This window comes from Halopseudomonas phragmitis (genome assembly GCF_002056295.1).
Taxonomy (GTDB): domain Bacteria; phylum Pseudomonadota; class Gammaproteobacteria; order Pseudomonadales; family Pseudomonadaceae; genus Halopseudomonas; species Halopseudomonas phragmitis.
Map to the genome: position 1 here is coordinate 882,843 of NZ_CP020100.1, position 226,474 is coordinate 1,109,316.

Below are 226,474 nucleotides of genomic sequence, written 5' to 3' on the forward strand. Positions count from 1 at the left end.
TGACCATGCCACCCTCGAAGGTCTGCGGCAGGATGCGACTGTCGTTGGGCTGCAGGACCGGCAGCTTGGGCATCAGGGTGCCCAGGCGCAACTCGGATTCGGAGATCCGCGCCTTGGCGGTCAGTCCCAGCTTGCTGTATTCGTCGGCGGCGCGCCCATCGTCGTGGGTTGGCAACAAGCCGGTGCCGGTACGTCCGCGCCCGGAGTCCAGCTTGACTCCAAGCAGGCCCTGGGCATCAAGGCCGAAGCCGACCGGGCCCTGGGTATAACCGGACTGGATATTGAGTAGAAAGCCCTGGGCCCACTCCTCGCGCTTGGACTGGCCAGTGCCTTCACGGAAATCGCGGTTGAAATAGATATTGCGCAGTTCCAGATTGGCGCTGCTGCCTTCGATAAAGCCGTCGGCCAGAGCCAGCGGGCTGGCGATCAGACAGGACAGGGTAGCGGTACAGGCCAGGCGCCAACGCGCCAGCGGGATGCTTGTCATGGGGCGTGTTCTCCATTGTTTTTGTTGTCGGTCTACTCGACCGTGGAGTGATGCTATGCGCCCAACCTTTCACCAACCTGTCATCATGCCGACGACTGATCTGCGGTGTACACTCAGGCCTGAACACAGAGCTACAGCGAGGATCACCGTGCGTATTCTGCTGGTCGAAGACGACCCCGAACTGGCCGATAGTCTGACCCGCGCACTCAAGGCGGCGGGCTGGACCGTGGACACCCTGCACGATGGCGTGGCCGCCGATCTGGCCCTGCGCAGTGAGGACTATGCGCTGGCGATTCTCGATGTCGGCCTGCCCAGGCTCGACGGTTTTGACGTGCTGCGGCAGTTGCGAGAGCGCGGTCAGACCCTGGCGGTGCTGATGCTCACGGCCCGCAGTGAGGTCAACGACCGGGTGCGCGGGCTGAATCTGGGCGCCGACGATTACCTGGCCAAACCCTTCGAACTCAGTGAACTCGAAGCCCGGGCCAAGGCGCTGCTGCGGCGCAGCCTGATGGGGGGTGAGCGCCAGCAGCACTGCGGCCCACTGATTTACGACCTCAACGACCGGCGCTTCAGCCTGGATGGCCAGCCACTGCAACTGCCATCACGTGAGCATGCGGTTCTCGAAGCCATGATCGCTCGCCCCGGACGGGTCATGAGCAAGGATCAACTGGCCGGCAAGGTGTTCGGTCTGGACCAGGACGCCAACCCCGAGGCGATTGAAATCTATATTTCCCGGCTGCGGCGTAAGCTCGACGGCAGCCCGGTGCGAATCGTCACCTTCCGTGGCCTGGGTTATCTGCTCGAGGCCGCCACGTGAGCAGTGCCGGCAGCCTGCGCTCCAGCTTGCTGCGCTGGCTGGCACTGATGTTGGCGATTCTGCTGGTGCTGGTGGGCGATCGCGGCTATCGCAATGCCCAGCGTGCGGCGGATACCGCCTACGATCGCTCGTTGTTGTCCTCGGCACGGGCAGTGGCCGAACGACTGTACGATGCCGACGGCGAACTGTTTGTCGACGTGCCCTATATCGCCCTGGACAACTTTGCCTACGACATCTCCGGCCGGCTGTACTATCAGGTGCTCAACCCCCAGGGCCAGACCCTGTCGGGCTTCGAAGATCTGCCGGCGCCTCCCGAGGATGCCGAACTGACCCGCGATTACCCGGCACTGGCGCGTTTCTACACCAGCGACTATCGCGGCAACGGCGTACGGCTGGTCAGCTTATTGCAACCCGTCAGCACTGCCAGCGTCCAGGGTGTGGCGGAGATCCGGGTGGCCGAAACCCTGGGCGCGCGCGAACGCATGGCGCGCAACCTGCAGCGTCAATCGCTGATCAACCTTGGCGTGCTGGCCGCCAGCGCTCTGCTGCTGTCGTGGCTGGCGGTCAGCGCCGCACTGACACCGCTTCGCCGGCTGCGCGATCAGGTCGCCAGCCGACGCAGTGACGACCTGCGCCCGATCAGCACCGAAGGGTTGCAGCGCGAAGTCCAGCCACTGGTCGAGTCGATCAACCATTTCACCGGCCGGTTACGGGAAAACTTCGAGCGCCAGCGCGATTTCATCGCCGAAGCCTCGCACGAACTGCGGACCCCGCTGGCCGGGCTCAAGGCCCGACTGGAACTGGGTTTGCGCAGCGACGACCCGCAGGCCTGGCGCCAGGCGCTGGAAGAAGGCTTGCTCAGCACCGATCGGACCATCGGCCTGGCCAACCGCCTGCTGTCGATGGCCCGGATCGAGCGCGGCGCCCGCGCGGTAGCCGAAGGCAGCGCCGAACGGGTCGCGCTGAGACCGCTGATCCAGGAGCTGGGCATGGCGCTGGCGCCATTGGCCCATCAGCGCGGGATCGAACTGGCGCTGGAAGCCGAGCACGATGCGCAGATCTGGGGTGAACCCACCCTGCTGCAGGAACTACTGAGCAACCTGATCGACAATGCCCTGGCCCATACCCCCACGGGCGGGCAGATTATTTTGCGCCTGGGCCCGGGCCCGAGCCTGGAAGTCGAAGACTCCGGCCCGGGCATTCCCGAAGCCGAGCGCGGCAAGGTCTTCGAACGCTTTTACCACCAGGGCGAGGGCACCGGTCTGGGGCTGTCGATCGTCGGCGAAATCTGCCGCGCCCACCGCGCCGAAATCAGCCTGCACAGTGGCACGATACTAGGCGGACTGCTGGTGCGGGTGGTGTTTGCCGAAGGCATGCTGGTCGAGCCAGTCAGGCCCTGACCTCCAGCCTCGGCTCACGGCGCAGCTTGTCGACATCGGCACGCGGTGGAGCGCCGAACAGGCGGCTGTATTCGCGACTGAACTGCGAAGGGCTTTCATAGCCGACCCGATAACTGGCGGTGGCGGCTTCCAGGCCTTCGCCGAGCATCAGTCGGCGCGCTTCATGCAACCGCAGCTTTTTCTGGAACTGCAATGGCGACATCCGGGTGACCTGCTTGAAACTGTGATACAGGGTCGACTCGCTCATGTTGACCTCGTCGGCCAGCTCGCGAATGCGCAGCGGTTCGCTGAAGCGCTCCTTGAGTCGGCTGATGACCCGCGCCACACGCTGGGCCTGGCTGTCGGCGCGCACGAACTCCTGCATCCGCGGACCCATTTCACCAACCAGGGCGCGATAAATGATCTCGCGGCGAATCAGCGGTAACAGAATGCGTGCATCAGCGGGTGAGTCAAGCAGGGCCACCAGTCGGGTCATGGCATCGAGAATGGCAAAATCAGCCTGCCCAACGCACACCCCGCAGCCCATGCCCGGGCAGTCGCTGTCACTGCGTCGGGGCGGCAGGTCCTGGCCCAGCTCCATGACCAGCTCGGCGACCTCGGCCGGGTCGAAATCGAATTTGACCGCCAGATAGGGGGTTTCCGGACTGGCATCAATGATCTGGCCGATTACCGGCAGATCGACGCTAGAGATCATGCAGCTCAGCGGTTCATAGATGATCTCGCGATCGCCAAAGCGCACGCTCTTGCGACCTTGGGCGATGACGCACAGTGAGGGCTGGTAGACGGCCGAACTGCAACTGCTCGGCCCATCACCTCGGAACAGCGCCAGACCGGGAATGGCGGTCTCGCTGAAGCCTTCTTCGGGCATGTGAGCCAATACCAGATCGGCCAGTTTGCGGCACAAAGGGTGGTTGGGCTGATCGCTCATCGGAGTGCTCCACAGGGTTCATCGCGAGTATACGCAGGATCAGACAATCGCTAATACCCTTCCGGCAGCTTTGCAGGATCAGGCAATAATTCGGCAGAAATACGCAAACCCTTGTCACACAGGCTTCATTTAAGCTCATAGAAACCATTCAATGCCCTCCCATGGGGCAAGCAGGAATGGTGCAAAAATAACGCACTGCAGAATCAGGCAATCAATTCGCAGTAATCCGCTATCACCCCATCTGCCTCTAACCCTAAGGTAAGCCTCTCGGTTAGCCATCACCTTTACATGGTGCCGTTTCTTCACGATGAGCCCGACAAGGGAAGTGAGCAAGTCATGCATACCCGTATCATTCCATCCACCCTGGCATTGCTGGGTGCCGCCTGGTTGCTGTCTCAACTCTCCGGCTGCGATGCGCGCGGACAGGAAACAGCCATGGAGCCTGAGCCCGCCACAGTCCAGGTAGCTGAGGTCGAAATCCGCGACACTACTCTGTGGGGCAGCTTTACCGGCCGCCTGGTGGCGCCCCAAACGGTTGAACTGCGCCCACGGGTCAGCGGCTATATCGATCAGGTCCGTTTTGAGGAAGGCGAGCTGGTCAACCAGGGCGATGTGCTGTTCATCATCGATCAGCGTCCCTACCAGGCCCGCGAGCGTGCGGCGGCTGCCGAGCTTGAGCGCTTGCGCAGCCAATTGGCGCTGAGTACCAGCGAGGCCAGGCGCGCCGAACTGCTGTGGGAACGCCGAGCCATTTCACGCGAGGAGTTCGAGCAGCGCAGCGCCGCCCAGTCCATGGCCCAGGCAGCGCTGAACGCAGCCCAGGCGGCGCTCGACAGCGTCCGGCTGGATCTGCACTACACCGAAGTGCGAGCGCCGATCAGCGGTCGAATCGGTCGTGCTCTGGTAACCCCGGGCAACCTGGCCAGCGCTGACACCACTGTGCTGACCACGCTGGTGTCGGTCGACCCGCTGCACGTCTATTTCGACGGCGATCAGCAAACCTCACAGACCAGCCAGGCGCTGCTGGCCACCCGGCCCCAGATGCCGGTACGCGTCAGCCTGCCGGGTGAGCGCAGCTATTCCCACTCTGGCCATCTGGACTTCATCGACAACCAGCTCAACAGCGCCACCGGCACCCTGCAGTTCCGTGCAGTTCTGGCCAACCCTGATGGTCTGTTGCGTCCAGGGCAGTTTGCCCGGGTGGAAATGCCCATCGCCGCACTGGAGCAGGCGATCCTGATCGACCAGAAGGCCATTCTGACTGACCAGGACCGGCGTTATGTCTATGTGCTGGATGACGACAACCGTGCGCAGCGGCGGACCGTGCAGACCGGCCAGCAGGTCGACGGTCAATTGCTGATCCGCAATGGCTTGCAGCCTGGCGATCGGGTCGTGGTCAACGGCCTGCAACGGATCATGTACCCCGGCATGCCGGTAACCCCCGAGCCGGTCGTTACCCCGGCCCCGACCCGGGTGGCCCAGTTGACCGAGCCGCTACAACTCTAATCCCAAAACCATTCCATGATGTATGTACGGGCGCGCCCAGAGGCGCGTCCCGGGAGGATTTTGCCGTGAATTTTTCACGCTTTTTCGTCGACCGGCCGATCTTTGCCTCGGTGCTGTCGATCATCATTTTCGTGGTCGGCCTGATCAGCATTCCGCTGCTGCCGGTCAGCGAATACCCCGAGGTAGTACCGCCCAGCGTACTGGTCAGCGCCAGCTACCCCGGCGCCAACCCCAAGACCATCTCGGAGACTGTGGCCACCCCGCTGGAAGAAGCGATCAACGGGGTCGAGAACATGATCTATATGAAGTCGGTGGCCGGCAGCGACGGTAGCCTGGCGCTGAGTGTGACCTTTGCCCTGGGTACCGACCCGGATCAGGCCCAGGTGCAGGTTCAGAATCGGGTCTCGCAGGCGTTGCCAAGACTGCCCGAGGATGTGCGCCGGCTCGGGGTCACCACCCAGAAACAGTCGCCCAACCTGATGATGGCGGTGCACCTGATTTCGCCGGACGACAGCCTGGACGCCACCTATATCCGCAATTACGCGGTGCTCAATATCCGCGATGAGCTGGCACGCATTCCCGGCGTCGGCGAAGCTGGGCTGTTCGGTGCCGGCGACTATGCCATGCGCCTGTGGATCGACCCACAGCAGGCGGCCTCGCTGGGCGTGACTGCCAGCGACATCAGCAGCGCCGTGCAGGAGCAGAATATTCAGGTCTCGGCCGGCCAGATCGGCGCGCCGCCCATGCCGCAGGGCTCGGAACTGCTGATTGCGATCAATGCCCGGGGCCGGCTGGAAACGCCTGAAGAGTTCGGCGACATCGTGCTCAAGACCGGGGCCAACGGCGAAATTACCCGCCTGCGCGATGTCGCACGGATCGAGCTGGCGGCTTCGCAGGACGCTCTGCGGGCCTTGCTCAACGGCCGTCAGGCGGTGGCCATCCCGATTTTCCAGTCGCCCGGCTCCAATGCGCTGGAGGTCTCGGCGGCAGTGCGGGCAAAGATGGCCGAGTTGGCCGAAGCTTTCCCCGAAGGCCTAAGCTGGGAGGTCGCCTACGACCCGACAGTGTTCGTCAGTACCTCGATCAAGGCCGTGATCATGACCCTGCTCGAGGCGGTAGCACTGGTGGTGCTGGTGGTGATCCTGTTCCTGCAGACCTGGCGCGCCTCGCTGATTCCACTGCTGGCGGTACCGGTCTCGATCATCGGTACCTTCGCCGTGTTGCTGCTGCTGGGCTTTTCGATCAACACCCTGACCCTGTTCGCCATGGTCCTGGCGATTGGCATCGTGGTCGATGATGCCATCGTCGTGGTCGAGAACGTCGAGCGCAACATCGAACAGGGTCTGGCACCCCTGGCAGCGGCGCACCAGGCCATGCGCGAAGTCAGCGGGCCGATTGTGGCCATCAGTCTGGTGTTGTGTGCAGTGTTCGTGCCGATGGCCTTTCTCGACGGCATCACCGGTCAGTTCTATCGTCAGTTCGCCATGACCATCGCCATCGCTACTGTGATCTCGGCGATCAATTCGCTGACCCTGTCGCCAGCATTGGCCGCCACCCTGCTGAAACCGCACGGCGCCGCCGCGGACCTGCCGGCGCGAGTGATCGACCGGCTGTTCGGCTGGATTTTCCGGCCGTTCAACCGCTTTTTCCTGCGCAATGCCGAACGTTACCAGCATCTGGTCGGGCGCAGCCTGAGCCGCCGCGGCTGGGTCTTCGGCGTCTATGTCCTGCTGCTGGCCGGTACCGCGCTGATGTTCAGCCAGGTGCCCGGCGGCTTCATTCCGACCCAGGACAAGACCTATCTGGTCGGCAGCATCAGCCTGCCGCCAGGCGCCACCCTGGACCGTACCGAAGCGGTAGCTCGCCAGGTCAGCGACATTGCCCTGGCAACTGAGGGGGTGGCGCATGCGGCAGCGTTTGTCGGCTTCAACGCACTGCAGGGGACCAACACACCGAATGTCGGCACCGTGTTCATCCTGTTCGACGACTTCAGTCAGCGCACGCGCAGCGCCGAACAGATCAGCGAGGAACTCAACGGCAAGCTGGCAACCATCGACGAAGGCTTCGCGGTGACCTTTATGCCGCCGCCAGTGTTCGGCCTGGGCACCGGTTCAGGTTATTCGCTGTATGTGCAGGACCGCCGCGGCGCCGGTTACGGTGAGCTGCAACAGGCCGTCGATGGCCTGGCATTGGGACTCAGCGAGGCTCCAGGCATGTTTTTCCCGTTCAGCTCCTACCAGTCCAACGTGCCGCAACTGGACGCCGAGGTTGACCGCCTGCAGGCCAAGGCCCAGGGGGTGCGGCTGGATGAACTGTACGCCACCCTGCAGTTGTATTTCGGCTCGCAGTACATCAACGACTTCAACCTGTTCGGCCACACCTATCGGGTCATGGCACAGGCCGATGCGCCGTTCCGCGACCAGATCAGCGACCTCGACCATCTCTACACCCGTAACGCTCAGGGCGACATGGTGCCACTCAGCAGCATGGTCAGCCTGCATGAAAGCTTCGGCCCTGACCCGGTGATCCGCTATAACGGCTATCCGGCCGCCGATCTGCTGGGGCAATCCGATCCGGGCATACTGTCGTCGGCCCAGACCCTGGCCACGGTCACTGCGATAGCCGCCGACACCCTGCCGCCGGGCATGACCCTGGAGTGGACCGACCTGAGCTTCCAGCAGGTCAATCAGGGCAATGCCGCGCTGGTGGTATTCCCGCTGGCAGTGCTGCTGGTGTTTCTGGTGCTGGCGGCACTCTACGAGAGCTGGGTCATGCCACTGGCGGTGATCCTGATCGTGCCCATGTGCCTGCTGGCGGCATTGTTCGGGGTCTGGCTGAGCGGAGGCGACAACAACATCTTCGTTCAGGTCGGCCTGGTGGTACTGATGGGGCTGGCGTGCAAAAACGCCATCCTGATTGTCGAGTTCGCCCGGGATCTGGAGCAGCAGGGCCATGACACCCTGAGTGCAGCCCTGGAAGCCTGCCGTCTGCGCCTGCGGCCGATCATCATGACCTCGGTGGCCTTCATCGCCGGCGTGGTCCCGCTGGTATTGGCCAGCGGCGCCGGCAGTGAAGTGCGCAACGCCATGGGGATCACGGTCTTCACCGGCATGATCGGCGTGACCCTGTTCGGCCTGCTGCTGACCCCGGTGTTTTATGTCGCCCTGCGCCGGCTGGCGCAAAGGCGCAGCCAAACCGCAGCCCCGGAGCAAACGCACCATGCATAAATCGCTCATCATCACTGGCGCATTGATCCTGGCCGGCTGCGCCGCCGGCCCCGACTATCAGCCGCCGGAGCTGCCGGCACTGACACACTTTGCCGAAGATCCGGGTGTGGCGGCGACCGACCCGGCTGTTGAACAGCACTTCTGGCGCGGCTTTGACGACCCGTTGCTCGATAGCCTGATCGCCCAGACCCTGGCCCACAATCAGGACCTGCAGGCCGGGCTGGCCCGTTACCAGCAGGCCCAGGCCCTGCTGCGCGGCGCCCGGCTCGAACAACTGCCCAGTGCGCGCCTGAACGCCAGTGCCGGTGAGCAGTATCTGGCGGAACTGGAACGCCCAGTCAACGGTCGGGAGCGGGTCGAGCGGTACCAGGCCGGGCTGGCGCTGAGCTGGGAGCTGGACCTGTTCGGCCGCCTGAGTCGTCTGACGCAGGCGCAAGCTGCCGCGCTTGAGGCCAGCGAAGCCGATCTGGGCGCCCTGCAGGTTGCCCTGATTGGCCAGTTGGCCACCAGCTACTTCGAGCTGCGCGGTTTGCAGTTGCGTCATCAGGTAGCGCAGCAGAATGTCGAACTGCAACGGGCTTCGCTGGATCTGGTCAGCACCTGGCTGGAAGCCGGACGCGGCACTCTGCTCGATCAGGTACGCGCCGAAGCCCAGTTGCAGGCTCGCCAGGCCCTGCTGCCCGAACTCGAAGCCAGCATCCAGGTCAGCCTGCACCGCATCAGCGTGCTGACCGGCCAGCCACCCGGGAACTGGCCGCCAGCACTGCTTGCCTCCCAGCCATTGCCAGCCATGCCGATGCTGATCAGCCCTGGCACCCCTGGCGAACTGCTGCGCCGCCGACCTGACATTCGTGCCGCCGAGCGACGGCTGGCCAGCAGCAACGCCCTGATTGGGGTGGCCAGTGCCGACCTGTTCCCGCGCTTCAGTCTTGATGCATTGCTGGGCTCCGTAGCTGGCTCCGGTGCCGACCTGTTCAGTGCCGGCAGCAGTTCACGCAGCCTGATGCTGGGGGTCGACTGGAGCTTTCTGGATCGCGGACGAGTCAATGCCCGGGTTGATGCCGCTCAAGCCAGTAGTGCCGAGGCCCTGGCTGACTATCGTCAGACCCTGCTACTGGCGCTGGAGGAGACCGAAACCTGGCTGGTCCGCTACCACCGAGGGCTGGATACCGACGCCCGGCTGCAACAGGCGGTGGCCGCCGCCGATATCGCCGTGGCACAGGCTCAGGACCGCTACCGCCAGGGCTATATCAACTACTTTGAAGTATTGACCGCCGAGCAGGAGCTCAGCGATCTACGTGATCGTCTGGAGCAGAGCCGCACCACCACCGCGCTGGCGATGGTCAGCCTGTATCGCTCGCTGGCCGGAGCCCCAAGCCCGGAAACAGAGCTGTTGGCAGCTCGAACCAATGCAGGCTTAAGCGGTCTGAAATGAGAGATATGCTCAGGGAGTTCGTCATGTTTCGCTACTTGTCAGTGTTCCCGCTGTTCATGCTTCTGGCTGCCTGCCAGAGCAGCCCGATACAACAGGATTATGACCCCAACCGCAGCTATACCCAGTACCGCAGTTGGGCCTGGGCCGAGCCGGCGGTCAGTTATGCCCCGGCCGACCCACGCCTCCAGAGCGACCTGACCACTCAGCGCATTCGTGAAGCGGTGGCCGGGCAGCTGGATGTGCGCGGCCTGCGCCCGGCCGTGGCCGGAGCCGAGCCAGACCTGACCGTGCGCGCTCATCTGGTGGTGGAAAATCGCCAGGATCAGGTCACCACCAGCTACGGTGGACATTGGGGAGGTTACTGGCGTGGCGGCTGGGGCGGCCCGGGCTATTATGAAACCCGCACGGTCGACTACCGGGTTGGCACCCTGCAGATCGACCTGTTCGATGCCCAGGACAACCAGTTGGTCTGGCGCGGTAGTGCCAGCGAAGTTCTGCGCGACGGTGAACAGACACCCGCCGAGCGCAGCCGCAAGATGCACGAACTGGCCGCCAAGGTATTGAGTCGTTTCCCGCCGCAGTGATCAGAAGTTTGCCGGGGTCGTGGCGCTGATCAGCACGCAGGCCGTTTCGAACGGGTTGCGGAAGCGGTGTGGCTGGTTACTTTCAAAGTAGTAACTGTCGCCGGTGTCGAGAATATAGATCTCGCTGCCAACAGTGAGCTCCAACTGGCCGCTAACCACGATACCGGCTTCTTCACCTTCGTGGTTAAGCATATCCGGGCCGGTATCGGAGCCGGGCGGGTAGATTTCGTTGAGGAACGAGAAGGCCCGGTTCGGGTGACCCTTGCCGACCAGCTTCATGGTCACTTCCCCCGCGCCGATATCCAGCAGTTCATCGGCCCGGTAGACCACCTGACGCTGGGCATCCTGTTCCAGTTCCAGGGAAAAGAAATCAACCAGCGACATGGGAATGCCGGATAGAACTTTTTTCAGGGAACTGACCGAGGGACTGACGCTGTTTTTCTCGATCATGGAGATGGTGCTGTTGGTGACACCGGCGCGTTTGGCCAGTTCACGCTGGGACAAACCTTTAAGTTTGCGAATAGCTTTAAGACGGGCACCAACGTCCAAGGTCGGGATCCTCCGGGATGTATCGACAAGCGTTATTGGAATCTGATGCCGGGCATCATTGCACGACTGTTCAGAATTTTCAACGCTTGCGACAATCAGCCCCGATAATGACGCGGCACCCGGTTGAGGTTGCAGAACAACTGATAGGGAATGGTTGCCGCCCAACTGGCCACTTCGCTGGCATTCAAACCCGTGCCCCAGAGCCGTACCAGGCTACCCAAGCCACTGCCCGGCAGGTCAGTCAGGTCCAGGGTCAGCATGTCCATCGACACCCGACCGATCAGTTGCGTGCGCTGGCCGTCAACCAGCACCGGCGTACCGTCTTTGGCATGCCGGGGATAGCCGTCGGCATAGCCCATGGCAACCACCCCAACCCGGGTATCGCGCGGAGCCACGAAGCGCGAGCCATACCCAATCGGCTCGCCGGCCGCCACCTGACGCACGGCAATGATCCGGGACTCCAGCTGCATCACCGGTCTGAGCTGCTCAGCCTGGGCTTGCGGGAATTCGAACGGGGTAGCGCCGTAGAGCATGATGCCGGGGCGCAGCCAGTCGCCATGGGCCTGTGGCCAGGCCAGTACGCCAGGGGAGTTGCACAGACTGCTGGGCCCGTCCAGATCCCGGGTAGCCGCGGCGAAGGTCGCCAGTTGCTGCTCAGTACGGCCGGTTTCAGGCTCGTCGGCACGCGAGAAGTGAGTCATCTTGGTCAGACTGGAAACCTTGCCGCCAGCCTGCAAAGCGCGCCAGATCGCCGGATATTCCTCGGGCATGAAACCGACCCGGTGCATGCCGCTGTCGAGCTTGAGCCAGACGTTCAGTGGCTGGCGGATATCTGCCTGTTCAAGGTCGTGTAACTGGCCGTGGTGGTGGATCACGGTCCACAGCCGATGCCGCTGGATCAGCGCCAGCTCGTCAGCCTCGAACCAGCCCTCTAGCAGCAGTATCGGCTTGTCGATACCCGCGTCGCGCAGTACCAGCGCCTCTTCGATGCAGGCCACCGCGAAACCGTCAGCTAGCGGCGCCAACGCCTGGGCGCAGGGCACGGCGCCGTGGCCATAGGCATTGGCCTTGACCACCGCCAATGCCTGGCGGCCGGACAGGCTCTTGGCCAGCTGGTAATTGTGGCGCAGGGCGTTGAGATCGATCAGAGCTTGGGCTGGGCGCATGTTGAATTCTTGAAAAAATGCGGGGCTGGGTGCCCCGCCAAGGCCTAGATTATCAGACTGTTGTGGTCGCAGGGAGCAACAGGCTGATGGGGGTACTCGATAGCTGGATCGCCACGGGCCTGCGGCCCTCACGATGACAGATTCTGGCAACCGGGATGGCTGTTATCATCATCGCGAGCCGCGCAGCGGCGCGGCAATCCTCAGCAGTAGCGCTTAGAGTGCAGCCACCACCGACATTTCCACCAGAATCTCCGGTTCGCACAGCTTGGCCTCGACTGTCGCGCGGGCCGGGGCAGTGCCTTGCGGCAGCCACTGATCCCAGACACTGTTCATTGCCTCGAAGTCGGCATCAATGTCCTTCAGGTAAATGGTCACCGACAGAATTCTGGTCTTGTCGGTGCCAGCCTCGGCCAGCAGCTTCTCGATCTCCTGCAGAGTGCTGCGGGTCTGGGTCGCGGCATCGCTGGCCAGATCCTCGTCAGCTGCCACCTGACCGGCCAGATACACGGTGTTCTGGTGGATGACGATCTGGCTCATGCGGCGGTTAGTGTGCAGACGCTGTACGGACATTCCGGCGAGTCTCCTTGTAGGTGGTGTAACGGTCGATGCCGAAACCTTCGTTGCGAATGGCCGGCTTGCGGCCGCTCATCAGATCGGCCAGCAACTGGCTGGAGCCACAGGACATGGTCCAGCCCAACGTGCCATGACCGGTGTTCAGGTAAAGATTACGCAGCGCGGTTGCACCAATGATCGGCGTGCCGTCCGGGGTCATCGGCCGGAATCCGGTCCAGAAGCTGGCCTGAGCAGCATCACCGCCCTGCGGGAACAGATCGCCGACCACCATTTCCAGGGTAGCCCGGCGCTTGTCGCGCAGTTCGGTATCGAAACCGGCCAATTCTGCCATGCCGCCGACCCGGATACGCTCAGCGAAACGGGTAATGGCGACCTTGTAGGTTTCGTCCATCACGGTCGATACCGGGGCCATATCGGGGTTGCTGACCGGCAGGGTCAGTGAATAGCCCTTGACCGGGTAGACCGGCAGATCGATGCCATGGCTGCGCAGCAGTTGCGGCGAGTAGCTGCCCAGCGCCAGCACATAGCTGTCGGCCCGCAGGATCTCGTCGCCGGCGCGCACGCCGGTGACTCGCGCACCATCGCTGAGCAGCTCCTGAATGTTGCAGTTATAACGGAATTTGACCCCCAGCTCGGCGCACTTGGCCGCCAGCCGGGTGGTAAACAGGTGGCAATCACCGGTTTCGTCGTTGGGTAGGCGCAGACCGCCGACAATTTTGTCGGCACTGGGTGCCAGGCCCGGCTCGAACTGTACGCAGCCAGCCCGGTCCAGCACCTGGTAAGGCACATTGCAGCGCTCCAGTACGGCGATGTCCTGGGCAGCGGCGTCCATCTGCTTCTGGGTGCGGAACAATTGCAGGGTGCCGAGTTCACGGTGTTCGTAGTCGACGCCACTGTCGCGACGCAGGTCCATGAGGCAGTCGCGGCTGTATTCGGCCAGACGCATCATGCGTTCCTTGTTGACCGCATAACGCGCCTCGGTGCAGTTGGCCAGCATCTTCATCATCCAGCGGTACTGGAACGCATCAGCAGTCGGCCGAATGGCCAGTGGTGCGTGCTCGGCCATCATCCACTTCAGCGCCTTGACTGGCACGCCGGGAGCGGCCCAGGGCGCGGAATAGCCGGGCGAGATCATGCCGGCGTTGCCAAAGCTGGTTTCCAGGCCGGGGCCGGGCTGGCGATCGATCACGGTGACCTCATGGCCAGCCTTGGCCAGATACCAGGCGCTGGTGATGCCGATGACACCGCTACCGAGAATGAGAACCTGCATGGACTGCTCCCGCACCTGTGTGCTGAAAAGGCTGTTGTTGTGAGGCCCACCGGTGAGACAAAACACCACATGGGCGATATCGCTATTCTAGGACAGGTGCTCTTTAGGCTTTTTTCGTTTATTTTCTGTTTGGCAAAAAATCATCTCGAAGTAATGACAATGATCGGGAAAAAATTATGAAAACACGCAGAGCCTCCAGCCGCGAACTGGACAAGATCGACCGACATATCCTGCGCATCCTCCAGCAGGAGGGGCGGATTTCCTATGTCGAGCTGGGCGAGCGGGTGGGGCTGTCGACTACGCCATGCATGGAGCGGGTCAAACGTCTGGAGCGGGAGAAATTCATCCTCGGCTATGGTGCCCAACTGAACCCGCACAAGTTGCAGGCCAATCTGCTGGTGTTCGTCGAGATCAGCCTGGCATCGAAGTCGGCAGATATCTTCGACGACTTTCGCCGGGCAGCGATCAAGCTGCCGCATGTGCTGGAGTGCCATCTGGTCTCCGGCGACTTCGATTATCTGCTCAAGGCGCGGATCTCCGAAATGACCTCGTACCGCAAACTGCTCGGCGACATCCTGCTCAAGCTGCCAGGGGTACGCGAGTCGAAGAGCTATATCGTCATGGAAGAGATCAAGGAGACGTTGGCGATCCCTATACCCGACGACGAATAATCGCTATGCTGGTGTCAATTTTTATTGACACTCTTTCGCTATATCAAACGGAACCCCCATGGCCAACGCTCCGACCCATACGCCTGAACACGCCCCGTCCTATTACGCCGCCAGCACCAACATGGCGTTGAGCTTTCCGGCGCTGACCAGCGAGGAGTGCGCCGATGTGTGCATTGTTGGCGGCGGTTTCACCGGTCTGAATACCGCCATCGAGCTGGCCCAGCGCGGTTTTTCGGTGGTGTTGCTGGAAGCCTGTCAGGTCGGCTGGGGTGCCAGCGGCCGCAACGGCGGCCAGTTGATCCGCGGGGTTGGTCATGATCTCGAACAGTTCGAGTCGATCATCGGTGCCGAGGGCGTGCGCGAACTCAAGCTGATGGGTCTGGAGGCGGTACAGATCGTGCGCCGGCGCATCGAGCAGTTCAATATCGACTGCGATCTGACCTGGGGTTATTGCGATCTGGCCAACAAACCCGCGCATCTGGAAGCCTTCCGGGAAGACATGGCCGAACTGCGCGGACTCGGTTACCAGGCCGAGATGAAGATCATTGAGCCGGACCAGATGCACAGCGTGGTCGGCTCGGATGTCTACGTCGGTGGCATGACCGACATGGGCTCGGGTCATCTGCATCCACTCAATCTCGCCCTGGGCGAGGCCCGGGCCGCGCAGTCGCTGGGTGTGCGGGTGTATGAACAGTCGGCGGTCACTGCTATCGACTATGGCCCGCAGGTCACGGTCCACACCGCCAGCGGCAGGGTTCGGGCCGGGCAACTGGTGATCGGCTGCAACGCCTATCTGCGCGAACTGCAGCCGCAGCTCAGTGGCAAGGTGTTGCCCGCCGGCAGTTACGTGATTGCCACCGAGCCCTTGAGCGAGGAGCAGGCCCGCCGCCTGATTCCGCAGAACATGGCGCTGTGCGACCAGCGCGTGGCGCTCGACTATTACCGGCTCTCCAGGGACCGACGGTTGCTGTTCGGCGGTGCCTGTCATTACTCCGGGCGCGACCCACAGGACATCGCCGCCTACATGCGCCCGAAGATGCTCCGGGTCTTCCCGCAACTGGCTGACGTGAAAATCGACTATCAGTGGGGCGGGATGATCGGTATCGGTGCCAACCGCCTGCCGCAGATCGGCAAGCTGCCTGGCCAGGCCAATGTCTTCTTCGCCCAGGCCTACTCCGGGCATGGGGTCAACGCCACCCACCTGGCCGCGCAACTGCTGACCGAGGCGATCAGCGGCCAGGCCAGCCGGGGCTTCGAGCTGTTCAGCCAGGTCCCGCACATGACCTTCCCCGGCGGCAAGCAGTTCCGCTCCCAGTTGCTGGCGCTGGGGATGCTATGGCATCGGATCAAGGAAGTGTTCTAGGATCTGCAGACTCGGCTGGCGTTGACCACAGGCAAGCGCCGTCAAGAACACATACCGTCATTGCGAGGGCCGCAGGCCCGTGGCAATCCATGCCGGGAGCGCGCCTGGCAGGCGGTATGGATTGCCGCGTCGGCGGATGGCCGCCCCCTGCGACTCGCAATGACAGGCTTGTCGCACGCCAACTCAATCGCGCACTTCAACCAGCCCGTGCGGCAGTTCGGCAATCTTGCCCGGCTGGCCGCCCAGGTCGATCAAGTCGCCATTGGCCGGCAGTAGGCCGCCGATGCCCAGGCTGCGAGCAAAACTCTGGTGCGCCTGCTGGTGGTAACGCTCGCCATGCACCGGCAGCAGCCAGCGCGGCCTGAGCCAGCCGTAGAGCTGCCGCAGGTCTTCCTGCGGCGGATGGCCGGAAGCGTGGATCGGCGCCATGTCGTCATCGATCACCTCTACCCCCTGCTCCTTGAGCCCCTGCTTGATCGCCGCCAGCGCCACTTCGTTGCCGGGAATCAAGCGCGAGGAAAACAGCACTGCATCGCCCGGTTCCAGGTTCAACTGCGGATGATTGCCGGCCGCCAGCCGGCCCAGGGCCGCCGCCGGCTCGCCCTGACTACCGGTACACACCCAGAGCTGCTGCTGACGCGGCAAAAACCCCAGCTCCCAGGGGCCGATAAACCCAGGCTGGCCGTTCAGGTAGTTATGCGCCCGGCCAGCCGCGTGCAAGGTCACCAGACTACGACCGAGCAGGCCAGCGTAGCGGCCAGTATCGAAGGCGATCTCGGCCAGGCTGTGCAGGCGGGCGATATTGCTGGCGAAGCAGGTGACAATCACCCGCTGGCGCAACGGCCGGATGGTGTCGAGCAGACCGTTCTGCACCTCGGCTTCGGAGCGGCTGCTGCCAGCCACCGAGGCATTGGTCGAATCGCCGATCACCACGTCAATCCCGGCCTTGCCCAGCGCCTGCAGCCGGCCCTGGGCGGTCAGACCACCCACCACTGGCTGCGGATCGAGTTTCCAGTCGCCACTGTGGTACAGCCGCTTGCCGGCCACCTCAAGGACGATGGCGTGGGATTCGGGGATCGAGTGTGTGACCGGAATCCACTCGGCCTGAAACGCCCCAATGCCGACCGGCTGCAGCGGCTCGATAATCTTCAGGCTCGGCCACTCGCGGTTGGGGTCGAGCTTGTTGCGGATCAGCCGGGCAGCGAACGGGCTAGCGTAGATCGGGCAGTTGAGCGCCGGCCACAGATGCGGGATGGCGCCGATATGGTCTTCATGGGCGTGGGTGATCAACAGTGCCGAGAGCTGGATGTCGTGCCGCTCCAACGCCGCCAGACTCGGAACCGACACCCGGTTGCGCCCGGCCGCGCCCGGCTCCAGGGCAAAGCCACAGTCGATGGCGATCCACTGCCCGGCGCTGCCGTACAAGTAGAAGTTGGCCCCGAACATCCCCGCGCCGCCCAAGGCCACGAACAGCGGGCCTTCCTGATTGTGAATCTGATCGAAACGGGCGGTGGGCATCGGCGCTCCCGGCTGGCTGGTCCTGCGCCTAGTTTCCCGGTTACGGCCGCGGCCCGCAAGCCAACCAAAGCACAGTAGCGCAGTACTCTGAAGGGCTCAGCCGAAAAACCAGTAACACACGCCGATCGCGGTCAGCATCCCGGCCAGGTCAGCCAGCAGGGCACAGCCCAGCCCGTGGCGGATACGGCGGATGCCAACCGCCCCAAAATACACCGCCAGTACGTAGAAGGTGGTTTCGGTGCTGCCCTGCATGGTCGCGGCCAGCAGTGCCGGGAAGCTGTCGACCCCGAAGGTGTTCATGGTTTCGATCATCATCGCCCGCGCGCCGCTACCGGACAGCGGCTTGATGAAGGCGGTCGGCAGGGCATCAATGAAGCGGGTATCCCAGCCCAGCGCCTCGGTCAGCCAGCGGATGCCATCCAGCCCGGTGTCGAGCACCCCGCTGGCGCGCAGGGCGCCGACCGCCACCAGCATGGCAACCAGATAGGGCAGCAGGGATACGGTGAAGCTGAAGCCTTCCTTGGCCCCTTCAATGAAGGTGTCATAGACATTGACCTTGCGCAGCGCGGCAATACCGAGAAAGGCAATGATGATGCCGAACAGGGTCAGGTTGCCGACCAGGGTCGAAGTTGCGGCCAGCGCCTGAGCCGACATCCCGGCCAGGCTGGTCAGCAGCAGCCCGAGCGCCAGTGCACCGGCGCCCAGATAGGCCAACACCACCGGATCCCAGAGCTTCAGTCGCTGGATCAGCGCGACACTAAGCAGCCCGACCAGACTGGAGGCGGTAGTGGCCAGCAGAATCGGCAAGAATACCGCGGTCGGATCGGCGGCGCCCTGCTGGGCCCGATACATGAAGATGGTCACCGGCAGCAGGGTCAGCGACGAGGTATTAAGCACCAGAAACAGGATCTGCGCGTTGCTGGCGGTATCCTTGCTCGGGTTCAGACTCTGCAGTGCATGCATGGCCTTGAGCCCGATCGGGGTGGCGGCGTTGTCCAGGCCCAGCACATTGGCGGCAAAATTCATGGTGATGTGCCCTGCGGCCGGATGACCACTGGGCACCTCCGGCATCAGCCGGCGAAACAGCGGATTCAGCAGGCGCGCCAGCAGGCTGATCAGCCCGGCCTTTTCGGCAATCGCCAGAAAGCCCAGCCACAGGGTCATGGTGCCGACCAGCACCAGCACAATCTCAACACTGAGCCTGGCCATGTCGAACAAGGCCGCGACCAGACGGCTGAATACCTCGGCATCGCCAAGCCCCAGCCACTGCCACAGTGCGGCGACGAACGCGGCGAGGAAAAAACTCAGCCAGATTCCATTGAGCATTGGTTACGGCTCAACCATCAAGGTCTGCTCGCTGATCGGCTCGGCCAGCCAGATCTGTAGCGGGGCATCCAGCGCAGCACGCGCCTCGGGTGCCAGGGCGGCAAGCAGCGCGGCGGTTTCGATGTCGGGTAGCCCTCGGTGATCGGCCGGGCGGAAGCGCATCTGGAAGGCAGCCAGCACGTTGCGAGTCACCCGGCTCCACAGGCCATCATCCGGCACGGCATAACCGACTTCGGCCAACGCCTGCTGGAACCAGCCAAGCGAAGGGGTTCGTCCGGCCAGTTGGGCCTGCACCTCGGCCACCTGGGCCGCATCAGGCCAGATCGCCACCCCAGCCTCGGCCAGTTGCCGCCAGGGAAACAGCGGGCCGGGATCAACCTTGCGCTGCGGCGCGACATCGCTATGGCCGATGACCCGCTCAGGGCCCAGGCCGTGGCGTTGGAGGATGTCACGCAGCAACGGGATCAACGCCTCAATCTGGGCCGGCTCCCACGGCTGCCAATGCCGCTGGCCGTTCTCCTCGCGGTAGCCCTGGTTCACCAATTCGATACCGATTGAGCTGGCGTTGAGCCAGGTCCGCCCCTGCCAACTGCTCTCGCCGGCATGCCAGGCCCGGCGGTCCTCATCGACCAGACGATAGATGGTCGGCGGGTTTTCATCGATCAGGTAATGGCTACTGACGCCGCCAGTGGCCAGGTTGCGCAGCGAGCGCTCAAAACCGGATGAGGTGTAGTGCAGGATCACGTACTGAACCCGGCTGTCCTGGCTCAGGGCGCTGTAGCGGGTGTCGATCTGCGGTGATCCGGCGCAGCCGGCCAGCACCGCCAACAGAAGAATCAGACTCAACGCGCCACGCCGCATGCAAACTCCTAGGTAGGCCGGGATAGGGTCTGCCTATCTTGCGGGTTTGCCGGCAGGCCATCAAGGGCCAACAGGGGCTGAACTCAGTCGGCGCAGATCAACCGGTTGCGCCCGTCATCCTTGGCCCGATACATGGCCCGGTCCGCCCGGTCGAACACTTCATCCAGGCTGTCATCGGCCCGGAACTCGGTATAGCCCAGGGAGATGGTGATCGGTACCCGTTCGCTCTTGAAGTGGAACGGGCAAGCCTCAATCCCGGAGCGCAGCTCTTCCAGTACCACATGACCCTGGGCGCTGCTGGTGCCGGGCATCAGCAGGACAAACTCTTCACCACCGAAACGGCCGATGAAATCGGTCTTGCGCAGGCGCCGCGACAACTGCTGGGCAATCAGGCGCAACACCTTGTCGCCGGCCAGGTGGCCAAAGTTGTCGTTGATGCTCTTGAAGTGATCGACATCCAGCACTGCCAGCAGCAACTGGCCACCATAGCGTTGCCAGCGGTCGAACTCTTCTTCCATGCGTTTTTGCAGGCCGGCGCGGTTGGGCAGCCCGGTCAGGCTGTCGACCATCGCCCGTTCGCGCTGCTCCTCGAGGTGCTTGCGGAAAGTCTGGGCTTCGACCTCCATAACCTTGATCCGTTCGACCATGACCTGCAGGCGTTCAGCCACCTCCTGCTCATGCTGCTCACGCAAGTGACGGGCCTGATCGACATTGCTCAGCAGCGCATCGAGCTTGGCCTCGACATTGGCCTTGAGCGCGTCCAGGTCGGAGGCGTCGCGAACATCGTCGTGCAGGTCCTCGACCTGATTGCGGATCGCCCCCTCCAGCGCCCGCCCAGCCTCCAAAGTGTTGTTGTAGGCGTCATGGGCCGCTTCCAGATTGCCCTGAAACTGCGCCAGACGCTTGTTGAGCTGCTGCAGATAGCGCTCAAAGTCGGCCTGGCGCTCATTCTGGGCGCTGAGAATCAGCAGACCGAGCTCGTCCAGCACCGCCGCCAGCTCATACCAGTTAAGGCCACGCGTGACCTGCTCGCGCAGCCGCTCGGCTTGCGATACCTGGGCATCAACGACCTGCAATTCGCTGAGCAGATTGAGCAAAATACCTTCGATATTGGCGGCGATCGCCGAGTAGTTGTGCTCTTCGCCCGCCAGATTGCCGGGCACCTGAACTATCTCGCCATTGCTCTGGGCAGGCTGTTGCTCAGGCTCTTCAGCCTGATCAGTCGCACGACCGAACAGGCGCGTCCACAGTCCTGGTGCCGACATCTCCTGATTTGGATTCAAGGCCTGCCCCTGCACATCCACCAGATCATCTAGCAGGTCGGGAATCTTCGAGGCGTACTCGATCGGCTTGTCCAGCCGCTTGAGCAACTGACGCAAGGTCTTGGCCGCGTCCTTGGGCGGATCCAGCTCCTGAAGCTGCTCGGCCAATTGCCTGAGGTTGAGGCTGATACGCTGCAGGTTGTTCTGCCGGGCACTGTCGGCGGTCAACACCGCATGCTCCAGGTCAGGCATCAGGTCGGCCAGTTTAAACGGCGGGGCGTCACTACGCAGGGCGCTGCGCAGCTCCTTGAGCTGACGATCCAGCAGCGGATCCACGCCATCTGCGGCAATACTGACCCTCACCAGCCCACGCTTGAGCAGCTCTTCCTGATCGGTGGTCTCAAAGGCATCGTGCCCGTTTTGTCGTCGGCTGTTTCGGGTATCGGACATGGGTGCTCCTACGCACGGCGTACCCAAGGATTATAGGGGAATTTGACCTGCTGGCTACTGGCTAGGCGTGGCGCAGGCTATCGGGCAGACGAATGTGCATGGCCACCGGCAGATGATCGGAAATTGCCTGGGGCAACACATCGACCTGTTCGATATCCAGACTAGAGCTGAGCAGAATGTGATCAAGCACCCGGGCGGGTTTCCAGCTCGGGTAGGTACCGGGCAGGCTGGCGGTATGCAGGCCACTGCCACGCAGCGGCGAATGTTCCAGCAGATCAATGGCATGGGTGTTCATGTCACCCATCAGCACCACATGTTTGAAATCGCTTATCCGTTCTCGGATATAGGCCAACTGACTGGCTCGGGTTCGGGTGCTGAGCGCCAGATGCATCATCACCACCAGCAACTGTTCATCACCCTGACCGAAACGGGTCAGGATCGCTCCGCGTCCAGGCAGCATGCCCGGCAGCTTGTGATCTTCTACCAGTTTTGGGGCGAAACGGCTGAGCAGGCCATTGGAGTGCTGGGCAAAACGCCCGAGATTGCGGTTAAGCTGCTGGTACCAGTAGGGGAACTGGCTTTCCTTGGCCAAATGCTCAACCTGGTTGACGTAACCAGAACGCAGGCTGCCACCATCGACTTCCTGCAGGGCCACCAGATCGAACTCGCTGAGCAACTGAGCGATCTGGCGCAAGGTGTTCTGACGCCCGGCATGCGGCAGCAGATGCTGCCAGCTTTTGGTCAGGTAGTGGTGATAACGCTGGGTATTGATGCCGACCTGGATATTGAAGCTGAGCAGTTTCAACACCTCGGGCAACGGCTGCCCCTCACAGGGGCAATGCGGATTGGTACGCAGCTCTGCGGGCAGGGCGTGACCATGGGTCACGCGGCGCCAGGGAACATTAGTTGCGGCCAGCATCATGGCACCTCAGAGCGCCTGACGTTCCTGATCGACCAGGAACTCGGCGACCTTGAGCATTTCATCGAAACCACCAACCATACCGCCTTCGATCCGGTACTTGCCGTTGACCACCAGGACCGGCACACCAGTCGCACGGTAGCTGCGCGCCAGACGCGAAGCCTGATCCATCTTGCTGCGCACACCGAAGGAACTCCAGGCCCGCTTGAAGGTGTCGCTGCTAATGCCATAGGGCTCGAGCAGCTTGATCATGGCCCCTTCATCGGCCAGGCGGTTACCCTGGTTGTGGATGGCCTGGAACACTGCGGAGTGGGTTTCATCCAGCTTGTTGAGGCTTTCCAGGGTATAGAACAATTGACCATGGGTGTTCCAGGTTCCACCAAACATGGCCGGAACCGGGCGGAAATGCACATCCTCAGGAAGTTGCTTCTTCCAGTCCTGAATGATCGGTTCAAAGGTGTAGCAGTGACCACAGCCATACCAGAACAACTCGACCACTTCGATCTTGTCAGGCTCCTGAGTCGGCGCCGGCGTGGGCAGCACTACATAGTGAACACCAGCCTTGTACGGGGCCTCTTCCTGGGCATGTGCCAGAGTCAGGGCACCCAATAGCCAGACCGCGAAAACAGATAACCAGACACGCATGCAGCTCTCCCCAAAGAATACGTCAGTTGCTTGTTGTGACCATCAGGCCGGTAAAAAGATTCCCTGGCCGATGGTCGCATAATAGGTCAGGCGCTGGTAGACGCCCATAAAGAAAGGGTGGCCTAAGCCACCCTTTTTGAGAAGCGGGCTGCAACACCCGGCAACATCTGAGCTTAACGCAGGCCCTGGATATAGTTGGATACCGCTTCGATATCCTTGTTGCTCAGGCGACTGGCGATGGTCCGCATGACTTCGGTATCACCGTCATTGACCCGGTCACCTTCACGGAAATCGGTCAGCTGCTTGGCGGTATAGGCCGCATGCTGGCCGGCCAGACGCGGATAACCGGCCGGATCGTTGCCTTTGCCGGTCGGAGAGTGGCAACCGATACAGGCCGGCAGACCAGTTTCCAGATTGCCGCCGCGGAAAATAGCCTCGCCACGCTCGGCCAACTCAGCGTCGGCAACGCCCAGACTCGGCGACTGGCTGTTGTAGAAGGCAGCGATGTCACGCAGATCCTGCTCGTCGAAACCGGTCAGCATGCCGGTCATTTCCAGCACCGGACGACGGCCTTCCTTGATGTCGATCATCTGCTTGAGCAGGTAGCGTTCGCCCTGACCAGCAAGCTTGGGGAAGTTCGGCATGGGGCTGTTGCCGTCGGGGCCGTGACAGGCAGCACACATGGCAACCTTGCCCTGACCGGCTTCAGCGTCGCCCTGGTTTGCATGGGCCGCACCGGCCACACCGAGGGATAACACCAGACTGACGAGTAGTTTGTTCATCGGCTAATCCAATAACGGCTAAAAGAAATCGTTGGCTCTGTCCGCCACTCCGGTCTTCGATGGACCACATTATGTCTGGCGAACGGCCGTATTCATTATTCTGTCCGGCCACGACCTGGCGCTGATCGGACAGTGGGCATTCATGCTATCTGCGACGCTCAACAGGTGCAATGCACGAACTGTCGCAGTGCCTTTCAGATATAAAACCGCGGCATTATATACTAAGCTACCCACGAACGTGAACGCCTTAAGACTCCTGTCGTGCCAGCCAACGGATACTCCATGTCTTCTGCAACACCCCTTGTAACACTTTGTCAGCGTGCCCACTTCATCAAAAGTGCCAGCCAGGTTGACCAGTGCCCGCCCGATCAGGGTTATGAAGTCGCCTTCGCCGGGCGTTCCAACGCTGGCAAGTCCAGCGCCCTGAATACCCTGACCCATGCCCGTTTAGCGCGCACCTCGAAGACGCCGGGACGCACCCAGTTGATCAACTTCTTCGGTCTCGATGAGCAGCGGCGACTGGTCGATTTGCCCGGCTACGGCTACGCCAAGGTGCCACTGGCGCTCAAGGAGCACTGGCAGCAGCATCTGGATGCCTACCTGACCGGGCGTCAGTGCCTGGCCGGCGTGGTGCTGGTGATGGATATTCGTCATCCGCTGTCGGAGTTTGACCAGATGATGCTGGAGTGGGCCAACCTGGCCGGGCTACCAGCCCATATCCTGCTGAGCAAGGCCGACAAGCTGACTTTCGGTGCAGCCAAGAATAGCCTACTCAAAGTCCAGAGCACTATCCGCAAGGAATTTGGCAACCGCGCCAGCGTCCAGCTGTTCTCGGCACCCAAGCGCCAGGGTCTGGATGAGGCCTATGCCGTATTGGAAAGCTGGCTGTTTCCCGTCGACGAAGCTCAGGGCCAGGAACAGTAGTCCGCCCCGCCCGGGAACTCCAGGCGCTTGGACGCAAGCTTGACGTTGGCTGAGGGACGAGGCGGGGCTTCCCAGGAACGGCAGGCAAAAAAAACCCCGAGCTTCTATGGGGAGGGAAGGCTCGGGGTTTAACGACCGGGCTGTGCTAGGAAAGGGAGAGTCGCCCGGTATTTCTGCCAACACTAAATCACATCTAAGGAGCATGAAGGGCTTGACTGGCCATTCATAATCTCTGACCAGGGTGATCACGAATAAGTTCAAAAAAATTTTTAGACGGATGAGTTATCAGCGGTAGCCGGCTTATAAGCAGCTCAAGCCGGCCAGCCCCGCCGCAATCAGTGCGCCTGATCCCAGTTATCACCCACACCCACTTCGACCACCAGCGGCACATCCAGTTCGGCGGCGGCGCCCATGTGCCGGCGCAGGCCTTCGCTGAGCGCCTCGACCTGATCTTCGCGGACCTCCAGCACCAGTTCGTCGTGTACCTGCATGATCATTCGCGCATCCAGCTGGCTTTCGCTCAGCCAGGCGTCGACCGCAATCATCGCCCGCTTGATGATATCGGCGGCGGTGCCCTGCATCGGCGCGTTGATCGCAGTGCGTTCAGCGCCCTTGCGCATCGCCTGATTTTTCGAGTGAATCTCCGGCAAGTACAGCCGGCGGCCGAACAGGGTTTCCACAAAACCCTGCTCACTGGCCTGGGCACGGGTGCTTTCCATGTACTTAAGCACCCCGGGGTAGCGCGCAAAGTAGCGGTCGATGTAGTCCTGGGCCTGTTTGCGCTCAACGTCGATCTGCTTGGCCAGGCCGAAGGCGCTCATGCCGTAGATCAGGCCGAAGTTGATCGCCTTGGCCTTGCGCCGCTGCTCACTGCTGACCTCGTCCAGGGCCACGCCAAACACTTCGGCTGCGGTAGCCTTGTGTACGTCGCGGTCATGCCGGAAGGCGTCCAGCAGGCCGGCGTCCTGGGCCAGATGGGCCATGATCCGCAATTCGATCTGCGAGTAGTCGGCCGCGACCAGCTTGTAGCCGGGCGGGGCAATGAAGGCCTGGCGGATACGCCGGCCCTCGGCGGTACGGATCGGAATGTTCTGCAGGTTCGGATCACTGGATGACAGCCGCCCGGTAGCCGCCACCGCCTGATGGTAGCTGGTATGAATGCGCCCGGTACGTGGGTTGATCTGTTCCGGCAGGCGGTCGGTGTAGGTGCTTTTGAGCTTGCTGACGCTGCGGTACTGCATGATCACCTGCGGCAGCTCGTAACCCTGCTCGGCCAGTTCGGCCAGGACCGCCTCGGCGGTCGAAGGCTGGCCCTTGGCGGTCTTGCTCAGCACCGGCAGTCCCTGCTTTTCATAGAGAATGTCGCCAAGCTGCTTTGGCGAGCCCAGATTGAACTCCTGGCCAGCCAGACGGAAGGCTTCGCGCTCCAGCTCGATCATCTTCTCGCCCAGTTCGCGGCTCTGGATCCCGAGCAGCTTGGCGTCGACCAGTGCCCCGGTGTTCTCGATCCGCGCCAGCACTGGCACCAGCGGCATTTCGATCTCGCGCAGCACCCGCGCCAGCGCCGGAATGGCCTCGAGTTTCTGCCACAGGGTCTGATGCAGACGCAGAGTGATGTCAGCGTCCTCACTGGCATAGGGACCGGCCTGCTCCAGAGCAATCTGGTCGAAGGTCAGTTGCTTGCTGCCCTTGCCGGCAATGTCCTCGAAGCGGATGGTGCTATGGCCGAGGTATTTCAGCGCCAGACTGTCCATGTCGTGACGGGTGGCGGTGGAGTCCAGCACATAGGACTCGAGCATGGTATCGAAGGCCACGCCCTGGACATCAATGCCGTAGCGGCGCAGCACGTTGATGTCGTACTTGGCGTGCTGGCCGACCTTGGCCTTGGCCGGATCTTCCAGCAGCGGCTTGAGCGCGGCCAGCACCGCAGCGCGGTCGAGCTGATCGGGCACGCCCATGTAACTGTGCGCCAATGGAATGTAGGCGGCCTCGTGCGGCTGGACCGCCAGCGACACGCCGACCAGTTCGGCCTGCTGGGCATGGATACTGGTGGTTTCGGTATCGAAGGCGAACAGTTCGGCGGCCTTGAGCTTGTCCAGCCAGCGCTGCAGATCCGCTTGGCTGGTGATGGTTTCATAGCGCGCCTCAACACTCTCACCGGGCTCAATGCTGTTGCCGGTTTCTTCGCCAGCGGCTTTGGCCTCGCGCAGCAGGTCGTCCAGCCAACTCTTGAACTCGAGCTGGCGGTACAACTCAATCAGCGTGTCACGATCAGGTTCGCCAGGCATCAGCGCATCGACGGCGATATCCAGCTCGACATCGACCTTGATGGTCGCCAGCTGATAGGACAGATACGCCATGTCCTTGTGCTCTTCAAGCTTCTCCGGCAGCTTCTTGGCGCCGCGGATCGGCAGCTCGGGCACCTTGTCGAGGTTGGCGTAGATCAGGTCCAGACCACCACCGATGCCGGTCAGCAACCCCAATGCGGTCTTCTCGCCAACTCCCGGCACGCCTGGAATGTTGTCGACCTTGTCGCCCATCAGCGCCAGGTAGTCGATGATTAGCTCGGGGCCAATGCCGAACTTTTCCTTCACACCGTCGATATCCAGCACTGTACCGGTCATGGTGTTGACCAGGGTGATATGTGCATCGACCAGTTGCGCCATGTCCTTGTCACCAGTGGAAATCACCACCTCACGGCCGGCGGCTGCACTCTGCCGGGCCAGGGTGCCAATCACGTCGTCGGCCTCGACCCCGTCGATGCACAGCAGCGGCAGCCCCAGCGCACTGACACTGGCATGCAGCGGCTCGACCTGGCTGCGCAGCTCATCGGGCATGGGTGGGCGATGCGACTTGTAATGCTCGAACAGCTCATCTCGAAAGGTCGGGCCCTTGGCGTCGAACACTACCGCGAAAGGACTGTTCGGGTACTGCTTGCGCAGGCTTTTGAGCATGTTCAGCACGCCCTTGACCGCGCCGGTCGGCTGACCGGTCGAGGTGGTCAACGGTGGCAGGGCATGGAAGGCGCGGTACAAATAGGACGAACCATCGACCAGGATCAGGGGGGCATTGTCAGTCATGCGTCAGGTCAACATTTCCATGATGAAAAGGGGCTAGAATGAGGGCAGTCATTCAACGATAGGACAGCTTAACATGACACGCATGATTGGCCGCGGCCTGGCGATACTGGCTTTGAGTCTTTCCCTGCCATTGGCCGCCCAGGAAGGCCTGACCGGCGAGCCGGACGTGACCATCCGCCAGGAGGGCGACAAGACCATCGAGGAGTACCGGGTCAACGGCTTCCTCTATGCGATCAAGGTAACCCCACAAAACGGCCCACCCTATTTTCTGGTCGCCGTAGATGAAGACGGCAACTTCCAACGGGCCGATCAAGTCGGCGGCATGCGCATTCCCGGCTGGAAGATTTTCGAGTGGTAAGGGTCTGACATGTCGGTGTTTACTCCGGTCAGCCGGGAACAACTGGAAGCCTTTCTTGACGGCTTTGCCCTGGGTCGGCTGGTCGACTTCAGCGGCATCGCCGGTGGCAGCGAAAACAGCAACTTCTTCGTCGCTACCGAGCAGGGGGAATACGTCCTGACGCTGGTCGAACGCGGCCCGGTGGCCGACCTGCCGTTCTTTATCGAGCTGCTGGAGCACCTGCATCAGGCCGGCTTGCCGGTGCCCTATGCGATCACCGACCGCCAGGGCCTGGCATTGCACCGACTCAATCAGCGCCCGGCGCTGTTGCAGCCACGGCTGGCTGGCAAGCATGTCGAACAGCCCGATCCGGCTCATTGCCAGGCCGTTGGCCAAATGCTTGCGCGCCTGCACAACGCCACCGCCAGCAGCAGCCTGGAACGCATCAGTGATCGCGGCCTGGCCTGGATGCTGGAGACCGGCCGCCGGTTACACGACCGCATCAGCGATAGCGCGATTCACCACCTGGTCACCGAACTGCTGACCCAGATCGAGCAGTGGCAGGCCCACTACCCGGGCTTTCCCCGGGCCATCCTGCACGCCGACCTGTTCCGCGACAATGTCCTGTTCGACGGCCATCACCTCAGCGGACTGATCGACTTTTACAACGCCCACAGCGGCTGGACCCTCTACGATGTTGCCATCACCGTCAACGACTGGTGCCTGAGCGCTGAGCAACAACTGGACCCGACCCGGACCCAGGCGCTGCTGGCCGGCTATGCCGGCATTCGTCCGTTTACCCCATTCGAGGCCAAAAGCTGGCCTGCGGTACTGCGCCTGGCAGCACTACGATTCTGGCTCTCGCGCCAACTGGCCGCCGAGCGGCATGCAGGGCAAAGCGGCGTGCTGGTCAAGGATCCGGGGCATTTTCTACGGGTGCTGGAGCAGCACCGCAATGTGAATATCGGCCTGCCGCTGGCACTTTAGCCTGGCATATGGGTCAGAACATCTGGCGTGAACTCACGCCTTGACCATATGCCCAGGGAGGGCGATGTCCGTGTCTCGACGCATTCTGCTTGTACTTCTGGCCATAGCCATGGCGCTGCCACTGGCCTACCTTGGCGAAACCCGGCTGCCGGCGCTGCTGGCCGAAGACCTGCCCCAGGCCGATGCGGTCCTGGTCAACAAGACCGAGCGCAAGCTCTATCTGCTGCGGAGCGGTCAGATCTACCGTGAATACTCCATAGCGCTGGGCGGCAACCCGGTCGGACACAAGCAGCAGGAGGGTGACCGGCGCACACCGGAGGGCGACTACGTGCTGGACTGGCGCAATCCCAACAGCGGCTATCACCTGTCGCTGCACGTGTCCTACCCCAATGCCGAAGACCACGCCCGCGCCGCGGCCCAGGGCGTATCTCCCGGCGGCATGATCATGCTGCATGGCCAGCGCAACGGGTTCGGCTGGTTTGCCCCCGTATTGCAACGCCGCGACTGGACCAATGGTTGTGTGGCGTTGACCAATGTCGCCATGCAGGAAGTCTGGCGGGCAGTGCCGAACGGTACGCCAATTCGAATCCTGCCGTGACCAGACACCCGGACAGGCGAGGTCAATTGCACTAAAGTGAAACCTCTCAACCAGGAGGGTTAGTCATGAAAGGTTCCTGTCTATGTGGTGCCATCCAGATCAGCGCCAGCGATCAGACCGAGGTCAACGTCTGTCATTGCAACATGTGCCGACGCTGGGGTGGCGGCCCTTTTCTGGCAGTACATTGTGGCTCGCAGGTCGAGTTCAGCGGCTCGCTGGCACCGGCCCGCTATGCCTCGTCGGACTGGGCTGAACGCGGCTTTTGCCCGGCCTGCGGCACGCACCTGTTCTATCACCTGCTACCCGATGGCGAGTATGCGCTGCCAGTCGGACTATTTCAGGACGATGAGCGCTTTCAACTGACCGAACAGATCTTCATCGATCACAAACCTGACTACTATGCGCTGGCCAACCAGACCCGCACCCTGACCGGCGCCCAGGTCTTCGCGCTGTTTGGCGCCAGTCAGGACTGACGCGGACCTGCAGCCATGGGCGCCACCCAGGAGAGTATCGAACAGCTCTATCGCCAGCATGCGCGCCGGGTGCTGGCGACCCTGATCCGCCTGCTGGGCGATTTCACCCTGGCCGAGGAAGCCTTGCAGGAGGCCTTTGCCGCAGCGCTCAAGCAGTGGCCAGAGCAGGGCGTGCCGGACAACCCGACGGCCTGGCTGATCACCGCCGGGCGGCGACGGGGTATAGATCAGATCCGTCACCGGCAACTGACTCGCGAACGGGCCCATCTGCTGCTTGAGCCCGAAGGCGATGAACAGGAGCCGGACCCGCGAAGTATCGCCGATGACCAACTGCGCCTGCTGTTCACCTGCTGTCATCCCAGCCTGGCCCTGGAAGCCCAGCTGGCCCTGACGCTGCGCGAGATGTGCGGACTGACTACCGAGCAGGTCGCCAGCGCGCTGCTCAATAAGCCCAGCACCGTGGCCCAGCGCATCGTGCGAGCCAAACGCAAGATCCACGCGGCGCAGATTCCCTATCAGGTACCAGAAGCTGGCGAACTGGCCGAGCGCCTGCCTGGGGTGCTGCGGGTGATCTATCTGGTATTCAATGAAGGCTATTCAGCCAGCAGTGGTAGCGTACTGATTGATGTCAGTCTGGCCGATGAAGCGATCCGGTTGGCCGAGGAACTGGCGCAGTTACTGCCGCATGGCGAGGTATTTGGCCTGCTGGCGCTGCTGTTGTTGCAGGACTCGCGGCGCAATGCGCGCCAGACTGCCGATGGTGAACTTATTACGCTGGAGGAGCAGGACCGTCAGCGTTGGGATCGGTCGCGTATCGAAGCCGGTCTGCATTGGTTAACCCAGGCACTGGCCTTGACCCCGACCGGCCCCTACACCCTGCAGGCTTCGATTGCTGCCGAGCATGCCCGGGCCAGCCGGGCCGAGCAGACCGATTGGGCGCGAATCGTTCGCCTGTATCAGACACTGTTGTACCTGCAACCCTCGCCGGTAATCGCCCTCAACCACGCAGTAGCAGTGGCCATGTGCGATGGCCCCAAAGCGGGGTTGGTGTTACTTGATGCGCTGACTGCACACAAGAATATCGTCAACTATCACCTGTTCCATGCTGCCCGCGCTGATCTGCTGCGCCGCAACGGAGACTCGGCAGCAGCATGGCATGCTTATCAGCGTGCGCTGGAGCTGACCAGCCAGGAGCCGGAGCGGCGCTTTCTGGCTCGCCGTATTGCTGCCCTGAATGGCAAACAGGGCTAACCAGAGTCTGCGCCAATCCAGATGCCACTCCGTGCCAAAAAAACTGCCGATCCATGTCGATTGCCCTCCTGCTGATGCGACTAAGGAGTAAATCCACCACAAGGAGCGTTACCCGATGAAGTTCATGTTGATGAGAAAGGCCGATTTCCGCACCGAGCAGGGCGAGTTGCCGTCGCAAGAGATTCTTGGCGCCATGGCCGACTACAACGAACGCATGACCAAGGCCGGGGTGTTCGTCAGCGGTAACGGCCTGCGGCCGACCAACGAGGGCTGCCGTATCCAGATGCGCGACGGCCAGGTGGAGGTGATATCTGGGCCGTTCACCAGTCCTGGCGAACAGCTGGCCGGCTACAGCATTCTTGAAGTGGACTCACTGGAGCAAGCCATCGACTGGGCCCGGCAGTGGCCGGTTGAAGACAATGACGGCAACGTCACTCTGGAGCTGCGCCGCTACTTTGAGCTCTCGGACTTCGAGCCTGGTCATGGCCTTGCCAAACACCAGCAACAGGCGCGCCTGCCGACGGGCCTGAATGTCCACTTGAGCTTTCCCGGAACCTGCCGCGAGGCCATGCAGTTCTACGCCGAGGTCACCGGTGGCGAACTGGAAGCCCTGCTCAGCTACGCGCAGACACCTGCCGCCGAGCAGGTGCCGGCCAGCCTGCATGACAAGATCATCCATGCTTCGCTGAACATTCGTGGGCGGCGACTGATGGGTGCCGACATGCCGGCGGACCAGTATGTCGCACCGCTCGGCATACAGGTGCAGCTCGAATACCAGGACCCGGTGCAGGCCGAAACCGCTTTTACCCGCCTGCTCGAGGGTGGCCAGGTGATCATGCCGTTCGAGCAGACCTTCTGGGCCTACCGGTTCGGCATGCTCACTGACCGGTTCGGCGTGCACTGGATGATCAACTGTGAAGTGGGCCCCTGCCCGCTGTCCCGCGAAGGAGAGCCAACATGAAATACGTCGCGCTGGTGTACTACCAGGAGAGCATCATCGAAGCCATGACCGAGCAGCAATGGCACGACCTGAATCAGGAGTGCATCGCCGGAGTCGAGCGACTGAGCGAGCAGGGCCACTATCTCGCTGGCCAGGCCCTGCAACCTGTAGACACGGCGACCACCGTGCGCCGCCGCGATGACCAGATACTGATATCCGATGGCCCCTTTGCCGAGACCAAGGAGCAACTGGCGGGGTTCTACCTGCTGGAGGCCCGCGATCTCGACGAGGCCCTGCAACTGGCCAGCCGCATCCCGCCAGCGCGCTTTGGCAGCATCGAAGTGCGCCCGGTACGCGAACTGCCACCCAAAGACTGAAACCGGAGGTTGCCATGAGTTACGTCGATGGTTTTGTATTGGCGGTACCGACCGCCAACAAGCAACGCTATATCGAACACGCCCGCGAAGCCGGCGCGGTGTTCAAGGAGTACGGGGCGCTGAAAATGGTCGAATGCTGGGGTGATGACGTACCACAGGGCGAGATCACCTCGTTCCCCATGGCAGTCAAGTGTCAGCCAGATGAAACCGTGGTGTTCTCCTGGCTGCTATGGCCGAACCGGGCGGTACGCGATGCCGCCATGCCCAAGGTGATGGCCGATCCGCGCCTGCATCCGGACAACAACCCGATGCCATTTGATGGCAAGCGCCTGATCTACGGTGGCTTCGACGTGGTTGTTGACGAATAGGAGGAGCAGTGCGTCTGCTCAGAGACGCTCCAGGCAGGTCGCCAGGTTGTCACCCAGCTCACGCAACAAAACCTCGTAACCCTGGGCCGTGACGGCGACCTCGCTGCCCAGCGGGTCCAGCTCACCACTGAATACGTTCAATCCTTCACTCAGACTGTCGATCAGCCGCGGTGGGAACTGCGGCTCGCGAAACACGCAGCTAGGACCGACGCTGCTCAAACGCTGGCGCAACAGATTGACATGCCGGGCCCCCGGCTGGACTTCATGCGACAAGCTGAACACCCCTTCGGCACGCAGGCCGTAGGCATCCTCGAAATAGCCATAGGCATCGTGAAACACGAAGTAGGGCTTGCCCTGCAAAGGTGTCAAGCGCTGTGCCAGGTCCTGATCTAGTACCTCCAGACGCTGCTCAAAGGCGGCCAGGTTGGCTTGCAGGCGCGCCTGCTGCCCGGGATACAACCTGACCAGGTCAGCGGCCATCCAGCGGGCGATGGCCTGGGCATTGGCCGGTGCCAGCCAGATATGAGCATCGACCATGCCTTCATGATGATCGTGATCATGCCCGTGGTGGTCGTGGGCGCGTTCGGCATGCTGAAAGTTCAGCGCCGGCCCCAACGTACGCAGCGTCAGTGCCGGAGCTTGCTGGATAGCTGCACGAGCACGCGGCTGGTCCTTGAGCAGTCGCTCAAGAAACAGTTCCAGCTCCGGGCCGACCCAATAGATCCGCTCGGCCTGTTGCAGTGCCCGACGGTCAGAAGGCCGCAGCGCATAGCTATGCGGCGAGGCGCCGGTCGGCAGCAATACCGCCGGCTGGTCAATTCCATCGAGAACGGCAGCAGCAATCAATTGCAAAGGTTTGATGGTGGTGAGCACCCTGGGGGTGTCCGCCAACGCAGACAACGACAAACCCATCCCGCACAGCAGGATAAGCAAGAAACGCCACAGCATGGTCATACCTCGAAGAACTGGATTGTTATATGATAACAGCGAATGCTCTCAGGGTCTGCCGGTGCCTGTTACTGCGGTTTGCGCACCCCGACCCTCTCACAGGTGGCCATGATGACCGATCCCAGCATATCCCCCAATCCTCACCACCCGCACGACCACAGTCAGTGCGTGCATCAGGCACTGTCCTCGGCCGAGCACTTGTGTCAGCGCGAGGGCGTGCGCCTGACCGCGCTGCGCAAACGGGTACTGGAGCTGGTTTGGCAGAGCCACAAGCCGCTGGGAGCCTACGATATTCTGGAAACCCTGGCCCGTGAAGACGGCCGCCGGGCGGCCCCGCCGACCGTCTATCGGGCGCTGGACTTCCTGCTCGAGCAGGGGCTGGTGCACCGGATCGCTTCGCTCAACGCCTTTATTGGCTGCTCCAGCCCGGAACACCGGCATCAAGGCCAGTTTCTGATCTGTCGCCAGTGCCATGTGGCCGTCGAACTGGACCAATTGCCAATTCATCAAGCGATTGCCGACAGCGCGGCGCAACTGGGCTTTGAGGTCGAGAGCGAAACGGTCGAGATCACCGGGCTGTGCAAACGCTGCCGGGAGCACGCATGAGCGACGAATTGCTGAGCCTCAGCGAGGTCAGCCTGCGCCGCCACGGCAACCAGGTACTGGAACGGGTGGCGCTAAGCGTCAGGCGCGGCGAGATCGTCACCCTGATCGGCCCCAACGGCGCTGGCAAGACCAGTCTGGTGCGCATCGTCCTGGGTCTGCTCAAGGCTGACAGCGGCCAGGTCTGGCGCCAGCCGCGCCTGCGGGTCGGTTATATGCCGCAGAAACTGCATGTCGATGCCACTCTGCCGTTGACCGTACAGCGTTTTCTGCTGCTGGTGCCCGGCGCCAGGAAACCCCAGGTCCAGGCCGCGCTGGAAGACGTTGGTGCCGCTCACCTGCTGAGTCGGCCGCTGCAACAGGTCTCCGGCGGTGAGTTGCAACGCATCCTGCTGGCCCGGGCTCTGCTGCGCAGCCCCGACCTGCTGGTGCTCGACGAGCCGGTGCAGGGCGTTGACGTTAATGGCCAGATCGAACTGTACCAGTTGATCACCCGGCTACGAGACCGCTACGGCTGTGGCGTGTTGATGGTCTCCCATGACCTGCATCTGGTCATGGCCACCACCAATACTGTGGTCTGCCTGAACCGCCACGTCTGTTGTTCGGGCCACCCGGAGCAGGTCAGTCTGGACCCGGCCTTCGTCGCCCTGTTCGGTGATCAGGCCAGCGCCCTGGCCGTCTACAACCACCATCATGACCATGCCCACGACCTGCACGGTGAAGTGGTGCCAGGCGATCATACTCACCAGCACGGACCGCATTGCAAACATGCCTGAGTTTCTTCTTTATGCCCTGCTCGCCGGCCTGGGGCTGGCGCTGGTGGCCGGACCGCTTGGCTCATTCGTGGTCTGGCGGCGTATGGCCTACTTTGGCGATACCCTGTCACATTCGGCGCTGCTTGGCATCGCGCTGGGCATGTTGCTGGATATCAACCTGACCCTGGCGGTAACCGTCGGCTGTGTGCTGCTGGCGGTGCTGCTGGTGGCTTTGCAGCACAAGCAATGGCTGGCCAGCGACACCCTGCTGGGGATTCTGGCACACAGCACTCTGTCACTGGGTCTGGTGGTGCTGGCCCTGACCGACAATGTGCGGGTTGATCTGATGGCCTACCTGTTTGGCGATCTGCTGGCGATCAGCAGCGACGACCTGCACTGGATGCTCGGTGGTCTGCTGGTGGTGATGGCGCTGATGACGGTGCTGTGGCGGAGGCTGCTGTCGATCACCGTGCATGAGGAGCTGGCCCGGGTCGAAGGCCTGCCAGTCACCGCGATCCGCCTGGCACTGATGCTGTTGATCGCGATTGTTATTGCCGTGGCGATGAAGATTGTCGGGGTACTGCTGATCACCTCGTTGCTGATCATTCCTCCGGCGGCAGCCCAGCGTCATGCCCGTACCCCCGAGCAGATGGCCTTCGGTGCCAGCTTCCTTGGCTGCCTGGCAGTGCTGGGCGGGCTGGCGCTGTCCTGGCATCTGGACACCCCGGCCGGCCCCTCGATCGTGGTCTGCGCAGCGGGGATGTTTATGTTGGCCTTGAGTGTGCCGCGGCGGGCCTAGGGCCCGCCGGCTCAGATCTGCGACTGCAGGTAGTTTTCCAGACCCACCATCTTGATCAAACCGAGCTGCTTCTCCAGCCAGTAAGCGTGATCTTCCTCGGTATCCTTGAGTTGCAGGAGCAGAATTTCCCGGCTTTGATAGTCACCATGGGTTTCGCACAGGGCGATGCCCTTGGCCAGCGCCTCACGCACTTCATACTCCAGCTTCAGGTCGGCGGCCAGCATGTCCGGCACGGTGAACCCCGGCTGGATCGGTGTGGGTGTCATATCCGGGCGTCCACCCAGGAACAGGATCCGCTTGAGCAGCGCATCAGCGTGCTGGGTCTCTTCCTCCATCTCATGATTGATGCGCTCGTACAGCTTGCTGTAGCCCATGTCCTCATACAGTCGCGAATGCAGAAAGTACTGGTCCCGAGCGCTCAGCTCCCCGCGCAACAGTTCCTTCAGGTAGTTGACGACCTCTGGGTGTCCTTGCATGACGCCACCTCGATTCAGACTCGATGAATATCCGCTGATTGTGCCTGAACCAAGGTCCAGCGGCCAGCAGCAAGCAATAAAAATACTAACTAATACAGCATGTTACGCCTATCTAAGCATTGATGAGAAAGATAAGCACCGGCATTCTCGGTTGCTCACTGACCTGCCATGATCCGCGGCAGCCACTGGCTCAGCTCGGTCGGCTTGAGCGGCGGGCGGATAAAGCCGGCATAACGGCCCTGGGGGTCGACGATAACCACCTGACCACTGTGATCGACCAGATAGTTGTCCTGGCTGGTGTCCGGCTCGATATAGGCAATCGACAGCGCCTGGGCCAGCTTGGCCAGCTCGCTCGGCTGGCCAGTGGCGCCAGTGAATCCGGCATTGAAGAAGCTCAGATAACTGTTCATCTGCTCGGGAGTATCGCGCTGTGGATCGACGCTGACCATGGTCACCTGCAGCTGGTCGCGGCTATCCTCAGGTAGGCCGCTGCTGACCTGACGCAGCTCGGCCATGGTGGTCGGACAGATATCCGGGCAGAAGGTGTAGCCAAAAAACAGCAAATTCCACTGCCCCTGCAGGTCAGCCTTGCCCCAGTTTTCGCCCTTGGCCGAGATCATCTGGACCTCGGGTATCGGCCGCGGCGCATCGAACAGGAAGATCCCGGCCTGGGACAACTGGGCCTTGTCCAGCGGCGCAGGTCGCAGCACTTTGTTAACCGTGGCGCCGATGACCAGAGCCACCGCAGCCAGGGTTACCAGTACGGTTTTTTGCACACCACTCAAAGCCATCCGGCCACTCCCGCGTAATGATCGACCAGCAGGGCCACGAACAGCCACAGCAGGTACCACAGAGAAAATTTGAAGGTCTTGATCGCCGCGTGCGGGCGACTGTCACGCCACAGCGCCCAGGCCCAGTCGATGAAGCGCAGGCCCAGTACCAGAGCGGCGGCCAGATACAGCACCCCGCTCATGTGAATGACATAGGGCAGCAGGCTGACCGCCAACAGGATAAAGGTATATAGCAGGATATGCAGCTTGGTATAGCGCTCGCCATGGGTCACCGGCAACATCGGGATATCGACCTTGGCGTACTCGGCCTTGCGGTGAATGGCCAGCGCCCAGAAGTGCGGCGGAGTCCAGGCAAAGATGATCAGCACCAGCAGCAGCCCCTGGGCATCGACCTGTCCGGTTACCGCCGTCCAGCCGAGCAGCGGCGGCGCGGCTCCTGCCAGACCGCCGATGACGATATTCTGCGGGGTAGCACGCTTGAGAAACGAGGTGTAGATCACCGCATAGCCAAGCAGTGAGCCAAGGGTCAGCCAGGCGGTCAACGGATTGATCCAGTGCAGCAGAATGGCCATGCCGGCCACGCCCAGCGCCAGCGCGAACAGCAAAGCATGAATGGGATTGACCCGCCCCTGGGCCAAAGGCCGGCGCTGAGTCCGGGCCATGTGGATATCAATGCGCCGATCGACCACATGATTGATCGCCGCCGCCGAGCCAGCGCACAGGGCAATGCCCAGATTACCGAGTAACAACACGTGCCAGGGCACCATGCTGTCGGTGGCCAGCAGCATGCCGATCGCCGAGGTGATGATCATCAGTGCCACGACCTTGGGCTTGGTCAGCTCCAGGTAATCGCGCCAGCCGGCGCTGGCCTGGGCGGTCTTGATCAAGGTTGCCATTCCACATCCCCCTGACGCCGGTATGGACGTCTTGTGCTTTGTTGTTCTTGTCCGGCCAGTATGCGTCAGCCCTCAGCGACTGACCAGTGTGCCGGCCGACAGGCTACGATCAAACAGCGCTTCACGGGCCGGGGCCCGGACCCGATAGTTGATGCTCACCAGCACCAATAACAGCACCGCACCGAAGGCGTTGTGGGCCACGGCCACAGCCAGCGGCAGGTGCGCCAACACATTGGTGATGCCCAGCCCGACCTGAATCGCCAGCGCCAGCAGCAGCAGCCCAGCCAACCGGCCAAGCCCGGCGCCAAGCAGACGCCAGGCCAACAGCAGGACCGCCAGCGTAGTGATCAACGCCCCGATCCGATGGCTCAGGTGAATGGCCGTACGCCCCGGGCCATCAAGCATGCCACCCAGATAGTTGGGACCGATTTCCTGGAACACATTGAAGCCGGCGGCAAAGTCCATGTTGTCCGGCCACCACTGACCATGACAGGTCGGCAGATCGACACAGGCCACCGCCGCATAATTGCTGCTGACCCAGCCGCCCAGGGTGATCTGGGCGATCACCACCAGCAACACCAGCCGGGCCAGATTACGCAGCCGAGCCATGGCCGGACTGGGAGCCAGCGGGTTCAGACCGCCGTGCAGACGCAAACCCAGCAGCAGTAACAGACTCAGAGTGGCGAAACCGCCGAGCAGGTGGGCGGTAACCACCTGCGGCCAGAGCTTGAGAGTCACGGTCCACATGCCGAACGCAGCCTGACAGATCACCAGTGCCAGCAGCCCCCAGGCCAATCCCACGGGATAGCCGGGACGCCGGCGCTGCTTCAGGCTCAGCAACGCCAGCCCAAGGATCAGCAGGCCGAGAATGCCCGCGGCATAGCGGTGAATCATTTCCGCCCAGGCCTTGAAGGCCTCGACCGGGTCATCCGGGAAGCGCATCTGGGCCAGCTCCAGAGCTGCGTCGCTGCGCGGTACGCTGAGAAACCCATAGCAGCCGGGCCAGTCCGGACAGCCGAGGCCGGCATGTACCAGCCGGGTATAGGCCCCGAGAATCACCACCACAAAGCCGAAACCAAGGGCAATCAAGGCAAACAGATATCCGGGTTTACGCATGGTTCAGCCCACCTTGGAAACTTTCATCAGGTACTTAAGGTCGTCCAGCAGCCGCTTGGCCGGCTCGCCCTGCTCGTGATGCAGAACCACTGTGCCGAGTGGGTCAACCAGCCACAATTGCGCGCCCTGGCGCCAGTGTTCAGGCTGTTGATGCAGACTGTCTTGATAGGCCGTGGCATCCAGCCGGGTGTGGGCCAGACGCGGGAATTCATCCAGCCGGGCTGCCACCGCCGGCTCAAGCTCCCCGCTCAGCGCCAGCACATGCTGAGCCCGGCCGGACTCGCGACCCAGTGCGACATGGATCTGCCGGGCGGTATGCACCAGTTCCAGGCAGGCGCTGTCGCAGTCGCCATTGACCGTGACCAGCAGGCGCCAGGGAGCACCATAACCGACCGGCTCCAACCCGATACCCCAGTCGCCCAGGCTCATGGCCGGCTCCACCAGCGGCGTTCTGTTGGTCTGGCTGTCGGGTATGCCGATATCCAGCTTGACCATGACCCAGGCGGCCAGCATGGGCCCGACCACCACGGCGATGATCGCCAGCAATTTAAGCTGGCCACGGCGTTGTGGGACCTGGTTGTTATAGCTGTTGTCAGTCGCACTCATCATGGTGTTTCCCCCGGGGTTCGGGCCGCAAACCGGCCCAAATGAACAAACCCAGCAAAGCCGTGGCCAGGGCGAACCATTGCACGGCGTAGCCGGTGTGTTTGCTGGCGGTCATCGGCAGACCTGGCCAGTCGAGTTGGAAAGCCGCCGGGCTGCCGTCGGTCAGACGGGCCAGCCAGGGCTGCAAGTGAAGTTGGCTGCTGGCGGCAAACTGCTCCGGATCAAGCTGGGTAATCAGCCGCGGCCAGCCGGCACTGGCCGAATCATCTGCCAGGCTGAAACCCTCGGCGGCAGCCGGGAGGGTTTCGGCATACAAGTTGAGAGTTTCTGTCGGCGTAGTGATGACCGGCAACTGGCGCCGGTCAGGCCAGGCCAGCCAGCCACGGTTGACCACCAGCCAGAGGTTGCTGGGCTGATCATGGAAGGCTTGCAGTACTTCCACACCGGCCCGGCCATCACGGGTGCGGTTGTCCAGCAACCAGATATAACGGGCATCGAACCGGCCCTGCAGCAACAGCGGCTGCCAGGCTTGCAAGCGGCTGGCGTCCTGACTGGTGAGGCTGACCGGCGGGCTGAAGCGCTGAGCATTCATGGCCGCTTCAAGCTGCCGTTTCTGTTCGGCCCGGTCGAGTTGCCACAGACCGAGGCTGATCAGGATCGGCAGAAAGGTCAGGGTGAACAGCCAGAGTGGCCAGCCCGGCGCAAAGCGGGGGCGCTGCCGGGGCTGTTCTTCGCTAACGCTCATGACCATCGCCGGCTCCACCTGGGTCTATACTTAAATGACTCTTCACCGCCATGGACCTTCACTCATGCTCTTGAAACTGACCATCCTGGTATTGCTGGCGGCCATCGTGGCCAGCCTGTTCAGCGGCCTGTTCTTTCTGGTTAGAGACACCACCAATACCGGCCGGCTGGTCAGCGCGCTCAGCGTACGCATTGCGCTGACGGTCGCGGTGGTGCTGCTGATTGCCTGGGGGTTTTGGTCAGGACAGTTGGCCTGGCATGCCCCCTGGCTCTAGGGAAACACTGATTAAATCAGTTTCGGTGTTGGCCCAATTGTCGCTGATCTATTCTGGACACGCCGTGAACCCATCCCTGGGGGCTTGACGATGCCCGTCCAGGGCATCGACAGTCCAGAACAGATCAGCGCCAACCGGGCTACTGAACTTGTGTGCAATTAATCAGTGTTTCCCTAGGGGCTTTCAAAAGATGTAGACAAAAATAAACAGCCCGACCCAGACCACATCCACAAAGTGCCAGTACCAGGCCGCGGCCTCGAAGCCAAAGTGCTGCTCCGGGGTGAAGTGGCCCTTGTAGACCCGGATCAGGATGATCGTCAGGATCAGCGCGCCCATGGTCACGTGGGCGCCGTGAAAACCGGTGAGCATGAAGAAGGTCGCACCGTAAATCCCGGAGTTCAGGGTCAGCCCCAGGTCGCGATAGGCGTGCACGTATTCGGCGATCTGGAAACCGAGGAACACCACCCCTAATACCACGGTCAGCAACAGCCAGTTCTGCAGGGCCTTACGCTTGTTGGCCCGCAGGGCGTGGTGAGCGAAGGTCACGGTGACACTGGAGCTGATCAGGATGATGGTATTGAGCAGCGGCAGCTGCCAAGGGCTGATGATCTCGCTTGGCCCTTGGAACCGACCTGGATCGGGGTTTTCCATCAGCGGCCAGGCGAACTCGAAATTGGGCCACAGCAGCTCGCCGGTCATCACCTTGTCGCCGGCACCACCCAGCCAGGGCCCGGCCAGGGTGCGAACATAGAACAGCGCACCGAAGAAGGCGGCAAAGAACATCACCTCGGAAAAGATGAACCAGCCCATGCCCAGGCGAAATGAGCGATCCATCTGCGGGCTGTAGAGGCCCTGGCGGCTTTCATCGATCACATGACTGAACCAGCCGAACATCATGTAGGCGATGATCAGCGCCCCGGTAAAGAAGATCAGGTGCCCGGACTGGCCGGAGCTGTTCATCATGGTGCCGGCCCCGATCACGGTGACCAGCAGACCGACGGAGCCGACAATCGGCCATTTGCTCTGTGCCGGTACGTAGTAGGTTTGGTGACTCGCCATCTGTTGTTCTCCTTGTAAGGCAGTCAGATCAATCAGTGCAGGCCGGCCAGATCAAGGCTGGCGGCCATGCGCTCGGTCACATCAAACAGGGTATAGGCCAGGGTCAGACGCCGGACATCACCGGGCAGCCCTGGGTCAACAATAAAGCGTACCGGCATTTCCACCCGCTCTCCCGGCTGCAATACCTGCTGGGTAAAGCAGAAACACTCGGTCTTGTGGAAATAGGCGGCGGCCTTGGACGGTGACACGCTGGGTATCGCCTGGGCCACCATCGGCCGGTCGGTCGGGTTGTGGGCGATGAAGTTCATGGTGTGGGCCTCGCCCGGGTGCAGCACGATCTCGGCGGCCTCCGGGCCGAACGACCAGATCATGCCCTCGGCGTTGCTGGAAATGAACTGGACCCGCACATTACGCTCCTCGTCCACGCCCTGCACACTGCCCTGAAAGGCGCTGCTGCTGGTCTTGCCATTGATGCCGAAGGCCTCGCACATCACATCGTAGATGGGCACCAGCAGGAAACCGAAGCCGAACATGCCGACCACCAGCAGCAACAGGCGACCGACCAGACGTTTGGTACTCAGGCCTTCTTCGTTCATGACAACCTCCGCGTTATTTGACTTCCGGCGGGGTGCTGAAGGTGTGATAGGGCGCCGGTGACGGCACCGTCCACTCCAGCCCGTCGGCACCGTCCCAGGGCTTGGCCGCAGCTTTCTTGCCGCCACGGATGCACTTGATGACGATGAACAGGAACAGCAACTGGGTAACCCCGAACATGAACGCCCCCACCGAGGAGATCATGTTGAAGTTGGCAAACATCATGTGATAGTCCGGAATCCGCCGGGGCATGCCGGCCAGGCCGACAAAGTGCATCGGGAAGAACGCCAGGTTCATGCCGATGAAACTCATCCAGAAGTGGGTCTTGGCCAGTACCTCGTCATACATGTGGCCGGTCCATTTCGGCAGCCAGTAGTAGGCCGAGGCGAAAATCCCGAAGATCGCCCCGGGCACCAGCACATAGTGGAAGTGGGCAACCACGAAGTAGGTGTCGTGATACTGGAAGTCAGCCGGAGCAATCGCCAGCATCAGCCCGGAAAAACCGCCGATGGTGAACAGAATCACGAAGGCCACGGAAAACAGCATCGGCGCCTCGAAGCTCAGCGACCCCCGAAACATGGTGGTCACCCAGTTGAACACCTTCACCCCGGTCGGCACCGCGATCAGCATGGTGGCGTACATGAAGAACAGCTCACCAGTCAGCGGAATGCCAACGGTAAACATGTGGTGGGCCCAGACCACGAACGACAGGAACGCAATCGCCGCAGTGGCATAGACCATCGAGGTGTAGCCGAACAGCGGTTTGCGGCTGAACGCCGGGATGATCGCACTGACCGCACCGAACGCCGGCAGGATCATGATGTAGACCTCGGGATGCCCGAAGAACCAGAAGATATGCTGGAACATCACCGGATCGCCACCGCCGGCGGCATTGAAGAAGCTGGTGCCGAAGTGGATATCCATCAGCATCATGGTCACCACCCCGGCCAGCACCGGCATCACCGCAATCAGCAGGAAGGCGGTGATCAGCCAGGTCCAGACGAACAGCGGCATCTTCATCAGGGTCATGCCTGGCGCGCGCAGGTTGAGGATGGTGGCGATGATATTGATCGCGCCCATGATCGAACTGATACCGGCGATATGAATGGCGAAGATGAAGAAGGTCACGCTCGGCGGCGCATAGGTGGTCGATAGCGGCGCGTAGAAAGTCCAGCCGAAGTTCGGCCCACCTCCAGCCATGAACAGGGTCGAGAGCAACAGCCCGAAAGCGGCCGGCAGCAGCCAGAAACTGAAGTTGTTCATCCGCGGCAGGGCCATGTCCGGGGCCCCGATCATCATCGGGATCATCCAGTTGGCCAGCCCGACAAAGGCCGGCATGACCGCGCCGAACACCATGATCAGACCGTGCATGGTGGTCATCTGGTTGAAGAACTCCGGCTCCACCAGTTGCAGCCCGGGCTGGAACAGCTCGGCCCGTATGACCATGGCCATGCAGCCGCCCAGCAGGAACATGGCGAAGCTGAACCACAGGTACATGGTACCGATGTCTTTGTGGTTGGTGGTCAGTACCCAACGCATCAGGCCCTTGGCGGGACCATGCGCATGGTCGTCGTGGTGATGATCGATCACTGCACTCATGACAGGTCTCCTATTGGCCTTGTTTGAACTCGAGGATATCCAGCGGGGTTACGACGTCGCCGGTATTGTTGCCCCACGCGTTTCGCTCGTAGGTGATGACGGCGGCGATGTCGACTTCCGAGAGCTGGTTGCCGAAGGCAGCCATGGCAGTGCCGGGGCTACCCTTGACCACGACCTCGATGTGGCCGGGGATGTCGTTGAGCACCATGTCGGTACCCTTGAGTGACGGGAACAGCGGCGGCAGACCTTCACCATTGGGCTGGTGGCAAGCCGCGCAGGCGGTGTTGTAGACCCGCTGACCACGTTCCATCAGCTCGTCCAGGGTCCACTCTTTCTCGCGTAGTTCAGCCTCCAGAGCAGCAGCTTCTTTTTTCTCGGCCAGCCAGGCGGCGTAATCTTCTTCAGTCTTGGCCACCACCACGATGGGCATGAAGCCATGGTCACGACCGCAGAGCTCGGCGCATTGCCCCCGGTAGGTGCCGGGCTCGTCAATGCGGGTCCAGGCCTCGTTGATGAAGCCGGGGATGGCATCTTTCTTGACCGCCAGGGCCGGTACCCACCAGGCGTGGATGACGTCGGCGGCGGTGATCAGGAAGCGGACTTTTTTGCCGATTGGCAGCACCAGTGGCTCATCGACTTCCAGCAGGTAATGTTCACCCTTGTCGACCCGATTGTAGATTTCGTCGCGGCTGGTGGTCAGGTTGCTCATGAAGGTGACGTCTTCACCCAGATAGCTGTACTGCCAGCGCCATTGGTAACCGGTAATCAGCACGTCGACATCGGCATCTTCAGTGTCGTAGATTTCGATCAGGGTCTTGGTCGCGGGAATCGCCATGCCGATCAGGATCAGCAGGGGTATTACGGTCCACAGCACTTCAATCGATACGTGCTCGTGGAATTGGGCGGGTTCTGCGCCCTGGGACTTGCGATGCATCAGCATCGACCAGAACATCACCCCGAAGACGATGATGCCGATGACCACACAGATCCAGAAAATGGTCATGTGCAGATTGAAGATCGAGTGGCTGACCTCGGTCACCCCCCTCGTCATGTTCATTCCCCAGTCGGCACTCGCTGAAACACTGAGCGCAGACAAGGACAGCCCGGCCAGCCAGGCATATGCAGGTCGCAACATTCCCGGTTCCCCTTTATTTTTGTTATCACTCCTGGCGCGTGGGGAACAATGGCCATTAACAGACACGGAGACTGCTAGGACGCCCGAAGGCCGGGTATTGGAGGAGCCGTGCAAGCGGCCAATCTCCCTTCCGACCGTAACCCCCCAAAGGCTACCAGACGTTTTGAGTATAGACAGGCATGGAGGCTTGGCAATGTTGCTGCCAGGGTTTTTTTGCAGCGCGTCAAGAGTCCGGCCTGCCGTCATTTGTTAACGGAGGTTGCAGGCACACTCGGCACCATATGCCAAAATGTTCTTATGGCTCAGCCCTGAGTCACTTTGACGACCTTCAGATCCTCTGCTAGCTTCATGTGCTCACCTATATTTACCATCGGATGGCCATCAGGCGCTCGGCTTGCCTGACGGCCCTGGAGTACCTATGAATATTGCCGCATTACGCCAAAGGGTCAGCGAGGCTCAGCAGCAGACCGGCTTGCGCAGCGCCCTGCGCAATTGGCTGGAACAGCGCATTCCCGCCCTGCACCCGGCCATAAGCTCCCAGGATCAGGCTCTGGATACTTTCCAGGGTTTTGTCGAAGCCTATATCTGTCAGGTACCGGACATTCTCGAAGCGGCCCAGAGCGTGGCCGATGCCACCGGGCTGCGCCCGGCCCTGATCCCGGTGCTCAAGGTTGCCGAAGCCTTTTTCCTCCAGCCCCCGCAATTGCCGGAGGAGCACCAGGGCTTGCTGGCGCTGCTGGATGAAGCCTATCTGGCTCACCGACTGGTTGAGGAAGTCAACGACCTGTACGTGGCCGAGGGTGGCGAGCCGCTGATTCCGATGAACACCACCCGGGCCAACCTGATCGTTCACCAACTGCTGGGCGAACCCTTCGCCAACCAGCTGGATGCCGCCGTCGATGAAGCCGTCAGCGGGCTATTGCCGAGCCGGCTGGAGCTCAAGGATGCTGACCCAGAACGCCGACAGGCGCTCTGGGAAGAGTGGCCGTGCATGTCTCAGCAACTGGGGTTGGATATTCGTCTGCCCAGCATGGTTTGAACCACGGGAGCGGACACTTGCTGCCCCCCGACGCTCAACTATCCTTCTTCAGTCTGGGATTGGGAAAGAACTGCACGGTCTGGCCGCGTTGAACCTTGGCCGCGACCGGCTTAGGCGCGTTGACCCGGGTCGTTAGTTCCTTGGGCACCGAGTTGCCACGAGCATCCAGGGTGTCGGCATAGCCACAATTGACGCATTCGCGATGTGGCACGCCGTCTTCCTCGAACATGCGGATGGTATCCATCTGGCTGCAGGCCGGGCAGACGGCGCCAGCGATGAAGCGCTTTTTCACTCCGCTCATGCCGCCTGACCTGCCAGCAGACCGCTGTGGCGCAGCAATGCGTCGATCGACGGCTCACGACCGCGGAACGCCACGAACAGCTCCATCGGCTCACGGCTGCCGCCCTGAGCCAGAATGTTGTCGCGGAAAGCCCGGCCAGTCTGTGGATTGAGTACCCCTTCCTCCTCGAAGCGCGAGAAGGCATCGGCCGACAGCACCTCGGCCCACTTGTAGCTGTAGTATCCGGCCGCGTAGCCACCGGCGAAGATATGGCTGAAGCCGTTCTGGAAGCGGTTGAAAGCCGGCGGCGGGAATACCGACACCTCGGCCCGCACCGCGTCGAGCACCTGCTGGGCGCTCTGGTCCGGATGGCGACCGACATGCAGCTCGAAGTCGAACAGCGAGAACTCGACCTGGCGCAGCATGCCCAGACCGGACTGGAAGTTCTTGGCCGCCAGCATCTTGTCGAGCAGATCCTGCGGCAGCCGCTCACCGCTCTGGTAGTGGCCGGAGATCAGCGCCAGACCTTCCGGCTCCCAGCACCAGTTTTCCATGAACTGGCTGGGCAGCTCGACCGCATCCCAGGCCACGCCGTTGATGCCGGAAGCAGCCGGATAGTCGACCCGGGTCAGCAGGTGGTGCAGACCGTGGCCAAACTCGTGGAACAGGGTGGTGACCTCGTCGTGGGTCAGCAGGGCCGGCTTACCGCCGCTGGCCGGAGTGAAGTTGCACACCAGATAGGCGATCGGCTGCTGCAGCTCACCGGCAGACAGCCGGCGGCGATCACGGCAGCCGTCCATCCAGGCACCACCGCGCTTGTTGCTGCGAGCATACAAGTCGAGGAAAAAGCGCCCAATGCGCTGGCCGTTCTCCAGCACCTCGAACAGCCTGGCATCCTTGTGCCAGCGTTCAAACTCGCCAACTTCCCGCAGCTCAATGCCGTACAGGCGCTGGACAATGGCGAACATGCCATTGATCACGGTGTCGACCGGGAAATAGGGGCGCAGCTGCTCCTGAGAAATCGCATAGCGATGCTGGCGCAATTGTTCAGCGTAATAGCCGACATCCCAGGCCTGCAGGTCAGTGCAGCCACGCTCGGCGGCGAAGACCCGCAATTCGCTCAGATCCTGCTCGGCGTGTGGGCGACTGCGCTGGCCCAGATCGCGCAGGAACTGCAGCACCTGATCCGGGGTTTCGGCCATCTTGGTCGCCAGCGACAGTTCGGCGTAGTTGGCAAAGCCCAGCAGCGCCGCCAGCTCCTGGCGCAGTTGCAGAATTTCGCTGATCAGCGGGCCGTTGTCATGCTGACCGGCATTCGGACCCTGATCCGAGGCCCGGGTGCAATAGGCGGTGTACAGTTCCTGGCGCAACGCACGGTCATGGGCATAGGTCATCACCGCGTAGTAGCTGGGGAACTCCAGGGTAATCAGCCAGCCGTCCAGCTCGCGAGCCTGGGCCGCCTCTCGGGCTTGGGCGATGGCTGACTCCGGCAGGCCATCGAGCGCGGCCTCGTCATCAAGCTGCTTGGTCCAGGCCTGGGTGGCGTCCATCAATTGGTTGGAAAACCGGCTGTGCAGCTCCGACAGGCGCATCTGCAACTCGCCATAGCGCTGCTGCTGCTCGGCTGGCAGGGCGATACCAGACAGGCGGAAATCGCGCAGCGCATGCTCGACGATGGTCCGCTGAGCCTGATCCAGGGTGGCGAACGCCGGGCCTTCGGCCAGTTGCCGGTAGGCGTCATAAAGCCGCTGGTTCTGCCCCAGTTCGGTGTAGTACTGGCTCAACAGCGGCAGACAGGCGTTATAGGCGTCGCGCAGCTCGGGGCTGTTCATCACCGCGTTGAGGTGACTAACCGGAGACCAGGCTCGCGACAGTCGCTCGCCCATCTCGTCCAGCGGCTCAACCAGATTGCTCCAGCTCCACTGGGCCGGCGGGTTGCTCAGCAACGCCTCCAGCGCGGCACGGTTGTCGGCAAGAATCTGCTCGACGGCCGGCTTGACGTGCTCGGCGCGAATCGCGGCGAAGGGCGGCAGGTCATAGGATTGCAGCAGCGGGTTGGACATGACGGGTATCCTGAATCGAGGGATGGCTTACAATGCCCTATATTAAAGAACCGCAAAGGGCTTGGGGAACCTCTGAAAAACTACCTGCGTTGGCAATACTGCGTTAAAAACAGCCTCAAAATGCTCATTTACACCGCGTAAACTGCGCTTTGTCGCTGTTTTTGCCTTGTCTTGCCTACCTCGCCTACGTTTTTCAGAGGTTCCTTCGCATCGTTGAATGCAGTAGAAGATATCAATGATGGCGATAGCCGTGAAATTCAAGGGTGGGCCGATGAAGCTGCGCAAATTCCGAGACTGGCAACCGAAACTGGGTGAGCGGGTGTTCATCGATCCCTCGGCAGTGGTCCTGGGCGATGTCGAACTGGGCGATGACTGCTCGGTCTGGCCGGCTACCGTGATCCGTGGCGACATGCACCGCATCCGCATCGGCGCTCGTACCAGCGTGCAGGACGGCAGCGTACTGCACATCACCCATGCCGGGCCGTTCAACCCCGATGGTTACCCGCTGATCATCGGCGAGGACGTGACCATCGGCCACAAGGTGTTGCTGCATGGCTGCACGGTGGGCAACCGGGTGCTGATCGGCATGGGCAGTATCGTCATGGACGGGGCGGTGATCGAGGACGAGGTGGTACTAGGGGCCGGCAGCCTGGTGCCGGCCGGCAAGACCCTGAAAAGCGGCTACCTTTACATGGGCAGCCCGGCCCGGGAAGTGCGGCCGATCAGTGAACGCGAGCGCAGCTTCTTCAGCTATTCGGCCAACAACTACGTCAAGCTCAAGGACCAGCACCTGGCAGAAGACTGGAGCCACTGACCAACGGTCACGGTTTCGGGCCGATGACTGACCAACAATCACTCCGGTGAATGGTCATGGTGCCGCAGCCCGGCTGGTTTAACATCGGGCTCATACCGGGTGTTGCGCCCGACCATCCAGAACAACAGATTACTCGGAGAATTGCCGATGTCCGCCTACGTCAATCGCAAGGTCGTCCTCAGCCGCCGCCCACAGGGCGAAATCCAGGACGGCGACCTGTCGCTGGTCGAAGCCCCAGTACGTGAACTCAAGGACGGCGAAGTCCTGATCAAGACCCTGTGGCTGTCACTCGACCCCTATATGCGCCCCCGGATGAATGACAGCAAGGGTTATATGGACCCAATCGGTATCGGCGAAGTGATCGTCGGCGAAAGCATCGGCCGGGTGATCGAGTCCAACTCTGACAACTATCAGGTCGGCGATCTGGTCACCGTCTACTCCGGCTGGCAGGAATACTGCATCATCCCCGGCGACGCCGCCATGGTCTACAAGATCAAGGAACAGGGCGCCCCGCTGCAGACCTACCTGGGCGTAGCCGGCATGCCCGGTCGTACCGGCTACTGTGGGCTGATGTACGTCGGCAAACCCAAGGCCGGTGAAACTGTGGTGGTTTCCGCCGCCTCCGGCCCGGTCGGCACCGTGGTCGGCCAAACCGCCAAGCAGCTCGGCTGCCGGGTGGTGGGCGTGGCCGGCGGCCCGGACAAGTGCAACTATGTGGTCAACGAGCTGGGCTTTGACGCCTGCGTCGACTACAAGGCCGGCAACCTCGAGGCCGATCTGGCCGCCGCCTGCCCGAATGGCATCGATGTCTACTTCGAAAACGTCGGCGGTGACGTCGCCAAGGCCGTGGCCAAGCTGCTCAACCCCGGCGCCCGGGTGCCGGTGTGCGGCTACGTGTCAGCCTACAACGTCGCCGACCAGAGCCAGGTTGAAACCCCGTTCCACATCTTCGGCAAGCTCGACCCCAAGCCCGAGCACCGCTTCTTCCTGGTCACTGAGTGGCAGGACCAGCATCAGGAAATCACCGCCCTGCTGGCCGGCCAGGTCGCCAGCGGCCAGTTGAAGTACAGCGAAACCATCGCCGAAGGTCTGGACAACGCGGTCGAAGCGTTCAAGGGCATGCTCAAGGGCAAGAACTTCGGCAAGCAGTTGGTACATATCGCCGACTAATCCCCTCCTGGCGCCGGGCCAAGCCGGCGCCGCCTCTGGAACGGAACCTGCATTGCCTGCACTGTGTTGAGTCGAAACCCGCCTTCAGCGGTTTCGACCGCACGCTTTTGGAGCGCCTGCACTGAAGCAAGCGCCATCAAAGTGCCATAATCGCAGGATTGCTCATGCCAGTCGCCATGATCGATGTGCTCTGGGTCGTGCTTTGCGCCGGCCTGGTGTTCAACATGCAGTTGGGGTTTCTGTGTCTGGAGTCGGGCCTGACCCGCAGCAAGAACGCCATCAATGTCGCGGTCAAGAACATGGCCGACCTCAGCGTCGCGGTCCTGGTCTACTGGATATACGGCTTCAGCCTGATGTTCGGCGCCAGCCAGGGCGGCTGGTTTGGTGATGGCTTCGTCCTGCTGTCGTTCGAAGACACCTGGCAGGCGGCCTTCTTCCTGTTCCAGGCCATGTTTTGCACCACCGCCGCGACCATCGTCTCCGGCGCCGCAGCCGAGCGCATGCGCTTTAGCGGCTACCTGCTGGTAACGCTGGTGGCCGCCGGACTGATCTATCCCTTTTACGGCCACTGGGCCTGGGCTGGCGAGTTCAGTCAGGGCGAAGGCTGGCTGGCCGCCAGCGGCTTTGTCGACTTCGCCGGAGCCACCGTGGTCCACGGTATTGGCGGCTGGGTGGCGCTGGCGGTGATTCTGGTGCTGGGTCCACGCCAGGGCCGCTTCGACCAACCCCGTCAGGGCCGCAGCCTGCCCGGCTCGAACCTGCCAATGGCCATGCTCGGCGCCCTGCTGTTGCTGTTTGGCTGGTTTGGCTTCAACGGCGGCAGCACCCTGAGTTTCGACGGCCGGGTGCCGGGGATCATCGCCAACACAGTGCTGGCGGCAGTGGCCGGAATCTTCGGCGGCATGCTGATGTCCTTGCTGCGCTGGCGACTGATCGATCCGGTATACCCGCTCAACGGCCTGATCGCCGGCATGGTGGCTATCACCGCCAGCGCCCATGCGGTGAGCGCGGCAACCGCCGTACTGATTGGCCTGATTGGTAGTCTGGTGATGTATCTGGCTGACCGGCTGCTGCAACGCTGGCGCATCGACGATGCGGTCGGCGCGGTTCCAGTGCATCTGGCCAGTGGCATCTGGGGCACGCTGGCGGTAGCGCTGCTGGCCGACCTTGAGCGGCTGGGTACCGGGCTGAATCGCTGGCAACAGTTCGGTGTCCAGCTCGAAGGGGTACTGGTCGCCGCGCTCTGGGCCTTCGGCCTGACCTGGCTGCTGTTGCGTCTGATCAACCGGCTGCTACCGCTGCGGGTTGACGCCAGCGCCGAAGCCGTGGGCCTTAACGTCTCCGAACATGGTGCCCGGACCGAACTGGTGGAGCTGCTCGAGGCCATGGCCACCCATCAGCGTGACGGCCACTTCAGCCACGAGGTCCCAGTCGAGCCCTTTACCGAGGTCGGTCAGATCGCCAGCCAGTACAACAAGGTAATCCGCGCCCTGCGCGAGGCGGTGGGCAAGACCCAGGCGATCGTCCGCGATATCCGCGACGGCATTGTCACCTGCAGCGCCGATGGCATTCTGGCCAGTTGCAACCCCGGCGCCGAGCGACTATTCGGCTTGCCGGCCGAACGGCTGATCGGCCGGCCGCTCGACCAGTTGGTAGCAGAGCGCGACTGGCGTGGTCTGGAAATGCCTGAGCAGGGTGATGAACTGAAGCAGGAGGTGTTGCTGTGCCGCCAGGAACATGAGCAATTCATCGCCGAACTGACCGTCAGTCGCGGCTCGCTGGAGGCCGATCTGTTCACCTGCACTATCCGTGATATCACCGAACGCCGGCGGATCGAGCAGCAACTGTTCCACGAAAAGATGCTGGCCCAGGTGACCCTGGCCTCAATCGGTGACGGCGTGATCAGTACCGGCCCGGACGGGCGGATCCGCTATCTCAACCCGGTCGCCGAGCAATTGACCGGCTGGCCCGAGGCCACCGCCACCGGCCAGAATCTGGAAGAGGTCTACCGGCTTTACGACGAGCTCAGCGGTGAGCGCTTGAGCAATCCGGTAACCACGCTGCTGCGACGCCTTAGTAACCCGCCACAACGCCCCGAAGGCAGCGCAGCCTTGCTGCGCCGGGCCGACGGCAGTGAGGTGCCCGTACAGGATGCAGTTGCGCCGATCCGCGACGCCGAAGGCCGGATCATCGGCGCGGTGCTGACCTTCCGCGATGTCACCGTGACCCGTCGGCTGGCCCGCGAACTGTCCTACCAGGCCGCCCACGACCAGCTTACCGGGCTGGCCAATCGCGCCGAGTTCGAGCGCCGGCTGGCCATGGTCCTGCACCAACCCGGCAAAGAGCGCGGCGAACAGGTGTTGTGCTACATGGACCTGGACCAGTTCAAGGTGGTCAATGACACCTGTGGCCATGCCGCCGGTGACGAACTGCTGCGGCAACTGGCCAAACTGTTCCAGAGCCGGATCCGCGCCAGCGATGTGCTGGCCCGACTGGGCGGCGATGAGTTCGGCCTGCTGCTGCTCGGCTGCCCGCTGGAAGAAGCGTTGCCGGTGGCCGACAGCATTCGTGCGCTGGTCGAAGACTTCCGCTTCAGTTGGGAAGGCAAGAGCTTCGCCATCGGCGTCAGCATCGGCCTGGTGCAGCTCGATGCCGAGGCCGACTCGCTGGGCAGCCTGCTCAGTGCCGCCGACAGCGCCTGCTATGCCGCCAAGGACGCCGGGCGTAACCGCATCCACATTTATCAGGCCGATGACCAGCAACTGCTTGAACGGCGCGGCGAAATGCTCTGGGTCAACCGGATTCGGCAGGCGCTGGACAATGATCAACTGCGCCTGTTCGTCCAGCCGATCATCGCACTGCAACATGCCAGTCGCGGTCCCAGCTATGAAGTACTGGTGCGCATGCTCGGCGAAGACGGACGCATCATCCCGCCGGGTGCCTTCATGCCCGCAGCCGAACGTTACGACCTGGCAGTGGCTATCGACCGCTGGGTGATCAGCAACTTCCTGGCCTGGGTCGGCGACTACTGTCGGCACCATCCTGAACAACCGGGCAATTACTCGATCAACCTGTCGGCGGCCTCGATCAGCGAGGAAAGCTTCCTCGACTTCGTACTCGGCGCCCTGGAGCGCCACCGGGTACCAACTGCCTGTATCTGTTTCGAGATCACCGAAACCAGCGCCATCGCCAACCTCAGCCGGGCCCTGATCTTCATGCAGCGGCTCAAGGCCATCGGCTGCGAGTTCGCCCTGGATGACTTTGGCTCGGGACTGTCCTCGTTCGCCTACCTCAAGACCCTGCCTGTGGATTACCTGAAGATCGACGGGGTGTTCGTCCGCGATATCGCCAGCGACCCGATTGCCCGTGCCATGGTCGCCTCGATCAACACCATCGGCCATGAAATGGGACTGCGCACGGTCGCCGAGTTCGTCGAAAACCAGAACATCCTCGAACACCTGCATGAACTGGGCGTCGACTACGCCCAGGGCTATCACCTCGGTCCACCGCAACCACTGGGCGAGCTGAGTGGGGTGCGGATGATGCCGCGTTGAGCTGGGCGCAGCAGTAACCGGGCGATTAGCGTCAAGTCCCGAGCAGTTTTGTCGCCAGCTGGTTGTGCTGTTCGACCAACAGCGGCAGCTCGGCACTCAGCAACTGCCCGTCGGCAATCACCTGCCGGCCATTGATGATGCTGTGGCAAACCCGGGGCGGGGTGCAGAACACCAGCGCTGCCAACGGATCGACCTGAGCTCCAGCCAGGCTGATGTCATCGCAACGGAAGCTGATGATGTCGGCACAGTAGCCGGCCTGAATCCGCCCCAGCGCCGCCGCCCGGCCCAGCACCTCGGCACCACCCCGGGTGGCCAGCTCCAGCGCTTCACGGGCACTCATGGCCGCCGGGTTTTCATCCCGCACCCGAGCACTGAGCATGGCCTGACGCGCCTCATTGAGCAGATGGTTGCTGTCATTCGAAGCACTGCCATCCACGCCCAGCCCAACCTTGACGCCAGCGTCACGCATCTTGCGCACCGGTGCCAGCCCCGAGGCCAGGCGCATGTTCGAACACGGACAGTGGGCAACCCCGGTGCCGGTCCGGGCAAACAGGGCGATGCCCGGGTCGTCGAGCTTGACGCAGTGCGCATGCCAGGCATTCTCGCCCAGCCAGTCGACCTCCTCGACATACTGTGCCGGGGTCATGCCATAGACACTTTGGCAGAACTCAACATCCTTCCAGTTCTCGGCGGTGTGGGTGTGCATCCCGACTCCGTAGGCCCGCGCCAGCCGACCAGTTTCGAGCATCAGCTCACGGGTTACGGTAAATGGAGAGGACGGCGCCACTGCCACCCGCACCATGGCGTCGAAGGCTGGGTCGTTGTAACGCTCGATGACCCGCTGCATATCATCAAGAATCGCCTGCTCATCGGCCTCGACCAGCACATCCGGCGGTAAGCCGCCACGACTCTGGCCCAGGCTGATGGCCCCGCGGCCGGCATGAAAGCGAATTCCCAGCTCACTGGCGGCCTGAATGCTGTCCTCCAGCTGAATGCCATTGACGTACAGATAAGCCTGGTCCATCGCCGTGGTACAGCCACTGAGCATCAGTTCGGCAACAGCCGTGCGGGTGGCGGTTCTGGCCATCTCCGGGGTCAACCGGGCCCAGACCGGAAACAGCGCGCTGAGCCAGTCGAACAGCTCGGCATCCTGAGCCGCCGGCAGTACCCGGGTCAGCGACTGAAACATGTGGTGATGAGTATTGATCAGCCCAGGCAGAACGACCTGGCCACTCAGATCGATAACCCGGTCGGCGCTAGTTGGCAGCTCATTGGCCGGCCCCACCGCCTCAATCAGGCTGCCACGAATCAGAATCGAGGCGTCAGTCAGTTCCCGGCGCTGATCATCCATGGTGGCAATCAGGCGGGCATTCTTGAGCAGTAGGGTCGATGACATGTGTGCTCCTGTCAGTAACGGCCAACGGCTTAACTTTGGCTTGAACCCAAGGTAGCAGGACGCATCGCTTTTAGGGAAACTGGGCAGCGCATCAGGCAAGTCATCTTCAGCATTGAGGGTAGCTGAACGCCTGATGCTTTCGGAAACTGATACGGGAAGGAAAGTGGCGCACCCGACAGGATTCGAACCTGTGACCCCTGCCTTCGGAGGGCAGTACTCTATCCAGCTGAGCTACGGGTGCGTTTCAGGGCCGCAATAATACGCATTGAATCGCTCGGCGTCCATGCCCTGTTGTCATGCGACGGCGTGACGCGTCGGGGTTATTGCCGGGCCCAGCTATTTTGCCGCTTGCAGGTTTACCGGTATACTCGCGCACAATGTCCGGGTTCTGCTGCCGGCTGATACTTATAGCTATGATGAGGATGTTCAAGGTGACGACTGTGAAAAAACTTCTGGCCGCCTCTGCGGCCATGCTTGCCCTGATGGCCGGTAGTGCCTTTGCGACTGCGGTTGAAGACGCCATTGCCGAGCGGATCAAGCCGTTTGGTTCGGTATGTCTGGCTGGCGATCCCTGTGCTGAAGAAACCGGCGCTGTAGCAGCCGCCTCTCCAGCCGGCGGGGCGCGTTCGGGCGAAGCGGTTTACAAGCAGTTCTGCACCGCCTGTCACAGCACTGGTCTGCTGGGCGCCCCCGTTACCGGTGATACCCCGGCCTGGCAGGCCCGCCATGGCGGCAACCTGGATGAGCTGCTGGCCACCGCGATCAGCGGGATCAACGCCATGCCGCCGAAAGGCACCTGCGCCGACTGCTCCGATGACGAGCTGATGGACGCCATCAAGCACATGTCCGGCCTGTAAGCCGAACGCTTGAAGCAAAAAGCCGCCCAGCCAGGGCGGCTTTTTTGTGCCCTAGCGCCCGATCAAGCTGCGGATATTGGCCAACGCTTCCTTGCCGCGGGCCTGCTTCTGCTCCACCGGCACATCCTCGGTGCCCTCCCATTCCAGATCCTCGGCTGGCAGTTCATCGAGAAAACGGCTGGGCAGACAATCGATAACCTCACCGAACTGGCGTCGGCGAGCGGCGAAGGTGAAAGCCAGGGTCTTGCGTGCACGGGTGATGCCGACGTAGGTCAGCCGGCGCTCTTCCTCGACGCTGTCAGCTTCGATGCTGGAGCGGTGCGGGAGGATCTCTTCCTCCATGCCCATGATGTAGACATGCGGATACTCCAAGCCCTTGGAGGCATGCAGGGTCATCAACTGCACCCGGTCAACGTCCTCTTCCTCTTCGTGGCGCTCGAGCATGTCGCGCAATACCAGCTTGGCGATGGCATCCTCGATATCGGTTTCACCGCTCTCGTCACGCTCGATGGTGGTCTTGAGTGCATCAAGCAGGAACCAGACGTTGCCCATACGCTTGGCGGCGATCTCGTCGCTGGAGCAGTTCTGGCGAATCCAGTTCTCGTAGTCCAGATCCAGGATCATGTCGCGCAGCACCGCAATCGGCTCCTCCCGGGCACAACGTTGACGGATGCCGTCGAGCCAGCGCTGAAAGCGCTGCAGACGCTCCAGATAGCGCGACTCCAGATGCTCGCCCAGTCCCACCTCGGCACAGGCCTGAAACAGGCTGACGCCACGATCGGTAGCGTAGTTGCCGAGCTTTTCCAGGGTTGCCGGGCCGATCTCCCGGCGCGGCACGTTGATGACCCGCAGCAGTGCGTTGTCGTCGTCCGGGTTGACCAGCAGGCGGAAGTAGGCCATCAGGTCCTTGACCTCCTGGCGGCTGAAGAAGCTGGTGCCGCCGGACAAGTGGTAGGGGATCTGGTGGTGCTGCAGCTTGAGTTCGATCAGCCGTGCCTGGTGATTGCCGCGATAGAGAATGGCGAAATCCTTCCAGGCGCGCTTGTGCTGCATGTGCATCATCTGGATGTCGGTAGCTACTCGCTCGGCTTCAGCTTCCTCGTTGCGGCAACGGATCACCCGGATCGGCTCGCCATAACCCAGCTCGCTCCAGAGCTGCTTGTCGAAGACGTGCGGGTTGTTGGCAATCAGGGTGTTGGCAGCCCGCAGGATGCGGCTGGTGGAACGGTAGTTCTGCTCCAGCATCACCACCTTGAGCGCCGGAAAGTCTTCCTTGAGCAACGCCAGATTTTCTGGCCGGGCACCACGCCAGGCATAGATCGACTGGTCGTCATCGCCCACCACGGTAAAGCGCGCCTGATTGCCGACCAGCATCTTCACCAGCAGGTACTGGCTGGCGTTGGTGTCCTGGTATTCGTCGACCAGCATGTAGCGGATACGAAATTGCCACTTTTCCAACACATCCGGGTGATTGCGAAACAACATCACAGGGATCAGGATCAGGTCATCGAAGTCGACCGCGTTGTAGGCCTTGAGTGTGCGCTGATAGTGCATGTAAACGCTGGCGGCGGTCTGCTCCTGCGGAGTCCGGGCCTTGGCCAATGCCTCCTCGGGCAGAATCAGGTCGTTCTTCCAGTTGGAGATCTGCGCCTGGATGCCGTCAATACCGTCGTCGGCACCGTAGTCGCGATGCATCAGGTCGGTGATCAGCGCGGTGGCATCCTGCTGGTCGAAGATTGAGAAGCCCGGCTTGTAGCCCAGGCGCTGATGCTCCTTGCGGATGATGTTCAGGCCCAGGTTATGGAAGGTCGAGACGGTCAGGCCACGGGCATCACCGCCCTTGAGCAGCAGGCTAACGCGCTCTTTCATTTCGCGCGCGGCCTTGTTGGTGAAGGTCACGGCGACAATGTACTGGGCCTTGATCCCGCATTCGCGCACCAGGTAGGCGATCTTGCGGGTGATCACGCTGGTCTTGCCGCTGCCGGCCCCGGCCAGTACCAACAGTGGGCCACTGATGTAATGAACGGCTTCCTGTTGACGGGGGTTGAGATTCGACACGCGTATTGATCTCCGGCTGGTGGCCGGCAATTCTACCAGCAGAAACTGTGATCGACAGCGTGATAGCGAAAAGCTAGTCTTGGTACTTGGCGGTTTTTTGGATATAACCTACTTTATAAATAAACCGTATGTACCTAATTTATAAAGATCCTTGGGGGATCTGACTTTGACTGCTGACAGTCCGATGCTTCGCATCGTGTTACTCGACAATGACCATGGCGCCCATGCGCCTCTGAGTCACCGTTTGTCTGCTGTCAAAGCCAGCCCTTATCTGTTGATTCGTGCCGACAACTGGGATCACGCCCAGGCCATGATCGCCAGCGGCCCGGTGCAGGCGATTCTGGCGCGCAGCGATTTTCTGAATGTGCCCCGCGAATGCAGCGTGCCGATCATCCACCTGGCCGATGAGCCGGAATTTCACCCGTTGCCGCCTGGCATAACCGACAGTGTCTGGGATCAGTCCAGCGCCAGCGAACTGATCCGCTGCTTCAACTACGCCATTGAGCGGCATGCGCTGCGCACCGCGCTCGATCACGCCGCCAGCTACGACCCACTGACCGGCATCTGCAACCGGCAGATGCTGCATGACCGGCTCAAGCAAGGCATGCGCCGGGCGCTGCGCAGCAATCAGCCGCTGGCCGTGCTGTTCATCGATCTGGACAACTTCCGCCACGTCAACGACACCCTCGGCCACGGGGCTGGCGACGCGATCATCTGCGAGGTGGTCGAGCGCCTGCGCCGAGTGCTGCGCAATACCGACACTATCGGCCGGATGGGCAGCGACGAATTTGGCGTGATCATCGAGGACTACGGCAGTCCTAGCAATTTGCTGCACATCGCCCAGAAGGTCACCAACGAACTGGCCGAACCGTTCTTTGTTGACAGCGAAAGCCTGTTACTCGGCTGCAGCGTCGGCATTGCCACCTACCCTGAAGGCGGGCAAACGGTCGACAGCCTGTTGCTGCACGCCAATATGGCCATGCAGCAGGCCAAGGGCCAACGTGGCTGCAACTTCCACTTTTATGATGACCGTATCAACCTGCAGGCCAACAGCCTGATTGAGTTCGAAGCCTCCCTGCGCCAGGCACTGCGGCGCAATGAACTGGAGCTGCACTATCAACCACGGGTCGATCTCAAAAGCGGCAATATCGTCGGACTCGAAGGACTGATTCGCTGGCGTCATCCTGAGCGCGGCCTGCTCGGCCCCAACCAGTTCATTCCGCTGGCCGAGGAAACCGGACTGATCGTGCCTATGGGCTACTGGGTGATCGCCCGTGCCTGTCATGACCTCAATCAGCTCAAACGCCGGCGCATGCCGCCGGTACATGTCGCCGTCAACATGTCGTTCCGCCAGTTCCAGGACAGCCAGTTGCTGGCCACGGTCAAGCGCCTGCTGGACAAGACTGGCATCGACCCGCACAGCCTAGAGTTCGAACTGACCGAAACCGCGGTCATGCAGAACCCCGAGCAGGTTCAGGTCACCATGCGCGGGCTGACTGGCCTGGGTGTACGCTTCTCGCTGGATGACTTTGGCACCGGCTTTTCCTCGTTCGTGCACCTGCACAACCTGCCGATCAACCTGCTCAAGCTCGACCGCAGCTTCGTCAAGGGTATTGCCGAGCGCGAGTCGGACCGGCAACTGGTCGGTGCGATGATCGAGCTGGGTCGCAGCCTGAATCTGGAGGTGGTTGCCGAAGGGGTGGAGCAGCGCCAGCAATTGGAAGTGTTGCGCGGCATGGGCTGTGATCAGGTGCAGGGCTACTTCATCAGCCCGGCGCTGGCTTTCGAGGAGTTGTGCTACTTCCTGGATGCCTACAGCATGGGCCGCGAAGAGGCATTAGGCTCGGTCTGAAACCGCAAGGCGCCACCGACCGATGTCGCGTGACCGGTGACGCCCTGCATTCACTACTATAGTGCAACCCTTTGCCCGCACCAGCCCCATCACCCCGGTTGATATCAGGCCATTGGCCGCCGATCCAGTTGCCGATACTGCAGAGCTTCGGCCAGGTGCGCACGCTCAATCGAGCTGACCCCATCCAGATCGGCCAGGGTGCGAGCCACCTTGAGCGCCCGGTGACTGGCCCGACGTGACAGGCCCAGGCGAGTGATCGCCAGCTCCAGCCACTGCTGGTCGGCCTCGCTCAGCCGGCAGTGCTCACGCAGTGCCGCCAGATCCAGATGGGCATTCAGACAATTCTGACGCTGTTGCTGACAGGACCGGGCCTGCGCCACCCACTGCGCGGCCTCCGCACTGCTGGGCTTGCCGACCTGCTCATGTCCCAGACTGAAGGTTTCATTGAGCATACCCAAATGCAGATCGATACGATCAAGTAGCGGGCCGGAAAGCTTGCCACGGTAACGCTCGATCTGCTCGGGACTACAGCGACAGCGCCCGGAGGGATCGCCCTGATAGCCACAGGGGCAAGGGTTCATGGCCGCGATCAGTTGAAAGCGGGCCGGAAAGCTCAACTGCTCGCGAGCCCGGGCGATATGAATACAGCCCGACTCCAAAGGCTCACGCAGCATTTCCAGTACCTTGCGGTCAAACTCGGGCAACTCGTCGAGAAACAGCACGCCCTGGTGGGCCTGACTGATCTCGCCGGGTCGAGGCTGGCTACCACCCCCAACCAACGCGGCGGCCGATGCACCATGATGGGGCGCGCGAAAGGGCCGCTGCGGCCAGCAGCTCAGGTCGGCCTGCCCGCAAACCGACTGGATCGCCGCCACTTCCAGCGCTTCCGCCTCACTCAAGGCCGGCAGTATGCCCGGCAAACGGCTGGCCAGCAGGGTCTTGCCGGTGCCCGGCGGGCCAAACAGCAACAGGTTATGCCCGCCCGCCGCCGCCACGATCAAGGCCCGCTTGGCCTGAGCCTGGCCCTGCACATCGGCCAGATCGGCCGATACCGGTCGTGACTGCGGGCGCGACTCGACGTTGACCCCTGGTAATTCGCGCTCACCGCGCAGATGCTCGCACAACTCCAGCAGATGCTCGGCCGCGACTATCCGTACGCCGCGTACCAGCGCAGCCTCGGCGGCATTAGCACGCGGCAGCAGCAAGGTGCGATTCAGCGCCCGGCAGGCCAGCGCAGCCGGCAGCACCCCCTGAACCGGGCGCAACTCACCGGACAGCGCCAGCTCCCCTAAGCACTCGCATTCGTTCAGACAATCGCCGGGAATCTGCCCGCTGGCCGCCAGCAGCCCCAGGGCAATGGCCAGATCAAAACGCCCACCTTCCTTGGGCAGATCCGCCGGTGCCAGGTTGATGGTGATGCGCTTGAGGCTGGGGAACTCCAACTGGGCGTTCTGCAAGGCACTGCGGACCCGGTCCTTGCTTTCGCGCACGGCGGTTTCCGGCATGCCGACCAGGGTCAGGCTCGGCATGCCGTTGGCCAGGTGAACTTCGATGGTGACAGCCGGGGCCTGAATGCCGATCTTGGCTCGGCTATGAACTATGGCCAGGGACATGATCGCTCCTTGATCAGTCCACCTGCAGGTCAGGTGGTCGGTGGGGGGGTACGCTGCTCCAGGGCCTCGACCCGTTTTTCCAGGGCCTCCAGCCGTTCACGGGTACGCATCAGCACCGCCTGCTGGGTTTCAAACTCATCACGGCTGACCACATCCAGCTTGGCCAGGGCGCTTTGCAGCAAGGCTTTGAGGTGTTTCTCCAGCTCCGGCGGCGGCAATCCGCGCTCACTCATCAGCAACCGGGTGGCCTGGCTGCTGACCGCGTCAATCAACACTTTGTGCAACATGCTCTGCAACTCAATCGGCAATGGAATCGACCAGCCAAGGCTGGCGGCAAGTTGCCCAGTGTAGCACCCCCAGGCTGGCGGCGTCCCCAACCCTGGCGTGCCCCATGTGTGCACACAGCGGGCACTGAAGTTGTGAGCTATGCTCGATTTTGGTGCAAAGGCGTGCGCAATTGGCCTGACCAAAACCATCAAAACATTTCTATTTGACTGAAAAATAAGGAAAAACGAAAACTGGCAGGGTTCCTGCTTAGCACATCGCAGCTGCCAAGGAAGGGATAACCCAAACGGGGCACCCACCTGAAGCCAGCCTGACTTTGCGAGGAGCCATCATCTAAGGAGCACAAGACGATGCGGCAGTTACACCCGGTTCGCGGGGCCATGACAAAACCTGGTTTTGTCGGCAGACCGGCCAACTGCATCAGCCTCGGAGCATTGTCCGTTTCTAAAAGCCTCTAACTCGGCATAGACTTGCCCTGTCCCCCCAGGGCAGTCCATCAAACGGGAGTATTGAAATGAAACTAGTAACGGCTGTTATCAAGCCTTTCAAACTGGACGACGTGCGTGAAGCACTGTCCGAGATCGGCGTTCAGGGTATCACCGTGACCGAGGTCAAGGGTTTTGGCCGACAGAAAGGTCACACCGAACTCTACCGTGGCGCGGAATACGTGGTTGATTTTCTGCCCAAGGTGAAGATCGATGTGGCTATCGGCGACGACATGCTCGACCGGGTGATTGAAGCCATCACCAAGGCTGCCAACACCGGCAAGATCGGCGACGGCAAGATCTTCGTGGTCAATCTGGAACAGGCCATCCGTATCCGTACCGGAGAAACCGGTACCGACGCCATCTGAGCCAAGGTTTACCGATTGAAATAAAAAAGCCTATATGGGGGGCTTACAATGGAAGATATCGTGCAACTCCAGTATGCACTGGACACGTTCTACTTTTTGATCTGCGGCGTCCTTGTTATGTGGATGGCAGCAGGTTTCGCCATGCTCGAGGCCGGTCTGGTCCGCACCAAGAGCACCACTGAAATTCTGGCCAAGAACATCGCCCTGTTCGCCATCGCCTCGGTGATGTACCTGCTGGTCGGTTACTACATCATGTATTCCTCGGAAAGCTCGATCCTGCCGAGTCTGGGCTTCTTGATCGGCGGCGAAAACGCCCTCGACGAAGTGCTGGCTGGTGGTGACGAAGCACCGTACTACTCCAACCGCGCTGACTTCTTCTTCCAGATCGTGTTCGCCGGTGCCTGTATGTCGATCGTCTCCGGTGCCGTGGCCGAGCGTATGAAACTGTGGGCCTTCCTGGCTTTCGCCGTGGTCATGACCGGTTTCATCTACCCGATCCAGGGCGCCTGGAGCTGGGGTGAAGGCTGGCTGGACGAAATCGGCTACTCCGACTATGCCGGCTCCGGTATCGTTCACATGGCCGGCGCCACCGCCGCTCTGGCCGGTGTGATCCTGCTCGGCGCACGTAAAGGCAAATACGGTCCGAACGGCCAGGTCAATGCCATCCCCGGCTGTAACCTGCCGCTGTCGACCCTGGGTATCTTCATCCTGTGGATGGGCTGGTTCGGCTTCAACGGCGGTTCCGAGCTGAAAATTTCCGACGTCGAGTCCGCCAACAACGTCGCCCAGGTTCTGGTCAACACCAACATGGCTGCTGCCGGTGGCCTGATCGCAGCGATGATCGTGTCACGCATCCTGTTCGGCAAGACCGACCTGACCATGACCCTCAACGGCGCCCTGGCCGGCCTGGTGGCCATCACCGCCGACCCGCTGTCGCCGAGCGCCTTCGCTGCCGTCCTGATCGGTGCCGTAGGTGGGGTGATCGTGGTGTTCAGCGTCCTGGGTCTGGACAAGCTGAAACTGGACGACCCGGCTGGTGCCATCTCGGCCCACGGCTCGGCTGGTATCTGGGGTGTTCTGGCCGTACCGCTGACCAATGCTGATGCCAGCTTCGGCGCACAGCTGATCGGGGTCATCGCCATCTTCGCCTTCGTCTTCATTGCCAGCCTGATCGTTTGGAGTATCCTCAAGGCGGTCATGGGCATTCGCGTCAGCGAAGAAGAAGAGTATGAAGGGGTGGATATCGCCGAGTGCGGTATGGAAGCCTACCCGGAGTTCACCAGCGCCAAGAAGTAAACTCCGCAGTACCCTTCGCTGTATCACAGGGCGCCTACGGGCGCCCTGTTTCATTAGGGAGACTGAGTATGTGGCTACAACGCACCATTGAGCTGCGAGCCCGACCCCGGGGCTTTCACCTTATCGACGCCGAAATCCTGGCCGCGCTGCCGGAGCTCAAGCTGCTCAACACCGGCCTGCTGCACCTGTGGCTACAGCACACCTCGGCCTCACTGAGCATCAACGAAAACGCCGATCCACTGGTACGCGACGACCTGGAAGCCATTTTGCGCCACCTGGTTCCGGACAGTACGCCCTTCTTCAAGCACACCTATGAAGGCCCCGACGACATGACTGCCCATGTCAAAAGCAGCCTGCTGGGTGTGCAATTGAGCATTCCGGTCAGCAATGGACAATTGACCATGGGCACCTGGCAGGGTGTTTATCTGGGTGAACATCGTCAACAGGCCGGCAGCCGGCGACTGCTGGCTACGCTGCAAGGTGAGTGAATAAGTGCATCGCATTGCTGCTCCCCAGGCGCTGTTTTAGGGCATAAGCCCATCTTTCAACATCAGCCAAAATCCGGAAGATAAGCAACCAATTGACTTTAAAGACATTTTTATAAAGCAATAATTGGCACCAAGCATGCATAGACCTTTAGTGAAACGGGATGAGTCGCTGCTGACTCATGACGCATCACACACTGGAGTGGTATCTAGGCGAACTAGGGTTCCGATCCGCATCAGCGGATGACTGGTCCGAGAGTTTTCCGGCTTCCATGGATAAGGAGGCTACACGGCGGGACAAAAGCCCGGGAGACCGTCATGACGACGCAGTCACCCGTACTTTTTTCTCACTGTGTAGGAGTGATTACCATGACCGCACCCATGCTTGGATCTCTGCGCAAGACACTGGCCGGCATCACCCTGGCTGCCACAACCACCCTGATGCCTCTGGCTGCTCAGGCCATCGAAACCCTGAAAATTGGCACTGTGGTCTGGGCTGGCTATGGGCCTTTCTATGTCGCTGACAAACTCGACCTATACAAAGACCTGGGGCTCAAGGTCGAACTGCAATTCTTCAACGATCCCGCACTGATTCCTTCGGCAATGGCTGGCCGAGCCCTGGACGGGGGCATGCTGACCTATGATCAGGTCGTGGGCTCGGTCGCCAAGGGTCTCAAACACCGTGTCGTCATGCCCATCGACTTCTCCAATGGTGGCGATGCCATCGTAGCCGACAAATCGATCACCTCGATTGCCGACTTCAAAGGCAAGACGATTGGCTACAACCCACTGTCACCCTCCGACTTTCTGCTGGCCTACGCACTGCAAACCCATGACTTGAGCGAGGCCGATATTCGCCCAATCAATATGACCCCTGAAGGTATTCCCTCTGCTATGGCATCCGGCAGCCTGCCAGTTGGCGTGACCTATGAGCCCAACGTATCGCAGATTCTCAACATGGGCTCAGGTGAACGCTTTCATGTGATCTATTCCTCCAAGGACGCTCCAGGTCTGATCACCGATGTGCTGGTTTTCGACGAGCGGGTGATCAATCAACGCGGCAAGGCCATTAGCGCCATGATCCAGGGCTACCAGGCTGGCCTCGACTACATGCAGGCCAATCCCGAAGAGTCAGCAGCCATCATCGGTGAGGTGCTGGGTGTCAGTGCCGCCGAAGCCATTGAACAGATGGAAGGAGTCTACAACATCCCTCTGACCGAGATGGCCGCAAACTTTGAGCCGTCCGACTCAACCCTGTCGTTCTACGGGAGCGGCGCTGTGATTGCCGAACTGCTGCTGAATAACCGGCAGATCCCAGCTATTCCCGACTTTTCCGCCACCTACGACGCCAGTTTCGTCAAGGCACTGACCGAGTAACACTCGCCCGGGCGGCCGTGGTCGCCCAGGCTCAAACAAGGTGATAACTCCATGTCCAAGAGCAAACCCTTATTCCGTTACGCTGACGGCCTGCTGCCGAACAGTCTGGCAATGGCCTATGGTCTGGGCGGCTATATCCTGGGTCTCGCCCTGTTACTCCAGCCAAGCTGGTGGCTGAAGCTGCCCGGCATGCTGCTGCTGGCCCATGCCATGATCATTGGCGCCTATCTGATTCATGAGTTTGCACATGGCACCATCTTCAGCAAGCCCGTTCACAATAGCCGGGCCGGCGAGCTGTTCAGTTGGCTGACCGGCGGCTGCTACGCCGATTTTCAGGATCTGCGGCGCAAGCACATGCGCCATCACGTTGATCGCGCCGATGTCATCACCTTCGACAGCAAGGTGTTCATCAACGCTCTGCCGGGCTGGGTACGCAAGCTGATTCTGGCGCTGGAATGGGCCTACGTACCTGCGGTCGAGCTGATCATGCATTTTTATGTGGTACTGATGCCATTTATCAGCCAGAGCGAAAAACACCGGGCCCGGCGTGGCAAAGTATTGGCCATCATATTGACCCGCAGTGTGCTGTTCGCCCTGCTCGGCTGGCTGTCCCCCAGCGCCCTGGTACTCTACTGCGCGGCCTGGCTGATCATGATCACAGTATTGCGCTTTGCCGATGCCTACCAGCATACCTATGACGCTGTCGCGGTACTGGAAGATGATGGCAAGATCCCGGCCGACAAGCTGCGTGACCGGACCTACGAGCAGCTCAACACCTTCAGCAATGTGGTGTCACTGCGCTGGCCGGCACTCAACCTGCTGCTGCTCAACTTCTCTTTCCATAACGCCCACCATGAAAAACCTGTAGCGCCCTGGTATCGCCTGCCCAAACTGCATCAGGAACTGTACGGCGATGGCTACCGCCAAGTCGTACCTATGGCTGAACTGCTCAGCAGTTTTCACCGTCATCGCCTGCGTCGGGTAGTCAATGATGACTACGGTGAGTTCGTTGATGGGCCCAGGCGTGCCGAAAACTTCTACGGTGCTGTGGGCGTGTCCTTTCTGACGGCGGTTTAACCATGCAGACACTGGATTATCAGGGTCGGACGGTACTGATCAGCGGTGCGGCCAGTGGTATTGGCCTGGGCCTGGCGCAAGCCTTTGCGGCCCAAGGAGCAAAGCTGGAGCTGATCGACCGCAATGTCCAGGCGCTGGCGGGTACGCTCGAACAACTGTCGGCGCTCACTCAGGTTCGCGGCCACGCAGTGGATCTGAACGACGACCTTGCAGTCAGCGATTACGCCACACAACTGCGCCAGCGCCTGAGTCGGATCGATGTGCTGATCAACAATGCCGGCATTGAACTGCCAACTCCGGTTCAGGATCCTGCACCGGACGCCAACCAACGCTGGCAGCTGCAGCTCGACAATAACGTGGTATCGATGCTGCGCCTGACCCGTGCAGTGCTGCCACTGCTTGGTGAAGGCAGCAGCGTAATCAACCAGTCCTCGATCTGGGGCCTAAGCGCAGTGGCCGGATTTTCCGCCTACGTCGCCAGCAAGCATGCGGTGATCGGCTTGACCCGTTCACTAGCCTGGGAACTGGGAGGGCAGGGCATACGGGTCAACGCGGTTTGCCCCGGCTGGGTCGGTACCGAGGCAGCCTTTGCCTCGCTGCGCAGCATGGCCCGGAAAAGCGGACGCTCCGAGGCCGAAGAGCTGAAGCACATTCTGGCAGCACAGGCCATTCCTCATCTGCTGACACCGGCGGACCTGGCTGGCACCTTTCTGTTTCTTGGCGCCCCGGTATCGGCTGCCATTACCGGGCAGGCCATTGTGGTCAGCCGTGGGGAGGTCATGCACTGATGCTGACAGTCGATTTAACCGGCCAGCGCATCCTGGTCACCGGCGCAGCGACCGGCATTGGCCGGGCCTGTGCGTTGATGCTGACCAGGCAAGGAGCGGAGGTCTGGATCAATCATCTTGACCAGGCCGATGCCAGTGCCGCACTGGTCAGCCAAATTCATGCAACGGGCGGCCTGGCCACGGCAATTGAGGCCGATATCAGCCACCCCGATGCGGTCGAGGAAATGTTTGCCCGCATCACCAGCGCCGGCACATTGCACGGCCTGGTCAACAACGCCGGGATCATTCAGGAACAGAGCTTTCTGGAGACCAGCGAGGACGACTGGCGGCGGATCATGGCGATCGATCTGGACGGAGTGTACCGGTGTTGCCGCCAGGCACTGGCAGGCATGACCACTACCGGCACTGGCAGCATCGTCAATATTGCCTCAGAGCTGGGCCAACTGGGCCGGGAAAACTACGTGGCCTATTGCACGGCCAAAGCAGGCGTGATCGGCCTGACCAAATCACTGGCCCGCGAATTCGCGCCGCAGATTCGCATTAACGCGGTCGCCCCCGGACCGGTGGAAACCGCGATGATTTCGCTGGAACACATGAGCCAAGAGTGGATTGCCAGGGAACTGGCGATCCCGGCCGCACGGCTCGGTCGACCAGAGGAAATTGCAGCCGCCGTCTGCTTTTTACTTTCACCCGCCGCGAGTTTTTTTACCGGCCAGGTTTTAGGCGCCAACGGCGGTGCCTGGATGGGTGGCTGATGTTCCGTCCCGAGCTGCTCCTAACACTCGGCACCTTGTACGGAGTAACCCACCTGTCTGGGAGCATCGCTGATTGGCCTGGCCGTAATGGCCGACTGGCCGGAATGCAAACCACTTGAGGGTACAGAGGAGCAATGTGATGACAAGCGTCTACATGGATCAGATTAGCTGGGTAGAGTACCAGCAGCGTGTAGAGCAGGGCGCGGTGGTGCTTCTGCCCTGCGGCGCCACCGAACAGCACGGTCCGCATCTGCCGCTGGGTACCGATGCCCTGCTGTCAACCGCACTGAGCGCTGATGTAGCCGCTCAGATCGGCGGAATTGTCGCTCCGGCACTGGCCTACGGCTACAAGTCGCAGCCCAAGTGCGGCGGCGGCCAACACTTCTGCGGCACCACCAGTCTTGATGGCGCAACCCTGATCGCGCTGGTGCAGGATGCGGTGCGCGAATTCGCCCGTCATGGTGTCAAGCGACTGGTGCTGGTGCTCGGACACTACGAAAACACCTGGTTCGTCACCGAGGGCATCCAGCTGGCGTTGCGCGAGCTGGGCCCGGCCTGTGACCTTGAGGTGATGCGCCTTGAGCACTGGGACTTCTGCCGCGAAGAGACCCTGGATGACATCTTTCCCGACGGCTTCCCCGGCTTTGCGCTGGAACACGCGGCAGTGATCGAGACCTCGTTGATGCTGCACTACCTGCCCCATCTGGTCAGCCTTGAGCAGATCCCGAACGACCCGCCAGCGGACTTTCCACCCTACGATATGTACCCGACCCGCACCGAGTGGGTGCCGCCATCCGGGGTGCTTTCCTCGGCGCGGGGCTCGACCGCCGAGAAGGGCGCGCGCATGGCTGATGACATCGTCACCGGCATCACCGCTGCCGTGCGTCGTGAATTCAAGCTGGAGGCCTGAGATGCTGACGCTGCAGCCATCCCGAACCGCGCTGCTGCTGATCGACATGCAGCGTGATTTCTGTGCCCCCGGTGGCTATGCCGATCAGGCCGGGCTGGATATTCAGTGCCTACGCGCGCCGATCCCGACCCAGCAGCGGCTGCTGGCGGCGGCGCGGGCAGCAGGGATGTTGGTGGTACACACCCGTGAAGGGCACCGCAGTGACCTGTCCGACCTGCCTGACTGGAAGCGTGTGCGCGCTGAACGCAGCGGAGCACCGATTGGCGCGCCGGGCCCTTTGGGTCGGCTGCTGGTACGCGGAGAGTACGGCCATGACCTGATCGACGAGCTGCAGCCGCAGGTCGGTGAGCCGGTGATCGACAAGCCCGGCTACTGCGCCTTCGCTGCCACCGACCTGGAGCTGATTCTGCGCACCCGCGGTATCGACAGCCTGATCATCACCGGCGTGACCACCGAGGTCTGCGTCAGCTCAACCCTACGCAGCGCCATCGACCGCGGCTTCAATTGCCTGACCGTTAGCGACGCCTGCGCGTCCGCGCATCCGGAGCTGCACACCGCGGCACTGGCGATGATCAGCGTCGAGGGTGGCATCTTCGGCGAGGTCTGTGACAGTGCCGCGCTGCTCAGCGCGCTGCGGGAGGCTGCATGACCCAGGTGCAGAAACTCTGGCCGCTGCTGACCGCGACCCACCACTACGACAAGTCGATCTCGACCCGCGGTCGCGGCCACGGCGTACAGATCGAGGCGCCGATTCTGGCCTTCCTGATCGAAACGAAGCAGGGGCGGGTGCTGTTCGACGTCGGCTGCGACTACAACAAGCTCAGCGATCCGGCGCTGCGTGCTCGCTGGTATGACCCGGAGGCGTTCCCGATGGGGCCGCCGCAAATGAGCGAAGAGCAGCGGCTCGAAGCGCATCTGGCCAAGCTCGGGCTGACCTGCAAGGACATCGACATGGTGTTTCTCAGCCACCTGCACTTTGATCACGCCGGTGGCCTGTGCGACGTTTGTGGCGCCGAAGTGCACGTGCACGAAGACGAACTGCACGCTGCCCGCGAACCAGCCGACGACGCCTACTTCGCCGATGATTTTGCCGGCAATGTACGCTGGCGTCTGCAGCAGGACGAGTACGATCTGTTGCCTGGGCTGCGGGCGATCAACACGCCGGGTCACACCGCCGGGCACATGTCATTGATGATCGAACTGCCGACCGGCGCGCCGGTGATTCTCACCGGTGATGCCGCCGACCTGAGCGAAAACCTCGACGACGAGATCGCTCCCGGTCTGTGCTGGCGCGACCGCGAGGACATGGCGCTGGACAGCATTCGCAAGCTCAAGCGCATTGCCGGTGAGACCGGCGCCGAACTCTGGCCAAACCACGATATGGCGTTCTGGCGCACCCTCAAACGTTTCCCGGAGTACCACGCATGAAAGCGGTTCCCGAGGCCTATCACGGCGTCTGGCAGCGCACCTTGCTGCGCCTGTCGGACGGCACGGAAGACACCACCACCCGCGTGTTCTGGCTGCAGAGCGCGCATCTGCACGCGGATCTGCGCATACCCGATCCGATGCCAAAGCTGCCGCTTGAGCGCGTCGCTCAGGCGGGTTTTGCCGGGCTGACCGAAGCGAGTCTCGGCCGTTGCCAGTGGCATAGGATCATCGACTTTCACCCCGACAGCGGCAGCGATATCGGCAACATGCAGTTCGTCAGCAGTGAAGTGGTGCATGAGACCGCGCTGGACGACAGCTATCTGGAAATCTGGCAGCGGCTGCCGGACTCGCGCGGCGCTTTGGCCGAACTCTGGCTGCAGAGCTCTGACGGCTCGGGGCGGCAGGCCTGCCTGCTGCGCGCCGGTGACTACTTCATGTTCGCCGCTGATCGCCCACAGCGCCTCGGCCGTGGTCGCTCGCTGCTGGAATACCTGCAGTTCGACTGCGCCCGCAACGCCGAACACCTGCTTGGCTGCGAGCTGACCTTTGGTCGCATCAAGGGTGGTGAGCGCCCCTGGCAAATTCTCTGCAGTACCCTACCGGCCGCGACCGGCGGCCTGTTTTCCGTAGCGGCTGACCCCGAGCGCTGGGATGCGTTGCCGGTCGCCTGGCTCGGCACTCATCCCCCTGAAAACGGCTGGCAGCCAGCCCCCGTGCCCCGCCTGCAGGATCTGACTAAGGAGACACTGGTATGAATGCACCAGCCCCTACACCTGAAACCCGCACGGCTGCGGCCAAGCGCAAAACCCGTTCGCGCTGGTGGGTCGTACGCGGCAGCCTGCCGCCACGGACCGGTGCATTACTGAGCGCCCTTGGCCTGGCCGCTCCCTTTTTCATCTGGTGGCTTTACACTGCGCTGGGCCTGAACGACCCACTGTTCATGCCCAGTCCTGATGCCGTGCTGGAACGGGTGATCAACTGGTGGCAGCAAGACGGTCTCTGGAATGACATCTGGATCAGTGTCTATCGGGTTATGGCTGGGTTTCTCATCTCGGCCATCATCGCGCTGCCATTGGGTCTGTATCTGGGTACCTACAAACCAGTGCAGGCAACCCTGGAGCCCTTGATCGACTTTATCCGCTACATGCCGGCGGTGGCATTCATCCCGCTGGTCATGCTCTGGGTCGGGATTGGCGAGGGCTCGAAGATTCTGATCATTTTCATCGGCACCTTCTTCCAGATGGTGCTGATGGCCGCCGAAGACATTCGCCGGGTACCAATGGCGCAGATCGAGGCCGCGCAAACGATGGGAGCCACCCGCAGCGAAATCATTCGTCTGGTGATACTGCCATCGGCTCGCCCGGCACTGCTCGATACCCTGCGCATCACCTGCGGCTGGGCCTGGACCTATCTGGTAGTGGCCGAACTGGTGGCCTCCAATTCAGGACTGGGGTACGCCATTCTGCGCGCCCAGCGCTACATGCATACCGACAAAATTTTCGCCGGCATCCTGCTGATTGGTCTGATTGGTCTGTTGACCGACCAGGCGTTCCGCTGGCTGGGTCGCCGCGCATTCCACTGGCAGACGAGGTAAGCTCATGAACCAGTCCTGTATCAGCATTCGTGATCTGGGCAAACAGTTTGAAGCCCGCAACCAGACCATCGAAGCGCTGCGCAACGTCAATCTTGAAGTGCAGCCCAACGAATTCATCACCTTTGTCGGCGCTTCCGGCTGCGGCAAATCCACCTTACTGCGTATCATGGCCGGGCTGGAAACCCACAGTACAGGCGACATCCTGCTGCGGGGCGAGCCCATCGACGGCCCCGGCGTGGACCGCGCCATGGTGTTCCAGCATTACAGTCTCTACCCCTGGCTGACGGTAACCGGGAATATCAAGTTCTGCCGCCAGCTCAAAGTGATTGCCGACACCGTGCACAGTCAGTCCGATGTTGAAGTCGCCAGCGGCCGGGCAGACGCATTGCTGAGCCTGATGGGCCTGCAGAACTTTGCAGGCGCCTATCCCAGCCAACTGTCCGGCGGCATGCAGCAACGGGTGGCGATTGCTCGCGCGCTGATGCCGCGACCGGATTTTCTGCTGATGGACGAGCCGTTCGGCGCGCTGGACGCGCAGACCCGCGAAGTGATGCACGACCTGATTCTGCACGTACACCGGCTGGAAAAAAGCACCATCCTGTTCGTCACCCATGATGTGGAGGAGGCGATCTACCTTGGCACCCGGATTGTGCTGATGGCACCCCAGCCTGGCCGGATCGACAGCATCTACGAGGTGCCGTTGCCAAAGGTGCGGCATCAGGACATGAAGCTAGAGCTGGAATTCATCGCCCTCAAACGCGAAATCCTGAACCGCATCCGGGAGACCTCCGGGGTACAAACCGACCTTGAGCAACTGGCACGCCTGAGCGAGGGAGCTCCGCTATAGCCCTGTATTGGGGACAAGCCCTGCAAACCGAAAATTTTTCACCAAGCTACTAGCCAAATCCCTCTGTTGCGCTATATATAGCGTGTTTTCCCCGGGAGGCATTTGGGATGAGTGACGACGATATTGAAGACGATGACATCGACGGCGTAGACGACAGCGATGTCGATGATCTGCCCGAAACCGATGATGACGAGCCGGCAGCCAGCTCCAGCAGCAAGGGCCGCAAGAAAGCAGCCGAAGAAGACGAGCTTGAAGGTGTCTCTCTGGAGGCCAAGGCCCGTGAGCGTGAGATGCTGGCTCGCCAGATCGAAGAGTTCATGGCCCGTGGCGGCAAGGTTCAGGAGATTGGCGACAACGTAGTCTCCGATCCGCCGAAAAAGCCTGACAGCAAGTACGGTAGTCGACCGATCTGAAACGGTGAATCTGGCGATTGCAAGGGCTCAACACCGTAGCCCTTGCAGTGCCAGCCCAGCAATTCCCTAGCTGGGTTTATAGCGTTCAATCCACCCGGCAATTTCCCCCAGACAGCGCACTTCACCATCCGGCCTTGGCAGATCTGGCCAGTCGCTCCCCAGGCGGTTGAACCACAGGCTATGCATGCCCACCCCCTGAGCACCGAAGATATCGTCTTGCGGGTGGTCGCCAACGTGCAACGCCCGACCCGGCTCGACCCCAACCCGTTGCAGCGCGGCCAGGAAGGGCTCGGGCTGAGGTTTGCTGATGCCTACCTCGTCGGCCGAGACAATCGCCTGGAAGTATTTCGCCAGCCCAAGCCGGCGCACATCGGCATTGCCATTGGAAATGGTCGCCAGCGCATAACGACTGGCCAGATCAGCCAACAGCGCCTCGGCATGGGGAAATAGCTCGACCGCATGGCGGGCATCGAGAAACACCTGAAAACCGGCCAGGGCCAACTCCTGCGCCTCTTCGACCGGATAGCCGGCCTTGCGCAGACCATGCTCGAGTACTGCAACGCGCAGCGCCGTCACTCTGTGGCGCAGCTCTGGATCACGCTCCAGCACCTCACGACGCAAGGCCTTGCGGGCCTCGGCGTCCAGCCGTTGAGCGAACAGCGGGGCCTGCCGTGCCAGCCAGACCAGCAGGGTCTGCTCGGCGGCCGCAACCACGCTTTCGGTTTCCCACAGGGTGTTGTCCAGATCGAAGGTCACCAGTTGCAGCATGATCAGTGGTTATCCGTACTCTTGCGCTTGGCCCGTGGATGGGCCTGATCGTAGACCTGGGCCAGATGCTGAAAGTCCAGGTGCGTGTAGACCTGGGTGGTGCTGATGTCGGCATGGCCGAGCAGCTCCTGCACCGCCCGCAGGTCGCTGGAAGATTCCAGCATATGGCTGGCGAAGGAGTGACGCAACATGTGTGGATGCAGGTGCTGACCGAGCTGATTGACGCCCCAGCGGCGAACCCGCAACTGAATCGCCCGCGGTGTCAGACCGCTACCCCGCTGGCTGACGAACAGCGGCTGGCTGTCGCCAGCCAGGCTCGGCCGGGACTTAAGCCACTGCTGCAGCGCTTCGCGGGCCAGCCGGCCAACCGGCAAGATCCGGGTTTTACCGCCCTTGCCCAGAACCCGAACCTCGCCTGCGGCCAGATCCAGATCACTCAGCTGCAGACCCGCCAGTTCCGACAGCCGCAGGCCGGAGGAATAGAACAGCTCGAGCATGGCCAGATCGCGGCAGGCCAGCCAGTCGTCCTCACTCGGGCCGTCCAGCAGCCGTGCGGTCAGATCGGCATCCAGAGTCTTTGGCAGCTTGCGCGGGCTCTTGGGCGCGCGCAGATCAACGGCCGGGTTATGCCGGCACAGCCGCTCACGCAGCAGGTAGCGGTAGAAACTGCGCACCGCACTGAGCAGGCGCTGCAAACTGCGACCCGACAAGCCGGCCTGATGCTGGCGGGCCACGAACAGCCGTAGTTGCTGCTCGTGCAGCGCGGACCAGTGCTGCAGACCCTGCTCGGTGGCAAAGCGCGCCAGACCCTCAAGATCATGCCGATAGGCGCTCAGAGTCCGGGGTGACAATTGCCGTTCATGGGCCAAATGGCCGAGAAAGCCTTCCAGAGCCGCCTGCAGCGCCGGGCTGATCATGACACCTGGGGTTCGTCGGCCAGCGGCCGCTGGCGCACCAGCACCCGAGCCAGAGCGTCAGCGACATAGCCCAGAAACAGCGTGCCGGTCGCGCTTTTGTAGTGGTGGGCATCCGGGCTGCCGAGCGCCAGCACGCCGTGCAGCCCCTGGTGCTGAATCGGTGACAGGGCCGTGGAGGCAACCAGGGTGCCAGCCTCGCCGAACAGGAATTCCAGCTCATCGGGGCGCAGCACCCCACTCAGGGTCTTGCCACTGTCGAGCAGATGACCGATGGCGGCCCGCGCCTGGGCGTGGCTGACGCAGCGGGCGTTGGCGTAACGCGCCGATTCGCTGAACAGGATCAGGCTCACATACGGAACCTGGAAGTCGCCACGCAGGCTGTCCTCGACCCCGGCGATCACCTGCTCCAGGCTCTGGGCATCGAGCAGGCCAAGCACCAGACGCCGGCTCTTCTCGAACAAGCGGTCGTTTTCACGGGCTACATCCATCAACTGGTTGAGCCGGTGACGCATCTCGATGTTGCGCTCACGCAACAGCTTGACCTGGCGTTCGACCAGCGACACCGCCTGGCCGGACTGGTGGGGTATGATCAGCTCCGGCAGCAGGTCATCGTATTCGGCAAAAAACGCCGGGTGGCGCTTCAGAAACTCGGCCACCTGGGCCGGGTCGAGTTCGGTTTGACTGCTCTTCGGCTTGTCGCTCATACCCGTATCTGCCCCTCGTAGACCCGGCTAGCCGGGCCGGTCATCATGACGGGCTGGCCGGGACCGGCCCATTCGATATGCAAGGTACCGCCCGGCAACTGAATTTTCACCGGCGACTTCAGGTGTCCCAGGCGGATCCCGGCCACGGCGGCGGCGCAGGCTCCGGTGCCACAGGCCAGGGTTTCACCGGCCCCACGCTCATACACCCGCAGGCGCGCGTGATGGGTATCAAGCAGTTGCATGAAACCAGCATTGACCCGCTTGGGGAAGCGAACATGGCTTTCCACCAACGGCCCGACCCGCTCGACCGGATACTGTTCGACATCATCGACCAGGGTGACGCAGTGGGGATTGCCCATCGACACGGTCGAGACTTCCAGGCACTGCTCGCCAATATCCAGCGCATAGGTCAACGCTTCAGCATCGGCCTGGAACGGCACCTCAGCCGGGCTGAAGCGCGGCGCACCCATGTCGACCGTGACCTGGCCATCGGCCCGCACCTGCAACACAATCGGGCCACCGGCGGTCTGCACCCGGATCTGATTTTTCTGGGTCAGGCGCTTGTCCAGCACGAAGCGGGCGAAACAGCGCGCACCGTTGCCGCACTGCTCGACTTCGCCTCCGTCGGCGTTGTAGATCCGGTAGCGGAAATCCATATCCGGATCGGTCGGCGGTTCAACCACCAACAATTGGTCGAAGCCGATGCCGAAGTGCCGATCACTCCACTGACGAATCAGCTTCGGTGACAGCTGGACGTGCTGAGTCACCAGATCGATGACCATGAAGTCGTTGCCCAGGCCGTGCATCTTGGTGAACTTGAGCAGCATGTCAGGCCTCGGGCAGCAGGCTTTCGCCAGCGAACAGTTCGCTGACGGTCTCACGCCGGCGCACCACATGCACCTGCTCACCATCGACCAGCAGTTCGGCGGCACGCGGACGGGTGTTGTAGTTCGAGCTCATGACAAAACCATAGGCTCCAGCCGAACGCACTGCCAGCAGATCACCTTCGGCCAGCGCCAGCTCACGCTCCTTGCCGAGAAAATCACCAGTCTCGCAGACCGGGCCAACGATATCCCAGTTGCGCGCCGGCACATCGCTACGCGGCTTGACCGGGTCGATACCCATCCAGGCGCTGTACAGGGCCGGGCGAATCAGGTCATTCATCGCCGCATCGATGATAGCGAAATCCTTGTGCTCGGTCGGCTTGAGCAGATTGACCCGGGTCAGCAGGACGCCCGCGTTGGCCACGATCGAGCGGCCCGGCTCGAACAGCAGGGCCAGCTCACGGCCCTTGAGCTGAGCGCGGACCTTAGCCAGATAGTCGCCAGGGGCCGGCGGCTGCTCATCACGATAGGTCACGCCCAGGCCGCCGCCCAAGTCCAGATGGCGGATGCGGATACCTTCGGCGGCCAGTTGGTCGATCAGCGCCAGCAAGCGCTCCAGTGCATCGAGGAACGGGGTATCGTCGGTCAGTTGCGAGCCAATATGACAGTCGACCCCGCAGACCTCGATGTTCGGCAGATCGGCCGCGCGGCGGTAGACCTCTGGGGCCTTGGCGATATCGATGCCAAACTTGTTTTCCTTGAGCCCGGTGGAGATGTACGGATGGGTCTTGGCGTCCACGTCCGGGTTGACCCGCAGCGATACCGGAGCTTTAACCCCCAGCTCCGCGGCAACCTGCTGCAAGCGCTCAAGCTCGGCAGCGGACTCGACATTGAAGCAGTGAATACCCACCTGCAGCGCCCGGCGCATTTCCTCGGCGGTCTTGCCCAGCCCGGAGAACACCACCTTGGCCGGGTCACCACCAGCCGCCAGGACCCGTTCCAGCTCACCACCGGAAACGATGTCGAAACCGGCACCCAGGCGAGCCAGCACATTCAGCACACCCAGGTTGGAGTTAGCCTTGACCGCAAAGCAGACCAGATGCGGGGTACCATCCAGAGCCTGATCCCAGGCCAGCCAGGCTTGCTCGATGGCCTGACGCGAGTAAACGAAGCAGGGGGTGCCATGTTGGGCGGCGATCGACGACAATGACACCGCTTCGGCGAACAGCTCGCCGTTGTTATAGGAGAAAGCAGTCATCGCGTGTACTCAGTTCCCGCTCGGTTGCTGGGAAACTTCTTCGCGAGCCGGGTCCTGCGGCTGCCCGGCAGTTTCTTCGGGCAGATAAAGAGGACCTTTCTGGCCGCAGCCGGCCAGAACCAGCAGGGCAAACAGGGCAGCGATATGACGCTTCATGACGAATTCCTTATGGACAAAACGATAATAACCGGCAGTATACCGAGCCGCCCGGCTTGGCGCACCCGAGCCGGACTGCTATCGGACAAGAAGAGAGCACGATATGTATGAACTGAGCGAAGCCGAGTTCCACCGTGAAGTTGACCGGATTCTCGACCGTCTCGAACACGCGCTGGACGACTGCGGCCTGGATATCGACATGGAGCAGGACAACGGTCACCTGCAGATTCATCTGAACGACGGCCCGCGTCTGGTGCTGGGCCGCCAGCCGGCATCACGCGAATTGTGGCTGGCCACCCCGGAAACGACCCTGCACTTCGGTTTCGAGCCGGGGCAGGGCTGGCAGCATGACGGCGGTGACGAGTCTTTGGGCGAACTGCTGGGTCGCCTGCTGAGCGAGTTCAGCGGCGAAGACATCGAACTGCAGGTCGAGGACTGAGACTTGCCTGCCGGCCGTCAACCATCGCCCTGCGTGCGCCAGTGTTGCCTGGATGGCGAGCAGTGTCTGGGCTGCGGCCGGCTGCTCAATGAGATTGTCGAATGGGGCCAGGCCAGTGATCAGCGCCAGCTCCAGATCATCGCCGCTGCCAGACTGCGGCGAGAGCAGCGTAAGGGGCCGGTCGACGACAACGCCTGAGCCGTCAGGTCCGGCCCCGCAGCGAGCTCATGGCGGCGTTCAGCGCGGTTTCCAGTTGCTGGCGATAGCGCAGATACTGCCCGGTCTGCATCCTGCCGGCCGGGTCCAACGCCGACAGATCCAGATCGGTGATGTAAATCGGGTAATCTTCCAGACTCCGACGTTGATCGAGAATATGCCGGGCCACCACCCGGTACAGCTCGGCACCATGCTCCAGGGCCGTGAATTCGCGGTGATTGCACAGGATACTGACATTCAGCGTTTGCCCTGGGCCCGGCTCGACAATCGCCTGTACCGCATAATAACCCGCTTCAACCCCCTTGCTCGGCAAACTGCGCGGCTCCAGCCGTAGCGGTCGACCATCGGCTGCGGGCTGAATGACCTGAAGCTGGATATCCTCCTCACCCGGATCGGCATCCAGGCTCCGGCTCAGTTGCCGGCGCAGGCGGATGCTGTGCAAAAACCGCAGCAGCGGCAGGAGCAGCGTCTGCTCGTCACGATAGGTTTGGCGCTGGCGCCACAGTGCGCCACGCTCATCAAGCACACTGAGCTCCGCCTGCTGATTGGCCAGCAATCGGTAAAAGATCTGGATCACGCCAGCCTGCCCCTGCTTGAGAATCAGCGCCAGGTCCGCGTGACTGGACAGCGCGTAGGTATCGAGTACCAACGGGCTGTAGTGGTTGCGCGGGCTGCCCAGGTGGCGCAGCAGCCGTTCGTGATCACCCAGCGCGGTGGCTTCAATCCGCTCGCCACGACGCTCAAGCAGTTGATACTGGCTCTGGATCTGCAGCAGAAACCGCGCCGGGGGATCGCCCAGCAACGGCCCGGCGGCCTCCCGAAATAGCGTCTCGACCCGCTCGGCAATCGCACTGGCGCGGTTGCGACAGTAACTGCGCACCTGCAATTCTGGCAGGCGTTGATGCTCACGGGCCAGATTGAGGTAATCACACAATGCCTGCATGCAGGCCTGCTCGCCCTGGTAGCGACTGACCAGCAACTCGTTCCAGCTATTGAGGGTGATCTGATCGATACTCAGAATCAGGTTGTCGCGCAGCCCGGAATAGCCCAGGGCGTCGGTATGGCTGCTGATCAGATGCTGGTTTTTCTGGCTGCTGAGCGGCAGCGGGTCCAGTCCGACGTTGACCAGCAGCAACACCTGACAAGGCTGGCTGGCCCGTGACAGAGCAGCCTCGGTCAAGGCCGGCAGCGGCAGCGGGAACTGCTGCATCAAACAGGTCAGCAGATTGTTCAGCTCAAACTCGGTCAACGCGCTGGTGCCCGGATGCACCGCAATCCGGGTAGCGGCATCGACTACGCCATTGCGATGGGCCCAGGCCAGCAACTCAACCAGTTGTCGGCTGCGCTTGAGCGGCAGATGATCGGCCAGCTCAGGCTGACTCAGGGTGCCGCGGTACAGGCTCCAGTGATGCTCGGCCTCATCGCCGCTCGGACGCAGCGCCAGGGTCAGCAAGGGTTCGCTCAGATCAGGAACGATACCCGGGTTGATAAACTCGATCTTGCCAGCCTTGCGCTCGAACGCGGCATACAGACGCCGGCCCAGCAACGACAGATCGCGGCTGTTGACCGCATTGATCACCTGCTGGCTGCGGCCGAACTGCGACAGCAACCGGTAGCTGTGGGTCAGTTCACCAACCAGTTGGCGACGCTCCTGACTGACCTCGCGGACCCGCCAAAGCTGGCGATTGTCCATCTGTTGCAACTGGCGCGGCCCCCACTGCCATTCACGCACCAGCTTTTCCATCAGACTGCGCTTCCAGCTCAAGCTGCCGCTGCGCTTGGACAGCCGTACATCGGCCTTGATGTACAGACAGCGGCGCACCAGCTCCAGACGTTCAAGCTCGCCACGCTGCTGCAGATAGACCTCGATGCGCCGGTACAGCATGACATAGGGATCCAGCTCATCGACATCCAGTTGGTTGGCGAACACCGCCTGCTTGAAATCCAGACTCAGGCAGCGCACCTGCGGGTGCTCGTTGGCGTAGACCTCGGTGAGCAACAGCTTGAGCACTGATTTGTAGGGCGACTCGATGCCCTTGAACAGTTGCCAAAGCCCGGCACCGACATACTCACCGGCCGGAATCCGTGCCATATGACCAAGGTCCAGGCTTTCCTCGGCGCGGATGAAACGCTTGGAAATCAGTTCACTGGTGTACTGGCGGTAACTGCCTTCCTCGTAGACCGGCACCAGCCACCACAAGGGGTAACGACCACCGAGCAGAATCGCGGTGCGGTAGAACTCATCCAGCAACAGATAGTGCTGGGTACTGCCGCAGTCTTCCTCGGTCAGCGCATTGTCACGGTCCCCGCGACTGAAACTGGCCGGGTCGATCAGGTGAAAATGTACTTCGCAGCCCTGGGTTGCGGCCCACTCGCTGATTTGCCGGCACTTGCCGGCCAGTTCGACCAATGCCGCTGGCGCCAGCTCGCTGGCATGACAGACCCAGATATCCAGATCACTCTGATCCGACTGGCCAATGGTACCGCCACTACCCATCAGGTACAGCGCCTGGATCTGGGCGGCGAATCCGGCCGGGTGGCGGCGATAGCTGTAACTGCGGGTCAGCGCCTGGGCGCCCTGCAGCACTTCCTGATCCGGGCTATAGCCGGCCAGCCCATAAGGGGTCTGACGCGACACATAGCCGGGCAGCAGCGGGTGATTGACATCGAACAACAGCGGAATCAGCCTCAGCACATTGTATTGACGCGCCGACAATGCCTGCAGCACCCGGCGCAGGCGGGTCTGGTTGATCGTCATGAAACGCTTGCGCAAGGTGCTCAGGGTCTTGCGGTCAATACCCTCATCGAGCTGGGGACGGATTTCGCCGTGGCTGTACATGCCGGAGTTGGCCCTCAGTCCTCGCGCAATACGGTCAGCAGCGCCAGGGCGTGCTCGGCCGCATCAAGACCCAGACTGGTCAGGTAGCCGCCATCGGGCTGGCTGATCAGGCCCTTGGCGTGCAAACGCCCGGCGGCGGCCAGGGTGGCCGGCGCCGCCTCATGCTGGTGGACCTTCAGGCCCTCGAGCGTGTTGGCCAGGTTGAATTGCGACAGCAGGTTGATTTCAGCAATTTCATCGGGTGTCAGCATGGGTGTTCCCCCTTGGTATGGTAACCAGAGTCTAGCCGTTGCCGGGGCTAAAAGCATGACCTGTCTCGCGGGCCGGGGGAGCGCAGCATTCACTGAATTGATGCCACTGGACCTTAACCGCCCGGCGTTACAAGATATCGACCACAGCCCTCGAGCCTTTAAATGGAGAACAACATGCTTAAACTGCACGGCTTTGCTGTCAGCAACTACTTCAACATGGTCAAGCTGGCGCTGCTGGAGAAGGGCCTGGCCTTCGAGGTTCATACCGTACACCCCAGCCAGGATGAAAATTTTCTCGCGCTCAGCCCACGCGGCAAGGTGCCGTGCCTGGAAACCGAGCACGGTTTCATCAACGAAACCAACGTTATTCTCGAGTATCTGGAGGAGACCCAGGGCGGCAAACCGCTGTTGCCCCAGGACCCGTTCGCACGCGCCCGGGTACGGGCTCTGACCAAGGAAATCGAGCTGTATATCGAGCTGCCGGCACGCAGCTGCTATCCGGAAGTATTCTTTGGCGGCCAGGTCGATCAGGCGATCAAGGACAAGGCCCGGGCCGAGCTGCTGTTGGGTGTGGCCGCGCTCAAGCGCCACGCCAGCTTCGCACCCTATGTGGCCGGCAGCGAACTGAGCATTGCCGACCTGATGTTCCTGTATAGCTTCGATCTGGCCTGCACGGTGGCCAAGAAGCTGTTCGATCTGGATCTGATGGCCGAGCTGCCGGGTGCCCGTGAGCTGTTCGGCCTGATGGCCCAAAACCCCAACTTCAAGCAGATCGAAGCCGACAAGAACGCCGAAATGGCAGCCTTTATCGCCGCTGCCAAGGCCAAGCGCTAAGCAGTACTTTCAGCCCGCCGTCAGGCGGGCTGATCGTCAATCATGTCCTTGAACCGCTCGTCAGTCTTGAAGTTCAACGGCTGCTCGAATCCCGGTACTCGAATGCCATCCTGGCTGATGCTCAACTGGCTGTCGTCGATCATGTTGTTGCCGAAGTTGTAGATCACTGCCAGTTGGCCTTTCAATGCCTGCTGATCGTAGGCCTGGGCTGCGGCGCGGGCCTGCTCGCGGCGCTGCAGGTAGTCACTGAAGCGCGCCTCTCCGTAACGCTTGCGCAGCATCCGCTCGACCACAGCGGGTGCCAGCACCACAGCGCTGGCATTGTTGCCGCCAAACCCCTTGGAGTTGATGAAGCAGACTTCCAGCGGTTCTGCCTCACGCACTACGTCACGGGTACTGATGCGCAGGTGCTGTTGATGCACGTCATCGGCCACTGCATCGATGGTCTTGATTCCGGGAATGATCTGATACTTGAAACTGCCCAGGGCAAAGGCCAGCTGGTCAGCGCTGGCGCTGGCCAGTGAGTGGCCGACATAGGCCTTGGCCGCGGCAATCGGCCAGTCGGCAATACCGAAGGACTCGGCAACCCGGTCCAGCAGCTCGGACTCGGTAACCCGGTTGGCCGGGGTGCTGGAGCCGTGAGCATGGACGAAGCTGCGAGCACGCACGGCTTCGGGGCCGACAATCTGCATCGCCGCGTGTACGGCCTTGGCCATGGTCAGGTAGTTGCCCGGGCCCGGTGCCGAGATCGACTTCTTGAAGCCGTCGGCATTGATGAACACATCGGTGGCGGCACCATGGATGTCGGCGCCCAGCTCGATGGCCAGCTCGTCATCCATCAGCACGAAGAACTGCCCGGACTCGGCCAGGGTAAAACCGCAGTTCTGCCCGAACGGACGGCTGGCGCGGCGGAAATCGACCTGATCACTGCCTTCGATATTACGTAGCCCGTCTTCGGTGGCCAGCGCACTCATGGCGCCATAGCCTTCGATGCACTCTTGGGTTACCGGCGCCTCGGCGTTGCCCACCAGCACCACCCGGGCCTTGCCGCTGGTGATCATGTCGGTGGCTTTCTGCAGGTTGTAGAGGAAGCTCGCGCAAGCCCCGGTGATCGCCCCGGTGGTGCCGACGCTGCCGAGGATATAGGCGTTGATGAAGTCTGCCGGCATGCTGTTCAGGCCCAGCGGCAACTGCTTGGCGCTGACCCGGTGGCCCTTGAGCCGCGACTGCATGACCCCGGCAAAGCTGTTGTCATCGAGCTGGCTCATGGCGCTGCTGGCAAATACCGCAACCTCGTCCGGCTGCACCCGGTTGATGATCTGCGACCATTCGATCCCGGTCGAGCGCAGCGCGTCGGTGGCGGCGACGATGGTCAGTTGCAGACCGCGCGGGTGAAACCGCGAGGCGTAGTGCTCGCCCGGCTCGAAACCACTGGGCAACTGGCCGGCCGACTTGACCGCCAGCGGCCGGTAGCTGTCGACCTTAAGATCGCAGCCGTCGTAGACGGTAACCATCACATCGTTGTCGTTCAGCGGTTCGATCACCCAGTCGGTCGGCAACGGCTCGGGCAACTGCTTGGCCAGGGTGATGAACGAGAACGGTTTGCCGGCTTCGCCGGTAACGGTGAGGTTTTTCTGCCAGTGGGCAGCATCGACATCCAGATGGGTTTTCTCGATCCTCCGCACCAGCGTGCCGTCGAGAATCTGCGCGGCGTAGCGTTGTTCGATCTCGGCCAGGCTCAGCGGCTGACCTTCGGCGTCCAGATACTGATCATTGTCCACCCGCACCAGCTTCATCAGTACCGCCAGCCCGGCCAGGGTCTGCTGGCGCTCGGCATCGGGCAACGATTCGATCACGGTACGGCGAAACGCATGGTGGAATGAACTGCGACCGGCGGCGTTGTAACCACCAAATCCGACAATGACCGGCAAACGCGACATCACGCAAGACTCCTCGCTGGGCCCGGATGTCCAGGCAGTGCGCATGGACATGGTCTGGGCGGACGATGCATCGCCCGCCAGGGCGTTATTCGAATACTCTAGATGACGAGGACTGTAACCGGCGGGTCACGTTCAGACCAGTGTGTTTTATCGGCTCACGGCCTCAAATGCTCTTTGGCTCGAAGATCACATAGACCTTGCGGGTCCGCTGAAGCACTTCCCAACTGCCCTCGAACCCGGCGGGAATCACGAAGCGGTCACCGGTGCGCAGGATTTTGCCATTACCGGCACGGTCACGCAGGATTGATTCGCCTTCAAGAATCTCGCAGTATTCGTGCTCGCTATAGTTGATGGTCCAGTGCCCGGGCTCGGCCTCCCAGACTCCGGAAAAAAACTGCCCGCACGGGCTGGTGTAATGGTTGCGTACGTTCTGGGCCGGATCGCCGGCCAGCACCTTGGCCGGGTCAGGGCGGTAATGCTCGGCTTCAGTGGCCGCCGTGGCGAAATCGACAATACTGGTGATCGACATGGGCTGGTCCCGTTCGACAGGTAGGTAGGCGTGCTGCGCCCTGCGGCGCAGCACCAGCAGGATTACTTCATGGTCGGCATGACGAACTCGGCACCAGCGCGAATACCGGTCGGCCAGCGCGAGGTGATCGCCTTGCGCTTGGTGTAGAAACGCACCCCATCGGGGCCGTGCATGTGCAGCGGACCAAACAGCGAACGCTTCCAGCCCCCGAAGCTGTGGAACGCCATCGGCACCGGAATCGGCACATTCACGCCAACCATGCCGACCTGAATCTCGTTACAGAACTGCCGCGCGCTGTCGCCGTCACGGGTAAAGATCGCCGTACCATTGCCATACTCATGGGCGTTGATCAGTGCCACCGCACTCTGATAGTCCGGCACCCGGACAATGCACAGCACCGGACCGAAAATCTCCTCACGGTAGATGACCATCTCCGGGGTAACCTTGTCGAACAGGCAACCGCCCATGAAATAACCCGTTTCCAGGCCCGGCACCCCAACCTCACGACCATCGACCACCAGCTCGGCGCCTTCAGCCACGCCCTGGTCGACATAGCCCTTGACCTTGGCCAGATGCTGGGCCGACACCAGCGGCCCCATCTCCATGCCAGGGCTCATGCCATTACCAATCTTCAATGCCTTGACCTTGGGTGCCAACGCTGCAATCAGTTGGTCAGCCACCTCGTCACCCACGGCTACCGCCACCGAAATCGCCATGCAGCGTTCGCCGGCACTGCCATAGGCGGCGCCCATCAGCGCATTGACCGCCTGATCCAGATCAGCGTCGGGCATCACTACCATGTGGTTCTTGGCCCCGCCCAGGGCCTGCACCCGCTTGCCATGGGCGCAGCCGGTGGCGTAGATGTACTCGGCAATCGGGGTCGAACCGACGAAACTCACCGCCTGAATGTCCGGGTGGGTCAGCAGCACGTCGACCGCTTCCTTGTCGCCGTTGACTACGTTGAACACGCCATCGGGCAAGCCGGCTTCCTTGAGCAGTTCGGCCAGGCGCAGCGGGGTGCTCGGGTCCTTCTCTGACGGCTTCATGATGAAGGTATTGCCGCAGGCAATGGCGATCGGGAACATCCACATCGGCACCATGGCCGGGAAGTTGAACGGCGCTATACCGGCACAGACGCCCAGTGGCTGGTTGACCGACCAGGCATCGACCCCGCCCCCCACCTGCTCGGTATGCTCACCCTTGAGCAGGTGCGGAATGCCACAGGCGAACTCCACCACTTCCAGGCCGCGGGTCAGCTCGCCCTTGGCATCGTCGAACACCTTGCCGTGCTCACGGGTGATCAACTCAGCCAGCTCGTCGGCATGGGCCTCGACCAGCGCCTTGTACTTGAACAGAATCCGCGCCCGGTTCAGCGGCGTGGTCGCCGCCCAGGCCGGCTGCGCGGCCTTGGCCAGAGCAATCGCCTGTTCAACCTCGGCGGCGCTGGCCAGCGACACCAGGCCGCGCTGCTCGCCGGTAGCCGGCTCGTACACCGGCTGGGTGCGGGCGCTGGGCGCGGTGCGCAGGCCATTGATGAAGTGTGTCAGTTGCAGTGTCATGGAATCACCAATTCTGTAGGAAGTTCGTTAACTGTTGAGCGCATCTTGCCTGGATAAACGAGCGGATTGCACAAGGCTGGAGGCGGCAGTCCAGTCCCCGGTTCGAGACCGTAGATGGCATGGACGCCATCTACGAGCTACAGGGAAGTACTTGCCGCGTGTCTCGAACCGGGGACTGGACTGCCGCCGGGCTCGGACACGCAACCCAGGTCAAGCCGTGCGCCGAATTACATTGCCCAAGACTTCGACGATGCGATCGATATGCGGCTTCTCGACGATCAGCGGCGGCGACATGGCGATGATGTCGCCGGTCACCCGCACCATCACCCCGTCCCAGTAACAGGCCTCGAATACCTCATAGCCTCGTGCCCCCGGCGCACCCTCGCGGCTGGCCAGATGCACCGCGCCGACCAGGCCGGTGTTGCGAATATCGATCACATGCGCCAGCCCCTGCAGGCTGTGCAGCGCCTCCTGCCAATAGACTTCCAGCTCGCGGGCGCGGGTCAGCAGGCCGTCGCGCTGATAGATGTCCAGCGTCGCCAGCGCTGCGGCTGCCGCCACCGGGTGGCCGGAGTAAGTGTAGCCGTGGAACAGCTCAATCAGCCCCTGTGGGCCGTGCATGAAGGCATCCTGAATCTGTTCGCTGACGAACACTGCGCCCATCGGAATCGCGCCGTTGGTCAGGCCCTTGGCGGTGGTGATGATGTCCGGGGTCACCTCCCAGCGCTGCGCCGCGAACGGCTCGCCAAGACGCCCGTAACCGGTGATCACCTCGTCGAAGATCAACAAGATGCCATGCTTGGCAGTAATCTCGCGCAGGCGCTTGAGATAGCCTTGCGGCGGCAGAATCACCCCGGCTGAGCCGGACATCGGCTCAACAATCACCGCCGCGATGTTCTCCGCGCCATGCAGCGCTACCAGTTTCTCCAGTTGATCCGCCAGCTCCGCCCCCTGTTTCGGCAGACCGCGGGTAAAAGCGTTACGTTCCAGGTCCAGGGTGTGTGGCAGATGATCGACTCCCGGCAGTTGCACGCCGAAGGCCTTGCGGTTGTTGACCATGCCACCGACCGAGATACCGCCAAAGCCTACGCCGTGATAGCCCAGCTCACGACCGATCAGCCGGGTGCGGGTACCTTCGCCACGGGCGCGCTGATAGGCCAGGGCGATCTTCAGTGCGGTATCCACCGACTCCGAGCCGGAGTTGGTGAAGAACACCCGGTTCAGTCCCTTGGGTGCGATCTCGACCAGACGTTCGGCGAGCTGGAACGGCAGCGGGTGGCCCATCTGAAAGGTTGGAGCGAAATCCAGCTTGGCGATCTGGCGGGCGACCGCCTCGGAAATCTCCTTGCGCCCATGCCCGGCGTTGCAGCACCACAGCCCGGCCGTGGCATCCAGTACCTGCCGGCCCTCGACATCGGTGTAGAACATGCCTTCGGCGCTCTCCAGCAGACGCGGTTTGGCCTTGAACTGGCGATTGGCGGTGAAGGGCATCCAGAACTCGTCCAGGCTCAAATCCTGTTGCGAGGTGGCGGGGTGCTGCATGGTGTTCATTGGGAACCTTCCTGGCGCGGCCGTCGAAGATTGATGGACTGATAGTGCAACAGAGTCTATGTCAAAAATAATAAACGCAAAAGGGTTTGCTCACGTATTTACCTAGGTTTTTTTGCTGCCGTGTCAAATATATTGAATTTTTAATGCGGTAAGACTACTGTTGAGCAGCTTCGCATTCTGTCCGCCGCCCCTTCCCGAGCGGCCATCACTACCAGAGGATTCCGTTATGTCCCGTGCCCAGTGGGAACAGCGCGCAGACGCGCTAAAGATTCAAGGTCAGGCCTTCATCAATGGTCAGTATCAGAGCGCTGTCGGTGGCGAAACCTTCGACTGCCTCAGCCCGATCGATGGCCGGGTGCTGGCGCAGATCGCCAGCTGTGGCCAGAGCGATGCCGATCTGGCGGTAGCCAATGCCCGCGCCACCTTTGATTCCGGGGTCTGGTCACGCCTGGCGCCAACCCAGCGCAAGCAGGTGCTGATCCGCTTTGCCGAGCTGATCGAACAGCATGGTGAGGAACTGGCCCTGCTGGAAACCCTGGACATGGGCAAACCGATCAGCGACGCCCTGGCAGTGGATATTCCCGGCGCAGCGCGGGCGATCCGCTGGAGTGGCGAGGCGATCGACAAGATCTACGACGAAGTGGCGGCCACCGCCCACGATGAACTCGGGCTGGTCACCCGCGAGCCGGTCGGTGTGGTCGCCGCCATCGTGCCGTGGAACTTCCCGCTGCTGATGGCCTGCTGGAAACTCGGCCCGGCCCTCGCCACCGGCAACTCGGTGGTGCTCAAGCCCTCGGAGAAATCGCCGCTGACTGCCATCCGCCTGGCCCAGATTGCCCTCGAGGCCGGCCTGCCAGCCGGGGTGCTGAATGTGTTGCCGGGCTTCGGCCACACCGTTGGCAAGGCCCTGGCCCTGCATATGGATGTCGATACTCTGGTGTTCACCGGCTCGACCCGGGTGGCCAAGCAACTGATGATCTATGCCGGCGAGTCGAACATGAAGCGGGTCTGGCTGGAAGCTGGCGGCAAGAGCCCGAACATCGTCTTCGCCGATGCCCCGGATCTGGACGCCGCGGCCCAGGCCGCTGCCGGTGCCATCGCCTTCAACCAGGGTGAGGTCTGCACCGCCGGCTCGCGGCTGCTGGTCGAAGCCTCAATCAAGGACGCCTTTGTCGAGAAGGTCGCCGCCGCGCTCAAGGCCCACTGGCAGCCGGGCAATCCACTGGACCCGAACACCACGGTCGGCGCGCTGGTCGACACCAGCCAGATCGACACCGTGCTGCGGTATATCGAGGCTGGCCATGAGGATGGCGCACGGCTGGTCAGCGGCGGTCAGCGGGTGCTGGAGGAAACCGGCGGGTTCTATGTCGAGCCTACCCTGTTCGACGGGGTGCGCAACGACATGCGCATCGCCCGCGAGGAAATCTTCGGCCCGGTGCTGTCGGTGCTCAGCTTCAAGGACTTTGATGAAGCCATCGCGGTTGCCAACGACACCATCTACGGGCTGGCGGCGGCGGTCTGGACCCGCGACCTGTCCAAGGCCCACCGGGCAGCCAAGGCGCTGCGTGCCGGCAGTGTCTGGGTCAACCAGTACGACGGTGGCGACATGACCGCGCCGTTCGGCGGCTTCAAGCAGTCGGGCAACGGCCGTGACAAGTCGCTGCATGCGTTCGACAAGTACACCGAACTCAAGGCCACCTGGATCAAGCTGTAGGCCTGCGCACACGGAGCGTCGGCGGCAATGGATTGGAAAACCTACAGCATCGTCACCGCTGCGGTAGTGATTGTCGGGCTGGCGCTCGGCATCACTCTGCCGCTGGTCTCGCTGCGCCTCGATCAATGGGGCTATGACACCTTCGCCATTGGAGTCATGGCCAGCATGCCGGCAATCGGGGTACTGCTGGGCGCCCGGATCACCGGCCGGCTGGCCGGGCTGCTCGGCAGCGAGCGCCTGTTGCGCCTGGTGATGCTGTGCAGCGCCGTTTCGGTGGCGTTGCTGGCGATTCTGCCGAGCTATCCGTTGTGGCTGCTATTGCGGTTGCTGCTCGGCGTGTCGCTGACCATCACCTTCGTGATCGGTGAAAGCTGGATCAACCAGTTGGTCCCTGATCGGCTGCGTGGCCGGCTGGTGGCGGTCTACGGCAGCGCTTTCGCCATCAGCCAGCTATGCGGACCATTGCTGCTCGGAATTATCGGCACAGAAGCCGATACCGGCTTCTGGCTGGCCACCGGCCTGTTGCTGCTGGGTCTGTTTCTGCTGCTGTGGGTAGCTGGCGCACCTAAGGTCGATGCCGACAACGCTTCAGGACGCGGACTCAAGGGCTTTGTCCGCACCCTGCCGGCGATTGCCTGGGCCGTGATGCTGTTCGCCGCCTTCGAGGCCATGACCCTGACCTTGCTACCGGTCTATCTGGTGCGCGAAGGTTTCAGCCAGCAACTGGCGCTGATCATGATCAGCGTGGTGGTCATCGGCGATGCCGCGCTACAGGTGCCGATTGGCTGGCTGGCCGACAAGGTCTCGCGTACTACCCTGTTTCGCAGTTGTGGGCTGGTATTGCTGGGTAGCAGCCTGGCGATGCCTCTGGCGTTGCACAGCCCGCTGATCTGGCCGGTCCTGGTACTGTTCGGCGCCAGCGCCGGTGGGCTTTATACCCTGTCGCTGATTTTGGTGGGCCAACGTTACCGTGACGATGCGCTGGTACGGGCCAATGCGCATATTGCCCTGCTCTGGGGAGTCGGCTGCCTGCTCGGCCCGGCCTCCACCGGGGCTGCCAGCCAATGGCTGAGCAGCCACGCCCTGCCGATGCTGATGGCAGCTGGCGCCCTGGTGTTCATCTATCTGGCCTGGCAGCGCGGCGCCTTTACCGCCGTGGCGGTAGAGCCCATCGACCAGCCGGGTTAGGGTCTGTAGACCCTAATCAGCCAGTTGGCGAGTCAGTTCGGCGGCCCCTACAACCTGACACCCCCGGGCATTCTGCCCTGCCCATAAAGGTGAAAAATCTCCCGAGCCGGCTTGCTCTGCGGCCGTCCGCAGGGGTGCTACGGCGCCGGTAGCCAGCGGAAAGGCCGGGGCCAGCGGGCTGATCGGCCCCAGCTCTCGCATCAGCCGATTGACCATGCCCCGTGCCGGCCGGCCACTGAACAGATTGGTCAGAGCCGTATGCTCGATGGCAGCGGACTGCAGGGCCGCCCGGTGCACGGCGCTGGTTCTGGCCTCCGGGCACAGCAGGTAAGCAGTGCCAAGCTGCGCCGCACTGGCTCCCAGCGCCAGCACCGCCTGCACCCCGGCCGCATCGGCTATCCCGCCGGCGGCCACCACCGGTACGCTGACCGCCGCCAGGATCTGCGGCAGCAGCGCCAGTGTGCCAACCTGCGTCGTTAGGTCAGTGCTCAAAAACATGCCGCGATGACCGCCAGCCTCCAGTCCCTGGGCAATGATCACATCCGCGCCATGGGCCTCCAGCCAGCGGGCTTCGGCAACGGTCGTAGCCGAGGACATCACCACCGCCCCCAAGGCCTTGACCCCGGCCAGCAGTGCGGCCTCCGGCAGACCGAAGTGAAAGCTCACCACCGGCGGCCGATACTCGGCCAGCAGCGCCAGCGCCTCGGCATCAAACGGACGGCGCCCCGGACCGGCCGGGATACTGCTGGGGTCGATGGCAAATTCCCGGTAGTAGGGTGCCAACGCCTGACGCCAGGCCGCTTCACGCGCGGCGTCCGGGGTTGGTGGCGTATGGCAGAAGAAGTTCACATTCCACGGCCCGCTGGCCTCGCGGCTCAGGCGTTGCAGTTCGTCGCGTAGCGCTTCGGGCCCAAGCATCGCCGCCGGGATCGAACCCAATCCGCCAGCGCTACAGACCGCCAGCGCCAGCTCACTGTCCTGGGAGCCGGCCATGGGCGCCTGGATGATGGGCAGGTCGATATCGAAGGGCAGGGGACGGGACATTGCGGCGCTCTCCATGGCGAGTTGAGCGCTACAGGGTAGCAGAGTTCCAACGATTGATCCTGAGCGCCGGATTGGCGACACTCTGGTCTTTAATCTGGAGTCTTTCCATGCTCATGCTGTTAGCCTCGGCCTTTATTCTGGGCCTGATCTTCAACGCCGCACCCGGCGCGGTGTTCGCCGAAACCGTGCGCCAAGGTGTGCGGGGCGGCTTTCGTCCGGCTCTGGATGTACAGCTTGGCTCCCTGGTTGGCGATGCGCTGTGGGCTATTCTCGGGTTGCTCGGGATTGGCCTGCTGCTTCAGATTGACTGGCTGCGCTGGCCGGTCGGCATCGCCGGCGCGCTGTACCTGTTGTGGCTGGCGCGTGATTCCTGGAAGAGTGCCAGCCAGGAGTTTGCCGTTACTGCTCAGGCACCGGTATCGCGCCGTTCGGCGCTGCGCTCGGGAATGCTGCTGTCGCTGACCAATCCACAGAACATCGCTTACTGGGCTGCCATGGGCAGCGCTCTGGGAGCCGTTGGCATCAGCGAACCGAGCGCCAGCGATTACGCCCTGTTCTTCGCCGGCTTCATGCTCTCGTCGGTACTTTGGTGCTTCGTCTGCGCGGCCATTGTTGACCGGCTGTTCCGCAAGGCCGGTCTGCACTGGGCCAAGGCCACCTACAAACTGTGTGCAATTGCCTTTCTGCTCCTGGCGCTGGGCTCGGTGCGCGATTTGTTCAGCCCTGCCAGCTCTGCAGCGACAGCTCCGGCAACCGTGATCGAAGGCCCGCTGGACTGTGCTCCGGCGCAGACCTGCTGAGCTGAGTGATGAGCGAGTTCTGGCGTGATCCGGCACTGCCCTTTGTCGAAAGTCGTCGGGCCAGCAACAGCCGGGCCTGTTACCGGCCACATAGCCACCCAACCCTGTCGATCGGCGTAGTCGATGCCGGCAATAGCCGTTTTCAGTGCGCCGCGGTGCAGGCGCCGCTCGCACCCGGCAGTCTGGTCAGCGTACCAGCCGGGCTGGTGCATGCCTGCAATCCGTTACCGGACGCCAGCTGGAGCTACCAGATGCTGCACCTGGAGCAGGACTGGGTGGCGACGCTACTGGCCGAAATAGCCCCACACCTGGCCGTGCCCGAGCAAGCCTTTATCAGTCATAGCCCGGCTGCCTACCAGGCGTTCTGTCAGCTCAATCGGGTACTGTTCTCCGACAGCGGGCACAGCGACAAGGAGGCGGCACTGATCGAATTCATCGGTCAACGCCTGTGGTGTGCTGGTCAGCCGCTAGGCCGCCTTCCCGAGCCCAGCGCATCACTGCAAGCGCTCAAGGCTCGCCTGCTCGACCCATGGAGCGCCACGCCGAGCCTGACCGAGCTGGCAGCATCGCAGGGTTTGAGCCGCTATCAATTGATCCGCCTGTTCCGTCGCGACACCGGTCTGACTCCGCATGCCTGGCTGCTTGACCAGCGCGTGCAGCAGGCGCGCCAGCGCCTGAGCCAGGGCGCCGACCTGGCCGGCCTGGCCCAGGAGCTGGGCTTCGCCGACCAGGGGCATTTCCAGCGGGTTTTCAAGGCCCACGTGGCGGCCACCCCCGGACACTATCGCCGCGCCTGAGCAACGGCTCAGGCTCAGCGCACTTTTATTCAATACCCCGTTAGCCATCGCCTCCAGACTGGCCGCTCAGACCGTCTGGGGTATGCGACATGTTGCAACAGTTTCTATTGGTGGCCGGCGCCCACTTTCTCGCCCTGCTTAGCCCGGGCCCGGATTTTTTCCTGATTCTGCGTTATGCCATCGCTCAGGGCCGTGCCCAGGCAGCACTGGCCTGCATCGGCATAACGCTGGCCAATGCGCTCTATATCCTGCTGGCCTGGTGGGGCCTGATGGCCCTGAACAGCCAGGCCACCCTGTTTCTGAGCCTGCAGTGGGCCGGCTGCGGCTTTTTGCTGTACATGGGCTGGCAGTTCATTCGCCATGCCGGCCGCCGACCACTGCTCGGCGAAACGGACACAGCGCGCAGCGCACCGGTCGGAGCACTGCTGGCCGGCCTCGGTTCGGGGCTGCTGAATCCCAAGAACGGCCTATTCTATGCCAGCCTGTTCGCGGTGCTCGCCAGCCAGGGTGTCGGCTGGACAGTACAGGGGCTCTACGGCCTGTGGATGACGTTGGTGGTACTGGGCTGGGATCTGCTGGTGGTCTGGCTGGCCAGCCAGCCGGCTCTGATGCGGCGGTTCGGCCAGCAACTGGTACATATCGAGCGGCTGGCCGGGATCATGCTGGTCCTGTTGGCGCTGGCGGTCATCGCGTCCCTGCGGCCCGTCTGAGCCGCGGGACGCTCACCCGCTCAACCAGGACGATGACGAAACACCAGCCCCAACCCCAACAAGATGGCGCCCATGCCCAGCAGACTCAGTGGCGCCAGACGATTGCCGAACACCAGGTAGTCGAGCACTGCGGTGACCCCCGGCACCAGATAGAACAGGCTGGTAACATTGACCAGGTTGCCCACACGAATAAGCCGGTACAGCAGCAGGGTGGCCAACACCGAGATGCCCACCCCCATGTACAACAGCGGAATCAGCAATGCCCACTCGAAACTGATCCGCAGCGGCTGCCACGGCGCCAGTAGCAGGCAACAGAGCAGACCCAGCGCGTACTGCAGTGGTAAAACATCCAGCGGGGCCTGCTCAATGCCTTTCTGGACAATGGCTCCCCAGGTCATGCACACCAGCGCCGCCAGGGCAAAGCCGATACCGGACGGGCTGAAGCGCGCTGCCAGCAAGCTGTCCAGCACGACCAGCGCCAGTCCTGCCAACGCCAACAGCAAACCAAACCAGCGCCACGCGGTGGCACGTCGCTCCAGCAGCATCAGGGTCAGGATCGGCTGCACACCCAGCAGGGTAGCCAGCACGCCGGGTGTCAACCCATGCTCCAGCGACAGCAGATAACAAATGGTATAGCCACCAATCATCAACAACCCGGTAACGCTGACTCGCCATCCGCTGCCAGGTTGCGGCAACCAGCGCCGCCGCCAGGCAGCCAAAACCGCTAGCAAGCCGCAGGCCAGAGCAAAGCGCAGCAACAAAAAAGCAAAGGCTGAGGTGTAATGCAGGCCCCAGGTAGAGAAAATCGCGCCGCCGCTCCACAGCAACACGAATAATGCAGTCGGGCCAATCGCGGCCCATTGAATGTTCAACATGACGTTTACCTGTCAGACACAGGTCGCCGCGCACCGCACGGGCGGCAGCAGGCCGCACCGGTCAGGGCCGGAGACACACAAGTGTTAGGGGAAAATCAGATCAGGCAGTGCGCGACGGCCTGATCGGCGACCACCGCAGGAGGCGGTGATACGGCAGCGATCAGGGCAACCACCGACGGTACGCAGACCGACCCGACACCAATGCTGGTGGCGCCAGGGGGCGGAGTGGCTGTACGTACCTTGAACGTCATGGTCAAAAACTCAATCGGTTGAACAGATCCTTGCGGACAGGCATTACCTTACACCGGTCATGCCTGTCCGCCAAGCAGGTTCGCTCAAAACCCCTCAAGCACGATCTTGCCACGGGCCTGGTGGCTTTCCAGCAGGCGGTGGGCTCGCATCAGATTGGCGGCATTGATGTTGCCGTAGTGCTCGCCCAGAGTGGTACGCAGGGTACCTTGCTCGATCAGCCCGGCAACCCGGCTCAGCAGTCGGCCCTGCTCGGCCATGTCCGGTGTCTGGTGCAGACTGCGGGTATACATGAACTCCCAGTGCAGCGACAGGCTCTTGGGTTTGAGCTTGAGGATGTCGAGGCTGTCGAAGTCGTCGATCAGGCCGAGCTTGCCCTGCGGTGCCAGACATTCGACATACTGATCGAAATGCTCGCTGGTATGGGTCAGCGAAGCGACCAGGTCAACCTGCTCGATCCCCAGCGCCTGCAGTTGCGGCAGCAGCGGCTGGTTGTGGTCGATCACCTGATGGGCACCCAGATCCTTGACCCAATCGATGCTTTGCGGCCGCGAGGCGGTGGCTACCACGGTCAGGGCGGTCAGCTGCCTGGCCAGTTGCACCAGAATCGAGCCAACGCCACCAGCGCCGCCCATCACCAGCAGGGTCTGGCCGGCACCGCCGCCCTCCAGTACCCCTAGCCGGTCAAACAGCAGTTCCCAGGCAGTGATGCTGGTCAACGGCAAGGCTGCCGCCTCGGCGTCGCTTAGACTCTGCGGCGCATGGCCGACAATGCGTTCATCGACCAGATGATACTCGGCATTGCAGCCGGGGCGGTTAAGTGCCCCGGCATAAAACACCCGGTCACCAGGCTTGAAGGCCTCAACCTCGGCACCCACCGCTTCGACGATTCCGACCGCATCCCAGCCCAGCACTTCAGCCTGGCCGTTCTGGGGGGCGCGGTTGCGACGAATTTTGGTGTCCACCGGATTGACCGCAATGGCCGCGACCTTGACCAGCAGATCACGCGGGCCGGGACTGGGCATCGGCAGCTCGAGGTCGATCAGGGCATCGGCGCGTTCAATAGTGCCTGCTTCAAGGTAGCCAACGGCTTTCATGGGGGACTCCGGCAATCAAAATAGTGAACAGACCCCATAATGACCGGCTTTGCCGGAAAGAAAAACCTGCCATATGTAGGGTTTATGTCGGGTCAGGGCAGCTCGATACTCATGCAGCGTGCGGCATAGCGACTGAATTCATCTGCTGGCAATGGCCGGCTGTACAGGTAGCCCTGAGCAAACTGACAGCCGGCGCGCAGCAGAAAATCATGCTGGGCCTGGGTTTCTACTCCTTCGGCGAGGACTTGCAAACCCAGGCTGGTAGCCAGACTGATAGTACTGCGCACGATGGTGGCATCATCGTCGTCGCGCTCCAGATCATGGACGAAGGATTGGTCGATCTTCAGTTTGTGCAAGCGAAAACGCTTGAGGTAGCTAAGCGAAGAATAGCCGGTACCAAAATCGTCCAGCGCCACCCGAACCCCGAGCTGATGCAGCCGCTCCATGGCCAGTACCGCAGTTTCAGGATCCTGCATGGTGATGCTTTCGGTCAGTTCCAGTTCCAGCGATGCGGCGCTCACCCCGGCGCGCTCCAGTCGCTCGGCTACCCGCTCGGGCAGATTAGCGGCACGAAACTGGGCCGCCGACAGGTTGACTGCTATGCACAACTCGGTATAGCCCTGGGCTTGCCAGCTACGAAGCTGGCGTAACGCCTGGCCCAGTACCCAGTCACCAATCGGCCCGATCAGACCGCTGCTTTCGGCAATCGGCACGAATTCAGCCGGCGGGACCCAGCCCAGCTCCGGATGTTTCCAACGCAGCAGAGCCTCGGCCCCGACCAGCCGGCCGCTGAGCAGTTCATGCTGGGGCTGAAAGTGCAGGCTCAGTTGATCCTGCTCCAGCGCCCGACGCAGCGCGTTCTCAAGTTTGAGGGTACGGACATAGTGGCTCTGCAGTTCCGGGGTGTAGAAGCTGTAGCCATTGCGTCCCTGCTGCTTGGCCCGGTACATGGCGATGTCAGCATTGGTATGCAACCCGGCCAGGGTATCGGCGTCGTCGGGATACAGGGCAATGCCGATCGAGGCGCTGACCGTCAGTTCATAACCGGCCACGCTCAGCGGCTGGCGCAGCAGGTCAAGGATTCGCTGGGCGCCGTGGACCGCGGTATTGGCGTCGACTTCCGGCAAGATCAGGATGAATTCGTCACCGCCAGTACGCGACAGTGTGTCCTCTTCACGCAGCTCCTGCCCCAGGCGCTCGGCAAAGGCCACCAGCAGGGCATCGCCAACCGCATGCCCCAGCGAATCATTGATGTTCTTGAAGTTATCCAGGTCAATGAACAGCAATGCCAGGCGCCCGCCGTGCCGCTCGGCCATGCTCAGCGCCAGACGCCCACGCTCCTCCAGCAGCGCCCGGTTGGGCAGGCCGGTCAGCGGATCGTAATAGGCCAGGCGATGAATCTGCTCTTCATCCTCCTTGCGCTGGGAAATATCACTGAAAATGGCGACATAATGGCTGGTCTGGCCGTCCTCATCCTCCATCCGTGAGACGCTAAGCCATTCCGGATAGAGCGAGCCGTCCTTGCGCCGGTGCCAGATCTCGCCCTGCCATTGACCATCGTGCTCAACATGCTCCCACAGTGCCTGATGGAAACTCTGATCATGTAGCCCCGAGGCCAACAGCTCTGGCTTTTGCCCGATGATTTCATCAGCCTGGTAGCCGGTAATCCGGGTAAAACCATGATTGACCATCACCACCCGCCGCTCGGCGTCGGTGATCAAAAAACCATCACTGCTCTGCTCAAATACCCGGGCCGCCAACCGCAACTCCTCGGCGGCCCGCATGTTGTCGCTGATATCGATATGGGTGCCGACGACCAGCCCCTTGGGCTGCCCCTGCTCATCACGCAGCAAGCTGCCGCGCGACAGAATCCAGGTCCAGTCATGGGCCGCGTTACGCAACCGGAACTGGTTTTGGTACAGGTGATCAGGCTGCTCCTCCAGATAGCTGGCAAAGCACTGCACCGCTCGCTCACGATCTTGCGGGTGGAGCAGCTCGATCCACAGTCCCAGCTGCTGACGCTCCGGGGGAAAGTCATCCGGATCGTAGCCGAGCATGCTGAAGAACTCGGGGCTGCAGCGTAGCTGCCGGGTTTTCCAGTCATACTCCCAGGCCCCGGTATTCGAGGCGCTGATAAACGACTGGTAACGGCCCAGCGCCGAGCGTGCCTGATCCTCGGCAGCACGAATCTGGCGAGTCCGCTGTTCAACCTGAGCCTCCAGATTGAGCCGATGCCAGCGCAGGCTCAACAGCAGCCAGCTCAGATAGCCGAGCAGCAGACTGAGCATCACACCCATGACCAACATCAGGGAAATACGCAGCGTCTCCAGTGGATCCTCGTTGTATTCGACACTCAGATCCCAGCGACTGTTGGGCAGATCCATCACGGTATTGACCTGCAAGGCAAAGGGCTCGGGGCGCGATTCCAGCAGAATTTCGCGCTCACCGTTGTGCGGGTTGAGTCGCCAGATCCGATAATGCTGCCCGGACTCCAGCAGGCTGACCAACTCGGGGATCCGGGCTATCTGCTCCAGGCGCACGACTCCGTGTACCAGCCCCCACAAGCGCTCATGGCCCAGCTCATCACTGACAAAGACCGGCAGGCGGGCGGCAATGGCCGGCGAACCGTCGGGCAAGTCGAAGCGACCGGTCAGGGTCAGACTCAGGTTGCGCACGGCGAACCAGGCGTCTTCAGCCTTTTGCGGATGCAGGAACAGATCCTGTCCCAGATCCCCTTCGTGCCCCTGCAAAGGCCAGATGTAGCGAATTCGCCCGGCTGGCGACAACCCCAGCACCGAAATACCGGGGAACTGCGGGACCAGGTCAGCGGCAAAATGCTCGAAATCATCGATCTCGCCACCGCTATAACGTACCACCGCCGCCAGCGTGTGGGTTACGCCGAAGGCCCGCTCGAGAAAGGTTTGCACCCCCAGCGCATGCACTGCGGCCACAGCTTCGAACTGGCGCAGCCGATGATCCTGTTCCAGACGTACCAGATAATGAATCGCCAGGCCCATCAATAGAGCACTCGCCAGACACACCAACACCGCCGTCAACCAAAAGCGCAGCGGCGCACGGGGGGTGGTCCGGGCAAACTCAGACATGGTTCGGCAAACTCGGTGAGGGGGGCAACGGTAGGCACATCGAAGCATCCACCTTGGTCAATGTTGTTATGGTCAGTCCGTTGCAGGCAGCATGCACACTAAGGCTAGCACGCCGCGCTTGAGTTGTCGCAGTTGGCGGACTCGTCCAGCAAGGCCTCCAGACGCTGCCGACGCTGTGGCGCCGCAACCCCGCCCAGAGCCTTGACCTCAGCATGAAACGCCGGCCAATCCTCACCCAGTTGCTGAAATAACCGTTCGAACGCCGGCACCCACTGGTCATACAAGCCAAACGGCAGCAGGCTGGCATTGTTCAAGGGTCTGACGAACCAGCCATCGAAACGCCGGCTGCCATCCCAGCGCTGATCGCGCCAATCCTGGTAGCGCTGCTGCAGCTCGGCCAGCATTTGCTGCTTGCCTTCACGCTTGGCCTGATCGTCCAGCTCACTGGCATACAGCTGCGCCAATTGCCGCCGGGTATCCAGCATCAGTTCGGTGAACTCCCGTCCCTGGCGGGCCTGACGCGGATCCTCAGCGGGCTGACCGCGCTGCTCGCGCCACTGACGCAAGCCCTGCTGTTCGACGAAGCTGGCGTAGGATTCGTTGAAGCTGGTGTCGTCACGCACATAGAAATGCTGGTGGGCCAGTTCATGGAAAATCAGCCCGGCCAGATAATCATCTCCCCAGTGCAGCATGGAGCTGAGCAGCGGGTCGTCGTACCAACCCAGGGTTGAGTAGGCCGGCACCGGGCCGACATAGACATCCATGCCCCTGGCCTGCCAGCGCTTGGCCTCGGCTTCGGCCCGTGCCTCGTTGAAGTAGCCCCGGTAGGCAATGCAGCCGGCCAGCGGGTAGCAGTGCTCGATCGGCTTGAGCGACAGTTCCGGGGTGACGAATACATTCCATAACACGTAGCTGCGCGGCAATTGGGCATAGCGGGTATAGCTGGGGTTGTCCGGTAACCCCAACTGCTCGCTGGCGAACCGCCGGGCCTCCAGCGCCAGCGCCAGGCGCGCCTGCAAGGCCGGGTCGGCCTCCGGGTCAGCCAGAATATCCGCAACCGGCACCGCCAGACGCATGACCTCGCGCTGGCCCTGCCAGGCCTGATGCAGATACTCGACCCGGGCGCAGCCCGCCAACCACAACAGCCCCAGCGCCAACCACAACAGTCTGTTCACACTTGCTCCTCCAGCCAGCCCAGCAACGCCTGGGCCTGGCTCTGGTTGTGCCGGGCCGGCACCCACAGCCCCAGAGAATGCCCGGTTTCGACAAAGCCCCAAGGCGCCAGCAAGCGACCTTCGGCCAGATCGTCCGCCACCAGCAACTGCGGCGCAATTGCCACCCCCAGCCCGGCCAGTGCCGCCTCCAGCAGGTAGTACAGATGCTCGAAACCCTGGGCCTGATTCAGTGCCTGCGGTTCAAGCTGCTGGGCCCTGGCCCAATCGGCCCAGGCCTGTGGCCGCGAGCGGGTATGCAGCAACGGCTCGGTGGTCAGAATCTGCGCGCTTTGCCCATGCAGCCGCTGGGCGCCGGCATAGCGCGGGCTGAACACCGGGCCGATCCGTTCCTTGGCTACAGGATAGACCTGCATGTCGGCCGGCCAGGGCGGCGCGGCGAACATCAGGGTAGCGCTGACCCCGGGCCGACGCGGGTCCAGCTCTCCCTCGCTGGCCGACAGGTGCAGGTTGAGCTGGGGCAACTGGCGCTGCAGCCGATCCAGCCGGGGAATGAACCAGCGCGCCAGCAGACTGCCGGGACAGGCCAGCAGGAACGGCGCAGCCTGCTCGGCCTGACGGATATCCTCACAGGCCAGTCGCAGTTGCCCGAAAGCCTCACCGCAGGCATCGCGCAGGCGCCGCCCGGCGGCGGTCAGGCGCAATCCTCGTCCCGCCTTGTCGAACAGCGCCACCCCCAATTCCTGCTCCAGCGTGCGGATCTGACGACTGACCGCACCGTGGGTGACATGTAGCGCCTCTGCCGCCTGGCTCACACTTTCCAGTCGGGCGGCGACCTCGAAGGCCTTAAGCGCATTAAGTGATGGAAGATCTCTGGCCATGGCTATCTGTCAGCTTTTCTCACAGGTTGGAGCTATCTTATCGATTTTTTCCGGCGCCTGTTCAACCTAACCTGTGGCTACTGTTTCAGGAGGTTGCCATGTCCACACCCCGTTATCGCCGCCAAGCCGACGCGCTGGGCCAATTCGGCCAGTTCGGTGGCCGCTTCGTCGCCGAGAATCTGATGCCGCTGGTTCTGGAACTGGAGCAGGCCTTCAATCAGGCCCTGATCGAGCCTGACTTTATAGCCGAGCTGGACCGTTTTCAGGCCGAGTTCGTCGGCCGCCCCAGCCCGCTGTATTTCGCCGAGCGCCTGACCGAGCAGTATGGCGGCGCCCGGATCTTCTTCAAGCGCGAGGAGCTCAACCATACCGGCGCGCACAAGATCAACAACTGCATCGGCCAAATCCTGCTTGCCAGGCGCATGGGCAAGACCCGCATCATTGCCGAAACCGGCGCCGGCATGCACGGGGTAGCGACTGCCACGGTGGCGGCCCGCTTTGGCCTGGAATGCGTGGTCTACATGGGCGCTACCGATATCCAGCGCCAGCGCGACAATGTTGCCCGCATGCGCCTGCTCGGCGCCCGGATCGTGCCGGTGAACTCGGGAACCGGGACCCTCAAGGACGCCATGAACGAAGCCCTGCGCGACTGGGTGACCCACATCGACAACAGCTATTACCTGATCGGCACCGTGGCCGGCCCACACCCGTACCCAACCATGGTCCGCGAGTTCCAGGCGGTGATCGGCCGGGAAACCCGCGAGCAGATGCTGACCCGCGAAGGTCGGCTGCCAGACAGCCTGATCGCCTGCATCGGCGGCGGCTCCAATGCTATGGGCCTGTTCCACCCCTTTCTCGACGACCCCGAGGTGCAGATCATCGGCGTCGAGGCCGCCGGTCACGGGCTCGCCAGCGGCCTGCACGCCGCCAGCCTGCAAGGCGGCACACCCGGCGTACTGCACGGCAACCGCACCTATCTGCTGCAGAACGCCGACGGTCAGATCACCGACGCCCATTCGATCTCGGCCGGGCTCGACTATCCCGGGATCGGCCCTGAACATGCCTGGTTGCACGAGCAGGGGCGGGTCGAATACGTCGCCATCAACGACCAACAGGCGCTGGCGGCCTTCCATAACTGCTGCCGTCGCGAAGGCATCATCCCGGCCCTGGAAACCGCCCACGCCCTGGCCGAAGTGGCCCGGCGTGCGCCTGATCTGCCGACCGATCACCTGCTGGTGGTCTGCCTGTCCGGCCGTGGCGACAAGGACATGCCGACCGTACTGCAACTGATGGAGGAACAGGCATGAACAGCCAACGCATTGAGCACCGCTTTGCCGAACTGCGCTCCGACAAGCGTGCCGCACTGGTCACCTATCTGTGCGCCGGCGATCCGGATTACTCCACTAGTCTGGCGCTGCTCCAGGGCCTGCCCCAGGCTGGCGCCGACCTGATCGAGCTGGGCATGCCGTTCAGCGACCCGATGGCCGATGGCCCGACCATCCAGGCTGCTACCCAGCGGGCACTGCAGGCCGGCCAGAGTCTGGCGCGCACGCTGGCGCTGGTGCGCGACTTTCGCCGCAGCGATCAGCACACCCCGCTGGTGCTGATGGGCTATTACAACCCGATCTATCGGTTTGGCGCTGAAGCCTTCATCGCCGCAGCGGCCGACGCCGGCGTCGATGGTTTGCTGATTGTCGACCTCCCCGCCGAACACGATCAGGAGCTGGGACCACTGGCCCGTGCCGCCGGCATCCGGATGATTCGCATGACCACCCCGGGCACCGATGCCCAGCGCCTGTCCAGGCTGCTGGAGCAGGCCGAAGGCTTTATCTACCACGTTGCGCTCAATGGCGTGACCGGAGTCGGCCAAGCCGACAGCGCCAGTGTCGCCAGCAGCCTGGAGCGCATTCGCCAGCAGACGACACTGCCGCTGTGTGTGGGCTTTGGCGTACGCCAGCCTTCGCAGGCCGCAGCCCTGGCACAGTTGGCCGAAGGGGTGGTGATCGGTTCAGCGCTGGTCGAACGGCTGCAGGAGCAGGGGGTGGATGCGGCTCTGGCACTGGTACGGGAACTGGCCGCCGCGCTCAGACCCTAGGGTCTGTACGAACAGTCACCGAGCGTAGGCACTTTTCGTACAGGCCCTAGCGGAGTGCCGCCAATACTGGGCCGGTATCCGGGCGCACGCCACGCCACAATTGGAACGCTTCGGCGGCCTGCTCGACCAGCATGCCCAAGCCGTCGATGCAACGTGCTGCGCCGTGTTCAGCGGCCCAGCGGTTGAAGGTCGTTGGTTCCTTGGCGTACATCATGTCATAACAGACCGTGTGACCGGGCTGGATCAGCTTGGGCGAGATCGCCGGCAGCTCACCTGCGAGACTGGCCGAGGTGGCATTGATGATCAGATCGACCGGTTCTTCGATCCAGTCGAACCCGGCAGCGCTGATCGGGCCCTGATCGACAAACAGCGCCGCCAGTTGCTCGGCCTTGGCCACCGTGCGATTGACTACGCAGAGCTGTTCGGGTGCCGCATCAAGAATCGGCTGAATCACCCCGCGAGCAGCGCCACCAGCACCCACCAGCAAAATCCGCAGGCCCTTGAGCGCCAGGCCGTGGTTGATCTGGATATCACGCACCAGCCCCTTGCCATCGGTGTTGTCGCCCAGCAGCCGGCCATCGGCCAGACGCTTGATGGTATTCACCGCACCCGCGCGCTCAGCGGCCGGCGTCCGCTCATCCACCAACGCCCAGGCCTGCTCCTTGAACGGCACCGTGACATTGACCCCCAGCCCGCCCACGAAGAACTCGCGCAGGCTGCCAGCGAAATCATCCAGCGGCGCCAGCAGTGCCTCGTAACTCATCGCCTGACCGGTCTGGGCGGCAAACTGAGCATGAATCTGTGGCGACTTGCTGTGACTGATCGGATTACCGATCACTGCGTATCTGTCCATCAGTTCACTCCTTCGAGCCAGTCGCGCGGGGGCAAAAACTCTTCCACCAGGCGCGCTTCAGCACTACCCGGCTCGGGCTGCCAGTCGTAACCCCAGCGCACTGTCGGTGGCAACGACATCAGGATCGACTCGGTCCGCCCGCCAGTCTGCAACCCAAACAGGGTGCCACGGTCCCAGACCAGATTGAACTCAACGTAACGCCCGCGCCGGTACTCCTGGAAAGTTTTCTGCTCGGCGCTGAACGGCATACCGCGACGCCGCTCGATGATCGGCAGATAGGCCGCCAGATAGGCGTCGCCAATCGCCCGCAGGAATTCAAAGCTGCGCTCAAAGCCCCAATCATTCAGGTCATCGAAGAACAGCCCACCGATACCACGCGCTTCATTGCGGTGCTTGAGGAAGAAGTATTCGTCACACCACTGTTTGAAGCGTGGATAGACTTCGGCACCAAAGGGCGCACAGGCATCACGGGCTACCCGGTGCCAATGCACGCAGTCGTCCTCGTTGCCGTAGTAGGGGGTCAGATCGAAACCACCACCAAACCACCAGACCGGATCGGCACCCTCCTTCTCGGCGATGAAAAACCGCACATTGGCATGCGAGGTGGGAATATGCGGGTTGTCCGGGTGCATCACCAGCGACACGCCCATGGCCTGGAACCGCCGCCCGGCCAGCTCCGGCCGATGGGCGGTGGCCGAGGGCGGCATCCCGTCGCCAAATACATGGGAGAAGCCGACGCCCCCCTTCTCCAGCACCGCACCGTTTTCAATGATCCGTGAACGCCCACCGCCGCCACCGGGCCGCTCCCAACTGTCGGCACTGAACCGGGCCCCACCGTCGGCTGCCTCCAGGGCAGCGCAGATGCGCTCCTGCAGATCCATCAGGTAGGCTTTGACAGCGGCCACGTCGGTGGCCTGGGGCATATCGTTTTTCACGGCAACTCTCAGGACGGTCGGATGATCTGTTCGGTACGTACATCACGAATGATACTGGGATTGCGCCGTCCACCCAAAGCACCAGGCACAATAGCGTCCAATTGAGCATGAAAATATTGCTCTATCCGCAGCCTGGAGCGAGCCGGAGGTCGGCCGGCCGGATTGGCCGAAGTCGACACCAGCGGACCACTGACCGCGCATAGCTGGCGGATCAGCGGGTGATCACTGACCCGCAGTGCAACTGTCTCATGCTGGCCTGTAACCCAGGCTGGCAAACGGTCCTGATGCGGCACCAGCCAGGTGTTGGGGCCAGGCCAGGACAGCCGCAGCCGGGCCAGTTGCGCATCGGGCAAATCCCAGAGCAGAAAATCGAACTGCTCAATGGCTCCGGCCACCAGAATCACGCCCTTGTGCACCGGTCGCTGCTTGATAGTCAGCAGCCGCTCGACCGCCTCGGCCTGCCACGGGTTACAGCCCAGCCCCCAGACCGCTTCGGTCGGGTAGGCGATGACCCCACCAGTCTGGATGGTTTGATTGATCTGCCTGAGCCGCCAGCTCGACACCATGTTGTCGCTCCCGTTGATTGCCTGTGGCTGCGACAGTAGCCGAGCCAGGCTGACAGCTCAAGCCGGGCGCCGACAATAACCGGCAGGGCCGTGCAGAACCAGGCCTTCCAGCTCCAGATCCATCAGCCGCTGCAACACCACATGCACCGGCTGACCACTCTGCTCGCTGAGCCAGTCGACACTGACCGGTTCGTTGTCAAGCCAGCGCCACAACGGATTGTCGCTACGACGTGGGTCTTCACTCGGCTGCAAGGCCTGACACAAAGGCTGGTGCAGAACCCGCAGCACATCGTTGACGGTTTCCACCAGATGCGCGCCATCACGCAACAAGCGGTGACAGCCGCGAGCCTGGGGGTTGTGGATTGAGCCGGGCATGGCGAACACCTCGCGGTTCTGTTCCAGAGCCAGGCGCGCGGTAATCAGCGAGCCGCTGTTGAGGCTGGCCTCGACCACCAGGGTGCCCAGACTCAAGCCACTGATAACCCGGTTGCGACTGGGAAACTGTCCTGGTTGCGCCTTGGTGTCGGGCCAGAACGCCGACACCAGTGCTCCACCCGAGGCGACGATGGTCTCGGCCAGACCGGCATGACGTTTCGGGTAACAACAATCCAGCCCGGTACCCCAGACCGCCACGGTATGCCCTCCGGCTTCCAGCGCGCCCTGATGACAGGCGCCATCAATACCCAGGGCCATACCACTGGTCACGCACAATCCGCTGGCGGCGAAGGCACTGGCGAACTCGCGAGCGGTTGCCGCCCCACGCGGACTCGGATGACGGGTGCCAACCATGGCCAGTTGCGGATCCTGCAGCAGCGCCGGATTGCCACGCACGAACAGCACCGCCGGAGGATCAGCAATCTGGCGCAACAGCTCGGGATAGTCCGGTTCACCCAGACACAGAACATGCTGACCTGGCTGCTCCGACCATTGCCAGGCCAAGGCCAAGCGCTGTTTCAACTCCTGGTCCTGACCAGCCCGCAAACGCAACAGCGCTTCCAGCGCACGCGGACTCATACCCATCGCCTTCAGGCTTGAGGGCGTGCTGCTGAGCAAGGCTACGGGATCGGGTTGAACATCAAACAGACGGCGCAGCGAACGGGCTCCCAGGCCCTCGAGCAACGCCAACGTCAGCCAGGCCTCGTGCCGGGCGGGAGACAGGCTAGTCATGGATCATCCTTGATCGGGGGAAGACTGACAGCAAGACGCCACCCGCAGGTGGCGTCAGCAGTACATCAGAGGTTTCAGGGGTTGCGAACCTTGTCCATGATTGCCAGTTGGCGGTTGGCGTTGAGGACAATGCCGTAACTCAGTTTTTCGTAGGGGCGGAACACCATCAGCAGGCCGGCACGCTCATCGGGCAGACGAACCTGCTCGTTGCGTACCCGGTCGCGAACCACTTCGCCGGTCTTGTAGATCGCCAGCACCGAGCCTTCCTTGAGTCCGTCGCGAATGCCCTTGTTGAGGATCACTACATCGTACAGGCCGATCTGAGTCACGCCATGGGGAACGTCGAGAATCAGGCCCTCGACCTGCTGATCCGGGTCGCTGGGGAAGAAAGTCGAGGCCACCGGCCGCTCTTCGGTTTCCATCAGTCGATCACCGACCCGCACTTCCTGACGGCTGCGGCTGATGTTGAGGGTAACGATATCGCGCTCGTTGGCCACCACTTCACCGGTGCCGATATCCTGGGCATGCAGGCCGAGGAACTCGCCGGTTTCCGGGTCAGAGAACGACTTGCCGCGCCGGTAGATGCCGAAAGCCGGTACCGACTGGTCAACATCACCCCGGGCATAAACCTTGCTGCCGGCGCCTGCCACCACACTTTCGGCCTCGCCACCAATGACATACGGGGCCTGCTCGATGGCGTCCAGATCATCCAGAATCCGACCGGCATTGAGGAAGGCATTGATCGCCTCCAGCGGAATGGTCGGGATTGCCTCGGCAATCGGCTTGGCGCGAATGGTCGGCGACAGTTTGATGGTGCCGCCATCGCCACGACTGACCATCAGCCGCGGCTGGCCATCGATGTAGACCAGGGAAATGATGTCGCCGGGATAAATCAGGTGCGGGTTGTCAATCTGCGGATTGGCGTGCCAGATTTCCGGCCACTTCCACGGCAGGCTGAGGAATCGGCCAGCGATATCCCAGAGGGTATCGCCTCTGACCACGGTATAGCGTTCCGGGTGACCTTCTCTAAAAACAGACTCTTGGGCCTGCACCCAAAGGCTCATGCCGAGCAGCAGGAGGCCGAGTAATGTTTTCCTCATGACACGAATCCCTTTATTATAGAGGCAAGCAATCAAGCCCCGCGTCACTCTCAAAACGCCGGACTTGTTTTTATTTCCAAGCTGCTCATCATCTTAGCAGTACAATTTAGATTTATTCCACAGAATGCATCACAAACCGACATGGCCATATTAAACATCCTGGAGTTTCCCGACCCGCGCCTGCGCACCATCGCCAAACCGGTGGAGGTGGTCGATGACCGTATCCGGAAACTGGTCGACGACATGTTCGAGACCATGTACGACGCCCCCGGCATCGGTTTGGCCGCGACTCAGGTCAACGTCCACGAGCAGGTGATCGTCATCGACATCTCCGAGGACAAGAGCCAGCCACTGGTGTTCATCAACCCCGTGCTGGAACCACTGACCAACGAGTTGGAGCAGATGCAGGAAGGCTGTCTGTCGGTCCCGGGCTTTTATGAGACAGTAACCCGCCCCGAGCGCGTACGGGTCAAGGCACTGGATCGCAACGGCGAGGCTTTCGAGTGGGAACTGGAGGGTTTGCTGGCGGTGTGCATCCAGCACGAGTGCGACCACCTCAACGGCAAGCTGTTCGTCGACTATCTGTCCAATCTCAAGCGTGACCGCATCCGCAAGAAACTGGAAAAACAGCATCGGCTGCAAGCCAGCGGCTGATCTAGACAACCTGACTCCAAGGCTTGCTTCGGCAAGCCTTTTCTTTACGGACTCCCATGAACGCCCAGAATCTTCGCCTGATCTTCGCCGGAACGCCGGAGTTTGCCGCCAGTCACCTGCAGGCGCTGCTCGATGCCGGTCTCAATATCATCGCTGTTTACACCCAGCCCGACCGCCCGGCCGGACGCGGCCAGAAACTAGCCATGAGTGCGGTCAAGCAACTGGCTCTGGCGCATGACCTGCCGGTCTACCAGCCGGCCAGCCTGCGCAGCCCCGAAGCCCAAAGCGAGCTGGCGTCGCTGCAGCCCGACCTGATGGTGGTAGTCGCCTACGGCCTGATCCTGCCTCAGGCGGTACTGGATACCCCGCGCCTGGGCTGCATCAACAGCCATGCCTCACTGCTGCCGCGCTGGCGCGGTGCGGCACCGATCCAGCGCGCCATCGAAGCCGGTGATCAGGCCAGCGGGGTCACTGTGATGCAGATGGAAGCCGGACTGGATACCGGCCCGATGCTGCTCAAGGTCGACACACCGATCAGTAGCCAAGACACCGGCGGCAGTCTGCATGACCGGCTGGCCGAGCTGGGTTCGGCCGCCGTGGTCAAGGCAATTCAGGCCCTGGCCGCCGGCACCCTGCAAGGGCAGATCCAGGATGACGCGCTGGCCACCTATGCCCACAAGCTGAACAAGCAGAACGCGGCGATCGACTGGCAACGCCCAGCGGTTGAGCTGGACCGGCTGATCCGCGCCTTCAATCCCTGGCCGCTGGCTCATGCCCGCTGGCAGGACCAGCCGCTCAAGATCTGGGCCGCCCAGCCGGAAGCCGGCAGCGGCCAACCCGGTGAAATCCTTGACTGCAGCAAGCACGGCCTGCTGGTGGCCTGCGCCGAAGGCGCCCTGCGCCTGACCCGTCTGCAATTGCCCGGTGGCAAACCGCTGGCCTTTGCCGACCTGTACAACGCCCGCCGCGATCAATTCGCCGTTGGCAGCCGCTTGGACAACGGCCAGTGAGCCCGCGTCTGGCCGCCGCCCGCGCCTTGGCTCAGGTAATGGCAGGCAAGGCCTCGCTAGGCAGCAGCCTGCCGACACAACTGGAGCGGGTCAGCGTGCGTGATCGGGCACTCACCCAGGAACTGGCCTTCGGCACCGCCCGCTGGTTTCAGCGCCTGGACGGGCTGGCCAACGCGCTGCTGGAAAAGCCGCTGAAAGCCGCCGAACGCGAGCTGCACGCCCTGCTGTTGGTGGGCCTGTATCAACTGCTGTACACCCGCATCCCGGCCCACGCCGCGATCGGCGAGACAGTCAATGCCGCCAAGACCCTGAAAAAGCCCTGGGCCAGCGGCCTGCTCAATGCCGTGCTGCGGCGCGCCCAGCGTGAAGGCGCCGAACAGCTGGCGGCGCTGGAGCGCGACCCGACCATCCGCCTGGCTCACCCGCGCTGGCTGCAGAAGCGCCTGAAACAGGACTGGCCAGATGGCTGGGAAGCCATTTGCCAGGCCAACAACGCCCATCCGCCGATGACACTGCGGGTCAACCTTGCCCGCACCAGCCGCAGCGCCTACCTGAGCCGCCTGAGCGACGCCGGAATCGACGCCGAACCCTGCCGGTTCAGCAGCGTCGGCCTGCGCCTGCTGCAACCCTGTGATGTCAGCCAGTTGCCTGGGTTTACCGAGGGTGAAGTCAGTGTTCAGGACGAAGCTGCGCAACTGGCGGCGCCGCTGCTGGAACTCAAGCCTGGCCAGCGGGTGCTGGATGCCTGCTGCGCACCGGGCGGCAAGACCTGCCAGATCCTCGAGCAACAGAGTGCGTTGGACGAACTGGTCGCGCTGGATCTGGAACCCAAACGGCTTGAACGGGTCCGCGAAAACCTTGAACGGCTGCAGCTGCACGCTACCCTCAAGGCCGCCGATGCCCGCGAACTGAGCAACTGGTGGGATGGCCGACCATTTCAGCGCATCCTGCTCGATGCCCCCTGTTCAGCCACCGGGGTGATCCGCCGCCATCCGGACATCAAGCTGACCCGCCAGGCTGAAGACATAGCCGCACTGGCACAGTTGCAGGGCCAGTTGCTGGATCAGTTGTGGCAAACCCTGGATGTGGGTGGGGTGTTGGTGTATGCCACCTGCTCGGTGCTGCCGGAAGAAAACAGCCAGACCATTGCTGCCTTCCTGGCGCGCCAGCCCGGTGCCCGTGAGCTGGAGATCAGTGCCGACTACGGCCTGGCGCAACCCTGCGGGCGTCAGTTGTTGCCGCAGAACGATGGCCATGATGGATTCTACCTGGCCAAACTGATCAAAATTGCCGCCTGATTGCAGCGCGCCAGCTACACTACGCGCAGCGGGGGAGAGAGAACATGAAAATCATTATTCTCGGTGCCGGTCAGGTCGGTGGCAGTCTGGCCGCCGAGTTGGCCAGTGAGGCCAACGACATCACCGTGGTCGATACCGATACCAGTCGCCTGCGCGAGCTGGGCGACCGCCTGGATATACGTACCGTACAAGGCAAGGGCTCGTTTCCCACGGTGCTGCGTCAGGCCGGTGCCGATGACGCCGACATGCTGATTGCGGTGACCAGCAGCGACGAGACCAACATGATTGCCTGCCAGGTCGCCTACACCCTGTTCCGCACCCCGACCAAGATTGCCCGGGTACGCGAATCGGCCTACCTGACCCGCGGCGGGCTGTTCCAGAATGAAGCAGTGCCGATCGACGTACTGATCAGCCCCGAGCAGGTGGTCACCAACTACATCAAGCGGCTGATCGAGCACCCCGGTGCGCTGCAGGTACTCGACTTTGCCGAGGGCAAGGTCCAGCTGGTGGCAGTACGAGCCTATTACGGTGGCCCGCTGGTCGGTCAGGAACTACGTTTTCTGCGTCAGCACATGCCCGGCGTAGATACCCGGGTAGCAGCCATCTTTCGCAAGAACCGGCCAATCCTGCCACAGGGCGATACCATCATCGAAGCCGACGACGAGGTATTTTTCGTCGCTGCCACGGCGGATATTCGTGCGGTCATGAGCGAGCTGCGCCGCCTGGAGAAAAACTACAAGCGCGTCATGATCGCCGGCGGCGGCAATATCGGCGAGCGGCTGGCCGAGGCGATCGAAACCCGCTATCAGGTCAAGATCATCGAGAAGTCCAAGGCCCGTGCCGATTATCTGTCCCAGAACCTCGACCGGGCCATCGTGCTGCACGGCAGCGCCTCGGACAAGGAGCTGCTGACCGAGGAAAATATCGAGGAAGTCGATATCTTCTGTGCGGTGACCAACGATGACGAGGCCAACATCATGTCCTCGATGCTGGCCAAGCGCCTGGGCGCCCGCAAAGTCATGGCCCTGATCAACAACCCGGCCTACGTCGATCTGGTTCAGGGCGGTGAAATCGACATCGCCATCTCGCCCTCGCAGGCCACCATCGGCACCTTGCTGACTCATGTTCGGCGCGGCGACATCGTCAATGTCTATTCGCTGCGCCGTGGCGCGGCCGAGGCAATCGAGGCGGTGGCCCATGGCGATACGCGCTCTTCCAAGGTAGTTGGCAAGGCCATCCGCGACATCGACCTGCCACCGGGCACCACCATCGGCGCGATCGTGCGCAATGAAGAGGTTTTGATAGCCCATGATTCGACGGTAATCGAGTCAGATGACCACGTAATCCTCTTTGTTATCGACAAGAAACGCATCCGCGACGTGGAACGTCTGTTCCAGGTCGGGCTGACCTTCTTCTAAGGCGCAGGGAGCGCGTTCATGCAGTACACCCAGATCCAGCGTATTCTCGGCATCCTGCTCATGCTGTTTTCCACCAGCATGCTGCCGGCAGCCGGGGTTGGCCTGTATTACGGCGAGCAGGCCCGCGAGGCCTTCCTGATCGGTTTCGTGATCACCATGGTGCTGGGCTTTCTGATCTGGCTGCCGGCCCGCGGCCAGCGCAATGAACTGCGTACCCGCGACGGCTACCTGATTACGGTGATGTTCTGGCTGGTACTCGGGCTGTTCGGGGCGATTCCGTTGTATCTGTTGGAAATGCCCGACCTGAGCGTAGCCGACGCGGTGTTCGAGTCGTTTTCCGGGCTGACCACCACCGGGGCTACGGTGATCACCGGGCTCGATACTCTGCCACGCGCGCTGCTGTTCTATCGCCAGCAACTGCAGTGGTTCGGCGGCATGGGGATCATCGTGCTGGCGGTGGCGATTCTGCCTTTGCTCGGGGTTGGTGGCATGCAGCTGTATCGTGCCGAAATGCCCGGGCCGCTGAAGGAAAACAAGCTGACCCCGCGGATCGCCGAAACGGCCAAAGTACTCTGGTACATCTATGCCAGCCTGACTCTGGCCTGCGCGCTGGCCTACTGGGCCGCAGGCATGGAGCTGTTCGATGCCATTGGCCATAGCTTCTCAACCGTGGCGATCGGCGGCTTCTCCACCCACGACGCCAGCATCGGCTATTACGACAGCCCGCTGATCGAGCTGATCTGCATCATCTTCATGATCATTTCCGGGATCAACTTCGCCCTGCATTTCCTTGCCTGGCGCCACCGCAGCCTGACCAACTACCTGCGTGACCCCGAGTGCCGGGCCTATCTGCTGATCCTGGCGGCGGTATTTGTCGTTTGCGCGGCGGTGCTGATCCACTACCAGTATCACGATGCCTGGACCAGCATTCGCTATAGCGCCTTCCAGACCGTCTCCATTGCCACTACCACCGGTTTTGGCGTCACCGATTTTTCGGCCTGGCCCACCCTGCTGCCGTTCATGCTGCTGTATGCCAGCTTTATCGGCGCCTCGGCCGGCTCTACTGGCGGCGGCATGAAGGTGATTCGGGTGGTGCTGCTGTATAAGCAGGGCTCACGTGAAATCAAGCGGTTGCTGCACCCCAACGGGGTTTTCCCAGTCAAGCTTGGCAGTCGACCGGTGCCTGACCGGGTGGTGGAGGCGGTATGGGGGTTCTGCGCGGTGTATGTGTTCACCTTCGCGGTGCTGTTTCTGATCCTGCTCGGCACCGGCCTGGATTTCGTCACTGCGTTTTCAGCGCTGGCTGCCTGTATCAATAACCTGGGCCCAGGCCTGGGTGAGGTTGCCGCACACTACGGCGAACTGCAGGACGGAGTGAAGTGGGTATTGAGCTTCGCCATGCTGCTCGGGCGCCTGGAGGTGTTCACCCTGCTGGTGCTGTTGACGCCGATGTTCTGGCGGCGCTGAGGCCCTAGGAGAAACGCTTGGTATACGGCGCGGACCAATTACTGGTCAAGAAAGACCAGGCCCGCACCTTCACCCGCCACCACTCGCTGAACGACCATCCGCAGCACTGGTGCATCCATGGGGATGTCCTGTACCTGACCGGTGACTACAGTGCCGGGTGCCAGCTCGGCCAGCAGCGGATTCTCGACAAACACCCCACCGTCGGACAGATCACGGGTCTGACCAAACACTTCACCCAGTTGCGGATGACTGATCTTGATCCGACACTTCATCATGGTCCGTGGATACTGCCGCTGATTGGCCATGCGCGCTGCTCTCCCTGGTCGTTGCCGTCGTTGTTATAGGTTGTTCAATACCATTTCTTTTCCCCGGCCGGGCGTTTCTTGAAACGCTTCATGCTCCACATATATTGGCTCGGCCAGGTCGCCACATAGCGCCCGATCACCTCACTCATGCAGCTCACCGCCTCGGTTTCATCGTTACTGTATAGCGCCTCTGGCGCCTCTTCCAGTATCACCTTGAAGCCGCTGTTGTCGGGCAGGCGCAGACAGTGGAAGAACAGCGCCTTGGCCTGCCCGCCCTTGAGCAGGTTAGGGACGAATTTGCTGGTCAGGGCCGTGGTACCGAGAAAGGGGACGAACAGACCGCTCTTGAGCGCCGGTTCAGGGTCGGCAGGAATACCGACACAACCACCGCGCTTGACCTCGCGCATGACGCTGATGATGCCCTCGCGGGTCGAGGCCGCGACCTTGTTGCCAAGCTGGGTACGCTGGCGTTGCAGCAGTTCATCCACCGCTTTCTGTTTGGGTGGGCGATAGAAGATGATCGGCTTGGCGCGCGAGCAGTACCAGTGATTGAGCACTTCCCAATTACCCAGGTGGCTGGTAATGCCGACCACGCCCTGGCCCTTGGCCAAGGCATCCAGAAGCAAATGCTCGCCTTCAACCTGCTTGATCAGCGATACCGTTTTTTCCGGTGACCACATCCAGGCGCAGGCACTTTCGGCAAAGCTGCGGCCGATGTTTACCAGCGTTTCCCCGACCAGTTGCTCACGCTCAGATTCGGACAGCTCCGGGAAACAGTGCTGCAGATTGATCCGGGTTACCTCCCGTGACCGGTTCGGCAGTTTCCACATCAACCAGCCCAGCCCGGCACCCAGGCGCTGGGCCACGGCAAAGGGCAGCAACGAAAACAGTCGAAGAAAACCCACGATGATGGCGCCCTTGAGTCGCTCCACACCTATCCCCCGTCAATCAAAAAACGCCATTGTAGCCCGAACCAGGGTCGGCTGCCGTTTCATCACAACCACGCCGGGCCTGTTTTTGCGCGATTAGTCCGTTAGCTCAGCTCGGGGTAACGAAAACAGTCCGTGGTATGGTCCATCACCATCCCGGTAGCCTGCATGAAGGCATAGCAAATGGTTGGCCCGACAAAGGTGAAACCGGCCTTTTTCAAGGCCTTGCTCATGGCCACGGCTTCGGCACTCTGGGTCGGAATCTGGCTCAGGTGTTCAAACCGGTTGATCTTCGGTCGGCCATCGACGAACTGCCAAAGCCACTGGCCTGGATCCTGATGCTGGGCCATCTGCAGCCAGGCCCGGGCATTCTGCCGGGCGCCATGAACTTTCAGCCGATTGCGGATGATCCCACTATCGGCCATCAGCTCCAGTAGTTGCTCATCGCTCTGTTCGGCCATGAACTGTGGATCGAAGCCACGATAGACTTCACGGTAGCGCTCGCGCTTCTTCAGCACAGTGATCCATGAAAGACCGGCTTGAAAACCGTCGAGCAGCAGCTTTTCGAATAGCTGCTGGCTGTTGTACTCGGGCACGCCCCATTCAGTGTCATGATAGTGCTGGTAAATCGGGTCACTCGAACACCAACGGCAACGAACCGGCAAATCAACAGCCTGTGACGCGGACATGGGGCCTCCTGGCTAATGGTTACAGGTCCACCAGCCTAGCCCGAAGGCCCCGTTTTGTCTTGCCCGATCGCTCAGAAGCCGACACTCACACCCAGCACCGGACCGCTGTCCAGGGTACGGTTACCTCGCCGATCGAAGTCGGTACGCAGATAGCGATAACCGGCGTAGGCATAGCTCTGAGCAAACAGCTTGGCCCGAACCTGAGCACCGTATTCGTAACTCTCGTTGACATTGCCATGGGTCAGGCCTTCTGGCGTGTAGAAGCCATAACCACCCAGTGACACTCGCGGTAGCGGGGTATCGACGAACAACGAGCCCCCCAGCCCCAGGCCACCGCCGTTACCGTAATCGGTATCCTGGTACTGGTAACGGCCACCGACACTGAGATCCACCAGCGGGGTAGGCAATGAAATCATCAGTGAGCCGCTGTAGAGGCGGGCGTCGCGGCCGCTGTCATCGGTCTTCAGATAGCCAACACCGGCACGTACACCAGGCACCAACGTCTGGGTGGCCTCCAGGCCATACGAATTGCTGCCGGCGCTGGCTCCCAGGCTTAGCGCCTGGGCTTGGGTAGCGCCTAGGGCCAGCACGGTGGACAGGGCCAAAACGCCACAGGACTTGTTCATGATCAGGGTTACTCCTTGCAACAGGTCTGGAAAAGAAAGAGGCATTGGGCAATGCTCCCACCCGGCTCTGACCCTGTAAAACCCCAAGAGTGCCGGAGCAACATCCTGCAACCTTGTGCTTGTGCGACGGCTCAGCCTGTATGTCCCCCCTATCTGACGGTATACTCCGGCTTTTATTTTCAGCCTGACCGGGTGAACCACGTGACACAAACTACGCCAGACGTGCGCACATTCCAGGGCCTGATCCTCGCCCTGCAAAGCTACTGGGCCGAGCAGGGCTGTGTGATCCTGCAACCCTACGACATGGAAATGGGTGCCGGAACCTTCCATACCGCCACCTTCCTGCGCGCCATCGGCCCGGAAACCTGGAATGCCGCCTACGTGCAACCCTCGCGCCGCCCGGCCGATGGTCGCTACGGCGAAAACCCCAATCGTCTGCAGCATTACTATCAGTTCCAGGTAGTGCTCAAGCCCAACCCGGATAATATCCAGGAGCTGTACCTGAACTCGCTGCGGCATATCGGTATCGACCCGCTGGTACACGATATCCGCTTCGTTGAAGACAACTGGGAATCGCCAACCCTGGGCGCCTGGGGGCTAGGCTGGGAAGTCTGGCTCAACGGCATGGAAGTCACCCAGTTCACCTACTTCCAGCAGGTCGGCGGGGTCGAGTGCTATCCGGTGACCGGCGAGATCACCTATGGTCTGGAACGTCTGGCGATGTACTTGCAGGGCGTTGACTCGGTCTACGACCTGGTTTACTCCGACGGCCCGTTCGGCACCGTGACCTATGGCGATGTGTTCCACCAAAACGAAGTGGAGCAATCGACCTACAACTTCGAGCACGCCAACGTCGACAAGCTGTTCGAACTGTTCGATCACTACGAGGGCGAAGCCAACCGGCTGATGGAGCTGCAACTGCCGCTGCCCGCCTACGAAATGGTGATCAAGGCCTCGCACAGCTTTAACCTGCTCGACGCCCGTCGGGCAATTTCGGTGACCGAGCGTCAACGCTACATCCTGCGGGTGCGGGCCCTGGCGCGCAACATTGCCCAGAGCTATCTGCTGGCCCGCGCCCGTCTTGGCTTCCCGATGGCCAGCCCCGAATTGCGTGATGAAGTACTGGCCAAACTGAAGGAGGCCGAATAATGCAGGCGCAGGATTTTCTGGTTGAACTTGGCACTGAAGAGCTGCCCCCCAAGGCCCTCAAGCGCCTGGCGGAAGCCTTCCTGGAAGGTGTTGAAAAGGGCCTGGCTGACGCTGGGCTGAGCTATCAGGCCGCCCGTTACTACGCCGCGCCCCGGCGCCTGGCCGTGCTGGTTGAACAGCTGAGCACCCAGCAGCCGGACCGCAGCAGCCAGATCGACGGCCCGCCGCTGCAGGCTGCCTTCGACAAAGACGGCAACCCGACCCAGGCCGCCCTGGGTTTTGCCCGCAAGTGCGGGGTTGAGCTGACCGAGATCGATCAAAGCGGGCCCAAGCTGCGCTTCGTCAAATCCGAGCCAGGCCAGCCGGCCACCAGTCTGCTGCCTGGCATCGTCGATGCAGCTCTGGCGCAGCTGCCGATTCCCAAGCGCATGCGCTGGGGTGCGCACAAGACCGAATTCGTCCGCCCGACCCAGTGGCTGGTGATGCTGCTCGGCGATCAGTTGGTGCCCTGCGAGATTCTCGCCCAAAGCGCTGGCAACCAGTCGCGCGGCCATCGATTCCACCACCCGGATCAGTTGACCATCAGTGCCCCAGCCGAATACGCCGACCGCCTGCGCCAGGCTTTTGTGGTCGCCGATTTCAGCGAGCGCCGGGAACTGATTCGCCAACGGGTCGAGCAACTGGCCGCCGAGCAGCAGGGCAGTGCGATCATTCCCGATGACCTGCTCGATGAAGTGACCGCTCTGGTCGAATGGCCGGTGCCTCTGGTCTGCTCGTTCGAGGAACGCTTCCTCGAAGTGCCGCAGGAAGCCCTGATCAGCACCATGCAGGACAACCAGAAGTACTTCTGCCTGCTCGATGCCAGCGGCAAGCTGCTGCCGCGCTTTATCACCGTAGCCAACATTGACAGTGAAGACCCGGCGCAGATCATCAGCGGCAACGAGAAGGTAGTGCGCCCGCGTCTGACCGATGCCGAGTTCTTCTTCAACCAGGACAAGAAGCAGCCGCTGGAAACCCGCAACGAGCGACTGGCCAAGGTGGTGTTCCAGGCCCAGCTCGGCAGCGTGCTGGACAAGGCTGAACGGGTTTCCAGCCTGGCCGCCTTCATCGCCGCACAGATCGGTGGCGACAGCAGTCACGCCGCCCGCGCCGGACTGCTGTCCAAGTGCGACCTGGCCACCGAAATGGTTGGCGAGTTCCCGGAACTGCAAGGCATTGCCGGCTACTACTACGCCCGCCATGACGGCGAAGCCGAGGACGTGGCGCTGGCACTGAACGAGCAGTACATGCCGCGCGGCGCCGGCGCCGAATTGCCCAGCACGCTGACTGGTGCCGCCGTGGCGCTGGCCGACAAGCTCGACACCCTGGTCGGCATTTTCGGCATTGGCATGCTGCCGACCGGCAGCAAGGACCCCTATGCCCTGCGCCGCGCAGCCCTGGGCGTGCTGCGGATTCTGATCGACAAGCGCCTGGAGCTGGATCTGACCAGCGCCCTGACCAGCGCGATCGCCCAGTATGGCGACAAGATCAAGGCCGAGGGTCTGCTGGCTCAGGTTCAGGACTTCATCTTCGACCGCCTGCGCGCCCGTTACGAGGACGAAGGCATCGACGTGGCCGTGTACCAGTCGGTACGGGCGCTGAACCCGGCCTCACCGCTGGACTTCGATCAGCGCGTACAGGCGGTGCAGGCCTTCCGCCGGCTGCCCGAAGCTGACGCCCTGGCCGCCGCCAACAAGCGGGTGTCAAACATTCTGGCCAAGGCCGAGGGTGAAGTCGGTACAGTGGTCAACACCAGCCTGCTGCAGGACGCCGCCGAACAGGCCCTGGCCAATGCCATCGACAGTGCCGAGCAGGCCAACGCCCCGCTGGCCGCCAACCGCGACTACCAACGCAGCCTGGAGCAGTTGGCCAGCCTGCGGACCCCAGTCGATGCATTCTTCGATCAGGTACTGGTCAACGCCGAAGACCCGGCCGTACGCGCCAACCGCTATGCGTTGCTGGCCCGATTGCGCGCACTATTTCTCGGGGTGGCGGATATTTCGCTGTTAGGCTGACGTGAAACTGATCATTCTCGACCGCGACGGCGTTATCAACGAGGACTCCGACGCCTACATCAAGTCACTCGACGAGTGGATTCCGTTGCCAGGATCGATCGAGGCCATGGCGCGCCTGAGCAAAGCCGGCTGGCGTATTGCCATAGCCACCAACCAGTCCGGCCTGGCGCGCGGTTATTTCACCCAGGAAATACTCGAAGCCATGCACGCCAGACTGGCCGAACTGGTGGCCGAGCAGGGCGGTCAGGTCGAACTGATTCGTTACTGCCCACACGGCCCTGACGACGACTGTGACTGCCGCAAGCCACGTCCCGGGCTGTACCGCCAGATTGCCGATTACTTTGGCCTGGACAGTCTCTCAGGGGTACCCACTGTAGGCGACAGCCTGCGTGATCTGGAGGCCGGCGTTGCCGTCGGTTGCAAACCCTATCTGGTGCGCACCGGCAAGGGCAACAAAACCGCCAATCAGGCGCTGCCCGCCGGCACACTGATTTTCGACAACCTGGCCGCTGTGGTCGACTCATTGCTGGAACCCTGACATGCGCCTGTTCATGCTCCTGCGGATCACCCTGTTCTACCTGTTGCTGGCCTCCAGCGCCTGCCTGTGGAGCATCCTGATGCTTGTGCTGGCACCGCTGTTGCCGTTCCGCTGGCGCTTCGGCCTGGTGGTCGAATGCTGGACCCGTTTCGCCATCTGGCTGTGCAAGGTCATGGTTGGTATTCGCTATGAAGTCAGCGGTCTGGAGAATATTCCGGACCAGGCCGGGGTCATTCTGGCCAACCATCAGAGCACCTGGGAAACCTTTTTCCTGCAGCAGATCTTCCGTCCGCAGAGCCAACTGCTGAAAAAGGAACTGCTGTATGTACCCTTCTTCGGCTGGGCTCTGGCCTTGATGAAACCGATCGCTATCGATCGCAGCAAGGCCCGCGATTCGCTCCAGCAACTGACCCGCATCGGCGGCCAGCGCCTGCGTGACGGAATGTGGATTCTGGTATTTCCCGAAGGTACCCGCAAAGCCCCCGGTACCCCAATCAAGTTCAGTCGCGGCGGTGCGGCCCTGGCGGTGAGCACTCAGGTACCCGTGGTACCGGTTGCCCACAATGCCGGTGAACACTGGCCCCGGCATGGCTGGAACAAACATCCTGGTACCATCAAGGTCATGATCGGCCCTGCGATCTATCCCAAGGGTTCAGACCCGCGCGCCATCATTGAGGTCAATCGCGAGGCCGAGGCCTGGGTCAATCAGGCCCTGAGCGCCATCAACCCGGGCAGTTCCGGGCACTGACAAGGAACGGATATGGATATTCACGACTACTTGCGTACGCTGGCCGAGCAACAGGGTTCTGACCTGTTTTTCAGCGTGGGGGCACCGGTCACGCTCAAGCGCGAAGGTGAGTTCGTCCGCCTTAACGAGACTCAGGTACTGGAGAAAGGGCAGGTCAAAACCCTGGCTTACGCCCTGATGAGCGCCAAGCAGATCGAGGAATTTGAAACCCAGCTGGAAATGAACCTTGCCCTGGGGATTGCCGGGGTAGGGCGCTTTCGGGTCAACGTTTACTGGCAGCGCGGTGAAGTGACCATGGTCGTGCGCTTTATCAGTGACCGGATCGCCAGCTTTGCCGAACTTGGGCTACCGCGGGTGCTGGAAAAACTGTCACTGCTTGATCGTGGTCTGATTCTGGTAACCGGGGCCACCGGGAGCGGCAAATCAACAACCCTGGCAGCGATGATCGATTACCGCAACCGCTGCCGCTCGGGTCATATTGTCTGCATTGAGGATCCGATCGAGTTTCTGCATCACCATCAATGCTCGATCGTCGATCAGCGCGAGGTCGGCCTGGACACCCACAGTTTCAAGGCCGCGCTGCACAATGTCCTGCGTGAATCCCCAGACGTGATCATGATTGGTGAAATTCGCGACCGGGAAACCATGCAGCATGCCCTACATTACAGTGAAACCGGGCACCTGGTACTGGCCACTCTGCATGCAACCAATACCGTGCAGGCAGTGGAGCGCATCGCCAACCTGTTTCCGGAAGAGGCGCGGGCTCAGGTACTCAATGACATCTCCATGAATATGGTGGCTATTATCGGCCAACGCCTGGCAAATGGCGTAAAAAAGCAGCGATTGCCGGTTGTTGAAATGCTCTTGCGCACACCCTATATCGTCAACCTGATCGCCCGCGATGAGCTTCACGATATCAAGGCAGTGATGAGTCGCGGTACCGATGACAAGGCTCTGCAGACCTACGATCAACATCTGTTCCGACTGCTCAAGGCCCGGGAAATTACTCTCAAGGAAGCCCTGCGCCTGGCCGATTCACGCAACGACCTGATGCTACGCGCCAAGCTGGAAGACCAGGCCAAGGACAATAGCGAGTCAGCAGCACCGGCTGAGCCGACCAGCGACGCGGCAGGGTTTGATAGTGACCTGACTGAAGACTTTCGTTAAGGAAGCACTGATTATATCCGTTCAGCGTTAGCCCAATTGTCGCTGACCTGTTCTGGACACGCCGTGAACCCATCCCTGGGGGCTTGACGATGCCCGTCCAGGGCATCGACAGTCCAGAACAGGTCAGCGCCAACCGGGCAACCGGGCTTACGTGCAATTAATCAGTACTTCCTTAAGCGTTTACCACACTCAGTTGAGAATCGACCAACGGCCATCCTTAAGCCGGACAAACTCCATCTGCGTGACCTCGCTCTTGCGCCCGATCATCGGCCGCGTAGCGTCGATTTCCAGATCACAGCGATATACGTTCTGGCGTACTTCCTCGCAGCCGATTACATGAACACTGTGCACTTCAGGGGTGATCGCCCGTGCCAGATCACCGCCAAAGGCCCCACCCAGCGCTTCCATTTGCTGGGTGATATTCTCACTTTCGGCCCTGATCAAGGCCTCAACATCCGCACTTGAAGGCCCCTTGGAGCAGCCGGCCAGCACCAGCGCCAGTGCCGCAGCGCCCAACAGCTTAAAGCTCACCACGCTCATCTCAGGGCCTCCGAATCAGACGTCGAGGTTGGATACCGCCAGGGCATTGCTTTCGATGAACTCGCGACGCGGCTCGACGTGATCACCCATCAGGGTGTTGAAGATCTGGTCGGCAGCAATAGCATCCTCGATATTGACCCGCAGCATCCGTCGGCTTTGCGGATCCATGGTGGTCTCCCACAACTGCTCGGGGTTCATCTCACCCAGCCCCTTATAGCGCTGAATGCTGTGCCGGCGTGCAGTCTCATTCATCATCCACTCCAGCGCTTCCTTGAAGGTGCTGATCAGCCTCTTCTTCTCGCCGCGCTGAATATAGGCGCCGTCTTCGAGCAGGCTTTGCAGCTTTTCACCCAGCTCGGCCATGGTCCGGTAATCGTTACTGGCAAACAGGTCGCGGTTGAAGGTGAAGTAGCTCGACAGACCGTGACTGATCGACTCGACTTCCGGCAACCACAAATGCCGCTCGCGGTCTTCACGCAGGTTGACCCGGTATTCCTGACCCGATTTCTCACCCTGTTTGACCCGCTGTTCGAAGCCAACCAGCCAGTTTTCCATGAACGGCTTGTCGGCCAGGTTGTCCAGACTCAGACGCGGCAGGTAGATGAAGTGCTCCATCAACTCTTCCGGATACAGGCGCGACAGGCGCTTGAGGGTCTTCATTACCGAGCGGAATTCCTGCACGATTTTTTCCAGACCTTCACCGGTAATACCCGGGGCATGTTCGTTGACGAACAGGTAAGAGTCTTCCAGTGCCGACTGGGTCAGATACTCTTCCAGCGCCTCATCATCCTTCAGGTACTGCTCCTGCTTGCCTTTCTTGATCTTGTACAGCGGCGGCTGGGCAATATAGATGTAGCCCTTTTCGATCAGCTCCGGCATCTGCCGGAAGAAGAAGGTCAGCAGCAGGGTACGAATGTGCGAACCGTCGACGTCAGCATCGGTCATGATGATGATGTTGTGGTAACGCAGCTTGTCGATATTGAATTCTTCCCGACCGATACCGCAGCCCAGGGCGGTGATCAGCGTGCCGACCTCAGCCGAGGACAACATCTTGTCGAAGCGGGCCTTCTCGACGTTGAGGATCTTGCCCTTGAGCGGAAGAATGGCCTGGGTTCTGCGGTTGCGGCCCTGTTTCGCCGAGCCACCCGCAGAGTCACCCTCCACTATGTAGAGTTCGGACAGGGCAGGATCCTTTTCCTGACAGTCAGCCAGTTTGCCCGGCAACCCGGCAATATCCAGTGCACCCTTGCGCCGGGTCATTTCCCGGGCCTTGCGCGCCGCTTCACGGGCGCGAGCGGCATCAATCATCTTACCAACCACTGCCTTGGCCTCACCGGGGCTTTCCAGCAGATAATCGGCGAAATATTTGTTCATTTCCTGCTCGACCGCAGTCTTCACCTCAGACGAGACCAGCTTGTCCTTGGTTTGCGAGGAGAACTTGGGATCCGGCACCTTGACCGAAATGATCGCGGTCAGGCCTTCACGGGCGTCATCACCGGAGGTGTTGACTTTCATCTTCTTCAACAACCCTTCCTGCTCGATATAGGCGTTCAGCGAGCGGGTCAGGGCGCTGCGGAAACCGGCCAGGTGGGTGCCGCCATCGCGTTGGGGAATGTTGTTGGTGAAACACAGGATGTTTTCGTTGAAGCTGTCGTTCCACTGCAGCGCCACCTCAACACCGATTCCATCCTCACGCTGGAGGTCGAAGTGGAACACGCTGTTGACCGCACTCTTGTTCTGGTTCAGGTATTCGACAAAGGCCCGCAAACCACCTTCGTACTTGAAGGTTTCAACCTTGCCACTGCGCTCATCTCGCAGGTTGATGCCGACCCCGGAATTGAGGAACGACAGCTCGCGCAAGCGTTTGGCGAGAATATCCCAGCTGAAACTGATACTGCTGAAGGTCTCGGCCGAGGGCTTGAAATGGATCTGGGTGCCGGTGGTCTCGGTGTCGCCTACGGCCTTCAGCGGCTCCTGAGGGACGCCATGACGGTACTCCTGCTCCCAGACCTTGCCCTGGCGACGAATGGTCAGGGTAAGCACCTCTGACAGGGCGTTGACTACCGAGACCCCGACACCGTGCAAACCGCCGGATACCTTGTAGCTGTTGTCGTCAAATTTACCGCCGGCATGCAGGACGGTCATGATCACTTCAGCAGCAGACACTCCTTCCTCGTGGATATCCACAGGAATACCACGGCCGTTGTCGCGTACAGTGATCGATTCGTCGGTATGAATGATGATATCGATGTCGCTACAGTGGCCGGCGAGTGCCTCGTCAATGGAGTTATCGACCACTTCGAACACCATATGGTGCAGGCCGGTACCATCATCCGTATCACCGATATACATACCGGGGCGTTTACGGACCGCATCCAGGCCCTTCAAGACCTTGATACTGGATGAATCATAGGCATTGTTGTCGGTCATTTCGTCACTCCAGACATTAACCAGTCTGCACAATTCGGCCATGTTCCACGTGGAACATGGACACCGGTGTTTCAGTTTTCCAGCTACCAGCCAACTGCTCAGCCTCAACACAGCTAATGAACACTTGGCAATTCAATCCTTCAAGCAGGCGACACAGAGCTTCGCGGTGCTGGCCATCCAGTTCAGAGGGCAGGTCATCGACCAAGAAAACACAGTCCTGTTGCCGTCCACTGGCCTTGAGCAAATGCCCTTGGGCGATTTTCAAGGCGCATACCACCAGCTTCTGCTGGCCACGAGACAATACGTCGACAGCATTCATACCGCGTACTCGCAAACGCAGGTCAGCACGCTGCGGCCCGGACTGGGTATGGCCCAATTGACAATCTCGCTCGAACTGCTGATCAAGCACTTCAGCCAGCCCACGCTCTTTGTCCCAGCCGCGGTAATAGCTCAAGCTGAGTTCATCAAGGGTTATCAACTGACCCAGCACCGTTTCAAACTCGGGCTTGAGCTGCTGTATATAGCCGCGCCGATAGTGGTCAATGCGTTCCCCCATTTGTACCAGCTCGGTTTCCCACGGGGCGAGCATGGAACGTTCCATTCTACCACGACGCAGCAGTGAATTCCGTTGCTTGAGGCTTTTTTGCAGTCGCTGCCAACTGGGCAGAAATTGATGTTCCACGTGGAACACACCCCAATCAAGAAATTGCCGGCGCTGCTTCGGTGCTCCCTCAAGCAAACGAAAACTCTCGGGGTTAATCAACTGCAGTGGCAGGGTTTCGGCCAATTGCGCCGTGCTGCGCACGCTCTGGCCATCAATCCGAATCTGATAATCCGCCTCTTTGCCTCGGGTAATGCCCATCGAGCGTTGAGCACCGGCATGCAAATTCAGGTCAGCAAAAACCGTGCACTGTTGCTGTTCATACTGAATCACTGGGTTGAGGCGAGTACTGCGGAACGAACGGGCCAGGCCCAAAATATGAATGGCTTCGAGCAAACTGGTTTTGCCGCTGCCGTTGGCGCCGGAAATGATGTTGATGCGTGGGGAGGGATGGAGAGTCACCGGGTGCAGATTACGCACCGCGGTGACTGACAGACGCTTTAATGGCATCGAGCGTTCAAAGACGCATAGGCATGACAACGTAGAGGCTGTCGTCAGACTCGGACTCCTGGATCAGGGCACTGCTATTGGCATCGGACAGGATCATCTTGATCTGCTCGTTGCTCAGGACGTTCATTACGTCCAGCAGGTAGCTGACGTTGAAACCGATCTCCAGCGAATTACCGCTGTAGTCGACCACGATATCTTCTTCAGCCTCTTCCTGCTCCGGGTTGTTGGCCTGGATTTTCAGCTGCGCTTCGCTGAGCATCAGACGAATACCACGGTACTTTTCGTTGGACAGAATCGCCGTACGGCTGAAAGCATTACGCAGCGTCTGGCGATCAGCCAGGATAATCTTGTCGCCACCGCGCGGCAGGACCCGCTCGTAATCAGGGAATTTGCCATCGACCAGCTTCGAGGTGAAAGTGAAGTCGCCGGTAGTGGCGCGGATATGATGGGTACCCAACACGATATTGACCAGATCGTCAGCCTCACCGAGCAGCCGCGCCAGTTCAAGAATCCCCTTGCGCGGAACGATCAGTTGATAACGTTCCTGGTAGTCGATGCCAGCATCGACAGTACACATGGCCATCCGGTGACCATCAGTTGCTACTGCGCGCAGTTGGCCCTTGTTGATTTCCAGCAACATGCCGTTGAGGTAATAACGCACGTCCTGCTGGGCCATGGCGAAACTGGTCCGCTCAATCAGCCGACGCAGTTTGCTTTGACCAATGGCAAAGCTCATGGCCCCCGGGCCGTCTTCAACATTGGGGAAATCGCTGGCAGGCAGGGTAGCCAGGGTAAAGCGGCTGCGCCCGGCCTTGATCAGGGCCTTGTTGTCTTCAACCTTAAGAGTCAGTACAGAGTCATCAGGTAGCGACTTGCAGATATCCATCAGCTTGCGCGCCGGTACGGTGATTTCGCCGTCGACCGCTGCCTCTTCCAGATTGATGCGGCCAACCAGTTCGACTTCCAGATCGGTCCCGGTCATCGACAGGGTATTGCCGTCAACCACCAGCAAAACATTGGACAACACGGGCAGGGTCTGTCTGCGTTCGACAACACCGGCCACCAGTTGCAGGGGCTTCAACAGGGCTTCGCGCGGGATGGTGAATTGCATAGTCTTCCTTCGACCTCGTGCAGGTTAGCAGGTTGCCGACGTGACCTCAGGTGGTCAGCGTCCTCAGCAAGTTCTTGTAATCTTCGCGGATATCAGCATCGGTTTCACGCAGCTCGGCAATCTTGCGCGTGGCGTGCAGCACAGTGGTGTGATCCCGCCCACCAAAAGCATCACCGATTTCCGGCAGGCTGTGATTGGTCAGTTCCTTGGACAGAGCCATGGCTACCTGACGCGGCCGCGCCACCGAGCGCGAACGGCGCTTGGAGAGAATATCGGCGATCTTGATCTTGTAGTACTCAGCCACAGTGCGCTGGATATTGTCGATACTCACCAGCTTATCCTGCAGCGCCAGCAAATCCTTGAGCGACTCACGAATCAGCTCGATGGTGATATCGCGCCCCATGAAATGGGCACTGGCAATCACCCGCTTGAGCGCACCTTCCAGTTCGCGGACATTCGAGCGAATGCGCTGGGCAATGAAGAAGGCGGCATCATGCGGCAGATCGATCCGCGACTGCTCGGCCTTCTTCATCAGAATAGCGACCCGGGTTTCCAGCTCCGGCGGCTCAACCGCCACCGTCAGGCCCCAGCCGAAACGCGACTTTAGCCGCTCTTCCAGGCCGTCAATTTCCTTGGGATAACGGTCACTGGTCAAAATCACTTGCTGCCCACCTTCAAGCAGAGCATTGAAGGTATGAAAGAACTCTTCCTGCGAGCGTTCCTTCTTAGCGAAAAACTGAATGTCGTCGATCAGCAGGGCATCGACCGAACGGTAGTAGCGCTTGAAGTCATTGATCGCATTCATCTGCAGCGCCTTGACCATATCTGCCACGAAGCGCTCAGAATGCAGGTAGACGATCTTGGCTGCCGGGTTCTTTTTCAACAGGTGGTTGCCAACCGCATGCATCAAGTGGGTTTTACCCAGGCCCACCCCGCCATACAGGAACAACGGGTTGTAACCATGCTTGGGGTTATCGGCGACCTGCCAGGCTGCCGCCCGAGCCAGTTGGTTCGACTTACCCTCGACAAAGTTTTCGAACGTGAAGCTGCGGTTCAGGTAACTGGTGTGCTTGATCAAAGCCGGCGCGGAGTTGTCACTTGCCTGGCCAGGCAAGGGCGTGGCCACTTCGGCATCGGACAATGGTGCGCCTTCTGGCTCAAAGCCCTGGGCACTGACCTGGGCCCGAGGGCGCACTGGTTCAGCTATCCGTTCCGGGGCTGGGGCGCTGGGGGCCGGTGTGGCCGCGGGCACTGGCGCTGGTTGAGTCCTGACAGGGGCCTGGACTGCCGCCGCGCTCCTGCGACTGCCAATCAGCAATGAAACCAATGGGGCCTGGCCCTGGGACAAATCATCGAGCAACTCCTGAATACGATTCAGGTACTTGTCATTGACCCAGTCCAGCACGAAACGGTTGGGCGCGTACAAACGCAGCTCGGTCTGATCCCCATCAACCTGCAGAGGGCGAATCCAGGTATTGAACTGTTGAGATGGTAGCTCATCACGCAAGAAGTCGATGCATTGCTGCCAGAGTGCAACAGACACAATATCCCCCGGTACTTGACCTTATACAACACGTTTCTGGGAGACGGAGGCGGCACATCGTGTGCGGCGTTTCTCGTCCTGACAAGCCATCCATTCTAGCGGTTCACCTTCGACTTATCCACACCAATCAAGCATTTACTGTAATTGGGCCAGAGCGTCGCAACACCACTTCGATAATCGTTCAATGCATCTGTGAACCACGAAATACGGGGCTCTTAAACCCTGTGGAAAACCCTTGATCAAGCCTGTGCCAATTTCCTTGAAGGGTTGTGCACAAAACCACCCTGTGGATATCAGTCACATTTATCCACAGAACAGTCACAAGCATCCAACCCGTGCCCCAACACCCTATCAACAACCTTATCCCTTGCCCTAAACCTGCATCCCCCCTGAGCCAGGGCAATCTATCCACAGTTCTAGCAGCTACTAAGAACAGTATTTATATTCATCTTTTAAACACATAGATTTTCTATTCTTTTTCTTTACTCACAACCACCGAATGAAATTGACCTGGGCGGGCGAATTCTCTAGAATTGCCGGTCCCTTGAAAGGGCTCATTGGCTCTTGTTGAACCACTCAGGTATCTGAAGATGAAAAGAACTTTCCAACCCAGCGTTTTGAAGCGCAAGCGTAACCACGGTTTCCGTGCTCGTATGGCCACCAAAAACGGTCGCCAGGTTCTGGCCCGTCGTCGTGCCAAAGGCCGCAAGCGTCTGTCAGCCTAAGACCCGGTTATCCAGGTGGATCTCGGGTTTGGCCCTGAATACAGGTTATTGACGCCTGGCCAGTTCAAGGCCGTTTTCGATGGAGCCACCTGCAAAGCCTCAGGACCCAGTCTGTTGTTGCTCGCTCGATTCAATGAGCAAGAGCATGCACGGCTGGGTTTGGTCATAGCCAAAAAAAATGTCCGGCGTGCCGTAGACCGTAACAAGGTCAAACGCGTGGCACGTGAGTCCTTCAGGCATCACCGTGCTGAACTGGGCAATCTGGATATTGTCGTTCTGGCCCGCCGCGGCCTGGGCGACCTTGACAGTCAGGCGCTGCACGCCCTGTTTCGGGACATGTGGCGCCGACTGATCAAATCGGCTGACAAGCACAAACGAACTCGCGAATCTGGACCCCCGTCATCCCATGCGTAGAGTCGCGCTCGGACTGATCAAGGTTTACCGCTACGCTATCAGTCCGCTGATGGCCAATCATTGCCGTTTCTACCCAAGCTGCTCCTGTTATGCCCAGGAAGCCATCGAACAACATGGCTTGCTCAAGGGCAGTCTGCTCAGCGCCCGTCGCCTGAGCCGTTGCCACCCCTGGAATCCCGGTGGCTACGATCCTGTTCCACCAGCGTCTGACAACCCTTCTTCCCAGATGGCCAACAAACCATGAACATGCAACGAAATATCCTTATTGCTGCCTTGCTCGTGATCACCTACCTCATGGTTTTGCAGTGGAACAAGGACTACGGTCAACCCGAACTGCCGCCGGCCGAAGCCGCTACCAGCCCGCTGCAGGGCAACGACCTGCCGGATCTGGCCACGGCTCAGGTTGATGGCGACGTACCCGAAGTCATCGAGCCCTCCGCCAACGAAGTGCCCAGCACCCCGGCAGTGCCTGTAGCCACCAGCAACGAATTGATCCAGGTACGCACCGACAGCATGCTGGTCAGCATCGACCCGCGCGGCGGTGATATCGTCGCCGTGGCCTTGCCGCAATACCCGCAGCGCAAGGACCGGCCCGACCTGCCGTTCCAATTGCTGGAGCAGAGCAGTGCCCGCACCTATGTCGCCCAGAGTGGCCTGATTGGCCCCAACGGCCTGGACGCCCGTGCCTCTGGCCGACCGCAGTTCAGCAGTGCCCAGACCCAGTACGAACTGGGCGACGCCGAAACCCTGGTGGTTGACCTCAACTATCAAGAGGGTGAGGTCAGCTACATCAAGCGCTTCACCTTCACCCGTGGCGACTATCTGGTCGGCGTCGAATACCTGATCGACAACCAGAGCGATGCTACCTGGACCGGCAACCTCTACGGTCAGATCAAGCGTGACCAGAGTGGTGATCCCTCCAGCACCGGTGCCACCGGCATGGCCACCTACCTGGGCGGAGCCTATTGGAGTGCTGACCGCTCCTATACCAAAGTCAGCTTCAAGGACATGGACAAGTCGCGGCTGAGCGAAACCGTTACCGGCGGCTGGGCAGCCTGGCTGCAGCACTACTTTGTCAGCGCCTGGATTCCCAGTGCTGAGCAGAACAATGTCTACCAGACCCGCAAGGATAGCCAGGGCAACTACATCATCGGCTTTATCAGCCCGGCCACCAGTATTGCCGCAGGCGAGCAAGCCAGCCTGAAAGCCGATTTCTACGCCGGCCCGAAAATCCAGGACCGCCTGGGGGAAATTTCCCAGGGCCTGGAACTGACCGTCGACTATGGTTTCCTGTGGTGGATTGCCCAGCCGCTGTTCTGGGTGCTGAGCATCATCCATGGCTTCGTCGGCAACTGGGGCTGGAGCATTATCCTGCTGACCATTCTGATCAAACTGGTGTTCTTCCCGCTGTCAGCCACCAGTTACCGTTCGATGGCCAACATGCGCCGGGTGTCGCCGAAGCTGCAGGCGCTGCGCGAGCAGCATGGCGATGACCGGCAGAAAATGTCCCAGGCGATGATGGAGCTGTACAAGAAGGAAAAGATCAACCCGCTGGGTGGCTGTTTGCCGATTCTGGTGCAGATGCCGGTGTTCATCGCCCTGTACTGGGTACTGATGGAAAGCGTGGAAATGCGTCAGGCCGAGTGGCTGGGCTGGATTGGTGATCTGTCGCTGAAGGACCCCTACTTCATCCTGCCGATCCTGATGGGTGTGACCATGTACATCCAGCAGCTGCTCAATCCGACTCCGCCGGATCCGATGCAGGCCAAGGTGATGAAGATGCTGCCGATCATCTTCACCTTCTTCTTCCTCTGGTTCCCGGCCGGTCTAGTGCTGTACTGGGTGGTCAACAACATCCTGTCGATCGCGCAACAGTGGTACATTACCCGGCAGATCGAGGGGGCGGCCGAGAAGGCCTGAAGCTGAACCCCGCGCCACGCAAACGCCCCGATCCCGGGGCGTTTTGCATTGAGGTGCCTTAAGTCGCACAGAGGATGCCATGAGCCGTTACCATGCCGATACCATTGCCGCCATCGCCACCCCGCCGGGGCAGGGTGGCGTCGGCATCATCCGCCTGTCCGGCCCGGCGGCACTTACGGTCGCCCGGCAACTCAGCCGGATCGAGCCCAAACCCCGCTATGCCCACTACGGCCCGTTCTGGCATCAGGATCTGGTGCTCGATCAGGGGCTGACCCTGTTCTTTCCCGGGCCACACTCATTTACCGGCGAAGATGTGCTGGAGCTGCATGGCCACGGTGGCCCGGTGGTCATGGATATGCTGCTCAAGGCCTGCCTGGATTGTGGCGCGCGGCTGGCCCGCCCGGGCGAGTTCAGTGAACGGGCCTTTCTCAACGACAAGCTTGACCTGGCCCAGGCCGAAGCCATCGCCGATCTGATCGAAGCCAGCTCCGAGCAAGCCGCGCGCAATGCCGTGCAATCGCTGCAGGGGGCCTTCTCCCGGCGGGTAGATGAGCTGACCGAAGCACTGATCCAGTTGCGCATCTATGTCGAGGCGGCGATCGACTTTCCCGAAGAGGAAATCGATTTTCTCGCCGATGGTCACGTACTCGGCCAGCTACACGCGATCCAGAACCAACTGACCCAGGTCCAGCGCGAAGCCGGGCAGGGAGCCTTGCTGCGCGATGGCATGACCGTAGTGATCGCCGGTCGGCCCAATGCCGGCAAGTCCAGCTTGCTCAATGCCCTGGCCGGCAAGGACAGCGCGATTGTCACCGACATAGCCGGCACCACCCGCGACATCCTGCGTGAACATATCCACATTGACGGCATGCCGCTACATATCATTGATACTGCCGGCCTGCGCGCCACTGATGATGTTGTCGAGCGGATCGGGGTGGAACGGGCGATGAACGCGATTGCCGAAGCCGACCGCATTCTGCTGGTGGTCGATGCCAGTCAGCCGGAAGCCGGCAACCCGGACAGTCTGTGGCCGGAGTTTCTTGACCAGCACCCGGACCCGGCGAAAATCACCCTGATCTACAACAAGGTGGATATCAGCGGTGAACCGGTTGGCCTGCAGAGCGCCGATGACGGTAGCGTAAGCCTGTGTCTGAGCGCCCGCAACGGCGAAGGGATCGAGTTGCTGCGCGAGCACCTGAAAAGCTGCATGGGCTTTGAGCAGACCGCCGAAAGCTTGTTCAGCGCCCGCCGCCGACACCTGCAGGCACTGGAACAGGCGGCCGAATTCCTCAGCCATGGCCACCAGCAACTGACCGTCCTGGGCGCCGGCGAACTGCTGGCTGAAGACCTGCGCATGGCGCAACAGGCACTGGGCGAGATCACCGGCCAGTTCAGTGCCGATGATCTGCTGGGGCGGATTTTTTCCAGTTTCTGTATTGGCAAGTAAGCCTTACTCCCAACCAGCCACTGCCGGCTGGCTGATCTGCCGCTGAACCAGGCAGCGACCATCACGCACCGAGGCCAGCACCGGCGACTGGTTGAGCAGCACCTGGTAGGGGTTGTGGCCATGGAGCACCATGCAACGGGCCGGCCGGCCAACGGCAATGCCATAGTCACTCAGGTTAAGCGCCGCTGCGCCGTTATCGGTCACCAGCTCAAGCGCGCTTTCGATTCGTTCTATGCCCAGCATGTGACAGGCATGCAGACCAACATCCAGAGTGCGCAGCAGGTTGCCATTGCCCATCGGGTACCAGGGGTCGCGGATCGAGTCCTGGCCAAAGCAGACCTTGAGTCCGGCATCCAGCAGCTCCGGCACCCGGGTGATGCCCCGGCGCTTTGGATAACCATCGAAGCGTCCTTGCAGATGCAGGTTCTCGGTCGGCAGCGCGACAAACCGCAACCCGGCCTTCTGCAGCAGGCGGAATAGGCGGCTGCAATAGGCCTGGTCATAGGAGTGCATGGCGCAGGTGTGGCTGGCGGTGACCCGGCTACCGTAATCACGGCTCAGGGCTTCGGCTGCCAGCACTTCGAGAAAGCGCGATTGCGGGTCGTCGATTTCGTCGCAGTGCACATCTACCAGACAATCGTGGGCCTGGGCCAAATCCATCAACAGCTTGACCGACTCGACCCCATAATCACGGGTAAACTCGAAGTGCGGGATTCCACCGATCACATCGGCGCCCAGCTCCAGCGCACGGCTCATCAGTTCCGGGCCCTTGGGAAAGGACAGAATGCCTTCCTGGGGAAAGGCCACAATCTGCAGATCGACGAAATCCCGGACGCGCTCGCGCACCTCGACCATGGCCTGTAGGGCCGTCAGTTGCGGGTCGGTGACATCGACATGGGTGCGTACATACTGAATGCCATGCGCAGCGAACAGTTTGAGGGTCTGCTCGGCACGCCCTATCACGTCCTCACGGCTGAGCAGCGCCTTGCGCTCAGCCCAGCATTCGATACCTTCGAACAGCGTACCACTGCGGTTCCAGCGCGGCTCACCAGCGGTCAGCGCCGCATCCAGATGAATATGCGGCTCAACAAAGGGCGCACTGACCAGATTGCCCCTGGCGTCCAGTTGCTCTGCACTGGCGTTCAGCTCGCCAACCTGGGATTCGATGGCGCTGAAACGGCCGGAGGCCATGCGCAGGGTATACAGGCCGTCGGCACCAACCAGACGGGCATTGACGATGGCTTCAAGATGCGGGGTCATGCGGGGTCTCCAGATTCAGGCGTGGTGACGCCGGCTCGCGCAGCAGAGCCAGAGCCAGCGTCAGGGTGTAGATATCATCGATATTGCCGGGCTCAAGCCCAGTCAGGGTAAACAGCTTGTCCAGCCGATAGCGCAGCGAGTTGCGGTGACAACCTAAGGCATCGGCCGCCGCCGTCAGGTTGCCCTGGTGCGCCAACCAGGCTTCCAGACTGCTGGCCAGTTGTTTCAGCAACTCCAGATGCTGGCCAATAAAAGGGTCGATCAGGGCCAGGCGCTCCTCAGGCTCGCCCACCCGCAACTGCAACCGCTCGAGCAACGAGCCGGCCTGCTGCTCGGCCAGACGCCGGGCCTGCTGTTCGCGCTGCACGATTGCCCGGCTGATGGCTTCGGTCACAGTCACCATGGGCAGCGAGTATGGCTGCTCCAACAGCGGCATCTGCAACTGATCGGCCAGGCGCAACAAAGCCAGCGGCAACTGGCCGATATAGACATCACCGGTCAGAATCACCAGGCCTGCGATCTCGGTACGCGCCGCCTCATACAGCAGCTCAAACAGGTTGCTCTGATTGTGGTGCCGACCAATCCCGGTAATGAATACCAGTTCCCCTCCTTTGATCCAGGGGCCAAAGGAGCGATTCTCGGCAACATAGGGCCAGCGTACCAGCCGCTCGCTGCCGGCAGCCCCAGCGCGCAGGCGGATCCCCCCTAGGCCAGGCAACTGCGACACTTCACGACAGCGCAGACCCATCATCCGGCACTGCGCAGCAACGCGGCACGACGTTCACGCACCCCGGCCACTGCCAGTTCGATCAGGACATAAGACAACGCCGCAACCAGCACCCCAACCAGTGGCGCGATCCAGGCTGAAGCATAGGCAACCAGCGAACCCAACGCATAGGCTGTCAGCCCGACCAGATTGAAGGCCGGCAATCGGGCTGTGCCAATCTCCGGATAGCGCCCCCGCCAGGACACGAAATAATTGGCCATGATTACCCCACCGACCGGCGGAATGAAGGTGCCGAGCAGAATCAGAAAGGGAATCAGCCAGGCGTACATCCCCAGCACCGCCAGCAGAGTACCGATAGCCGCACCGACCAGGGTAATGGTTCTGCGCCGCTCGGTACGCAACAGATTGCAGCCGGCCACGGCAAAGTTGTAGACGGTATTGTCCTGCGTGGTCCACAGATTGAGAAACAGCATCAGGATCCCCAGCGTTGCCAGCCCCTGGGCCACCAGAATATCGACGATATCAGCCTGTTGATAGACCAGTGCGCCAAAGGCCCCCACCAGCGTCATCAAGCCATTGCCCAGGAAAAAGGCAGCCAGGGTTGCCAGTACCGCGGACTTGCCCGAACGGGCGAACCGGGTCCAGTTGGTCGCCTGGGTACCGCCGCTGACGAAGGTACCGAACACCAGGGTAATGGCGGCAGCCACACTCATCTCGGTACTGGGGATCACACTGCTAAGCCCTGACAGCCCGCCAGCATCGGAGGCAGCAATCGTCAGACTGACGGCAACCAGAATGATCATCGCCGGCACGGCAAAACGCGACAGCAGGTCCAGGCCCCGATAACCAACAAAGGCACTGACACAGAATCCAAACCCGAACAACACCATCAACGGCAGGGTCAGCCCCTCAGGCAAACCGGTCATCTTGACCAGCAGCAAGGCCATGGTAGCGGTCCCCCAGGCATACCAACCGATCTGGGTGAAACCAAGAAGCACATCAGACAACTTGCTGCCCAGTTCGCCAAAGGCGAACCGGCTCATCAAGGCGGTGTTCAACCCAGAGCGGGCGGCAATATAGCCCAGCACCGCCGCGTAACAACCCAGCAACAGGTTGCCGATCAGCAGAATCCACAACATGGTGGAAAAGTCGAAGGCCGTGCCAATACTGCCGCCAGCCCACATGGTGGCGGTAAAGAAGGTAAAGCCCAGCAGCACAAAGCCCATCGACCACAGGCTTTTTCTGGCCTGAGCCGGCACAGGCTCCAAGGGGTAGTCCTGGTCTGCAGTCACATGCGTATCAGTCATCACGGTATCTCCCTATTCTAAAAGGGGCATGGGTTGCGTCAGCGCCCCGCCACGGTTCAGTCCCTTGGGCATTTGCAATGGCTGTGCCACGGGCCAGTTTAGGTTGCCCTCACGCCGTTGGCTGAACCAATGAGCTGTGCAAACTGCACAAATAGCCATAACCCTCCCGCCTGTATAGGTTAATAACGCCCCAAAATGATGCGGATTGGTCGAATAAACCCTGTGGAAAACCCACCCTGAGCCAGGTCGATAACCCTGTGCATGGACTGAGGGCAAACCCGCCTGTGGATAAGCCAACTGGTTACCCACAGCTTTACCCAAGGATTCACCCCTGTCTGTCCCCCTATCGCCAACAACCTTATGCTTTCTCTAACCGAATGAAGATATTGGATTTTTTATGCTTATCCACAGAAAATGGGCTGATCATATACAGTCATATAAACTAGGTTTTTAAACATGTTTTCCTTTTCTCTATGTAATTTCCTTCACCTTCTTGGCTTACCCCGGGTTGATCAAAAAACGTTCAACCGCTGGCTGCAATTTTTTCGCTCTGGGCCTATAATCAGCCCCTTTTCCCAAAATCAGCCTGAACCGGGCAATGAGGTGAGCGGTGGACTATCCAAGTCGTTTTGACGTGATCGTGGTAGGTGGCGGCCATGCCGGTACCGAGGCCGCGCTGGCGGCTGCACGCATGGGTGTGAAGACTCTGCTGCTCAGCCACAACGTCGAAACCCTGGGACAGATGAGCTGCAACCCAGCCATTGGCGGGATTGGCAAGAGTCACCTGGTCAAGGAAATCGATGCGCTGGGTGGCGCCATGGCTCGGGCGACCGACCAGGCCGGGATCCAGTTCCGGATTCTCAATAGCCGCAAGGGCCCGGCGGTGCGTGCCACCCGCGCTCAGGCCGACCGGGTGCTGTACAAGGCGGCGATCCGCCAGATGCTGGAGAACCAGCCGAACCTGTGGATCTTCCAGCAGGCCTGCGATGACCTGATCGTCGAACAGGAGCAGGTACGCGGTGTCGTGACCCAGATGGGCCTGCGCTTTCTCGCCGACAACGTGGTGCTGACTGCCGGTACCTTCCTTGGCGGGCGCATTCACATTGGTCTGGACAACTATTCCGGTGGCCGCGCCGGCGACCCGCCGGCGATTGCCCTGGCCCAGCGCCTGCGCGAACTGCCGCTGCGGGTCGACCGGCTGAAAACCGGCACCCCGCCGCGGATCGACGGCAAGAGTGTGGATTTTTCCCAGATGACCCCGCAGCCCGGCGATACCCCGTTGCCGGTCATGTCGTTCATGGGCTCGGTCGACGAGCACCCCGAGCAGGTCAACTGCTGGATCACTCACACCAACGAGCGTACCCACGAGATCATCCGCAACAACCTCGACCGCTCGCCGATGTACACCGGGGTGATCGAGGGCATTGGCCCGCGCTACTGCCCGTCGATCGAGGACAAGATTCATCGCTTTGCCGACAAGAACAGCCATCAGGTGTTCATCGAGCCGGAAGGCCTGACCACCCATGAGCTGTATCCCAACGGCATTTCCACCTCGCTGCCGTTTGACGTGCAGCTGGAGCTCGTGCGCTCGATCAAGGGCATGGAAAATGCCCATATCCTGCGTCCGGGGTATGCCATCGAATACGACTACTTCAACCCGCAGGATCTGAAGTATTCGCTGGAAACCAAGGTCATCGGCGGGCTGTTCTTCGCCGGGCAGATCAACGGCACCACCGGTTACGAAGAGGCCGGCGCCCAGGGGTTGCTGGCCGGCCTCAACGCCGCCCGCCGCGCCCAGGGCCAGGACGCCTGGTGCCCGCGCCGTGACGAAGCCTACATCGGCGTGCTGGTCGACGACCTGATTACTTTGGGCACCCAGGAGCCCTATCGGATGTTCACCTCGCGGGCCGAATACCGTCTGGTGCTGCGTGAAGACAACGCCGACCTGCGCCTGACCGAACAGGGCCGGGCCCTGGGCCTGATCGACGACGCCCGCTGGGCCGCGTTCAACGCCAAGCGCGAAGCCATCGAGCTGGAAAACCAGCGCTTGCGCAGCACCTGGGTACAGCCTGGCAGTGCCCAGGCCGAAGCCTTTGCCAGCCGTTACGGCGTGCCGCTGACACGCGAATACAACCTGCTGGATCTGCTGCGTCGCCCAGAAGTCGACTACGCTGGCCTGTGTGACACTACCGGTGAGCAGAGCATCGATCCGGCCGTGGCCGAACAGGTCGAAATCCAGACCAAGTATGCCGGCTATATCGAGCGTCAGCAGGAGGAAATCGACCGTCTGCGTCAGCATGAGGCCACCCGGTTGCCGGCTGACCTCGACTATCAGGCGCTCAGCGGCCTGTCCAACGAGATCAAGCACAAGCTCGATGCCGCCCGCCCGGAAACCTTGGGTCAGGCCTCGCGGATTCCCGGCGTGACGCCGGCGGCGGTCAGCCTGTTGCTGATCCATCTGAAAAAACGCAACGCCCTGGGTGGCAGTCAACTGGCCCGGGAGGCGTAAGGCGGATGCAGGACAAGGCACAGGAATTGGCGGCCGGCGCCGCGCAACTGGATATCGCCCTCAGCCCTCAGCAGAGCTCGCTGCTGCTAGGCTATCTGGCATTGCTGATCAAGTGGAACAAGGCCTACAACCTCACGGCGGTACGTAATCCCGATGAAATGGTCAGCCGCCACCTGCTCGACAGCCTGAGCGTGCTGCCGTTCGTCACCCCTGGCCGCTGGCTGGATGTGGGTAGCGGTGGTGGCATGCCCGGGGTGATCCTGGCGATCATGCGTCCGGACTGTCAGTTCACCCTGCTTGACAGCAACGGCAAGAAAACCCGCTTTCTCACCCAGGTTCGGCTCGAGCTGGGGCTGGGCAATCTGGAGGTGGTCAACAGCCGGGTTGAAGCTTTTGCTCCGAAGCAGCCGTTTGATGGTGTGGTCTCGCGGGCCTTCAGCGCGGCCAATGACTTCGTCGCACTGACCCGGCATCTGGGAACGGTGAAAACCCGCTGGCTGGCGATGAAAGGCCAGTATCCTGAAGAAGAGCTGGCAGCCCTGCCGCTCGACTTCCGGGTTGAACAAAGCACGCAATTGTCAGTTCCCGGTTGCCAGGGCAGCCGTCATCTGCTGATACTGCGTCGGGTGACTTCGGCGGATAACGGATAGGAGGTGTCAGTGGGTAAGGTACTGGCTATTGCCAACCAGAAAGGCGGTGTCGGCAAGACTACGACCTGTATCAACCTCGCCGCCTCGCTGGCCGCTACCAAGCGCAAGGTGCTGCTGATCGACCTCGACCCCCAGGGCAATGCGACCATGGGCAGCGGGATCGACAAGGCGGAACTGGACAACTCGGTGTACGAACTGCTGACCGGCCGCTGTGAACTGGATCAGGCCCTGCAACGTTCCGAACATGGCGGTTATGACTTGCTGCCGGCCAACGGCGACCTGACCGCTGCCGAAGTCGAACTGCTTGATATCAAGATGAAAGAGAGCCGGCTGCGCTACGCCTTGACGAATGTCCGGGGCAAATACGATTTCATCCTGATCGACTGCCCGCCGTCGCTGAACATGCTGACGGTCAACGGACTGGTTGCCGCCGATGGTGTGGTTATTCCGATGCAGTGCGAATACTACGCGCTGGAGGGGTTGTCGGCGCTGGTCGACACTATCAGCCGGATTGCCGCGGTACTTAACCCCAATCTGCAGATCGAAGGTCTGCTGCGGACCATGTACGATCCGCGCAACAGCCTGACTCTGGATGTGTCGGCCCAGCTCTCCAGCCATTTTGGCGACAAGCTCTATCAGACCGTGATTCCACGCAATGTGCGTCTGGCCGAGGCGCCGAGTTTCGGCATGCCGGCACTGGCCTACGACAAGCAGTCGCGCGGCGCAGTGGCGTATCTGGCGCTGGCCGGTGAACTGGTACGGCGCAGCAAGCAGGCGGCCAAGGCCGCGGCAGCAGCAACCGAATAATCTAACCGGAAGAAGGACAGCACAGGCATGGCGGCGAAAAAGCGCGGCTTGGGACGAGGACTGGATGCACTGCTTGGGCAGGCCAACGCCGCCCGGCAACCGGTGGAAGACAGTCAGGATCAGCAGCTCAAGGAGCTGCCGGTCGATCTGATTCAGCGCGGCAAATATCAACCGCGGCGGGACATGGACCCCCAGGCCCTTGAGGAACTGGCAGAGTCGATCAAGGCCCAGGGCGTGATGCAGCCGATCGTAGTGCGGCCGATCGATGGGCAGCGCTACGAAATCATTGCCGGTGAGCGGCGCTGGCGGGCGACCCAACTGGCCGGGCTGGACTCCATTCCGGCGGTAATCCGCGAGGTTCCGGACGAAGCCGCGATCGCCATGGCGCTGATCGAGAACATCCAGCGTGAAGACCTTAATCCGATCGAAGAAGCCATGGCCCTGCAGCGCCTGCAGCAGGAATTCGAGCTGACCCAGCAGGAAGTGGCCAACGCAGTCGGCAAGTCGCGAGTCACAGTCACCAATCTACTGCGTCTGATGGCCCTGCCCGATGACGTCAAACTGCTGCTCGAGCGTGGCGATATCGAGATGGGCCATGCCCGGGCTCTGCTCGGCCTGCCCCTGGAGCAGCAAACTCAGGCCGCCCGTCAGGTCGTGGCCAAGGGGTTGACCGTCCGCCAGACCGAAGCGCTGGTTCGCCAATGGCTGAATCCGCGCCGTGAGTCAGCCCAGGTTCGCAGCAATCCGGATATCGACCGGCTGCAACTGGATCTGTCCGAGCGACTCGGCGCCGAGGTGAAAATTCAGCACGGCAACAAGGGCAAAGGCAAGCTGGTCATCAGCTACAGTTCACTGGATGAACTGGACGGCGTTTTGATGCACATCAAGTGACAGCCGGGCCGCTACTTTGGTCGTGAACCCACCTGCCAAGGTGGCAATAGCGGCGAAAATCGACCGGATTTCGGGCGGTTTCGGTTGAACCTGCTGGTTATTCAACCTATACTCCCTCGCGCTGTTTTGGCTGGTGAATGCACCAGTTTGTTGCAAGCAAACAACCGGAATGCGCCCGGAAGAGGCCGTATCACAGGTTAGGGTAAATGGACGCAAGAACGCCCAACAGAACCCCCTTCCATCGGCTCCCCGCTTTCCCGGTGTTGCTGCTGCAATGCCTCGTTATGCTCGGGGTTGCCGCGATCCTGTGGTTTTTCCAGGGACCGGTTGCCGGTTATTCCGGCTTGTTGGGAGGGCTGATCGCACTGGTCCCCAACGCTTATTTTGCCTACCGGGTGTACCGCTATAGCGGTGCCCGGTCGGCGCGCGCCATCGTCCGGGAACTGTATTCCGGCGAGGCAGGCAAACTGATTTTGACCGCCGCACTGTTTGTGCTGGTGTGGGTGGGCGTGAAACCGCTGGAGGTCGCCGCAGTGTTCGGTGGGTACCTCGCGGTGCTGGCTGTAGGTGCCAGCGCATTGCTCATCGTCAGAGGCTTTCCAAAGCATTAGCGTTTGAGGCGAATATGGCGAGTACATCAGTAGAGTATATTCAGCACCATTTGCAGAATCTGACCTTCGGCAAACTGCCGGCCGGTTATGAGCGTTATGATGGTTCTGTGTTGCAGGAAGCTACCTGGACCGTGGCCAAGAGTGGCAGTGAAGCCGCTGACATGGGCTTCATGGCATTCCACCTGGATACCCTGGGCTGGTCGATCCTGATGGGGATCATCTTCCTTGGGCTGTTCCGTTTTGTTGCTACCCGCGTCACCGTCGATACCCCCAATGGGCTGCAGAACCTGGTCGAAATGACTGTCGAGTTCGTGCAGAACATGGTCAAGGATACCTTCCACGGCCGTAATCCACTGATCGCCCCGCTGGCCCTGACCATCTTCGTCTGGGTCCTGCTGATGAACTCGCTGAAGTGGATTCCGGTCGACTACATACCGCAGCTGGCGGTGCTGTTCGGTCAGTACGTCCTGGGCATGGACCCGCATGACGTCTACTTCAAGATTGTTCCGACCACCGATCCCAATGCCACCTTCGGCATGTCTATCGGGGTGTTCGCGCTGATCATTTTCTACAGCTTCAAGGTCAAGGGCACCGGCGGATTCATGAAGGAGCTGTCCTTCACCCCGTTCAACCACTGGGCCCTGATTCCGGTCAACCTGTTCCTGGAAATTCTCGGTCTGCTGACCAAGCCGCTGAGCCTTGCGCTGCGTCTGTTCGGCAATATGTATGCCGGTGAAGTGGTGTTCATCCTGATCGCGCTGCTGCCGTTCTACCTGCAGTGGGTACTGAACGTGCCGTGGGCGATCTTCCACATCCTGGTCATTCCGCTGCAGGCCTTCATCTTCATGGTGCTCACCATTGTGTATCTGAGCGCTGCCCATGAGGACCATTGACGCAGTCAGAACCTGTTCAACCAACGACAACCTTGCACTACAACCTTGAAACTTAGTTAGGAGTAATTATGGAACTCGTAATCATCGCTGCCGCTATCATGATCGGTCTGGGCGCTCTGGGTACTGGTATCGGCTTCGCCCTGCTGGGCGGCAAGCTGCTGGAGTCCACTGCTCGTCAGCCTGAACTGGGCCCGCAGCTGCAGACCAAGACCTTCCTGATGGCCGGTCTGCTCGACGCCGTGCCGATGATCGGCGTTGGTATCGCGATGTACCTGATCTTCGTTGTTGCCCCTGGTCTGGCTGGTTGATCGATCGACTCCGATAACTGGCAGGGCGCAGGCCCTGTCAGATCGATCGTCACACCCCAGGTATCAACGAAATAGCACGAGGTAAATCGCTGTGAACATTAATCTGACGCTGTTTGGTCAAACGATTGCCTTCGCTATTTTTGTCTGGTTTTGCATGAAGTTCGTCTGGCCGCCGATCACGGCAGCCATGGCCGAACGCCAGAAAAAAATCGCCGAAGGCCTGGATGCGGCTGGCCGCGCCCAGCGTGACCTGAGCCTCGCTCAGGAAAAAGCTTCCCAGACCCTGCGTGAGACCAAGGAACAGGCTACTCAGATCATCGAGCAAGCCAACAAGAGTGCCAACCTCATTATTGAGGAAGCCAAGCAGCAGGCACGTTCCGAAGGTGAGCGCCTGATTGCGGCCGCCAAAGCCGAAATCGAACAAGAAGTGAATCGCGCCAAGGATCAACTGCGTGCCCAGGTTGCCACTCTGGCAGTCAAGGGTGCTGAACAGATCCTGCAGTCCGAGGTGGATTCCAAGGCCCACAGTGAGCTGGTCGAAAAACTGGCCTCACAACTCTAAGCGAGGCGAGCGATGGCTACTATCAACACGCTAGCTCGGCCTTACGCCAAAGCCGCTTTCGAGCACGCGTCGACAGCCAATCAGCTGGATGCCTGGTCAGGCATGCTGGCTCTGGCTGGCGCTGCGATCAACGAAGCGGTTTTTGCCGATAGAGTGCGCAACCCGGGTCTGACCCGTGAGCGCAAGGCCGAGGACCTGCTCATGGTGTGTGAAGGTCAGATCGACGAGGCGTTCGGAAATTTCATCCGGACCCTGGCCGAAAATGACCGTCTGCCCCTGATCCCGGTAATCGCCGAGCTCTATGAGCAACACAAGGCGGAGCACGATCGGAGCGTCGCAGTCGAAGTCGAAAGCGCCTTCGAGCTGAGCGAAGATCAACTGAAAACGCTGGCAACCGCACTATCCAAGCGGTTGGACCGGACAGTGACCCCTCAAGTCACCATCAATCCCGCCCTGATCGGCGGTGTGCTGGTACGTGCGGGTGACCTGGTCATCGATGGTTCGGTCCGCGGCAAGCTTGCAAAGCTCGCCGAGGCGTTGAAATCCTGATTTGAGGGACATGGCACATGCAGCAACTGAATCCTTCCGAAATTAGCGAAATTATCAAGAAGCGCATCGAGAAACTCGATGTCAGCTCCCAGGCCCGCAATGTCGGCACCATCGTCAGCGTTTCCGACGGTATCGTGCGCATCCATGGCCTGGCCGATGTAATGTACGGCGAAATGATCGAGTTCCCCGGTGGCGTCTATGGTATGGCGCTGAACCTGGAGCAGGACTCTGTCGGTGCGGTGGTTCTGGGTGAATACCTGAGCCTGGCCGAGGGCATGACTGCCCAGTGCACCGGCCGCATCCTTGAAGTACCGGTTGGTCCGGAACTGCTGGGTCGCGTCGTTGACGCGCTGGGCAATCCGATCGACGGTAAGGGTGCGATTGATGCCAAGGCTACCGACGCGGTCGAAAAGGTCGCCCCGGGCGTGATCTGGCGTAAGTCGGTCGACCAGCCGGTGCAAACCGGTTACAAGTCGGTTGACGCGATGATTCCGATCGGCCGTGGCCAGCGTGAGCTGATCATCGGTGACCGTCAGACTGGTAAGACCGCCATGGCGGTTGATGCGATCATTAACCAGAAAGGCTCCGGCATCAAATGTATCTACGTAGCCGTTGGTCAGAAGCAGTCGACCATCGCCAACGTGGTACGCAAGCTGGAAGAGCACGACGCTCTGGCGCACACCGTGGTAGTTGCCGCATCGGCTTCCGACCCGGCTGCCCTGCAGTTCCTGGCGCCCTACGCCGGCTGCACCATGGGTGAGTACTTCCGTGACCGTGGCGAAGACGCACTGATCATCTATGATGATCTGTCCAAGCAGGCTGTGGCTTACCGCCAGATCTCCCTGCTGCTGCGTCGTCCGCCGGGCCGTGAAGCCTACCCGGGTGACGTGTTCTATCTCCACAGCCGTCTGCTCGAGCGTGCCTCGCGCGTCTCTGAAGAGTACGTTGAGAAGTTCACCAACGGTGAAGTGAAAGGCCAGACCGGTTCCTTGACCGCGCTGCCGATCATCGAAACCCAGGCCGGTGACGTATCGGCGTTCGTTCCGACCAACGTGATCTCGATCACCGACGGTCAGATCTTCCTCGAGTCCAACCTGTTCAACTCGGGTATCCGTCCGGCGGTTAACGCCGGTATCTCGGTATCGCGTGTTGGTGGTGCGGCCCAGACCAAGATCATCAAGAAGCTGTCCGGTGGTATTCGTACCGCGCTGGCCCAGTTCCGTGAGCTGGCAGCCTTTGCCCAGTTCGCCTCCGATCTGGACGAAGCGACCCGCAAGCAGCTCGAGCACGGTCAGCGTGTTACCGAGCTGATGAAGCAGGACCAGTATACGCCGATGTCGATCGCCGAAATGGCCATCAGCATCTATGCCGCCGAGAAGGGCTTCCTGAACGATGTCGAACTCAACAAGGTCGGCGCCTTCGAGAAGGCCATGCTCGCCTACTTCAAGCGTGACAAGGCCGATCTGCTGGCCAAGATCAACGAGAAGGGCGATTACAACGACGAGATCGAAGCCGGTATCAAGTCTGGCATCGAGAACTTCAAGGCGACCCAAAGCTGGTAAGCCGAGCGCGGGGCATGGCGACATGTCCCGCTTCGTGCGATCCGGCCAAGGGCTAACCTGAAAGGTGTGACATGGCAGGCGCAAAAGAGATTCGCACCAAGATTGCGAGTATTAAAAGTACGCAGAAGATCACCAGCGCCATGGAAAAGGTGGCGGTCAGCAAAATGCGCAAGGCACAGCAGCGCATGGCCGCCAGCCGCCCCTACGCTGAGCGGATCCGTCAGGTAATTGGTCATCTGGCCAATGCCAACCCGGAATACCGCCACCCGTTCATGCAAGAGCGTGAAGTCAAGCGGGTGGGGTATATCGTGGTCAGCACGGACCGTGGTCTCTGCGGTGGCTTGAACACCAACCTGTTCAAGGCACTGGTTCAAAACATGAAGGAATGGCGTGATCGCAACGTTGAAACCGACCTGTGCGTGATCGGTAGCAAGGGCGCCAGCTTCTTCCGCAGCTTCGGCGGTAACGTCGTGGCCGCCATCAGCCACCTGGGTGAAGCGCCGTCGGTCAATGACCTGATCGGCAGCGTCAAGGTGATGCTTGATGGTTATCACGAAGGCCGTATCGACCGTCTGTACCTGGTATCCAATACCTTCATCAACACCATGGTGCAACAGCCCACGGTGGAGCAGATGATTCCGCTGGTGGCGTCGGAAAGCGACGAACTCCAGGAACGCTGGGATTACCTGTATGAGCCGGATGCCCAGGGCCTGCTGGATGGCCTGCTGACTCGTTACATCGAGTCCCAGGTGTACCAGTCGGTGGTCGAGAACAATGCTTGCGAACAAGCGGCCCGGATGATCGCGATGAAGAGCGCGACTGACAACGCCGGTGAGCTCATCAGCAATTTGCAGCTCATCTACAACAAGGCCCGTCAGGCAGCGATCACCCAGGAAATTTCGGAAATCGTCGGCGGCGCCGCCGCGGTTTGACGACAGGGTTTCAAACTTTTAGAGGAACCAACAATGAGTAGCGGACGTATCGTTCAAATCATCGGCGCGGTCATCGACGTGGAATTCCCGCGTGCTGACGTGCCGAAGGTGTATGACGCGCTGCAAGTTCCGGAGCACGACAACCTGACTCTGGAAGTTCAGCAGCAGCTGGGTGACGGCATCGTACGTGCCATCGCCATGGGTACCACCGAAGGTCTCAAGCGGGGCCTGAGCGTGAACAATACCGGTGCAGCCATCCAGGTTCCAGTCGGGGTCAAGACCCTGGGCCGGATCATGGACGTACTGGGTAACCCGATTGATGAGGCTGGTCCCATCGGTGAAGAAGAGCGCTGGGGTATTCACCGCAAGGCTCCGTCCTATGCCGAGCAATCTGGCTCCAACGAGCTGTTGGAAACCGGCATCAAGGTAATCGACCTGATGTGTCCGTTCGCCAAGGGCGGTAAGGTTGGTCTGTTCGGTGGCGCCGGTGTGGGCAAGACCGTAAACATGATGGAGCTGATCCGTAACATCGCCATCGAGCACAGCGGTTACTCGGTATTCGCCGGTGTGGGTGAGCGGACTCGTGAAGGTAACGACTTCTATCACGAGATGAAGGACTCCAACGTACTGGACAAGGTAGCCCTGGTTTACGGCCAGATGAACGAGCCGCCGGGTAACCGTCTGCGCGTGGCCCTGACTGGTCTGACCATGGCCGAGAAGTTCCGTGACGAAGGTCGTGACGTACTGTTGTTCATTGACAACATCTACCGTTACACCCTGGCCGGTACCGAAGTATCCGCACTGCTGGGCCGTATGCCGTCGGCGGTAGGTTATCAGCCGACCCTGGCCGAAGAGATGGGTGTTCTGCAGGAACGCATCACCTCGACCAAGACCGGTTCGATCACCTCGATCCAGGCGGTATACGTACCTGCGGACGACTTGACCGACCCGTCGCCGGCAACCACCTTCGCCCACTTGGACGCGACCGTGGTACTGTCCCGTGACATCGCTTCTCTGGGTATCTACCCGGCGGTTGACCCGCTCGATTCCACCAGCCGTCAGCTCGACCCGCTGGTGATCGGTCAGGAGCACTACGACACCGCCCGTGGCGTTCAGTATGTTCTGCAGCGTTACAAGGAGCTGAAGGACATCATCGCCATTCTGGGTATGGACGAACTGTCCGAGGAAGACAAGCAGCTGGTGGCCCGTGCCCGTAAGATGCAGCGCTTCCTGTCCCAGCCGTTCTTCGTGGCCGAGGTCTTCACCGGTGCTCCGGGCAAATACGTTGCCCTCAAGGAAACCATCCGGGCCTTCAAAGGCATCCTCAATGGTGACTACGACCACCTGCCGGAGCAGGCGTTCTACATGGTCGGTACCATTGACGAAGCCATCGAGAAAGCGAAGAAAATGTAATGGGTAGCGCCCGCGCAAGCGGGCGCAGAACCGAGGCAAAACAATGGCTATGACAGTGCACTGCGATATCGTAAGCGCGGAAGAAGAGCTGTTCTCAGGCCTGGTCGAAATGGTCGTGGCCCATGGCAACATGGGTGATCTGGGTATTCTGCCCGGTCACACTCCACTGCTGACCGACCTTAAGCCTGGCCCGGTTCGGGTGATCAAGCAGGATGGCAGCGAAGAGGTGTACTACATCTCTGGCGGCTACCTGGAAGTTCAGCCGAGCATGGTCAAGGTGCTCGCCGACACGGCTATCCGTGCTGGCGACATTGATGAAGCAGCCGCTCTGGAAGCGAAGAAGGCCGCAGAAAAGGCTCTTAACGAGAAAGGCGCCGAGTTTGACTACGGTTCGGCCTCCGCCCGTCTCGCTGAAGCCGCCGCCCAGCTTCGTACCGTGCAGGAAATGCGCAAGAAATACGGTGGACCGGCGCTTAACAACCGCTAACCCCGTCAAAAAAGGCAGCTTCGGCTGCCTTTTTTGTTGAAGCGGCAAAGACCGCGGGCCTCCAGCCCCCGAGTACTTTTTTGTTATGATCCGCCCCTGTCTTCGTTATCCGTAAAAGGACCCGCCGATGAATCTGCACGTCGTCATTCTGGCCGCCGGCCAAGGCACCCGTATGCGCTCTGCCCTGCCGAAGGTTCTGCACCCGGTAGCCGGCAAGCCGATGCTGGGCCATGCGATCGACTGTGCCCGGGCGCTGGCGCCGCAAAAGATTCATGTGGTGATTGGCCATGGTGCCGAACTGGTTCGCGAACGGCTGGATGCCGAGGATATCAACTGGGTATTGCAGGCCGAACAACTGGGCACGGGTCATGCGGTAGCGCAGGCCTTGCCGCAGATCGAGGCGGCCGAGCAGATTCTGGTCCTGTACGGCGATGTGCCGCTGCTGCGGGTCGAGACTCTGCAGGCGCTCAGCATCCAGGCCGGCACCGAGGCCTTGGGACTGCTGACCGTGCAGATGGCCGATCCGACCGGCTATGGGCGTATCGTGCGCAATGCTGCTGGCCAGGTCCAGGCGATTGTCGAGCAGAAGGACGCCAGTGCTGAGCAACTGCAAATCAGTGAAGGCAATACCGGAATCATGGCGTTGCCCGGACGCTACGCCGCTGAATGGCTCACCAGCCTGTCCAACGACAATGCCCAGGGCGAGTATTACTTGACCGATGTAGTGGCTCTGGCAGTCAGCCAGCAAGTACCGGTCCAGGTAGCCCAGCCCCAGGATGAAGACGAGGTGATGGGTGCCAACAACCGTCAGCAACTGGCGGTGCTGGAGCGGGTCTATCAGCGCCGTCAGGCCGAACGGCTAATGGTCCAGGGGGTAACCCTGCTGGATCCGGCACGACTCGATGTACGCGGTGACATTCAGGTCGGACGGGACATTCTGATCGATATCAACGTGGTGCTTGAAGGCCGGGTGGTGATTGAGGACAACGTTGAGATCGGTCCCAATTGCGTGCTCAAGGACTGTGTGATTGGCGCTGGCAGTGTGATCAAGGCCTTCAGCCATCTCGAAGGCGCTGAGGTTGGCCCGCTCTGCGATGTTGGCCCCTATGCCCGGTTACGGCCCGGCACCCGCCTGGCGGCCAAGGCCAAAATTGGTAATTTCGTCGAGACCAAGAAAGCCGAGATCGGTGCCGGGGCCAAGATCAATCACCTGTCCTACGTCGGTGATGCCGAAGTGGGAGCCGGCGCTAATATCGGTGCTGGTACCATCACCTGCAACTACGACGGGGTCAACAAGTTCAAGACCCGGATTGGTGAGGGAGCTTTCATTGGCTCCAATACTGCGTTGGTTGCCCCGGTCTCGATTGGTGATGGCGCCACGACCGGTGCTGGCTCCACCATTACCCAGGATGTTCCGGCCGGTGATCTGGGGGTGGGCCGGGCCAAGCAGCGCAATATTGGTGGCTGGAAACGCCCGCAGAAACAGGGCTGAGCTGCGGCCTCTGATCGGCCTGGGCTAAGGGCACCATACAAAAACGCAATCACTCCTGTGCCGCGACCCTGTTCTATAGTTAAAGGGGTATGGCCGACGGACACAGGAGAATCCGTATGCTGGTGAAGCTTTCCCCTAGCTTGCGCAACCTGCAGCTGCCGCTGCGATTGACCCTCAAGGGTGGACCGACCCTCGATCTGGGCCCCCACCCACGGGTGACCCTGGAGATTCAGGATCTGAGTCTGCTTGAGGAGCTGACCGAACCGAGTCTGGACAAGCTGGGCGAAGCCTACATTTCCAGACGGATGGAAATTCATGGCCCGATCATGGATGTGATTGAAGTGGCCGATATGCTCAGCAAGGGGTTGCTGGGCGATGATCCCGGTCCAGCGCCCCAGCGCCAGGCACATGACAAGCACACCGATGCGGCAGCGGTTTCCTACCATTACGACCTTTCCAACGAGTTCTACGGCCTGTGGCTGGATCCGGAAATGGTCTATTCCTGTGCCTATTTTCACTCGGTCAATGACAGTCTGGCCCAGGCTCAACAACAGAAGCTGGATCACCTGTGTCGCAAGTTGCGGCTGCAGCCGGGGGAGCGCTTGCTGGATGTCGGCTGTGGCTGGGGCGGTCTTGCCCGGCATGCCGCCAGGCACTATGGCGTCGAGGTGTATGGCATTACCCTGAGTCAGGCGCAGTTGGAGCTGGCCAGGCAGAAGAACGCTGAAGCCGGGCTCGACCAGCATATTCAGCTGGAGCTGCAGGACTACCGCGACCTGACCGGTCAGGAGCAGTTCGACAAGGTGGTCAGCGTTGGCATGTTCGAGCACGTTGGTCATGCCAATCTGGATGCCTACTTCAAGGTTCTCCACGACCAGGTCAAGCCCGGTGGGCTGGTGATGAACCATGGCATCACCTCCAAGCACACCGACGGTCGTCAGGTGGGGCGTGGTGCCGGAGACTTCATCGGCCGCTACGTGTTCCCCCATGGCGAGCTACCGCATCTGGCCATGGCGGTGTCGAGCATGAGCGAGCAGGGGCTGGAAGTGGTCGATGTCGAGAGCCTGCGCCTGCACTATGCCCGAACCCTGGAGTGCTGGAGCGACAATCTTGAACGACAGCTTGAGCGAGCCAGGACGTTGATCGACGACAAGGCCCTGCGGATCTGGCGGATCTATCTGGCCGGATGCGCCTATGGCTTTCGCCGCAATTGGATGAATATTCACCAGATACTGGCGGTCAAACCGCATGCCGACGGCAGTCATGACTTGCCATGGACCCGGGCTGATCTGTACCGTTAGGCAGCCGCACCGGGCGGTAGCAGGGTATTGGACAGCTGGGGGAAGGGTTATGCGCACGGTTTTGGCGCTGATGATTGCAGGTTGGCTGACAACCGTCAGTAGCTGGGTGGCGGCCGAGCTGCCACGGTTGGCCCTGCCCTTGGGCGACGAGTTGTTTCAACTGGAACTGGTCGATGATCCGATCAGCCGACAGCAGGGCCTGATGGGCCGTGAGGCACTGGATACCAATGGCGGCATGCTGTTCGATTTTCCCGCCGGCACCCGGCCGGCGATCTGGATGCGCAACATGCTCATCAGCCTGGATCTGCTGTTTGTTGATGATCAGGGGCAATTGGTGCAGATCTTCGAACAGGTGCCGCCGTGCCAGGCCATGCCCTGCCCGATTTACCGCGCCGAGCAGCCGCTGCGTTTTGTCATCGAACTGGCTGCCGGCAGCGCCGAGCGTCTGGGCCTGCAACCCGGCGCTCAGCTCGAGCTGGGTGAATTGACCCTGCGTCCGGCCCCGCCCCAGTAAATGCTCTTGCTCTGGTGCGCGACCTACCAGAGTCACACAGACCTCCGGGCATGGCCCCAGGTATTCAGGGATTTTCTATCCAACGGCCCTGGCTGATCTGCTCACAGTAAGCCTGCAATACCGGTGCATCGTCCGGATCGCTGTAATAGTGGATCGATTGCTGATAGGCCACCCCTTCGCTGCGCGCGCCCTGACAAATGCCATAGGCGCCCTCCGGACACTGTTCGAGCATCTGTACCTGGAAACTGCGGTCAGGAATCTGCGGCTGACAGAAGCTGTCACTGAACAGTTGCGCCGGGATGGTCAGGTTTTGCTGACACATACGAATCGGTAGCTGGTCGTCATTGGATTCGATCAGGCAGGCCTCAGCCATAGCCAGAGTCGAAAGCAGACACAGGGGAAACAAGCTCAACAGGCGCAGCGACATTGATTTCAATCCGGGCAAAACCCTACCTTACTGGCTGTGCAGCAGCCGCCGCAAGCCGGACTCCAGCTCTTGGCGCTCAAGGGGCACGGTACTGATCAACTCCAGGCGGTTGTCATTGCGCCAGTCACTGACGCGCCAGTGCAAAGGTTCGGGCGCCAGGCAGTTGAAACTCATCCAGCCGGCCTCGGTATTGAAAATGCCCTTGGCCCGCAGCCAGTGTTGTTCAGCCAGCCATTGTGCCAGCGCTTGGCGTTGGACCCTGAGCTGGGGATGCAGCCGCCAGCCGATGCTGTGAAAACCGTCCTGCTGACGCTGTAGACAGTGCCAGTCATCCTGGGTTTGCCACAATGGCAGCGGCGCCGGGCTGGCGTTCAATACAGGCGGTGGCTCGGCCCCAGGCTTTTTCTCGGCGGTTTGTGGCAGGCAGGCCAGCGCCAGAGCGCCGTGATCACAGCTCACCTGTTCAATACCGCTCAACTCGCCAGGCAACTGAGGCGGCTGTGAGCAGTCACTGATCCGGTTCAATACCAGCAGCCCAGCTTGCGGCAGTGCGCTGGCCTGCGCCGGGGACAGCTTCAGAGGCTGGCGGGCATCGAGCACCATGATCAGCGGTTGCAGCTGCAGAACCCTGTCCCAGGGCGGCTGCTGCAATTGCTGCTGGAGCGTGGCGGGGTGACCCAGGCCGGAACACTCGATCAACAGCCGGTCAGGCCGGGCTCGGCGCAGCAGACGACTGAGACCGACTTGAAACGGTACGCCATTGACGCAGCATAGACAGCCGCCGGCGATATCGGCGATCTGCACGCCGCTCTCGGGTTGCTCCAGCAGCGCCGCATCAATGCCTAACTCACCGAACTCGTTGATCAACAGGGCCCAGCGCTCGTTCTCCGGACGCTGGCCGAGCAGATGGCGCAACAGGCTGGTCTTGCCGGCACCGAGCGGGCCGGCGATCAAGTGAGTGGGGATGGCGTTGAGCATGGGGCTGATCCGTAGTGATAGCCAACAGCATACCTCAGTGCGCAGCTTGGGCTGAAATAATAAAAGTGTTATAACATAACCTTTTGTGAGGTCGCCATGAATGCCAACACCCTGCCCGATATCGCTGCGCAACGGACCCAGATCGCGGCAACGCTCGACTGGGTCGGTATGGAGGCCGTTGCCGCCCGGGTAGTACTGGGTGACGATGTTGCTCCGTTGCTGATGAAGGCCGATGTCGGGGTTAATCTGCGCCAGGCTGAGGCCAAGGGGATCCACATGTCGCGTCTGTACCTGGCGCTCGACAGACTGGATCGCCAGCCGCTGACCGGGGCGTTCCTGGAGCAGCTCCTGCAGGAGTTTCTGGACAGCCACAGCGCCCTGGCCGATCAGGCGACACTAAGCCTGCATGGCGAACTGCCCCTGCGTAGGCCAGCGCTGGTCAGCCCGCTGGCTGGCTGGAAGGCTTACCCGCTGGTTGTGCATGGTCGACTGGGGCCGCAGGGGTTCCACGTGGAACTAGGGTTACAGGTGGCCTATTCATCGACCTGTCCGTGCTCAGCCGCCCTGGCTCGGCAACTGATCCAGCAGCGTTTTGCCGAGGACTTCAGCAGCCGTGAGCTGAACCATGCCGCTGTGCTTGACTGGCTGGGCAGCCCACAGGGCATTGTCGCCACACCACACAGCCAGCGTAGCCAAGCTCATGTACAGGTCCGGCTGCCTGCACGTTTCGAGCGCTTGCCTATGGTGGAACTGGTTGAGCGGATCGAACAGGCGCTGGGTACTGCGGTGCAGACTGCGGTCAAGCGCGCCGACGAGCAGGCCTTCGCCTTGGCCAATGGTCAGAATCTGATGTTCTGCGAAGATGCCGCCAGGCGGCTGCATGCCAGTCTGCGGGATTGGTCGTTGATTGAGGGCTTCACGTTACGGGTGGTGCATGCTGAAAGTCTGCATGACCACGATGCGGTGGCCAGGGCCAGCTCTAACTGGCGCTGACGATCAGTCGAGCAGCAGGCCGATCTGGCGACGCTTGGGCAGCTTGCGTACCACCAGTTGATGGGCTTCCTTAAGCCGCTGGCGTAACTCGGCTTCAGGTAGCGGATAGGGATAGCTCAAGGTAACCCAGTGAGCCCGGGCCAGGTAGGGGGCCGGGCTGACGCCAGGGCGATCGCAATAGCCCAGAAACAGGTCATCGGCTACCTTGAGCGAGCAACTGTGATCATGCACATCAATCAGCGCGAACATCTTGTTGTCCGCGACCGAGAACACCCGGTAATTGCCCCATTTGATATCCTCGCGTACGCCCGGCAGATGCAGGCACAGCGAGGCAAGCTCACTGTCGGTCATCGCAGCGGTCGCACATTGTCGTGATAGTTGTGGGGCGGTGGGTTGTCGTCCCCAGGGAAAGGATGCGGTGCCAGTTCGATATGCTGGAGCTGGTTACCATGCAACTCGATGTGGCCGTTGTAGCGCCGTTCGCCGGTAACTGTGAACTCGAACCCGTAGCGCCGCACCCAGCCCCAGCGTCCATGTCGATTGCGCCCCAGGCGCAGCCGGGTCAGGGCGATGCTTTCGTCCAGCAGTTGCACGTCGGTTTTGGCACAATGCTGGCGTACCAGGCCCAGCGCCCGGTCGCGCAAGCCCAGGCCACGCCATAGCCAGGTGCCGATCGCTGCCGCCAGCAGTAACAGGGCGACATGGCCCAGATCGAACATGGAAACCCCTTTCGTTGTGGTAAAGATCAGACTCTATCCTACAACTGAGCACTCGGGGATGCACTTGCACTTGATCGGTACTTGGTTATAGAAAGCTCAGACCGGCGTGACCGACAGCACCCGGATGCGCCCAGGCTCAGGGTAGTGCCAACGCACATTGATATCCCAGAAGCGCACCCCGTAGACCCGCTCCGGGCCAGGCTGCTGATAGGCAGGTTTGGGGTCCTGGGTCAGGCACTGCTCGATCAACTCCTGGACTGGCTGGTGCAAGCGACTGGCCTCGACATCGGCCTGGACCAGAGCCTCGGGACTCCAGCTCACAGGAATCAGGGCTGGCGGTTGCTCGGCCAGGTGATTGTAGGCCGGTGCAACGCTATCGGCATAGGGTACATAGGGTTTGATATCCAGAACCGGGGTGCCATCAAGCAGGTCGATTCCGGAGAGCAGCAGACGGCCGGGCTCAATGGCTTCGAGCTTGACCACCGATTGACCGATCGGGTTGGGCCTATGGGTCGAGCGGCTGGCGAACACACCGATGCGCTGATTGCCACCCAGGCGCGGTGGGCGCACCCGCAGATGCTCAGGACCGCTGGCAGCGGCGTGAAATACGAACAGCAGCCACAGATGACTGATCCCTTCCAGCCCTTGCAGCGCCTCTGGCTGGTCAAACGGCGGGTATAGCTCGAGGACTGCGCGGGCAGCCGGCGCCAGGCTTGGCTGGCGCGGGATCGCGAATTTCTCAGCGAAGCAGGAGTGCACTACGCCGATAGGTTCGAAACAGTAGCTCATGCTGGCAGCGGCGGGATACTGTCAGGGTGATCTGGTGTCACGAAGTGACTACCCCCTTCCACTTCGATGACCTGGAGATTTTCGGCCTGACGGGCACTGGCCAGCATGGCCGCTGGTTGCAGAACCCGGTCATGTCCCGGGACCAGGATTGCGCCGCTTTTGACATGGGCAAACAGTTCACTGCCGTGCTCTTCCATCCAGTTGGCCATATCCTTGAGATTGGCCAGCATGGTGCGGCAGCGTTTGGGGTTGAAGGGCACCCCCATGATCAGCTCACGCTTGCGCGGGTTGTCCAGCGGACCCCAAATTTTGCGGTTGCGCTCGGAGATCGGCTGCTGTTGCCAGAGCAGCAGCAGATAGGGCATCAACCACAGTGCTGGGCCTGGAATCCGAGTATAAGGTTGGCCCTGGGGCAGTACCGGCGCTTCGAGCAGTACCTCGACCTGCTCGAACAGATCAGGGCGCTGGCGAGCCGCTTCGAGCGTCACGGCGCCGCCGCGTGAATGGCCATGGACGCGGATCAGATCAGTGCTGACCAGATGCGCCAGGGCCTGATTCAGTACGCTGGCGTCGTAGGCAATGGTGCCGAGAGGGTATTGCGGTGTACTGGCCCAGGAAGCCTGCTGGAAGCGCGGATCATTGACCGGCACATGGTAGTCGCCGCTGGTCAGCATGATCAGCTCGATCTCAGGATCCTGATAGAACTCGGTGAAATACAGGAAGTTTTCCATGAAGCCTGGCATCACTATCACGCTGCAGCGCGGATTGGCCGAGCGTCGGCGGGCAATCACCGCTTCGCCAACCTGATACAGCTCGCCGTCGAAGTCCATGGCCTGCTGCTGCGGAATTTCCTTGTCCAGCAACCAGCGGCGCAGATACACGACGATCAATATGGTCAGGCCGATCAGTCCAAGCAGTATGTCCATTGGGGCTCCCGAAACGGTGATTGTAGAGTGACAGCATAATGGATCACCGGCACTGGGCTGGTCACCCATGCGGGGGATGGTCGGTCATTCGCCGTCGTAAATCCAGACCCGTTCGGCGTCGAAGCGGTAACTGGCATCGGCCAGCTCGTTGCTGCTTTGCTCGACATGCAGGGTGCCACTGATCCAGAAGGCATCGTAAAGATCGTCGATGGCAATGCCCCTGGGGTAGTCAACCAGAATGATCTGGTTGGGTGGCGGTGGTGGTACATGGATACAGGCGCCGGCATAGGGGACCAGGAAAAAACTGGTGAAAAGCCCGCGTTCGTTGGTTTGCAGCGGTACCGGAAAGCCGGCGATTCGTGCCTGCTGGCCGTCCAGTTCGGCCACTACCCGGGTCGAATACATCACCTCGGGCAGGCTGTCATCGCGCTGGCGCAGGCTTTCGCTAAAGGTACCCGGCGCCTCTTCGGTCCAGTCGTGATCGATCTCCGGCATATCCAGCAGCGCCTGATAATCCTCTTCCGGCAACAGGTCGAGCCAGTCGAGGGTTTTCGGGGTGGCCTGGGCCAGCAAGGGCAGGCAGATCAGCAAGAACAACCAATGGCGCATAGGGTCGGCTCGGTGTCAGTGGGTGTGGAAACTGAGACATAGAATCAGGGTCGCAGTTTCACTGATCACAGCCGGCTTGACCAGTACGACTTAGCCCTTGTCGATCAACTGCAGCACGTCATCAATGCGAGCCTGCAACACGGCTGAATCGCTGCAGCGCAGGGTTGCATGGCCAACCTTGCGGCCGGCCTTGAAGGCCTTGCCGTAGTGGTGCAGGTGGCAGTCGGCGAGAGCGGTGACTTGCTCGACCGGCGGCACGCTGCCGATGAAGTTGATCATCGCGCTTTCACCGACCTTGGCAGTCGAGCCCAGCGGCAGGCCGGCGATGGCGCGCAGGTGATTCTCGAACTGGCTGCACTCGGCGCCTTCAATGGTCCAGTGTCCGGAGTTGTGGACCCGGGGCGCGATTTCATTGGCTTTCAGACCGCCGTCGACTTCGAAAAACTCGAAGGCCAGCACGCCGACATAATTGAGCTTGTCCAGCACCCGGCTGGCATAGTCTTCGGCCAGGCTTTGCAGCGGGTGGTTGGTGCTGGCCACCGACAGCCGCAGGATGCCCTGTTCGTGACTGTTGTGGACCAGCGGGTAGCAGCAGGTCTGGCCATCGCGGCCACGTACGGCGATCAGTGACACCTCGCCGGTGAAAGGTACGAAGCCTTCAAGAATGCAGGGGACGCTGCCCAGCTCGGCAAAGGCGCCGTCAACGTCCTCGGGGTGACGCAGGACTTTCTGGCCCTTGCCGTCATAGCCCAGGGTGCGGGTCTTGAGTACGGCTGGCAGGCCAATGCGTTTGACCGCGGCATCCAGATTGTCCTGCGACTGGATATCGGCGAACTCGGGGGTCGGTACCCCCAGATCCTGGAACATCGACTTTTCAAACCAGCGATCACGGGCGATGCGCAGGGCTTCGGCGCTGGGATAAACCGGTACGAACTGGGACAGAAAGGCGACGGTTTCGGCTGGTACGCTTTCGAACTCGAAGGTCACCAGATCGACTTCATCGGCCAGTTGGCGCAGATGGTCACGATCACCGTAGTCGGCCCGAATATGCTCACCCAGGGCCTGGGCGCAGGCATCCGGCGCAGGGTCGAGAAAGGCGAATTGCTGGCCCAGCGGGGTGCCAGCCAGGGCCAGCATGCGTCCGAGTTGTCCACCACCAATAACGCCGATCTTCATGGTTCTTTCCTCAGGCCTGACGCGGGTCGGGATTGTCCAGCACGGTTTCGGTCTGGCGGGCGCGGAACTGCTTCAGCGCCTGGTGAAATTGCGGGTGCTTGGCGCCGAGGATACTGGCTGACAGCAGCGCGGCGTTGATCGCCCCGGCCTTGCCGATCGCCAGGGTAGCCACCGGTACGCCGGCTGGCATCTGCACGATCGACAGCAGCGAGTCGACCCCGGACAGCATCGACGACTGCACCGGTACGCCGAGTACCGGCAGATGGGTCTTGGCCGCACACATGCCAGGCAGATGCGCGGCGCCGCCAGCACCGGCGATGATCACCTCGATGCCGCGCTCTTCGGCCTGTTCGGCGTACTGGAACAGCAGATCCGGAGTGCGGTGGGCCGAGACTACTTTGACCTCGTAGGGGATGCCCAGTTGTTCCAGCATGTCGGCCGTATGGCTCAGGGTCGACCAGTCGGATTTGGAGCCCATGATCACGCCAACCAGTGCGGTCATCGTTCGCTGCCTCGCTCAAAGGCCCGCCAGGCGGCGGACGGAAATGAAAAGCCGGACATTATACGCGAACAATGATACTAAACCACATAAGCCGGTGGTCAGAACTTCTCCGCCCTCAGCACCTCGACCTGGCTCAGCCAGCAAACCATGGCGAAGTTATCGTAGTAGCGCTCTTGCAGGTGGCGGGCGATGTGCTCGGCCAGCTCGCGGTTGCAAATCACTTCCAGGCGAATATTGCCATCGGTGTCCCAGTCGGCGCTGCGGATGCCGCGGGTGCCGCTGCCGCGGGCGTCGGACAACGTCCAGCCGGGAGCGCCGAGCTGTTCCAGATCCCTGATCAGGCGATTTTCCAGGGCCGCTTCACAGATCAGGGTTAGCAGGGTACGGGTTGGCAGTTCCATGTCGAACTCCTCAGGCGGCCAGCCATTCGGCCAGCGACAGATACAGGGGGATGCCCACCAGTATATTGAATGGGAAGGTGATACCCAGCGAAGCGGTCAGTGACAGCGCCGGGTTGGCTTCCGGCAGAGCCAGACGCATGGCCGCCGGTACCGCGATATAGGAGCCGCTGGCGCCGAGAGTGGCGAGCACGGTCATGCCGCCAACCGACAGTCCCATGGCGTGGCCGAGCAGGGCGCCAAGCAGGGCGCCGAGCAGCGGGAACAGCAAGGCGAAGATGATCAGGCGCACGCCAGTCGTGCGCAGGCTGCCCAGATGGCGTGAAGCGATCAGGCCCATTTCCAGCAGGAAGAACGCCAATACCGGTTTGAACATGCTGGTATACAGTGGCTCCAGTGGCTTGATGCCTTCCTTGCCAGCCAGCAGGCCGATCACCAGGCCGCCGAGCAGCAGCATGATGCTCTTGCCTAGAAAGACTTCATGGCCGAGGGCTTTCCAGTCAGTATCGCGGCTGACGCCTTTGGCCAGCAGGATACCGACGATGATCGCCGGCACTTCCAGCACCGCGACGAACAGCGGCATGTAGCTTTCAAAGACGATCTCGCGGGCCAGCAAGTAGGCGATTACCACCGCGAAGGTCCCGGCGCTGACTGAGCCATAGTGGGCGGCGATACTGGCGGCATCGGTACGGCCGAAACGCAGTGCGCGCAGCAGTGGGAAAGCCAGTAAAGGCAGCACTATACCGAAGGCCAGTACCGCCAGGGTCTGGCCGAGCAGCGCCGGACTGGCTTGAGCGGCCAGCTCGACCCCGCCGTGCAGACCGATGGCCAGCAGCAGGATGATTGACAGGGTTTCGTATAGTGCCGGTGGCAGTTTCAGTTCGCTCTTCACCAGTCCGGCTACCAGGCCGAAGACGAAGAACAGGACAACGGGATCCCAACCCATGGGGTAACTCCTGTTAGGGCTGCAAGGCTAAGGTCTGCAAGGTCAGTGTAGTCATGCTTCAGCGCTGCTGCGGATACCGGGCCCGGGGCGTGGCCATGGGCAGCGATTCATCGTCCAGCGGGCGGAACTCGCCGCGCTCGGCATCGTAGGCGCGGATACGACAGGTCTCGATATCGTAAACCCAGCCATGGATGAACAACTCGCCGCTGGCCAGTCGGGCGGCGACCGAGGGGTGGGTGCTCAGGTGATTGAGCTGGGCCACCACATTTTCCTCAGTCAGCAGTTCAAGCATCGAGTCGGCCGAACAGCAGGCGCAGTTTTGCTGAACCACCTCTTTGGCGACCTCGGCGTGACGCAGCCAGGCTTTTACCGTGGGCATGCGCTCCAGCTCGGCAGGGTTGAGCACGGCCTTCATCGCGCCGCAGTCAGAATGGCCGCAGACGATGATGTGATGTACTCCCAGGGCCATGACCGCGAACTCGATGGCGGTCGAGACCCCACCCATCATCTGCCCGTAGGCCGGGACCACGTTGCCGACGTTGCGGGTGACGAACAGATCGCCGGGAGCGCTTTGGGTGATCAGTTCCGGCACTACCCGCGAGTCGGCGCAGGTGATGAACATGACCTTGGGTGCCTGCTCGTGGGCCAGTTTGTGGAACAGTTCCCGCTGCTCTGGGTACACCTGATCGTGAAAGTACTTGTGGCCGTCGACGATCTTGCGCAGTGACAGTGCTGCCGGTTCTGGCAGATCCTCAAGTTTGTCCATTCAGCCTCCCGTCTGCTGTGCCCGTGCGTCGGCTTATTCGATCTCGATCAGAATCTCGCCCGGATTGACCCGGTCACCCTTGGCCACGTGTACGGCCTTGACTGTTCCGGCAATCGCTGCCTGGATCTCGCTTTCCATCTTCATCGCCTCGCTGACCAGTACTGCCTGGCCGGCTTTGACCGTGTCGCCGACCGCGACCAGTACCTCAACGACGTTGCCGGGCATGCTGGTGGTCACATGGCCGGGCTGGCTGGCTGGCTTGCGCTGGTTGCCGGAGCTGCCGGTGAAGGAGTTGAGTGGCTCGAACACCGCCTCTTCGGGCATGCCGTCCAGGCTCAGATAGAAGTGCCGCTTGCCATCGCCCTTGACGCTGACCCCGGTGATGTCGACCCGGTAGCTTTCACCATGCACATCAATGATGAATTCGGTCGGCACCCCTTCCTGGGCCACCGGCTTGCCCGCCGCGCCGGGTGGCGGCAACAGGGCTTCGGGCTTGAGGCTGCCGGCTGCGCGCTCTTCGAGGAACTTGCGCCCGATGTCGGGGAACATGGCGTAGGTCAGCACGTCCTCCTCGCTCTGGGCCAGGCTGCCGACGTCACTGCGCAGCTTGTCCATTTCCGGCTTGAGCAGGTCGGCCGGGCGCACATCGATCACCTCCTCGTTGCCGATGGCACTGCGCCGCAAGGTTTCGTTGATCGGCCCTGGGGCCTGGCCGTAGCGGCCCTGCAGGTAGAGTTTGACCTCATTGGTGATGGTCTTGTAGCGCTCTTCGGCCAGGACATTGAATACCGCCTGGGTGCCGACAATCTGTGAGGTCGGTGTCACCAGCGGGGGGTAGCCGAGGTCGGCGCGCACTCGGGGGATTTCCTCGAACACCTCCTGAATACGGTTGAGCGCCCCCTGTTCCTTGAGCTGGTTGGCCAGGTTGGACATCATCCCGCCCGGCACCTGATTGACTTGCACTCGGGTGTCGACCCCGGTGAATTCGCTCTCGAACTGGTGGTACTTCTTGCGCACTTCATGGAAGTACATGCTGATTTCCTGGATCAGCTCCAGATCCAGGCCGGTGTCGTAGGGGGTGCCCTTGAGCGCGGCGACCATGGATTCGGTGCCGGCGTGGCTGGTGCCCCAGGCCATGGCGCCGATCGCAGTATCGATATGATCAGCGCCGGCCTCGATAGCCTTGAGCTGGCACATGCTGGCCAGACCGGCGGTGTCGTGCGAATGGACGAACACCGGCAGGGTCAGTTCGGCCTTGAGTGCGCTGACCAGTTCGGCGGTGGCGTAGGGGGTGAGCAGGCCAGCCATGTCCTTGATCGCGATCGACTCCACACCCATCGCCGCCATGGCCTTGGCCTGCTCGACGAAGGCCTTGACCGTGTGCACCGGGCTGGTGGTGTAAGCGATTGTGCCCTGGGCGTGCTTGCCTGCAGTCTTGACCGCCTCAATCGCGGTTTTCAGGTTGCGTACATCGTTCATCGCATCGAAGATGCGGAACACGTCGATACCGTTTTCGGCGGCCTTGGCGACGAACGCGCGTACTACGTCGTCACTGTAATGCCGATAGCCAAGCAGGTTTTGACCACGCAGCAGCATCTGCAGGCGGGTGTTGGGCAGTGCTTCGCGCAATTGGCGCAGGCGCTCCCAGGGGTCTTCCTTGAGGAAGCGGATGCAGGCGTCGAAGGTTGCGCCGCCCCAGACTTCCAGTGACCAGTAACCGACCTGATCCAGTTTCGGGCAGATCGGCAGCATGTCTTCGGTGCGCAGCCGGGTGGCCAGCAGCGACTGGTGGGCGTCGCGCAGGATGGTGTCGGTGACGGTGATGCGTTTGGTCATGGCTCTCATCTCCAGGTAACGCGGAAGCTTGAAGCTGAACGCTGCAGGCACGATCCGCATGAGCGGCCTGCAGCGTCAGTTTCCAGCTTCAAGCTGTTCATAGTCCGGCGTGGGCGGCGATCGCGGTGGCAATCGCCAGCGCCAGCTCTTCCGGTTTGCGTTTGATCGAATACTGGGTCAGTTCCGGATGGTTCTCGACGAAACTGGTGTTGAACACCCCGCTGCGAAACTCCGGATTGCGCAGAATTTCCTGATAGTAGGCGGTGGTGGTCTTGACCCCTTGCAGACGCATGTCGTCCAGCGCACGCAGGCCGCGGTCCAGGGCTTCGTCCCAGCTCAGGGCCCAAACGATCAGCTTCAGACACATCGAATCGTAGTGGGGTGGAATGGTGTAGCCGGTATAAATCGCGGTATCGACCCGGACCCCGGGGCCGCCCGGGGCGTAATAGCGGGTGATCTTGCCGAAGCTGGGCAGGAAGTTGTTCTTCGGGTCCTCGGCGTTGATCCGGAACTGGATGGCGTAACCCAGGTGCTGGATATCGCTCTGCTTGATCGATAGCGGCAGGCCGGAGGCGATGCGGATCTGTTCGCGAACGATATCGATACCGGTGATTTGCTCGGTAATGGTGTGCTCGACCTGGACCCGGGTATTCATTTCCATGAAGTACACCTCGCCATCGGCGAGCAGGAACTCCACAGTGCCGGCGTTCTCATAGCCGACCGCCTGGGCCGCGCGTACCGCCAGATCGCCAATATAGGCGCGCTGCTCGGGAGTCAGTTGCGGGCTGGGGGCGATCTCGATCAGTTTCTGGTTGCGCCGCTGGATCGAGCAGTCACGTTCGAACAGGTGCACGGTATTGCCGTGGCTGTCGGCCAGAATCTGCGCTTCAATGTGCTTGGGATTGACGATGCACTTTTCCAGAAATACGTCGGCAGAGCCAAACGCCTTGGTTGCTTCGGAAATCACCCGTGGCCAGGCCTGTTCCAGTTCGTCGCGCGAGTTGCAGCGACGGATGCCCCGGCCACCGCCGCCGGAGGTGGCCTTGAGCATGACTGGATAGCCGATGCGCTCGGCTTCGCTCAAAGCTTCGCCGAGGTTGGCCAGATTGCCTTCGGTACCGGGGGTGACCGGTACTCCGGCGGCGATCATGCTGCGCCGGGCTTCGGTCTTGTCACCCATGCGGCTGATGACCTCAGCGCTTGGGCCAATGAACTTGATCCCGCGTTCGGCGCAGATCTTTGCCAGTTCAGCGTTTTCCGACAGGAAGCCATAGCCCGGGTGCAGAGCATCACAGCCGGTTTCAACGGCCAGATTGACCAGTTGCCGGGGGTTCAGGTAACCGGCCAACGGGTCGCTGCCGATGTTGTAGGACTCATCGGCCCGTTTGACGTGCAGGGCATAACGGTCGGCGTCGGAGTACACCGCGACCGAGCGAATGCCCATCTCCGCGCAGGCGCGGACAATGCGTACGGCAATTTCGCCCCGGTTGGCGATCAGGATTTTCTTGATCACGGCCGTTTCCTCGTGGTGGTGATCGGGTACAACCAAGCTACGCCTGGCGACCCATCAAGTGAAATGAATAATTATTGGATCAGATATAAGCTATTGCTTATGAATACTCATTTCATTCATCTCTAAAGGTTAGACCATCATGCGCAAGTCCTTGCTCCGCATGACCCTGCGGCAGTTGCAGGTGTTCCAGGCGGTGTGCTCCAGTCAGTCCTACAGCCGGGCGGCCGAGGACATGGCGCTGACCCAGCCTGCGGTCAGCCAGCAGATCCGTCAGTTGGAAGAGCAGGTCGGCGCACCACTGTTTGAATATGTTGGCAAAAAGCTTTATCTGACCGAGGCGGCCGTTAGCCTGCTGGCGGCCAGCGAGGATATCTTCAATCGTCTGGATAGCCTCGACATGCAGTTGTCGAGCCTGCAGGGCAGCCTGCGCGGTGAGCTGCGGCTGGCGGTGGTCAGCAGTATCCAGTACCTGACACCGCATCTGCTGGCGGCCTTTCGCCAACGTTATCCGGAGGTGGTTTTTCGTCTGGAGGTGACCCGCCGATCGCAGGTGATCCAGCGCTTGCAGGACAATCGCGATGATGTGGTGCTGATGGCGCTGGTGCCGGAAGACCGGGCGCTGGAGTTCTTTCCGTTTCTGAACAACCCGATCATCGCCGTGGCCCATCCCGGCCATCCACTGGCCGGGCAGGCGGAGTTGGCGTTGACGGCACTGGAACAGCAGGTGGTGCTCGAGCGTGAGCAGGGCTCAGGGACGCGCAAGGCGGTCGATGAATTTTTCCAGCAGAAACGAGTGCATCTGCAGCAATTAATGCAGATGGGTTCGGGCGAAAGCATGGTACACGGCGCACTGGCCGGCCTGGGAGTGGCGCTGGTCAGTGAGCACGCGGCGGCGCCTTACCTGCGCAGTGGCGAACTGGTCCGGCTGGACTTCAGCGAGTTGCCGCTGTACCGCAGCTGGTGCGCGGTGCATGCCCGCGGCAAGCGGCTGAGCCCGGTGGCTGAGGCCTTCCTGGCATTCCTGCGCGAAGAGCGGGTCCAGGTGCGGACCCTGGCCGAGCGCTTTGTTGCTGGCTGAGTAGCGTCTTAGACGTTCAGCCAGCGCTCGCGCTGCCTGCTCATCAGCTCCGGATAGTCGCAGACCTGGGCGTGCAGAGCCTGGCTGTCGCGGTAGTCCTCGATTGCACGACGATAGGCCATGCGCTTTTTGTCTTCTTCGCGCCGGCGCTCCCTGCGCAGGTTGCTGGTACTGGTGTCACTACGGTAATCAGGATCAAAAGCCATGCTGGCATCCTCCCGGGGTGGCTGTCGGGCAGTACCCGAACACTGTGCCGCAAGGCGATGACGGACTGATGACAGTGGGCCTGGTATGCTCAATTCAATTCGTGGAGAGCCCTGATGATCGAACTCGACGCCGGCCTGGCCCAGGATATTGTTGATCGGGCCATGGCCATCCTGCCTTACAACATCAACGTGATGGATACGCGCGGGCTGATTATTGGCAGCGGAGATCGCCAGCGTCTGCATACCCGTCACGAGGGCGCCCAACTGGTTCTCAGCAACCAGCGGGTGGTAGAGCTCGATGCCCAGGCTGCCGCCTGCCTGCAGGGCGTGCGGCCGGGCGTCAACCTGCCGTTGTTCAACGCCGGGCAACTGGTGGGCGTGCTCGGGATCACCGGTGATCCCGAGGAAGTTCGACCGTTCGCCGAGCTGGTGCGCATGACGGCGGAAATGCTGGTGGAACAGCGTGCCTTGCAGGCCGAGCGGCAGTGGCAAGAGCAGCAATTGCAGCGCTGGCTGTCTGAACTGCTGGACAGCGATTACCCGCTACCGGCGCTTGCCAGTGAACTGGAGCGCCTGGAGTTGACCTTGCACTGGCCGTTGCAGGCCGCGCTGATCTGTCTGGATGAGCGTGCCGACGCTGCCCATCAGTTGCGCGAGCGGACCGGGCCACTGCTGTTGCCGCTGGGTCGCCGTCAGTTGCTGTGGTTGCGTCCGCCCCAGGAGCCTGCGGCCGATCAGGCCTGGCTGGCGCAGGCCGAGCGGCGCGCCTGGCCAGTAACCCGGCTATTGGTCGCCGAGCCGGTCGAACAACTGGCCGAATTGCGCGAAGCCTGTCAGGCGCTCGGTACTCTGCGCGACTATGCTGACGTGGCACAGGCTGCGCGGCTGCTGTATCTGGCCGACCAACAGGTGCTGGTATTGCTTTATGCCCAGCGTCGCAGTTGGTTGGTTCAGCGTCTGCTGGCGCCGGTGCGGGCGCTGCGCCAGGCCGATGGCCAGGGCGTGCTGGAAGCGACCCTGCGTGACTGGCTTGAATGCGGTGCCCAGAGCCAACTGTGTGCCCAACGTCTGGGGATTCATCGCAACACCCTGCGCTATCGGCTGGAGCGCATCAGCCGGGTGACCGGGCTGGAGCTGTTCCAGGCCGAGCCACGGCAGCGGCTGAGCCTGGCGCTGGCCTTGTTGCAGGGGGTGGATCACGACTGAATTGTGCGCGCGCACAAATTTCCCCCCGATATGACCCATGAATACCGTGCCTGTGTCCGAGGATTTTGTGCCGATGCTAGGCGACAATGAGCGGCTGGCCGAGGGCGCTTCGCATACACCGCCGTTGCTGTGAGTGTGCGATGGCCCTGGCTTATCGACGGACAAGACAATAAGAAAGGAGGCCACCCATGGGCCTGGTTCTGATTCTGGTCGTACTGATCGCGTTCATTGTTCTGGCGACGACTCGCCTCAAGCTGCACCCTTTCCTCGCCCTGCTCGGCGCCGCGCTGCTGGCCGGTTTTGCCTATCAGGTGCCGGCGGTGGATATCGTCAAGCACATCACCAGCGGTTTTGGCGGCATTCTCGGTTACATCGGTATCGTCATTGCCCTGGGCACCATCATCGGGGTGATCCTTGAGCGCAGCGGCGCGGCGATCACCATGGCTGAAACCGTGATCCGCCTGCTGGGTGAGCGCTTTCCAACCCTGACCATGTCGATCATCGGCTATCTGGTCTCGGTGCCGGTGTTCTGCGACTCCGGCTATGTGATTCTCAACTCGCTGAAGAATGCCCTGGCCGCGCGCATGAAAATCTCGGTGATCGCCATGAGCGTCGCGCTGGCCACTGGGCTGTACGCCACCCACACCTTTGTTCCGCCGACCCCGGGGCCGATTGCGGCCGCCGGCAATCTGGGCCTGGAGTCCAGCCTCGGGCTGGTGATTCTGGTTGGTCTGCTGGTGTCCTTCATTACCGCTCTGGCCGGGATGTGGTGGGCCAACCGCTTTATTGGCAAGGACATTGCGCTGGAAGACGACGGTGCGCCACTGCTGGCCAGCGAGGATTACGAACAGATGCGCGCCCGCTACGGCACCCTGCCCAGCGCCACCCAGGCCTTTGCACCGATCTTCGTGCCGATTGCCCTGATCTGTCTGGGGACTATCGCCGGTCTGCCGGGCAAGCCCTTTGGCGAAGGCTGGCTGTTCACCGTGCTGAGTTTCCTCGGCCAGCCGGTCATGGCGCTCGCAGTGGGCCTGGGGCTGGCCTGTAGCTTATTGAAAGCGGACAACAAGCGTCAGGAGTTCCATGACCGGGTGGTTGAAGGCATTCAGTCTGCCGCGCCGATCCTGCTGATCACCGGCGCGGGTGGCGCCTTTGGTGCGGTCCTGCGGGCCACGCCGCTGGGTGACTATTTGGGAGAAACCCTGTCGACCCTGGGGATTGGCCTGTTCATGCCGTTCCTGGTGGCGGCCGCGCTGAAGTCGGCTCAGGGCTCGACCACGGTGGCGCTGGTCACCACCTCGGCGCTGGTGGCGCCGCTGCTTGGCCAGCTCGGGCTGGACAGCGATATGGGGCGGGTTCTGACAGTGATGGCCATTGGTGCAGGCTCGATGACCGTGTCGCACGCCAATGACAGCTTCTTCTGGGTGGTTACTCAGTTCAGCCGCATGAATGTGGCCACCGCCTACAAGGCCCAGACCATGGCCACGCTGGTCCAGGGGCTGGCTGGTATCCTTACTGTCTGGCTGTTGAGTCTGGTACTGCTGTAATGAACATGAAACTGGTTATCGCCCCCGATTCATTCAAGGAAAGCCTCAGCGCCCCACAGGTGGCCAAGGCCATTGCTGCCGGCTGGCGCGAGGTTTATCCCCAGGCCGACATTCGCCTGTGTCCGATGGCCGACGGTGGCGAAGGCACGGTTGATGCGCTGCTGGCCGCCAGCGGTGGCGAACGCCGCAGTGTGACTGTTCAGGGACCGCTGGGTGAGCCGGTAGAGGCTCATTGGGGCTGGCTGGGCGATGGTCGGGCCGTGATCGAAATGGCTGCCGCCAGTGGTTTGCACTGGGTGCCGCTGGCGCGTCGCGATGCTACCCGCACCAGCAGTTTTGGCACCGGTGAACTAATAGGCGCAGCGCTGGATGCCGGGGCGACGCGGATTATCCTGGGGCTGGGTGGCAGTGCCACCAATGATGCCGGGGCCGGCCTGCTCCAGGCTCTGGGCGCACGGCTGCTGGATGCCGCCGGCCGATCACTGGCGCCGGGTGGTGCGGCGCTGGCCAACGTGCAGCGGATTGATCTGAGTGGCCTGGATCCGCGTCTGGCCACTGCGCGCATCGAAGTGGCTGCCGATGTCGATAATCCCCTGTGCGGACCGCGCGGGGCTTCGCAGGTGTTCGGCCCGCAAAAAGGTGCGATTGCCGCTCAGGTCGAGCTGCTTGACCGGGCGCTGGGGCATTTTGCCGACGTCATGGCCCAGACTCTGGGCCGTGATGAGCGCGATGTACCGGGGGTAGGCGCGGCAGGTGGCTTGGGGTTTGCCGCACGGGCGGTTCTGGCAGCCAGCTTCCGCCCGGGGGTTGAACTGGTTGCCGAGTTGTCCGGTCTGGCCGAAGCGGTGCAGGGCGCCGATCTGGTGATCACCGGCGAAGGCCGGCTCGATGGCCAGACCCTGCACGGCAAGACCCCGGCCGGGGTGGCCAGGATCGCGCGTGCTGCCGGGGTTCCGGTGATCGCCCTGGCCGGCAGTCTCGGTGAAGGTTATCAGCGCCTGTACGAGATTGGCATCGATGCCGCCTTCAGCCTGACTCCGGGGCCCATGGCGCTGGAGAACGCGCTGGACGCTGCGGCGCAGCAACTTCAGGCCCGGAGTGTGGATATTGCCCGGCTGTGGCGGTTGGCCAGGCGCTGACGCTCAGCGCTCGCGCTGATGCTTTTCCCTGAGCTCCTGCCGCTCCTTGGCTTCAATGCACAGGGTGGCGGTGGGGCGCAGTAGCAAGCGCTGCAGGCCAATGGGTTCACCGGTTTCCTCGCACCAGCCGTACTCACCCCGAGCCAGGCGCTCAAGCGCTTGGTCAATCTTGTCCAGCAGCTTCTTTTCCCGCTCCAGCATGCGCAACTGCCACTGGCGCTGTTCTTCGCTACTGCCGATATCGGCCGGATCACTTTCCGGCTGGTATTCGCGCAGGTCGCGGAATTCGTTGTCGATCCTTTCCTGCAGCTCATATTTTTGGCTTAGCAGCAATTCCCGGAAGAAGCTTTGCTGGGCTTCATTCATGTAGTTCTGCGCGGGCTCGCGCAGCAGTGTTTCGGCGGTAAGGGGGGTGTTTTTCATGGTTGCTCAGCTCTCCGGCACATAGATCATGCGGCCGTCATCTAGACGGTAGGTTACCCCCGCGCGGGCGCCCTGGCCCTGGCCGACTTCGCCGCTGGATTCATAGCGGGTCAGTTCCTGGCCATCCTTGATGGTAATGCGCATGTCGCTTTCACCCGGGTTTTCGATAACGACTACGCGGTCCTGGGTGAAAGGGTTCAGGGGGTTCTGGGCGATCACTATCAGCAGAATGCCGATAATGACCAGAAAAAGGTCTATCAGGTTGACGACCGACAGCATAGGGTCGTTGTCTTCATCGTCGAGAAAGCGCATCAGAGCCTGCCCCCGTCCTGGCGCTGGCGTTCGATCTGGCGCAGATCCTCAAGCAGCCAGCGACGTTTCACGGTGAGGATGAAGAAGCAGATGCTGGCCGCCAGCAACGCCAGGATCACGGCTGAGAAGGCAGCGACCATGTTGCGACCGACAGCTCCGGCATCGTTGTTGCCCAGAGCCAGCAGAGCCGGTCCCATCGGGATCATGGTGGCGATCAAACCAAGCATGGGGGCGGTACGCGACACGATACGCAGCCATTCCAGGCGCTGCATGATCCACAGCTCAAGATCGTCACTGGCCAGCCAGGTGCCGTTGCCTTTCCGGGCATGAACAAACAGTGCATGGCCATGCGTGCCTTGGCGTCGTTGCCAGGCCTCCACGGCAAAAGCACCCAGCACCACCAGGGCATAGGCCAGAGCCAGAGCGATCAGCAGCATTACCGGGGCCAGAAACAGGCGGGATACGGCGTATAGCAGCGTTTCAATTTCAGTAAATACGGTCATGGGGCTCTCGGTTTTCCCGTGTAGTCATGGGGTGGGTTGAGTGGTTTGGCGCAGCTGCCGGAGAGCGCCGCCGCTGATCAGCAACAGCATCAGTGCCAGAACCCAGAGCTGGCGGCTGAGGTCTTCGGCTGCTGGTGGTTCGACGGGCTCCAGCATCTGTCCCTCAACCTGCTGCAAGGGCTGCTCGCTGGCTGTTGCGGCGGCTGCATTGCTGGTCTCGGCTGGGGCCGAGTTGGCAAGGTCTGGGGCTGTACCGTCCAGGCCGAAACCCTGGGCCATGTCGGCAATGAACTGGCGGGTCAGCGGGCTGCCGCTATCCACGGCAAACTCCTGTTGCAACTGCTGCCAGCGCTCGGCCAGTTGCTGACGGGTCTGTGCTGATGCATCCCAGTAGCCCTTGCGCATGGCTTCGGCCATGCGTTCGAGTATCTGTGCCTGGGCGGTGGGGTTGTGTTGCTCGAACCACTGGCCTGTACCCAGCTCGCGGGTATCGCTGACATAGGTATCGAACAGCGCCTGCCATTGATCATCACGCACGCTTGAGGTATCCACGGCTTGCCAGCCAAACAGGTTGTTGGTGGCGTTGAGTACCTCCAGCGTCCCGGCATAGCCTTCCTGCTGCATGGCGCCAATCCAGTGTGGATTGAGGTAGCGGACGCGCAACTCGTCGGCGAGAAAACGAGCCAGGGCAGTGGTTTTGACCTCATTGCTACGCAGGTCGGAAATCAGCAACTGCGGAGCCTTGCCGTCGAGGTGGCGGATGGCGGCGGACAATCCACCAAGAAACTCGAACGGGTGATCGGTCGACAGTACGCCGTGCAGGTTGGATGAGCGCGACATGATGGCGACCTGGGTGCCGCGCAACTGCTCGGCCAGCAGGTTAGCCTGTGGCGGGTTGTCACCCCAGCCTTGACTGCCGTAGGCGTGCCGGCTGCTGGCAAGAAACTGCTGGGCCAATTCGGCTTCGTCATCCCATTCTGTTGAGCGCAGTGCGAGCTCAGGCACGCCGGTGCCGTATTCACCCGGTGCGTTACTGAAGATCCGATAGCCTGCAGCGGCGGCCGCCTGCTCAGCACTCATGCCGTGATCCTGCAAGCTGGCGGCGATTCGGCGGTTGTTGTCGGCGATGGGGTTGCCGGGTTCATCCAGTTCGGCCAGGCGTTGCAGGGCATCGTCCAGCAGGCGCATGAAGCTGTCGAACTGGTCACGATAGACCCCGGTAACCTGCACCACCACATCGCTGCGCGGGCGGCCCAGCTCGGCGGCCGGAATGATCTCCAGCGTGCTTACCCGCCCGCCTGCGTCCCAGACCGGCCGCAGGCCCAGGGTGTGGAGTATCTGGGCCTCGGTAACGCCCAGATGGCGGATGGCTTCTGACGACCACAGACTGAAAGCCAGCTTTTCTGGCCATTCACCGCCATGTTCAGCCCGAAATGCCTGCAGCAGTTGCTCATGGGCGTGGGCCGCGCTTTGGTAGGCGGCCCGTGCCGGTATCTTGTCCGCCTCGAAGGCGTACAGGTTGCGCCCGCTGGGCACATCCGGGTTGCGGATCGGATCGCCGCCGGGGCCTGGAGCGACGAAGCGTCCGGCCAGGCCGGCCAACAGGGCCTCATTTTCCTGGGTATCGCGCAGGTGCCGGTCCAGTTCCCGGGCCCGTTCAGCATGGGCCGCTAGCGCAGCGGGCAAGTGCTGGGTCTGCTCGCTGTCGAGCATCTGGCGCACGGCACGGTAGGCCGGGCTGTCCGGCAACTCGGAGTGATCACTGACAAACAGCTCCTCGCTGTCGGTATCCAGGGTCGCATAGAAGGGCTCACCAAGCTGCTGCATGATGGTGCTGATGCGCTGCGCTTGTTCAGCCGGCTGACCAAAGGTGTGCAGGCCCAGTGGCATGGCTATACGGGCCAGTTCGTGCAGATGGTCGTGCAGTTGTTGGAAAAACGTGTCGAAATCGCTGGCGCTTTGCTGTTCGCTCCAGCCCAGATCCTTGTGCAGGTGGGCGGCAATCGCCGTCGTGCGGATCTGCTCGGAGACCTGATGGCGGACCATGCCGGCGTCCAGTTGCTCATATTCGTGAATCAGATGGTGCAGGTCTCGCAGTTGGTCGTAGAGTCCGGCCGGGGCGAAGGGGGGCGTTTGGTGGCTGATGGTCACCGCGCGGCCACGGCGTTTGGCCTGAATGGCTTCGCCCACGTTGTCCTGAATGTACGGGTAGAAGATCGGCAGGTGGCCAGCGCTCAGCCAGGGGTAGTCATCGGCCGCCAGGCCGCGATCCTTGCCCGGCAGCCACTCTTGGGTGCCATGGGTACCCAGGTGAATCAGGGCATGGCGGTTTTGCAGATAGCGATAGGCCGCCAGGTACAGATGGTCGGGGGCGCTGGCGGTATCGTGATAGTGATCGTGGGGTTCGGCCTGGCGCGGCATTTGCGGCATGATCAGCAGGTTTCCGAGCTGCCAGCGCGGGATGATGAAATAGCGTTCGCCATCAATCTGGTGTACGGCGCGGTGTTGGCTTGCCGCGCCGGCCTGCTGCAGTTCGAGCCGGCGGCGTTGGGGCAAGCTGTCGAGCCAGCGTTGGTACTCGCTCAGCGGGTAAGAAACGGCCAGATCCTCAGCCAGCAGAGTGGTCAGGGCGACGCTGCCATAGAGCGCGCCGAGCATGAGCTGGGCCTTGCTGATCACCTGTTGTTCGGTAACAGGTGGGCCAACCCGATACCCTTCGGCCAATAAGGCCTGCTGGATGGAGACGATACTGCGTGGCAGGTTGAGGTTGGATGCACCCAGGTTTTTCTCGCCAGCCGGGTAGTCCCAGAACATCAGCGCCAGTTGCTTGTCCTGGGCGGCTGTGCGGCGCAAGGCGACCAGTCGTTGCAGTTTGGCAATCAGTGCATCGGCCTGAGCTGGCAACAGATCATCCACCCCCGCTGTGCTGGCCGACAGCACCAGGGGGTCACTAATCCCCCAGCCTTCAGGCCCGGCGAGGAAAACCGCGGTCGTGCCTGGGCTAACGCCACTGCTTGCCTGTGGCCAGTCACGGGCTTCACCGTCGCGAAAGCGCAAAGTCTGGATAACCGGAATGTCCAGTTCCAGGAAGTCCCGGCTGCGGGCCGAGCCATTTTGCATGTGGGTCAGGTTGACCAGTACATCCGGGAATTGGTGGCTGAACACGCCAGGCAAGCCTTGCTCCTGCGAGGCGTCAAACCAGAACACCTGCGGCAGCAGGCCGGCGGCCTCGCTGCGCTCGATCAGTTGGTCTAGCTCGCGGGTCAGCATGTCGCCTACTACGCCCGAATGAATCAGGTAGGCGATGCTGCCGTTGAAATTCTGCGCCCGTGTTGCCTGCCAGGCCAGATAATCCTGCTGGCGGCTGAACAGCTGCGGTGCCTGCGGGTGGTAGAAGCCGGTGGCGGGCAGGCGTTCGGGAGCCGTCAGCAGGGCCGGCGGGATTGGCTCCCCGTGTAGCAGCGCGTGAAGCAACTGGAAGAACCGCTGGAAGTTGCTTTCACCGCCAGCGCCATACAGTCCCGCCAGTGCGCCACCCACCGGGGCCGGCAGCCGCTCCCAGGCCGGCGGACCGCCGCCGACGGTCAGTAGCGGCTGGTCAGTGATCAGTGGCTGCACCGCAGCGCTGACCCGGGCCCGGTCATTTGGCCGTGGTACATCGAGCACCACCAGCTGGCTATGCTCGATGGCCGCCAGCAACGCATCGGCGTCACTGGTTTCGACATTCAGATGCTCAAGCTGCAACTGTTGCGACTGGGCAGTAGGCTGCAAAAGATGGAACTTCTCCGCTGACACGAAGCTGTTGTGCAGGAACAGGACCACCGGGCCGGCGCTCTGGGCCATTGCCAGCCCGGACAGGAGTAGCGCGGCAACAGCGCTGAGACAACGCAGCAGCGGCATCAGAACCTCGCACTCAGACCGACAAAGTAGCGCCTGCCTTCATCGGCGCGGTCGTAACGCTCGGGGTCATCGTTGGCCAGGCGCTTGTCGGTCAGGTTCTCGATCCCGCCATGCAGGCTCAGGTTGTGGTTCAGCTCATAGTCCACATACCAGCTCAGCAGGGTATATCCGGGCCGATCGCGTTCGGTGGCCGAGCGGTACTGCGAGCCGTGGTATTCGCTGCGCAGCCGGGTGGCCAGTTGCGGTTGTACGGCCCAGGCCAGTGTGGCGTTGGCGCGGTGGCGGGAGCGGTCGGCCAGGCGCTGGTCGGCGCTGCGGTCAATAGCGTCCAGGTAGGTGTAGTTGCTGTCCAGTCTCAGGTTCGTCAGCAGATCCACGCCAGCGCTAAGCTCCAGTCCCTGCAGACGCACCTTGGCGATGTTTTCGTACTCCAGGCAGATGCGGCCTGGCTCGAAACAGGTGGGTTGGCGCACGGTCTCGATCAGGTTTTTCACATCGTTGTGGAACAGCATGGCGCTGGTGGTCCAGCGTCCCCGGTCAAGTGTGGCGCCGAGTTCGTAGGACTGGTTGGTTTCCGGCTTCAGGTCCGGGTTGCCGCGGATGATGCCGCGTCCACCGATGGCAGCGCGTGACTCGAATTCCGGCGACAGCTGCTTAAGTGACGGCGCCTTGAAGCCGCGCCCGGCCCCGGCCCTGAAGGTCAGCTCATCGTTGGCATGGAACATCAGGTAGGCCCGTGGGCTGGTTTCCCAGCCAAAGTCCTGGTGGCGGTCGAAGCGACTGCCCAATACCAGCTCCCATTGCCGGCCTAGCCACATTTCGTCCTGGGCGAACAGCGCGTAATGATCCTGAGACTGCTTGCCACGGCGGTTGACCGTAGGGTCTTCCAGGCTTTCACGCCGGGTTTCGGCACCCAGGGTCAGCTTGTGATGGCTGCCGACCATGAAGCCTGTCCGCCCGTCCAGCACGGTGTCGGTAAAGGTGTTGGGGCCGCTGGCATTGCCGCCATCACTGCGGTAAGCCTTGCGCTCCAGAGTGGAACGATACAGCCGCAGTTGGGACTGGCCCCAGTGCCAGTCACCGCTATGCGATAGCGAGTAGCGGCGGCGCTGAACATCGTTCTCGACCTTGTAGAAAGGACTTGCGGTGCTGCTGCGTGCGCCTTTCTGATCTTCATTGCCTGCCTCTAGCGAGGCGTCGATGCGCTGGTTGGCGTCGGGCGTCCAGCTTAGTCCCAGGTGGCCGTTCAGCGCTCGTTGATCATCCAGTGCCGCCAGGGCGCGGTTCTCTGTATCACGCAGGGCCTCCCGGTGCCTGAACTCACCCCAGGCATTCAGTCCCAGCTTGCCTGGCACCAGCGGCCCGCCCAGATAGAACCCAGTCTTGTACTGATTGCCGTCCAGGCTGTGGTCGTTGATCGTTGCATAACTGCTGAACGAACCTTGCCAGTGATCGGTGGCGGAGCGGGTGATCACATTGACGACACCGCCGAGTGCCTCGGAGCCATACAGCGATGACATGGGCCCGCGTACGATTTCGATCCGTTCGATGGCTTCGGTGGGTATCCAGCCCAGCTCGAAATCCGAGTGGGCAATGGCTGATGCGGAGGTATTGATCCGCTGGCCGTCGATCAGCATCAGTGTATGTTCGGAGCTCATGCCGCGAATGGAAATGCCGCGCCGCCCCAGCCCGACGTTCTCCAGATCGACCCCGACGCTGTTGCGCACGGCATCTGCCAGGTCATGGACGGGCTGGTTGCGCAGGGTGGCGCCGCGGATGACGCTCACGCTGGCTGGCGCGTTGCTCTCGTCGCGCACGGAGGCGGTAGCGGTGACAACCGTCGCAGGCAACCGGGTGATATCGTCCACTGCGGCTTGCTGGTGTGATCCGGGCTTTTGCGCCCAGGCACTATTCCCCATCAGTATCAGTGCGATCAGGCAGCCTCTGGCGGCCTCACGTCTCGCGTTCATGGCTTGAATCCTTGCTGGCATTGTTGTGGTCCAACCGGCCGTGACATGGTGCCGCTGGAAGGTTGGCAGTTTTACGGGTATGGCTCGGATCGCCAGGCTCATACGCGCTTGTAGAAGGCGGTCGCAGAATGAGCCCGGGCATTGAGCGGGCTATTGTTGCTCTAATATTGTTATAACATAACAATTAAATGGGTTTCATCCATGAATTGGCCAGCACTGCGATTATTGAGCTGGCAGGTGTGTATGCTGGGGGTTGATAAGGGCGTTCTGGAGCAAGCCTGGATGTGGGGATAGCGGCCATCAGGTAACTGATAGACAATGGCGCGGCCTACTTTTGGATAATCGAGGTCGCTAGATGGAACAGCGCGGCACACTGCAAAGCTGGAATGACGATAAGGGGTTTGGCTTTATCCTGCCGGAGCAGGGCGGTGACCGCCTGTTCGTGCACATATCCGCCATGCGCGGTGATCGCCGGCCCAATCAGGGTGACAAGGTTCTCTATGTGGCCGGGCGTGACCAACAGGGGCGTCTGCGGGCTGAGCATATGCGTGCGGAAGGTTTGGCGCTGGATCGGCCGGCCATTCGTAAAAAGCCGCGAGCGGGTATGACGCCAACCGCTCGGCCGCAGCGCGCAGACTCGCCCAGATACCCGCCGGTAAAGGCGTCACAGGGCATGCGCAATCCCGGTCTGAAGTTGCTGGTCTTTGCCCTGTTGCTGGTCTTGCCGGCGGTTGCCTCAGTACAACTGCTGCTCACCGGCAACGGTTGGGTGCTGATGGCCTATCTGCTGGTCAGTGTGTTCTGTTTTCTATTGTATTGGTCGGATAAGCACAAGGCCAGCAAAGGTCGCTGGCGCACCGCGGAAACGACCTTGCATGCCGCTGAGCTGCTGGGTGGCTGGCCGGGGGCACTGGTGGCCCAGCAGGTGTTTCGGCACAAGACCCGCAAGGTGAGTTACCAGAGCACTTTCTGGCTGATTGTGGCGGCGCACCAGGTCTTTTGGGTTGATTGGTTGGTTCTGGATGGGCGCTATCTTGGGCATCTGCTGGTGCGCGCCCTGGGTTAGTGGCGGCGCGGTAGCCACCAGAGAAAGAACAGCATGCCCAGCAGCTCGACCAGGGACTGGACGACGATCACCAGGGCGGTGAGCTCCCAGCCGGCGGGCAGGGCCAGGGCCAGCGGCAGGACCACAAAGGAGTTGCGGGTGCCGAAGCTGAACGCCAGGGTGCGCTGCTGAGCTATCGGTAACCGCCAGAGTCTGGCCAGGGCCGCAGCCAGTAGCAGGGCCAGAGCCAGATAGGCCAGATAGATCGGGACCACGCTCGGAAGCAGCGGCAGCGCATCGGCCAGGGTCTCGGCCTGGCTGGCGGCAATCAGCGCAATGACCAGTGCCAGCAACGGAATTGGCCACCAGGCCAGTTGTTCACGCAGGTGCTCACGGCCGTTGCGTGCCTCGATCCAGCGCTCGCTCAGGGCTGCCAGCAGCAGCGGTAGCAACACCACCAGCACCGCGGCGGCCAATAGCTGCGGCGCCAGCGTCAGGTAGTCCGGAGTATCGCTCAGCAGCCAGAGGTACAGCGGCAACAGCAAGACCTGCAACAGCAGGTTCAATGGGGTGACGGCGATAGCGCGGGCGGTATCGCCACGGCCCAGTTGGGTGAAACTGATAAACCAGTCAGTGCAGGGCACCAGCAGCACCAACAGTACGCCCAGGCGCAGGGCCGGCTGATCCGGCAGCCACTGGATCAGGCCCCAGACCAGCACTGGTATGACCAGAAAGTTGCCGCACAGCAGCGCGGTGAGAAACCGGCGGTCGCCGAGCGCGGCGCGGGCATGCAGCAGCGGCACCTGCAGGAAGGTGCAGAACAGCAGCGCGATCAGCATTGGCCATATCAGCCGCTCCAGTGCTGCAGCCAGATCGGGCAGGCTGTGCCCGAGACCGAGCCCGGCGCTGATCGCCGCCAGATACAGCCATAGCTGATGGCGCTCCAGTGTCAGTCGGTCCACACCAGGCCTCCTCAGCCGCTTGTACACCCTCTGGAGCTTAAACCAGCACGCCCTGACTGCGCAGGTAGTCGTCGTAGCTGCCGGAGAAGTCGGTCACGCCATTGGCCGACAGCTCGATGATGCGGGTGGCCAGCGAGCTGACGAACTCGCGGTCGTGGCTGACGAAGATCAGCGTGCCGGGGTAGTTCTCCAGCGCCAGGTTGAGCGCCTCGATCGACTCCATGTCGAGGTGGTTGGTTGGCTCGTCCATCAGCATCACGTTGGCCTTTTTCAGGATCAGCTTGCCGAACAGCATGCGGCCTTGCTCGCCCCCGGAGATCACCTTCACCGACTTGCCGATCTCATCGTTGGAGAACAGCATGCGTCCGAGGGTGCCGCGCACCAGTTGCTCGCCACCCTGGGTCCACTGTGCCATCCACTCGAACAGGGTGCAGTCGGCCTTGAAGTCGTCGGCATGATCCTGGGCGAAATAGCCGATATCGGCGCTCTCGGCCCATTTCACCTCGCCATTGATCGGCGCCATCTCACCGACCAGAGTGCGTAGCAGGGTGGTTTTGCCGATCCCGTTGGGGCCGATGATCGCCACTCGTTCGCCCGCCTCGATTTGCAGATTCAGGCCCTTGAACAGCAGCTCGCCGTCAAAGCCCTGGCTGACATTCTCCAGAGTCACTGCCTGGCGGTGCAGTTTCTTGAACTGCTCGAAGCGGATGAACGGGCTGACCCGGCTCGAGGGTTTGACCTCTTCGAGTTGGATCTTGTCGATCTGCTTGGCCCGGCTGGTGGCCTGTTTGGCCTTGGAGGCATTGGCCGAAAAACGGCTGACGAACTGTTGCAGCTCGGCGATCTGAGCCTTCTTCTTGGCGTTATCCGAGAGCAGCCGCTCGCGGGCCTGGGTGGCGGCGGTCATGTATTCGTCGTAGTTGCCGGGGAACAGCCGCAGCTCGCCATAATCCAGGTCAGCCATGTGGGTGCACACGCTGTTGAGGAAGTGGCGGTCGTGGGAAATGATGATCATGGTGCTGTTGCGCGCAGTCAGCACAGTTTCCAGCCAGCGGATGGTGTTGATGTCCAGGTGGTTGGTCGGTTCGTCCAGCAGCAGTACCTCGGGATCGGAAAACAGCGCCTGGGCCAGCAGCACGCGCAGCTTCCAGCCGGGAGCGACTTCGCTCATCGGGCCGTGGTGCTGTTCCAGTGGAATCCCCAGTCCGAGCAGCAGTTCGCCTGCGCGGGATTCGGCGGTGTAGCCGTCAAGTTCAGCGTATTCTGTCTCCAGTTCGGCGACTTTCATCCCGTCTTCTTCGCTCATTTCCGCCAGCGAGTAGATGCGATCGCGTTCAGCATGCACTTTCCACAGTTCCTCATGGCCCATGATCACGGTGTTCAGTACCGTGTGTTCCTCATAGGCGAACTGGTCCTGGCGCAGCTTGCCCAGACGCACATTGGGCTCGAGCATCACCTGCCCGGCCGAGGGCTCCAGCTCGCCACCCAGAATCTTCATGAAGGTCGACTTGCCGCAGCCATTGGCGCCGATAAGGCCGTAACGGTTGCCATTGCCGAATTTGACGGAAACGTTTTCGAACAGCGGCTTGGCGCCGAACTGCATGGTGATGTTGGCGGTGGAGATCACGATGGAAACCTGCGGGTGGAGAATGTAGGACCGGGCAGAACGCGCGGGCCGGGCATTGTAGCGGGCAATGCGGCGCGATGACAGTCGTTGACGGGCAGACAGGATGTGAGTGGCTTGTCAGACCCGGAAAAAACTGCTGCAGTTGCCCGGAGCCGACCGACTCAGGCCGCGCCACTTCAACAGACTCTAGAGAAGCCCCTTGATCATGTGGCCAACCTACTTATTGCTCGCGGTGTTTGTACTGACCTATATCGGCATGGCACTGGGGCGCATGCCCGGTATGCGCCTGGACCGTACCGGCATAGCGCTGCTGGCGGTTGTGTGCCTGCTGGTCAGTGGCTTGCTGGAAGTCGATCAGGCAGGGCAATGGATCGATCTGCCGACCCTGGTACTGTTGATGGGGCTGATGATCATTTCCGCTCAGTTCGCCGCCGCCGGAGCCTACGATGCGCTGGCCCGGCGGCTGGTCAATGCCCGACTGTCATCCCAGGCGCTGCTGGGGCTGACCATCGCCACGGCGGCATTGCTGTCGGCGCTGCTGGCCAATGACATCATTGCTTTTGCCATGGCACCGATCATTGCTGAGGGCACCCGCCAGCGCGGTCTGGACCCCAGGCCCTTTCTGATCGGTCTGGCCTGCGCCTGCAATACCGGTAGCGCGGCGACCTTGATCGGCAATCCGCAGAACATCCTGATCGGTCAGGCCGGCCAGCTGGATTTCTGGGCCTTCGCCGCGGTCTGTGCGGTACCGGCGCTGCTGGCCACGCTGGTGGTCTGGCTGGTAGTGGGTTGGGTGTGGCGTCAGACCCTGGCTGCCGAGCCCAGCAAGCCGGCCGAGTCTGGAGTTTTGCTGCGAGCCAATGGCTTTTCCACCTGGCAGACCAGCAAGGGCGTGGTTGCAGTGCTGGCCTTACTGGCGCTGTTTACCACCTCACAGGCCAAGGAAATCAGCGCGCTGCTGGTTGCTGCGATTCTGCTGATGAGCCGGGTGCAGGCCAGCCGGGATATGCTGGGGGCGGTGGATTGGCACCTGTTGTTGCTGTTCGCCTGCCTGTTCATCGTCACCGGTAGTCTGTCGCTGACCGGATTCGATCAGCAGGCCATGGCCTGGTTGTTGGGTTCAGGCTGGGACCTTGAACAGCCATGGTTGCTAGCACCGCTGATGCTGGCGGGCAGCAACAGCGTTGGCAATGTCCCGTTGGTGATCCTGATGCTCAGTGTCTGGCCCCAGGCCAGTGAGCAGGCGTTGTATGCCATGGCACTGCTATCGACCTTGGCCGGCAATCTGCTGATCGTCGGCAGCCTGGCCAATATCATCGTGGTCGAGCGCGCTGCCCAGGTCGGTGTGACCCTGAGTTTCCGCGCCCATGCCCGTTGCGGTATTCCTGTCACCCTGATCAGCATGGCGCTCGCGCTGGCCTGGCTGCACTGGGTTGGCGGATTCTAGGCGGCCATTTCTACCCGGTTGCGGCCATTCTGCTTGGCCAGGTACAGCGCTTGGTCGGCGCGGCTGATGGCCTGCTGGCTGTCCAGTTCGCCCCCCGGCTCCAGGCAGCACAGGCCGATGCTGATGGTCAGGGTCAGCGGTCGGCTGTCGCGGGTCAGGAAGGTAGACTGCTCAATGCTCTGGCGCAGTTGCTCGGCCAGCTCCCGGGCGCCGCTGGCCTGAGTATTGGGCAGTACCACCAGAAACTCCTCGCCGCCTAGCCGCCCGGCATGATCTTGGGTCCGCAGCCGCGAGCGCAGGGTGTCGGCCAGCAGTTTCAGCGACTGGTCGCCGACCTGGTGGCCATGCCGGTCGTTGATCAGCTTGAAATGGTCGGTATCCAGCATCATCAGGCTCAGGGGTTGTTGCTGGCGGTTACTGGCGGCCAGCAGGCGCTCCAGTACCTCCAGTATGTAACGGCGGTTGGGTAGTCCGGTCAGTTCATCATGCATGGCCAGCTTGAGCATTTGGGCGTCGGCCCGCTCCTTGACCATCAGAATCAGCCCCATGCCAACCAGAATCATGCTGACGGTCGCGGTCAGGAAGGTGGCCATCTGAATCGGGTTGGAACTGGTGATCAGCAACATCTGATCCATGCCCAGCGCTGTGCCTACGCCCCGATAGGCCATGGTGGCGATGATCATGCCGAAGGCGGTGATCAGGAAATACTGACCGCGCCCGTCAGTCTGGCGATGCCGGCTGAACACGATCACCAGTACCAGTATGGCTTGATACAGGACGATTGCAGCCATCACCACTACCCTGGCCGCCAACTGATCGAGCAGGGCATATAGCACCAACGGTACGACCAGTAGCGGCCAGTAGGTCAGCCAGCGGTTCAGTCGCCGTTGCTGAAATTGCATCAAGCCCTCGGCAAACAGCACGAACACACCGGCCAGCAGCGTGTTGGCAACGATAATGGTGAGAAAGTCGCTGAGTTCACCGCGCAGACTGTAGAGGGTATACACCGAGCTGTGCAGCGCCAGAGCCAGCGTCCAATAACCTAACCCTTCCTTGCGCTCCGGCCGCCAGACCAGGGCAGTGCAGATGGTCATGGTCAGGCTGACGATGATGACCATCATAAACATGGTAGGGATGTGCGCTTGCATGATGGTCACTGTACGTCTCGTGGCGCTGGCAAGAGTGATAGCTAAAGTGTGGCACTTTATGCTGCCCCGGGTGCAGGTTTTTCATCGGATTCATGAGTTGGAGGCTGAATGATTCAGCCGCGCAAACCGGTGGATAAAATCCGCCGGATAGGTTTGGGGGAGGTGGGCAGGGTGATGGCAGTCCCGGACAGGAGTCCGGGACTTTCAGGGGACGGTGTTGTGCTTAGTAGCGCGCCAGCCAGTGCGCGTAAGGCGCGGGCAGGGTCCAGGAGGCCTGGTCGAGCTTGAGCTCTCGGGCGGCATGGTAGGCCCAGTGCGGGTTGGCCAGGTGTGCCTTGCCGACCATGACAACATCCAGTTGCCCGCTATTCACTGCATTTTCCGCGATATTCGGCTCACCAAAGCCCCAGGCCGAGGAGACCGGAATGTCCGCTTCGCGACGCACCCGCTCGGCAATCGGGCCCATGAAGCCAGGTGCCCAGGGAATCTGAGCCTCGGGGGTATTGAAACCGATGCTGACACTGATCATGTCCAGGCCATCGGCTTTCAGGCGTTTGGTCAGGTCGATCGACTCGCTCAGGGTTTGCTCGTCGCGGCCGTCGAACTCGATGACCCCGAAGCGGATGGTCAGCGGCAAATGTGCTGGCCACACCTCACGTACCGCGGCGAAGGTTTCGCGGATGAAGCGGCTGCGGTTCTCGTAGCTGCCGCCATAGGTGTCGGTACGCTGGTTGGCATGCTCGGAGAAGAAGCTCTGGGCCAGATAGCCATGGGCAAAGTGCAGTTCCAGCCACTCGAAACCGACCGCCAGGGCACGCTGGGCGGCGGTGACGAAATCGTCCCGCACCCGGGCGATATCGTCCAGGCCCATTTCCCTGGGCTGCTTGCTCAGATGGGCACCGAAGGGCACGGCCGAGGGAGCGATGGTCTGCCAGCCGCGCGGGTCATCGTTGCCGATGTGATCATCGCCTTCCCAGGGCCGGTTGGCGCTGGCCTTGCGCCCGGCATGGGCGATCTGGATGCCGGGTACCGCGCCCTGGGCCTTGATGCTGCGCACGATCGGGGCGAAGGCCTGGGCCAGATCATCATTCCAGATCCCGGCGCAGGCCGGAGTGATGCGGCCTTCGGGGGCCACGGCGGTAGCCTCGACGATCACCAGGCCTGCGCCGCCACGGGCCTGAGCGCTGTAATTGGCCAGGTGCCAGTCATTGACCAGACCGTCGACGGCTGAATACTGGCACATCGGCGGTACGGCAATCCGGTTGCGCAGGGTGACGTCCTTGAGGGTGAAGGGTTGAAACAGCGCGGACATGGGAAATACCTGTGGGTTAGTTGTTACGTTAGTTCGATAATATTGGAACTATGGCCGTAAAGTAAACCCTTGTGTAGAATTTGATCCATGCGACCGTTCAAACACCCCAATCCCGATGATTTTGTCCTTGAGCGCGTGCTCTATGCGCTGAGTGATCCGGTGCGCCTGGAAATTGTGCGTCGGCTGGCCGAGGTCGGCGAAGCCAGCTGTGGTGAGCTGGATGGCGGGCGGCCGAAGTCGAGCATGTCGCACCATTTCCGGGTGCTGCGCGATGCCGGGCTGGTATGCACCTATGGGGTGGGCACTATGCACATGAATTCGCTGCGCCGGGCTGATATCGACAGCCGCTTCCCCGGCCTGCTGGATGCTGTTCTGGCTAACAGTCAGTAAGCCTCAATCGCGGTAGAACACCTGCACCAGATGCCAGCCGAACTGGGTCTTGACCGGCCCATGCACCACTTTCAGGGCCTTCTTGAAGATGATCTGGTCAATCGCGCGGACCATCTGGCCCGGGCGCACTTCGCCCAGATCGCCGCCGCGCTTCTTCGACGCACAGGTAGAGTACTTTTTGGCCAGAACGTCGAACGCTTCACCGGCGGCAATGCGCTTTTTCAACGCCGCGGCTTCGGCTTCGGTCTTGACCAGAATATGGCGGGCCATGGCGACGGGCATGGGTTACTCCTGGGTATCGGCGCTGCGTGCCCCGGCCTTGTTCGAAAGGCGCAGGCCGCGCAGGCTGCGCTTGACGTTCTTCAGGTGGTTGACCAGCTCCGGGCCGCGGCGCATGGCCATGCCCATGGCCAGCACGTCGATCACTACCAGGTGGGCGATGCGTGAAGACAGCGGGGTGTAGATGTCGGTGTCTTCCGGCACGTCGATCGGGATATGAATACCGGCCAGCTCGGCCAAGGGGGTATGGCTGGGGCACAGGCTGATCAGGGTAGCGCCGGTTTCGCCAACCAGGCTGGCCGAGTGCAGCAGATCCTTGGTCCGCCCGGTCTGGGAGATGGCCACGGCGACATCCTGGGGCCCCAGGGTCACTGCCGACATGGCTTGCATATGCGGGTCGGAATAAGCGGCGGTAGAGACCTGCAGACGGAAGAACTTGTGCTGGGCGTCGCTGGCTACCGCACCCGAGGCGCCAAACCCATAGAACTCCACCCGCCGGGCCTTGGCCAGCGCGGCGATGGCGGACTCCATGGCCTGCGGGTCGAGGCGCTCGCGCACATCCATCAGGGTCGCCAGGGTGGTGTCGAAGATCTTGTGTGAGAGTTCGTCGACGTTGTCGTCTTCACTGATCGAGAACTGGCCGAAGCTGGCGCCGGCGGCCAGACTCTGGGCCAGGCGCAGTTTCAGGTCCTGAAAGCCGCTGCAACCAATTGCCCGGCAGAAGCGTACGATGGTCGGTTCACTGACCCCGACTTCGCGGGCCAGATCGGCCATCGACGAGTGCATGACCTGGGCAGCCTGGGCCAGCACAAAATCGGCTACCTTGAGCTCGGATTTGCGCAGCGTAGGGCGGCTGACGGCGATATGCTGGAGTAAATTCACGTTGGCTTCTGGTAGTCTTGAGGGTCGAAATGGCCGAATTTCTTGTAGTTATACTACAAAAATGGTCAAAACGTCTTGAATGGGAGAATCGATGTGCCTGCACATCGCGGCATGGCCTGTGACATTGTAGTGCTGGGCGGGACCGGCGATCTGGCCCTGCGCAAGCTGCTGCCGGCGCTGTACTACCTGCACCGCGACGGTTATCTGCATGCGGGTACGCGGATTCTGGCGGCGGCCAGGGCCAAGCATGCGGCCGAGAGCTACCGGCGACTGGTACAGCGGCATGTCAGTCAGCATGTGGCCCTGGGGGATTTCGACAGCGAGACCTGGGACGCTTTCGCCGAGCGGATTGACTATCTGAGTCTGGACGTCAGTCAGCGGGTCGAGTTCCCGCGTCTGGCCCAGGCCTTGGGCAAGGTCCGTGGGCGAGTGCGGGTGTTCTATCTGGCAACCTTCCCCAACCTGTTCGCTGCTACCGCCAAGCACTTGGCTTCGGTGGGGCTGGTCGATGAGCAGGCCCGCATCGTGTTGGAAAAACCGTTGGGCGAAAGCCTCAAGACCGCGACCCAGATCAATGACCAGATCGGCGCCGTGTTTGACGAGTCACGGGTGTTCCGAATTGATCACTATCTGGGTAAGGAAGCAGTACAGAACCTGCTGGCGCTGCGCTTTGGCAACGCTCTGCTGGAGCCGCTGTGGCGCAATGCGCATATCGACCATGTGCAGATCAGCGTGCTGGAAACGGTCGGGGTCGAAAATCGCGGGGGCTACTACGATCAGGCTGGGGCGATGCGCGACATGGTGCAGAACCATTTGCTGCAGTTGCTCTGTCTGGTCGCCATGGAAGCGCCGGTGCATTTCGAGCCCGAAGCGGTGCGTAACGAGAAGCTGAAGATTCTCGAAGCCTTGCGGCCGATCACCGGTATGGATGTGCAGGACCGTACCGTACGGGGTCAATACGCCGCCGGAGAACGGGCTGGTGAACAACTGCCGGCCTACTACTTCGAAAAAAGTGTGGATCATGACAGCAATACTGAAACCTTCGTTGCGCTTAAGGCCGAGATCGACAACTGGCGCTGGGCTGGAGTGCCGTTCTATCTGCGTACCGGCAAATGCCTGGCTCAGCGCAAATCGGAAATCGTCATCCAGTTCAAGGCCGTACCGCATCGGCTGTTCTCCCAGAACGGCGGCGACCCGGCGCGCAACCGGCTGGTGATCCGCCTGCAACCGGATGAGAGCATCAGCCTGGCGCTGATGGCCAAGTCACCGGGACGGGGCATGGCGCTGCAGGAAGTTGAGCTGGATCTGAACTTTGCCAAGGCCTTCAAGCGCCGGCGCTGGGACGCCTATGAGCGGCTGTTGTTGGACGTGATCGAAGGTGACGCCACCTTGTTTATGCGCCGCGACGAGATCGAAGCAGCCTGGCGCTGGGTCGATCCGATCATCCAGGGCTGGCAGGACTGCTATCGCTCACCCAAGCGCTACGCTGCCGGCAGTTGGGGGCCGGACGCCGCTGACAGCCTGTTGGAGCGTCAGGGGCATTGCTGGTTCGATGAAAACTGATTCCGCTGTCGGCTGAAAGGCTTGCGCTAAAGCGTCGGAGTGCCAGGTTGAAGGGCAAGAACTGACTTGGGTCACAATAAAGGCCTATAGCGGGCCGATTGAATTTATTTGAAGCAGAGCCTGTGTAAAGATGAGCCGGCATCATTTGAATTCCAACCGGCGTGAGATCTGAACCATGCGATTGCTTTGCTGTGTGTGGCTGTTGTGCTGCAGCCTGCCGTTGGCCGCCAGTCAGCAGCTCAACCTGTTCAACTGGCCAGAATATCTTCCACCTGAAGCGATTCAGCGATTCCAGGAACAAACCGGGATTGAAGTGCGTTACGACACCTTCGACAGTCCCGAAGTACTGGAAAGTACGCTGCTGGCCGGCGCCAGTGGCTATGACCTGGTGTTCCCATCCACCACCGTGCTGGCCAAGGCAATCCAGGCCGGTGCCTTGCAGCAGATCGACGGCAGCCGCTATCAGTATGCTGCTGAGCTGGATCCAGAGTTGATGCAGTTTTTGGCGGTGGCCGATCCCAATAACCGCTATGCCATGCCCTACACCTGGGGCACGATAGGGTTGGGAATCAATCGCCAGGCGGTGGAACGACGCCTGGGACAGATCCCGCTTAACAGTCTCGATCTGCTGTTCAAGCCCGAATACGTCAGCCGCCTGAAAGATTGCGGCGTCTCGATTCTGGACTCGCCACAGGAAGTCATCGCCATCGCCCTCAACTACCTGGGGCATGATCCGTATGCCAGTTACCCGCCAGCGCTCAGACAGGTCGCCGAGTTGCTGGCCGGGGTACAGCCGAATCTGCGCTACGTTGGCAGCGCCCAACATATTGATGATCTGGCCAGCGGCGAAATCTGTCTGGCACTGACCTTCAACGGTGATGCCGGGCTGGCGGCGGCACGGGCCGCAGAGTTGGGGCAGCCGTTCGAGGTGGTCTATCGTATTCCCCGTGAAGGGTCCGTGGTCTGGTTCGACAGTATGGCGATTCCGGTTGATGCGCCGAATCCCGAGGCCGCGCACCGGTTGATCGACTTCATGCTCCAGCCCGAGGTGCTGGCCGAAGTGACCAATGAGCTGTTCTTCGCCAACGCCAGCCTGGCAGCGGGGCCGCTGGTTGATCCGCAGATTGTCGCCGATCCGGACATCTATCCCACCGAGGCAGTCAGGGCGCGGCTGTTCGTCGAGCGTCAGTTGGGTGTGGCCGATCAGCGTCAGCGCACTCGATTGTGGAGCCGGGTTATCGCCCAACACTGAGTAAGGACTCACGGGTTCAGCGGGCTCTGAAAGCTGGCCAGCAGATCCGCCTCGAAGGCCTGTTGTGCATCACTGGGATGCTGGCCCCGATGGCGGGCCAACTGGAAGCCGACCTCAAAGCGCAGTTGCCCGGGCAGCAAGGCACGCAGACGTCCGCGCGCGACCCAGCGCGCGCCGATATGCTCGGGCAGATAGCCGATATGCTGGCCTGAGAGGATAAATGCCAGCGCACCTTCGACCTGTTCGGTCTGGGCGCTGCTGGCTTCGCTCAGGTGCGGCTCACGTGGCGGAAACAGTCGATAGGGATGGTGTACCCGGTCGGCCAGGCGCAGGTCCTCTGGGGTTGGTGCCGGGTTTGTGAACAGCGGGTGAGTACTGGCACAGTACAGGCACTGGCGCTCCTGAAATAGCGGCCGGTAATCGATGGCGGCCTGTTGCCCGGCAAAATAGCCGACTGCCAACTGCAACTGATTCTGCAACAACCGCCGTTCCAGCTCCGCCGGCATGGCGGTGATCAGCTCGATCTGCACCGCCTGATTGCGCTGCCTGAAGCGCCCGATGGCCTGGGCAATGCGCTCCAGCACAGCGTCGGCCAACCCTTCGGACAGTCCCAGATGCAGTTCGCCGATCAGCTTGTCGGCCATGCCCTGAGCCTCGTGGCGGAAACTGTCGATGGCCGCAAACAGCCGCCGGGTTGCCTGCAGCACCTGCTCGCCCTTGGGGGTCAGGCGAAAGCCGGCCTTGCCGCGCTCGCACAAGCGAAAGCCCAGACGGGTTTCCAGCTTGGCCATCTGGGTGCTGATGGTCGACTGGCCCACCCCCAGTTCACCCTGAGCGGCGCTGAAACCACCACACTCGGCCACGGTGACAAACAGCCGCAACAGTTGCAGATCCAGATCACGTAGCTGGCTGAGCATTGCGCCTCCAAACATTGATGAATGTCGATGCCAAAATAGAACACTTTGCATTTTTATAAAACAATGCCCATGCAAGCATGTTCAGGCCCGATAACAATTCATTAGCCTGTGCGAGATTCAGACCATGCGACTGTTCCTATTAGCGCTGCTGCTGGGCGGCAGCTTGCTGACTGGACGCAGCGGCTATGACCTGGTGTTTCCAGCCTCGACCAGCCTGGCCCGGGCGATCCAGGCCGGCGCCCTGCAGCCGATCGAGGCTGGCGAATTTACCCATGCCGCGAGCCTGGACCCGGAACTGCTGGCGCTGCTGGCCGAGGCTGATCCGGGTAATCGCTACGCCATGCCCTATACCTGGGGCACCGTGGGCCTGGGGATCAACCTGCAGGCGGTCGAGCAGCGGCTGGGGGCCGATGCCCCGCTGAACAGCCTGGACCTGCTGTTCAAGCCGGACTACGCCCAGCGCCTGAAGGATTGCGGGATTGCCGTGCTGGACTCGCCCCAGGAAGTGATTGCCATCGCCCTCAACTACCTGGGTCATGACCCCTACGCCAGCGCTGGCCCGGCCCTGGAGCAGGCGGCGCAACTGCTGGCGGAGCTGCAGCCGAATGTGCGCTATGTCGGTAGTGCCCGGCATATCGATGACCTGGCCCGGGGTGAGGTGTGTCTGGCGCTGACCTATAACGGTGATGCCGGCATGGCGGCGGCGCGGGCCGCAGAGTCGGGCCAGCCGTTCGAGGTGATCTACCGTATCCCGCGTGAGGGCACACTGATCTGGTTCGACAGTCTGGCGATTCCGGTGGACGCCCCCAATCCGGCAGCGGCCCGGCAATTGATCGACTTTCTGCTCCAGCCCGAAGTGCTGGCCGAGTTGACCAATGAGCTGTTCTTCGCCAATGCCAGCCTGGCGGCTGAGCCGTTGATTGATCCACAGATCGCCGCCGATCCAGACATTTATCCGCCGCCCGAGCTACGGGCCCGGTTGTTCGCCGAGCGCCAGTTGAGCCTGGCCGAGCAGCGTCAGCGCAACCGTCTGTGGACCCGTTTTCGTACCCAGTATTGAGCCCGAGGAGCTTTCCCATGGATCACAGCCCCAGCAACGACCAGGCCTTCACCCGTGACAGCCTGTACGGCACCGCCGCCGAACCAACCTATGCAGGCGTCACCAGTTTCATGCGTCGACGCTACAGCCGGGATCTCACCGGTGTCGATCTGGTGATCAGCGGCGTGCCCTTCGACACTGCCACCAGCAACCGGCCGGGTAGCCGCTTCGGCCCGCGAGCGATTCGCGCCGCCTCGGTACAGATGGCCTGGGCCCGGCACTACCCCTGGGAGTTCGACCCGTTCGAGCGATTGGCCTGCGTCGATTATGGCGACTGCCTGTTCGATCATGGCCGCCCGGAAAGCGTGCCGGCCAGTATCCAGACCCATGCCGAACAGATTCTGGACGCCGGCTGCGGACTGTTGACCCTCGGTGGCGATCACTTCATCAGCTACCCGTTGCTCAAGGCCCACGCCCGGCGTCATGGTCCGCTGGCGCTGATTCATTTTGACGCCCACAGTGACACCTGGCCGGACCCGGAGCATGAGCGCATCGATCACGGCACCATGTTCTATCATGCCGCGCGCCAGGGGCTGGTCGACCCGGCCTGCTCGGTGCAGGTGGGACTGCGCACCACCAACGATGACGTAATGGGGTTCCAGGTGCTTGATGCGCGTGAGGTCAATCGCAGCAGTCCGGAGACGATTGCCGAGCGGATTCGTGCACGGGTTGGCCAGCAGCCAGTCTATCTGACCTTCGACATCGACTGTCTGGACCCGGCTTTCGCGCCCGGCACCGGTACCCCGGTGTGTGGCGGTCTGTCGACTCATCAGGCGCTGGAGATTCTGCGTGGGCTGCGTGGGATCAATCTGGTTGGGCTGGATCTGGTTGAAGTGGCGCCAGCCTACGATAGTGCGGAAATCACCGCGCTGGCTGGTGCCACCCTGGCAATGGAGATGATCTGTCTGTATGCCGCTCGCTGAGTCCGGGGCCTAGTTCATCAGGCCCCGGTGCTCCTGCAGCATGGCGGTAAAGTCGGCCGCCGAGAGCGGCCGGCTGATCAGATACCCCTGCACTTCGTCGCAGCCGTACTGCTTGAGATAGGCCAGCTGCACATCGCGCTCGACCCCTTCGGCAACCACGCGCAGGTCCAGGCTATGGGCCATGGCGATGATCGCCCGGGTAATCGCCGCGTCCTGGCTGTGTTGGCCCAGATCGGTGACGAATACCCGATCGATCTTCAGGGTATCGACCGGGAAGCGCTTGAGATAGGCCAGCGAGGAGTAGCCGGTGCCGAAGTCGTCGACTGCCAGGCGAATCCCCATGGCCCGCAGCTCGGCGATATTGTGGGCCACCGCATCGACATGTTCGAGGAACATGCTTTCGGTCAGCTCCAGCTCCAGATACTCGGCCGGCAACTGGCATTCCTCAAGGATATGCTGGACCCGGCGGGCGAAGTGGCTCTGGCGCAACTGCTGCACTGACAGGTTGACCGATACGCAGACCGGCGTTGGGCCCTGGTGATACCAGTGGCTGGCCTGACGGCAGGCTTTGTGCAGCACGGCATCGCCCAGGGCGATGATCAGCCCGGTTTCCTCGGCCATGTCGATAAAGTCGCCCGGCATCACCAGACCACGCTGTGGATGTTGCCAGCGTACCAGCGCTTCGGCGCCGCTGATGCTATCGTCGTTCAGGTGCAGCTTGGGCTGGTAATGCACCACCAGTTGGTTGTCTTCGATGGCCTTGCGCAACTGGTTTTCCAATTGCAGGCGCTCCAGGCTGTAGGCCCGCAGTTCTCGGGTGAAGAACCGGTAGGTGTTGCCGCCCAGGTGCTTGGCATGCTGCATGGCCTGGTTGGCCTGGGTGATCATCAGCAGGCTGTCACGGGCGGTATCCGGGAACTGGCTGATGCCGATAGAGGCAGTGACCACCAGTTCATGGCCCATGATGCTGACCGGCTGGCGCAGGCCTTTGAGCAGTTGAGCGGCCAGTTCGCTGAGCTGTTCGAGGCTGGTGTCGCGTTCGACCAGAATCACGAACTCGTCGGCCGACAGGCGCGCCAGGGTATCGGCCTCGGGAGCCAGATCGCTCAGGCGCCCGGCCACCAGTCGCAGCAACTGGTCGGCTACGTCATGCCCGAGGGTGTCGTTGATGTACTTGAAGCGGTCCAGGTCGATATGTAACAAGGCCAGCCCGTAGCGGTACTGACGGGCCCGGCCGGTGGCTTCCTGCAGGCGCTGGTTGAACAGGTTGCGATTGGCCAACTGGGTCAGCGCGTCGAAATTGGTCAGGTACTGAAGCTGTTCTTCGGTCTGGCGGTGGGTGGTCAGATCGGCGAAGAAGCCGACCAGATGGGTGGTTTCACCCTTGTGGTTGCGCACGACGGTCAGTTGCAGCCACTGTGGGTAGCGCTCGCCGCTGCGGCGTTGTTCGAGCAGCTCGCCCTGCCAGCGATCCTGGGTATGCAGCAACTGGCTCAGGCGCTGATAAGTGTCGAAAGCGTCGGCCAGATCGTTCAGGCGGTAAATCGGTTGACCGATCACATCCCCGGCAGCGTAGCCACTGATTACGCTGAAAGCCTGGTTGACCGCCAGGATTTTCAGCTCGGGATCAAGAATGTAGATACCTTCGGAGGTGGCCTCGAATACGGTTGCTGCCAACTGCGCCTGTTCCTGCTGGTGCTTGCGGGCGGTGATGTCGCGACGGGTGCCGATCATCCGGGTTACCCGGCCGCTGTCATCGCGGGCCACCGCCCGGCCACTGTCTTCGACCCAGATCCAGCGGCCATCGGCGTGCCGAACCCGGTACTCGATGCGATAGGACGGGGTATTGCCACGCATGTGCCGAACCAGGGTTTCCTGCAGCGGCCGCACATCGTCCGGGTGCAGGCGTGGGCGCAGATCCCTGAGCATGCTGGTGACCGACTCGGCCGGTAAGCCGAAAATCTCTTGCAGGTGGGAGTGAAATACCTGATCGGTTTCCAGGTTCCAGTCCCATAGCCCCAATTCACTGGCTTCCATTGCCAGGCTGAGCTGGGTTTCGCTGGCACTCAGGGCCCGGGTTGCCTGTTCCAACTCGGCGGTACGCTGACGTACCCGCTCCTCCAGGGCGTCATGGCTGTCTCGCAGATGCTGTTCGGCCTGGCGCCGCTGCTGGATTTCCCGGGTCAGTTGCTGGTTCAGTGCCTCGGCCTGTTGTCGGGCATCGTCCAGCCGCGCCACCAGCGCCTCGTTGCGCTGATTGGCCCGGGCAGTAGTGATCGCCGAGCGATTGATGAAAGCTGCCGCCAGCATCAGGCAACTAAACAGCGCCAAAGCCATCAAGCCCCAATAGGGGCTGGAAGGGTCGTCGCGACTCAACAGATAGATGATTGGCGGCAACCAGCAAGGCAGGGCAAAGGTGATGAACGCCAGAAACCGTTGAGCGTAGATAATGCTTACGCACAGACTGACCCCGGTGACCAGCCCGTAGGCTGGTGCTTGCAGACTGAAGTTGTCGAGCGGCACCAGGAACAGATGCACATAGGCCATGCTCAGGCCGGACAGGGCATTACCCAGATAGAACAGCAGGCGCCAGCGCAGGCGCAGCTTGATTGCGTTGGAGGCTTGCCGGTAGCGGTTCACCAGATGGCTGCGCAGCAGCACCAGCAAACCGATCAGCAGTAGCCAGGCCAACAATACAGGGCGCTCGGTATGCTCCCAGACAAGCAAGCTGATGGCGCTGGCCGAAAGCAGGATCAACCACTGTGGCAGACGCGAATAGTGATACAGCTTATCGAGCTGGCGTAGGCGCTGCTCGGTGTGGCCACTGGCAAATGGGCTGGTGTCAAACGTCATGATGACGTGGTCCCCTGAACGCTGAGCGTTTCTTGTTGTTACGTGTTGTCGTGGCTGGCCGAAGATCTGTACCGCGACAGTATCAGATTTTGCACCATACACCAGAGCGCTGATCCGGCCCAGCCTTTTTTAGTCGCTGCTTTATAGCGCCAAAGCCTCTGGACCGCGGGCTTGGGCAAATTCTACCGAGGGACCGGCGGTCGCTGGTAGAATGCCCCGATGGATATTTCACACCTTATCAACTCGCTTAACGACGCCCAGCGCCAGGCGGTCACCGCCAGCCCTGGGCAACAACTGGTTCTGGCTGGCGCCGGCTCGGGCAAGACCCGGGTGCTGGTGCATCGCATCGCTTGGTTGATCCAGGTCGAGAATGCCTCGCCCTGGAGCATTCTGTCGGTGACCTTTACCAACAAGGCCGCCTATGAAATGCGCCAGCGTATCGAGCAACTACTCGGTATCTCGCCGCAGGGCATGTGGGTCGGCACCTTCCACGGCCTGGCCCACCGCCTGCTGCGCGCCCATTGGCGTGAGGCCGGACTGGCCGAACAGTTCCAGATCCTCGACAGCGATGACCAGCAGCGGCTGGTCAAGCGGGTCATCCGCGAACTGGGGCTAGATGAGAACCAGTGGGCGCCGCGTCAGGCTCAGTGGTGGATCAACGCACAAAAGGACGAAGGCCTGCGCCCGCAGCACATCCAGCCGGCCGGGGACCTGTACCTGACCACCATGCTGCGCATTTATGCGGCCTATGAACAGGCCTGCGCGCGTGCCGGGGTGGTGGATTTCGCCGAACTGCTGTTGCGCTCGCTGGAGCTGTGGCGCGACAACGCCGGGTTGCGCGAGCAGTACCAGGCGCGTTTCCGTCACTTGCTGGTCGACGAGTTTCAGGACACCAACGCTGTGCAGTATGCCTGGCTACGCCTGATCGCCGGTAGCAACCCGAGTCTGATGGTGGTTGGCGATGATGACCAGTCGATCTACGGCTGGCGCGGCGCGCGGATCGAGAACATCCAGCAGTTCCAAAGCGACTACCCCAACGCCGAGCTGATCCGGCTGGAACAGAACTACCGCTCCACCGCGCTGATCCTCAAGGCCGCCAACGCGCTGATCGGCAACAACGCCGGGCGTCTGGGCAAGGAGCTGTGGACCGACGGCAGCGAAGGCGAACCGATTGCCCTGTATGCCGGTTTCAACGAACAGGACGAGGCGCGCTATATCGTCGAGCGTATCGAGCAGGCGGTGGGCGAGGGCATGGCCCGCCGTGAAATCGCCATTCTCTATCGTTCCAACGCCCAGTCGCGGGTGCTCGAAGAGGCTCTGCTGCGTGCCGGCATTCCCTACCGCATCTACGGTGGACAGCGCTTCTTCGAGCGCGCCGAGATCAAGAACGCCATGGCTTACCTGCGTCTGGTCGCCAACCGCGGCGATGACGGCGCGCTGGAGCGGATCATCAACCTGCCGACCCGGGGCATTGGCGACAAGACCGTCGAAGCGCTGCGCGAGCACGCCCGCGCCTGCAACGTCACGCTGTGGCAGGCAGCCTGCGACATGCTCGATATGAAAGCCCTGCCCGGGCGCGCGGCCAATGCGGTCCAGGGCTTTTTGCAACTGATTGAGGAAATGGCCCAGCGGGTCGAAGGTCTGCCGCTCTACAGCATGACCCAGCAGGTCATCGAACACAGCGGCCTGCTGCGTTTTCACGAACAGGAAAAGGGCGACAAGGCCCAGGCACGGGTCGAAAACCTTGAGGAACTGGTGTCGGCTGCCCGCGCCTTCGAGAATGATCAGGCTGAGCTGGAAGAAGAGGGCAATGTGCTGCTGGCCTTCCTCGCCCATGCTTCGCTGGAGGCCGGCGATACCCAGGCCGACCAGTTCGAGGACAGCGTCCAGCTGATGACCCTGCACAGCGCCAAGGGCCTGGAATTCCCGCTGGTGTTCCTGGCCGGAGTGGAAGAGGGCCTGTTCCCGCACAAGATGAGCCTGGAAGAGCCCGGCCGGCTGGAGGAGGAGCGGCGTCTGGCCTATGTCGGCATCACTCGCGCCATGCAGCAGTTGGTGATCACCTGGGCGGAAACCCGGCGGCTGTATGGCAGCGAAACGTTCAACAAGATTTCCCGCTTTGTGCGCGAGATCCCATCCGAGCTGATTCGCGAGGTACGCCTGGGCAACCAGGTCAGCCGTCCGTTCGGGCCGAAGAACAAGCTGTTCCAGGCCGAAGCCACCGAAAGCACCGGCTTCGCCCTGGGTCAGCGAGTGGCGCACGGCCTTTTCGGCGAGGGCGTGGTACTCAACTACGAAGGACATGGCGCCCAGGCCCGTATCCAGGTCAACTTCGACGACGAAGGCAGCAAATGGCTGATGGTCGCCTATGCCAAGCTGCAGCCGCTGTAATCACACCGAGTGCGACAATTACTACAGCAATAGCCGGCGCTGAGGACAGCGCTTGAGCGAGTAGAAGTCAGGAGCTTGATTGATGAAACGACGTGAACTGATCACCGCCGCCGGTCTGGGCCTCGGTGCCATGGCCCTGGCCGGTTGCCAGGACCAGGACAAGGCCATCGCCGAGGGCGGTGAGCAAAGCCAGCAACGCTTTCGCTGGAAAATGGTCACCTCCTGGCCAAAGAACTTCCCCGGCCTTGGCACCACGGCCGAGCGCTTCGCCGACACGGTCAACCGTCTGTCCAGTGGCCGCTTGCGCATCCAGGTGTTTGCCGCCAACGAACTGGTTCCAGCCCTGGAAGTGTTCGATGCAGTCTCCAGCGGCACCGCCGAGCTGGGCCACAGCGCGGCCTATTACTGGAAGGGCAAAAGTGCCGCTGCGCCGTTCTTTACCGCCGTGCCTTTCGGCATGAACGCCCAGGAAATGAATGCCTGGTTGTACGAAGGCGGCGGCCTGGAACTGTGGCGCCAGGCCTACGCTCCGTTCGGTGTCCTGCCGTTGCCCTGCGGCAATACCGGGGTGCAGATGGCCGGCTGGTTCAACAAGGAAATCAACAGCCTTGATGATCTGCGCGGGCTGAAGATCCGCATGCCCGGCTTTGGCGGCGAAGTGCTGGCCCGTGCCGGTGCCACCACGATCAACCTGCCGGGTAGCGACATCTTCACCTCGTTGCAGAACGGCATGATCGATGCGACTGACTGGGTCAGCCCTTACAACGACCTGGCCTTCGGTCTGCACCAGGCCGCCAAATACTACTATTACCCCGGCTGGCAGGAGCCCTGTGCGGTGCTTGAGCTGACCATCAACCAGCGCGCCTTCGAGGCCTTGCCGGCCGATCTGCAGAGTATTGTCGAAGAGGCCGCACGGACCACCAACCAGGCCATGCTCGATGAGTACACCCGGCGCAACGCCGATGCCCTCAATACCCTGGTCAACGAGCACCAGGTACAACTGCGCCGGTTGCCCGATGAGGTGCTTGAACGGCTGCGTGAACTATCGATGCAGGTGTTGGACGAAACCGCCAACCAGGATCCGCTCAACCGCCAGGTCTGGGACTCGATGGAAGCTTTCCGGCAAAAGGTCTGGGCCAACCATGCGCTGGGCGAACAGGTGATGTACGGTTTGCGTGGTTGAGTAGTGAAATGTAATGTCCCTGCGGGTGCGGTTCGTTGCAGTACTTGAACCACGCCCTCAGCGTTTGCCGGACTTCAGCAAATCAGGCCGGTTTTTTCCTCACCCGCCAAACACCGCCCGCAGCGCTTTCAGCGCTTCCATTTCCTCGCTGCTCAGCTCGGTCGGGGCGCAGCGCGGGTCGGTTTTCTGCAGGGCGCGCGACATGGCGGCGGTCAGCGGGATGGGATCGCAGCCGTGGCCCTGTTCGCAGATCATGTCGCGCTGCGGCTCGGCCTTGACGTGGCAGGCAAAGCAGTTGCCACCAAACTTGTTGTTGACGTCGGCAAAGCCGCGGGCACGGATGCTGGCGCCCTCGGCGCTGACGTCCAGTTCGATGAACTCCCAGTCTTTGGTTACCGGGCTGAAACCGGGGTCGCGCTTGACCATTACCTCGGTGGGGATCAGTTGCACCACCGAGCCGGGCGGGTAGACGCCGCCGTCGAGGGCGTTGGCAACCGCCAGGGTGGCTTCCAGATCGCCCTTCAGGTTGTCGACAAAGAAGCCGCGTACCGGGGTCATGTCGCGGATGCAGCCGAAGCTGTCAGCGCTGATCGGGTCGGCCGGTGCTTCGGCATGGGTGGTGATGGCCAGACTGGTCAGTGCGGCGGCGAGCAGCAGGCGGCTGTGGCTGAGGTTCACGGGGAGGCTCCTGAATTTATATTGTGTGCAATATAATTTGCCTGATTGGCCGTAGTGTCAACCGCTGGCGCCCGATAGAATGATGTCTGACTTCACCGATGGACTCTGTTGCATGTCTTCTCCCTCTCACTTGCACCTGCGCAACCAGATCTGCCTGGCCCTGTATTCGGCGGGCAATGCCCTGTCGCGGGCCTACCGGCCGTTGCTCGAGCCGCTGGATCTGACCTATCCGCAGTACCTGGTGATGCTGGCGTTGTGGGAGGAGGACGGTGTGTCGGTGACCGCCATCTGCGAGCGCACCCGGCTGGATACCGGTACCGTGACGCCGTTGCTGAAACGGCTGGAGGCCAAGGGGCTGCTGCTGCGTGCCCGTTCAGCCGAGGACGAGCGCCGGCGGGTGATTAGCCTGACCGACAGCGGCCGGGCGCTGCAGGCGCGCGCCGAGGACATTCCCCTGCGCATGGCCTGCCTGGGCGTGCTGACCCCGGCGGAGGGCGCTGAGCTCAAGCGTCTGTCGGAAACCCTGTATCGCAATCTGCTGGCGTTGGAGCAGCTGCGTGCCAATCCGGGGGATAACGGGGACGGGTTGGCGGGTTAGCTCTGTCGCTGTTCGATGGCAGTTAAAGGCTGATCAATGTAGCCCTTGTGGAACACCCCGCCCTTGAGCCTCTGCGGTCAGGTCGCTAAACTGCCGGGCTTTGTCACACTGCACAGGACGTAAGGATGCGTAACCTTCTCTGCCTGGTTCTGATCGGCATGCTGGCCGGTTGTAGCCAGGATTTCGCCCGCCTGACCTTTGAAGAGTCGGCCCGCGCCGACCGCCACTGGAGCAAGCCTGCCTCCAAGCCCGAAGTCTTCGCCGCCTACAAGCAAGCCATCGTTGGTCAACTGCAGGAACAGGGTATTGAGCCGACCAAGGTATCGATGCGCATCGATCCGGACGACGATCACTCGGTGATCCTCAGCATCAGTAACGGCGGTGCACAGCCCGAGCAACTGCAGGCCTTTCAGCAGAGCCTGCAAGCGATTGTCGAAGCCCGTGAAGCATTGCCACTGACTGTGACCTTCAACCTCAGCCGTCAGCCCGGTGGGCAGGAAGAGACAGAGGCTGACAGCGAAGAGCTGGGCAGCTATCAGGCTGAAATGACTCTGGGCAGGGTCGTGCTTAGCCACAGCTACGGCCTGGGCGACATGCTCGCCGCCGCCTTGACAGGCAACAGCGGAGCCAGAAGCTCAGTGTTCTGTAATATCAGTGTCAAGCTTGAACCCCATCTGCCGTTCAACTACCTCGCCTACAAGCTGGACGAGGACAGCGAAGAGGGTCGTTATGTGGTTGGCCGGCGTAGCTCGGAAATACTGAACGCCGAACTACAGTTCAACAACGCCCGGCTGCAGGCCATGCTCGATAACGATGAAGTAGGCATCAGCCCCCCTGTCGAAAGCCGCGGACGGGCCAGCATGTTCAGCGGCCGCCTCAACCAGATCGACCTGCAGCTCGGCCCGGTTGGCGACGTACGCCACCAGAGTGGCAAGATCGACTCGATAGTCCACTCGCGGCTACGCGGCCAATGCAGCGAGCTGGCCATCGGCCTCGGCCAGCCGTTCAGCTTCTATATGGGCAACACCATCGACCGTCTCACCGCGGTCAGCGCCATCGAAGGCTAAGCGAGATTCTGATGGCGAGTACTGATCGGGAGTGCTTCGGCACTCTCACTGTGCTTGTTGTCGCGCAGTAAACAAGGAATAACTGTCAAGGAATGGCAATGGACAATATCAAGACCTTCGCAAGTGGTTTCTGGGACAACCTGGATCTGATCATGATTGCCCTGACCACTACCGGCATGACACTGCTGGGGCTGGTGGCGGGCGTATTTGTGGTCGTTCTCATGCAGCGCCGGGGCTGGTTGGCGCGCAAGAATGCCTGGCACCACTGGCTGCTTAAACTCTATTGGCTGGCGCTGCCTTGCCTGGGCGGTTTTCTCGGATTCCAGTACGGCATTCTGTCGACGTTGGAACAGCAGGTACACAGCGAGATCAAGCGCCAGCGGCCAGTGGTGGAAGAGATTGCGCTGGGCTTCACTGCCGAATATCACGCCTATATCAGTCAGCAAGGGCCGCGACTGGAGCTGGAGAAATATCGCAGTTACAGCGCTGAGCAGGTACTGGTGGAGCTGGTCGATGCCTATTTGGCCGAGGTGCCGTTGGCCTATCTGCAAGCCACTGATACTGCTGGGCCGATGCAGCGCCTGGCTCAGCGCGGCTGGGAATCGTTACGCCGCACCGTGCTGCGCGAATATATGGTGCGCCAGATAGTCAACAAAGTGATCATTCCGGCCGGGACCAAATACACTCGACTTGACGAGCGCACTTTGCGCGATCTTACCCAGTTGCGTTTCGATACGCTGATGGACGCCGACGGTATCATTGCCTTCGTCAATCAACAGGTCAGTCGCTTCATGCGCCAGTTCTATCTGATGGTACTGTTGCAGGCGCTGGCGCTGCTGGTGTTGATCGCAGCAGAGGTCGGTATTTCGTCCTGGCTGGGCCAGCGCCATCGGCGCGAAGAGCTTGGTGACAAGCTACAGCCAACAGCGGCAACGGCCGGATAAGACGATCACGTTCAATCCTGCTTTTATGCCGCCTCCTACAACACCCCCGGCAACCAGGTGATCAGTCCCGGCCAGACGGCGGCGATGATCAGCATCAGGATCTGGATGGCGATAAACGGCATTACCCCGCGGTACATGGCGCTGGTCGGGACGGTGACCGGGGTGACGCCGCGCAGATAGAACAGCGCGAAGCCGAACGGCGGGGTCAGGAACGAGGTTTGCAGGTTCAGGGCGATCATGACCCCCAGCCAGATCGGGTCCAGGCCCATCATCAGCAGCACCGGACCGACGATCGGAACCACCACAAAGGTGATCTCGATGAAGTCGAGGATAAAGCCGAGCAGGAAGATCACCAGCATCACCAGAATGGTCGCAGTGACCACCCCGCCGGGCAGGCTGTTGAAGGCCTGATGAATCAGCTCTTCGCCACCGAAGCCGCGAAATACCAGAGAGAAGATCGAGGCGCCGATCAGGATCATGAACACCATGGCGCTGATCTGGGTGGTCGATTCGACCACTTCACGTAGCCGGGTCAGATTCAGTTGACCCTTGATCAGCGCCAGCAGGGTAGCGCCCAGAGCGCCGACGGCGGCGGCTTCGGTGGCGGTGGCGATGCCGCCGAGGATTGAACCGAGTACCGCCATGATCAATAGCAGCGGCGGCAACAGGCTGCCGAGCAGGCTGAGCAGTTTGAGCTCTCCGCGCTCTTCGGCCGGAATCGCCGGCAGCTTGTGCGGGCGTAGCAGGGCCACGCCGATCAGATACAGCAGATACAGACCGACCAGCAGCAGACCGGGCAGCAGTGAACCGATGAACAGGTCGCTGACGGTGACGGTCTGGGGCGAGAAGATGCCCTGGCGCAACTGGGCCTGCTGATAGGCGCTGGACAACACATCGCCCAGCAAAACCAGAATGATCGATGGTGGAATGATCTGCCCCAGAGTACCGGTGGCGGCCAGGGTGCCGGTGGCCACCGCCGGGTCATAGCCGCGCCGGAGCATGGTCGGCAGGGCCAGCAGGCCGAGGGTGACTACGGTGGCGCCGACAATGCCGGTACTGGCGGCCAGCAGCGCGCCGACCAGACAGACCGAGAACGCCAGCCCGCCGCGCAGCCCGCCAAACAGCCGGGACATGGATTCGAGCAGGCTTTCGGCGATCCGCGATTTCTCCAGCATCACGCCCATGAACACGAACAACGGCACCGCCAGCAGGGTCTGGTTGTTCATGGTGCCGAACAGCCGGCTGGGCAGGGCGCCGAAGAAGCTTGGATCGAAGTTGCCAAGCACCACCCCGAGCCCGGCGAACAGCAGTGACAGCCCGCCCAGCGTAAAGGCTACCGGGTAGCCGACCAGCAGAGCCAGACACAGACACAGAAACAGGGCGATGGCCATGAACTCGGGCGGCATCACAGCTCCTCCTGTGGCTGGCTGTCGAGATGCCGGGGCAGGGCGCCGCGCAGGACCGCGGTAGTCTTGATCAACTGGGCGATGGCCTGCAGCAGCAGGCTGGCGACCAGCAGCAGGATGATGCTCTTTTGCAGATAGACCCAAGGCAGGCCGCCGGCATCGGCCGAGCGCTCCTGGCGGGCCCAGGATACGGCGACATAATCCCAGCAGCTCCAGGCCAGAAACAGGCACACCGGCAGCAGGAACAACAGGGTGCCGGTCAGGTCGACCAGTGCCTGGCGTTTGGCACTGTGGCGGCGGTAGAAGATATCCACCCGGACATGAGCGTCACGCTGCAGGGTCCAGGCGGCTGCGCCCATGAACACCAGCGCGTGGGCGTACATGATCAATTCCTGGGCGGCAGTAGCACCCAGGCTAAAACCGTAGCGCAGCAGCACCACGTAGCAGGTCAGCACGACCATCAGCAGCGTCAGCCAGGCCAGCGTCCGGCCGAGGCCGGCGTTGACCAGATCGATGACCCGGGCCAGACGCAGGGCGATGGCCATGGGGGAACCGGACATGTGCGGGAACCCTATGCGGCGCGGGGCCTGATGCCCCGTCGGTCAGGAAGGAATGACGCGGGTGCGGCCGCGGTCGTCGATTGCGACGAACACGAATACCGCTTCGGTCACCTTGCGGCTTTCATCGTGGGCCAGGTCTTCGCTCCAGACCTCGACCAGCACCTTGATCGAGCTGCGACCGATATCCAGCACATGGCAGTGAAACGCCAGTTGCGCGCCGACCGGCACGGGGACCATGAAGCCCATGCGGTCGATGGCCACGGTAGCGACCCGGCCACGGGCAATGCGCGAGGCGGTGCTGGTACCAGCCATATCCATCTGCGAGACCAGCCAGCCACCATAAATGTCGCCGAAGCTGTTGCAGTCGCGGGGCAGAGCGGTGACCTTGAGCGCCAGCTCACCCTTGGGAACAGGTTCCTTGTCTAGATCGTGCATGTATCACTCGATAAGGTATGTTGTAATTGTTGTCTTCCATCAACCCGTGGAATCAGGCTTGACAGGGCAGAAACAGCGCTATGTTAAGGGATTGCGGGGGCCCTCTCAATCTTTGTCGACGGGCTGCGCGGCTTAATGGCGCATACTGGCAGCCTTCATACAATTGTCATATTCCTTGAATAGGGTTGTCACACGGCTTCCAGATACTTGGTCGCGTGTTGCCAATACATACTCTCAAGGAGTTATTCATGAAACTGAAGCAATTGTGCGTCGCCATTTCCTTCGCCGCTGTGGGCGCGATCAGCACTGCCGCTGTAGCTGACATTGATCCGAACCTGCCGAAGTATGAGCGCGCCAGTGGCGTGTCCGGTAACCTGTCCAGTATCGGTTCCGACACCCTGAACAACCTGATGACTCTGTGGGCTGAAGAGTTCAACAAGTTCTACCCGAACGTTAACGTCCAGATTCAGGGCGCTGGTTCCTCCACTGCGCCGCCGGCCATCACCGAAGGCACCGCCAACCTGGCGCCGATGAGCCGCGCCATGCGTGACTCTGAAATCCAGACTTTTGAAGGTCGTCATGGCTATGCGCCCTACGCGCTGCCGGTCGCCGTCGACATGCTGGCTGTTTATGTCAACAAGGACAACCCGATTGAAGGTCTGAGCCTGCCGCAGGTTGATGCCATCTTCTCCGCTACCCGTCGCTGCGGTTACGAAGCCGACATCACCCGCTGGGGCCAGTTGGGTATGACTGGCGCCTGGGCTAACCGTGACTTCGCCCTGTACAGCCGCAACGCGGTATCCGGCACCTACGGTTTCTTCAAGGACAACGCCCTGTGCGGCGGTGACTTCAAATCCAGCATCAACGAGCAGCCGGGTTCTTCCTCGGTGGTTCAGGGTGTGACTGAGTCGATCAACGGTATCGGCTACTCCGGTATCGGCTATCGCACCTCGGGTGTGCGCGTCGTTCCGCTGGCTACCGAGGAGGGCGCTGACTTCGTTGAAGCGACTGCCGAGAACGCTGCCAATGGTACTTACCCGCTGGCCCGTTACCTGTACGTCTACATCAACAAGAACCCGAATCAGGATCTGGACCCGCTGACCCGCGAATTCGTCAAGATGCTCTACACCCAGGAAGGTCAGGGCGTAGTTGATCGTGACGGTTTCGTGACTGTGCCCAAGTCGGTTGCCGACAAGGTACTGAGCGACCTGAACATCAAGTAACGGATTGCGTTTACCGCCAGGGATGGCGGGTTATCGGAAAAGGGGCCTGCGGGCCTCTTTTTTCATGTCTTTGTAACATTGCTGTCACACAGACTCCTTAGCCTGTGCTGACCATAGTGCCAGGACCGGATAGAGCAGCCTGTTATGACTGACATTACCTCAACGATCGGCAAGAGCGCCCCTCCGCGCTCCTTGCTGCCCGATGCCGAAGCCAGAAAGCGCCTGCGCCAGCGCCGGCTATTCAAGGACAATGCCTCGCGTTGGGGCATCAGCGCCGCCGGTTTCGGCGTGGTGTTCGCTTTGGCGCTGATCTTCATTTACCTGTTCTATGAGGTGGCGCCGATTCTGCGCGGCGCCTCGGTCACCCCACTGACCAGTCAGCCGGTGCCAGTGGCTGACGCCCGAACCCAGGCCATTCTGATCGAGCGTTACGAGGAGCTGGGTTTCCAGTACAGCGACGATGGCCAGGTCAGCTTCTTCGAACTGGCCAACGGCAATCTGCGCAGCCAACTGCCACTAAATCTGCCCGAAGGCGCTAAGGTCACCAGTTTTGCCGCTACCGAGCCGGGTACCCAGGTGACCGCCCATGGCCTGGATAATGGCCAGGTCGTGGTGGTGCAGCATGCCTATACTCTGAGCTTCCCCGAGGGTCGCCGGGTGATCGCGCCGCGGCTGGAAGCTCCGCTGGGCAGTGATCCTATTACCCTTGACGAACAGGGCCAGGCACTCAAGCTGCTGGCGATTGAAAGCCGCACCCGTGGTCGGGCCGGGACCATGATCGCCGGGGTGACCGAGGACAATCGACTGCTGCTGGCCAACCTGGCCACCCGTACCAACCTGATGACCGGAGCCACCAGTGTTGATCGCCAGGTCTACAGCCTGCCGCCGATCCCGGGTGAGCCGGTGCGCCTGCTGGTCGACAAGGCCCTGCGCAGCCTGTATGTGGCTGACCGCAGCGGCAAGATCCACTATTACGATGTCAGCCAGCCGGCCAATGCCCGGCTGGTGACCAGTGTCGATGCCGGTAACGGCAGCCCGATCACTGCGATGGAGTTCCTGGTCGGCACCGTGTCGTTGATCGTGGGTACCGAGCGCGGCGAGCTTAGCCAGTGGTTTCTGGTGCGTGATGCACAGAATCGCTATGACCTGACCCGTATTCGTGATTTCAAGAACCATGGCGCGGCGATCACCGCCATTGCCCCGGAATACAACCGCAAGGGCTTTATTGCCGGTGACGCCAAGGGCCAGATCGGGGTGCATTACGGCACCTCGTCACGCACCCTGTACCTCAAGTCGTTGATTGACCGGCCGATCGAGCAGGTGGCGGTGTCGCCGCTCAATGGCCGGATCATGGCCCAGGATGATCAGGGCCAGCTGCACATTGCCGAGCTGTGGAACCAGCATCCGCAGCTGTCGTTTGCGGCGATGTGGAACAAGGTCTGGTATGAGGGCCGGGCCGACCCCGAATACATCTGGCAGTCGTCCTCGGCGACCGATGAATTCGAGTCCAAGTTCAGCCTGGTGCCGCTGTCGGTCGGGACCCTGAAAGCGGCCTTCTATGCCATGCTGTTTGCCATGCCGCTGGCGATTGCCGGGGCGATCTACACCGCCTACTTCATGACTCCCAAGCTGCGCGGCATCGTCAAGCCGAGCATCGAGATCATGGAAGCCTTGCCGACCGTGATCCTGGGTTTCCTTGCCGGCCTGTGGCTGGCGCCGTTTACCGAGGAACACCTGCCGGCAATCTTCAGCATTCTCTTGCTGCTACCGGTGATGATGCTGGTGTTCGCTTTCATCTGGACCAATGTCATTCCGGCTGGCCTGCGCCAGCGGATTCCCGATGGTTGGGAAGCAGCGCTGCTGGTGCCGGTCATCATCGGCTTTGTCTGGCTGGCAGTGTTCATGAGCCCGCTGCTGGAGATCTGGTTCTTCAACGGCAGCATGCGCCAGTGGTTCACCGATATTGGCATCACCTACGACCAGCGCAACGCCCTGATCGTTGGTATCGCCATGGGCTTTGCGGTGATCCCGACCATCTTCTCGATTGCCGAAGATGCGGTGTTCACCGTGCCCAAGCATCTGACCCAGGGCTCGCTGGCGCTGGGCGCCACCCGCTGGCAGACGGTGATCGGGGTGGTGCTGCCGACCGCCAGTCCGGGGATTTTCTCGGCGGTGATGATGGGCTTTGGCCGGGCCGTAGGCGAGACCATGATCGTGCTGATGGCGACCGGCAACAGCCCGGTAGTTAACTTCAACATCTTCGAAGGCATGCGCACGCTGTCGGCCAACATCGCCGTAGAGCTGCCGGAGACCGCCGTGGGCTCGTCGCACTTCCGCGTACTGTTCCTGGCCGCCCTGGTGCTGCTGGCGCTGACGTTCATCGTCAACACCCTGGCGGAAATCATTCGTCAGCGGCTGCGCGCCCGCTACAGCAACCTGTGATGAACCGGATTTAGGGGAAAGACATGAAAGCGTGGTTCAAGAGTGGGGCACCCTGGATCTGGCTGAACGCCGGAGCGGTAGCGGTGTGCATGATCATGGTGGTCGGCCTGATCGGGCTGATCGCGGTACGTGGGTTCGGCCACTTCTGGCCGGCCGATGTGGCCGAGGTGGTGATCACCGACGAGCAAGGCAATCGCAGCGTGGTGCTGGGCGAGGTGGTGCGTTCGCAGACCATCCCGGCAGCGGTTGCCCGCGATGCCGGCTACTACGTACCGGAAAACCGTGAGCTGGTCACCCGTTTCCTGTTCAAGCAGGGCAACCGCGACCAGACCGGACGTGACTTTGCCTGGTACACCGAGATCGGTATGGGCGAGTTCCAGTACCCGGAAAACGCCTTCGTCATCGAGCGCCGCGAGTGGGGCAACTTCTACGGCTACCCGGTCAAGCTGTCGCAGGACGGGCGGACCATCAGCGCCGAAGCGCCGGAGTTCTGGCAGGCGGTGCAGGCCTCGGTGGATCGCAGCCTGGAGCTGCACGACGATATCAAGGCCATTGAGCGCCGGCGTATCGGTCGGATCAACAGCGACATGGAGCAACTGCGCCTGGAGCGGCGGATGCTCGATCTGCGCAACGTCGAGGGGCTCGAGCGTGACCAGGCCGAGGCCCGTATCGATCAGCGCAGCAGTGAGCTGGACGCTGAGTATCAGGTGCTGCGCACTGAGCTGGACGCGCTGTACGCCAGCACCCGGCGCGACAGCCTGACCTTGCGCATGGCCGATGGCAACGAACTGGAGATCAGCTTTGCCACCATCGTCCGGGTCAGCCAGCCGAACGCCATGTCGGTGTTCGGCAAGCTAGGCCAGTACGTGGTGCGTCTCGGCGAGTTCATGACCGATGATCCGCGTGAGGCCAATACCGAGGGTGGGATTTTCCCGGCGATCTTCGGCACCGTGACCATGGTGTTCGTGATGTCGATCATCGTTACCCCGTTCGGCATCGCCGCCGCCATCTACCTGCGCGAGTACGCCAAACAGGGCACCATGACCCGGATCATCCGGATCTCGGTGTATAACCTGGCCGGGGTGCCGTCGATCGTTTACGGGGTATTTGGTCTGGGCTTTTTCGTCTACTTCCTTGGCGGCAGCATTGACCGGATGTTCTACGAGGCCTCGTTGCCGGCACCGACCTTCGGTACGCCGGGGCTGTTTTGGGCCTCGCTGACTCTGGCCCTGCTGACCCTGCCGATCGTCATCGTTTCCACCGAAGAAGGTCTGGCGCGGATTCCCAGCACCATCCGCCAGGGTAGCCTGGCGCTGGGCGCAACTAAGGCCGAGACCCTGTGGAAGGTGATCGTACCACTGGCCACGCCGGCGATGATGACCGGGCTGATCCTGGCGATCGCCCGAGCTGCTGGCGAAGTGGCGCCGCTGATGCTGGTTGGGGTGGTCAAGCTGGCGCCGACCCTGCCAATCGACGGCAACTTCCCGTTCATCCATATGGAGCGCAAGATCATGCATCTTGGTTTCCATATCTATGACGTGGGCTTCCAGAGCCCTAACGTTGAGGCGGCCCGTCCGTTGGTATACGCCACCGCGCTGGTCCTGGTCCTGTTGATCGTGGTGCTCAACCTGACCGCCATTTCGATTCGTAACCACCTGCGTGAGCGCTATCGCAGCGCTTCGGACTGATCGCCTTCAAGACAGGTAACACGACATGACTACCGAGACTGCAAGCATGAACACCCCCGCGCAACAGGGTAAAGTATCCGTTTCTGCTGCCAATGCCCTGGCAGACAAACAAGGCGGAGTACTGTCCATGGCGGATGAAAAAGCCAAGATCGAGGTACGCAACCTCGAATTGTTCTACGGCAATGACCGGGCTCTGAACGGCATTGACCTGACCATTCCGGAGAAGAAGGTCACCGCCTTCATCGGCCCGTCCGGTTGCGGCAAGTCGACCCTGCTGCGCTGCTTCAATCGCATGAACGATCTGGTCGATATCTGCCGCATCGAAGGCCAGATCCTGATGGACGGCAAGAACATCTACGACCGTGATGTCGATGTGGCTGAACTGCGCCGCAATGTCGGCATGGTGTTCCAGAAGCCCAACCCGTTCCCCAAGTCGATCTACGAAAACGTCGCCTATGGCCTGCGCCTGCAGGGCGTCAGCTCCAAGCGCGACCTGGACGAAGTGGTCGAGCGTTCGCTGCGCGCCGCGGCGCTGTGGGATGAGGTCAAGGATCGTCTGAACGACAACGCCTTCGGCATGTCCGGTGGTCAGCAGCAGCGTCTGGTGATCGCCCGGGCCATCGCCATCGAACCGGAAGTGATCCTGCTCGACGAGCCGGCTTCGGCCCTGGACCCGATCTCGACCCTGAAGATCGAGGAGCTGATCAACGAGCTCAAGGACCAGTACACCATCGTCATCGTTACCCACAACATGCAGCAGGCCGCGCGAGTCTCGGACTACACCGCGTTCATGTACATGGGCGATCTGATCGAGTTTGGTGACACCAACACCTTGTTCACCAACCCGAGCAAGAAGCAGACCGAAGACTACATCACCGGCCGTTACGGCTAACCCGCAGGGAGACTGCCATGAATCAAGACAAAGAAGCATTCAGCCATCACATCTCCCAACAGTTCAACGAGGAGCTGGAGGAAATCCGCACCCTCATGCTGGAGATGGGCGGTCTGGTGGAGATGCAGGTCAACGATGCCATCGTCGCCCTGATCGAAGGTGATGCCAAGCTGGCCGAGCTGGTGCGCGAGAAGGATGACGCGATCAACCAGATGGAGCGCAAGATCGACCAGGAGTGCATGCGCATTCTGGCCCGTCGTCAACCGGCGGCCAGTGATCTGCGACTGGTGATTAGCATCAGCAAGATCATCGTCGATCTTGAGCGCATTGGTGACGAAGCCTCGAAGATTGCCCGTCGGGCTCAGTATCTGGTCGAGGAAGGCCAGGCCCCGCGGGGCTACGTCGAGTGCCGGCATATCGGTTATCACGTGCGCAAGATGGTGCAGGACGCGCTGGACGCTTTCGCTCGCTTCGACAGCGACCAGGCCTTCGCCGTTGCCCGCGAGGACAAGGTGGTCGATCAGGAGTACAAGACCGCCATGCGCGAGATGGTCACCTACATGATGGAAGATCCACGCTCCATTACCCGGGTGCTGAACATCCTCTGGGTACTGCGCTCACTGGAGCGGGTCGGCGATCACGCGCGCAACGTTGCCGAACATGTGATCTATCTGGTCAAGGGCACTGACGTGCGCCACCTGGGCCTGAAGAACATGGAAGAGCAGTTGAAGAAGGACTGATCCGGTAGCTACACCAGTGACGCTTACGGCGGTCTGCAAGCCGCCGGGCGTCACCCTGTTACCCAGGGCAACCGCCCTCCAGCTTATGCTCGACAGCATATCTGATATTCCGTATATTCGAAAAACCGAATATAACGGAGTCCCACCATGTCCCAGTCCATGACGCCGACCGAGCTGTTCAAGTGCCTGGCCGATGACACCCGGGCCCGGGCCACCCTGCTGATCGCTCGCGAAGGCGAACTGTGCGTCTGTGAGTTGACCGAAGCGCTGCGGCTCAGCCAGCCGAAAATCTCCCGCCACCTGGCGCAACTGCGCACCTGCGGTCTGTTGCAGGACCGGCGTAGTGGCCAGTGGGTCTATTACCGCCTGCACCCGCAACTGCCAGCCTGGATCAATGACACCCTGAAGCGGGTGCTGACGGCCAATACTGAGTGGCTGGCACCTGATCTGCTGCGCCTGGACAGCATGCGCAACCGGCCGCAGCGCGCCGCCCTGTGCCAATAAGGAGCTAACATGTTTGACGATCTGCCGAATGTCGAGGCCGAGCTGTTTCAGCGTCCTGACCAGGACCAACTGGCACCCCGCCAGCCGGCCAGCCACAAGCCCCGGATTTTGCTGCTGTACGGTTCCACCCGTGAGCGTTCGTTCAGCCGCATGCTGGTCGAGGAAGCGGCCCGACTGCTTGAAGGTTTTGGCGCCGAGCCGCGGATTTTCCACCCGTCTGGACTGCCTTTGCCGGATGATGCCGGCGATGACCATCCCAAGGTCCGCGAACTGCGTGAGCTGATGCAGTGGTCCGAAGGCCAGGTGTGGTGCTCGCCTGAGCGGCATGGCGCCATGACCGGGGTATTCAAGGCGCAGATCGACTGGGTGCCACTGGCCATAGGCGCGATCCGTCCGACCCAGGGTAAGACCCTGGCGGTGATGCAGGTCTGTGGTGGCTCGCAGTCGTTCAATGTGGTCAACCAGTTACGAGTGTTGGGTCGCTGGATGCGGATGTTCACCATTCCCAACCAGTCGTCGGTGCCCAAGGCATTTCTCGAATTTGACCAGGCCGGGCGGATGAAACCATCGTCCTACTATGACCGGGTGGTGGATGTGATGGAGGAGCTGGTCAAGTTCACTCTGCTGCTGCGCGATCGTCAGGACTATCTGGTTGATCGCTATTCCGAGCGCAAGGAATCGGCCGAGCAGCTTTCGGCGCGAGTCAACCAGCGCAGTATTTGATGGATACCGCCGGCTCGCCCGGTACTTTGATCGACGTTAACCCGTGGAGAACACAGCATGACAATCAAGGTAGGTATCAACGGTTTCGGCCGGATCGGCAAGCTGGCCCTACGTGCTGCCTGGGACTGGCCGGAACTGGAGTTCGTGCAGATCAATGATCCGGCCGGCGACGCCACAACCCACGCGCATTTGCTCAACTTCGACTCGGTGCACGGGCGCTGGCAGCACGAGGCGGTAGCCGAGGGTAATGATCTGCGGATCGGTGACCGGCGACTCAAACTGACCGCCAACAAGACTATTGCCGAGACCGACTGGTCGGGCTGCGATCTGGTAATCGAGGCCAGCGGCAAGATGAAGACCGTGGCCGTACTCCAGGGTTATCTGGAGCAGGGCGTCAAGCGGGTGGTGGTCAGCGCCCCGGTCAAGGAAGCCGGTGTGCTGAATATCGTCATGGGCGTCAATCAGCAGTTGTTCGACCCGGCCCAGCACCGGATCGTCACTGCCGCCTCCTGCACTACCAATTGCCTGGCTCCGGTGGTCAAGGTGATCCATGAGACGCTGGGCATTCGCCATGGTTCAATCACCACCATTCACGATCTGACCAACACCCAGAGCATTCTCGATCAGCCGCACAAGGATCTGCGCCGGGCTCGGGCCTGCGGCATGAGCCTGATCCCGACCACCACTGGCTCGGCTACCGCGATTGCCGAAATTTTTCCCGAGCTGCGCGGCAAGCTTAATGGCCATGCGGTGCGGGTGCCGCTGGCCAACGCCTCGCTGACCGACTGCGTATTCGAGGTCGAGCGCGCAACCACGGCGGATGAGGTCAACGTGTTGCTCAAGAGCGCCGCCGATGGCGCGCTCAGGGGTATTCTGGGTTACGAGGAGCGACCGCTGGTATCGATCGACTACCGTACTGACCCGCGCTCGTCGATCATCGACGCACTGTCGACCATGGTGGTCAACGCCACGCAGGTGAAGATATACGCCTGGTATGACAATGAATGGGGCTATGCCAACCGCACGGTTGAGCTGGCCCGTTTGGTCGGTCAGGTAGGCTGAGGCGCATGAGCTGGCTGGCGCAGCTCAGTCCGGGAATTCGCCAGTATCTGGTGGTGACCGGCAATTACTGGGCTTTTACCCTCACCGACGGCGCCTTGCGGATGTTGGTGGTGCTGCATTTTCACAGCCTCGGCTATAGCCCGCTGCAGATCGCCGCGCTGTTTCTGTTCTACGAAATCTTCGGCGTGGTGACCAATCTGGTCGGTGGCTATCTGGGTGCCCGCATCGGCCTCAACCGGACCATGAATATTGGTCTGGCATTGCAGGTGCTGGCGTTGCTGATGCTGACGGTGCCCAGTGAATGGCTGACGGTACTCTGGGTCATGGCCGCCCAGGCATTGTCCGGAGTCGCCAAGGACCTGAACAAGATGAGCGCCAAGAGCGCTATCAAGCTGCTGGTGCCGGACGAGCAGCAGGGCACCTTGTATCGCTGGGTGGCGCTGTTGACCGGCTCGAAGAATGCGCTCAAGGGTGTGGGCTTTTTCCTTGGTGCCGGACTGCTCACGCTGCTGGGCTTTGCTGGCGCGGTGCTGGCCATGGCGCTGGCGTTGGGAGTGGTCTGGTTGTTCAGCCTGTGGCTGTTGCAGCAGGATCTGGGCCGGGCCAAGGTCAAGCCGAAGTTCCGTGAGCTGCTGTCCAAAAGCCGGCGGATCAATATTCTTTCGGCAGCCCGGCTGTTTCTGTTCGGCGCCCGGGATGTCTGGTTCGTGGTCGCTCTGCCGGTGTATCTGAGCAGCGTGCTGGGCTGGGATTTCTGGTCGGTTGGCGGTTTTCTGGCCCTGTGGGTGATTGGCTACGGCATCGTCCAGTCCCAGGCTCCGGCCTTGACCGGCAAGCGTCAGGGCCGGGTGCCGGGGGCGCGGTCCGCTTTCGGCTGGGCGTTGGCACTGGCCTTGCTGCCGGCGGCCATGGCCCTGGGGTTGCATATGGGCGCGCCGGCCCCGAGCCTGTTGATCACGGGGTTGCTGCTGTTTGCCGTACTGTTTGCGATCAACTCGTCGCTGCACAGCTATCTGATCGTGGCGTACGCCGGGCGTGATGGGGTCTCGCTGGATGTCGGCTTCTACTACATGTCCAACGCCCTGGGGCGGTTGATCGGCACCCTGCTGTCGGGCTGGGTTTATCAGACTCAGGGGCTGGAAGCCTGCCTATGGATTTCGGCACTCTTTGTATTGGCGGCTGCGCTGATCTCGTTGGGTCTGCCCAGAGGCATGGCAGACATCAGCGCGGCACGCTAGCCGCTGATGGAGCCCGGGCACGGCCGGGCTCCGCCTGCGGGTCTCTCAGTTCAGCGTCAGTACCCACTCGGCCAGTTGCCGGGCTTCCTCATCGCTCACCTGATTCGGCGGCATCGGGATCGGCCCCCAAATGCCAGAGGAGCCATTCTTGATGTGGCTGGCCAGGGTATCAACGGCACCGTCTTCACCGGCGTACTTGGCGGCGACTTCCTTCAGGGCCGGGCCAACCATCTTGGTGTCTACGGCATGACAGGCCACGCAGGGTTTGCTCTTGAACAGGGCTTCGCCATCGGCCAGCGCGGCATGACTGGCAAACAGGGCGCCAGCGGCAAGTGCGGGGATCAGCAGGTTTTTCATCAGGTATCCTCGGATGTTGGTGAGGGTTAAATTCCCATCTTTTAATAGGTTTCATTATGGGCACTTTGCCGATTACGTTGCCGGCTTATTGCTGGTTTGGCAAGTGGTCGATTGTCGCAGAACGTCTCGCAAGACATAGACTAAAGAACTGGCTTTGGGTATGTTGCGGGACATAAAACGATTTTGTATCCCCGGACCGCTGCCGGGGTTCCGCTTCAATACACCTACTACAACGCCTGATGGCTGCGGAGAGCTCCCATGGAAATTTCGTCTTACAGTATCAACTGGCACTATCCTACCTCTGTCCGGGTTGGCCCCGGGCGCATCGGCGAGCTGGGCAAGGCCTGCAAACAGTTGGGCATGCAGGCACCGCTGCTGGTGACCGATCCGGGCCTGGCGGCCTTGCCAATGGTTGAACAGGCGCTGCAGAACTGTCGTGATGCCGGTTTGAATCCGGGCTTGTTCAGTGCCGTCAAGGGTAACCCCACCAGCGGCAACGTGGCCGATGGCGTGGCGGCACTCAAGGCCGGCAGCCATGATGGGGTGATTGCCTTCGGCGGCGGCTCGGCCATCGATGCGGCCAAGGCCATCGCCCTGATCGCCCACCAGAGCATTTCGCTGTGGGAGGCGCAGAAACCGTCGAACGTCGATGTCAGCAAGATGCTGCCGGTGGTTGCCGTGCCGACCACCGCCGGGACCGGTTCGGAAGTGGGTCAGGCGGCGGTGATCAGCGACGAGGAAAGTCACGCCAAGCGGATCTTGTTCCACGCCAAGATGGTGCCGCCGGTGGTGATTCTCGATCCGGAGCTGACCGTTGGTCTGCCGCCTAAGCTGACCGCGGCCACCGGGATGGATGCCCTGGCGCACAACCTGGAAGCTTTCTGTGTGCCCTTGTTCCACCCAATGGCTGAAGGCATTGCCCTGGAAGGTATGCGTCTGGTCAAGGAATACCTGCCGCGGGCGACCGGCAACGGCAACGATATCGATGCGCGGATGCAGATGATGGTGGCCTCGACCATGGGTTGCGTGGCATTCCAGCGCGGCCTGGGCGCGATCCACGCGCTGTCGCACAGCCTGGGCGCGCTCTACGATGCCCACCACGGCACCTTGAATGCGATTGTCATGCCCTATGTGCTGCAAATGAACCGTACCGCCATCGAGGCGGAAATGCAGCGGGCTGGCCGTTATCTGGGGCTGGCCAAGCCCAACTTCGACGGCATTCTGGACTGGGTGCTGGAACTGCGCAGCGAGCTGGACATGCCGCATACGCTGGCCGCTATCGGTATTGACGATGCCCAGGCCGAGACCATTGGCGCGATGTCGGTCAAGGATCCCAGTGCCCGGACCAACCCGATCCAACTGGAAGCGGCGCAGTATCAGCAACTGTTCCTCAATGCCTTGAACGGCACGCTCTAACCTTGCCTGACACCGCCTGGTACTGTTCAGTATCAGGCGGGTCGTCAGCCTGCCGGCATTCACACTGGGTAATTGCTATTACTCTGCGCTAAGCTATGCGGACATCGGAAAGAGAGAGTCAACATGGCGAAAGTGTCAGTCCTGGTGGTGGACGACGCCCCCTTCATTCGCGACTTGGTCAAGAAGGCCTTGCGCAGTCATTTTCCTGGCTTGCAGATTGAGGAGGCGACCAATGGTCGCAAGGCTCAGCAGGTATTGAGCCGCAGCAGCTTCGATCTGGTGTTGTGCGACTGGGAAATGCCGGAAATGAGCGGTCTGGAGCTGTTGCAATGGTTTCGTGGCCAGCCGGAAATGGCCAAGGTGCCGTTTGTTATGGTGACCAGCCGCGGCGACAAGGAAAATGTGGTTCAGGCCATTCAGGCCGGGGTCAGCGACTATATCGGCAAACCCTTCAGCAATGAGCAACTGGTCGGCAAGGTCAAGAAGGCCCTGCAGCGCTCAGGCAAGCTGGCGGCATTGCAGGCGCGACCGGCTACACCCAGTGTCGGCACTGCCCAGGACAGCATCAGTGCCTTGACCGGTGGTCGCCCGGCGGCATCGCCCCCCTCCAGTGCGGCAGCCAAGCCAGCACCCAAGGCTGTTACTCCCACCGTCTCGCCCAGCCCCGCTGCGGCCAGCAGCGCCCAGAACGTGCGCGGCCAGGCGCAACTGCGCCTGGCTGATCAGCAGCAGGCTTGCGTGATCAAGACTCTGAGCCTGCGCGATGCGCTGGTAGTGGTGCGCCGTGCTGAACGCTTACCGCAGGTGTTTGAAAGTGTCGTGCTGGATCTGGAACAGGACAGCGACCAGAGCGTGGCGCGGATCAACGCTTATGTACATGCGGTGGCGGCGCTGGAACCCAAGCTCGACTGCGAATGGGTCAAGGTGACGCTGAAGTTCGTCGATCAGGATCAGGACAAGCTCAGCTATCTGTCCCGGCTGATTGCCTCAGGCACGGCTCAGCAGCATTACTCGCCCGGGGCCTGATCAGACTATCCGTCCGCTGGGAAAATGGCAGGTGAAGGTGCTGCCTTTGCCCGGAGTGCTGGTGATTTCCAGCTTGCCGTCGTGGCGCAATAGCACGTGCTTGACGATCGCCAGCCCCAACCCGGTGCCGCCGGTACTGCTGTTGCGGCTGGAGTCTACCCGGTAGAAACGCTCGGTCAGCCGGTTGATGTGTTGCGGGGCGATACCTACGCCATTGTCACTGACGCTCAGGTGAGCACCGCGCTCATCCTGCCACCAGCGAATCTGGATCTCACCCTCGTCCGGGGTGTACTTCACTGCATTGAACACCAGATTGGAGAAGGCGCTACGCAGCTCGCCTTCGATACCGCGTAGTCGCAGTTGGCTGCTGGCTTCCAGGCTGATGTGGTGGTTGCGTTCGGCCGACAGGGCCTGGGCGTCCTGGCGAATGCCGAGCAGCAGCAGGTCGACCGCCACTGGTTTTTCATCGTCGACAGTATCCGAGGTTTCCAGCCGGGCCAGTAACAGCAGGTCGTTGAGCAGGGTCTGCATGCGCCGGGCCTGTTGCTGCATCTGTTGCAAGGCTCGCTTCCAGCGCGGATTGATCGAGTCTTCGGCGTCAAGCAGGGTTTCCAGATAGCCGACTACCACGGTCAGCGGGGTGCGCAGTTCATGGGAGACGTTGGCGACGAAGTCTTTGCGCATCTGTTCGAGGTTGTGCATGCGCGTGACATCGCGCACCACCATCAGGCGGTCGCCACGGCCATAGCGGGTGATGGCGTACTGCAGCCAGCTATTGATGTCGATCGGCGAGGGGATGTCGAGCGGTTCCTTGTAGCTGTCCTGGTCAAAGTAGGCCACAAAGCGCGGGTCACGAATCAGGTTGGTGACGTGCTGGCCGCTATCATCCGGAGCACGCAGCCCCAGCAACTGTTCTGCAGCGTGGTTCCACCATTCCAGGTGGCCGTCCGGGTCGATCATCACCACCGCATCGCTGAGCGCCGCAGTCGAGGCCTGGATGCGGTCGATCACCGCTTGCAGGCGGGCTCGCATGCGGCTGTCCCGGCGCTGCATATGATAGATGCTGTCGAAGATTTCACCCCAGACGCCCTTGGCTTCCGGAGGTGGGTCATTGGGGCGGGTCCGCAGCCAGTGGTGGAAGCGGAACATCTGACGCAGGATCCAGAACAGATAAAGGGTGAGGCCGGCGACCAGGGTCCAGGCCACTGCGTCGAGGATCAGCCCGGCCACCAGGCACAGCAGCATCAGCCAGAACAGCCTGTTCAGTACCGCTGTGAACCAGTTGTTACCCAAGCGTCAGCTCCTTACTCGGCCGGTGGTCCGATGTGATTGAGCCGCTCTCAGGCCTTGGTGGAGAACCGATAACCAGTACCGCGCACGGTCTGCACCAGATGCTCGTAATTGCTGCCCAGGGCCTTGCGTAGCCGGCGGATATGCACGTCTACGGTGCGCTCTTCGACATAGACATTGCCACCCCAGACCTGATCAAGCAATTGTCCGCGAGTATAGGCGCGCTCCTGGTGAGTCATGAAGAACTGCAGCAGGCGGTATTCGGTCGGACCCATTTCCGCTGGCTTGTCATCAATGGTCACCCGGTGACTGACCGGGTCCAGGTGCAGGCCGGAAACTTCGATCGGCGCTTCGCTGTCAGCCGGGCCGGCGCGGCGCAATACCGCCTTGAGCCGGGCGACCAGTTCGCGCGGTGAAAAGGGTTTGGTGATGTAGTCGTCGGCGCCGACTTCCAGGCCCTGGATCTTGTTGTCCTCTTCGCCCTTGGCGGTGAGCATGATGATCGGAATGTCGGCTGTCATGTCATCGCGCTTCAGGCGCCGGGCCAGTTCGATGCCGGTGGTGCCGGGCAGCATCCAGTCGAGCAGGATCAGGTCCGGCTTGCTGTCAATGATGCTGGCATGGGCCTGCTGGGCGTTTTCGGCCTCGAGGCACTCATAGCCGGCCATTTCCAGCGCTACAGCAATCATCTCCCGGATCGGGGCTTCATCATCGACGATCAGAATGGTTTTGCCTGCCATGGTGTTTACCATCTCGTTGCGGATTCCTGACATGCGTCGATTAGATAACACTTTTATTGCAGTTGTATGACGCTCACATAACCACTTGATGAAGCTTGCTGTCAGCGCATGGCGTAATCCAGGGCCAGGCCGATAAACACCAGCATCCCGGCCCAGTGATTGGCCAGGAAGGCGCGCAGGCAGGCCTGGGGCTCGCGTTCGCGGATCAGCCACTGCTGCCAGGCAAAGCCCAGGGTCATGGCCACCAGGCCCAGATGATAGTACAGCCCCAATTCGAAGCGGCTGCCAACCAGCAGCAGGCAGATCAGGGTCAGGCCCTGGAGCAGGCCAACGATCAGGCGGTCGGCCTCGCCGAACAGGATTGCGGTGGATTTGACTCCGATCTTCAGGTCATCTTCGCGGTCGCACATGGCGTATTCGGTATCGTAGGCCACGGTCCACAGCAGGTTGGCGATAAATACCAGCCACAGGGCGATGGGCAACTCTCCGGCCTGGGCGGCGAACGCCATGGGAATGGCCCAGGAAAAGGCCGCGCCGAGCACTACTTGGGGGTAGAAGGTGAAGCGTTTGCAGAACGGATAGATGGCGGCCAGAGCGATGCCGACGAATGCCAGCTTGATGGTCAGGGCATTGGTCAGCAGTACCAGCAGACCACTCAGGCCGGTCAGGATGGCGAACAAAATCAGTGCTTCGCGGGCACTGATCCGGCCAGTGGCCAGTGGGCGCTGGCGAGTGCGGCTGACGTGGCCGTCGAAATTGCGGTCGGCGTAATCGTTGATCACGCAGCCGGCGGCGCGCATCAGGATGACGCCGACCACAAAGATTACCAGCACCTTGATGCTCGGCACGCCTTCGGCGGCCAGCCACAGCGCCCAAAGCGTGGGCCAGAGCAGTAGATAGGTACCGATCGGGCGATCCAGACGCATCAACTGAATGAAGTCGAGGGCGCGGGGGTGTACCCGCTGCAGGGGTTTGATCAGCAGGCCTAGCACGGGGAGGTCTCCATGGCATGGGGTTGGCCGGCCGGAGGCCAGCCGGTCAGGAACACTTCGCAGACCAGCAGTCGCGACTGGCCGCCACGACCAAAGCTTGAGCGCCGGGCCCAGAGCTGCTCGGCACGGACCCGGGCTGGCAGCCAGGCGGCGGGGTAGCGGCTGATCTGAATCGGACCGCGCTGGATCTCCGGGTCACTGAACAGCAGCTCGCCAAGGCTGCGCGTGCCCAGGCTGTTGAGATCGACCCGAGCTTCGCGCAGAGTCTGCAGGGGGGCAACACTGCGGGCAAAGACTCGCGGTGCGCCGGCGGTATGCAACAGCACCTCGCGGACCCACAGCGGTTCACCGCTGGCCAGACCGAAGGCCTGCAGTTCATCGCTCCGACCGGTCTGGATGCCCTGCCAGAGCAGCTCAACCCGGAAGTCGTTGGGTCCGGCGGCAGTCAGACGCTGAGTCAGCGAGCCCTGACCACATAGCCAGTCGAGCAGGGCACCGGCAGGTGCATCGGGGTGTTGAGCGGCGGGAAACCAGTCGGGTACTGTCACGTTTTGAATCGGTTCATGGTCAATCGGCGTGGTCCACAAGGGTATCATGAAGGTAGGCGGTGGTGCTGCCCGGTCCTTGGCCGGATTCGGTATATAAGGTAGTGTCGCGGCAATTCGGAATTCTGTTGAGATGAGTACTTCAATGAAAAAGTGGCAATGTATCGTCTGTGGCTTCATCTATGACGAGGCCGAAGGCTGGCCCGACGAGGGGGTCGCTCCGGGTACCCGCTGGGAAGATGTGCCTGCCGACTGGCAGTGCCCGGACTGTGGGGTAGGCAAGGAAGATTTCGAGATGATCGAGATTGGTTGAGACTTGGGGGGAAGAGTGTCCACAACCGCACCGCTGGTAATCGTCGGGACCGGCCTGGCCGGCTATAACCTGGCCAAGGAGTTCCGCAAACTGGATGCTGAGCGCCCGCTTATGTTGATCAGCGCCGATGATGGGCGCTTTTACTCCAAGCCGTTGCTGTCTACCGGATTTGCCAAGGGCAAGCAGGCTGATGAATTGGCGATGCAGGATGCTGCCAGCATGGCTGGGCAACTGCAGGCCGAGATTCTCACCCAGACCCGGGTCGAGCGGATTGATCCGCAACAGCGCCGCCTGTGGCTGGCCGGGCACGAGCTTGAATACAGCGATCTGGTACTGGCCTGTGGTGCTTCGCCCCGGCAGTTGCCCTGGGCCCGGGATCTGGGGGAGCGATTGCTGTCGATCAACGACCTGCAAGACTACGCCCGTTTCCGCCAGGCTTTGGAGGGGCGCAAGCGAGTCCTGATCATCGGTGCCGGACTGATCGGCTGCGAGTTTGCCAATGATCTGGTGCTGGCCGGTTTCGAGGTCAGCGTGCTGGCCAGCGATCCTTACCTGATGCCCGGGTTGATTCCCGAACCAGTGGCCGAACCGATCCAGGCCAGCCTCGAAGCGCTGGGTGTGCGCTTCTATCTGAATCAGAACATTGCCCAGATGCTGTTGAGTTCGTCTGGGTTGCAGGTGCGACTGGAAAATGGGCAGGTGCTGGAGGCCGACCAGGGGCTGTCGGCCATCGGCTTGCAGGCCAATACCCGGCTGGCAGCGGAGGCGGGGCTGGCGGTCAACCGCGGCATTGTGGTTGACCGTCAGTTGCGCAGTTCTGATCCCCATGTGTTTGCGCTGGGCGACTGCGCCGAGGTTAGCGGGCTCAATCTGATGTATGTCATGCCGCTGATGGCCGGGGCCCGAACCCTGGCGCAAGTGTTGGCCGGCCAGACTGCGCAGCTGAGTTACGGACCAATGCCGGTGACGGTCAAGACTCCGGCCTGTCCGCTGGTAGTTGCCCCACCGGTGACCGCCAGTGCCGGTGCCTGGACCTTCAGTGGTGAGGGCCCGGATCGACGAGCGCTGTTTCATGCGCCGGATGGGCTGCTACACGGTTATGCCCTGACGGCCGGGGCATTGCCGGAGCGGTTGCAGTTGAATCGGCAGTTGCCGCCCTGGTTGTAGAGAGAACGGGCCAAAATGGGACGCTTTGGCCTTTTGTCGGGAAATCCGCGACACAATAGCCAAAAGATGGATTTTCCGACTGGCGCTATGGGGCGAGTCGTGCCATGCTGGTTGAGCTGTGACAGGCGGGCCAGACGGCTCGGCCCCTGCCAGACCGCTGCGAGGAAGCAGCGGGAAAACAACAACAACAGACTATGAGGCTATTATGCGTAAACCGGATCTCGCAGCGGCTATTGCCGACAAGGCTGACCTGAGCAAGGACCAGGCCAACCGAGTACTCAACGCAATTCTCGATGAAATCACCCAGGCTCTGAGTAAAAAGGACACGGTAACCCTGGTTGGTTTCGGTACTTTCCTTCAGCGTCATCGCGGCGCTCGTACCGGCAAGAATCCCCAGACCGGAGCCCCGGTCAAGATCAAGGCCAGCAACACCGTCTCCTTCAAGCCAGGCAAGAGCCTGAAAGACGCCGTTAATTGAACAAGGCGTCGCGGTGGGCCCAGTAAGCGCTGCTGGGCCTTACCGTTGCAGATAGTCCGTTTTGTGGCGGCTAGCCGCCGCGAGTGACCTCGAACAAATTCGATCCGCCTCAACTGCGCCAGGTATGCTGATACTGGTTGACCAGCACCCGCAGCGCATCGCGCGCATCCAGCACTTTTTCCACCACCGTCGTTGCCTGGTCTCGCTCCAGACCAAGACGCTCAAGCAGCGACTCGGGAATCGCCATCAGCGGCCCGCCGCCAATACCTCGTTCGCGCAATAGCGCCAGACTCAGGTAAATCAGGTTGGCGTAGACGTGATCATCACCGCGGTAGTCAGGTTCATGCTGGTGGCGAACGGCGCTGGCGATTTCATCAGGCATGTCCCAGTAGCGCATCAACCAGCTGCCAATCTGGTCGCGGGTCACTCCCAGCACATGCTGCTCGATCTGGTGCGGGGGCACATGCGGGTTGGCTTCCAGGTGTCGGCAGATCATCTTGAAATAGGGCGGGAAGATGTAGGCCAGCACCAGATAGCCGAAGTTGTGCAGTAGCCCGCACAGGTAGTTGAGCCCCAGCTCCGGGCGCTTGTCACGGGGCATGACCTTGGCCAGGCCCTCGATCACGGCGGCGGTGTAGATTGCCTGCTCCCAATAGGGCGTTGTGCGCTCCGGGGCGTCCTTGGGCAGGTTGAAGGTTTTGCCCAATGCCAGGCCGACGGCCAGATTGATCACCAGATCGAACCCCAGCACCCGGCCGATGGCATCTTCGACAGAACGGATCTTGCCCGGCGCGGCGTAGAATGGCGAGGCGGCCCAACTGATGACCTGAGCAGCCAGGCTGGGATCGGTTTCGACCACATCGGTCAGGTCGTCAATATTAGCGTCGGGGTCGACCCGCAATTTCATGACTTTCTGTGCGGTTTCCGGCAGCGGGGGGATTTCGATGGTTTCTTCCAGCCGTTGGCGCATGCGCAGTGCGGTGAAGTTCTGCACGGCGGCGTGGATGTCCTGATGATCCTGGTCGGGGTCGCTCGGCAGCGGCGCGATGCTGCTCAGTGGGACGGCAAAGCGGGCGCCACTGGCCTTGGCGACCAGCGCCTTGGCATCGGCCTGCTCAAGCTCCAGACACCAACCCTCCAGGCCGCTGTCGAGCCATAGCCGGGGATGTTCGAGCAGGCTTTGTTCGTAGACACAGGGCGAGCTGAACAGAATCGGCAGGCCAGGTAGCTGATTGAGCTGATGCTTGGCCAGGATATGGCTGAGCTGGGCATCGCGCATGGGCTCAAGCTCGCGGCCGAGCAGTTCAGGCATGCGCTTGAGGTCAAGTAGGTGATCTTTGGGAATAAGTATCAATACAGTGCCGATATTGTCGCTCAGCAGGCAGGCCTGAATCTGCTGCGCCGCCGGGCCGGCATGGCGCTGCTGGCGCATCCGATAGCTTACGCCCTGCTGCTGCAGCAGTTTTTCGATCAACTGGGGGAGGCTGGCATTACCATCGGTGGCGGCTACGGTATTCATGGAGCAGGATCCTTTCACTGGGCCTGGCACGCGCTAGCCGGCCGAACAAGCTTTTCGCTGATCTTAGCATGCACTGGGTAAGGTTGCTGGTTGTTCAGAGCTATCTTAAGGAACCGCTGAAAAACTTAGGCGAGGCGGCAAGACAATACCGATGGCGGCCCCGCAAAAACAGCCGAAAAAGCGGAGTTTACGTGATGTAAATGAGCATTTTGACCGGGCTCGCGATCGAGGCTGTTTTTAACGCAGTATTGCCAACGCAGGTAGTTTTTCAGAGGTTCCCTAAACCTGTGCAAACTGCTGGCCTTGAGCCAACCAGCGGTCGATCAGTGCCGCAGCCTGCCCTGGATACCGCTGGGCCAACAGCTTGGCGGCCTGCTGGACCTGGGGCAGCAGGTCGGCATCGCGCACCAGATCGGCGACCCGGAACTGCACCAGCCCGGTCTGTCGGGTACCGAGCACTTCGCCAGGGCCGCGCAGGGCCAGATCCTTTTCCGCAATCACGAAGCCATCGGCGCTTTCACGCATGATCCCCAGGCGTTCGCGGCCCAGTGCCGAAAGTGGCGCATGGTAGAGCAGTACGCAGTGGCTGGCGGTGCTGCCGCGACCGACCCGACCCCGTAACTGATGCAGTTGGGCCAGACCCAGGCGCTCGGGGTTTTCGATGATCATCAGACTGGCGTTGGGTACATCGACCCCGACTTCGATCACCGTGGTAGCCACCAGCAGATGCAGGTCACCCATTTTGAAAGCGTTCATGATTTCGGCCTTGTCGGTGGCCTTCATGCGCCCGTGAACCAGCCCGATCGACAGTTCTGGCAGGCT

The 226,474-nt window shown here is 61.5% G+C and carries 219 protein-coding genes, 1 tRNA gene and 1 riboswitch (2 of these 221 only partly in view); of the genes, 113 read left to right on the top strand and 107 right to left on the bottom strand.

All coding sequences use genetic code 11. The features are described 5' to 3' along the window. On the bottom strand, positions 1 to 487 hold the 5' end (the start) of the coding sequence (locus BVH74_RS04080; RefSeq protein ID WP_080048835.1) for an OprD family porin. 773 nt of this gene lie to the left of the window's left edge; 487 of the gene's 1,260 nt are visible here — the first part of the coding sequence; its start codon is at positions 485 to 487; the stop codon falls past the left edge of the window. Between the two features lie 148 nt (positions 488 to 635). On the opposite strand from BVH74_RS04080, the gene tctD reads away from it, so the two are divergent. Together tctD and BVH74_RS04090 are read left to right on the top strand one after the other, a co-directional pair. Then, positions 636 to 1,304: a two-component system response regulator TctD gene (gene tctD, locus BVH74_RS04085; RefSeq protein WP_080048836.1), complete on the top strand. Its 669-nt coding sequence runs from the start codon at positions 636 to 638 to the stop codon at positions 1,302 to 1,304. Beyond that, on the top strand, positions 1,301 to 2,704 hold the full coding sequence (locus BVH74_RS04090; RefSeq protein ID WP_155121691.1) for a sensor histidine kinase: 1,404 nt from the start codon (positions 1,301 to 1,303) through the stop codon (positions 2,702 to 2,704). Before tctD ends, BVH74_RS04090 begins: the two co-directional genes overlap by 4 nt. Here BVH74_RS04090 and BVH74_RS04095 read toward each other — a convergent pair. Continuing rightward, positions 2,694 to 3,632 (bottom strand): AraC family transcriptional regulator, encoded by a 939-nt coding sequence (locus BVH74_RS04095; protein ID WP_080048837.1) that lies wholly within the window; start codon positions 3,630 to 3,632, stop codon positions 2,694 to 2,696. The genes BVH74_RS04090 and BVH74_RS04095 overlap by 11 nt on opposite strands. A 336-nt stretch (positions 3,633 to 3,968) precedes the next feature. Between BVH74_RS04095 and BVH74_RS04105 the strand changes: the two genes are divergently transcribed. The 4 genes from BVH74_RS04105 to BVH74_RS04120 all read left to right on the top strand — a co-directional run bounded on the left by BVH74_RS04105 (position 3,969) and on the right by BVH74_RS04120 (position 10,384). Next, positions 3,969 to 5,138: an efflux RND transporter periplasmic adaptor subunit gene (locus tag BVH74_RS04105; RefSeq protein WP_080048839.1), complete on the top strand. Its 1,170-nt coding sequence runs from the start codon at positions 3,969 to 3,971 to the stop codon at positions 5,136 to 5,138. A 65-nt stretch (positions 5,139 to 5,203) separates the two neighbouring features. Continuing rightward, entirely contained in the window at positions 5,204 to 8,365 is a 3,162-nt protein-coding gene (locus BVH74_RS04110) for an efflux RND transporter permease subunit (RefSeq protein ID WP_080048840.1), read from the top strand. Further along, a complete protein-coding gene (locus BVH74_RS04115) occupies positions 8,358 to 9,800 on the top strand; it encodes an efflux transporter outer membrane subunit (protein ID WP_080048841.1) in 1,443 nt (480 codons plus the stop codon). The genes BVH74_RS04110 and BVH74_RS04115 overlap by 8 nt, the downstream gene beginning before the upstream one ends. A gap of 23 nt (positions 9,801 to 9,823) precedes the next feature. After that, positions 9,824 to 10,384, top strand: coding sequence for a DUF4136 domain-containing protein (locus tag BVH74_RS04120; RefSeq protein ID WP_080048842.1), 561 nt, complete (start codon positions 9,824 to 9,826; stop codon positions 10,382 to 10,384). Here the strand turns inward: BVH74_RS04120 and BVH74_RS04125 are convergent, their stop codons facing one another. The 4 genes from BVH74_RS04125 to BVH74_RS04140 all read right to left on the bottom strand — a co-directional run bounded on the left by BVH74_RS04125 (position 10,385) and on the right by BVH74_RS04140 (position 13,942). Next, positions 10,385 to 10,933: a cupin domain-containing protein gene (locus BVH74_RS04125; protein ID WP_080048843.1), complete on the bottom strand. Its 549-nt coding sequence runs from the start codon at positions 10,931 to 10,933 to the stop codon at positions 10,385 to 10,387. 95 nt (positions 10,934 to 11,028) lie between these two features. Continuing rightward, a complete protein-coding gene (gene alr / locus BVH74_RS04130) occupies positions 11,029 to 12,099 on the bottom strand; it encodes an alanine racemase (protein WP_080048844.1) in 1,071 nt (356 codons plus the stop codon). 213 nt (positions 12,100 to 12,312) lie between these two features. After that, on the bottom strand, positions 12,313 to 12,669 hold the full coding sequence (locus BVH74_RS04135) for a RidA family protein (protein ID WP_080048845.1): 357 nt from the start codon (positions 12,667 to 12,669) through the stop codon (positions 12,313 to 12,315). Next, positions 12,644 to 13,942, bottom strand: a complete 1,299-nt coding sequence (locus tag BVH74_RS04140; RefSeq protein WP_080048846.1) for a D-amino acid dehydrogenase — start codon at positions 13,940 to 13,942, stop codon at positions 12,644 to 12,646. Before BVH74_RS04140 ends, BVH74_RS04135 begins: the two co-directional genes overlap by 26 nt. Positions 13,943 to 14,118: 176 nt before the next feature. Here BVH74_RS04140 and BVH74_RS04145 point away from each other — a divergent pair, with 176 nt between their 5' ends. Together BVH74_RS04145 and BVH74_RS04150 are read left to right on the top strand one after the other, a co-directional pair. After that, positions 14,119 to 14,613, top strand: a complete 495-nt coding sequence (locus tag BVH74_RS04145) for an Lrp/AsnC ligand binding domain-containing protein (protein ID WP_080048847.1) — start codon at positions 14,119 to 14,121, stop codon at positions 14,611 to 14,613. 58 nt (positions 14,614 to 14,671) lie between these two features. Continuing rightward, positions 14,672 to 15,976, top strand: a complete 1,305-nt coding sequence (locus BVH74_RS04150; RefSeq protein ID WP_080048848.1) for an NAD(P)/FAD-dependent oxidoreductase — start codon at positions 14,672 to 14,674, stop codon at positions 15,974 to 15,976. Between the two features lie 183 nt (positions 15,977 to 16,159). Here BVH74_RS04150 and BVH74_RS04155 read toward each other — a convergent pair whose 3' ends face one another. From BVH74_RS04155 to BVH74_RS04185, 7 genes are all read right to left on the bottom strand, one after another. Continuing rightward, positions 16,160 to 17,494: a ribonuclease J gene (locus tag BVH74_RS04155; protein WP_080048849.1), complete on the bottom strand. Its 1,335-nt coding sequence runs from the start codon at positions 17,492 to 17,494 to the stop codon at positions 16,160 to 16,162. 96 nt (positions 17,495 to 17,590) lie between these two features. Further along, complete coding sequence (locus tag BVH74_RS04160; RefSeq protein ID WP_080048850.1) at positions 17,591 to 18,820, bottom strand: spore maturation protein; 1,230 nt, start codon at positions 18,818 to 18,820, stop codon at positions 17,591 to 17,593. 3 nt (positions 18,821 to 18,823) lie between these two features. Further along, positions 18,824 to 19,681: an N-acetylmuramoyl-L-alanine amidase gene (locus BVH74_RS04165; protein ID WP_080048851.1), complete on the bottom strand. Its 858-nt coding sequence runs from the start codon at positions 19,679 to 19,681 to the stop codon at positions 18,824 to 18,826. 83 nt (positions 19,682 to 19,764) lie between these two features. Then, the gene (locus BVH74_RS04170) at positions 19,765 to 21,393 is read right to left on the bottom strand and encodes a GGDEF domain-containing protein (RefSeq protein ID WP_080048852.1); all 1,629 of its coding nucleotides are present in this window, start codon (positions 21,391 to 21,393) and stop codon (positions 19,765 to 19,767) included. A gap of 61 nt (positions 21,394 to 21,454) precedes the next feature. Next, positions 21,455 to 22,312, bottom strand: a complete 858-nt coding sequence (locus BVH74_RS04175) for an endonuclease/exonuclease/phosphatase family protein (protein WP_080051613.1) — start codon at positions 22,310 to 22,312, stop codon at positions 21,455 to 21,457. 9 nt (positions 22,313 to 22,321) lie between these two features. Then, a complete protein-coding gene (locus BVH74_RS04180) occupies positions 22,322 to 22,957 on the bottom strand; it encodes a thiol:disulfide interchange protein DsbA/DsbL (protein ID WP_080048853.1) in 636 nt (211 codons plus the stop codon). Positions 22,958 to 23,130: 173 nt separating this feature from the next. After that, positions 23,131 to 23,739 carry a c-type cytochrome gene (locus tag BVH74_RS04185; RefSeq protein WP_080048854.1) on the bottom strand — a complete coding sequence of 203 codons (609 nt, stop codon included), beginning with the start codon at positions 23,737 to 23,739 and terminating at the stop codon, positions 23,131 to 23,133. Positions 23,740 to 24,021: 282 nt separating this feature from the next. On the opposite strand from BVH74_RS04185, the gene yihA reads away from it, so the two are divergent. Next, a complete protein-coding gene (gene yihA / locus BVH74_RS04190; RefSeq protein ID WP_080048855.1) occupies positions 24,022 to 24,663 on the top strand; it encodes a ribosome biogenesis GTP-binding protein YihA/YsxC in 642 nt (213 codons plus the stop codon). A 335-nt stretch (positions 24,664 to 24,998) separates the two neighbouring features. Here yihA and polA read toward each other — a convergent pair whose 3' ends face one another. Beyond that, a complete protein-coding gene (gene polA, locus BVH74_RS04195) occupies positions 24,999 to 27,743 on the bottom strand; it encodes a DNA polymerase I (RefSeq protein WP_080048856.1) in 2,745 nt (914 codons plus the stop codon). Positions 27,744 to 27,825: 82 nt separating this feature from the next. Between polA and BVH74_RS04200 the strand changes: the two genes are divergently transcribed. The 8 genes from BVH74_RS04200 to BVH74_RS04235 all read left to right on the top strand — a co-directional run bounded on the left by BVH74_RS04200 (position 27,826) and on the right by BVH74_RS04235 (position 33,074). Continuing rightward, a complete protein-coding gene (locus BVH74_RS04200) occupies positions 27,826 to 28,101 on the top strand; it encodes a DUF2782 domain-containing protein (protein ID WP_119701668.1) in 276 nt (91 codons plus the stop codon). Between the two features lie 9 nt (positions 28,102 to 28,110). After that, on the top strand, positions 28,111 to 29,067 hold the full coding sequence (locus BVH74_RS04205) for a homoserine kinase (RefSeq protein WP_080048858.1): 957 nt from the start codon (positions 28,111 to 28,113) through the stop codon (positions 29,065 to 29,067). A gap of 64 nt (positions 29,068 to 29,131) precedes the next feature. Then, positions 29,132 to 29,665, top strand: coding sequence for a L,D-transpeptidase family protein (locus BVH74_RS04210; protein ID WP_080048859.1), 534 nt, complete (start codon positions 29,132 to 29,134; stop codon positions 29,663 to 29,665). A 65-nt stretch (positions 29,666 to 29,730) separates the two neighbouring features. Continuing rightward, positions 29,731 to 30,138, top strand: coding sequence for a GFA family protein (locus BVH74_RS04215; protein ID WP_080048860.1), 408 nt, complete (start codon positions 29,731 to 29,733; stop codon positions 30,136 to 30,138). Between the two features lie 15 nt (positions 30,139 to 30,153). After that, positions 30,154 to 31,389, top strand: a complete 1,236-nt coding sequence (locus tag BVH74_RS04220; RefSeq protein WP_080048861.1) for an RNA polymerase sigma factor — start codon at positions 30,154 to 30,156, stop codon at positions 31,387 to 31,389. Positions 31,390 to 31,504: 115 nt separating this feature from the next. Further along, on the top strand, positions 31,505 to 32,350 hold the full coding sequence (locus BVH74_RS04225; RefSeq protein WP_080048862.1) for a YciI family protein: 846 nt from the start codon (positions 31,505 to 31,507) through the stop codon (positions 32,348 to 32,350). Further along, a complete protein-coding gene (locus BVH74_RS04230) occupies positions 32,347 to 32,706 on the top strand; it encodes a YciI family protein (RefSeq protein ID WP_080048863.1) in 360 nt (119 codons plus the stop codon). Before BVH74_RS04225 ends, BVH74_RS04230 begins: the two co-directional genes overlap by 4 nt. 14 nt (positions 32,707 to 32,720) lie before the next feature. After that, on the top strand, positions 32,721 to 33,074 hold the full coding sequence (locus tag BVH74_RS04235; protein ID WP_080048864.1) for a DUF1428 domain-containing protein: 354 nt from the start codon (positions 32,721 to 32,723) through the stop codon (positions 33,072 to 33,074). A gap of 18 nt (positions 33,075 to 33,092) precedes the next feature. On the opposite strand, the gene znuA is transcribed toward BVH74_RS04235, so the two are convergent. After that, positions 33,093 to 34,022 carry a zinc ABC transporter substrate-binding protein ZnuA gene (gene znuA, locus BVH74_RS04240; RefSeq protein ID WP_373279474.1) on the bottom strand — a complete coding sequence of 310 codons (930 nt, stop codon included), beginning with the start codon at positions 34,020 to 34,022 and terminating at the stop codon, positions 33,093 to 33,095. A 111-nt stretch (positions 34,023 to 34,133) separates the two neighbouring features. Between znuA and BVH74_RS04245 the strand changes: the two genes are divergently transcribed. Genes BVH74_RS04245 through znuB form a run of 3 tightly spaced genes read left to right on the top strand, consistent with a single transcriptional unit; the run spans position 34,134 to position 36,179 of the window. After that, the gene (locus tag BVH74_RS04245) at positions 34,134 to 34,628 is read left to right on the top strand and encodes a Fur family transcriptional regulator (protein ID WP_080051614.1); all 495 of its coding nucleotides are present in this window, start codon (positions 34,134 to 34,136) and stop codon (positions 34,626 to 34,628) included. Beyond that, positions 34,625 to 35,401: a zinc ABC transporter ATP-binding protein ZnuC gene (gene znuC, locus BVH74_RS04250; RefSeq protein WP_080048866.1), complete on the top strand. Its 777-nt coding sequence runs from the start codon at positions 34,625 to 34,627 to the stop codon at positions 35,399 to 35,401. Before BVH74_RS04245 ends, znuC begins: the two co-directional genes overlap by 4 nt. Then, positions 35,394 to 36,179: a zinc ABC transporter permease subunit ZnuB gene (gene znuB / locus BVH74_RS04255; RefSeq protein ID WP_080048867.1), complete on the top strand. Its 786-nt coding sequence runs from the start codon at positions 35,394 to 35,396 to the stop codon at positions 36,177 to 36,179. The genes znuC and znuB overlap by 8 nt, the downstream gene beginning before the upstream one ends. An 11-nt stretch (positions 36,180 to 36,190) precedes the next feature. Here znuB and bfr read toward each other — a convergent pair whose 3' ends face one another. From bfr to BVH74_RS04285, 6 genes are all read right to left on the bottom strand, one after another. Beyond that, positions 36,191 to 36,655, bottom strand: a complete 465-nt coding sequence (gene bfr / locus BVH74_RS04260; protein WP_080048868.1) for a bacterioferritin — start codon at positions 36,653 to 36,655, stop codon at positions 36,191 to 36,193. A gap of 155 nt (positions 36,656 to 36,810) precedes the next feature. Further along, positions 36,811 to 37,440: an SCO family protein gene (locus tag BVH74_RS04265; protein ID WP_080051615.1), complete on the bottom strand. Its 630-nt coding sequence runs from the start codon at positions 37,438 to 37,440 to the stop codon at positions 36,811 to 36,813. After that, positions 37,437 to 38,342, bottom strand: coding sequence for a heme o synthase (cyoE, locus tag BVH74_RS04270; RefSeq protein WP_080048869.1), 906 nt, complete (start codon positions 38,340 to 38,342; stop codon positions 37,437 to 37,439). Before cyoE ends, BVH74_RS04265 begins: the two co-directional genes overlap by 4 nt. 72 nt (positions 38,343 to 38,414) lie before the next feature. Then, the gene (locus tag BVH74_RS04275) at positions 38,415 to 39,458 is read right to left on the bottom strand and encodes a COX15/CtaA family protein (protein WP_080048870.1); all 1,044 of its coding nucleotides are present in this window, start codon (positions 39,456 to 39,458) and stop codon (positions 38,415 to 38,417) included. Between the two features lie 3 nt (positions 39,459 to 39,461). Continuing rightward, entirely contained in the window at positions 39,462 to 40,067 is a 606-nt protein-coding gene (locus BVH74_RS04280) for a redox-active disulfide-containing membrane protein (protein ID WP_131038219.1), read from the bottom strand. Beyond that, positions 40,051 to 40,809: an SURF1 family protein gene (locus tag BVH74_RS04285; RefSeq protein ID WP_080051616.1), complete on the bottom strand. Its 759-nt coding sequence runs from the start codon at positions 40,807 to 40,809 to the stop codon at positions 40,051 to 40,053. The genes BVH74_RS04280 and BVH74_RS04285 overlap by 17 nt, the downstream gene beginning before the upstream one ends. A 64-nt stretch (positions 40,810 to 40,873) precedes the next feature. Here BVH74_RS04285 and BVH74_RS04290 point away from each other — a divergent pair, with 64 nt between their 5' ends. Beyond that, the gene (locus BVH74_RS04290; protein ID WP_080048872.1) at positions 40,874 to 41,083 is read left to right on the top strand and encodes a twin transmembrane helix small protein; all 210 of its coding nucleotides are present in this window, start codon (positions 40,874 to 40,876) and stop codon (positions 41,081 to 41,083) included. A 183-nt stretch (positions 41,084 to 41,266) separates the two neighbouring features. Here BVH74_RS04290 and BVH74_RS04295 read toward each other — a convergent pair whose 3' ends face one another. The 4 genes from BVH74_RS04295 to coxB are packed head-to-tail and all read right to left on the bottom strand — an operon-like array spanning position 41,267 to position 45,470. Next, positions 41,267 to 42,142 carry a cytochrome c oxidase subunit 3 gene (locus BVH74_RS04295; protein WP_080048873.1) on the bottom strand — a complete coding sequence of 292 codons (876 nt, stop codon included), beginning with the start codon at positions 42,140 to 42,142 and terminating at the stop codon, positions 41,267 to 41,269. A gap of 32 nt (positions 42,143 to 42,174) precedes the next feature. After that, complete coding sequence (locus BVH74_RS04300) at positions 42,175 to 42,738, bottom strand: cytochrome c oxidase assembly protein (RefSeq protein ID WP_080048874.1); 564 nt, start codon at positions 42,736 to 42,738, stop codon at positions 42,175 to 42,177. 13 nt (positions 42,739 to 42,751) lie between these two features. After that, complete coding sequence (ctaD, locus tag BVH74_RS04305; protein ID WP_080048875.1) at positions 42,752 to 44,335, bottom strand: cytochrome c oxidase subunit I; 1,584 nt, start codon at positions 44,333 to 44,335, stop codon at positions 42,752 to 42,754. A 10-nt stretch (positions 44,336 to 44,345) separates the two neighbouring features. Next, positions 44,346 to 45,470 carry a cytochrome c oxidase subunit II gene (gene coxB / locus BVH74_RS04310; RefSeq protein ID WP_080048876.1) on the bottom strand — a complete coding sequence of 375 codons (1,125 nt, stop codon included), beginning with the start codon at positions 45,468 to 45,470 and terminating at the stop codon, positions 44,346 to 44,348. 418 nt (positions 45,471 to 45,888) lie between these two features. On the opposite strand from coxB, the gene BVH74_RS04315 reads away from it, so the two are divergent. After that, entirely contained in the window at positions 45,889 to 46,509 is a 621-nt protein-coding gene (locus BVH74_RS04315) for a hypothetical protein (RefSeq protein WP_080048877.1), read from the top strand. 34 nt (positions 46,510 to 46,543) lie between these two features. Here the strand turns inward: BVH74_RS04315 and BVH74_RS04320 are convergent, their stop codons facing one another. Further along, positions 46,544 to 46,810, bottom strand: a complete 267-nt coding sequence (locus BVH74_RS04320; RefSeq protein ID WP_080048878.1) for a YheV family putative zinc ribbon protein — start codon at positions 46,808 to 46,810, stop codon at positions 46,544 to 46,546. Further along, positions 46,807 to 48,852 (bottom strand): oligopeptidase A, encoded by a 2,046-nt coding sequence (gene prlC / locus BVH74_RS04325; RefSeq protein WP_080048879.1) that lies wholly within the window; start codon positions 48,850 to 48,852, stop codon positions 46,807 to 46,809. Before prlC ends, BVH74_RS04320 begins: the two co-directional genes overlap by 4 nt. Positions 48,853 to 49,123: 271 nt before the next feature. Between prlC and BVH74_RS04330 the strand changes: the two genes are divergently transcribed. From BVH74_RS04330 to amt, 3 genes are all read left to right on the top strand, one after another. After that, entirely contained in the window at positions 49,124 to 49,666 is a 543-nt protein-coding gene (locus BVH74_RS04330; protein ID WP_080048880.1) for a gamma carbonic anhydrase family protein, read from the top strand. Between the two features lie 147 nt (positions 49,667 to 49,813). Next, positions 49,814 to 50,836, top strand: coding sequence for an NADP-dependent oxidoreductase (locus BVH74_RS04335; protein ID WP_080048881.1), 1,023 nt, complete (start codon positions 49,814 to 49,816; stop codon positions 50,834 to 50,836). A gap of 164 nt (positions 50,837 to 51,000) precedes the next feature. Next, positions 51,001 to 54,390: an ammonium transporter gene (gene amt / locus BVH74_RS04340; RefSeq protein WP_080048882.1), complete on the top strand. Its 3,390-nt coding sequence runs from the start codon at positions 51,001 to 51,003 to the stop codon at positions 54,388 to 54,390. Positions 54,391 to 54,421: 31 nt separating this feature from the next. Here amt and BVH74_RS04345 read toward each other — a convergent pair whose 3' ends face one another. Together BVH74_RS04345 and BVH74_RS04350 are read right to left on the bottom strand one after the other, a co-directional pair. Then, a complete protein-coding gene (locus BVH74_RS04345) occupies positions 54,422 to 55,786 on the bottom strand; it encodes an 8-oxoguanine deaminase (protein ID WP_080048883.1) in 1,365 nt (454 codons plus the stop codon). Positions 55,787 to 55,950: 164 nt separating this feature from the next. Further along, positions 55,951 to 56,027 (bottom strand) — tRNA-Arg (locus BVH74_RS04350). Positions 56,028 to 56,217: 190 nt separating this feature from the next. Between BVH74_RS04350 and BVH74_RS04355 the strand changes: the two genes are divergently transcribed. Continuing rightward, entirely contained in the window at positions 56,218 to 56,643 is a 426-nt protein-coding gene (locus BVH74_RS04355; RefSeq protein WP_095626080.1) for a c-type cytochrome, read from the top strand. Between the two features lie 51 nt (positions 56,644 to 56,694). Here BVH74_RS04355 and rep read toward each other — a convergent pair whose 3' ends face one another. Next, the gene (rep, locus tag BVH74_RS04360) at positions 56,695 to 58,701 is read right to left on the bottom strand and encodes a DNA helicase Rep (protein ID WP_080048885.1); all 2,007 of its coding nucleotides are present in this window, start codon (positions 58,699 to 58,701) and stop codon (positions 56,695 to 56,697) included. 184 nt (positions 58,702 to 58,885) lie between these two features. Between rep and BVH74_RS04365 the strand changes: the two genes are divergently transcribed. Then, entirely contained in the window at positions 58,886 to 60,553 is a 1,668-nt protein-coding gene (locus tag BVH74_RS04365) for a putative bifunctional diguanylate cyclase/phosphodiesterase (RefSeq protein WP_080048886.1), read from the top strand. 104 nt (positions 60,554 to 60,657) lie between these two features. Here the strand turns inward: BVH74_RS04365 and BVH74_RS04370 are convergent, their stop codons facing one another. After that, entirely contained in the window at positions 60,658 to 62,166 is a 1,509-nt protein-coding gene (locus BVH74_RS04370) for a YifB family Mg chelatase-like AAA ATPase (RefSeq protein WP_080048887.1), read from the bottom strand. Positions 62,167 to 62,195: 29 nt separating this feature from the next. Continuing rightward, complete coding sequence (locus tag BVH74_RS04375; protein WP_080048888.1) at positions 62,196 to 62,453, bottom strand: accessory factor UbiK family protein; 258 nt, start codon at positions 62,451 to 62,453, stop codon at positions 62,196 to 62,198. Positions 62,454 to 62,965: 512 nt separating this feature from the next. On the opposite strand from BVH74_RS04375, the gene glnK reads away from it, so the two are divergent. The 14 genes from glnK (at position 62,966) to BVH74_RS04445 (ending at position 74,274) form a co-directional block, all read left to right on the top strand. Next, positions 62,966 to 63,304, top strand: coding sequence for a P-II family nitrogen regulator (gene glnK / locus BVH74_RS04380; protein WP_080048889.1), 339 nt, complete (start codon positions 62,966 to 62,968; stop codon positions 63,302 to 63,304). A 48-nt stretch (positions 63,305 to 63,352) separates the two neighbouring features. Beyond that, positions 63,353 to 64,600, top strand: a complete 1,248-nt coding sequence (gene amtB / locus BVH74_RS04385; protein ID WP_080048890.1) for an ammonium transporter AmtB — start codon at positions 63,353 to 63,355, stop codon at positions 64,598 to 64,600. A gap of 68 nt (positions 64,601 to 64,668) precedes the next feature. After that, positions 64,669 to 65,088 (top strand): secondary thiamine-phosphate synthase enzyme YjbQ, encoded by a 420-nt coding sequence (locus tag BVH74_RS04390; protein WP_080048891.1) that lies wholly within the window; start codon positions 64,669 to 64,671, stop codon positions 65,086 to 65,088. 204 nt (positions 65,089 to 65,292) lie between these two features. Then, positions 65,293 to 65,399, top strand: a riboswitch (guanidine-I (ykkC/yxkD leader). A 55-nt stretch (positions 65,400 to 65,454) separates the two neighbouring features. Continuing rightward, positions 65,455 to 66,462 carry an ABC transporter substrate-binding protein gene (locus tag BVH74_RS04395; protein WP_231705566.1) on the top strand — a complete coding sequence of 336 codons (1,008 nt, stop codon included), beginning with the start codon at positions 65,455 to 65,457 and terminating at the stop codon, positions 66,460 to 66,462. 51 nt (positions 66,463 to 66,513) lie between these two features. Then, positions 66,514 to 67,539, top strand: coding sequence for a fatty acid desaturase family protein (locus BVH74_RS04400; protein ID WP_080048892.1), 1,026 nt, complete (start codon positions 66,514 to 66,516; stop codon positions 67,537 to 67,539). 2 nt (positions 67,540 to 67,541) lie between these two features. Then, positions 67,542 to 68,327, top strand: coding sequence for an SDR family NAD(P)-dependent oxidoreductase (locus BVH74_RS04405; RefSeq protein ID WP_080048893.1), 786 nt, complete (start codon positions 67,542 to 67,544; stop codon positions 68,325 to 68,327). Beyond that, on the top strand, positions 68,327 to 69,082 hold the full coding sequence (locus BVH74_RS04410; RefSeq protein WP_080048894.1) for an SDR family NAD(P)-dependent oxidoreductase: 756 nt from the start codon (positions 68,327 to 68,329) through the stop codon (positions 69,080 to 69,082). The genes BVH74_RS04405 and BVH74_RS04410 overlap by 1 nt, the downstream gene beginning before the upstream one ends. A 139-nt stretch (positions 69,083 to 69,221) precedes the next feature. Beyond that, positions 69,222 to 69,992, top strand: a complete 771-nt coding sequence (locus tag BVH74_RS04415) for a creatininase (protein WP_080048895.1) — start codon at positions 69,222 to 69,224, stop codon at positions 69,990 to 69,992. 1 nt (position 69,993) lies between these two features. After that, positions 69,994 to 70,641 carry a cysteine hydrolase family protein gene (locus BVH74_RS04420; protein ID WP_205890216.1) on the top strand — a complete coding sequence of 216 codons (648 nt, stop codon included), beginning with the start codon at positions 69,994 to 69,996 and terminating at the stop codon, positions 70,639 to 70,641. Then, positions 70,638 to 71,420, top strand: coding sequence for an N-acyl homoserine lactonase family protein (locus BVH74_RS04425; RefSeq protein ID WP_080048897.1), 783 nt, complete (start codon positions 70,638 to 70,640; stop codon positions 71,418 to 71,420). The genes BVH74_RS04420 and BVH74_RS04425 overlap by 4 nt, the downstream gene beginning before the upstream one ends. Further along, a complete protein-coding gene (locus tag BVH74_RS04430; RefSeq protein WP_080048898.1) occupies positions 71,417 to 72,175 on the top strand; it encodes a hypothetical protein in 759 nt (252 codons plus the stop codon). The genes BVH74_RS04425 and BVH74_RS04430 overlap by 4 nt, the downstream gene beginning before the upstream one ends. Then, on the top strand, positions 72,172 to 73,014 hold the full coding sequence (locus BVH74_RS04435; RefSeq protein WP_080048899.1) for an ABC transporter permease: 843 nt from the start codon (positions 72,172 to 72,174) through the stop codon (positions 73,012 to 73,014). The genes BVH74_RS04430 and BVH74_RS04435 overlap by 4 nt, the downstream gene beginning before the upstream one ends. A gap of 4 nt (positions 73,015 to 73,018) precedes the next feature. After that, entirely contained in the window at positions 73,019 to 73,861 is an 843-nt protein-coding gene (locus BVH74_RS04440; RefSeq protein WP_080048900.1) for an ABC transporter ATP-binding protein, read from the top strand. Positions 73,862 to 73,968: 107 nt separating this feature from the next. Further along, a complete protein-coding gene (locus BVH74_RS04445; RefSeq protein WP_080048901.1) occupies positions 73,969 to 74,274 on the top strand; it encodes a hypothetical protein in 306 nt (101 codons plus the stop codon). 66 nt (positions 74,275 to 74,340) lie between these two features. Here BVH74_RS04445 and BVH74_RS04450 read toward each other — a convergent pair whose 3' ends face one another. The 6 genes from BVH74_RS04450 to lptM are packed head-to-tail and all read right to left on the bottom strand — an operon-like array spanning position 74,341 to position 78,901. Continuing rightward, on the bottom strand, positions 74,341 to 75,042 hold the full coding sequence (locus BVH74_RS04450) for an HAD family hydrolase (RefSeq protein ID WP_080048902.1): 702 nt from the start codon (positions 75,040 to 75,042) through the stop codon (positions 74,341 to 74,343). A gap of 2 nt (positions 75,043 to 75,044) precedes the next feature. After that, positions 75,045 to 75,944, bottom strand: a complete 900-nt coding sequence (gene xerC, locus BVH74_RS04455) for a tyrosine recombinase XerC (protein ID WP_080051618.1) — start codon at positions 75,942 to 75,944, stop codon at positions 75,045 to 75,047. 11 nt (positions 75,945 to 75,955) lie between these two features. After that, positions 75,956 to 76,663: a DUF484 family protein gene (locus BVH74_RS04460; RefSeq protein ID WP_080048903.1), complete on the bottom strand. Its 708-nt coding sequence runs from the start codon at positions 76,661 to 76,663 to the stop codon at positions 75,956 to 75,958. Further along, a complete protein-coding gene (dapF, locus tag BVH74_RS04465; protein ID WP_080048904.1) occupies positions 76,660 to 77,490 on the bottom strand; it encodes a diaminopimelate epimerase in 831 nt (276 codons plus the stop codon). The genes BVH74_RS04460 and dapF overlap by 4 nt, the downstream gene beginning before the upstream one ends. Before the next feature lies 1 nt (position 77,491). Beyond that, complete coding sequence (lysA, locus tag BVH74_RS04470; protein WP_080048905.1) at positions 77,492 to 78,745, bottom strand: diaminopimelate decarboxylase; 1,254 nt, start codon at positions 78,743 to 78,745, stop codon at positions 77,492 to 77,494. Positions 78,746 to 78,754: 9 nt separating this feature from the next. Continuing rightward, entirely contained in the window at positions 78,755 to 78,901 is a 147-nt protein-coding gene (gene lptM, locus BVH74_RS04475) for an LPS translocon maturation chaperone LptM (protein ID WP_080048906.1), read from the bottom strand. 103 nt (positions 78,902 to 79,004) lie between these two features. Here lptM and cyaY point away from each other — a divergent pair, with 103 nt between their 5' ends. Both cyaY and BVH74_RS04485 read left to right on the top strand, forming a co-directional pair. Continuing rightward, the gene (gene cyaY / locus BVH74_RS04480; protein WP_080048907.1) at positions 79,005 to 79,340 is read left to right on the top strand and encodes an iron donor protein CyaY; all 336 of its coding nucleotides are present in this window, start codon (positions 79,005 to 79,007) and stop codon (positions 79,338 to 79,340) included. 3 nt (positions 79,341 to 79,343) lie between these two features. Next, complete coding sequence (locus tag BVH74_RS04485; protein ID WP_080048908.1) at positions 79,344 to 79,538, top strand: DUF1289 domain-containing protein; 195 nt, start codon at positions 79,344 to 79,346, stop codon at positions 79,536 to 79,538. A gap of 4 nt (positions 79,539 to 79,542) precedes the next feature. Here BVH74_RS04485 and BVH74_RS04490 read toward each other — a convergent pair whose 3' ends face one another. Together BVH74_RS04490 and BVH74_RS04495 are read right to left on the bottom strand one after the other, a co-directional pair. After that, positions 79,543 to 82,395: a class I adenylate cyclase gene (locus BVH74_RS04490; protein WP_080048909.1), complete on the bottom strand. Its 2,853-nt coding sequence runs from the start codon at positions 82,393 to 82,395 to the stop codon at positions 79,543 to 79,545. A gap of 14 nt (positions 82,396 to 82,409) precedes the next feature. Continuing rightward, the gene (locus tag BVH74_RS04495) at positions 82,410 to 82,646 is read right to left on the bottom strand and encodes a TIGR02647 family protein (protein ID WP_080048910.1); all 237 of its coding nucleotides are present in this window, start codon (positions 82,644 to 82,646) and stop codon (positions 82,410 to 82,412) included. 174 nt (positions 82,647 to 82,820) lie between these two features. Between BVH74_RS04495 and BVH74_RS04500 the strand changes: the two genes are divergently transcribed. Beyond that, on the top strand, positions 82,821 to 83,480 hold the full coding sequence (locus BVH74_RS04500; RefSeq protein WP_080048911.1) for a glutathione S-transferase family protein: 660 nt from the start codon (positions 82,821 to 82,823) through the stop codon (positions 83,478 to 83,480). Between the two features lie 20 nt (positions 83,481 to 83,500). Here the strand turns inward: BVH74_RS04500 and BVH74_RS04505 are convergent, their stop codons facing one another. The 4 genes from BVH74_RS04505 to aptA form a co-directional block, all read right to left on the bottom strand. Beyond that, the gene (locus BVH74_RS04505; protein ID WP_080048912.1) at positions 83,501 to 85,420 is read right to left on the bottom strand and encodes a beta-ketoacyl synthase; all 1,920 of its coding nucleotides are present in this window, start codon (positions 85,418 to 85,420) and stop codon (positions 83,501 to 83,503) included. A 163-nt stretch (positions 85,421 to 85,583) separates the two neighbouring features. Next, positions 85,584 to 85,949, bottom strand: a complete 366-nt coding sequence (locus tag BVH74_RS04510; protein WP_080048913.1) for a cupin domain-containing protein — start codon at positions 85,947 to 85,949, stop codon at positions 85,584 to 85,586. 62 nt (positions 85,950 to 86,011) lie between these two features. Next, positions 86,012 to 87,508 carry a CoA-acylating methylmalonate-semialdehyde dehydrogenase gene (locus BVH74_RS04515; RefSeq protein WP_080048914.1) on the bottom strand — a complete coding sequence of 499 codons (1,497 nt, stop codon included), beginning with the start codon at positions 87,506 to 87,508 and terminating at the stop codon, positions 86,012 to 86,014. 210 nt (positions 87,509 to 87,718) lie between these two features. After that, positions 87,719 to 89,050, bottom strand: a complete 1,332-nt coding sequence (aptA, locus tag BVH74_RS04520) for an omega-aminotransferase AptA (RefSeq protein ID WP_155121760.1) — start codon at positions 89,048 to 89,050, stop codon at positions 87,719 to 87,721. 235 nt (positions 89,051 to 89,285) lie between these two features. On the opposite strand from aptA, the gene BVH74_RS04525 reads away from it, so the two are divergent. Together BVH74_RS04525 and BVH74_RS04530 are read left to right on the top strand one after the other, a co-directional pair. After that, positions 89,286 to 90,773, top strand: a complete 1,488-nt coding sequence (locus BVH74_RS04525) for an aldehyde dehydrogenase (protein WP_080048916.1) — start codon at positions 89,286 to 89,288, stop codon at positions 90,771 to 90,773. A 27-nt stretch (positions 90,774 to 90,800) separates the two neighbouring features. Beyond that, positions 90,801 to 91,961, top strand: coding sequence for an MFS transporter (locus tag BVH74_RS04530; protein ID WP_080048917.1), 1,161 nt, complete (start codon positions 90,801 to 90,803; stop codon positions 91,959 to 91,961). Positions 91,962 to 91,973: 12 nt separating this feature from the next. On the opposite strand, the gene BVH74_RS04535 is transcribed toward BVH74_RS04530, so the two are convergent. Beyond that, the gene (locus BVH74_RS04535) at positions 91,974 to 93,005 is read right to left on the bottom strand and encodes an NAD(P)H-dependent flavin oxidoreductase (protein WP_080048918.1); all 1,032 of its coding nucleotides are present in this window, start codon (positions 93,003 to 93,005) and stop codon (positions 91,974 to 91,976) included. 107 nt (positions 93,006 to 93,112) lie between these two features. Here BVH74_RS04535 and BVH74_RS04540 point away from each other — a divergent pair, with 107 nt between their 5' ends. The 3 genes from BVH74_RS04540 to BVH74_RS04550 all read left to right on the top strand — a co-directional run bounded on the left by BVH74_RS04540 (position 93,113) and on the right by BVH74_RS04550 (position 95,312). Then, positions 93,113 to 93,805: a LysE family transporter gene (locus BVH74_RS04540; protein WP_080048919.1), complete on the top strand. Its 693-nt coding sequence runs from the start codon at positions 93,113 to 93,115 to the stop codon at positions 93,803 to 93,805. 8 nt (positions 93,806 to 93,813) lie between these two features. Next, positions 93,814 to 94,602: a helix-turn-helix transcriptional regulator gene (locus BVH74_RS04545; RefSeq protein WP_080048920.1), complete on the top strand. Its 789-nt coding sequence runs from the start codon at positions 93,814 to 93,816 to the stop codon at positions 94,600 to 94,602. An 89-nt stretch (positions 94,603 to 94,691) separates the two neighbouring features. Beyond that, the gene (locus BVH74_RS04550; RefSeq protein ID WP_080048921.1) at positions 94,692 to 95,312 is read left to right on the top strand and encodes a LysE family translocator; all 621 of its coding nucleotides are present in this window, start codon (positions 94,692 to 94,694) and stop codon (positions 95,310 to 95,312) included. A 20-nt stretch (positions 95,313 to 95,332) separates the two neighbouring features. Here BVH74_RS04550 and BVH74_RS04555 read toward each other — a convergent pair whose 3' ends face one another. The 6 genes from BVH74_RS04555 to BVH74_RS04575 form a co-directional block, all read right to left on the bottom strand. Then, a complete protein-coding gene (locus BVH74_RS04555) occupies positions 95,333 to 96,187 on the bottom strand; it encodes a DMT family transporter (RefSeq protein WP_080048922.1) in 855 nt (284 codons plus the stop codon). A 95-nt stretch (positions 96,188 to 96,282) separates the two neighbouring features. After that, positions 96,283 to 96,438 (bottom strand): hypothetical protein, encoded by a 156-nt coding sequence (locus BVH74_RS18760; RefSeq protein WP_155121693.1) that lies wholly within the window; start codon positions 96,436 to 96,438, stop codon positions 96,283 to 96,285. A gap of 84 nt (positions 96,439 to 96,522) precedes the next feature. Beyond that, positions 96,523 to 97,533: a zinc-binding alcohol dehydrogenase family protein gene (locus BVH74_RS04560; protein WP_080048923.1), complete on the bottom strand. Its 1,011-nt coding sequence runs from the start codon at positions 97,531 to 97,533 to the stop codon at positions 96,523 to 96,525. 92 nt (positions 97,534 to 97,625) lie between these two features. Beyond that, positions 97,626 to 100,637, bottom strand: coding sequence for a bifunctional diguanylate cyclase/phosphodiesterase (locus tag BVH74_RS04565; protein WP_177344511.1), 3,012 nt, complete (start codon positions 100,635 to 100,637; stop codon positions 97,626 to 97,628). Positions 100,638 to 100,741: 104 nt separating this feature from the next. Continuing rightward, the gene (locus BVH74_RS04570) at positions 100,742 to 101,812 is read right to left on the bottom strand and encodes an aminopeptidase (RefSeq protein WP_231705567.1); all 1,071 of its coding nucleotides are present in this window, start codon (positions 101,810 to 101,812) and stop codon (positions 100,742 to 100,744) included. Continuing rightward, a complete protein-coding gene (locus tag BVH74_RS04575) occupies positions 101,809 to 102,690 on the bottom strand; it encodes a LysR family transcriptional regulator (protein ID WP_080048925.1) in 882 nt (293 codons plus the stop codon). Before BVH74_RS04575 ends, BVH74_RS04570 begins: the two co-directional genes overlap by 4 nt. Positions 102,691 to 102,788: 98 nt before the next feature. Here BVH74_RS04575 and trpB point away from each other — a divergent pair, with 98 nt between their 5' ends. Both trpB and trpA read left to right on the top strand, forming a co-directional pair. Next, positions 102,789 to 103,997 (top strand): tryptophan synthase subunit beta, encoded by a 1,209-nt coding sequence (gene trpB / locus BVH74_RS04580; protein ID WP_080048926.1) that lies wholly within the window; start codon positions 102,789 to 102,791, stop codon positions 103,995 to 103,997. Then, entirely contained in the window at positions 103,994 to 104,785 is a 792-nt protein-coding gene (gene trpA, locus BVH74_RS04585; RefSeq protein ID WP_080048927.1) for a tryptophan synthase subunit alpha, read from the top strand. The genes trpB and trpA overlap by 4 nt, the downstream gene beginning before the upstream one ends. A 46-nt stretch (positions 104,786 to 104,831) precedes the next feature. On the opposite strand, the gene aroE is transcribed toward trpA, so the two are convergent. The 5 genes from aroE to BVH74_RS04610 all read right to left on the bottom strand — a co-directional run bounded on the left by aroE (position 104,832) and on the right by BVH74_RS04610 (position 109,406). Beyond that, positions 104,832 to 105,638, bottom strand: a complete 807-nt coding sequence (gene aroE / locus BVH74_RS04590) for a shikimate dehydrogenase (RefSeq protein ID WP_080048928.1) — start codon at positions 105,636 to 105,638, stop codon at positions 104,832 to 104,834. Beyond that, on the bottom strand, positions 105,638 to 106,561 hold the full coding sequence (gene hemF, locus BVH74_RS04595; protein ID WP_080048929.1) for an oxygen-dependent coproporphyrinogen oxidase: 924 nt from the start codon (positions 106,559 to 106,561) through the stop codon (positions 105,638 to 105,640). The genes aroE and hemF overlap by 1 nt, the downstream gene beginning before the upstream one ends. A 20-nt stretch (positions 106,562 to 106,581) precedes the next feature. Beyond that, positions 106,582 to 107,139 carry an L-threonylcarbamoyladenylate synthase type 1 TsaC gene (gene tsaC / locus BVH74_RS04600; protein ID WP_080048930.1) on the bottom strand — a complete coding sequence of 186 codons (558 nt, stop codon included), beginning with the start codon at positions 107,137 to 107,139 and terminating at the stop codon, positions 106,582 to 106,584. 57 nt (positions 107,140 to 107,196) lie between these two features. Beyond that, positions 107,197 to 108,306 (bottom strand): DNA-processing protein DprA, encoded by a 1,110-nt coding sequence (dprA, locus tag BVH74_RS04605; protein ID WP_080048931.1) that lies wholly within the window; start codon positions 108,304 to 108,306, stop codon positions 107,197 to 107,199. 74 nt (positions 108,307 to 108,380) lie between these two features. Then, positions 108,381 to 109,406 (bottom strand): LysM peptidoglycan-binding domain-containing protein, encoded by a 1,026-nt coding sequence (locus tag BVH74_RS04610; protein WP_080048932.1) that lies wholly within the window; start codon positions 109,404 to 109,406, stop codon positions 108,381 to 108,383. Between the two features lie 141 nt (positions 109,407 to 109,547). Between BVH74_RS04610 and def the strand changes: the two genes are divergently transcribed. From def to BVH74_RS04635, 5 genes are read left to right on the top strand one after another with little or no spacing between them, the layout of a single operon-like run. After that, positions 109,548 to 110,060 carry a peptide deformylase gene (def, locus tag BVH74_RS04615; RefSeq protein WP_080048933.1) on the top strand — a complete coding sequence of 171 codons (513 nt, stop codon included), beginning with the start codon at positions 109,548 to 109,550 and terminating at the stop codon, positions 110,058 to 110,060. 56 nt (positions 110,061 to 110,116) lie between these two features. Continuing rightward, positions 110,117 to 111,070, top strand: coding sequence for a methionyl-tRNA formyltransferase (gene fmt, locus BVH74_RS04620; protein WP_080048934.1), 954 nt, complete (start codon positions 110,117 to 110,119; stop codon positions 111,068 to 111,070). Further along, positions 111,067 to 112,368: a 16S rRNA (cytosine(967)-C(5))-methyltransferase RsmB gene (gene rsmB, locus BVH74_RS04625; protein WP_080048935.1), complete on the top strand. Its 1,302-nt coding sequence runs from the start codon at positions 111,067 to 111,069 to the stop codon at positions 112,366 to 112,368. The genes fmt and rsmB overlap by 4 nt, the downstream gene beginning before the upstream one ends. Positions 112,369 to 112,412: 44 nt before the next feature. Continuing rightward, positions 112,413 to 113,786 (top strand): Trk system potassium transporter TrkA, encoded by a 1,374-nt coding sequence (gene trkA / locus BVH74_RS04630; RefSeq protein WP_080048936.1) that lies wholly within the window; start codon positions 112,413 to 112,415, stop codon positions 113,784 to 113,786. Positions 113,787 to 113,804: 18 nt separating this feature from the next. Next, positions 113,805 to 115,253, top strand: coding sequence for a TrkH family potassium uptake protein (locus BVH74_RS04635; protein ID WP_080048937.1), 1,449 nt, complete (start codon positions 113,805 to 113,807; stop codon positions 115,251 to 115,253). Between the two features lie 38 nt (positions 115,254 to 115,291). Here BVH74_RS04635 and BVH74_RS04640 read toward each other — a convergent pair whose 3' ends face one another. The 4 genes from BVH74_RS04640 to BVH74_RS04655 form a co-directional block, all read right to left on the bottom strand. Next, positions 115,292 to 115,558: a PilZ domain-containing protein gene (locus BVH74_RS04640; protein WP_080048938.1), complete on the bottom strand. Its 267-nt coding sequence runs from the start codon at positions 115,556 to 115,558 to the stop codon at positions 115,292 to 115,294. A gap of 44 nt (positions 115,559 to 115,602) precedes the next feature. Then, positions 115,603 to 116,490, bottom strand: a complete 888-nt coding sequence (locus BVH74_RS04645; RefSeq protein WP_080048939.1) for a lysophospholipid acyltransferase — start codon at positions 116,488 to 116,490, stop codon at positions 115,603 to 115,605. A 101-nt stretch (positions 116,491 to 116,591) separates the two neighbouring features. After that, positions 116,592 to 117,176, bottom strand: coding sequence for a DNA-3-methyladenine glycosylase I (locus BVH74_RS04650; RefSeq protein WP_373279476.1), 585 nt, complete (start codon positions 117,174 to 117,176; stop codon positions 116,592 to 116,594). A 71-nt stretch (positions 117,177 to 117,247) separates the two neighbouring features. Continuing rightward, positions 117,248 to 117,802: a YfaZ family outer membrane protein gene (locus tag BVH74_RS04655; RefSeq protein WP_080048940.1), complete on the bottom strand. Its 555-nt coding sequence runs from the start codon at positions 117,800 to 117,802 to the stop codon at positions 117,248 to 117,250. A gap of 201 nt (positions 117,803 to 118,003) precedes the next feature. On the opposite strand from BVH74_RS04655, the gene glyQ reads away from it, so the two are divergent. From glyQ to BVH74_RS04680, 5 genes are read left to right on the top strand one after another with little or no spacing between them, the layout of a single operon-like run. Further along, the gene (gene glyQ / locus BVH74_RS04660; protein ID WP_080048941.1) at positions 118,004 to 118,951 is read left to right on the top strand and encodes a glycine--tRNA ligase subunit alpha; all 948 of its coding nucleotides are present in this window, start codon (positions 118,004 to 118,006) and stop codon (positions 118,949 to 118,951) included. After that, the gene (gene glyS, locus BVH74_RS04665; RefSeq protein ID WP_080048942.1) at positions 118,951 to 121,005 is read left to right on the top strand and encodes a glycine--tRNA ligase subunit beta; all 2,055 of its coding nucleotides are present in this window, start codon (positions 118,951 to 118,953) and stop codon (positions 121,003 to 121,005) included. The genes glyQ and glyS overlap by 1 nt, the downstream gene beginning before the upstream one ends. 1 nt (position 121,006) lies before the next feature. Continuing rightward, positions 121,007 to 121,543 carry a D-glycero-beta-D-manno-heptose 1,7-bisphosphate 7-phosphatase gene (gmhB, locus tag BVH74_RS04670; protein ID WP_080048943.1) on the top strand — a complete coding sequence of 179 codons (537 nt, stop codon included), beginning with the start codon at positions 121,007 to 121,009 and terminating at the stop codon, positions 121,541 to 121,543. A gap of 1 nt (position 121,544) precedes the next feature. After that, positions 121,545 to 122,291 (top strand): lysophospholipid acyltransferase family protein, encoded by a 747-nt coding sequence (locus tag BVH74_RS04675; RefSeq protein ID WP_080048944.1) that lies wholly within the window; start codon positions 121,545 to 121,547, stop codon positions 122,289 to 122,291. Between the two features lie 12 nt (positions 122,292 to 122,303). Further along, positions 122,304 to 123,458, top strand: coding sequence for a PilT/PilU family type 4a pilus ATPase (locus BVH74_RS04680; protein ID WP_080048945.1), 1,155 nt, complete (start codon positions 122,304 to 122,306; stop codon positions 123,456 to 123,458). Between the two features lie 189 nt (positions 123,459 to 123,647). Here the strand turns inward: BVH74_RS04680 and BVH74_RS04685 are convergent, their stop codons facing one another. Genes BVH74_RS04685 through dnaA form a run of 5 tightly spaced genes read right to left on the bottom strand, consistent with a single transcriptional unit; the run spans position 123,648 to position 130,193 of the window. After that, a complete protein-coding gene (locus BVH74_RS04685) occupies positions 123,648 to 123,998 on the bottom strand; it encodes a hypothetical protein (RefSeq protein WP_080048946.1) in 351 nt (116 codons plus the stop codon). A 15-nt stretch (positions 123,999 to 124,013) separates the two neighbouring features. Next, a complete protein-coding gene (gene gyrB / locus BVH74_RS04690; protein WP_080048947.1) occupies positions 124,014 to 126,428 on the bottom strand; it encodes a DNA topoisomerase (ATP-hydrolyzing) subunit B in 2,415 nt (804 codons plus the stop codon). 16 nt (positions 126,429 to 126,444) lie between these two features. Then, entirely contained in the window at positions 126,445 to 127,539 is a 1,095-nt protein-coding gene (gene recF / locus BVH74_RS04695) for a DNA replication/repair protein RecF (RefSeq protein WP_080048948.1), read from the bottom strand. A gap of 7 nt (positions 127,540 to 127,546) precedes the next feature. Beyond that, positions 127,547 to 128,650, bottom strand: a complete 1,104-nt coding sequence (gene dnaN / locus BVH74_RS04700) for a DNA polymerase III subunit beta (protein WP_080048949.1) — start codon at positions 128,648 to 128,650, stop codon at positions 127,547 to 127,549. A 46-nt stretch (positions 128,651 to 128,696) separates the two neighbouring features. Then, complete coding sequence (gene dnaA / locus BVH74_RS04705) at positions 128,697 to 130,193, bottom strand: chromosomal replication initiator protein DnaA (RefSeq protein ID WP_080048950.1); 1,497 nt, start codon at positions 130,191 to 130,193, stop codon at positions 128,697 to 128,699. Positions 130,194 to 130,783: 590 nt separating this feature from the next. Between dnaA and rpmH the strand changes: the two genes are divergently transcribed. The 5 genes from rpmH to mnmE all read left to right on the top strand — a co-directional run bounded on the left by rpmH (position 130,784) and on the right by mnmE (position 134,699). Continuing rightward, positions 130,784 to 130,918, top strand: coding sequence for a 50S ribosomal protein L34 (gene rpmH / locus BVH74_RS04710; RefSeq protein WP_080048951.1), 135 nt, complete (start codon positions 130,784 to 130,786; stop codon positions 130,916 to 130,918). Between the two features lie 15 nt (positions 130,919 to 130,933). Then, a complete protein-coding gene (gene rnpA / locus BVH74_RS04715) occupies positions 130,934 to 131,332 on the top strand; it encodes a ribonuclease P protein component (protein ID WP_080048952.1) in 399 nt (132 codons plus the stop codon). Beyond that, a complete protein-coding gene (yidD, locus tag BVH74_RS04720; RefSeq protein ID WP_080048953.1) occupies positions 131,325 to 131,576 on the top strand; it encodes a membrane protein insertion efficiency factor YidD in 252 nt (83 codons plus the stop codon). The genes rnpA and yidD overlap by 8 nt, the downstream gene beginning before the upstream one ends. Beyond that, positions 131,573 to 133,252, top strand: a complete 1,680-nt coding sequence (gene yidC / locus BVH74_RS04725; protein ID WP_080048954.1) for a membrane protein insertase YidC — start codon at positions 131,573 to 131,575, stop codon at positions 133,250 to 133,252. Before yidD ends, yidC begins: the two co-directional genes overlap by 4 nt. A gap of 79 nt (positions 133,253 to 133,331) precedes the next feature. Next, positions 133,332 to 134,699 (top strand): tRNA uridine-5-carboxymethylaminomethyl(34) synthesis GTPase MnmE, encoded by a 1,368-nt coding sequence (gene mnmE, locus BVH74_RS04730; protein ID WP_080048955.1) that lies wholly within the window; start codon positions 133,332 to 133,334, stop codon positions 134,697 to 134,699. A gap of 3 nt (positions 134,700 to 134,702) precedes the next feature. Here the strand turns inward: mnmE and codA are convergent, their stop codons facing one another. From codA to codB, 3 genes are read right to left on the bottom strand one after another with little or no spacing between them, the layout of a single operon-like run. Beyond that, a complete protein-coding gene (gene codA, locus BVH74_RS04735) occupies positions 134,703 to 135,959 on the bottom strand; it encodes a cytosine deaminase (protein ID WP_080048956.1) in 1,257 nt (418 codons plus the stop codon). Continuing rightward, positions 135,943 to 136,710 carry a PucR family transcriptional regulator gene (locus BVH74_RS04740; protein WP_205890201.1) on the bottom strand — a complete coding sequence of 256 codons (768 nt, stop codon included), beginning with the start codon at positions 136,708 to 136,710 and terminating at the stop codon, positions 135,943 to 135,945. Before BVH74_RS04740 ends, codA begins: the two co-directional genes overlap by 17 nt. Next, positions 136,707 to 137,993, bottom strand: coding sequence for a cytosine permease (gene codB, locus BVH74_RS04745; protein WP_080048958.1), 1,287 nt, complete (start codon positions 137,991 to 137,993; stop codon positions 136,707 to 136,709). Before codB ends, BVH74_RS04740 begins: the two co-directional genes overlap by 4 nt. Positions 137,994 to 138,603: 610 nt before the next feature. Here codB and mnmG point away from each other — a divergent pair. The 16 genes from mnmG (at position 138,604) to BVH74_RS04825 (ending at position 153,474) form a co-directional block, all read left to right on the top strand. Further along, positions 138,604 to 140,502: a tRNA uridine-5-carboxymethylaminomethyl(34) synthesis enzyme MnmG gene (gene mnmG, locus BVH74_RS04750; protein ID WP_080048959.1), complete on the top strand. Its 1,899-nt coding sequence runs from the start codon at positions 138,604 to 138,606 to the stop codon at positions 140,500 to 140,502. A gap of 5 nt (positions 140,503 to 140,507) precedes the next feature. After that, the gene (gene rsmG / locus BVH74_RS04755) at positions 140,508 to 141,152 is read left to right on the top strand and encodes a 16S rRNA (guanine(527)-N(7))-methyltransferase RsmG (protein ID WP_080048960.1); all 645 of its coding nucleotides are present in this window, start codon (positions 140,508 to 140,510) and stop codon (positions 141,150 to 141,152) included. A 9-nt stretch (positions 141,153 to 141,161) separates the two neighbouring features. Next, on the top strand, positions 141,162 to 141,959 hold the full coding sequence (locus BVH74_RS04760; protein ID WP_080048961.1) for a ParA family protein: 798 nt from the start codon (positions 141,162 to 141,164) through the stop codon (positions 141,957 to 141,959). A gap of 27 nt (positions 141,960 to 141,986) precedes the next feature. Beyond that, a complete protein-coding gene (locus tag BVH74_RS04765) occupies positions 141,987 to 142,850 on the top strand; it encodes a ParB/RepB/Spo0J family partition protein (protein WP_080048962.1) in 864 nt (287 codons plus the stop codon). A gap of 206 nt (positions 142,851 to 143,056) precedes the next feature. Next, on the top strand, positions 143,057 to 143,461 hold the full coding sequence (locus BVH74_RS04770) for a F0F1 ATP synthase subunit I (protein WP_080048963.1): 405 nt from the start codon (positions 143,057 to 143,059) through the stop codon (positions 143,459 to 143,461). Positions 143,462 to 143,475: 14 nt separating this feature from the next. Continuing rightward, positions 143,476 to 144,354: a F0F1 ATP synthase subunit A gene (atpB, locus tag BVH74_RS04775; protein WP_080048964.1), complete on the top strand. Its 879-nt coding sequence runs from the start codon at positions 143,476 to 143,478 to the stop codon at positions 144,352 to 144,354. Between the two features lie 68 nt (positions 144,355 to 144,422). Continuing rightward, entirely contained in the window at positions 144,423 to 144,662 is a 240-nt protein-coding gene (atpE, locus tag BVH74_RS04780; RefSeq protein ID WP_080048965.1) for a F0F1 ATP synthase subunit C, read from the top strand. 91 nt (positions 144,663 to 144,753) lie between these two features. Beyond that, positions 144,754 to 145,224 carry a F0F1 ATP synthase subunit B gene (locus tag BVH74_RS04785; protein WP_080048966.1) on the top strand — a complete coding sequence of 157 codons (471 nt, stop codon included), beginning with the start codon at positions 144,754 to 144,756 and terminating at the stop codon, positions 145,222 to 145,224. Positions 145,225 to 145,236: 12 nt separating this feature from the next. Continuing rightward, positions 145,237 to 145,773 (top strand): F0F1 ATP synthase subunit delta, encoded by a 537-nt coding sequence (locus BVH74_RS04790; protein WP_080048967.1) that lies wholly within the window; start codon positions 145,237 to 145,239, stop codon positions 145,771 to 145,773. Between the two features lie 17 nt (positions 145,774 to 145,790). Continuing rightward, on the top strand, positions 145,791 to 147,335 hold the full coding sequence (atpA, locus tag BVH74_RS04795) for a F0F1 ATP synthase subunit alpha (protein ID WP_080048968.1): 1,545 nt from the start codon (positions 145,791 to 145,793) through the stop codon (positions 147,333 to 147,335). Positions 147,336 to 147,406: 71 nt separating this feature from the next. Beyond that, on the top strand, positions 147,407 to 148,267 hold the full coding sequence (gene atpG, locus BVH74_RS04800) for a F0F1 ATP synthase subunit gamma (RefSeq protein WP_080048969.1): 861 nt from the start codon (positions 147,407 to 147,409) through the stop codon (positions 148,265 to 148,267). Between the two features lie 33 nt (positions 148,268 to 148,300). Continuing rightward, the gene (gene atpD / locus BVH74_RS04805) at positions 148,301 to 149,680 is read left to right on the top strand and encodes a F0F1 ATP synthase subunit beta (RefSeq protein WP_080048970.1); all 1,380 of its coding nucleotides are present in this window, start codon (positions 148,301 to 148,303) and stop codon (positions 149,678 to 149,680) included. A gap of 43 nt (positions 149,681 to 149,723) precedes the next feature. After that, complete coding sequence (locus BVH74_RS04810) at positions 149,724 to 150,167, top strand: F0F1 ATP synthase subunit epsilon (protein WP_080048971.1); 444 nt, start codon at positions 149,724 to 149,726, stop codon at positions 150,165 to 150,167. A gap of 127 nt (positions 150,168 to 150,294) precedes the next feature. Then, positions 150,295 to 151,659, top strand: a complete 1,365-nt coding sequence (gene glmU, locus BVH74_RS04815) for a bifunctional UDP-N-acetylglucosamine diphosphorylase/glucosamine-1-phosphate N-acetyltransferase GlmU (protein ID WP_080048972.1) — start codon at positions 150,295 to 150,297, stop codon at positions 151,657 to 151,659. 116 nt (positions 151,660 to 151,775) lie between these two features. Then, positions 151,776 to 152,960 carry a C17 cyclopropane fatty acid synthase CfaB gene (gene cfaB / locus BVH74_RS04820; protein WP_080048973.1) on the top strand — a complete coding sequence of 395 codons (1,185 nt, stop codon included), beginning with the start codon at positions 151,776 to 151,778 and terminating at the stop codon, positions 152,958 to 152,960. Positions 152,961 to 153,009: 49 nt separating this feature from the next. Beyond that, positions 153,010 to 153,474: a DUF192 domain-containing protein gene (locus BVH74_RS04825; protein WP_165443816.1), complete on the top strand. Its 465-nt coding sequence runs from the start codon at positions 153,010 to 153,012 to the stop codon at positions 153,472 to 153,474. Positions 153,475 to 153,538: 64 nt separating this feature from the next. Here the strand turns inward: BVH74_RS04825 and BVH74_RS04830 are convergent, their stop codons facing one another. Together BVH74_RS04830 and BVH74_RS04835 are read right to left on the bottom strand one after the other, a co-directional pair. Next, entirely contained in the window at positions 153,539 to 153,901 is a 363-nt protein-coding gene (locus BVH74_RS04830; protein WP_080048974.1) for a hypothetical protein, read from the bottom strand. 27 nt (positions 153,902 to 153,928) lie between these two features. Beyond that, complete coding sequence (locus BVH74_RS04835) at positions 153,929 to 154,879, bottom strand: CobW family GTP-binding protein (protein WP_080048975.1); 951 nt, start codon at positions 154,877 to 154,879, stop codon at positions 153,929 to 153,931. 96 nt (positions 154,880 to 154,975) lie between these two features. Here BVH74_RS04835 and folE2 point away from each other — a divergent pair, with 96 nt between their 5' ends. Beyond that, on the top strand, positions 154,976 to 155,872 hold the full coding sequence (gene folE2 / locus BVH74_RS04840; protein ID WP_080048976.1) for a GTP cyclohydrolase FolE2: 897 nt from the start codon (positions 154,976 to 154,978) through the stop codon (positions 155,870 to 155,872). A gap of 3 nt (positions 155,873 to 155,875) precedes the next feature. Here the strand turns inward: folE2 and BVH74_RS04845 are convergent, their stop codons facing one another. The 12 genes from BVH74_RS04845 to BVH74_RS04900 form a co-directional block, all read right to left on the bottom strand. Continuing rightward, complete coding sequence (locus BVH74_RS04845; RefSeq protein WP_080048977.1) at positions 155,876 to 156,223, bottom strand: MmcQ/YjbR family DNA-binding protein; 348 nt, start codon at positions 156,221 to 156,223, stop codon at positions 155,876 to 155,878. Continuing rightward, complete coding sequence (locus tag BVH74_RS04850; RefSeq protein ID WP_080048978.1) at positions 156,220 to 156,591, bottom strand: DUF3301 domain-containing protein; 372 nt, start codon at positions 156,589 to 156,591, stop codon at positions 156,220 to 156,222. The genes BVH74_RS04845 and BVH74_RS04850 overlap by 4 nt, the downstream gene beginning before the upstream one ends. Positions 156,592 to 156,687: 96 nt before the next feature. Then, complete coding sequence (gene tsaA / locus BVH74_RS04855) at positions 156,688 to 157,380, bottom strand: tRNA (N6-threonylcarbamoyladenosine(37)-N6)-methyltransferase TrmO (RefSeq protein ID WP_080048979.1); 693 nt, start codon at positions 157,378 to 157,380, stop codon at positions 156,688 to 156,690. Further along, complete coding sequence (locus BVH74_RS04860) at positions 157,377 to 158,306, bottom strand: alpha/beta hydrolase (RefSeq protein WP_080048980.1); 930 nt, start codon at positions 158,304 to 158,306, stop codon at positions 157,377 to 157,379. The genes tsaA and BVH74_RS04860 overlap by 4 nt, the downstream gene beginning before the upstream one ends. Before the next feature lie 84 nt (positions 158,307 to 158,390). Further along, positions 158,391 to 158,915, bottom strand: coding sequence for a DUF3299 domain-containing protein (locus BVH74_RS04865; RefSeq protein ID WP_080048981.1), 525 nt, complete (start codon positions 158,913 to 158,915; stop codon positions 158,391 to 158,393). Positions 158,916 to 159,005: 90 nt separating this feature from the next. Beyond that, positions 159,006 to 160,091: a 5-(carboxyamino)imidazole ribonucleotide synthase gene (locus BVH74_RS04870; RefSeq protein WP_080048982.1), complete on the bottom strand. Its 1,086-nt coding sequence runs from the start codon at positions 160,089 to 160,091 to the stop codon at positions 159,006 to 159,008. A gap of 10 nt (positions 160,092 to 160,101) precedes the next feature. Then, positions 160,102 to 160,593: a 5-(carboxyamino)imidazole ribonucleotide mutase gene (gene purE, locus BVH74_RS04875; RefSeq protein ID WP_080048983.1), complete on the bottom strand. Its 492-nt coding sequence runs from the start codon at positions 160,591 to 160,593 to the stop codon at positions 160,102 to 160,104. A 98-nt stretch (positions 160,594 to 160,691) separates the two neighbouring features. Next, positions 160,692 to 160,994 carry a P-II family nitrogen regulator gene (locus tag BVH74_RS04880; protein ID WP_080048984.1) on the bottom strand — a complete coding sequence of 101 codons (303 nt, stop codon included), beginning with the start codon at positions 160,992 to 160,994 and terminating at the stop codon, positions 160,692 to 160,694. 10 nt (positions 160,995 to 161,004) lie between these two features. Next, positions 161,005 to 161,937 (bottom strand): sodium-dependent bicarbonate transport family permease, encoded by a 933-nt coding sequence (locus tag BVH74_RS04885; protein ID WP_080048985.1) that lies wholly within the window; start codon positions 161,935 to 161,937, stop codon positions 161,005 to 161,007. Between the two features lie 58 nt (positions 161,938 to 161,995). Further along, complete coding sequence (locus tag BVH74_RS04890; RefSeq protein WP_080048986.1) at positions 161,996 to 162,703, bottom strand: carbonic anhydrase; 708 nt, start codon at positions 162,701 to 162,703, stop codon at positions 161,996 to 161,998. A 33-nt stretch (positions 162,704 to 162,736) separates the two neighbouring features. Continuing rightward, entirely contained in the window at positions 162,737 to 164,539 is a 1,803-nt protein-coding gene (gene oadA, locus BVH74_RS04895; RefSeq protein WP_080051622.1) for a sodium-extruding oxaloacetate decarboxylase subunit alpha, read from the bottom strand. Positions 164,540 to 164,636: 97 nt separating this feature from the next. Continuing rightward, positions 164,637 to 166,052: an acetyl-CoA carboxylase biotin carboxylase subunit gene (locus BVH74_RS04900; protein ID WP_080048987.1), complete on the bottom strand. Its 1,416-nt coding sequence runs from the start codon at positions 166,050 to 166,052 to the stop codon at positions 164,637 to 164,639. Positions 166,053 to 166,191: 139 nt separating this feature from the next. Between BVH74_RS04900 and BVH74_RS04905 the strand changes: the two genes are divergently transcribed. Continuing rightward, a complete protein-coding gene (locus BVH74_RS04905; protein ID WP_080048988.1) occupies positions 166,192 to 167,130 on the top strand; it encodes a LysR family transcriptional regulator in 939 nt (312 codons plus the stop codon). Between the two features lie 8 nt (positions 167,131 to 167,138). On the opposite strand, the gene BVH74_RS04910 is transcribed toward BVH74_RS04905, so the two are convergent. Beyond that, a complete protein-coding gene (locus tag BVH74_RS04910) occupies positions 167,139 to 167,336 on the bottom strand; it encodes a hypothetical protein (protein WP_080048989.1) in 198 nt (65 codons plus the stop codon). Between the two features lie 114 nt (positions 167,337 to 167,450). On the opposite strand from BVH74_RS04910, the gene BVH74_RS04915 reads away from it, so the two are divergent. The 3 genes from BVH74_RS04915 (at position 167,451) to BVH74_RS04925 (ending at position 171,228) form a co-directional block, all read left to right on the top strand. Then, entirely contained in the window at positions 167,451 to 168,542 is a 1,092-nt protein-coding gene (locus tag BVH74_RS04915; protein ID WP_080048990.1) for a sugar diacid recognition domain-containing protein, read from the top strand. A 188-nt stretch (positions 168,543 to 168,730) separates the two neighbouring features. After that, positions 168,731 to 170,089, top strand: a complete 1,359-nt coding sequence (locus tag BVH74_RS04920) for a GntP family permease (protein WP_080048991.1) — start codon at positions 168,731 to 168,733, stop codon at positions 170,087 to 170,089. A gap of 5 nt (positions 170,090 to 170,094) precedes the next feature. After that, entirely contained in the window at positions 170,095 to 171,228 is a 1,134-nt protein-coding gene (locus BVH74_RS04925; protein ID WP_080051623.1) for a glycerate kinase, read from the top strand. A gap of 3 nt (positions 171,229 to 171,231) precedes the next feature. Here the strand turns inward: BVH74_RS04925 and dksA are convergent, their stop codons facing one another. From dksA to BVH74_RS04950, 5 genes are read right to left on the bottom strand one after another with little or no spacing between them, the layout of a single operon-like run. Next, positions 171,232 to 171,651 carry an RNA polymerase-binding protein DksA gene (gene dksA, locus BVH74_RS04930; protein WP_080048992.1) on the bottom strand — a complete coding sequence of 140 codons (420 nt, stop codon included), beginning with the start codon at positions 171,649 to 171,651 and terminating at the stop codon, positions 171,232 to 171,234. Between the two features lie 6 nt (positions 171,652 to 171,657). Further along, complete coding sequence (locus BVH74_RS04935) at positions 171,658 to 171,963, bottom strand: DUF2149 domain-containing protein (RefSeq protein ID WP_080048993.1); 306 nt, start codon at positions 171,961 to 171,963, stop codon at positions 171,658 to 171,660. Then, positions 171,963 to 172,466, bottom strand: a complete 504-nt coding sequence (locus BVH74_RS04940; protein WP_080048994.1) for a MotA/TolQ/ExbB proton channel family protein — start codon at positions 172,464 to 172,466, stop codon at positions 171,963 to 171,965. The genes BVH74_RS04935 and BVH74_RS04940 overlap by 1 nt, the downstream gene beginning before the upstream one ends. A 24-nt stretch (positions 172,467 to 172,490) precedes the next feature. Continuing rightward, positions 172,491 to 176,366 (bottom strand): cobaltochelatase subunit CobN, encoded by a 3,876-nt coding sequence (gene cobN, locus BVH74_RS04945; protein WP_080048995.1) that lies wholly within the window; start codon positions 176,364 to 176,366, stop codon positions 172,491 to 172,493. After that, on the bottom strand, positions 176,366 to 178,336 hold the full coding sequence (locus tag BVH74_RS04950) for a TonB-dependent receptor domain-containing protein (protein WP_231705568.1): 1,971 nt from the start codon (positions 178,334 to 178,336) through the stop codon (positions 176,366 to 176,368). Before BVH74_RS04950 ends, cobN begins: the two co-directional genes overlap by 1 nt. 355 nt (positions 178,337 to 178,691) lie before the next feature. Here BVH74_RS04950 and BVH74_RS04955 point away from each other — a divergent pair, with 355 nt between their 5' ends. After that, complete coding sequence (locus tag BVH74_RS04955) at positions 178,692 to 179,402, top strand: DUF1294 domain-containing protein (protein ID WP_080048997.1); 711 nt, start codon at positions 178,692 to 178,694, stop codon at positions 179,400 to 179,402. On the opposite strand, the gene BVH74_RS04960 is transcribed toward BVH74_RS04955, so the two are convergent. Next, on the bottom strand, positions 179,399 to 180,343 hold the full coding sequence (locus BVH74_RS04960; RefSeq protein ID WP_080048998.1) for an arsenic resistance protein: 945 nt from the start codon (positions 180,341 to 180,343) through the stop codon (positions 179,399 to 179,401). The two genes, BVH74_RS04955 and BVH74_RS04960, sit on opposite strands and share 4 nt — an antisense overlap. A 37-nt stretch (positions 180,344 to 180,380) precedes the next feature. Further along, positions 180,381 to 181,970: an ABC-F family ATPase gene (locus BVH74_RS04965; protein WP_080048999.1), complete on the bottom strand. Its 1,590-nt coding sequence runs from the start codon at positions 181,968 to 181,970 to the stop codon at positions 180,381 to 180,383. 205 nt (positions 181,971 to 182,175) lie between these two features. Between BVH74_RS04965 and BVH74_RS04970 the strand changes: the two genes are divergently transcribed. Continuing rightward, positions 182,176 to 183,417, top strand: a complete 1,242-nt coding sequence (locus tag BVH74_RS04970) for an SLC13 family permease (protein ID WP_080051624.1) — start codon at positions 182,176 to 182,178, stop codon at positions 183,415 to 183,417. Here the strand turns inward: BVH74_RS04970 and BVH74_RS04975 are convergent. Together BVH74_RS04975 and BVH74_RS04980 are read right to left on the bottom strand one after the other, a co-directional pair. Further along, complete coding sequence (locus BVH74_RS04975; RefSeq protein ID WP_231705592.1) at positions 183,414 to 184,565, bottom strand: GGDEF domain-containing protein; 1,152 nt, start codon at positions 184,563 to 184,565, stop codon at positions 183,414 to 183,416. The two genes, BVH74_RS04970 and BVH74_RS04975, sit on opposite strands and share 4 nt — an antisense overlap. A 223-nt stretch (positions 184,566 to 184,788) precedes the next feature. Then, positions 184,789 to 185,877, bottom strand: coding sequence for an NADH:flavin oxidoreductase/NADH oxidase (locus BVH74_RS04980; protein ID WP_080049001.1), 1,089 nt, complete (start codon positions 185,875 to 185,877; stop codon positions 184,789 to 184,791). 87 nt (positions 185,878 to 185,964) lie between these two features. Between BVH74_RS04980 and BVH74_RS04985 the strand changes: the two genes are divergently transcribed. After that, positions 185,965 to 186,267: an ArsR/SmtB family transcription factor gene (locus BVH74_RS04985; protein ID WP_080049002.1), complete on the top strand. Its 303-nt coding sequence runs from the start codon at positions 185,965 to 185,967 to the stop codon at positions 186,265 to 186,267. Between the two features lie 3 nt (positions 186,268 to 186,270). Here the strand turns inward: BVH74_RS04985 and BVH74_RS04990 are convergent, their stop codons facing one another. Beyond that, entirely contained in the window at positions 186,271 to 186,549 is a 279-nt protein-coding gene (locus tag BVH74_RS04990; protein ID WP_080049003.1) for a peptidylprolyl isomerase, read from the bottom strand. 3 nt (positions 186,550 to 186,552) lie between these two features. Further along, positions 186,553 to 187,428, bottom strand: coding sequence for a transcriptional regulator HexR (gene hexR / locus BVH74_RS04995; RefSeq protein WP_080049004.1), 876 nt, complete (start codon positions 187,426 to 187,428; stop codon positions 186,553 to 186,555). Positions 187,429 to 187,539: 111 nt separating this feature from the next. Between hexR and zwf the strand changes: the two genes are divergently transcribed. Both zwf and BVH74_RS05005 read left to right on the top strand, forming a co-directional pair. Then, positions 187,540 to 188,991: a glucose-6-phosphate dehydrogenase gene (zwf, locus tag BVH74_RS05000; RefSeq protein WP_080049005.1), complete on the top strand. Its 1,452-nt coding sequence runs from the start codon at positions 187,540 to 187,542 to the stop codon at positions 188,989 to 188,991. 175 nt (positions 188,992 to 189,166) lie between these two features. Further along, positions 189,167 to 190,243: an extracellular solute-binding protein gene (locus tag BVH74_RS05005; protein ID WP_080049006.1), complete on the top strand. Its 1,077-nt coding sequence runs from the start codon at positions 189,167 to 189,169 to the stop codon at positions 190,241 to 190,243. 8 nt (positions 190,244 to 190,251) lie between these two features. On the opposite strand, the gene BVH74_RS05010 is transcribed toward BVH74_RS05005, so the two are convergent. Then, on the bottom strand, positions 190,252 to 191,160 hold the full coding sequence (locus BVH74_RS05010; protein WP_080049007.1) for a LysR family transcriptional regulator: 909 nt from the start codon (positions 191,158 to 191,160) through the stop codon (positions 190,252 to 190,254). 124 nt (positions 191,161 to 191,284) lie between these two features. On the opposite strand from BVH74_RS05010, the gene BVH74_RS05015 reads away from it, so the two are divergent. Both BVH74_RS05015 and speB read left to right on the top strand, forming a co-directional pair. Next, the gene (locus tag BVH74_RS05015; RefSeq protein WP_080049008.1) at positions 191,285 to 192,220 is read left to right on the top strand and encodes an extracellular solute-binding protein; all 936 of its coding nucleotides are present in this window, start codon (positions 191,285 to 191,287) and stop codon (positions 192,218 to 192,220) included. Between the two features lie 17 nt (positions 192,221 to 192,237). After that, entirely contained in the window at positions 192,238 to 193,182 is a 945-nt protein-coding gene (gene speB / locus BVH74_RS05020; protein ID WP_080049009.1) for an agmatinase, read from the top strand. A 9-nt stretch (positions 193,183 to 193,191) separates the two neighbouring features. Here the strand turns inward: speB and BVH74_RS05025 are convergent, their stop codons facing one another. Next, positions 193,192 to 196,035 carry a putative bifunctional diguanylate cyclase/phosphodiesterase gene (locus BVH74_RS05025; RefSeq protein ID WP_080049010.1) on the bottom strand — a complete coding sequence of 948 codons (2,844 nt, stop codon included), beginning with the start codon at positions 196,033 to 196,035 and terminating at the stop codon, positions 193,192 to 193,194. 219 nt (positions 196,036 to 196,254) lie between these two features. Here BVH74_RS05025 and uvrD point away from each other — a divergent pair, with 219 nt between their 5' ends. Continuing rightward, positions 196,255 to 198,426, top strand: a complete 2,172-nt coding sequence (gene uvrD / locus BVH74_RS05030) for a DNA helicase II (RefSeq protein WP_080049011.1) — start codon at positions 196,255 to 196,257, stop codon at positions 198,424 to 198,426. A gap of 82 nt (positions 198,427 to 198,508) precedes the next feature. After that, positions 198,509 to 199,609, top strand: a complete 1,101-nt coding sequence (locus BVH74_RS05035; RefSeq protein WP_080049012.1) for a TRAP transporter substrate-binding protein — start codon at positions 198,509 to 198,511, stop codon at positions 199,607 to 199,609. Positions 199,610 to 199,708: 99 nt separating this feature from the next. Here the strand turns inward: BVH74_RS05035 and BVH74_RS05040 are convergent, their stop codons facing one another. Further along, positions 199,709 to 200,287, bottom strand: a complete 579-nt coding sequence (locus BVH74_RS05040) for a hypothetical protein (RefSeq protein ID WP_080049013.1) — start codon at positions 200,285 to 200,287, stop codon at positions 199,709 to 199,711. 112 nt (positions 200,288 to 200,399) lie between these two features. Here BVH74_RS05040 and BVH74_RS05045 point away from each other — a divergent pair, with 112 nt between their 5' ends. The 3 genes from BVH74_RS05045 to BVH74_RS05055 all read left to right on the top strand — a co-directional run bounded on the left by BVH74_RS05045 (position 200,400) and on the right by BVH74_RS05055 (position 202,896). Next, positions 200,400 to 200,885 (top strand): MarR family winged helix-turn-helix transcriptional regulator, encoded by a 486-nt coding sequence (locus BVH74_RS05045; protein WP_080049014.1) that lies wholly within the window; start codon positions 200,400 to 200,402, stop codon positions 200,883 to 200,885. Between the two features lie 125 nt (positions 200,886 to 201,010). Beyond that, positions 201,011 to 201,952, top strand: a complete 942-nt coding sequence (locus BVH74_RS05050; protein ID WP_080049015.1) for a hypothetical protein — start codon at positions 201,011 to 201,013, stop codon at positions 201,950 to 201,952. 98 nt (positions 201,953 to 202,050) lie between these two features. After that, on the top strand, positions 202,051 to 202,896 hold the full coding sequence (locus tag BVH74_RS05055) for a hypothetical protein (protein WP_080049016.1): 846 nt from the start codon (positions 202,051 to 202,053) through the stop codon (positions 202,894 to 202,896). A gap of 35 nt (positions 202,897 to 202,931) precedes the next feature. Here BVH74_RS05055 and BVH74_RS05060 read toward each other — a convergent pair whose 3' ends face one another. The 3 genes from BVH74_RS05060 to BVH74_RS05070 are packed head-to-tail and all read right to left on the bottom strand — an operon-like array spanning position 202,932 to position 205,297. Next, entirely contained in the window at positions 202,932 to 204,302 is a 1,371-nt protein-coding gene (locus BVH74_RS05060; RefSeq protein ID WP_080049017.1) for a TRAP transporter large permease, read from the bottom strand. Then, a complete protein-coding gene (locus tag BVH74_RS05065) occupies positions 204,302 to 204,862 on the bottom strand; it encodes a TRAP transporter small permease subunit (RefSeq protein WP_080049018.1) in 561 nt (186 codons plus the stop codon). The genes BVH74_RS05060 and BVH74_RS05065 overlap by 1 nt, the downstream gene beginning before the upstream one ends. Positions 204,863 to 204,904: 42 nt before the next feature. Further along, positions 204,905 to 205,297: an acyl-CoA thioesterase gene (locus BVH74_RS05070; protein ID WP_080049019.1), complete on the bottom strand. Its 393-nt coding sequence runs from the start codon at positions 205,295 to 205,297 to the stop codon at positions 204,905 to 204,907. A 248-nt stretch (positions 205,298 to 205,545) separates the two neighbouring features. Here BVH74_RS05070 and BVH74_RS05075 point away from each other — a divergent pair, with 248 nt between their 5' ends. The 9 genes from BVH74_RS05075 (at position 205,546) to arsJ (ending at position 215,809) form a co-directional block, all read left to right on the top strand. Beyond that, on the top strand, positions 205,546 to 206,520 hold the full coding sequence (locus tag BVH74_RS05075) for a PstS family phosphate ABC transporter substrate-binding protein (protein ID WP_080049020.1): 975 nt from the start codon (positions 205,546 to 205,548) through the stop codon (positions 206,518 to 206,520). 144 nt (positions 206,521 to 206,664) lie between these two features. Further along, positions 206,665 to 208,962, top strand: a complete 2,298-nt coding sequence (locus BVH74_RS05080) for an ABC transporter permease subunit (protein WP_080049021.1) — start codon at positions 206,665 to 206,667, stop codon at positions 208,960 to 208,962. Between the two features lie 23 nt (positions 208,963 to 208,985). Continuing rightward, positions 208,986 to 210,650 carry a phosphate ABC transporter permease PstA gene (gene pstA, locus BVH74_RS05085; protein ID WP_080049022.1) on the top strand — a complete coding sequence of 555 codons (1,665 nt, stop codon included), beginning with the start codon at positions 208,986 to 208,988 and terminating at the stop codon, positions 210,648 to 210,650. Between the two features lie 46 nt (positions 210,651 to 210,696). Beyond that, a complete protein-coding gene (gene pstB, locus BVH74_RS05090) occupies positions 210,697 to 211,542 on the top strand; it encodes a phosphate ABC transporter ATP-binding protein PstB (RefSeq protein ID WP_080051625.1) in 846 nt (281 codons plus the stop codon). 17 nt (positions 211,543 to 211,559) lie between these two features. Continuing rightward, complete coding sequence (gene phoU, locus BVH74_RS05095; RefSeq protein WP_080049023.1) at positions 211,560 to 212,282, top strand: phosphate signaling complex protein PhoU; 723 nt, start codon at positions 211,560 to 211,562, stop codon at positions 212,280 to 212,282. Between the two features lie 147 nt (positions 212,283 to 212,429). Then, on the top strand, positions 212,430 to 212,786 hold the full coding sequence (locus tag BVH74_RS05100; RefSeq protein ID WP_080049024.1) for a metalloregulator ArsR/SmtB family transcription factor: 357 nt from the start codon (positions 212,430 to 212,432) through the stop codon (positions 212,784 to 212,786). A 9-nt stretch (positions 212,787 to 212,795) separates the two neighbouring features. Then, positions 212,796 to 213,509, top strand: coding sequence for an arsenical resistance protein ArsH (gene arsH, locus BVH74_RS05105; RefSeq protein ID WP_080049025.1), 714 nt, complete (start codon positions 212,796 to 212,798; stop codon positions 213,507 to 213,509). 57 nt (positions 213,510 to 213,566) lie between these two features. Continuing rightward, positions 213,567 to 214,571 carry an ArsJ-associated glyceraldehyde-3-phosphate dehydrogenase gene (locus BVH74_RS05110; RefSeq protein WP_080049026.1) on the top strand — a complete coding sequence of 335 codons (1,005 nt, stop codon included), beginning with the start codon at positions 213,567 to 213,569 and terminating at the stop codon, positions 214,569 to 214,571. Between the two features lie 5 nt (positions 214,572 to 214,576). After that, entirely contained in the window at positions 214,577 to 215,809 is a 1,233-nt protein-coding gene (gene arsJ, locus BVH74_RS05115; RefSeq protein ID WP_080049027.1) for an organoarsenical effux MFS transporter ArsJ, read from the top strand. A 45-nt stretch (positions 215,810 to 215,854) separates the two neighbouring features. Here arsJ and BVH74_RS05120 read toward each other — a convergent pair whose 3' ends face one another. Further along, positions 215,855 to 216,166 carry a c-type cytochrome gene (locus BVH74_RS05120; RefSeq protein WP_080049028.1) on the bottom strand — a complete coding sequence of 104 codons (312 nt, stop codon included), beginning with the start codon at positions 216,164 to 216,166 and terminating at the stop codon, positions 215,855 to 215,857. Between the two features lie 258 nt (positions 216,167 to 216,424). Between BVH74_RS05120 and BVH74_RS05125 the strand changes: the two genes are divergently transcribed. Together BVH74_RS05125 and BVH74_RS05130 are read left to right on the top strand one after the other, a co-directional pair. Further along, on the top strand, positions 216,425 to 217,582 hold the full coding sequence (locus tag BVH74_RS05125) for an iron-containing alcohol dehydrogenase (protein ID WP_080049029.1): 1,158 nt from the start codon (positions 216,425 to 216,427) through the stop codon (positions 217,580 to 217,582). 123 nt (positions 217,583 to 217,705) lie between these two features. Continuing rightward, positions 217,706 to 218,608: a response regulator gene (locus tag BVH74_RS05130; RefSeq protein ID WP_080049030.1), complete on the top strand. Its 903-nt coding sequence runs from the start codon at positions 217,706 to 217,708 to the stop codon at positions 218,606 to 218,608. Here the strand turns inward: BVH74_RS05130 and phoR are convergent, their stop codons facing one another. The 4 genes from phoR to BVH74_RS05150 form a co-directional block, all read right to left on the bottom strand. Continuing rightward, complete coding sequence (gene phoR, locus BVH74_RS05135) at positions 218,609 to 219,901, bottom strand: phosphate regulon sensor histidine kinase PhoR (protein WP_269434101.1); 1,293 nt, start codon at positions 219,899 to 219,901, stop codon at positions 218,609 to 218,611. 47 nt (positions 219,902 to 219,948) lie between these two features. Next, entirely contained in the window at positions 219,949 to 220,638 is a 690-nt protein-coding gene (gene phoB, locus BVH74_RS05140) for a phosphate regulon transcriptional regulator PhoB (RefSeq protein WP_080051627.1), read from the bottom strand. A 101-nt stretch (positions 220,639 to 220,739) separates the two neighbouring features. Beyond that, positions 220,740 to 221,630 (bottom strand): 4-hydroxybenzoate octaprenyltransferase, encoded by an 891-nt coding sequence (ubiA, locus tag BVH74_RS05145; protein WP_155121694.1) that lies wholly within the window; start codon positions 221,628 to 221,630, stop codon positions 220,740 to 220,742. After that, positions 221,624 to 222,178 carry a chorismate--pyruvate lyase family protein gene (locus tag BVH74_RS05150; RefSeq protein WP_231705569.1) on the bottom strand — a complete coding sequence of 185 codons (555 nt, stop codon included), beginning with the start codon at positions 222,176 to 222,178 and terminating at the stop codon, positions 221,624 to 221,626. Before BVH74_RS05150 ends, ubiA begins: the two co-directional genes overlap by 7 nt. 142 nt (positions 222,179 to 222,320) lie before the next feature. On the opposite strand from BVH74_RS05150, the gene BVH74_RS05155 reads away from it, so the two are divergent. From BVH74_RS05155 to BVH74_RS05165, 3 genes are all read left to right on the top strand, one after another. Beyond that, on the top strand, positions 222,321 to 222,488 hold the full coding sequence (locus BVH74_RS05155; RefSeq protein WP_080049032.1) for a rubredoxin: 168 nt from the start codon (positions 222,321 to 222,323) through the stop codon (positions 222,486 to 222,488). 15 nt (positions 222,489 to 222,503) lie between these two features. Beyond that, positions 222,504 to 223,655, top strand: coding sequence for an NAD(P)/FAD-dependent oxidoreductase (locus BVH74_RS05160; protein ID WP_080049033.1), 1,152 nt, complete (start codon positions 222,504 to 222,506; stop codon positions 223,653 to 223,655). 205 nt (positions 223,656 to 223,860) lie between these two features. Then, positions 223,861 to 224,133, top strand: a complete 273-nt coding sequence (locus BVH74_RS05165; protein ID WP_080049034.1) for an HU family DNA-binding protein — start codon at positions 223,861 to 223,863, stop codon at positions 224,131 to 224,133. A gap of 109 nt (positions 224,134 to 224,242) precedes the next feature. Here the strand turns inward: BVH74_RS05165 and BVH74_RS05170 are convergent, their stop codons facing one another. Both BVH74_RS05170 and recG read right to left on the bottom strand, forming a co-directional pair. Continuing rightward, on the bottom strand, positions 224,243 to 225,652 hold the full coding sequence (locus tag BVH74_RS05170; RefSeq protein WP_080049035.1) for an aminoacyl-tRNA deacylase and HDOD domain-containing protein: 1,410 nt from the start codon (positions 225,650 to 225,652) through the stop codon (positions 224,243 to 224,245). Positions 225,653 to 225,931: 279 nt separating this feature from the next. After that, positions 225,932 to 226,474, bottom strand: partial view of an ATP-dependent DNA helicase RecG gene (gene recG / locus BVH74_RS05175; RefSeq protein ID WP_080051629.1) — the 3' end only. The gene runs 1,539 nt beyond the window's last position; the window shows 543 of its 2,082 coding nt (coding positions 1,540-2,082); its start codon lies off the right edge, out of view; it ends in the stop codon at positions 225,932 to 225,934.

Bases quoted from the DNA above. Each gene is read 5' to 3' on its own strand.
- BVH74_RS04135 (WP_080048845.1), bottom strand. From the start codon at position 12,669: ATGTCCGTACAGCGTCTGCACACTAACCGCCGCATGAGCCAGATCGTC.
- ctaD (WP_080048875.1), bottom strand. From the start codon at position 44,335: ATGAGTGCAGTGATCGATCATCACCACGACGACCATGCGCATGGTCCC.
- BVH74_RS04155 (WP_080048849.1), bottom strand. From the start codon at position 17,494: ATGCCCACCGCCCGTTTCGATCAGATTCACAATCAGGAAGGCCCGCTG.
- BVH74_RS04230 (WP_080048863.1), top strand. From the start codon at position 32,347: ATGAAATACGTCGCGCTGGTGTACTACCAGGAGAGCATCATCGAAGCC.
- arsH (WP_080049025.1), top strand. From the start codon at position 212,796: ATGTTTGACGATCTGCCGAATGTCGAGGCCGAGCTGTTTCAGCGTCCT.
- znuB (WP_080048867.1), top strand. From the start codon at position 35,394: ATGCCTGAGTTTCTTCTTTATGCCCTGCTCGCCGGCCTGGGGCTGGCG.
- BVH74_RS04220 (WP_080048861.1), top strand. From the start codon at position 30,154: ATGGGCGCCACCCAGGAGAGTATCGAACAGCTCTATCGCCAGCATGCG.
- polA (WP_080048856.1), bottom strand. From the start codon at position 27,743: ATGACTGACAATGCCCCCCTGATCCTGGTCGATGGTTCGTCCTATTTG.
- aptA (WP_155121760.1), bottom strand. From the start codon at position 89,050: ATGCAGCACCCCGCCACCTCGCAACAGGATTTGAGCCTGGACGAGTTC.
- BVH74_RS04440 (WP_080048900.1), top strand. From the start codon at position 73,019: ATGAACCAGTCCTGTATCAGCATTCGTGATCTGGGCAAACAGTTTGAA.
- BVH74_RS04835 (WP_080048975.1), bottom strand. From the start codon at position 154,879: ATGCTCAACGCCATCCCCACTCACTTGATCGCCGGCCCGCTCGGTGCC.
- BVH74_RS04180 (WP_080048853.1), bottom strand. From the start codon at position 22,957: ATGCGTGTCTGGTTATCTGTTTTCGCGGTCTGGCTATTGGGTGCCCTG.
- yihA (WP_080048855.1), top strand. From the start codon at position 24,022: ATGTCTTCTGCAACACCCCTTGTAACACTTTGTCAGCGTGCCCACTTC.
- BVH74_RS04500 (WP_080048911.1), top strand. From the start codon at position 82,821: ATGCTTAAACTGCACGGCTTTGCTGTCAGCAACTACTTCAACATGGTC.
- BVH74_RS04550 (WP_080048921.1), top strand. From the start codon at position 94,692: ATGTTGCAACAGTTTCTATTGGTGGCCGGCGCCCACTTTCTCGCCCTG.
- BVH74_RS04845 (WP_080048977.1), bottom strand. From the start codon at position 156,223: ATGACCGACAGTGAGCTTGCCTCGCTGTGCCTGCATCTGCCGGGCGTA.
- oadA (WP_080051622.1), bottom strand. From the start codon at position 164,539: ATGACCAAACGCATCACCGTCACCGACACCATCCTGCGCGACGCCCAC.
- BVH74_RS04335 (WP_080048881.1), top strand. From the start codon at position 49,814: ATGTCCGCCTACGTCAATCGCAAGGTCGTCCTCAGCCGCCGCCCACAG.
- BVH74_RS04535 (WP_080048918.1), bottom strand. From the start codon at position 93,005: ATGTCCCGTCCCCTGCCCTTCGATATCGACCTGCCCATCATCCAGGCG.
- BVH74_RS04235 (WP_080048864.1), top strand. From the start codon at position 32,721: ATGAGTTACGTCGATGGTTTTGTATTGGCGGTACCGACCGCCAACAAG.
- arsJ (WP_080049027.1), top strand. From the start codon at position 214,577: ATGAGCTGGCTGGCGCAGCTCAGTCCGGGAATTCGCCAGTATCTGGTG.
- BVH74_RS04165 (WP_080048851.1), bottom strand. From the start codon at position 19,681: ATGCGGCGTGGCGCGTTGAGTCTGATTCTTCTGTTGGCGGTGCTGGCC.
- phoU (WP_080049023.1), top strand. From the start codon at position 211,560: ATGAATCAAGACAAAGAAGCATTCAGCCATCACATCTCCCAACAGTTC.
- BVH74_RS04905 (WP_080048988.1), top strand. From the start codon at position 166,192: ATGCGCAAGTCCTTGCTCCGCATGACCCTGCGGCAGTTGCAGGTGTTC.
- BVH74_RS04865 (WP_080048981.1), bottom strand. From the start codon at position 158,915: ATGCGCCATTGGTTGTTCTTGCTGATCTGCCTGCCCTTGCTGGCCCAG.
- BVH74_RS04880 (WP_080048984.1), bottom strand. From the start codon at position 160,994: ATGGAACTGCCAACCCGTACCCTGCTAACCCTGATCTGTGAAGCGGCC.
- BVH74_RS04925 (WP_080051623.1), top strand. From the start codon at position 170,095: ATGAAACTGGTTATCGCCCCCGATTCATTCAAGGAAAGCCTCAGCGCC.
- BVH74_RS04095 (WP_080048837.1), bottom strand. From the start codon at position 3,632: ATGAGCGATCAGCCCAACCACCCTTTGTGCCGCAAACTGGCCGATCTG.
- zwf (WP_080049005.1), top strand. From the start codon at position 187,540: ATGGCCTGTGACATTGTAGTGCTGGGCGGGACCGGCGATCTGGCCCTG.
- BVH74_RS04115 (WP_080048841.1), top strand. From the start codon at position 8,358: ATGCATAAATCGCTCATCATCACTGGCGCATTGATCCTGGCCGGCTGC.
- BVH74_RS05100 (WP_080049024.1), top strand. From the start codon at position 212,430: ATGTCCCAGTCCATGACGCCGACCGAGCTGTTCAAGTGCCTGGCCGAT.
- BVH74_RS05005 (WP_080049006.1), top strand. From the start codon at position 189,167: ATGCGATTGCTTTGCTGTGTGTGGCTGTTGTGCTGCAGCCTGCCGTTG.
- BVH74_RS05045 (WP_080049014.1), top strand. From the start codon at position 200,400: ATGTCTTCTCCCTCTCACTTGCACCTGCGCAACCAGATCTGCCTGGCC.
- BVH74_RS04870 (WP_080048982.1), bottom strand. From the start codon at position 160,091: ATGAAGATCGGCGTTATTGGTGGTGGACAACTCGGACGCATGCTGGCC.
- atpE (WP_080048965.1), top strand. From the start codon at position 144,423: ATGGAACTCGTAATCATCGCTGCCGCTATCATGATCGGTCTGGGCGCT.
- BVH74_RS05155 (WP_080049032.1), top strand. From the start codon at position 222,321: ATGAAAAAGTGGCAATGTATCGTCTGTGGCTTCATCTATGACGAGGCC.
- BVH74_RS04655 (WP_080048940.1), bottom strand. From the start codon at position 117,802: ATGAACAAGTCCTGTGGCGTTTTGGCCCTGTCCACCGTGCTGGCCCTA.
- trpB (WP_080048926.1), top strand. From the start codon at position 102,789: ATGTCCACACCCCGTTATCGCCGCCAAGCCGACGCGCTGGGCCAATTC.
- BVH74_RS04425 (WP_080048897.1), top strand. From the start codon at position 70,638: ATGACCCAGGTGCAGAAACTCTGGCCGCTGCTGACCGCGACCCACCAC.
- BVH74_RS04510 (WP_080048913.1), bottom strand. From the start codon at position 85,949: ATGTCGATCACCAGTATTGTCGATTTCGCCACGGCGGCCACTGAAGCC.
- BVH74_RS05055 (WP_080049016.1), top strand. From the start codon at position 202,051: ATGGACAATATCAAGACCTTCGCAAGTGGTTTCTGGGACAACCTGGAT.
- BVH74_RS05015 (WP_080049008.1), top strand. From the start codon at position 191,285: ATGCGACTGTTCCTATTAGCGCTGCTGCTGGGCGGCAGCTTGCTGACT.
- BVH74_RS05080 (WP_080049021.1), top strand. From the start codon at position 206,665: ATGACTGACATTACCTCAACGATCGGCAAGAGCGCCCCTCCGCGCTCC.
- mnmE (WP_080048955.1), top strand. From the start codon at position 133,332: ATGAGCCGTTACCATGCCGATACCATTGCCGCCATCGCCACCCCGCCG.
- BVH74_RS04140 (WP_080048846.1), bottom strand. From the start codon at position 13,942: ATGCAGGTTCTCATTCTCGGTAGCGGTGTCATCGGCATCACCAGCGCC.
- BVH74_RS04330 (WP_080048880.1), top strand. From the start codon at position 49,124: ATGAAGCTGCGCAAATTCCGAGACTGGCAACCGAAACTGGGTGAGCGG.
- BVH74_RS04375 (WP_080048888.1), bottom strand. From the start codon at position 62,453: ATGTTGCACAAAGTGTTGATTGACGCGGTCAGCAGCCAGGCCACCCGG.
- tsaC (WP_080048930.1), bottom strand. From the start codon at position 107,139: ATGGTGTCGAGCTGGCGGCTCAGGCAGATCAATCAAACCATCCAGACT.
- BVH74_RS04295 (WP_080048873.1), bottom strand. From the start codon at position 42,142: ATGGCGAGTCACCAAACCTACTACGTACCGGCACAGAGCAAATGGCCG.
- BVH74_RS04920 (WP_080048991.1), top strand. From the start codon at position 168,731: ATGGGCCTGGTTCTGATTCTGGTCGTACTGATCGCGTTCATTGTTCTG.
- BVH74_RS04290 (WP_080048872.1), top strand. From the start codon at position 40,874: ATGCTCTTGAAACTGACCATCCTGGTATTGCTGGCGGCCATCGTGGCC.
- BVH74_RS04175 (WP_080051613.1), bottom strand. From the start codon at position 22,312: ATGCTGGCCGCAACTAATGTTCCCTGGCGCCGCGTGACCCATGGTCAC.
- znuA (WP_373279474.1), bottom strand. From the start codon at position 34,022: ATGCTGTGGCGTTTCTTGCTTATCCTGCTGTGCGGGATGGGTTTGTCG.
- hemF (WP_080048929.1), bottom strand. From the start codon at position 106,561: ATGCCCCAGGCCACCGACGTGGCCGCTGTCAAAGCCTACCTGATGGAT.
- BVH74_RS05120 (WP_080049028.1), bottom strand. From the start codon at position 216,166: ATGAAAAACCTGCTGATCCCCGCACTTGCCGCTGGCGCCCTGTTTGCC.
- BVH74_RS04890 (WP_080048986.1), bottom strand. From the start codon at position 162,703: ATGGACAAACTTGAGGATCTGCCAGAACCGGCAGCACTGTCACTGCGC.
- BVH74_RS04860 (WP_080048980.1), bottom strand. From the start codon at position 158,306: ATGGACATACTGCTTGGACTGATCGGCCTGACCATATTGATCGTCGTG.
- dprA (WP_080048931.1), bottom strand. From the start codon at position 108,306: ATGACTAGCCTGTCTCCCGCCCGGCACGAGGCCTGGCTGACGTTGGCG.
- BVH74_RS04555 (WP_080048922.1), bottom strand. From the start codon at position 96,187: ATGTTGAACATTCAATGGGCCGCGATTGGCCCGACTGCATTATTCGTG.
- BVH74_RS04415 (WP_080048895.1), top strand. From the start codon at position 69,222: ATGACAAGCGTCTACATGGATCAGATTAGCTGGGTAGAGTACCAGCAG.
- BVH74_RS04400 (WP_080048892.1), top strand. From the start codon at position 66,514: ATGTCCAAGAGCAAACCCTTATTCCGTTACGCTGACGGCCTGCTGCCG.
- BVH74_RS04850 (WP_080048978.1), bottom strand. From the start codon at position 156,591: ATGTTCGATCTGGGCCATGTCGCCCTGTTACTGCTGGCGGCAGCGATC.
- trpA (WP_080048927.1), top strand. From the start codon at position 103,994: ATGAACAGCCAACGCATTGAGCACCGCTTTGCCGAACTGCGCTCCGAC.
- BVH74_RS04575 (WP_080048925.1), bottom strand. From the start codon at position 102,690: ATGGCCAGAGATCTTCCATCACTTAATGCGCTTAAGGCCTTCGAGGTC.
- BVH74_RS04990 (WP_080049003.1), bottom strand. From the start codon at position 186,549: ATGCCCGTCGCCATGGCCCGCCATATTCTGGTCAAGACCGAAGCCGAA.
- BVH74_RS04765 (WP_080048962.1), top strand. From the start codon at position 141,987: ATGGCGGCGAAAAAGCGCGGCTTGGGACGAGGACTGGATGCACTGCTT.
- BVH74_RS04565 (WP_177344511.1), bottom strand. From the start codon at position 100,637: ATGTCTGAGTTTGCCCGGACCACCCCCCGTGCGCCGCTGCGCTTTTGG.
- BVH74_RS05170 (WP_080049035.1), bottom strand. From the start codon at position 225,652: ATGAATACCGTAGCCGCCACCGATGGTAATGCCAGCCTCCCCCAGTTG.
- BVH74_RS05070 (WP_080049019.1), bottom strand. From the start codon at position 205,297: ATGCACGATCTAGACAAGGAACCTGTTCCCAAGGGTGAGCTGGCGCTC.
- BVH74_RS05130 (WP_080049030.1), top strand. From the start codon at position 217,706: ATGGCGAAAGTGTCAGTCCTGGTGGTGGACGACGCCCCCTTCATTCGC.
- BVH74_RS04770 (WP_080048963.1), top strand. From the start codon at position 143,057: ATGGACGCAAGAACGCCCAACAGAACCCCCTTCCATCGGCTCCCCGCT.
- BVH74_RS05010 (WP_080049007.1), bottom strand. From the start codon at position 191,160: ATGCTCAGCCAGCTACGTGATCTGGATCTGCAACTGTTGCGGCTGTTT.
- BVH74_RS04790 (WP_080048967.1), top strand. From the start codon at position 145,237: ATGGCTACTATCAACACGCTAGCTCGGCCTTACGCCAAAGCCGCTTTC.
- BVH74_RS04445 (WP_080048901.1), top strand. From the start codon at position 73,969: ATGAGTGACGACGATATTGAAGACGATGACATCGACGGCGTAGACGAC.
- BVH74_RS04430 (WP_080048898.1), top strand. From the start codon at position 71,417: ATGAAAGCGGTTCCCGAGGCCTATCACGGCGTCTGGCAGCGCACCTTG.
- BVH74_RS04285 (WP_080051616.1), bottom strand. From the start codon at position 40,809: ATGAGCGTTAGCGAAGAACAGCCCCGGCAGCGCCCCCGCTTTGCGCCG.
- BVH74_RS04940 (WP_080048994.1), bottom strand. From the start codon at position 172,466: ATGACCGTATTTACTGAAATTGAAACGCTGCTATACGCCGTATCCCGC.
- BVH74_RS04420 (WP_205890216.1), top strand. From the start codon at position 69,994: ATGCTGACGCTGCAGCCATCCCGAACCGCGCTGCTGCTGATCGACATG.
- BVH74_RS04885 (WP_080048985.1), bottom strand. From the start codon at position 161,937: ATGGGTTGGGATCCCGTTGTCCTGTTCTTCGTCTTCGGCCTGGTAGCC.
- BVH74_RS04435 (WP_080048899.1), top strand. From the start codon at position 72,172: ATGAATGCACCAGCCCCTACACCTGAAACCCGCACGGCTGCGGCCAAG.
- BVH74_RS04365 (WP_080048886.1), top strand. From the start codon at position 58,886: ATGCTTCGCATCGTGTTACTCGACAATGACCATGGCGCCCATGCGCCT.
- BVH74_RS04810 (WP_080048971.1), top strand. From the start codon at position 149,724: ATGGCTATGACAGTGCACTGCGATATCGTAAGCGCGGAAGAAGAGCTG.
- BVH74_RS04460 (WP_080048903.1), bottom strand. From the start codon at position 76,663: ATGAGCGACAAGCCGAAGAGCAGTCAAACCGAACTCGACCCGGCCCAG.
- BVH74_RS04300 (WP_080048874.1), bottom strand. From the start codon at position 42,738: ATGAACGAAGAAGGCCTGAGTACCAAACGTCTGGTCGGTCGCCTGTTG.
- BVH74_RS04985 (WP_080049002.1), top strand. From the start codon at position 185,965: ATGCGACCGTTCAAACACCCCAATCCCGATGATTTTGTCCTTGAGCGC.
- BVH74_RS04910 (WP_080048989.1), bottom strand. From the start codon at position 167,336: ATGGCTTTTGATCCTGATTACCGTAGTGACACCAGTACCAGCAACCTG.
- glmU (WP_080048972.1), top strand. From the start codon at position 150,295: ATGAATCTGCACGTCGTCATTCTGGCCGCCGGCCAAGGCACCCGTATG.
- rpmH (WP_080048951.1), top strand. From the start codon at position 130,784: ATGAAAAGAACTTTCCAACCCAGCGTTTTGAAGCGCAAGCGTAACCAC.
- cyaY (WP_080048907.1), top strand. From the start codon at position 79,005: ATGTATGAACTGAGCGAAGCCGAGTTCCACCGTGAAGTTGACCGGATT.
- BVH74_RS04120 (WP_080048842.1), top strand. From the start codon at position 9,824: ATGTTTCGCTACTTGTCAGTGTTCCCGCTGTTCATGCTTCTGGCTGCC.
- BVH74_RS04395 (WP_231705566.1), top strand. From the start codon at position 65,455: ATGACCGCACCCATGCTTGGATCTCTGCGCAAGACACTGGCCGGCATC.
- BVH74_RS04740 (WP_205890201.1), bottom strand. From the start codon at position 136,710: ATGATGGGTCTGCGCTGTCGTGAAGTGTCGCAGTTGCCTGGCCTAGGG.
- BVH74_RS04915 (WP_080048990.1), top strand. From the start codon at position 167,451: ATGATCGAACTCGACGCCGGCCTGGCCCAGGATATTGTTGATCGGGCC.
- cfaB (WP_080048973.1), top strand. From the start codon at position 151,776: ATGCTGGTGAAGCTTTCCCCTAGCTTGCGCAACCTGCAGCTGCCGCTG.
- BVH74_RS04540 (WP_080048919.1), top strand. From the start codon at position 93,113: ATGCTCATGCTGTTAGCCTCGGCCTTTATTCTGGGCCTGATCTTCAAC.
- atpA (WP_080048968.1), top strand. From the start codon at position 145,791: ATGCAGCAACTGAATCCTTCCGAAATTAGCGAAATTATCAAGAAGCGC.
- BVH74_RS04275 (WP_080048870.1), bottom strand. From the start codon at position 39,458: ATGCGTAAACCCGGATATCTGTTTGCCTTGATTGCCCTTGGTTTCGGC.
- BVH74_RS04530 (WP_080048917.1), top strand. From the start codon at position 90,801: ATGGATTGGAAAACCTACAGCATCGTCACCGCTGCGGTAGTGATTGTC.
- cyoE (WP_080048869.1), bottom strand. From the start codon at position 38,342: ATGGCAACCTTGATCAAGACCGCCCAGGCCAGCGCCGGCTGGCGCGAT.
- BVH74_RS04685 (WP_080048946.1), bottom strand. From the start codon at position 123,998: ATGAGCGTGGTGAGCTTTAAGCTGTTGGGCGCTGCGGCACTGGCGCTG.
- BVH74_RS04450 (WP_080048902.1), bottom strand. From the start codon at position 75,042: ATGCTGCAACTGGTGACCTTCGATCTGGACAACACCCTGTGGGAAACC.
- pstA (WP_080049022.1), top strand. From the start codon at position 208,986: ATGAAAGCGTGGTTCAAGAGTGGGGCACCCTGGATCTGGCTGAACGCC.
- dnaN (WP_080048949.1), bottom strand. From the start codon at position 128,650: ATGCAATTCACCATCCCGCGCGAAGCCCTGTTGAAGCCCCTGCAACTG.
- glnK (WP_080048889.1), top strand. From the start codon at position 62,966: ATGAAACTAGTAACGGCTGTTATCAAGCCTTTCAAACTGGACGACGTG.
- BVH74_RS04145 (WP_080048847.1), top strand. From the start codon at position 14,119: ATGAAAACACGCAGAGCCTCCAGCCGCGAACTGGACAAGATCGACCGA.
- aroE (WP_080048928.1), bottom strand. From the start codon at position 105,638: ATGGACAGATACGCAGTGATCGGTAATCCGATCAGTCACAGCAAGTCG.
- BVH74_RS04205 (WP_080048858.1), top strand. From the start codon at position 28,111: ATGTCGGTGTTTACTCCGGTCAGCCGGGAACAACTGGAAGCCTTTCTT.
- codB (WP_080048958.1), bottom strand. From the start codon at position 137,993: ATGACTGATACGCATGTGACTGCAGACCAGGACTACCCCTTGGAGCCT.
- BVH74_RS04170 (WP_080048852.1), bottom strand. From the start codon at position 21,393: ATGTCCGATACCCGAAACAGCCGACGACAAAACGGGCACGATGCCTTT.
- dapF (WP_080048904.1), bottom strand. From the start codon at position 77,490: ATGCTGCTCAAGTTCACCAAGATGCACGGCCTGGGCAACGACTTCATG.
- folE2 (WP_080048976.1), top strand. From the start codon at position 154,976: ATGAATGCCAACACCCTGCCCGATATCGCTGCGCAACGGACCCAGATC.
- BVH74_RS04830 (WP_080048974.1), bottom strand. From the start codon at position 153,901: ATGTCGCTGCGCCTGTTGAGCTTGTTTCCCCTGTGTCTGCTTTCGACT.
- fmt (WP_080048934.1), top strand. From the start codon at position 110,117: ATGAACGCCCAGAATCTTCGCCTGATCTTCGCCGGAACGCCGGAGTTT.
- BVH74_RS04405 (WP_080048893.1), top strand. From the start codon at position 67,542: ATGCAGACACTGGATTATCAGGGTCGGACGGTACTGATCAGCGGTGCG.
- BVH74_RS04955 (WP_080048997.1), top strand. From the start codon at position 178,692: ATGGAACAGCGCGGCACACTGCAAAGCTGGAATGACGATAAGGGGTTT.
- BVH74_RS04210 (WP_080048859.1), top strand. From the start codon at position 29,132: ATGTCCGTGTCTCGACGCATTCTGCTTGTACTTCTGGCCATAGCCATG.
- lysA (WP_080048905.1), bottom strand. From the start codon at position 78,745: ATGACTGCTTTCTCCTATAACAACGGCGAGCTGTTCGCCGAAGCGGTG.
- BVH74_RS04245 (WP_080051614.1), top strand. From the start codon at position 34,134: ATGACCGATCCCAGCATATCCCCCAATCCTCACCACCCGCACGACCAC.
- def (WP_080048933.1), top strand. From the start codon at position 109,548: ATGGCCATATTAAACATCCTGGAGTTTCCCGACCCGCGCCTGCGCACC.
- BVH74_RS04640 (WP_080048938.1), bottom strand. From the start codon at position 115,558: ATGGCCAATCAGCGGCAGTATCCACGGACCATGATGAAGTGTCGGATC.
- BVH74_RS05075 (WP_080049020.1), top strand. From the start codon at position 205,546: ATGAAACTGAAGCAATTGTGCGTCGCCATTTCCTTCGCCGCTGTGGGC.
- BVH74_RS04515 (WP_080048914.1), bottom strand. From the start codon at position 87,508: ATGACACTGCAACTGACACACTTCATCAATGGCCTGCGCACCGCGCCC.
- BVH74_RS05035 (WP_080049012.1), top strand. From the start codon at position 198,509: ATGAAACGACGTGAACTGATCACCGCCGCCGGTCTGGGCCTCGGTGCC.
- BVH74_RS05050 (WP_080049015.1), top strand. From the start codon at position 201,011: ATGCGTAACCTTCTCTGCCTGGTTCTGATCGGCATGCTGGCCGGTTGT.
- BVH74_RS04390 (WP_080048891.1), top strand. From the start codon at position 64,669: ATGTGGCTACAACGCACCATTGAGCTGCGAGCCCGACCCCGGGGCTTT.
- BVH74_RS04160 (WP_080048850.1), bottom strand. From the start codon at position 18,820: ATGCTCAATGGAATCTGGCTGAGTTTTTTCCTCGCCGCGTTCGTCGCC.
- BVH74_RS04560 (WP_080048923.1), bottom strand. From the start codon at position 97,533: ATGAAAGCCGTTGGCTACCTTGAAGCAGGCACTATTGAACGCGCCGAT.
- BVH74_RS05165 (WP_080049034.1), top strand. From the start codon at position 223,861: ATGCGTAAACCGGATCTCGCAGCGGCTATTGCCGACAAGGCTGACCTG.
- BVH74_RS18760 (WP_155121693.1), bottom strand. From the start codon at position 96,438: ATGACGTTCAAGGTACGTACAGCCACTCCGCCCCCTGGCGCCACCAGC.
- BVH74_RS04505 (WP_080048912.1), bottom strand. From the start codon at position 85,420: ATGTCGCGTTTGCCGGTCATTGTCGGATTTGGTGGTTACAACGCCGCC.
- rsmG (WP_080048960.1), top strand. From the start codon at position 140,508: ATGCAGGACAAGGCACAGGAATTGGCGGCCGGCGCCGCGCAACTGGAT.
- BVH74_RS04635 (WP_080048937.1), top strand. From the start codon at position 113,805: ATGCAGTACACCCAGATCCAGCGTATTCTCGGCATCCTGCTCATGCTG.
- BVH74_RS05065 (WP_080049018.1), bottom strand. From the start codon at position 204,862: ATGTCCGGTTCCCCCATGGCCATCGCCCTGCGTCTGGCCCGGGTCATC.
- BVH74_RS04200 (WP_119701668.1), top strand. From the start codon at position 27,826: ATGATTGGCCGCGGCCTGGCGATACTGGCTTTGAGTCTTTCCCTGCCA.
- BVH74_RS04610 (WP_080048932.1), bottom strand. From the start codon at position 109,406: ATGAGGAAAACATTACTCGGCCTCCTGCTGCTCGGCATGAGCCTTTGG.
- atpB (WP_080048964.1), top strand. From the start codon at position 143,476: ATGGCGAGTACATCAGTAGAGTATATTCAGCACCATTTGCAGAATCTG.
- amtB (WP_080048890.1), top strand. From the start codon at position 63,353: ATGGAAGATATCGTGCAACTCCAGTATGCACTGGACACGTTCTACTTT.
- BVH74_RS04215 (WP_080048860.1), top strand. From the start codon at position 29,731: ATGAAAGGTTCCTGTCTATGTGGTGCCATCCAGATCAGCGCCAGCGAT.
- BVH74_RS04280 (WP_131038219.1), bottom strand. From the start codon at position 40,067: ATGATGAGTGCGACTGACAACAGCTATAACAACCAGGTCCCACAACGC.
- yidD (WP_080048953.1), top strand. From the start codon at position 131,325: ATGCGTAGAGTCGCGCTCGGACTGATCAAGGTTTACCGCTACGCTATC.
- BVH74_RS04495 (WP_080048910.1), bottom strand. From the start codon at position 82,646: ATGCTGACACCCGATGAAATTGCTGAAATCAACCTGCTGTCGCAATTC.
- BVH74_RS04320 (WP_080048878.1), bottom strand. From the start codon at position 46,810: ATGAGCGGAGTGAAAAAGCGCTTCATCGCTGGCGCCGTCTGCCCGGCC.
- BVH74_RS05110 (WP_080049026.1), top strand. From the start codon at position 213,567: ATGACAATCAAGGTAGGTATCAACGGTTTCGGCCGGATCGGCAAGCTG.
- amt (WP_080048882.1), top strand. From the start codon at position 51,001: ATGCCAGTCGCCATGATCGATGTGCTCTGGGTCGTGCTTTGCGCCGGC.
- cobN (WP_080048995.1), bottom strand. From the start codon at position 176,366: ATGCCGCTGCTGCGTTGTCTCAGCGCTGTTGCCGCGCTACTCCTGTCC.
- bfr (WP_080048868.1), bottom strand. From the start codon at position 36,655: ATGCAAGGACACCCAGAGGTCGTCAACTACCTGAAGGAACTGTTGCGC.
- uvrD (WP_080049011.1), top strand. From the start codon at position 196,255: ATGGATATTTCACACCTTATCAACTCGCTTAACGACGCCCAGCGCCAG.
- atpD (WP_080048970.1), top strand. From the start codon at position 148,301: ATGAGTAGCGGACGTATCGTTCAAATCATCGGCGCGGTCATCGACGTG.
- glyS (WP_080048942.1), top strand. From the start codon at position 118,951: ATGCAGGCGCAGGATTTTCTGGTTGAACTTGGCACTGAAGAGCTGCCC.
- purE (WP_080048983.1), bottom strand. From the start codon at position 160,593: ATGACCGCACTGGTTGGCGTGATCATGGGCTCCAAATCCGACTGGTCG.
- znuC (WP_080048866.1), top strand. From the start codon at position 34,625: ATGAGCGACGAATTGCTGAGCCTCAGCGAGGTCAGCCTGCGCCGCCAC.
- BVH74_RS04675 (WP_080048944.1), top strand. From the start codon at position 121,545: ATGCGCCTGTTCATGCTCCTGCGGATCACCCTGTTCTACCTGTTGCTG.
- BVH74_RS04650 (WP_373279476.1), bottom strand. From the start codon at position 117,176: ATGTCCGCGTCACAGGCTGTTGATTTGCCGGTTCGTTGCCGTTGGTGT.
- BVH74_RS05025 (WP_080049010.1), bottom strand. From the start codon at position 196,035: ATGACGTTTGACACCAGCCCATTTGCCAGTGGCCACACCGAGCAGCGC.
- tsaA (WP_080048979.1), bottom strand. From the start codon at position 157,380: ATGAGCTACTGTTTCGAACCTATCGGCGTAGTGCACTCCTGCTTCGCT.
- BVH74_RS04105 (WP_080048839.1), top strand. From the start codon at position 3,969: ATGCATACCCGTATCATTCCATCCACCCTGGCATTGCTGGGTGCCGCC.
- BVH74_RS04315 (WP_080048877.1), top strand. From the start codon at position 45,889: ATGAATATTGCCGCATTACGCCAAAGGGTCAGCGAGGCTCAGCAGCAG.
- BVH74_RS04825 (WP_165443816.1), top strand. From the start codon at position 153,010: ATGCGCACGGTTTTGGCGCTGATGATTGCAGGTTGGCTGACAACCGTC.
- BVH74_RS04975 (WP_231705592.1), bottom strand. From the start codon at position 184,565: ATGCAAGCGCACATCCCTACCATGTTTATGATGGTCATCATCGTCAGC.
- BVH74_RS04970 (WP_080051624.1), top strand. From the start codon at position 182,176: ATGTGGCCAACCTACTTATTGCTCGCGGTGTTTGTACTGACCTATATC.
- BVH74_RS05060 (WP_080049017.1), bottom strand. From the start codon at position 204,302: ATGCCGCCCGAGTTCATGGCCATCGCCCTGTTTCTGTGTCTGTGTCTG.
- BVH74_RS05125 (WP_080049029.1), top strand. From the start codon at position 216,425: ATGGAAATTTCGTCTTACAGTATCAACTGGCACTATCCTACCTCTGTC.
- speB (WP_080049009.1), top strand. From the start codon at position 192,238: ATGGATCACAGCCCCAGCAACGACCAGGCCTTCACCCGTGACAGCCTG.
- BVH74_RS04225 (WP_080048862.1), top strand. From the start codon at position 31,505: ATGAAGTTCATGTTGATGAGAAAGGCCGATTTCCGCACCGAGCAGGGC.
- BVH74_RS04345 (WP_080048883.1), bottom strand. From the start codon at position 55,786: ATGTCATCGACCCTACTGCTCAAGAATGCCCGCCTGATTGCCACCATG.
- BVH74_RS04545 (WP_080048920.1), top strand. From the start codon at position 93,814: ATGAGCGAGTTCTGGCGTGATCCGGCACTGCCCTTTGTCGAAAGTCGT.
- BVH74_RS04490 (WP_080048909.1), bottom strand. From the start codon at position 82,395: ATGTACAGCCACGGCGAAATCCGTCCCCAGCTCGATGAGGGTATTGAC.
- BVH74_RS04185 (WP_080048854.1), bottom strand. From the start codon at position 23,739: ATGAACAAACTACTCGTCAGTCTGGTGTTATCCCTCGGTGTGGCCGGT.
- atpG (WP_080048969.1), top strand. From the start codon at position 147,407: ATGGCAGGCGCAAAAGAGATTCGCACCAAGATTGCGAGTATTAAAAGT.
- phoB (WP_080051627.1), bottom strand. From the start codon at position 220,638: ATGGCAGGCAAAACCATTCTGATCGTCGATGATGAAGCCCCGATCCGG.
- BVH74_RS04680 (WP_080048945.1), top strand. From the start codon at position 122,304: ATGGATATTCACGACTACTTGCGTACGCTGGCCGAGCAACAGGGTTCT.
- BVH74_RS04150 (WP_080048848.1), top strand. From the start codon at position 14,672: ATGGCCAACGCTCCGACCCATACGCCTGAACACGCCCCGTCCTATTAC.
- BVH74_RS04525 (WP_080048916.1), top strand. From the start codon at position 89,286: ATGTCCCGTGCCCAGTGGGAACAGCGCGCAGACGCGCTAAAGATTCAA.
- BVH74_RS04980 (WP_080049001.1), bottom strand. From the start codon at position 185,877: ATGTCCGCGCTGTTTCAACCCTTCACCCTCAAGGACGTCACCCTGCGC.
- BVH74_RS04370 (WP_080048887.1), bottom strand. From the start codon at position 62,166: ATGTCCCTGGCCATAGTTCATAGCCGAGCCAAGATCGGCATTCAGGCC.
- yidC (WP_080048954.1), top strand. From the start codon at position 131,573: ATGAACATGCAACGAAATATCCTTATTGCTGCCTTGCTCGTGATCACC.
- trkA (WP_080048936.1), top strand. From the start codon at position 112,413: ATGAAAATCATTATTCTCGGTGCCGGTCAGGTCGGTGGCAGTCTGGCC.
- prlC (WP_080048879.1), bottom strand. From the start codon at position 48,852: ATGTCCAACCCGCTGCTGCAATCCTATGACCTGCCGCCCTTCGCCGCG.
- BVH74_RS04935 (WP_080048993.1), bottom strand. From the start codon at position 171,963: ATGCGCTTTCTCGACGATGAAGACAACGACCCTATGCTGTCGGTCGTC.
- gyrB (WP_080048947.1), bottom strand. From the start codon at position 126,428: ATGACCGACAACAATGCCTATGATTCATCCAGTATCAAGGTCTTGAAG.
- dksA (WP_080048992.1), bottom strand. From the start codon at position 171,651: ATGAAAAACACCCCCCTTACCGCCGAAACACTGCTGCGCGAGCCCGCG.
- codA (WP_080048956.1), bottom strand. From the start codon at position 135,959: ATGACCCCGCATCTTGAAGCCATCGTCAATGCCCGTCTGGTTGGTGCC.
- coxB (WP_080048876.1), bottom strand. From the start codon at position 45,470: ATGTTGCGACCTGCATATGCCTGGCTGGCCGGGCTGTCCTTGTCTGCG.
- BVH74_RS04950 (WP_231705568.1), bottom strand. From the start codon at position 178,336: ATGAACGCGAGACGTGAGGCCGCCAGAGGCTGCCTGATCGCACTGATA.
- pstB (WP_080051625.1), top strand. From the start codon at position 210,697: ATGAACACCCCCGCGCAACAGGGTAAAGTATCCGTTTCTGCTGCCAAT.
- alr (WP_080048844.1), bottom strand. From the start codon at position 12,099: ATGCGCCCAGCCCAAGCTCTGATCGATCTCAACGCCCTGCGCCACAAT.
- BVH74_RS04410 (WP_080048894.1), top strand. From the start codon at position 68,327: ATGCTGACAGTCGATTTAACCGGCCAGCGCATCCTGGTCACCGGCGCA.
- recF (WP_080048948.1), bottom strand. From the start codon at position 127,539: ATGCCATTAAAGCGTCTGTCAGTCACCGCGGTGCGTAATCTGCACCCG.
- lptM (WP_080048906.1), bottom strand. From the start codon at position 78,901: ATGAAGCGTCATATCGCTGCCCTGTTTGCCCTGCTGGTTCTGGCCGGC.